Source organism: Peristeroidobacter soli (genome assembly GCF_004138485.1).
Taxonomy (GTDB): domain Bacteria; phylum Pseudomonadota; class Gammaproteobacteria; order Steroidobacterales; family Steroidobacteraceae; genus Steroidobacter; species Steroidobacter soli.
In genome coordinates this window covers 57,672-288,357 of record NZ_RYEV01000008.1, presented here as the reverse complement: position 1 = coordinate 288,357, position 230,686 = coordinate 57,672, and the positions used below count along the sequence as shown (strand labels likewise).

Sequence of the window (230,686 nt, the reverse complement as noted above, 5' to 3'; positions counted from 1 at the left end):
GAGCCCGGCAAGCCGGTACGTCAAGGCGACCTCGAACGCGCGGTGCTGCTCATCAACGATCTGCCCGGCATCGCCGCGCGCGGTTCGCTGGAGCGTGGCGATGAAGCCGGCACCAGCCGCCTCGCGCTCACCGTCGCCGAAGCACGCATGCTCACGGGCGGCACGTCGATCGACACATACGGCAATCGTTACAACGGCTCGGAACGAATCAATGCGCGCGTCGGCTTGAACGATCCGCTGCGCATCGGCGATCAAGTTGGGTTGAGCCTGACCAAGTCGGAAGGCCTCGGCAGCGCGAGCGCCGACTACAGTCTGCCGGTGGGCTCGAGCGGCTTGCGCATGGGCGTGGGCTACACCGCGCTCAAGTATGAAGTGCGCGAAGAGCTGCGTGTGCTCGACGCCGAAGGCGATGCGCAGACCGCCTCGATCAACGCCACCTATCCGATCATTCGCAGCCGCGCCACCAGCCTGTGGGGCACGGCGGTTTACAACTACAAGTCGCTGACCGACGAAATGGCCGGCTTCACCGTTCGCGACAAGCGCGTCAACAGTGGCAGCGTGTCGCTGGCCGGCTCGCATCAGGACCGCTTCGGCGGCGCTGGCATCACTCAGGCGTCGCTCGTGTACACCTCAGGCGATCTGGATCTGTCGCGCGTCGCCTATGACAAGGAAGCCGATGCGCTGACCGCGCGCACCGATGGCGGCTTCTCCAAGATAGGTTACGGCCTGGCTCGCTTGCAGCGCCTGACCGATCGCGTCTCGATGTTCGGCGCAATCAACGGCCAGCTCACCAGCGACAACCTCGACTCTTCGGAACGTTTCATTCTCGGCGGCCCCACCGGCGTGCGCGCCTATCCCGTCGGCGAATCCAGCGGCGACAGCGGCTGGGTCAGCACGCTGGAAGTGCGCTACGACGTGCCGTTCTCCAGCAACTGGGGCGAGTTGCAACTGGTCGGCTTCGCCGATCACGGCGAAACCAAGTTGTATGAAAAGCCGTGGACCGGCGCCGTCTACAACATGGACAGCCGCAACAGCTACGGCCTGTCGGGCGCCGGTGTCGGCTTCAATCTGACCGCACAGGGGCGCTACAGCGTGCGCTTCTCCTATGCCGCGGCGATTGGCGACAACCCTGGCCGCAGCGTCACCGGCAAGAATGTCGATGGCCGCGATCAGAACGGCCAGTTCTGGCTGCAGGGTTCGGTGCAACTGTAAGCACCTCCGCGCCAACTCAACACCAATCAACAAACGCGCGGCCCGCGCCGCGCGCCCAAGAAATCGAGAGTTCATATCATGAAGCGTCCTTCCCTGAATCATGTGTATCGCCTGGTCTGGAACGAGCGTCTGAACGCCTGGGTTGCCGTCGCCGAGAACGTCAAGGCTCGCGGCAAGCGCGCGAGCGGCGCGTTGTCGATGGCCGTGCTGATGGCGCTGGGCCTCGCGCCCGCCACACACGCCGCGGATAACGCAGCGTTACCTACCAACGGCCAGATCGTCGCCGGTCAAGGCTCGATCAACGGCCAGGGCAATACCCTCACGATCAACCAGAACAGCAATCGTCTGATCGCGCAGTGGGACACGTTCAACATCGGCAAGGACGCGAGCGTGGTCTTCAATCAGGCCAGCTCGAGCAGCGTCGCGTTGAATCGCATTCTCGATTCCAATCCCAGCGAAATCTTCGGCTCGCTGAGCGCCAACGGTCAGGTGTATCTGGTCAACCCGAGCGGTATCGTGTTCGGCCGCGGCGCGCAGGTGAACGTCGGCGGGCTGGTCGCGTCCAGCTTGAATATCAGCAACGCAGACTTCCTCGCCGGCAATCTGAAGTTCAGCGGCAGCGATGCCAGCGGCGCCGTGATCAACCAGGGCTCGATCACCGCCGCGCACGGTGGTGTCGTTGCCTTCCTCGCGCCGCAAGTAACGAATGAAGGCACCATCACCGCCAACGGCGGCAGCGCCGTGCTCGCGGCCGGCCGCGGCGTGAGCCTGGATTTCGTCGGCGACGGTTTGATCAGTTACAACATCGACGAAGGCACGACGCGCGCGCTCGTTCAGAACGGCGGTTTGGTTCAGGCGGACGGCGGCCTCGCGGTGCTGACGGCCAAGGCCGCGGATGCCGTCAATCAAGCCGTTGTGAACAACACCGGCACGGTACGCGCACAAACGCTCGCGTCGCATGAAGGTCGCATTCTGTTGTTGTCCGACATGGCCAACGGCACGACCGTCAACAGCGGTACTTTGGATGCGTCGGCCCCGACCAGCGGCAACGGCGGCTTCATCGAAACCTCCGCCGCGAACGTGAAGATCGGCGAGAACGCCGTCATCGATACACGCGCCGCGAACGGCGACACCGGCGAGTGGCTGCTCGACCCGAGCGATATCCGGATTCAGGCGAGCGGCGGCACCATGACCGGCGCGACGCTGGCATCCCAGCTCAATTCCACCAACGTCACGCTCGACACCAACGCCGGCACCGGCGGTTCCGGCGACATCATCATCGACGACGTGGTCAACGTGGCGGCCACTACGCCCAATGGCGCCCCGGGCAGCGGCCGCACGCTTACATTGATCGCCAATCGGGATGTCGTTTTCAACGACGCGCTCACCGCCACCTCGGGACGGCTGAATGTCGTGGCGCGGGCCACGCGCGATCTGCTCTTCACCAGCAGCGGCCGCGTCAACACCAACGGCGGCAACTTCACCTTCGGCGTGGCACCGACCACCATCGGCCAGTTCGCAACTGCCACCGGCCGGCACTTCCGGATGGCGGAAGGCAGCTACCTCAATGTCGGCGTCGGCTCGCTGGACATCGTCGTCAGCGGCGACATCGAGCTTGCAACCAACAGCTTACGAGTCACGAGCAGCGGCACGCGCTATCTCGACACCGGCTACACCAACTACGGTTGGAACAACTACCTGCGCCTCAACGCCGGTACTTCCATCACCAGCACCAACACCGACGCCACGCTCGCCGACATTACCGGCATGGCTGACGTGTATCTGCAGTCGGGCACGATCGGCAGCACGCTCAACCCGATCAAGGTCGGCCGCACTTCCTTGGGCAACACGCTCACCGTCACCAACAGCGCCGGCAATTCCTATGTGGACGTGTTGAACGCGAACCAGACGCACGGCTTCAACACCGTCGCGGTCAACATCGGTCATCAGACCAACAGCACCCAGCTGGTAACGCTGGCCGGCAATCTCGACGATCACGGCCACATCCTGATGAACACCGATGGCAGCGGTGTGCTCAACCTGCTGGACAACGACATCGACGCCGCGGGCACGCGCACCAACGTTTCCATCTCGGCCGACGACATCACCTTCGCCAACAACTCGGTGGACGTGGGTCGTCAGGCGTTCAGCGCCGCGGCCGGCACCATGCTCGGCGACGGCACCGACGGCACCGCCGAAGTAATCGGTGGCTCGGTGTCGTTCACCGGCCCCTCGCTGGGCACCCTCGCCCGGCGCCTGGAAGTCGCGGGCGGCGACATCAGCGGCGGCGCCAACACGCTGTACTACTACAACACCGGCGGCAGCACCTTCATCACGTCGGTGGACAACAGCTTCACGTCCGTCAACATGACCAACGTGAAGAACGTCGGCACGCACTCGGTGCTGTTCGCCGACGACCATATCGACTACACCACCGATGGCACGGGCATTTTGTTACCGACCATCACCGTCTCCGCCGGCGCGGATGTGCGTGCGCGCAATCGCGCCATCAGTTTCACGGCCGTGACCGGCGACATCCGCTTCGAAACAGATTCGGTGAATACCGGCGCCGGCTCGATCGCAGCCGTCATCAGCTCCGCCAACGCCGACGGCGGCAGCGGCGATGTGATCCACGCAGTGGGCGCCAAGGACGGTCAGGCTGAAATCACCACCGGCAACGCGTCTTTCTCTGTGTATCAGCCCGGCACCGGCGCGATCTCCAACATCGAGATCGCGCAGGGCCTCGACGCCAGCAACAACTCGCTGAGCGTGGCCACCTACGGCGGCGACGTCGATATCACCGAGCTCGACTCGCATCACTTCAAGTCGCTGTCGTTGACGCTGTATGGCGCGCACCAGAACGGCCAGAACGTGAGCTTCGACCTCGACGGTGACGACGACGTATCGCTCACCGATGGCTCGAGCCTGCTGGTGCTCAACGACACCCGCCTCGCGCTGACCGACTTCGATCGCAACTGGCAGCTGAGCGCCCTCGAGCGCGACGTGCGGATCGACAGCGTCGATCTGGGCAGCGGCAGCTACTACGTGGCCACCCGCGGCATGACCCTGAACGGGGATGTGATGACCGACGGCGGCAACATCACGCTCAGCGCTTCGAACAACAACATCCTGTTGGCGACCTCGGTGCGCATCGACAGCAATGCCGACGACGACGCCAATGCCACGAGCACCGGCGCAGCCGGCAACATTCAGTTGAGCGGCAATTTCTCGGGCACCGGCGCTGGTCGCACGTTGACCGTCGACGCCAGCTCGACGACCGATGCCGGCGGCAGGATCATGCACTTCGGCGACCTCGGCCATCAGGGCGGCGGCTACCTCGGCGGCGTCTACTACAGCACCAAGGGCAGCACCGACACCAACGACGGCAACCTGTATCTCTACGGCACCTCGTTCCTGGTGGACGGCGATTTCACCGCCATCGGCAACACCTCGCTCTCCGCCGGCTCCGACACGATCATCGATACCGAGCAAGGGAACGACGACGATGCCGGCCATATCACTTTCGGCGGTCGCAGCCTGAGCACCTCGCAGTTCGCCGGTTACACGCTCAATACCAGCACCGCCGCCCTGAACGGCAATGCCGGCAACGTCGATCTGGATACACTCGATCACAGCGTGCTCAGCGCCAGAACCTTCGACATCCAGGCGGGGGCCAGCGGCGGCGGCACCGGAGTGAACGGCAACCTCTATCTGCCTGGGATCAATACGGCCGGCACGCTCTACAGCGGCACCCAGACCAATCAGACCTACGGCGGTCAGAACATCTACCTGTACGGCGACCTGCTCACCAACGGCGGCAACATATCGCTGTCCGGGAATACCGTGCTGACACGAAGCGTGCGCCTGGATACCTGGAACGGCGCTGCACCGAACGCGGGCGAGGTGAACTCCAGCGGCATCTCCGCGAATGCGGCCGGCATCGACCTGACGATCGACACTTCCACCACCAGCTACGGCCAGTCCGGCAACACCGTCTATCTCAACTTGAACAATTCAGGTGGCTACACGATCGACGACCTGGTCGTCGACGCTCGCAACCTGGGCTCCGGTGCCTATGATGGAGCGATCGTTTTCCAGTCCGACATCGTCACCAGCGGCAACCAGACTTACTGGGGCGGGCAATTCAACAGCAACAATCGGGCGCTCTCCTCCCCTGGCACCATCTCCATCAGGAACGACGCGATCTATCTCGCGTTCTCGTCGTCCGGTGCCGTCACCGCCAATGAGCTGGTAACACTCGGCGGTAATTTCACCTTCAGTAGTGCCGCGAACCAGGTCAATACACTGGCCGCCGCAGGCGGCAACCTGACCTTCGTCAACAGCGGCGCGCTGACTATCGGCTCCGTCAATGGCACCAACGGAATAAACAATTCCGGCACGGTGCAGATCTCGACGGTGAACGGCGATCTGACGTTGGCTCACAACGTCAGCACCACGAATACGACCGCAACAGCGATCCGGCTGAATGCCGGACGCAGCGCCGCCGCCGGCACTGCCGCCGGTGGGAATATCCTGGTGAACAACGGCGTGTCCGTCACGACAGGCGCCGGTGGTCGCGCCACGCTGTACACCGGCAGTGTCGATGGCAGCACCGGCTTGACTGACCTGGTGGGCTTTGGCTCCGGCAACTTCCGTTACAACAGCGACGAGGTCGCCACGAACTACACCAAGGCGTTGGGCGCCGGCGTGTACGCCATCTATCGCGAACAGCCGACGATCTCTGTTTCCGTAGATGACCTCACTGCGGAGTACGGCAGCACTCCGACGCTCTCCACTACCTTCGTCGACGGCAAGAACGGCGATGCGGGCAGCAACTTCACTTACAGCGTCGGCGGCGCAACTTCGTCGTCGGGCAACTACATTGTCGGCACGCACTCCATCACCGCGACTTCTTCTTCGGGCGCCGCGGAGCTTGGTTACAACGTGAGCGGCACCACCAACGGCACGCTGACCATCACGCCGAAGGAACTGACGGTGTCCGGCATCACTGCCGCCGGTCGCACTTACGACGGCACGACCGACGCATCGCTCGATTACAGCGGCGCGTTGGCCGGCGGCCTGATTGGTGGCGACGTGGTTACGCAGGATTACAGTGGCGCCACCGGTGCGTTCGACGACAAGAACGTGGGCACCGGCAAGCACATCACCATCAACGGCATCACGCTCGGCGGCGCCGACGCTGCAAACTACGCCCTGGCGGGCGGTGTCGGCAGCGGCACCGGCGACATCAGCGCGCGTACGCTCAACGTCGACTTCACCGGCGTCAACCGCGTGTACGACGGCACAACCGATGCAAGCGTCGTTTCCAACGACAATCGCGTCGGCAACGACGTGCTGACGATCAGCCAGATCGCGAGCTTCGGCGACAAGAACGTCGGCACCGGCAAGAACATCTCTATCTCCAACGTCCATCTGACTGGCGACGACGCCGGCAACTACGTGCTGGGTTCGACCAGCGGCTCGGCGACCGGCGATATCACGGTGCGTACGTTGAATGTGGGCTTCACCGGCACCAATCGGGTTTATGACGGCACGACCGGCACGACGGTCACGTCGAGCGACGACCGCGTCGCCGGCGACGATCTCACGATCGACCAGACGGCGGCACTCGTCGACAAGAACACCGGCATCGGCAAGCTCGTGAATGTTTCCAACGTCACGATCGGCGGTACCGACGCGAGCAACTACGCGCTCGCGTCCACTTCCGGAACGACGACGGCGGATGTCACCGCACGCACACTGGTGCTCGGCTACACGGGCGACGGCAAGAAGTTCGACGGCACGCCGCGCGCCGGCGTCATCGTTACCGACAACCGCGTCGCGGGCGACTCGTTGACCTTCGACGTGAACGCGCATTACCCCGACTTCACCGTCGGCGACAATCGCGAAGTGTTGATCGACGGTGTCACGCTGAGCGGCGCGGACGCAGGCAACTACGTCATCGCCAATCCGACCGGCAGCACCACGGCCAACATCGAGCCGGGCCCGATCTCGAACCATATCCTGGCGAGCATCACCAGCCCGCAGTCGACGTTGAACGGCACGAGCAACACCAACATCTACGCCAATAACATCAGCATCGGCGCGGGTGCGGGCAGCGGCTCGCTGATCAAGACCTCGACCAACATCATCGCCGACGATCGTGTCCTCACCCTTCAGGGCGGCTTCACGCTGGATCTCGGCACGAGCCTGCAGAACGTGACGTTGTCGAAGCTCAATAGCCTCTCGACGCTGACCATCGGCGATCGTCCGGCCAAGATCCCCGAGAGCAGCGGCGCCCTGCCGCTGTTCGAGGCTTCCGGCTCGAACGTCCAGCCGAACGGCGCCCTGGAGTTCGTCGACAGCGGCAACACCTTGTCCGTGAGCAGCGTGGCGGGCGGCGACATCTCGAACATCGACCTCAAGGCCACGGGGCCGGTCGCCTCCGGCACCATCAAGCTGGCCGGCGGTCAGACGATCAAGCTGGACACGTCGGTCAGCAACGACAAGATCCTGTCGATCATCGTGCCGAAAGACGCGCCGTCGATGGACAACAACGATCTCGCGGCCGTCGGTGTCGCGATCGCCGTCCAGCAGCTGGACGTGAAGCCGAAGCAGCTGAAGGCGGTGGTGATCAAGAAGCGCTGATCCTGGTGGGAAGCGGTTCCGGCGCGCGCCATGCGCGTCGGAGCCGCGCCGAGATGTCTTCCATCACCTTCATTTCGAACGTTTTATCAACCGACGAAGCTCTTTCTTGGCGTCGCCATCACCGAGCTCGGCGGCACGCTTGAACCAATGTCCTGCCCAGCGCGCTACGCCACGCCGCTGATAATGTACTCCGAGGTTATACGCGGCCTCTGCGCTGCCGGATTTGACTGCTCGTTTGTACCAATGAATTGCCGCGGTGATGTCTCGCTTACATCCCTTGCCCTCGTCGTACAGGTTGGCCAAATTCACTTGCGCTTCAATGCTTCCAGCTTTGGCTGCTATCAGGTAACTGTCATGTGCCAATTTGAAACGCCGCTGCTGTTCAAAACCGCAGCCCCGCTCCAGCTCGAGTCTGACGTTTGATTTGTTCATGAGCTTGAGGCTCGACTTAGACTTTGGTTTTGTATCCCGACGTAATCGGATACGCCAGTCGCGGACGGGCCTGTTCGTCGGTGCGGATCGATAAAATCGCTACCGTGCCGGGATTCACGAACTCCCTCGAGTTTCCCTTCTGTGCGGCGCTGTCGGCTCACCGATCTCGCTCAAAAAGCCGAAGCGTAACCGTCACCAACGCACCGTCATCACTCCGTTCGAGCCGCAGGTCGAGCCCGAACAGCAGAAGAAGCACCGGTGGAAGTTCTAGTAACGAGTGCGGCGGCATTGATTCGGGGATGATCGGCGACGTCGCTGAGGAGACTTTGCGTAGGTAAGCTGGAGGATCCCAGCCATAGGCTTGGCGATGTAGAAGGTGGTACTGCGGTCGCCTCAGCGTCGGATCCACACAACTGGAGTATTCGTTCGCTACTCGTAAACAGTTGGCGCAAGAAGCTGTCGTTCATCTAATGCGGCATGCCGGCATGAAGAGGATCAGCCAGCTTTCGGTGCGGCGCGCCGATTTGTGGTCAGCAATTCAGGCCGCTCTCGATCCTCGTCAGGGACCAAGCCCCAATCGTGGATCAGGCGCCGCCCAACGCCCCGGCCAATCAAAAGCTCACTGTCGTCTGTCTCGATCAGCGGATCCTCCGCTACCGTCCAAGGTATTCTTGGCTCTGAACGAGTACCGGGGCGAGCGTTACATCACCGGGCGATCCTGATCTTGCGCCATTGCATCGGCAACCCACCGCGGGTAGTTACTGGGATTTTCTTTGAAGCGTGCCAATGCGGCAGCAGCCCCGGACACATCGGTTTGCAACGATGAAAAATGCACGGCGCCGTCTTGGATCGCAAGGAGTTCCTGATACTTGCTCGCCGCAGATACGAGGTATGCGTGTCCTTCAACCAGTAGCAGCGAGTAGATGAGGTGCGATATCAGCAGATCGCTTTTCTGGTTGGCGTCCGCGCGATCGGCATACTCGAACAAAAAACTGGAGCACTCGGGAGCATTGAGATTGCAGCGCCACTGCGTGCCAAAGAGAAGCTGACTCAAGAGGGATCGATCCACGACATTGAAGTAGTTCGAGTTGTCGATCTGCAGAAGCTTCCATCGACCTGATGGGAGCCAACCGGCCGCGTGAAATGCAAGGCAGAACAACTCAGACGACTCCCTGGGGGCGGTGAAGCTAGTCCGATGCACCAAGTCTGCTTGGGTACGATCAATCGGTGCAACCTGATTCCAGTCACCTATGCGCATTCCGATTGCTGCTAAGAGCTGATTGGAGTCTGAGATCGACAAGCTTTTCATGAGGCGTCTCTCAATACGCATCTTGTGAAAATAGGAGCGCCCACGCGGCAACAACTATAGGGTTGTAAATAACCGGGATCGAGCTCCGCGACGGCCGTGGATTAGGATGAGCTTGCTCCGGTGAAATCGGTATGCCAAGCCTATCAAAGCGAGACCATCCTTTCTGCCCCCCCGTTTGCGTTTTCCAGTATCCCTGGGACCCAGGCGGACCACCGTCCGCCTCAGCTGGAACCCACCGACACATGTCCCTCGGCCCCGCCTTCTTAGGCCCCCAGAAGTCGCCCGGTCGCTGTCCATCAGCAGGTTTCCAAGGCCCTCCCGGAACGACACCGTTCGGATCCGGGATACCCTCTAAGCCGAGCGGGTCGACATTGCTGATCGGGTCACCCCCCACGTAATTGTACAAATTGCTGCCCGCCGCGAATCCCAATGGATCTTCGCTGATGAACCGCTGCGTATTCGGGTTGTAATAGCGATTCCTGTAGTAATAAAGCTCGCCGTCGTTCTCACGACCGGTGTATTCATAGGCACTGCTGCTTGCAGCCCCGCTCGCAGCCGTGGCGCCGTATGGCTCGTAGCTATAAGCAGATTGGATTACACCCGTGCCGTCCGTAAGTGCAATCGTGCTACCGAGAGCGTCCACCAGAAAGTCCTCTGTGACTGCACCGGCGGTTCTGCGAAAGATCTCGTCTAAGCGAGGACCGGCGAGAATATTCGCAATGGGCGTGGTCCCGCTCAGCTCCTGTACAACCTGCCATCCGTCATTCAGGTAGTTCGTGCCAATCCCGTTCGACAGCCTGGCGGTTCGGCGGTTGAAGGCGTCGTATTGAAAACTCGCAATCATCACGCCGCCCTGCTGGATCTCCTTCAGGCGCTGCCGCTCATCCCAGAGATAGCTTACGGCTGCCTGATCCGTAATGCTGATGAGAGCGCCGTTGTCATCATAGTCGAGCGTTCGCGTGCCCCATGTCGTCTGACGGTTTGCACCGTCGTACGAGGCGGATGGAATTGCCCCCGGCAGAGTCACACTTGCAAAGGTTCCACCCATGCTGACACGCCGACCGACGGCGTCATATCCATAGGTGAGATTGCCCAGGAACGAGCCGCCGCCGTTGCGATAGACGAGACTCGTGAGCCGACTTGCCTCATCGTATCCGTATGACACGTCGATACCGTTGGGCAGCGTGAGCACCGAACGTCGGCTCATCGAATCGTATGCAATCCCGACCGTGGCTGACGCTTGGCTGATCTGCGTCAGCCGATTAGCGTCGTCGTACGTGTAGTTGACGATCGGCTGACCTTGAACGGTCATCGTGTGCCGCAGACCGTTGGCGTAGTAGGTGTAATCAATCTGACCCTGTGGATTATGCTCTTGAGTCAACCGATCAAGACCATCGAATGCCCGCTCGATCGTTCCTGAGAGGGAATCAATCGCGCCCGTGAGTCGATTTCCGCCATCCCAGGTATAGGTCACGGTACTTGCGTAGGAGGTGGGACTTGCGATTGTCGCACCGAAACCCGCGCTTGCGATGCGATTCAGAGCATCGTACGCATGGCCGGTCACCTGACCCTTTCGATCCGTCATGCGAGTGCGATTGCCAATCTCATCGTAAAGATAACTTTCCACCCCCAGCAATGGATCAGTCTTCGTGCTCAATCGATTCCGCGCGTCGTAACTGAATTGCGTCGTGTTGCCGAGCGCATCTTCAAACGTCAGCAGATTGCCGTTTCCATCGTAGGTCAGCGTCGTTTCGTGGCCGAGCTCATTTGTAGTTCGAGTCAACCGATCGAGCTTATCGTAGGCGAAATGGCTCGAGGCGTTCTCTGCGTTCTTGATGATGACCGTCCTGCCCACCCGATCCGCGTGGAACTGCGTCCGTCTCCCCAAGGGATCTTCGATCTCGGAGAGAATGCCGGCCAGATAAGAGTACTGCGTGGTGACGGGAGTGGATCCCAGATACTGGGTTGCGGATCGTAGTTGCCCCAGATCATCGTAGGTGAAGCTGGTCTGGTGTCCGAGGGCATCCGTTCTACTAGTCACGTTTCCCTTCGCGTCGTGGCCAAACGTCACGGTGTGATTGAGCGGATCCGTCTCGGACGCCAACTGACTGAAGTCCGGCTCGTACGTGTAGTTCCAGGTCGCAGCCTCGGATGTGCCCGCGAGTTCGATCACCTGCGTCGTGTTTCCCTTCGCATCGTATTGGTAAGTCGACACGCGACCCATCGCATCAGTTCGACTCTGAACGAGATTGGTCGTCGCATTGCGAACAAAGCTGATCACCTGCTGCTCCGGCTCGCCTACCGCCCGCGTGATCGTCATCGGATGGCCAGCGGTGTTGAACTGGACGCGCTTCACCACACCCCGCTCGTCGGTATAGTCCATCTGCGTCACTTTATTATTTGAATCCAACGTGTAGCTGAACGAGCTGCTCGTGTTATCAGCATAGGTCTGCTGTGACACGCGACCGTTGGCGTCGTAGACGTTTGTGACCATCGTATTGCCGCGCTTATCGGTCACGGTCAGCATTCTGTGCTGAGAGTCGTAGGTGTACGACTCAGTTTTGTTTTCTGCATCTGTCACGGATGCCAGGCGCCCGCTCGAATCATACTGATAGGTAACGGTCCGGCCGGCGTCATCCGTCGCCTGAGTCACGCGATTCGAGGTGTCGTAAGTCAAATTCAATCGTCGGCCACTGGGGGAAGTAATTCTCGTTAGATTGCAGGTTGAGTCGCGCGTGAAGACAAGAGCGTTGCCATTGCGGTCGCTCATTCCGATCGGAGCCGAACACTGCCCGGAGGTGACCTGATAGGCCTCTGGGAACGTGTAGACAGTGCCGTCCCTGAGAGTCAGCAACCAGCCTTGTCCCACAGCGGTGTTGTATCGGATGACCGATCCAAAAAATGGCCCTGGGGTACTCGTTGTTGTGTACACCGCGTTGGCGTAGCTAGTACCCGATGACGTTCGATAGTAGTGCACCCGCCCTCCGTCAGGGAGGATCAGATCTTGATAGCTCCAGGGGCTCGTATCGCCGATCAAGAACATGTCATAGGAAAGACTGGTTCCTATTCCAAACGCCCTAGCGATCGAGTCTCGGGGCCGATAGGTCCGCGATATTGAAATGGGAATAACGTCGTTGACGCGTAGATCTGTCCTCCTGTGGAGAAACAGACCAGTGAAACAGTCGACAGGGTCTCCGGCTTCCGATGGGCCACTGTCCGATGGCGACGGAGGGCCACCCGAACCACCTCCGCCTCCAGCGCCACCGGCTGCGCAGCTGCCAGGGCCCTCCGGTGGCGCCGTATTCGGGACCGCGATCATCGCCCCAGTGAACTCATAAATGACCACGCCCTGATCCGGCACGATCTGTTTGCCGTCGGCGCTGACAGCGCCCTGCCCGTATACGTACCAACCCTTCTCGTGCGAGTCGTAATTCCAGAAGTCCATGCGCGAACCGGGGGGCGCATTCGAGAAGTTTGGGTAGATCAAGCGCGCGCCTTTAGCCGACTGCACGGTGAGTCCCTGCAAGTGCGCTCCGCCCGGCTGTACCGTGAAGTACACGGGCACAAAGGAGTTGGGTAGCGGAAAGGGCGGTTGATCGACCGGAATGGCCGTCATACTGATCTGTGTCGCGATGTTGCCGCGTGCATCGCGAATGACCGTGCCAGCCGGAATGCGCAACTCGAGGCCGGGAATGCGCGGATTCGTCACGATCACCTCGCTTGAGGTGGGCGCTGGCAGAGTAACTTCGTGGCGCGTATCGAGACGCGTCATCCAGATCACGAACGGCAGCGGATTCGTCATCCCTGCTTCGATGACGGCACGATACTCATATCGACCATAGTGACGCTTGCCCTTGTCCGCCGAGCTACCGTCGATGACGAGTGTTTGCGCGCCCGCGGGCACGTTCGCCAATAGGAACTCGCCGTTCGCATCGGTGAGCGCCTGCTGCGAGCCAATCGACAATGTCACGCCCGCCAACGGGGCGCCATTGAGCTTCAACGCTTGACCGGCAACCGCCGTGACTCCTGACGGTGCACTTGGCAAACCATTGCTGACGTTCTTGCCATATAAGGTCTTCGCTAGCGCGGACCGCTTCGGCATGTTCCTCAAAGCTTGAGGGGCTCGTCCGCTACGCCATACACCACTCAAATTCCGGACGCCAGGCACCCACAACTCGCCGTCCGCATCGCTCAAAACCTCCTCGACCAGCGGCCGTGCAGATGTCAGGCGCGGCACCACAGGGGCAGCGGCAAGCACCGCCGTTTCAAATTTGATTGCAGTGAACGGCAGCGCGCGACGCTCATTGTCTCGCGCACCTTGAATGAACAGTGTGTAGGTACTGCCGGGCAGCAACTGCTGCATCGGAGTGACGAAGAGCAACTGCCCACTCTCTGCAGGGACCACATTTGTTGTCGTAGCACCACCCGGCCCTATCAGAGTCACCGTGTCAGCGTTCAAGCTTCCTGGCGCGAGAGGCTTTGAGAACCTCACAGCGATACGAGTAACGACGGGCACGTTCGTCGCGTTTGCCTGTGGCGTCGATGCGCTCACTTTCGGCTCCATGGCCGCATAGGCCCGAACGGGTAAGCGCCGATCGTCGGCGTCTTCGAGTGTGCTGAAGCCTCTTGAACTATTGCTATATATTTCTGCTGAAGTTATTGGTTGACGCTCCTGGTCACGCCCGCCCCAGACCAGCACATCATCGCCCGGCAACAGTGAGGCGCCGTGCTCAAAGCGAGCTTGGGCAAGCGTCCGCGATGCCTCCTCGAAACGCCAAGTTTGCGGATCGAGCAGTTGCGCCTCACCATGAACGAGCGAGGAGACATCGATGCCGCCGACTATCAACACTCGCCCATCCATCATCAAAGTTGCCGTGTGCCCCGCGCGAGCGGGCAGGCCAACATCGCCAACCGCCTCCACGCGGCCGGTATCAGGATGAAATTTCTCGATCTCCGCGATCGGCTGCCCCGCGCTGTTCGCCCCACCAACGATGAGAACGCCGCCGTCGGGAAGCACCGTGGCCGTGTGGCCTGAGCGCGCAACGATCAACCGACTCTGAAGCACCGACCGCGACGCCCCCTCGCTCACTACGATGAACTGGTCGCTCGCATGCGCTGACTCGAGGCGCCCACCGGCGAGCAACCATCGGCCATCGGGCAGCAACGTCGCCGACTGGCCCGGCGTCGTCGCCGGCCGCTGGGTTTGTATCTTTCGGACGATCTCTACGCTCGCAACTGCCACCCGCTCGTTCAATGTGCTCGCCCACGTGCTCAAGGCGATACACAACGCGGCTGCACCGATCGTCCGTTTCAATACGTTTGCTCTATCCATGCGTTCACCCAACTCGTTCGGCGTCTAATCCGCTTGTTTCGCTATTCCAGCGTCGCAACCGTCGGCATCGTCATTGATACAGCAACTGTGCCGCGACCGTGACGCCGTACCAAGGCACGACAACAGCGCGATACGTTCCCGCGGCAAGATTCGTCAGATTCATGGTTCGATTTCCAGCACCTGAGCTCGAGCCGAGCAGGGTCCCGCTTGCGTTGTAGAGGTTGAGACTGACCTGCTGACCTGTGGGGCCGGTCGTGATGGACGACAAACTTACCGCAACGTTCTGGCCCGCCGTCGCGGTGAACGTATACACGCCGATCTGCCCGTAGCTCGCAAGACTCACTGCCTGTGCGACGCCGGCGCTCAGCGCCCCCGTGGCCGCCGTGGAGATCGTTACATCGAACCCGACGACTGCGGCGTTTGGCGTGACGGCCAGTCGATAGTTGCCCGTCTGTGGGATGTTGAGTGCCCACGCGTTGCAATTGCCACCTGCGGAATTGGCGAGTTGGCAGGACTGGGTCGTGAGCTGCACGCCATCGGGACGATAAATGGTGAGTGCGAGCGATGCGCTCGCCGACGGCGTTGCGGTGAAATTGGAGGTACCTACACCGATGTTCTGTCCGGCCGTGGCGGCGAATGTGAAGTACGAGGTCTGTCCGAGCAACGTCGTGTCGAAATGTCTCGCGACGCCATCGGTGGGTACGCTCTGATTGATCGCCTCCACCAATGAGATCTGTGCGCTCGCAGGCACGCCATACCAGGGCACCACTACGATGCGATACGTGCCCGCGGCAAGCTTGTCGAGGTTCGTGATCTGAGTGCTTGCTCCAGACTTCTCCGAGACGGCAGTGCCGTTTGCCCGATAGACCGAGAAATTCATGCTTTGATTGAGCGGTGTCGTCACGGGCGCGGTCAGTGTGGTCGTGAAGCTCTGACCCTCGGTGGCAGTGAATGTATAGACCCCAAACTGTCCAGGCACGGCCGTCATAGTCTGTGGAGCGCCACTCGTGATGGCACCGCCCACCGATGTTGAGACGGTCAGATTGAAGGAGATCGTCGCCGTAGCGGGCCCCTTAACCTCGATCCGGTAGTCGCCGGTCTGCGGCACATTCAACGTCCATATTTGACAGCCGGCCGCGGGATTACTGCTCGTGCAGGTGCTCCCTGAAATCGAGCCGCCATCGGGCCGAACCATGACGAGCGTGGTTCCGTTCACAGCGCTCGGCGAGCTGATCAGATTCGACAGCCCAACGCCGATGTTCTGCCCGGCCGTTGCCGAGAACGTGAAGTAACCGATCTGTCCGGGCACGCTCGTGCTAAAAGCACGGGTCACCGCGTCCGACGCCACCGACGCGGTGAGCCCCGGCGCCAAGGTGACGCTTGCTGTAGTCGTCAGACCGTAAAAAGGCACAACGGCTACCCGATATGTGCCCGCCGCCAGATTGCGAAGGTTCTTCGTTTGATTCCCAGCGCCCGACGTGGCCAGGATCTGGCTGCCCGAGGGCGTAACAATCTCGTATTGGATGTTGTTGTTCGCCGGCGCCGTCAGCACTGAGCCCAGAAACACAGCGAGCGTATCGTTGACGCCCACGTCGAAATCATACAAGGCAAACTGACCCGGGCGCTCGAGGCTGATGCTCTGCGCGGCGCCAGGCGTCAAGGTGCCCGTGAGCGCCTTCGACGCTGTCAGGTTGAACGTGGCTGTCGAGGCGTTTGATGCGACTCTGATCACGTAGTCACCGGTCAGAGGCATATCGACATCCCACCAATTGCAACTGCCGCCGGGCAGCGACATGCTGCAGTTGGAAGTGGCGCCCAGGTTGCTACCCGTCGGTGTGACGACGCTAAAGCCGACACTGACATTGGTCGGCGCGGTCGCAAGCTGTGACACGCCGACGCCCATGTCGTCGCCCGCACTCGCGCGCAAAATGAAGCGCTTGCTTTGATAGGTTGAGGTGGTCGACGCCGCCACAGTAGGCTCAATGCCGGTCAGCACCGGGCTCGATTCGATTGCAGCCGACAACGTCACGGTGTTGGTGCCGCTCGAGAACACCACGAGATGCGTGCCCGTGAACGCGATCTTAGGCAGGTGGATGGACTTGTTCGTGGCGGACACCGATCCCGATCCCAGCAGCGCGTTGGTCGGGGAATAGATCTGATATCCGACATTGGCGCTGCTCGTCGGTGTCGTCGTAAGCGATGCGAGCTGGACGCTCAAGTACTGTCCCTGAGTCGCGCGTATCGCAAGAACGCCATGCTTGCCCGGCGTAATAGCCAACGATCCTGGCCCGCCGCCCACGGCGAGTTGTGCCGACGTCTCAACATTTGCGGCGGGCACCGCCGCAGGCAGCACGATCAGATCTACCGGCGTCGTTGCCCGACCCTGCGATGTGGAAACGTTGATTGGGCCGGATCCTGCTCCCGCGGGCACCGTAAAGGTGAGCGCCGTGTTGGAATAGGACACCGGCATGCCCAACCAAAGACCCAGGACGACCTGCGTCTCATCTTCCACGGGCTCGAGCGCGCTGCCCGCCACTGTGACATCACCACCCGTATTCACGACGGCCGGCGAGAATCCGCTGATGATTGGACCTTCGGTAACCACGAAGGCATCGCTCGATGTCACGCTGTTGCCGCCGACGGCGAGCGTGACAGGCCCGGTAATCGCTCCCGAAGGCACGGTGACGATAATCTCGTTGGGAGTCGCGGAAATGACGCTCGCCGCGACCCCGTTGAAGGTCACCGTGTTCGACGCGGGCGTCGTCGAGAAGCCGCTGCCCTGGAGCTTGACCTGCGCGCCGACGGAGCCGCTCGAGGGGCTGAACGTGGTGAGCGAAAGCTCGTTGCTTGCAAAACGGTCGATGCCGACGATATTTCCAGCAGCATCATAGCGGTATCGAGCAGAGGATCCGTCGGGTGCAACGACCTGCACCAGTCGCCCCGCCGCGTCGTACATGTAACGAACGTCACTACTTGCGATCGGCGCGAGCAGGAAGAGACTCGCCGCCACGAGCAGCAGTTGCAGCCAACTGCCCAGCCGCTCTAGTGCTCTGCGCACCGTGGCTGCCACATGCAAGTCACAATCATGAGTTCGATGCGATCCCAATCGCCATCCCTGGTCACCACGCATCGAGCGTCCTCGCATCCATTGAGTATGTATACGCCGATTGTTTCCAACCGGTCGCCGCATTCACCGTTCGTGTTGCAGCGGCGCGAGTATCGCACCGCGAGCTGATGCTCTGTCAAGTTGCCAACAATACTATCATCACTATGCATGGCGGCCGCACTTGCTCATCCGTTGAGAGATCAGCGCTGCGTTGATGATTCTTGTCGCGAGCACTAGTATCGCTGTTGTCACGTGCGCTTGGTCTGGCAGGGACCTGTATCGTCGCAGATGACAACGTCACACAAGGAAGGCTTCCGACGTCATGCGAACGCTCACAACCGCGCGAATTGCCGCTCTCGTTGCAGCACTTATCTCACTCATTTGCGCCGATGCATTCTGCCTCGAGCAGCGTAGCCGCCCCACCGAGGCCGCACGATCCTTGCAGTCGACGAGTGCAATAGCTGAACTCGGCTTGCGTCTTTTCACCGATACCCGATTAAGCGCAACTCGCAATGTGAGCTGCGCCACCTGTCATGTGCCTGAGCACGCCTTCAGCGACGGGCTCCCGGTTGCCATCGGCATCAATGAGCAACGAGGAACCCGCAACACGCCGAGTCTTTGGGACGTATCGACCTTGACGACTCAATTCTGGGATGGTCGGCGCGCCACACTCGAAGAGCAGGCGCTGGACCCGGTTTTCAATGCCAGGGAGCACGGCCTCGCCACTGAGGACGAGTTGCTCTCGATCGTTCGAAGCGATCCGGCCTACACCAAGGCATTTCAGACGACGATGCAGGTGGAGCCCGGGCAAATCGAGTCTCGGCATGTGGCCGCGGCACTCGCCTCTTTCGAACGCACCTTGCAATCGCAGCCAAGCCGATTCGATCGGTTCCGCTACGATGGCGAGCGGTCCGCATTGACCGCAGCAGAAATACGCGGCCTTCGTCTGTTCGAAGGACGCGCCGGCTGCACCAAATGTCATCTCATCGAGGCGCGACAGGCTACGCTTTCGGATCAGCAGTTCCACAGCATCGGCGTCGGCATGCAAGAGATCTTGCCGCATCTCGCCGCTATTACTCAGCAGGTCGCCGCAACCGATCGCCGGGCGTTAGAAAAATTGATCGCCGAGGATACGCGCATCGCCGCGTTAGGAAGATTCATCGTGACCAAAGATCCTCGTGACATCGGCAAGTTTCGAACACCTTCACTGCGCAATGTCGCGATCACCGCTCCCTACATGCACGACGGCAGCATAGTCACTCTCGAAGCCGCGATTGATTTCGAGGTCTACTATCGCAGCCTGCAAAACGATCATCCGCTGATCCTCACACCGTCCGAAAAATCGGATATCTCGGCGTTCTTGCATTCGCTCACGAGCCCCAATGCGCAGAGCTTCTCCGTCGACAGACCGGACCAGTGAGACTCGACTCAGACTTTGGTTTTATAACCCGACGTAATCGGATACCGCCAATCGCGACCGAATGCGCGGTCGCTGATTCGCACGCCGGGCGGCGCCTGGCGACGTTTGTATTCGTTGCGCTTCACCATCTCGAGCACGCGGCCCACCGTCGCGCGATCGAAGCCGCGGGCGGCGATTTCGTCGACGGACAGGTTGTCTTCGATGAACAATTCGAGAATGGCGTCGAGCACGTCGTACTCGGGCAGCGAATCGGAATCTTTCTGGTCGTGGCGCAGCTCCGCCGAGGGCGGGCGTTCGATCACACGTTCGGGGATCACGCGACCGATGGAGTTGCGATACTTCGCGAGTCGATACACCAGCATCTTGCTGCAATCCTTGATGGGCGCGAACCCGCCGGCCATATCGCCGTACAACGTCGCGTAGCCCACGGCCATTTCGCTCTTGTTGCCGGTGGTGAGCACCATGCGGCCGGTCTTGTTCGAAATCGCCATCAACAACAGGCCGCGGCTGCGCGCCTGAATGTTTTCTTCGGTGGTGTCGGGCTGGCGGCCGGCGAACACGTCCTTGAGCGCGTCGAGCGCGGTCGCGAACATGCCTTCGATCGAGATCACGTCGTAGCGAACATTCAGGATCTTCGCTTCTTCAGCAGCGTCATCCAGACTCCACTGCGAGGTGTAACGCGACGGCATCATCACTGCACGCACGTGCTCGGCACCGAGCGCGTCGACCGCAATCGCCAGCGTCAACGCTGAATCGATGCCGCCGGACAATCCGAGCACGATGCCCGGGAAGCGATGTTTGCCGACGTAGTCGCGCACTCCGAGCACGAGCGCGTTGTAAACGCTCGCTTCTTCGGACAGCGGCGGCTCGACATGCGCGGGCTGCGGCACGACCTTGCCGTCGACCAGATCGACCTCGACAGCAAACAAACCTTCGATGAACGGCGGGACGCGTTGCACGACTTCGCCTTGCGCATTCATCACGAACGAGCCGCCGTCGAACACCAGCTCATCCTGACCGCCGAGCAGATTCACATACGCCACGGGCAAGCCCGTGTCTTTCACTCGCGCCCGCACCACGTCTTCACGGCGCTCTTGATAGCGCAGCGAATAAGGCGAGCCGTTGATGACGACGATGAGCTGCGCGCCAGCGGCCTTCGCGGCGCGCGCGGGATTCGGTTCCCAGATGTCTTCGCAGATCAGCAGCGCGATGCGGATGCCTTTGAGCTCGAAGATGCAGGTGTCGCGGCCGTGTTTGAAATAGCGCTTCTCGTCGAACACGCTGTAATTCGGCAGCTCCTGCTTGCGATAGTTGGCGACAGTTTCGCCATCGCAAAGCACGGCCGCCGCGTTGTAGATGCCTTCGTCGGCATATTCGGGATAGCCCGCGACGACGGTGATGCCGCTGGTTTCACTGCGCACCCGGTCCATCGCCGTTTTCACCTGACGGCGCAGGCCGCTGTGAAACAGCAGATCCTCGGGCGGATAACCGCTCAGGCTCAGCTCGGGAAACAACACCAGATCGGCACGCATGTCGTCGCGGGCTTGCGCGGAGGTGTCGATCATTCGCTGGGCGTTGCCGGCGACATCGCCGACGAACAGGTTCAATTGGGCCAGCGCGATACGAAGGGAGGCGGACATGGCCTGATGATAGCGCTTGCGGGAAGGGACGATCTGCGGGCGAACTGCCGGCGAAATCCGCGGCGGCGATTCACACCGCCGCGGACCTGAGCTTGGTTACTTCTTGCGAGCCGGCTTGGCCGCCTTCTTGGCAGGAGCCTTGCTCTTCGCGGCCGGAGCGGCCTTCTTCGCCGGCGCCGACTTCTTGGCCGGCGCGCTCTTGGCAGCCGGCGCCTTCTTGGCGGCAGCAGCGGCCTTCACCGGCTTGGCGGCAACCTTGGACTTGGCAGCGGACTTCTTGGCAGCCGCGCCAGCCTTGGCAGCAGGCTTCTTCGCAGCCGGCGCAGCCTTCTTCACAGGCAACGACACGACCTTGGCCTTCTTTCCGCCTTTGGCCAGCTGCTCGATGATGGCCTTGCCCAGATCGGCCGGGCTCTTCACCGTGCGCACGCCAGCGCGCTCGAGCGCGGCGAACTTGTCGGCCGCCGTGCCTTTGCCGCCGGAAACGATGGCGCCAGCGTGGCCCATGCGCTTGCCTGCAGGCGCGGTGACGCCGGCGATGTAGGACACGACCGGCTTGGTGACATTCTCACGAATGAATTCAGCGGCCGCTTCTTCATCGGCACCGCCGATTTCGCCGACCATGATGATGCCTTCGGTCTTCGGGTCTTCCTGGAAGCGCGCCAGCACGTCGATGAAGTTCATGCCGCGCACCGGGTCGCCGCCGATACCGACGCAGGTGCTCTGACCGAGCTTGGCGTTGGTGGTCTGGAACACGGCTTCGTACGTCAGCGTGCCGGAGCGCGACACGATGCCGATCTTGCCCGGCTTGTGAATGAAGCCCGGCATGATGCCGATCTTGCACTCGCCCGGGGTGATGATGCCGGGGCAGTTCGGGCCGATCAGCAGGCTGCCGTAGGAGGCGAGCGAGGCCTTCACTTTCACCATGTCGTTCACCGGAATGCCTTCGGTGATGCACACGATGAGCTCGATGCCGGCGTCGGCCGCTTCGATGATGGCGTCGGCGGCGAACGGCGCCGGCACGTAGATCATGCTGACAGTCGCGCCGGTTTCCTTCACCGCTTCACGCGCGGTGTCGAACACCGGCAGGTTGAGGTGCTTTTCGCCACCGCGGCCCGGCGTCACGCCGCCGACCAGCTTGGTGCCGTAAGCAATGCATTGCTCGGAATGGAACGTGCCTTGTTTGCCAGTGAAACCCTGGCAAATAACGCGCGTGTTCTTGTTTACGAGGATGGACATGGTAGTGCTGGATATCTGTTAACGGTTGAACGTAAGCGCGCCTTACTTCGCCTTGGCGGCGGCGACCACTTTCTTGGCCGCGTCGGTAAGGTCGGCCGCCGGCGTGATCGCGAGGCCGGAATCGGCCAGGATCTTGCGACCCAGCTCGGCATTCGTGCCTTCGATGCGCACCACCACCGGCACGCTCACACCGACATCCTTCACCGCGTGAATGATGCCTTCGGCGATCATGTCGCAGCGGACGATGCCGCCGAAAATGTTCACCAGGATGGCTTCGACGTTCTTGTTCGAAAGAATCAGCTTGAATGCCTCGGTGACGCGTTCACGGGTCGCACCGCCGCCCACGTCGAGGAAGTTGGCCGGCGCGCCGCCATGCAGCTGCACCAGATCCATCGTGGCCATCGCGAGGCCGGCGCCGTTCACCATGCAAGCGATATTGCCGTCGAGCGACACGTAGTTCAGCTCGTGCTCGGCCGCGGCGCGCTCCATCGCGTCTTCCTGGCTGGCATCGCGCCACTTGGCGAGATCTTTCTGACGGAACAGCGCGTTGTCTTCGATGTTGATCTTGGCGTCGAGCGCCACCAGCTTGCCTTCGCCGGTCACGATCAGCGGATTGACTTCGAGCAGGGCGCAGTCCTTCTCCAGGTACAGCTTGTACAGTGCCTGCGCGAGCTTGCCGAACTCGGCGATCTGCTCGCCTTCCAGCTCCAGACCGTAGGCGATCGCGCGGGCGTGCGAGGGCATCAGGCCGGTGGCGGGATTGATGTTCACGCGGGTGATTTTTTCCGGCGTGTGCTCGGCGACTTCCTCGATGTCCATGCCGCCGGCGGCGGAGGCGATGAAAGCGATGTGGCCTTTATCGCGGTTGAGCACCAGGCTGAGGTACAGCTCGCGCGCGATTTTCGAGCCCTGCTCGACGTACACCTGACGGATCGGCAGGCCTTCCGGGCCGGTCTGATGCGTGACCAGACGCTGGCCGATCATGGCCTCGGCCGCCTTATCGGCCGCTTCCGGCGAATCCACCAGCTTGACGCCGCCGGCCTTGCCGCGACCGCCAGCGTGAACCTGTGCCTTGACGACCCATTTCGATCCGCCAAGCTTGCGCGCGGCTTCGGCAGCTTCGCTGCCGGTAGCGGCCACGATGCCTTTGGGGACCGGGATGCCGTAACTGGCAAACAACTCTTTCGACTGGTATTCGTGCAGGTTCATGGGGCTTTGGGGGTTAAAATCGCGTCGGTGAAAATAACGACAGTCAAAGGCCGCGTATTCTGGAGGAATTCGGCCTGGATGCAAAGGCACGATCACTAAGAAATGTCCTCGGAGCCCTCATTGAAAATCGGCGAACCGCCGCTGGCCCAGCCGCAGGCCGAGCCCTCGCCCGCCTTGCCCTGGGGCTCCTCGGAGGAGCTGGCCTGGCGCGTGCTGGCGCTGGTCAATCTGTTTCGGCTGCTGATTCCGCTGCTGTTGATGGTGCTGTACTGGACACTCAACCCTCGGCTGGTCGGACAGGCGAGTGCGCAGCTGTTTTTCTTCACCAGCATCGCGTACTTCCTGTTCGCCGCGCTGTCCATTCCGACCTTGCGGCGGCGCTGGCCCGACCGGCTGGTGCAGACCGCATTCAACGTCAGTATCGACGTGCTGGCGATTTCCTTGCTCACCTACTCCAGCGGCGGCATGAACAGCGGCCTCGGCGCGCTGCTGGTGCTGCCTATTGGTGCGGCGAGCTTTGTCGTCGGACAGCGACTGGCACTGCTGTTTGCGGCCGTCGCGGCGCTGGCGCTTTTGTTACAGCAGGCTTTCACGACGCTCGCGGCGCGCAGCGATCCGGCGGATTTCGCGTCGGCGGGCATCGTCGGCGCGCTGATGTTCATCGTCACGCTGGGCGTAGGACCGCTGGCGCGCAGCCTGCGTGAAAGCGAAGAGCGCGTTCGCCAGCGCGAAGTGGACGTCGCCAATCTCGCCGAGCTGAATCAATTCATCGTCCAGCATCTGCGTGAGAGTATTCTGGTCGTGGATGACCACGACATGATTCGTCTGATCAACGAATCGGCGGCCTCGATGTTGAATGGCAGCGAAGTGGCCGCGGGCACGCCGCTCGGTGAAGTCTCGCCGCGCTTGTTGTATTTACTCGATACCTGGCGTCGGCACTCGTACGACTGGCAGCTGAGCTCGCTGTCGTTGCTCACCTCCGACGGCAGCAGCCTGGTGCAGCCACACTTCGTGTCCTTGCGCAGCAGTGGCGGCGGCGGTCCGACGCTGATCTTTCTCGAAGACACCACGTTGATCGCCGAGCGCGTTCAGCAATCGAAACTGGCCGCGCTGGGTCGGCTCAGCGCCAGCATCGCGCACGAAATCCGCAATCCGGTAGGCGCGATGAGTCACGCCGCGCAATTGCTCGCCGAGGCGCCGCAGCTCACTGCCCAGGAGCGCCGCCTGACCGACATCATCACCAAGAACGGCGAGCGCATCAGCCTGATCATCAACAACGTCCTGCAACTGTCACGCAGGGATTCGACGCGCCAGGAGCGCATCGAGCTGAACGGCTGGCTGGAGGACTTCATCGGCGAATTCCGGCAGACCTCGCAGGTCGATGCCAGCAAGCTGTACATCACCACCTCGGCGCCGGAGCTGGAAGTGCGCATCGATCCGTCGCATCTGCATCAGCTGATGTGGAATCTGTGCGAGAACGCACTGAAATACGGCCGCAAATTCGATTCCAATGATGCGATCGAGATCCGTACCGGCCGCATGCCGACCTCGGAGCGGCCGATGCTGGAGGTGCTGGACCGCGGTCCGGGCATCACGGCGACCGACGCAGAACGAATTTTCGAGCCGTTTTTCACGGCCGGCAAAGGTGGCACGGGCCTCGGACTGTTCATCGCCAGGGAGTTGGCTCAGTGCAATCGCGCCGTGCTGATTTATGAGCCCCGCTCCGGGGGTGGTAGTATTTTCCGTCTCGTGTTCGCCGATCCTCAACGTTGGGAAACCCAGTGAAGAAGCCCCGCGCGCTCGTCGTGGACGATGAGCCGGACATCCGCGAGCTGCTGAGCATCACGCTCGAACGAATGAATCTCGACGTGACCGCGGCCGACACGATCGCCGCGGCCACCCGTGAGCTGCGCGCCAATTCTTTCGACCTGTGTCTGACCGACATGCGCCTGCCCGACGGCGACGGGCTGAGCCTGGTCGAGTGGATCCAGACGCATAAGCCGCAAATCCCGGTGGCCGTCATCACCGCGCACGGCAACGTCGAAACCGCCGTGCGCGCGCTCAAGCTGGGCGCGTTCGATTTCATTTCGAAGCCGGTCGACGTGGCCGCGCTACGCAAGCTGATCGTCGCCACGCTCAAGCTGGGCGAAAGCATCGAGAGCACCATCCAGCTGCCGCAGGTGAAGTTGCTCGGCAGCTCGCGCGTGATGGAACAATTACGCGAAATGATCGAGCGCGTCGCGCGCAGCCAGGCGCCCGTGCACGTATACGGCGAGTCGGGCACCGGCAAGGAACTGGTCGCGCATCTGATTCACGAAGCGGGTCCGCGTCGCGAAGGGCCGTTCGTGCCCGTGAACTGCGGCGCCATCCCCACCGAGCTGATGGAGAGCGAGCTGTTCGGCCATCGCAAGGGCAGCTTCACTGGCGCGGTCGCGGACAAGCAAGGTCTGATTCAGTCCGCCGAGGGCGGCACGCTGTTCCTGGACGAAATCGCGGACCTGCCACTGCACATGCAGGTGAAACTGCTGCGCGTGATCCAGGAGAAAACCGTCCGGCCGGTCGGTGAATCGCGCGAGCAGCCCATCGACGTGCGCATCCTGTCGGCGACTCACAAGAATCTCGCCGCACAGGTCGCGGAAGGAAAATTCCGCGAAGACCTGTTCTATCGGGTCAACGTCATCGAGATCCGCGTGCCGCCGCTGCGCGAGCGCCTGGAAGACATCGATGAGCTGGTCGATTCGATCATCACGCGCCTGGGCCGGCAGATCGGCAATCGGTCATTGCGCATTACCGAAGCCGCGTCGAAGGCGCTGCGCGAATATCACTTCCCCGGCAACGTGCGCGAGCTGGAAAACGTGCTCGAACGCGCCGCCACGCTGTGCGTGAACGGCGTGATCGACGCAGGCGATCTGCAGTTGCGCCCCAAAGTCGCCGCGACGGAAGTGGCCATTCCCAACAGCGTCGCGCCCGGCGAACGTCTCGGTGACGCACTGGAAGACATCGAGCGCGACGCCATCGTGCGCGCGCTCGAACAGACGCGTTATAACAAGACCAAGGCGGCGCAGTTGCTGGGCATGACGTTTCGGTCGCTGCGGTATCGGATCAAGAAGCTCGGCATCGAATAACGGCGCCCTGAAGTCATGACTTCCACTCCCGCCTCGTTCAATCCCGACGTAACGCAAAGGACGGCGGCGGCAAACATCGCCGCGCTGGCGCCGCGTATCGCGGTGCTGATCCCGTGTTACAACGAGGCGGAAGCGATCGAGGGCGTGGTCAAGGACTTTGCCACGGCGTTGCCGACGGCCCTCATCTACGTTTACGACAACAATTCGAAGGACGACACCAAGGCTCGTGCCGCGCGCGCCGGCGCCATCGTTCGCACCGAAACCTTCCAGGGCAAGGGCAACGTGGTGCGCCGCATGTTCGCTGACATCGAAGCCGAAGCGTATGTGCTCGTCGACGGCGACGGCACCTACGATGCGGCGAGCGCGGCCGTCATGGTCGACACGTTGCTCTCCAACTCGCTCGACATGGTCAACGGCGCACGCGTCCCCGTATCGACCCTGGCGTTTCGACCGGGCCACGTCTTCGGCAACAGGTTGCTGACCGGCACCGTCGCAGCCATCTTCGGCAATCGCATCAAGGACATGCTGTCGGGCTACCGCGTGTTCTCGCGTCGCTTCGTCAAATCTTTCCCGGCGCTCGCGAGCGGCTTCGAAACCGAAACGGAATTGACGGTACACGCGCTGGAGCTGCGCTTACCGCTCGCGGAAGTTCAGACGCCGTATCGCGATCGTCCGCCTGGCTCGCAGAGCAAGCTCAATACGTTTCGCGATGGCTTCCGGATTCTGCGTACCATCGTCTATCTGGTGAAGGAAGAACGGCCGATGCAGTTCTTCTCGCTGGTGGCGCTGGCGCTGTTCGTAGCCTCGCTGCTTCTCGGTTGGCCCGTGGTGGCAACTTACATCGAGACCGGCCTGGTGCCGCGACTGCCGACAGCCGTGTTGGCGGTGGGCACGATGATCCTGGCGGCGGTGGCTTTCATCTCCGGCTTGATCCTGGACACCGTGACGCTCAGCCGGCGCGAGATGAAACGTCTGCACTACCTGGGATTGCAGGGACCGACGTTTCGAGAGCGGCGGCGGCCATCATGAATGGCGGCAGCGGCGCAGTGTCGTCGCCTGCGCCGGCGCGCCGAACACTTCGCGAAATCCTGAGCTTTCTCGCGGTAGGTGGCGTCGGTTTCGTCATCGAGGCAGTCATCCTCACTATGCTTACGCTGTATGCCGCGTGGTCACCGTGGCAGGCGCGCATTCCATCGTTCCTCACCGCGGTGCTGACTACCTGGGCGCTGAACCGTAAGCACACCTTTGCCGATCGCGGTTTGCAGCGCCGATCAACGGAAGCTTTTCTTTACACGGCCATCCAGGGCGGCGGCGCACTGATCAACCTCGGCATCTTCGGCGTATGCCTGGCGGTGTTGCCGCAATTCGCCAGGGTGCCAGTGATACCGCTCGCCATCGGCGCCGTCGGCGGCTTCGTTTTCAACTACGTGTTGAGCAGCAAGTGGCTCTACTCGCGATTTCGCTTGAGCAAGAGCGGATGACGGACATGCAACAACAAGCGTACACCGGCGTCGACAACCTCGAAGTGATGCAGGAGGCGGTGAATTACAACCGCTATCTGCTCGACACCGTGCGCAAGCATGCCCCCGCGCGCGGCAAGGTTCTGGATTTCGGTGCCGGCGGCGGTCAATTCGCCGGTCCGCTGAGCAAGCAGGGCATGGACATCACCGCGCTCGAGCCGGATCAGCTCTTGCAGCAACGACTGCGCTCACAGGGCCTGCGCGTTGCCGGATCGACCGACGAGCTGCCCGACGCATCGTTCGACTACATCTATACGCTGAACGTACTGGAGCACATCGAAGACGATGCGGCGGCGTTACGAAGCCTGCATGAGAAACTCGTGCCCACCGGCAAACTGCTGATCTACGTGCCAGCATTTCAGGTGCTTTACACGAGCATGGATGCGAAGGTCGGTCACATACGCCGTTACACCCATCAATCGCTCACGCAGCGGGTGAGCGCTGCGGGCTTTCACATCGAACGAGTCGCGTATGCGGATTCGATCGGCTATTTCGCGACGCTGCTCTTCAAACTGATCGGCAACAAAAACGGCGATGTGAGCATGGCCGCGCTCAAGCTGTACGACCGCGCCGTGTTTCCACTGAGCCGCGCGCTGGATGCGCTGACCCAGCGGTGGTTCGGCAAGAACCTGCTGGTGGTCTGCCGGAAGTGAGATAGGTCAGGCGGGGACTGAAGTTTCCGGCGCGCGTCGTGCGCCTTCCAACGCCAGACTGAGCAGCGCTGCCATCAACAGCACCGGGGTGATCGGCAGGCCCGCTCTTCCCAGGTTCATGACCGCTGGCGCAATGGCCGCGGCCACACCCAAGAAAATAGCCGCCGGCCGGGTCAGCCTCTGCGAACCGACCAATATCGCCGTCACCGCGCTCAAGGCCCCCATGTCGTAATTGAATGCGTAGGGAGAGATGACGAAGGTCCCGCACACCAGGTAGAACATTCTCCGCAGTGGATCGGTTTCTTTCCACAACAGCCAGACGATGCCGATCGCCGCAATCACAGTAACCGGCCACTGGATCGCATAAGCCAAGGCAGGAGAAAAACCGAGAGCGCGCACGCTGCCGAACACAGTCGGCATCATCGCCAGAAAGATTCCGCTCCAGTGCGTCATCACCAAGCGCTGATAGGCAACGGTCTCGGTGAGATAAGCCGTCCAGCTCTCGAGTCCGAACAGGGCGATCGACAGCCCCACCAGCACCGCGCAAAAGAATGCCGTCCAACCGATCGCTCGCCAATTGCGATCGAATACCAACAGTACCGGCAGCAGAAAGCCCAACTGCGGCTTGATGGTGAGGAACGCGAACGCTATGCCGCTCAGCACCGGATGGCGTCGCATCGCGGCCAATCCGAACAGCAATAGCGCCGAGGTGAGAAAGCCGTTCTGCGCGGTATCCACCATCATCAGCACATATCCCGTCAAGGCGAGCAACAGGATGCGCCAATCCGATTGCGGAGCGTACTCGCGGCGGAACAGTACGACCGCGGCGGCAAACAACAGAAAGGTGGCGCTCAGAAACACGATCAGTCCCGACTTGAAGCCGAGCCATCCCAGGGGCCACAACAACAGCAGAAAGTGCGGCGGATAGCCCCAGTTGTGAATCGGGTACTGACTGCCGAACAGCGCTTGCATGTGCGCGAAGTAGACGGGCTGACTGAACAAGTCCTGCTGCTGGCCGGCCAGCACCATGCGACCGGCCAACCAGTAGTTGGCGAAATCGCGATTGGCGATGATGATCGACAGTCCGTCCCAGTGCATTCCCTTGATGAATATCAGCAGCGCCGGGACGTAAGCGAAAATGCCCAGCACCGCGAACACGGCGACGCACGACAATGCGGGACGGCTGGGAGCAAAGGCATCGCGTCCTGCAATGCCCGAGTTGGTAGCAATGGTTTTCACGGGAGCCGCGACGAAAACTGAGGTGTGAGTCGCTCTGTGCTTTCAGCCATGCGGTTAACATATCTCATTGCCGGCGTACGGCCGCGAGAACCGCCACACATTTTCGAACAGGACCCGACGCAGACCCTCCACATGGAAACGCAACGTCGAATTCCCTGGGCACTCATCGCGATCTGGCTGCTGGCGAGCGCGCTGGCGGTGCTCTCGTGCAGCCTCAATTATCCCTCTTCCCGATACAAGGACGAGTATCTGCCGGTCGGCAACGACGCGTTCTACCACGCGCGACGTATCGTGGACACCGTGCACGATCCAAAGTCTTTCTACGAGTTCGACAGCAAAATTCACGCCCCCGAAGGCAGCCTGCTGGTTTGGCCTTGGGGCTACGACTACGCCATGGCAACCATCGTGCGCGGCGCGATGGCGGTCGGCATCAGCGACGACCCGGTGGCGATCCTCATCTGGATTCCCGTGGCGGCAGTGCTGTTGAGCGTGGCGCTGTTGATCCTGATCGCTCGCCAAATGGCGCTATCGAACCCAGTGACCTTGCTGGCGGCACTCTGCCTCGCCCTGGCGCCTACCACTCAACTGCTACACGGCTTGGGACAGATCGACCATCACTACGCCGAGTTCATATTCATTCTGGCCGCGCTCGCGGGCGGGCTGGGCTGGCTACGCAGTCCCAAGACACCCATTTATGCGGCTGCCTGCGCTATCGCGCTCGGCCTCGCGCCCTCCGTGCAGAATGGCTCGTTCATTCTGCAGTTGCCGCTGCTCGCCACAGTGTTCGTGCTTTGGTTGCAGAAGACCAGCTTGCCGGCTCGCAGCGCCACCGTCTTCGCCATCTCGCTACTGACGACGACGCTGGCCATCCTGTTGCCGTCCGAGCCATTCCAGACAGGTCGATTCGAGTTCTACACGCTGTCCTGGTTTCATCTTTACATTGCCCTCTGCACGGCGATCACCATCGTGCTGATGAGCCGGCTGCAGCCCACGCGCAAGGGCATCGTCACGTTGCTCGGCGTGAGCGCCTTGTTGTTGATCCCGATCGTGAAGGAATTGTCGATCGCCCAGAGCTTCATCGCGGGAACGCCCGAGTACCTGCAGGGCATCGGCGAGATGCGGCCGCCGTTGAAGCTGGCAAAAATAATGGGCACGGTGGTCCTGTCCAACATGTACTCGTATTTGATCTGGATCACCCCCCTTACCGCCGCGTTGTGCGTGTTCATGGCATGGCGGGATCGCAACAGCCCACGACTGCTGTTCTGGGTCACCTCATTGATGGGGCTGGCACTGCTGTCGGCGCAGGCACGTATGCACTACTTCGGCAGTTTCGCGCTCTATCTGCCGTGGCTCATCCTGTTACAGGACTTTTGCAACCAGCGTCCGGAGCATTTCAAGAAGGCCGTGCTGCTCGCCGGACTGGCGATGCTCCTGCTCTATTTCCCGCCGCTGCGTCATCAGCTGGTGATGCCCATGCCGCTGGCCAACGATCTTTCCTTTCGTGACACGCGCCCGATTCTTGCCACGCTCAGCAGAGCCTGCAAGGACGATCCTGGCATCGTGCTGGCGGACGCTGACGCTGGGCACTACATCCGCTACTACACCGATTGCTCGGTAATCGCCAACAACTTCCTGCTGACTCCTCAACACTTTGAGAAAGTGAACGAAGTGCAGCACCTGCTCACGCTTACCGCGCGCCAGCTCGAGACAGAGGCGCCGCAGGTCAAGTATGTGCTGCTGCGACCTTTCAAAATCGAGCAGCAGAAGGACGGCTCCTTGAGATTCGGTTTCACGGTCAAGCAGCCGCGCCTGGCGAACGATCTGTTGCTCAGCCCCGCAGCCACGGTGCCAGCCGAATATCAGCTTCTGGATGAAGTGCGCTTCCCGGAGCTCAACAACGCTCCGTATGCAAAGCTGTACAGGGTCCGAGGGCGAGACGCCCACCAGACGCCGCCGGCTGGCGACGTCGTTGAATGACGTCGCCAGGTGACGCGGTTTGTCACTTACTGGCACTGATCGCTCATCCCAACCATGACAGGAGCGCCCCACGGACACTGATCCTGGTGCACAGCCGGCCTCCGATCAACAACTTAGGACATTTCAGCAATACTGGCACGGCGCTTGCTCTCTCTTCGCTCGCAGGCCCTGGTGCCGCAGAAGTTCGATTCATCCTCAGGAGATTTTTTCAATGTTGAAGCAGACTCAAAAGGGTTTCACCCTGATCGAATTGATGATCGTGGTCGCGATCATCGGCATTCTGGCTGCCATCGCCATCCCGGCTTATCAGGACTACACGGTCCGCAGCAAGGTGACGGAAGGCCTGAACCTCGCCGCCTCGGCGAAGATCGCCGTGTCCGAAGGCTTCCAGTCGGACGGCACCACCGGCGTGGCCACGGCTGCGGCTCAGTGGAACAACGCCTTCACTCCGACGAAGTACGTGTCGAACGTTGCGATCGACGGCGGCGGCAACGTCGGCGAAATCCGGGTCACCTACGGTAGCGCCACCCAGCAGATCAACGGCGCGTATCTGATCCTGACGCCCTTCATCAACCAGCAAGCTCTGGGCACCGCGACCGAAGGCAACATCGACTGGGCCTGCGGTTCGACGACCCACGCCACCGCCTCCGCCCGCGGCCTGACGCCCGGCGCCGGCACGATCAACCCCCGCTACGTCCCGACCGAGTGCAAGTAATCGCACCCGTTCAGGTCTAGCGACTTGATCGAACGAAGCCCCTCTTGCGAGGGGCTTCTTCTTTAGGGCCGCCCGCCGCAGTGATTGCAAGTGTGACGCAGTCCTCCGCGACCGGGGCTTTCCTGATCCAGAATCGGCAGGTATTTGACAATTGATCGCGACGGCTGCCGCCATCAGACTTAGCCAATTTCCGTAACCGAACCTCGCCACCCTCCATGGCCGAAAACGTCTCAAGCCTCAGTCCACGCATGGTCCTGCAGGGTCTGCCCCAGCGCTTGATCCAGGACGGGCTGGTCGATGAAGCGACCATGACCCAGGCCCTGACCGCCATCAAGGAGGGCGACGGCAACCTGGTATCGCACCTGGTGAGCCAGGGCATCGCCGAGGCGAAGGAAATCGCGATCGCCGCTGCTCAGGAGTTCGGCGCGCCGCTGCTCGATCTGGATGCCATTCAGCTCGACCTCGACGTGGTCAAGCTGGTCTCCGACAAACTGCTCGCCAAGCACCGCGTATTGCCGCTGCTCAAGCGCGGTAAGCGTCTGTTCGTGGCGGTCTCCGATCCCACCAATCTGCACGCCCTGGACGAGATCAAGTTCCAGACCGGCCTGTCCGTGGAAGCGGTGGTGGTCGAGGAAGACAAGCTGCAGAAGATCGCCAACAAGACCATGGAACAGGTCGACACGCAGATGCCGACGCTGGCGGATGACGACCTGGATCTGGAAAACCTCGAAGTCACCGGCGGCGACGAGGATGAAGGCGGAGCGGCGGTCGGCCGCGACGACATCGAAGACGCGCCCATCGTGCGCTTCGTCAACAAGGTGCTGCTCGATGCCATCAAGCGCGGCGCTTCCGACATTCATTTCGAGCCGTACGAAAAGTCCTATCGCATTCGTCTGCGCCTCGACGGCTTCCTGAAAGAGATCGCGAGCCCGCCGGTGCAGCTGGCGATCAAGCTCGCGGCGCGTATCAAGGTCATGTCGCGCCTGGACATCGCGGAACGTCGCGTCCCGCAAGACGGCCGCATTAAGATGCGCATCTCGAAGAATCGCGCCATCGACTTCCGCGTCAGCACCTGCCCGACGCTGTTCGGCGAGAAGATCGTCGCGCGTATTCTCGATCCTTCCAGCGCCATGCTCGGCATCGACGCGCTCGGCTACGAGCCCGAGCAACGCGAGCTTTACTTGAAAACGCTGGCGCAGCCGCACGGCATGATCCTGGTGACCGGCCCGACCGGTAGCGGCAAGACCGTGTCGCTGTACACGGGTTTGAACATCCTCAACAAAGAGGACACGAACATTTCCACCGCCGAGGATCCGGCGGAAATCAACCTGCCCGGTGTCAACCAGGTCAACGTCAATCCCAAGGTCGGCCTGACGTTCGCCTCGGCGCTGCGCGCGTTCCTGCGTCAGGATCCGGACGTGATCATGGTCGGCGAAATCCGAGACCTCGAGACCGCCGAAATAGCGATCAAGGCCGCCCAGACCGGCCACCTGGTTCTGTCCACCTTGCACACCAACGACGCGCCGAAGACGTTGACCCGTCTGATCGACATGGGCGTGAAGCCTTACGCGATCGCGACCTCGGTGTCGTTGATCATCGCGCAACGCCTGGCGCGCCGGTTGTGCAACAACTGTAAAGTACCGATAGAGATGCCTGCCGAAGCGCTGCTCAAAGAAGGCTTCACGCAGGAAGAGATCGACGAAGGCATCAAGATCTACAAGCCGGTGGGCTGCGGATCCTGCACCGACGGTTACAAGGGCCGTACCGGCCTGTATCAGGTCATGCCGGTATCGGAAGAAATCCAGCGCATCATCCTGCAGGATGGCAACGCGGTGGATATCGCCGAACAGTCGGCCAAGGAAGGCATCTGGGACCTGCGCAAATCGGGCCTCGCCAAAGTGAAGGCCGGCGTCACCAGTCTGGAAGAAATCAATCAGTGCACGGTCGAGTGACCGCGCTTACTTGCACAGTCATCGAGCAAGGACCTAGACCATGGCCCAAGTAGCATCCACTCAGCAGTTCCCCTATACGTGGGAAGGCACGGATAAGAAAGGCAAGCGCCTCAAGGGAAAGATGCTCGCGGTGTCCGAAGCCGCGGTGAAAGCCGATCTGCGCCGCCAGGGCGTGCTCGCCAAGAGCGTGCGCAAGGAATCGCAGCTGTTCAAGAGCGGCAAGAAGGTCGATGCCGCGGACATCGCGCTGTTCGCCCGCCAGCTGGCCACCATGCTGCAGGCGGGTATCCCGATGGTCCAATGTTTCGACATCATCGGTAACGGCCACGAAAAGCCCTCGATGCAGAAGCTGGTACTGGCGATCAAGTCCGATATCGAATCGGGTACCTCGCTGCACGAGGCGCTCGGCAAGCACCCGCTGTATTTCGACGATCTGTTCGTGAACCTGGTGGAAGCCGGCGAGCAGGCCGGTGCTCTCGAGACCCTGCTCGACAAGGTCGCCACGTACAAGGAAAAGACCGAGGCGCTGAAGAAAAAGATCAAGAAGGCGCTGTTCTATCCCGCGGCCGTCATGGCGGTGGCCGTGATCGTCACCGTCATCCTGCTGGTGTTCGTGATTCCGCAGTTCGAGTCGTTGTTCAAGGGCTTCGGCGCGGACCTGCCGGCGTTCACCCAGATGGTCATCAACCTGTCGAAGTTCGTGCAGGAGAGCGGCATCTACATAGCCATCGTGGCGGGCGCTGCCGGCTACGCGTTCATGTATTTCAAGAAGCGCTCGCGGCCGATGCGACGTTTCCTGGATCGCATGCTGCTCAAGGCGCCGGTGATTGGCCCGATCATGGTGAAGGCGGCAATCGCGCGCTATGCGCGTACCTTGTCGACGATGTTCGCGGCCGGTGTGCCGCTGGTCGAAGCGCTGACCTCGGTCGCCGGCGCGACCGGCAATATCGTCTACGAGGAAGCGACGCTGAGGATTCGCGACGAAGTGTCGACCGGCCAGCGCTTGCAGCGCTGTATGGAAAGCACCGGGCTGTTCCCGAACATGGTGATCCAGATGATCGCGGTGGGCGAAGAATCCGGCTCGCTGGACGCCATGGCCGCCAAGGTCGCGGACTTCTATGAAGCCGACGTGGACGCGGCCGTGGACGCGATGAGCAGCTTGCTCGAGCCGATGATCATGGCCATCCTCGGCGTGCTGGTCGGCGGTCTGGTGATCGCGATGTACCTGCCGATCTTCAAGCTGGGCGCGGTCGTGTAAGCTACCACTCCATCTTCCAGAAACATCGAACGCCGCGCCCGAGCGCGGCGTTTTTTTAGCATCATGCAAGATCTGCTGGGCGCATCGATGTACCTGCTGACCTCCTCGCCGACGGCATGGACGGTCGCGATGCTGGTGCTCGGTCTGCTGGTCGGCAGCTTCCTCAATGTGGTCATTCATCGCCTGCCCATCATGATGGAACGGGAATGGAAGACCCAGGCTCAGGAAATCCTCGGCTCGAGCCTTTATGAGCCACCACGCGCCGAGCCGATCGAGCAGCAGCCGTACAACCTGGTCGTGCCCCGTTCCGCCTGCCCTAAGTGCGGAGCGCGGATCACGGCGCTGCAGAACATTCCGGTCATCAGCTATCTGTTCCTGCGCGGCGCCTGCGCCAGGTGCAAGACCAGGATTTCCATCCGCTATCCGTTGATCGAACTGTTCACGGGCGCACTCTCGGCCGCGGTCGCATGGAAGTTCGGTTTCACCTGGTACTGTGGAGCAGCGCTGGTGCTCACGTGGGCCTTGGTGGCGTTGAGCGCCATCGACATCGATCATCAGCTGTTGCCCGACGACATCACGCTGCCATTGATGTGGATCGGTCTGCTGCTCAGTCTGGCGGCGACGCTGCCGGAATTCGGCCTGCCCGTCGATCCGGGCTCCAGCATTCCGGGCGCCGTCTTCGGCTACCTGAGCCTGTGGAGCGTTTATAAGCTGTTCAAGCTGCTCACCGGCAAGGAAGGCATGGGCTATGGCGACTTCAAGCTGTTGGCCGCGCTCGGCGCCTGGCTCGGCTGGCAGATGTTGCCGCTGATCATCCTGCTCTCGGCGTTCGTGGGCGCCGTAGTCGGTCTCTCGCTGATCGTGCTCCGTGGCCGCGACCGGAACATTCCCATCCCGTTCGGCCCCTACCTCGCAGCCGCTGGATGGGTCGCATTGATGTGGGGCGATCGGGCGGTGAGCGCCTACGCCACCGTCACGGGTCTGAAATAGCTCACAACTGCTGAACGGGCCAATTGCCCGCCCCGCGCCAGCCTCCTACACTGGCCGCGATGAACGCCACTGCCAACAAGAATTTCCGTCCCCTGCTGATCGGATTGACGGGCGGTATTGCCAGCGGCAAGAGCGCCGTCGCGGAGCTCTTCGCCAAACTCGGCACTCCCGTCCTGGATACGGATCAAATCGCGCGTGACGTGGTCGAGCCGGGCACACCGACCCTGGCCAGGCTGGTCGCGGAATTCGGCAGCGACATTCTGGATGCGAGCGGTCGCCTCGATCGCGCCCGCATGCGCGCTCGGGTATTTGCCGATCCGGAGCAACGCAAGCGGCTCGAAGCAATCACGCATCCGGCAATTCGCGAGGAGCTCACGGCGCGAGCACAGCGTGCGCAGGGGCCTTATCAAGTTCATGTCATCCCGCTGCTCGTCGAAAGCGGGCGCGCGGATCTCTATGACCGCGTGTTGCTGGTGGACACCAGCGAGGAAGATCAGCTGAAACGTCTGCTGGCACGCGACGGCTCGAGCGAAGAACAAGCCCGACAGATCCTCGCCGCGCAGGCCTCACGCGAAGACCGGCTGGACGCCGCCGACGACGTGATCGTCAACACCGGTACGCTGCAGGATCTGCACGAGTTCGTGCAGACCCTGCATCGTAACTACACGGTGCTATCCGAGCGCATCAACGCTCAGAACTTATAGTTCAACTGCGCTGTCACGATATCGATAGCCGAGCTCTGCTCACCTATCAAGAACCCCCGGGCCGCGGCGTTGCCGTCGTCCTGGCGTATTGGCACGTCGCCGGCGAACAGATGCGCGTAGCCGACATCGACGACCCACGCATCGCTTGGCTTCCACTGCGCCCCGATAGCTACCCACGTCCGATCCGGATCCGGCAGCCGAGCTGTGCGAGTGCTATCCGGAACGTTGGTTTCGTCATAAGCCACACCGCCGCGTAGCTTCCACTGATCGTTGAGCTGATACGTAGCGCCCAGCGCGTAACGCCAGGTGTCGTGCCAGCGCTCCGGCGTCACTGACAGCACCGCTCCGGTATCGCGCACGATACGCAGCTCTTGAATACTGCTCCAGCCGGTCCAGGCGATATCCGCCATGAGCTCCACCTGTCCCATGCGGTGATAGAACGAAGCGGTCGCAATGTCCGGCAGCTTCAAGTCCACGCTCACCGGACCGGTCGCAAGCGTTGCGCCCGGCGCCGACGCGGCGGCGATGATCCCCGCGCCGATGGCATTTGTCGAAGTCGGCGCCGTGAAACGTGCGCTGCCCTCGAGCGTGTAGTCGATGGTCGATCGATACGAAAGCCCCACGCGGGTGTCATCGGAGAATTCGAAGAGCACGCCCGCATTCCATCCCCAAGCGTCATCGTCGCCACGCACCGCTGTGTGACCCTCGAGAGCAGCGTTGGCTTGAATCAAGCCCGGCACAGCGATCGCGGGCACCTGCCCCGCAGCCACCAAGGCCTGCAATCCCTGCGCGACGACTGCGGTGTAGTTCACTGAGTTGGTGAGCTCGGCCTGTATGCGCTGATAGTCCGCGCCAATACCAAAACTCAACTGCTTGTTCACCCGCCAGGAGAGCGCGGGATTGAAGTTATAAGTCTTGATCTCGTTATTCAGCGCCTGGAAGCGCCCCATCCAGCCATTGTCGTATTCGAGCTGCAGACCGAATGGCGCATTGATGCCGAACCCGAACGCGAGCTGCTCATTGATCGGCAGTGCGAAATAAGCCGCCGGGACCGCATTCCAACCGCCCGCATCGCCGCCTCCGCCACCTAATGGCTGCCCGAGCGCGGCTAGCGAATTCTGGTTGTTGAACTCCGAACTGATGAGCACGCCGCTCGCCACCACCAGCAACTGCGTATCCGTGAGTTTCGACATGCCCGCCGGATTGTAGAAAATCGTCGTAGCATCGTCGGCCGCCGCGGCCGTGCCGGCGAAGGCGGTGCCGAGCCGGCTCGCACTCTGTTCCAGCAATGCGAAGCCGGATGCGAACGCGCTGGACGATGCACAACACAAAAGCACGCCCACCGGCAATACGTAGCAGCGACGAGCCAGCGTCATATTCACCGCGGACAGGATTCGTTTATTCATGATGGCTTGACTCGAATCAATACAGGGACAAATGCAACAGAATTCAACGCGTCCTTAAATACAGAGTTCCGCGTGTCCGCTAGGGCAATATCGCGAAAAACGCGAATCGGATCGGGCACCGGCAAGCCGTGCGGATCATTGGCAGGACATGGCCCGAATACGAATTGGGATTTCCGGATGGCGCTACACCCCGTGGCGCGGGGTGTTTTATCCGAAAGATCTGCCCCAACGACTGGAGTTGCACTACGCCTCGCGCGTGCTGCCCACTATCGAAATCAACGGCTCCTTCTATTCGCTGCAATATCCGGCGAGCTATCAGAGCTGGCACGACGAAACTCCGGACGATTTCGTGTTCGCGGTCAAAGGCCCGCGCTTCATCACGCATATGAAAAAACTGCGCGATGTAGAAACGCCACTGGCGAATTTCTTCGCCTCCGGCGTATTCAACCTGCGTCGCAAGCTCGGCCCCATCCTCTGGCAGTTTCCGCCCAACTTCAAATATGACCGGCAAAAGCTCACAAAGTTCTTCGAGCTTCTGCCGCGCGACACCGCAGCCGCGTTGAAACTCGCGCGCCGGCGGGACAGCCGCATGCTCGGGCGAGCCAAACTGGCTATCGATAAACGTCGCCCGCTACGACATGCGATGGAGATCCGGCACGAGAGCTTCTGCGATCCCTCATTCATAGAGCTGCTCCGCGAACACAACATCGCGCTGGTGATCGCCGAAACGGCGCAGCGCTTTCCAATGATCCACGATATCACCGCCGACTTCGTGTACATGCGCCTGCACGGAGACAAGACGCTCTATCAAAGCGGCTACAGCGATCGCGCATTGGAGAAATGGGCCAGGCGCATCGAAGCCTGGCATCGCGGTGGCGAGCTTCGCAGTACTCAGAAAATCACCCAGCGAAAGCCGCCCACGTCGAAACCGCGAGACGTCTATTGCTACTTCGATAACACTGACGTGAAGTTACGCGCGCCCGTGGATGCTCGGACGCTGCTCAGAAAGCTGGGCCTGCAGACTACTTCGCCGTGACCCAGCGACGCTCGACCCAACCGAACACCCACTGCACGAGCAGCGCCAGCACCGCGGCAGGCACTGCGCCTTCGAGAATCAACTTCGTGTCATCGAGCCGAATGCCCGTGAGGATGGGCTGACCATAACCGCCGGCACCGATCAACGCACCGAGCGTGGCCGTGCCCACATTGATGACCGCAGCTGTTCGCACACCAGCAAGCATCGAGCGTGCAGCGAGCGGCAGTTCGACATAGCGCAGCCTGGCTATGCGCGGCAGACCTAGCGCCTCGGCTGACTCGCGCAGGTCTCGCGGGATATCCGCCAGTCCCGTGTGGGTGTTTCTGAGAATCGGCAGCACGCTGTATAGAAATAACGCCACGATGGCGGGCGCGTAACCGATCCCGAGCCAGGGGATCAGAAATACCAGCAAGGCCAGCGCCGGCAACGTTTGCAGAATATCGGCGATCGCAAACACCACTCGACCCACGCCACGGCGATGGAAGGCGATGATCCCGAGGGGCACGGCGACCAGGACTGCCAGCCCAAGTGAGATGCCGACCATCGCCAGGTGCTCACGGGTCCGCTGCCAGATGCGGGCGGACCGGGACTGCACCTTCGCTTCAGCATTCACGTTCAGTTGATCGCGCAGGAAACTCGCGGCGATCTGCGCCTCGGGCTCGCGATCCAGCGCCGCGCGCGCATTCATCTTGGTCATGGTCATTTCATCGATGCGCCCGCCGAGTCGATTCAATGATTCCCGAATCGCGTCGGGCACGTCCTCGCGACAGACGATGATGGCATCGTAGACCGGAAAGAATCGGGCATCGTCCACGAGCGTCGTCAGGTCGTAATGAACGATCTCGGCATCGGTGGAATACAGATCGGTGAGATCCAGCGATCGAGACTCCAATCCACGATAGGCAAGATCGTGCGACAGGCCGCGAACGTCCTGTTGCGGCAGACGATAGTGAGCGCGAATACCCGGCCAGCCGTCGGCGCGTTCCATGAATTCGTTACTGAATCCAAACCGCAGCGTCGGATGATCGGCGAGCTGCGACATGCGGGTAATGCCCAATTCCGCCGCACGACCACGCGTCATGCCGAGCACGTAGGTGTTGTTGAAGCCCAGCGACTTTGACGTCCAGATGGACTGCTTCGCCAAGGCGCTGCGTAACTCGGTATCACTCTTGATGTTCTGACTGGAGAAGATCTCCGTGCTCAGCGTGCCCGTGTATTCGGGGTAGCACTGAATATCGCCACGGATCAGCGCACTCCAGAGCACGCGCGTGCCGCCCAGCTGGCGACGATGTTCGGCATCGTAGCCCGCTTCTTCAGTCAGTTGAGTTGCGATCTCGCCGAGAATCACCGACTCGGTAAACGCCTTGGAGCCGATGACCGTCTTGGCGGCGAACGCCGTCGAACCGAAACTCAACACGGCGATCGTCAGCAAGGTGCGGAACAGGCAGCGGTGCGACTCAGGCATCGAACGCCTCTGCGTGCAGGCCGCGCTGGGCTTTCACGAAGTCACTGACGAATTGCTCGGCGGGCGCGTCGATGAGATCCCGATAACTGCCCCGCTGAACGATCTTCCCTTCACGCATCAAGACGATGTTTTGGGAAAAGAAGGCGGCTTCCGCCATGTCGTGGGTCACCAGCAGTACCGACTTGCCCAGCCGTTGAAACAGACGACGCAGATCCTCCTGCAAGCCATGGCGCACCATGGGATCGAGCGCACCCAACGGCTCATCGAGCAGCAGAACGGCGGGATCGAGCATCAACGCACGCATCAGACTCACGCGCTGACGCTGACCGCCGGAGAGATTGTTGGGGAATCGATCCAGCGCCTCCCGGGGCAACTGCACCAGTTCGGCCAACTCCGCGACGCGAGTCGCAATCCACTGGCGATCGCGTTTCAGGAATCGCGCGGCCAATGTCACGTTATCCACGGCGCTCAAATGAGGAAACAGGCCACCGGACTGGATCACGTAGCCGATGCGATGACGAATTTCGATCAGATTGTCCGGGGCCAGCGCACGGTCGGTGACGAACACGGAACCCTGCTGGGGTCGGACCAGGCCAGTGGCGAGCTTGAGCAGCGTCGACTTGCCACAGCCACTCGGCCCGATCAGCGCCACGGTCTCGCCCGGCTCGACGCGCAGGGTGACGTCATCCACCGCGACCGCGTGCGGATAACGGTGAGTCACGTGTTCGAAGGCGATGGCGCTGCTCATGAGTCCACAAGCTTAAAGCAAACCACGCATCCCTCCCACCCAGCAGCACGACTCGACCGCACAAAGGTGCATGAACGGCCGATTGCATCGGCGCGGTCCGCGGTGGACACTCCCCGACCATGGCCGACATCCCCAGCATTGCCTCGTCCGTTCCCTCCTTGAAACAGCACCTGGAGGCGCATCGTTACATCTGCTCCGATCAGATCGCCACCGCGGTGTACCTCGCATATCACCTGCGCAAGCCGGTGCTGATCGAAGGCCCGCCGGGCGTCGGCAAAACCGAGCTCGCCAAGACCACCGCCGAGATGTTCGAGCTGCCCCTGATCCGGCTGCAATGCTACGAAGGGCTCGACGAAGCCAAGGCGCTGTACGAGTGGAAATACGGCAAGCAACTGCTCTACACGCAGGTCCTCAAGCAGGCCCTCGATGAAGTTCTGCAGGGCGCGAAAGGCTTCGCGGAATCGGTGAAGCGGCTGCATGAGTTCGGCGATATCTTTTTCTCCGAGGAGTTCCTGGAGGCGCGTCCACTCTTGAAAGCATTGCGAGAGGAGCACGGCTGCGTGCTGCTCATCGACGAAGTGGACAAGTCCGACCACGAGTTCGAATCGCTGCTGTTGGAGCTCCTGTCCGACTATCAGGTGTCGATTCCGGAAATCGGCACCGTGAAGGCGCGACACACACCGCCGCTCGTGTTCCTGACCAGCAACAACACGCGCGAGATCTCCGACGCCCTCAAGCGCCGTTGCCTGCATTTGTATATTCCGTTCCCGGACATCGCGCTCGAACAACGCATCGTCAAGGCTCGTGTTCCGGAAATCGCTCCCCAGCTGCGCGAGCAATTGGTCCGGTTCATTCACGACCTGCGCGAGCTGGATCTGAAAAAGGTGCCGTCGATCAGCGAGACCATCGACTGGGCGCGGACGTTGTTGCTCCTGCATGCCGACCGGCTCGACCCGGAGCTGGTCCGCAACACCATGAACGTGATTCTGAAATTCCAGGAAGATATCGAGAGCGTGCAGCCCGAGGTGCGCGGCCTGACCGACAAGGCAACTCGCTCCTGACGACGCCATGGATCAATTGCTGACCAACTTCATCCGGGCGCTGCGCAACGCCGATGTGCGCATCTCGCCGGCGGAGACGCTGGATGCGTTCAGTACGGTGCAGTTGGTGGGTTATCGGAATCGGCAGTTGCTGAAAGACAGCCTCGCTCTCGTTCTGCCCAAGACGTCGGATGAGAAGGCTGCGTTCGATACGTGCTTCGATCAGTTCTTCTCGTTTCGCGAGCGGTCGAGGCTGCCCTCCTCCGGCGCGCCGGGCACGGATGCCAGCACGACAGCGGATGACGACGGCGCACAGCCCGGCAATGCGGACGCCGGTGGCAGCGGCGACTCACAAGGCAGACGCACCGGGCGCGGTCAGGGACCTGGCGCTGCCGCGCAAGTCACTCGCGAGGATGCAGGCGGCGCTGAATCCCTCGGCATCGGTGAAATATCCGCCGCACGATCCGCGCTCGGCCAGCTGCTCACGCGCGCCAGCACGATCGAGATCAACCTCGCCATCAGCGCCGCTGGTCAGCAAGTCAACGTTCATCGGATCGAGCTGTTCACGCAGAAAGGTCTCTACACCCGTCGCATTCTGGACGCGATGGGTCACACCGAGCTGCAACAGGAAATCTTCACGCTGACGGCGAGCGACGCGATTCCCGACCGCCGCCTGGCCCAGGACCTCGGCCGCCGCCGCGACTGGTTACACGAACGCATCCGCGACTACGTCGAACACCAGTTCCTGCTGCACGCCGATGTCACCGGCCGACGCCTCCGCGAAAGCCTGCTCCGCAACCTGCGACTCTCGACGCTCGAGCAGCGCCATCATCGCTTGCTTCACGATATCGTCCATCGAATGGCCCGCAAACTCGTCACCGCCTACTCGCGTCGGCGCAAGGTGTTTCGTCGCGGCCAACTGCACGTGCCCCGCACGCTGCGGCGAAACTTGAAGTACGACGACGCAATCTTCGACCTGCACTGGAAATCGGTGAAGACCGACCAGCCCAAGGTCTTCGCCATCTGCGACGTGAGCGGCTCGGTCGCCAACTACGCACGCTTCATGCTGATGTTTCTTTACAGCCTGGAGGAAGTGCTGCCAAAAGTGCGCTCGTTCGCCTTCTCTTCCGACCTCGGCGAAGTCTCCGACCTGTTCGCACGCAACGACATCGACGACGCCATCGCGCTGGCCCTGCGCCAATACGGCAATGGCTCGACCGACTACGGCCAAGCCCTCGCCGATTTTCGCAAGCTATGTCTGGATGAAATCGACAAACGCAGCACCGTCATCATTCTCGGCGACGCCCGCAACAACTACGGCGACGCCCGAACGGATGTGCTCAAAGAGATTTACGACCGCGCCCGTCGCGTGATCTGGCTCAATCCCGAGTCGCGCCCGGCGTGGAACACCGGTGATTCGGAGATGCGGCACTATGCGCCGTACTGTCATCAGGTGGATGAGTGCGGGACGTTGACGCAGCTCGAGCGGGTTGTGAGCCGGCTGCTGCAATCTCAGCGCTAGTAGATCCACCCCCTCCCAACTCAACTCATCTCAACATCAAGGCAGCCGAGTGATCCGGCTCGGGAATGCCGACGGATCGTACGATGCGTTCGGCGCCTTGTAGTCTTCCAGGTAATCGACCAGCGCATCGATGTCCTGCGCGCCGCCGAGCAGATCCATGCCGCCAGTGAGGCCGATAAAGCCGACGCGCACGCCGTTCACGACCTTGATGCCGTAGGCCGGGAAGATGGTCTTGCCGGTCGCGGTCTCGACCACGTTGGCCGCGAGGAACTTGAACTTCGCGCCTTCGAACGGCACCGGCGTACCGACCACGCCGCCCTGGCAGGTGTTCGGATCGGCCGGATGACAGCCGCCGTTCTGCATGCGCAGCAGCTCGGCCTTGCCGTCGTCGAATTCGTGAGTGCCCACGGCGTTGAAGTCGAGGCCGAGGCGATTCATGGTTTCGATGGTGCCTTCGTCATGAAACAACGCGCACTCCGCGTGTGCGCACCGTTGCGATGTCAGACGAATGGAGTGCCGAAGCGAGGGACAGTCCATTTTTTGCAAATGGATCTGTCCCTTTGAAGAGATCAGCCCGCAGCTTTGTTCTGCTGCTTCACCACGCTGGTCGCCATCGCGATCATCGACGAGATATCGCTCAGCGTAGCGGGCACGATCAGGGTGCTCGACGCTTCATCCGCGAGCTTGCCGAACTGCTTCACATACTCTTCGGCGACGCGCAGTTGCATGGCTTCCATGCCGCCAGTGCCGGCCAGCGCCGTACCGACGCGTTTCAAGCCTTCGGCGGTTGCGGTGGCAACCGCGAGAATGGCTTCGGCCTGGCCGTGGGCTTCGTTGATCTGCTGCTGCTTCTTCGCCTCGGACTCCTTGATCACGCGCTGCTTCTCGCCTTCCGCCTGGTTGATCTTGGCGTCGCGATCGCCTTCGGAGGTGAGCACGACGGCGCGCTTCTCTCGCTCGGCGCGCATCTGCTTTTCCATCGCGTGCAGCACGTCCTTGGGCGGATTGATGTTCTTGATCTCGTAGCGCAGGACCTTCACGCCCCACGCGGCCGACGCATGATCGAGCTCGCTGACCACGTTCGCATTGATGGTGGCACGCGCTTCGAACGTGCGATCGAGATCGATCTTGCCGATCTCACTACGCAGCGTGGTCTGCGCCAGCTGGATGATGGCGAAGCGATAGTTGGTGATGCCGTACGAAGCACTGCGCGCATCCAACACCTGCATATACAGCACGCCATCGACGCCGACCTGCACGTTGTCCTTGGTGATGCAGACCTGCTCGGGAATATCCAGCGCGTCTTCCTTCAACGTATGTTTGTAAGCAATGCGCTCGACGAACGGCACCAGGATATGAAAGCCCGCCTGCAGCGTGCGGCTGTAGCGGCCTAGAGTTTCGACCACAAACGCGCTCTGCTGAGGTACGACGATGGCGGTCTTCATCAGGACGATGAACACCAGCACAAGGAAAGCCAGCACCACGAACATGGTTGTGCTCACGAGAACCTCCAGAGGTTGGCAAATTCGACAGGAAGACGCGTCAAACGATCGGGCGGACCATCAGCACCAAGCCGTCGACGCGTGCGATCACCGCCTCGCGGCCGGCTTCGATCGGCGTCTCATCGACGTTGCGAGCGGTCCAGGAAGAGCCGCGATAGTCGACGCGGCAGGTTTGCGAGGGTTCGAGCCGGACCGGCACAGTGACCCGATCACCCACGGTCAGGCGCTCTTCGACCTGGCCGGTGCGATTGCGCACGAGCTGATACGCGCGCTTGCGGAAGGTCACCATCGAGACGATGGCGAGAATGGAAAGCGACAGCCACTGCGCCCAGTCCGGCAGGTTCACGCCGGCGAGGCCAAGGAAGCCGACGATGGCGGCGGAAATGCCAAAGAACACAAGGTAGAACTGCGCGTCGAGCACGAACATCTCGAACGCGAGCGAGATCGCGGCAACGATCATCCAGGCCCACCAAGCCATGACACCCCCTCCTATGCAGGTCGCACAGATAGTACCAGCATGGCGCCTGCCCCCGCTGGAATGCTCACCGGCGGGCAGCCGCGATTTGCCGGCGACCGGGGAAAGAAGTCGGGCCAACCAAGGACTGTTACCCCGATCCGCCACCAAGAGGCTCGTTCCATGACCCATGACAAATCCTCACCGCCAGACGCAACGGATACCGGCCTGAACCGCCGGCAAGTGCTGCTGGCCATGTCCGCCCTGCCGCTCGCCGCCGCCGGTGGCCAAGCGCTGGCCGATGTCGCGACCGACGATCCGTTGGCCGGCATGACGGTCGTCAACACGCTCGGCTCGCTGTTCGGTTACGACGTGGCCGCGGACATCATGAAATCGACCAGCAATATCATCGTCCACACACTGCCGGGCATGGTCACCGACTCGGCCGTGCGCGACACGCTCGCGTCGGGGCTCGCGGCCGTGAACGTCACGGTCGGCTATGTTTCGGGCGATGCCGATCCGTTCGAACACACGGTCGCGGACATCGGCCGCTTCGATCGCATCCTCCGTCAGCGCCCCAATCAGCTGATCAAAGTGCTCACCACGCAGGACGTGCGCCGCGCTCGTGCCGAACGCAAAGTCGGCGTCATCTATGGTTTCCAGAATGGCGAGATGGTCGGCAACAAGGCCGAGCGCGCCGAGATCTTCACCGACCTGGGAGTGCGCGTGTTTCAGCTCACCTATAACAAAGCGAACCAGATCGGCGACGGCTCGATGGCGCCGGAGAATCGCCCGCTCAGCGCGTTCGGTCGTCAGGTGGTGGAGCATCTGAATACGCAGCCGGTGCTGATCGATCTGTCTCACAGCGGCCAGCAAACCTGTCTGGATGCGGCCCGCGTGTCGAAGCGCCCCATCTCCATCAGCCACACCGGCTGTCGCGCGCTGGTTGACGTGCCACGAAACAAGACCGATGAGGAACTGCGACTGGTTGCGGAGAAAGGCGGTTACGTGGGCATCTACTTCATGCCGTTCCTGGCGAAAGACGGCCATGCTCGCTCCGAACATCTGATCCAGCATCTCGAGCACGCGATCAACGTGTGCGGCGAGGATCACGTCGGCATCGGCACGGACGGCGCCACGTCTGAAATTCCGAACATGGCGGAATATCTGAAGGCACAGGCGGATTACGTCGCGGAACGCAAGCGGCAAGGCATCGCTGCGCCAGGCGAATCCGGCACCGCGCCGTTCTTCGTCACCGATCTCACCGGGCCCGAGCAGTTCCGCAAGCTGGCGCGACTGCTCAAGAAGAAGGGCTGGTCGACGACGCGTCTGGAAAAGGTCTTCGGCGAGAACTTCCTGCGCGTCGCGAAGGAAGTGTGGGGAGCTTGAGGCAGTCGGAGGCGGTCCGGATGTGACCGCCTCCTTCGTTCGAGCTCAGCGCGGGCGAACGCCAGCCGCCTGCCACATCTCATCCGAGCGGAACTGCACGCCGTTCTTCATCACCAGCGTCGCCTTGCGCGCGTCGCCGATGCGAACGGTGGGATCGCCGTCCACCAACACGAGGTCCGCGAGCTTGCCGACCTCGATGGAGCCGAGACGCTTGCCCTCGCCTGCCACGTTCGCGGCACCCAGTGTCGCGAGATACAACGCCTGCGACGGCGTCAGTCCGGATTCAACATAGATTTCCAGCTCCCGAGGCAACGCCACGCCAGCCATGCCGTCAGTGCCGGCCACCATCGGAACGCCGGCCTCGTACATCTTCTTGAAGAACTGGCGCAACTTCACGAACGACTCTTTTTGATTTTTGCGTGCCTCCGCGTCTTTAGCGGTGCCGCTTGCAATGGAAGCGCGGGCGATCAAAGGCGGGAGACGATTGAACATCGCGGCGATGCTTGACGGCGGCTGACCTGGCTCGCCGAGTACCGTATCCTCGATCACCGTCAACGTCGGATCGAGCGACGTGTGCCGCTGTTGTAACAGCGCGATGAAGTCAGCAACCGGCTTCGAATTCAGATCGAGCTCGCGGCCATGCTCGGCAACGGCGAGAAAGCGCGTCATGCCGTTGGTCTTGTTGTTGATGTCCGGCCCCATGAAATTCAGCATCCAGAAGTTCGCGTGCTGAACTTCGTCGTAGCCGGCGCGGACTGCCTGCTCCATCGTCATGCCCGCCGGAATGTGTCCGCTGACACGCATGCCTTTCGCGTGCGCCGCCTCGACGATCACTGGGACCAGCTCTGGCTTCAACGAGCTGTACAGTTTCACTTGCGGATAGCCATTGCTCGCGAGCTTCTCGACCACGGCACGCGCTTCTTCAGGCGTATCGACGAGCAACTTGGTCGGACCCGCGAGCGGGCCTTTGCCATCGACCATGCCTGCGAGAAAAATGCGCGGGCCAGGCAGCTTGCCAGTGTCGAATGCTTTCCGGCGCGCCAGGATCGAATCCACGTCGTTCGCAAGATCGCGAACGCTAGTGATGCCCGCGGCGAGATACATCAAGCCATCGCTGTTGGCGGAGACGTGCACGTGCATGTCGAACAGGCCGGGCAACAGAGTCTTGCCACGACCGTCGACGACTTGCGCACCCGAGGGGATCGCCACTGAGCCATTGGCACCGACCGCTTCGATGAGATCGCCACGCACGACCACGGTTTGCGATCGGCGAGCCTGCCGCGCGTTCGCGTCGTAGATGGAAACGTTCTGGAAAACGACCGCGCCGCTCGAACGTCGCGCCAGCTTCTGCGCCTGAGCGATCTCTCTTCTCTCGAGCGCTTCGTCCTGCGCGCGTAGCAGCTCGGGCACAGCCGCTTCGGCGCCTTTGCGAATGCCCGACAGCCACACATTGCCCTCGAACATCAGCTCACGCGAATCGTCCAGCCAGATGGGGCTGGGACTGAAGCCGACGCCTTCGATGAGATAGAGCGTGGCCTTGCGCTTGCCCGCGGCGGTGTCGATGTCGCGAGTAAGCACCTTCTCGATGCTGGCACGGCCGCTGGGCAGCAGCGGCAACGTTCGATCCTTACTCGACAACAACGCGCGCGCCAGCACGGTGGACACATCCGAAGTCATTTCGTGCTGCATGTAGAAGCCGGGCGTGGGTGTGCTGCCCCTGTCCGCCGAGCTGGTCCAGACAGCGAGTTCGCCTTTGCGATGGAAGTGCTCATCCACCGGGATCTTCAAATAGCTCACGCCCTTCACGCTCAGTTCGAGCGGCAGACCATTGCTGTCGGTGCGTACGACCGACGTGACGTCCGGCCCGCGCCCGCGGTCCACGAAGCTGAAATTGACGCGTCGGGTCTGGCCTTCGTTGACGACCGTCATCTGGCCGCGGGCCGTGCCGGCCACCAGAATGGCGTACTCACCATCGGCATGAGCGGGCGCGTGGCCCAACAGTAATCCGCCGCACAGGCCTGCCAGCCAGCGCGCACGCAATCGGATTCGAGCAAGCAAAGGACTCTCCCCTATCACTTGCAGCGGGAAGCTGCATCGACAGGCAGTCCTGTCGGCGGGCGAACTCTTTCCCCTAGGAAGGCTCGGCGGCGTCCAATCGGTTGCGAATTTGCTGAAGGCTGTCGAGATAGCGCCGATCCCGGCGCAACGCGAACGCGTGATAGACCAGCATCGGAATGAGCAGCGCGGAGACGATGCCAACCTTGCGCCAGTCCAGCCCGGCCTTTGCGTAGGCGACGACCGAACAGAACGCGACCGCCAGCGCCGCGAGAATATAGGCCGAGCTGGCCAGACGGATGCCGGCGCGGGTTTGTCGAATGGAGATATCCAGCGCCTGGTGGACGGTCTCGGTGCGGATCTGCCCGGTGTTCGCGCGCGTCCACAAGCTCAGCACGAAGCCCGCGCCGGCGTAAGCGATGGTTGCAATCCCGATGAGGCGGGCCGCCCACTCCGGCTGGATCAACAGCCACACACCGAACGACAGGGCCGTCGCCGCAGTCATCAGATCGAACGCGAAAATAAGCTTGCCGTTACGTGCCCGACGCGCAATGGTCGCTCGCACGACTTCGACGTCGGACTGTTGCGAATCGGCTCGCCACAGCTCCGCTAGATCCGCCCAGCCCGGATCAGTCTGGTTATGCATCCCGCGAAGACTACCGCAGTTCAGTCCTGCGAGGTAAATGCACTGCGCAGCATCGCCTTGGCGCGAGTCAGACGAATGGAGATGACGTTCGGCGAGAGATTGAGAACGTTCGCGATTTCGCGGGGCGTGAATCCTTCCAACGTCAGCACCACCAACTCACGCATACCAAGCGGCAATTGACGGACCTGCTCCATCAGCAACGCCTGACGATGCGTGATGTCGGCATGTTCGAGCGGCGACGGTTGCGGCGATGGCTCCAGCTCCGTCAGCTCTGTCGTGCGCGGCCTGGACGCTTCACGAGCAACATGACTGACGCCGCGATTGTGAGCAATGCGCGCCAGGAACGTTCGAAGCAGCGAATCGTTGCGGAACGAAGGCAGCGCGCGCCAGATCGCGAGCAGGATGTCCTGATGCAACTCGTTGCGTCGTTCGGGATCGGCTTCATAGCTCGTGGCGATTCGGCGCAATAGCGGGCCGTGATCGCGCACGATTTGTTCGAAGGGCACTTCGGCCGCGCGCCGCTCGGCGGCCAGCAAATTCGCAGGCCGAAGCGCTCCGAGCTCGCCCAACACCGACACGTCCGACCAGTCCCGCTCCGACATCGCAGTTACTCCGGCGACAACCGCCGGGCGCCCCGTCGCCGCAAATCCTTGAGCAGCACATCGATCGCCCACCCGACGGCCTCCGCGGCCGCCTCCCCATCGAGCCCCCACTCTTCACGCATCTGCAGCCACGTATAACCGCTGTGAAGCGCTTGAATCGCGGCCGCGGCCTTACGTCGCTCCGACTCGGGCAGAGAATTCGCAGCTTCGCGAGTGGCCGAGAGATAACCCTTAACGCGCTCCGGACGCATGAGCTTGCGCAGACGCCGCCCCTCATCGGTCAGCAACACCGCGATGGTTTGCGGAGCGAGCGAATCGAAGCCCGTGAAGTACGGCCGGATCAATCCCGTCAAGTCCGCCTCGCTCTGTGGCATGCGAGCGAAACCGCCTTGACCGCTCACGCGCGTCCACATCGCGCGCAACAGGTCGTCCCGCGACGGGAAATAGCGATACACCGTGCGCTCGCCGATCTCACTCAACTCCGCGATTTCAGCGTAGGTGCCGGTGCGACCTTGCTGAAGCGCCTCGCCGAACGCATCGAGAATGACCTCGCGCAGCTCAGCTTTGCGACGCTCGCGCAGGGGCGGTTTGGCGGGTCGGGAGGGTGACATGGCAGTGTTTTGCCATTCTGACAGTGTCACTGTCAATATTTGTTTGTGGACCCTCCCGTATCGATTATCTCGGGGTCGGCCCGACCCCGACGTAGGCGAACACTTCGTCGGGCTGAAACAGCACGCCATCTTTCATAACGACATCTGTCGCGCGCAGCACGCCGATGTCACGCTCCGGATCGCCACGGACCAACACCAGATCCGCCAGCTTGCCCGCCTCGATCGAACCCACCTGATGACTCGTACCAGCCACACGAGCCGCCCCGAGGGTCGCCATGTACAGAACATCGAGCGAGCTGACGCCCGCATCCACGCGTGTTTGCATCTCGTGCGGTAACGCGAGTCCGATGATGAAGTCGGTGCCCACCACCATCTCGATGCCCGCATCGTTGAAGCGCTTGAACAGCGCCTTCAGCGCTGCCATCGAAATCTTCGCTTGAGCCATGCGTTCGGCTTGCAGCGACGAGGGGAATCTCATCGTGCGCGCAAACACCAGCGGCAAGCGATCCGCCACGCCTTGCAGGCTCGGGGTCACTTTCGATGCATCGGAGAGCAGGAAGTCCTGATAGATCGCGAGCGTCGGGTCGAGCACGGTCCGATGTGACTTCATCAGCGCGATCAATCGTTCGAGGTCCGGCGAGCCCGGATCGAGCAACCCTGGCGGCACCGGCGGCAGGCCGATGCCGTTCTTCGGCGGCGCCATCGGACCGGCGAAGTTGCTCAGCCAATAGCTGGAGTGCTGAATCTCATCGAAGCCCAGTTCGATGGCGCCTTCCATCGTGAGACCTGTCGGCACATGGCCACTCACGCGTAAACCACGCGCGCGCGCGGCGGCGATCAGCGGTGGAATCAGCTCGGGCTTGAAGGAACTGTAGATTTTCACCTGCCGATAACCGGCGCCGGCAATTCGCTCGATAGCGGCGTTCGCCTCTTCGGGCGTGTCGACAAACAACTTGGTGGGACCGGCGAACTGTCCGCGGCTATCGACCATGCCGGCGGGCACGATGCGCGGACCGACCAGCTTGCCCTCGTCGTAGAGTTTCTTGCGCGCCATCAGCGTGTCGATGTCGTTCGCGAGGTCGCGGATACTGGTCACGCCGGACGCGATGGCAAGCGGGCCATCGGTCGCGAGCGCGGTGTGAGTGTGCATATCGAACAAGCCGGGCAACAGCGTTTTGCCGGCGCCGTCGATGACCTGCGCATCGCTCGGGGCTGTGATCTCTGCAGCGGGCCCGACGCGTTCGATGGTCGAGCCTCGCACCAGCACGCTCATCGAAGGCAGCATGCGCTTGGTGGTCGCGTCGTACATGCGCACGTCACGGAACAGCACCGGCCCTGTAGGAATCTTGCGCAGCTTCTGCGCAGCGGCCATGTGCCGAGCCAGCACGGCGTCTTCCTGGATCTTCAGCATCGCATCGATCGATGGCCGCAATGCCGGCTTGACCGCGCCGATCCACACCTGTCCCTGGAATGCGAGTCCGCCTTTGTCATCGAGCCAGATCGGCAGCGGACCGAAGTCGAGGCCGGTGATGAAGTACAACGTCAGCTCGCCTTTCACGCCTTCGATGCGATGGCGGCCAACGGTCTCGATGCGAGCATGCCCCGCGGGCAGCAATGCCAGAGAGCGATGCGGGGCAGCCAGCAACGCCTTCGCGAGTGCCGTAGTGACAATCGGATCCGCCTCTTGGGGATAGTAGAAGCCGGTGCACGCGGCCGTTCCCGAATCGACGGCGCTGGTCCAGCGCGCATTGCCGCCGTCGCAGTCGAATGTTTCCTTGACGGGAGTGCGCAGCAGACTGGTGCCGATCACGCTCAGCTTCTTGGGCCAGCCGCGCGAATCGTAAGTCACTGACGACGTCAACGTCGGCCCGCGACCACGATCCGAGAATTGGTAGTAACTTTCCTGCGCTCCTCCGCGAGCCTTGACGGTCAACTCGCCGCGCGTCGTTCCGGAAAGAACGACTTCATATTTGTCCGCCGCGCTGACGGTCGCCGTCCAACCGACGGCGACCGAGGCAAGCAACAACATTCGACCGAATTTCGACATATTTCTCTCTGCAATTGCGAGCAGCAACGGCGCGCTCCGGCGCCTCAAACGAACGCCCGGCAACACCGGGCGGCTGTGGGATCAGAACCGGACATCGACGCTGACGCCCAGCGTGCGCGGCTCGTTGATCGGCGTGACGTAGTACAGAACAGCGGTGCCGCGTCGCTGAGCCATCGGCGACAGGAACGCGCGCTCGTCGGTGAGGTTCTTCGCGAACAGCCGCACGGACCAGCGCTGATTGGTCAGCGCAACCGTGGCATCGACGATTCCATACGCGTCCGCTTCCTGCGCCGTGGCGTTGTGCTCGAGCGTGGAGAAGCGACCGCCGGTGTAGCGATAGCCGCCGTTGAGCTGCATCTCCCAATCGGAGAAGACGTCGAATCGGTAGTCCGCAGTCAGCGAGCCGCTCCACTTGGGGATGTACGAGATGCGATCGCCGTTGAGCCCGCCGAGCGCGGCGGCGCCGCTGAGAATCGTCGCGTCTGTGTATGCGCCACTGAGGCCGAAGGTGAGTCCCGACGCCGGACGCAGCGTTGTTTCCAATTCGACACCCTGGCTGCGCGCCTTGCCGCCGTTGGTGAGATACGCGATGTTCTGCGGGCTGATGACGTTCGACTGGATATCGTCCCAATCGATGTAGAAGACCGTGGCATTGAGCAGCGCCGTGCGATTGAACAGCTCGGACTTGAAGCCCAACTCGTAATTCGTCGTGGAGTCGGAATCGACCGTAGGCGGCACGCCAGGCAGCGCCACGTTCGGACCGCCCGGCCGATAGCCGGTGACGTAGCGTGCGTAGATCATCGCGTCTTCGGACAGATGCAGGCGCCCGTTCGCCATGTAAGTGACGACGCTTTCGCTGGAGTCGCTGCCGACGCTGTCGTCGTTGCCGAACGCCGGGCCGCGAGTGAACTGATCGAATCCCTGCTCGTTGCGCGCCCAGCGCAGACCGGCGCTCACATCGAAGCGCTCGTTGAAGTGATAAGTCGCGTTACCGAACACGGCCTTTTCTTCGTATTCCGACGACAATACGGCAATGCCGAGCGGCGCCAGGGCGGGAATGATCGCGTAGTTCGTGTCGCGTGCTTCGAGCCGCTGATCGTAGAGCGATTTCTCGCGCGCATAGAACGAGCCGAGCATCCACTCGAACCCACCGTCCGCGCTCGAGCTCAGACGCAGCTCGTGCGTTTGTTTCTTCACATTGTTTCGATACGGAAACGGCACGACGCCGGCCGTGGTCGGCGGACAGCCGCCAGTCACCGTGCAGAGCACCGGAATCAGCGGTCCGAAGCTGACGGTGAGATCACCTACATCCTGCGAACCGTTCTCGGAATAGCTCGCGGCGTAAGTCAGATCCGCCCGGGGCAACGACCAGTTGACGGTGGCGGCGTAGTGATCCAGCTCTTGATCGAACGGCGTCAGCACGTACCGCTGTTGAGGCAAACCGCCGCCCAGTGGCTGCAACGTTTGCGGATCGAGCGCGACGTGATTGGTGGAATCGACCTGGTTCTGTTGCTTCAACGCCGTGAGCTTCACGCTCAAGTCGGACGTCGCCTGCCACAACAAAGCGACTCGATAATTTTCCTGACGGCCGTCGTTCACATCGCTCAGCCCGAGGATGCGGTTGTCTACATAGCCGGGGCTTTCGCGAACGAGGAAGCTGCCGCGAACCGCGAGCTTGCCTTCAATCAACGGCGTGCTCAGCGCGCCGCGCACGCCCCAGCCTTCCTGAGATGCCTTGCTCGTGGTGAAGAACTCGCTGCCGACGCGCATTTCGGTGCGCTCGAGATCGGGCTGCGTCGTCACATATTTCAGCAAGCCGCCCAGCGCGTTGGCACCGTAGAGCGTGCCTTGCGGGCCGCGCAGTACTTCGATGCGCTCGACGTCGTAAGGAGTCAAGTCGACGACGACCGTGGATCCCGCCGCCATAGCGCTGCTCGACCCAACAGGTGTGTCGTCTATATATGTGCCGACCGCTGCAGCTTCGCCGAGCGGTGCGAGACCGCGCAGCGCGATGTATCCATGTCCTTGTCCGCCGCGACTCGCAAACACCAGGCCGGGCACATAGCCCGCGTAGTCGGCGAGTTGTGTGGCGCGTATCGATTCGAGCTGCTCGGTGCTCACCGCGCTCAATGACGCGGGCACATCCTGTAATCGTTGTGTCCGCTTTTCGGCGGTGACGATCACTTCCTCGAGCTGGGACACAGCCTCGCTCGTCTGTGCCCAGACCTGCACCGATGCGGTCGCCGTGAGCGCCACGCAGCCGGCGCGCCAGAAAGCGCTGATAGTCGACTTCATTTGCTCCCCTGTGGGCCTGTGATTCCAGGCCGCAGTTATCGTTCGGGGAGCTAGTCCATGGCGCGCGGAATTCCTTTCGCGCAAAAGAAAGCCCCGCTTGCGCGGGGCTTGGAAGGTTTCAGTTTGCCGCCTGGAACCGGACCTCGCCGTTGTTCAGGAAGCACGTCTTGGTAAAGAGCCCGAGGTCCAGTGGATTCGGCAACCGGACATCTTCGAGCGCCGGGCAGAGCTTGATCGACGGATCGTAGGAGCGATCGATCTGGGAGATGAAGACGAAGATCAATCCTCGTTCACGCGCGAATGACTGCAGCGTGCGAACTTGAGCCATCAATGCCGGATTCTCGCGCTTCTGATCGAGCAGTTGCAGATAGTCGACGACCACCAAGGTCCCGCGGGGCGCGGCGGCCAGCTTCCTGACGATGTAATCCGCACTGATGTCGTTGGAATTGTCGATCTCGAACAAACCGGCAAAGTCGGCGCGCTCCACATCGATGGCGCGGAAACGATTCAATATTCCCTGCGCCGTTTCTTCCAGGGTGAAGAACACGCTGCGATTGCCGGTCTTCATGGCTGCCACGGCCAGCTCGAGGCTCAGCAGGGTTTTGCCCTGGCCTGGACGTGCGCCGACCAACACCAGATCGCCGGGAGCCAACCGGGGAAAGAGCTTGGCCGCCGGTGCGGTTTCAGACGCTTTGGCAGCGAGCAGACTCCAGGAGCTGAAGCCTTCCTGTGTGGCGATCTGATTGAGCGCCGCGTGCAGCGGCATCTTGTTCTCGCGAGCCAGGAGTCTGGCTTTGCGCTTCAAGTGATAAACAGGGCTGGAGAGTTGCATATCGAGAACCTCACTATTGCGAGCAATGATCGCAACCCCTCCTTATGCGGCGCTCGAACAGTTGGTTCGATCATCGAACGCCCTGCATGCATCATACTTTCCCAGCGGAGGGGGGAGGCGCGGGCAACGCGAGGCGAATGATAGCCCGATGTCACCAAAAGGAAAGCCCCGCCGAAGCGGGGCTTTCCAGGGATCGAACCGATCCGGTCGTAAGACCGGAGTCGATTACATATCCATACCGCCCATGCCACCCATGCCGCCCGGGGCGCCGTGAGCGTGATCAGCCTCGTCCTTCGGGGCTTCGGCGATCATCACTTCGGTCGTCAGCAGCAGGCCGGCCACGGAGGCGGCGTTCTGCAGGGCCAGACGCGTCACCTTGGTCGGATCCAGGATGCCCAGCTCGAGCATGTCGCCGTACTCGCTGGAAGCCGCGTTGTAGCCGAACGTGCCCTTGCCTTCCTTCACCTTCGCCAGCACCACAGCGGCGTCTTCACCCGCGTTGGTGACGATCTGACGCAGCGGCTCTTCGATCGAGCGCGACAGGATGCGGATGCCGAAGGCCTGATCTTCGTTCTTGCCTTCCAGCTTCTCGACAGCCTTCTGCGCACGGATCAGCGCCACGCCACCGCCCGGAACCACGCCTTCTTCAACGGCGGCGCGGGTCGCGTGCAGCGCGTCTTCGACGCGAGCCTTCTTTTCCTTCATCTCGATCTCGGTGGCAGCGCCGACCTTGATCACGGCCACGCCGCCCGACAGCTTGGCAACGCGCTCCTGCAACTTCTCCTTGTCGTAGTCCGAAGTGGCTTCTTCGATCTGACGACGGATCTGCTCGACGCGAGCCTTGATCTCGGAGTTCTTGCCCTTGCCGTCGATGACGGTGCTGTTTTCCTTCTCGACCACGATCTTCTTGGCTTCGCCGAGGTCGTTCAGGGTCGCCTTCTCGAGCGACAGGCCGACTTCCTCGGAGATCACGGTGCCACCGGTCAGCACGGCGATGTCCTGAAGCATGGCTTTACGGCGATCGCCGAAGCCCGGGGCCTTCACGGCGGCAACCTTGACGATGCCGCGGATGGTGTTGACGACCAGGGTCGCCAGCGCTTCGCCTTCGACATCTTCGGCGACGATCAGCAGCGGACGGCCGGCCTTCGCGATGCCTTCCAGCAGCGGCAGCATTTCGCGGACGTTGGAGATCTTCTTTTCGTACAGCAGGATGTACGGGTTGTCGAGCTCGGCGGTCTGGTTCTGCTGGTTGTTGATGAAGTACGGCGACAGGTAGCCGCGGTCGAACTGCATGCCTTCGACGACATCCAGCTCGTTCTGCAGACCCGAGCCTTCCTCGACGGTGATCACGCCTTCCTTACCGACCTTCTCCATCGCGTCGGCAATGGTCTTGCCGATCGACTCGTCGGAGTTCGCGGAGATCGTGCCGACCTGCGCGATGGCCTTCTGATCCTTGCAGGGCTTGGAGAGCTTCTTCAGCTCTTCGACCGCAGCGGCGACGCCGGCGTCGATACCGCGCTTCAGATCCATCGGGTTGGCGCCGGCGGCCACGGCCTTGAGGCCTTCGCGCACGATCGCCTGGGCCAGCACGGTGGCGGTGGTGGTGCCGTCGCCGGCTTCGTCGGAGGTGTTGGAAGCGACTTCCTTCACCATCTGCGCGCCCATGTTCTCGAACTTGTCCTTCAGCTCGATTTCCTTCGCGACCGACACGCCGTCCTTGGTGACGGTGGGGGCGCCGAAGCTCTTCTCGAGCACCGCGTTGCGGCCCTTGGGACCGAGCGTGGCTTTGACCGCGTTCGCCAGGATGTTCACACCCTTGAGCATGCGCGCGCGGGCGTCATCGCTGAAACGTACTTCTTTAGCTGCCATGTGAGTTCAACCTCTAATTCAAAATTCTTGGGTGGGAGCGATCGATTACTTCTCGATCACGGCCATGACGTCTTCTTCACGCATGACCAGCAGCTCCTCGCCGTCGACCTTCACTTCGGTGCCGCTGTACTTGCCGAACAGAATGTTGTCGCCGACTTTGACGTCCAGCGCGCGCACTTCGCCGTTCTCCAGGATCTTGCCCTTGCCGACGGCAACGACCTTGCCCTTGATCGGCTTCTCGGTCGCCGAATCAGGAATGACGATACCGCCGGGGGAGGTGCGCTCCTCTTCCAGGCGCTTGATGATCACGCGATCGTGCAGGGGGCGAATCTTCAGTTTCTCGGCCATAGCTCAAACCTCGGCAAAGCTAGTTTGCGATTGGATTTGGGAGTCTTGGAGGGTGGGGCGGAGCCCGCGATTGATCGTTAGCACTCACCCCATGCGGGTGCTAATAATAGGCACCGAAAGGGATATTTCAAGTCGAATTTGGCGCTCTCGATGACCCCCATGTCATCGCCACGACACTGACTTCGGGCCCCGCTCCGGCTATGCTGCCGACCGCTGCCAGCGAGTGTAACCCCATGACTGAGCAAGTGATTGTTGGCCTCTCCAGCTGCCCGGACGAGGCCACCGGCAAGCGTATCGCCGAGGCTCTGGTGAGCGAACGATTGGCAACCTGCGTGAATCGGGTGGCCGGGGTGACCTCGACCTACTTCTGGGACGGGCGTCTCCAGGACGACGCCGAGATTCTGTTAATCATTAAGACCACGGCGGCGCGGCTGGCCGAGCTGGAAGCGCGGCTGAGGGTTTTGCACCCTTACGAGCTGCCGGAGCTGATCGTCCTGCCGGTCACCGGCGGGAACGAACGCTACCTGCAATGGGTCCGAAGCGGCGTGGGCGAGCAGACTGAAGGCGGATAACTTGAACATCGACAGGCATGGAACAGGACTGATGGGTCGGCTCGTGGCCGCAGCGCTGGCCTGGCTCGCGCTCGGCCACCCGGCGCTGGCCAAGGACGACTTCCTGGCGCCCGACCAGGCCTATCGCTACACCATCGACGCCGCAGGCGATCGGCTGGTGATCCATTGGAAGATCGAGAAGGGCTACTACCTCTATAAGAAAAAGATGGGCGTGGCCTCGACCCTGGCGACCGTGCAGCTCGCCGAGCCGCAGTGGCCCAAGGGTGAAGATCACACCGACGACTACTTCGGCACGCAGGAAATCTATCGTGGCAACGTCGATGTGCCCGTTGCGTTCACAGTGCAAGGCCCTGAGCGGCCGAAGAAGCTCGCGCTGGAATTGAAACTGCAGGGCTGCGCCGACGCCGGCCTGTGTTATCCGCCGCAGCGCTGGAAGACCGAGGTCGACCTGCCCGCCGCTGCTGCTCCAAAGACGGGCGGCGGCTTGAGCTCGCTGTTCAAATCGAAGTCCGGCCCGCCGGGTGGCAACAAACAACAGGACTTTCTGCCCCCCGATGAAGCGTTTCGTTTCGGCGCAGGCATGGAAAAGCCGGACTCAGTGGCGCTGACCTGGATCATCGCCGAGAACTACTACATCTATAAGGATCGCCTCCACGTCGAGACCGACACGCCGGGCGTGACGCTCGGCAAGTTACAGCTGCCCAAGGGCGATCCGAAACATGACGAATACTTCGGCGATACCGAGGTCTATCACGAAGTGCTCGAAGCCTCGCTGCCGATCGCACGGCCGGCGGGCCCGGGCGGCACGCTGAATCTGAAGGTGACGTATCAGGGCTGCGCCAACGAGGGGATTTGTTACAACCCCATCACCAAGAATGTTTCTTTGGAGTTGCCGGCGTCGGATAAAGCGACGAGCGTGCCCACTGATGCGCAGAGCACCGCGGGTTCCGCAGCTTCGTCGAAGGCCCCCGTCGCTGAGCAAGACAAGCTGGCTTCGCTGATCCGCGATGGCAATTTGCTCGCGGTACTCGCGACGTTCTTCGGCCTCGGCGTATTGCTGTCGTTCACGCCGTGCGTACTGCCGATGATTCCGATTCTGTCCGGCATCATCGTGGGCCAAGGCGGCACGGTGACTCCCGCTCGCGGTTTCTCGCTTGCGTTCACCTACGTGCAAGGCATGGCGCTGACTTATGCCGCGGCCGGCGCGGCGTTCGTGCTCGCATTCAAACAAGCGCCGCAAGCGTTCTTTCAACAGCCCTGGATCATCACGTTGATGACCTTGCTGTTCGTCGTGCTGGCTCTGGCAATGTTTGGGGTATTCACACTGCAGCTGCCGAGCGCGCTGCAGACCCGGCTGACCAGTGTCAGCAATGAGCAGAAGTCGGGCACGTACATCGGTACGTTCATCATGGGCGCGTTGTCGGCGCTGGTCGTCACCGCGTGTGTCGCACCGGCCATCATCGCTGCGCTTTCTGTCATCAGCCAGACCGGTCAAATCGCACGTGGTGCTGGCGCGCTGTATGCGACGGGTTTGGGCATGGGCGTGCCGCTGCTGATCGTCGGCGCATCCGCCGGCTCGTTGCTGCCGAAAGTGGGACCGTGGATGGACACGGTGAAATCGCTGTTCGGCGTGCTGTTCCTCGCCGTCGCGGTTTATCTCGTTTCGCCGCTGCTGCCCTCGGGCGGCGTGATGCTGTTGTGGTCGCTGCTCGCGGTGCTGTCGGGCTTCTGGGTGTTCTCGCTCAAGGCTCGCGATGGTGGCCCTGCGGCCGCGCCGCTGCGAGCGCTGGGTTTGATCGCGATCGTCTACGGCATTCTGCTGTTGATCGGCGCGGCGTCGGGCAGCAAGGACCCGCTGCAACCGCTGGATCGCCTGGCCGCGGGCGGCGGCGGGGCGGGCACGCAGGAACATGCGCTCGCCTTCCAGCGAATCAAGACGGTCAGCGATCTGGAAAACGCCGTGGCCGCCGCGACGGCCGCGGGCAGGCCGGTGATGCTGGATTTTTTCGCGGACTGGTGCGTGTCGTGCAAGGAAATGGAGAAATACACCTTCCCCGATCCGGGCGTGCAGTCCGCGCTTGCCAACGCGGTGTTACTGCAGGCCGATGTGACCGCCAACGATGACGCGGACAAAGCATTGATGAACCGTTTCGAAATCTTCGGCCCGCCGACCATCGCGTTCTACGGCGCCGACGGAGTCGAACGGAAAGACTTCCGGCTGGTAGGATTCGTGCCCGCCGAGCGCTTCCGCGAGCATGTGAAAGCCGCTTTCGGCAGCTGAATGCCGCGCTAACGCGCGGTCCGCGGCCTCGAGCCGCACCTGATCGAGACAGCTCATATGAAACCCATCGGTTACGTTGTGGTCGCCATCGTCGCGGCCGCGGCCGGCTTCGGCATCTATCAATTCGCGCTCGCGCCTCGCATGAACGTCGAACAGCCCGTGGCTGCGAGCGGGACGGCGCCGACCGAATCGCAAGCGGTCGAGGACAACGAGGGAGGCGATGGCGCCCTGCCCGAAACGCTGCCCGACTTCACGCTCGCCAATCTCGAGGGCCAGCCGCAGTCCATCCGTAGCTGGCAAGGCAAGTCGATGATCGTGAATTTCTGGGCGACCTGGTGCGCGCCCTGCCGTCGCGAGATTCCGCTGCTGAAAAAGATCCAGGCGGAACACGGCGCGGAGGGCTTTCAGATCGTCGGCGTCGCCGTGGATTTCCGCGACGACGTATTGAAGTACGCCAAGGAAATGAGCATCGACTATCCGTTGCTGATCGGTGAAGAGGATGGCTTGAACGCGGTGACCCAGTTCGGCCGGGGCTCGCTGGGATTTCCGTTCACGGTCTTCACCGACAATCAGCAGCGCCTGGTGCTGTTCCACCTCGGCGAGATTCATCCGGCCCAGGCGGATGTGATGCTGGCCGCGGTTCGCCGGGTAAACAGCGGCGAACTGACCCCGGCCGCCGCGCGCACCGTTGCAGCCGAGCAACTGCAGAAACTGCCGGCGGCTAAAGAGTAAAGCTGGCCGACACCGCTGAATCGGCTATGATGCCCGCCCGGTTTTCCCCGGCTGGCACGCACCTCGGGGTGTTTCCGACGATCTGAACCGGGCCGGCGCGCTGCGCCCGCTGTTGCGGATTTGCCCACGATCGCACCCGGATTGACGGCGATCGTGGCGCAATCTCAGCACAGATCATCGCCAAATTGCTTCCAATCTGGGTAAACTCGCCGCCATCTTCGGTAAAGTGAACTGGCGCGCCTCTTCCTGCATGGCTCATCTGCTGCTCCTCAATGGCCCCAATCTCAACCTGCTCGGCACGCGCGAGCCGGGGACCTATGGGTCCGTCACCCTGGAGCAGATCGTGAACCGGGCGAGCCAGCTGGCGGCGGAATCCGGCCATCACCTGTCGGCCTTCCAGAGCAATGCCGAGGCCGAGCTGATCACCCGCATTCACGAAGCACCGGCATCGCACGTCGCCTGCATCATCTTCAATCCCGCGGCGTTCACGCACACCAGCGTGGCTCTGCGCGACGCCTTGCTGGGCGTGAAGATTCCTTTCATCGAAGTTCATCTGAGTAACGTGTATGCGCGGGAGTCTTTCCGCCATCACTCCTACTTCTCCGATATCGCCATCGGCACGATTACGGGGCTGGGTGCCTTCGGGTATGAGCTGGCGCTGCGCGCGGCAGCCAATTACCTGACCCTGCCTCGTAAGTAGCCGCTGATTTCACTCTTTCCGCGCTCCCGCAGGAAAAGAACAAGAGGATCCGTATGGATATTCGCAAGGTCAAAAAACTCATCGAGCTGCTCGAGGAATCCGGCATCGCCGAGATCGAGATCAGTGAGGGCGAGGAGTCGGTGCGGATCAGCCGCTATCCGCAGGGTGGAGCGCCAGCGCCGATCGTGCATTACGCCGCGCCGCCGGTGGCCGCGCCCGTTGCCGCCGCGCCCGCCGTTGCTGCAGCCCCGGTAGCCGCGGCCGCGCCGAGCAAGGCCGATCACACTGTCACGGCACCGATGGTCGGTACCTACTATTCCGCCGCCTCGCCGGGCGCGAAGGCCTTCGTCGACATCGGCAGCGAAGTGAACGTCGGCGACACTCTCTGCATCATCGAAGCCATGAAGATGATGAATCAGATCGAGTCCGACAAAGCCGGCCGCGTCACCGCCGTGCTGGTGAAGAACGGCGACCCGGTCGAATTCGGCCAGCCTCTGTTCATCATCGAGTAACGAATAACTTTCGATCGCGTGCTGGCGCGGCTCGCGCCGACACCCGCGGTAAAAACCAAACATGCTGGAAAAAGTAGTCATCGCCAATCGCGGCGAGATCGCGCTAAGGATTCTGCGCGCCTGCCGTGAGCTGGGCATCAAAACCGTCGCCGTGCATTCCACGGCCGACTTCAACCAGAAGCACGTGCTGCTCGCGGATGAATCGGTGTGCATCGGACCGCCCTCCTCCAAGGAAAGCTATCTGAACATGCCGGCGATCATCAGCGCCGCGGAAGTGACCGACTCGGTCGCGATCCATCCCGGCTACGGCTTCCTGTCCGAGAACGCGGACTTCGCCGAGCGGGTCGAGAAGAGCGGTTTCATTTTCATCGGCCCCAAGCCAGAAACGATTCGCATGATGGGCGACAAGGTGTCGGCCATCCGCGTGATGAAGGCGGCCGGCGTGCCTTGCGTGCCCGGCTCGGGCGGTCCGCTCGGCACCGATGCGGATGAGAACTTCCGGATCGCGCGCGAGCTCGGCTATCCCGTCATCATCAAAGCCTCCGGCGGCGGCGGCGGCCGCGGCATGCGCGTCGTTCACAGCGATGCGACGTTGATCAACGCGATCAACGTGACGCAGGCCGAAGCGTTGGCCGCGTTCGGCAACGCCGAGGTCTACATGGAGAAGTTCCTCGAGAAGCCGCGTCACATCGAGATCCAGGTGCTGGCCGACAACTACGGCAACGTGGTTCATCTCGGCGAGCGCGACTGCTCGCTGCAACGTCGTCATCAGAAGGTCATCGAGGAAGCGCCCGCTCCCGGCATCACGCCGAAACAGCGTAAAGCGATCGGCGAGCGCTGCGTCGCTGCCTGTCGTGAATTCGGCTATCGCGGCGCCGGCACGCTGGAGTTCCTATATCAGGACGGCGAGTTCTATTTCATCGAAATGAACACGCGCGTGCAGGTGGAACATCCGGTGACCGAACAGATCACCGGCATCGACATCGTGAAAGCGCAGCTGCGCATCGCTTCAGGCGAGCGTTTGCCGTGGACGCAGAACGACATCGTCGTTCGCGGCCACGCCATCGAGTGCCGCATCAACGCCGAAGATCCGAAGGGCTTCATTCCCTCGCCGGGTCCGGTGAAGCTGTTCCATGCGCCGGGCGGCCCGGGCATCCGCGTCGACAGCCATTTGTACAGTGGCTATACGGTGCCGCCCTACTATGATTCGATGATCGGCAAAGTCATCGCGTACGGCGAAGATCGCGACACCGCGATCGCCCGCATGAAGAACGCGCTGTCGGAGATGGTGATCGAAGGCATCAAGACCAACATCCCGCTGCACCAGGAAATCTTCAATCACGCGGCGTTCAAGGCCGGTGGTCTGGACATTCATTACCTGGAACGTCGTCTCGGAATCAAATAACCGGCCATGCCATTTCTGCAGCTCATCCTTCCGATCGGCGCAGCCGACCCTGCGCCGTACGAGGATGCGCTGCTGGTGGCCGGCGCGTCCTCCATCACTCTCGAAGACGAGGGTGACGATCCCGTTCTCGAACCCCTGCCCGGCACGACGCCGCTGTGGCCGCGCGTCCGGGTGAAAGCGCTGTTCGACGGGGACGCGGATCGCGACCAGATCCTGCAGATCCTGGCGGGCGAACTGAGCGGCGCCGAGCCGCTGAGCCGCGTCGCTTTCGAAACAATCGCGGATCGCGCCTGGGAACGGGAGTGGCTGAAAGATTTCAAGCCCATGCGTTTCGGTCGGCGTTTGTGGATCTGCCCGGGCGGTCAGCAGCCCGATGCGGAACAACTCCGCGCCGTTGCAAGCCCGGTGCTCATTGAGCTGGATCCCGGCCTCGCCTTCGGCACCGGTACGCATCCGACGACCGCGCTATGCCTCGAATGGCTGGATGCCGCCGCGGTCGCCGGCGCACGCGTGATCGATTTCGGCTGCGGCTCGGGCATTCTCGCCATCGCCGCCGCCAAGTTAGGTGCGAGCGAGGTGCTGGCGATCGACATCGACCCGCAAGCGCTGCTGGCGACTCACGACAATGCTGAACGCAACGGCGTCGCGCGGTTCATCGAGGCGCGCCTGACCGATGCCGGGGCCAGCGAGACTCACCCAGTGCCCGCCGACATTCTGTTGGCCAATATCCTGGCCGGGCCGCTGGAGAGCCTGGCGCCGACGTTCGCCGCTCAGGTCCGCGCCGGCGGCCGGCTGGTGATGTCGGGAATTCTGCGGAATCAGGCCGAAGCGGTGGCAAGCCGGTATGCGCCGTGGTTTGATATCGGCCCCGTCGTCGTCCGGGACGATTGGGTGCGCCTCGACGGCGTGCGCCGCCCGACTCCTCCACTCCAGACTTCGCGATGATCCGAGCATGCTGACTCAGTGTCCCAGCTGCCAGACCACCTTTCGCGTCACGAGCGAGATCCTTCGGGTCGCGCACGGTCAAGTGCGTTGTGGCCGCTGTCAGACGCAGTTCGACGCGCTGGAGCGCCTGATCGAGGAAACCGACGACGGCGAGATCGAAAGCGGCCAGTTCATGCGCCCGCCGCGCGCGATTCCGCAACCGCCGGCGCCGCCCGGCCAGATCGAGGTCGAAGAACCGGTCGAGCACGAGGACATCACGCTCGAGGGTCGGCACATCGAGATCAGCGGCGTGTACGAGGCCATCGACGAGTCCGGCCAGGGGCAGCCGCAGATTCGCGAGGAAGTGGTCGAAGAATGGGTCGAGATCGATCAGGAAGACGCCACGGTCGATACCGAACCGGAAGTCATCGACATGCGCGAGGAATATTCCAGCGTGGTCGAGGAAGATGCGGACATGGAGGCCGCGGCGGCCGAGATGGAAGCCGAGCGCGCCGCCCTGGACTCAGGCCAATGGGCCGCGCGGGCGCAAGCTCAGCCACAGCCCCAGGCGAATTTCACTAACACTCGAGTGCGCCTGCCGGCCGGTACGCGAACCCGTCGCAATCCGCGTGCGGTCAGCGTCGACGACTCGCCGGCGATGGACTTCGACTTTCCGAGTCAGCAACGCACCGATACGGCGGCGGCGCCGTTCTGGAAGTTTCTGGCCCTGCCGCTGGTTCTGCTGTTGCTCGTGCAAGTCGTACATCACTACCGCGCCACTTTGGCGCGTCATCCGCAAATCGGCGTGCCCCTGCAGAGTATTTATGGCGCGCTCGGCCTGACGTTGCGACCTGACTGGAACCTGCACGCCTATGAAGTGCGTCAATGGGGCGTGGTCGCCGATCCGTCGGCGCCGGGCACCCTCAAGGTCCGCGCCAGCGTGAAAAATCTTGCCGACTTCGCTCAGCCCTATCCCTTGCTCAAGCTGGTGCTCGAAGACCGGTGGGGCGATCAGGTCCGTGCGCGTGAATTCGACCCTGCCGAATATCTGGATCCGAACACCGCACCCGACCGCATGCTCGCGCCCGCTCAACAAAGCAATGCCAGCATCGCCATTGTCGATCCGGGGCCGGACGCGGAAGGCTTCCGCTTCGACGTCTGCTTGCGTGGCGCGCGCGGCCCGGTCTGCGCCGCCGATGTTCCGGGCAAGCAGTGATGCGCATCGGTCGTTACGAATTGGTCAACAACCTCGCGCTCGCGCCCATGGCGGGCGTGACCGATCTGCCGTTCCGGTTGTTGTGTCGGCGCATGGGAGCGGGCATTGCCGCTGGAGAAATGCTGACTTGCGATGTGCGTTTATGGCACACCGAGAAGTCGCGTCGGCGCATGGACCACAGCGGCGAGCCTGAGCCGCGCGTCGTACAGATCGCCGGCGGCGATCCGGAGATGATGGCCGAGGCCGCGCAACGTAACGTCGACGCCGGCGCGCAAATCATCGATATCAATATGGGCTGCCCGGCCAAGAAAGTTTGCAATAAGGCGGCCGGCTCGGCACTGATGCGCGACGAACCGCTCGTGCAAGCGATTCTCGAAGCGGTTGTCAAGGCAGTGAATGTGCCTGTGACATTGAAAATGCGCACCGGCTGGGACCCCGAACACCGTAACAGCCTCACCATCGCGCGCATGGCTGAATCGATCGGCGTGCAGGCGCTGGCGATTCACGGGCGCACGCGCGCCTGCATGTATCAGGGCAACGCTGAGTACCAAACCATCCGCGCCATCAAGCAGAACGTGTCCATTCCGATTTTCGCCAATGGTGACATCGACTCAGGTGCGAAAGCGAAGCACGTACTTGAACAGACAGGCGTAGATGGCTTGATGATCGGGCGCAGCGCACAAGGTCGGCCGTGGATCTTCCGTGAAATTCTCGCCGCGCTGAACGGAGAATTTTTCATCCCGCCTTCCATCGCGGACGTCCGTGATATCATGCTCGCTCACTTGCGCGATCTGCATGCTTTCTACGGGGAGGAGGCGGGAGTCCGGGTCGCGCGTAAGCACATCGATTGGTATGCGAAGAGTCGCGCGTCTGCGCCGGCTTTACGACAAGCCGTGATGCAGGCGACGGACGCGACGACACAAATCGATCGCGTACAGGCGTATTTCAATGCGCTCGAAGAAGCGCCGGAAGAGAGTCTGTCAAGCGCGGCTTAGCAGTGTCGCGCGCCAAAAGGGCACGCGACGTGGACGAATTTTTGATTGCAGAGAATTTTGGCGGAGAGGCCATGGCCCCCAGAAAAAAAACCAGAGCTCGCCGAGAGCCGCTGGCACGACCCGTGACACGGGCGATGCCGTTGAGGACGATGACGGCGGAGGCGCTCGATTCCTATTTCGCGACGTTGAACGGCCACAAGCCCGGTCAGTTATATGACCTGGTGCTGCGTGAGGTGGAAGAGCCGCTGTTCAAAGCCGTGCTCGACTACGCGGAAGGAAATCAAAGCCGCGCGGCCGATATTCTCGGCATCAATCGCGGCACCCTGCGTAAGAAACTGAAGACCTACGGTCTGGCAAATTGAGAGAGATCGAGAGCCCATGTCTATAGCTGTGCGTCGCGCGCTGCTCAGTGTTTCCAATAAAGACGGCCTGGTTGAATTCGCACAGGCATTGCAACGTCGCGGCGTAGCGATTCTCTCGACGGGTGGCACCGCCAGCCTGCTGGAAAAGCACGGCGTCAAAGTGACGCAGGTTTCCGCGCACACCGGCTTCCCCGAAATCATGGATGGCCGCGTCAAGACGCTGCATCCGAAGATTCATGGCGGCCTGCTCGGCCGGCGCGACATCGACGACGCCGTCATGAAGACCCATGGCATCGAGCCCATCGATCTGGTGGTGGTGAATCTGTATCCGTTCGCGGCCACGATCGCGAAACCGGATTGCACTTACGAAGACGCCATCGAGAACATCGACATCGGCGGCCCTGCGATGGTGCGCGCCGCGGCGAAGAATCACGATCGCGTCACCGTCATCGTCGATCCGTTGGATTACTCCGCGGTTCTGGACGAGCTGAACAGCTCGGACGGCGCCGTTTCAGAACAAACACGTAAGCGTCTCGCCGCGAAGGCGTACGGTCATACCGCGAGCTACGACGCCGCGGTCGCCAGTTATTTGACGCGTGTCACTCAGCCCGAACAAGGCACGAAGACGGAATATCCCGAATCGCTGTCGCTGCAGTTCGGCAAGCGCATGGACCTGCGCTATGGCGAGAACCCGCATCAATCGGCGGCGTTCTACGCGGTTCCCGATGCGCCCGGCGCCAGCATCGGCACCGCCAAACAACTGCAGGGCAAGCAGCTCTCCTATAACAACATCGCCGACGGCGACACGGCGCTCGAATGCGTGCGTCAGTTCGATGAGCCGGCATGTGTGATCGTGAAGCACGCGAATCCGTGCGGCGTTGCTGTCGCCGCCGACACGCTCGCTGCTTACGATCGTGCGTTTCGCACCGACCCCACGTCGGCGTTCGGCGGCATCATTGCTTTCAATCGTCCGCTCAACGCGAACACGGCGCGCGCCATCGTCGAACGTCAGTTCGTCGAGCTGATCATCGCGCCTGAAGTCGACGCCGAAGCGCTCGAGATCTGCGCGCGTAAAGAGAATGTGCGCGTCCTCACGACCGGTGGTCTCGCGCCCACTGGAATTCGTCACGAATACCGCAGCGTCAATGGCGGTTTGCTCGTGCAGACCCGTGATGAGGGCCGCGTCGGCCGCAGCGATCTGCGCGTCGTCACCAAGCTGGTGCCGAGCGAAGAGCAATTCGCCGATCTGCTGTTTGCGTGGCAGGTGTGCAAGTACGTCAAATCCAACGCCATCATTTATGTGAAGGACCGCATGACCCTCGGCGTCGGCGCCGGCCAGATGAGCCGCGTCGTGTCGAGCCGCATCGCTGCCATGAAGGCGAAGGACGAAGGCCTGGAAGTCAAAGGCGCCGTGATGGCGTCGGACGCGTTCTTCCCGTTCCGCGACGGCCTGGATGTCGCCGCCGAGCTCGGCATCAAAGCTGTGATTCAGCCGGGCGGCTCCATGCGCGACAATGAAGTCATCGCCGCCGCGAACGAACATGGCATGGCCATGGTGTTGACCGGCATGCGGCACTTCCGTCACTGAGACGTTCTCTTCGCCGCTCTTCATCCGGCGGCGCGAGCACAGACATTGGCCCGATGCCGCCGCGTGCCGCGGCGAGCACGGGTCGCGAACACCCTCGCGGCTGAGTAAGTTATGCGCGTTTTAATTCTGGGTTCGGGCGGTCGCGAACACGCGTTCGCGTGGAAAGTTGTGAACACGCCGCGCGTGCAAGCGGTATTCGTCGCGCCGGGCAACGCGGGCACCGCGCTCGAGCCGGGCGTGACCAATGTCGACATCGCCGCCGACGATGTTCCCAAGCTCATCGAATTCGCCAGACGCGAAAAGATCGATCTCACCATCGTCGGCCCGGAAGCGCCGCTCGTCATTGGTGTGACGGATGCATTCGAAGCTGCCGGCCTGCGCTGCTTCGGCCCTCGCAAACTCGCCGCGCGGCTCGAAGGATCGAAGGCCTTCACCAAGGAATTCCTGCGTCGTCACAAGATCCCCACGGCCGCCTACGCGACTTTCACTAAGGCGAACTTTGACACCGCGTGGGTGCGCGCTCAGCGCGCGCCGCTCGTTGTGAAAGCGGACGGTCTCGCCGCGGGCAAGGGCGTGATCATTTGCGCCACGCAGGAAGAAGCGATCGCGAGCACTCAGGCCATGTTCGATGGACAGTTCGGCGCCGCCGGCAACACCGTGGTCATCGAAGAGTTTCTCGAAGGCGAAGAAGCCAGCTTCATCGCCATCGTCAGCGGCAAACACATTCTGCCGCTCGCTACGTCGCAGGATCACAAGCGTCGCGATGATGGCGACAAGGGCCCGAACACGGGCGGCATGGGCGCGTACTCCCCTGCTCCGGTCGTCACCGATGAGATGCACGCTCGCATCATGCGTGAGGTGATGCAGCCGACGGCGGATGGTTTGATCAGCGATGGCACGCCATACATCGGTTTTCTGTACGCCGGCATCATGATCGCGCCGGACGGCACACCGAACGTACTCGAATTCAACTGCCGCTTCGGTGACCCGGAAACGCAGCCGATCATGTCGCGACTCACCTCCGATCTCACCGCGCTTTGTGAGGCGGCGCTGGATGGCACGCTCGATCAAGCCAAGGCGGATTGGGATCCGCGCGCGGCGCTCGGCGTTGTGCTCGCTGCCGGCGGTTATCCGGATTCAGTGCGTAAGGGCGATGAGATTCACGGCTTGAAGGAAGCCGCCGCGCTGCCGGGCAAAGTGTTTCATGCCGGCACGTCGCTGAGCGACGGCAAGGTTGTGACGAATGGCGGTCGAGTGTTGTGCGCCGTCGGCCTCGGCAACACGGTCCTGGACGCACAGAAAGCGGCCTATGCGCTGTGCGAGAAGATCAGCTGGACCGGCGTGCAATACCGCCGCGACATCGGCTATCGGGCCGTGCAAAGAGAGACTGCTAAAAAGTAACGCTCAGCGCCTCAGCGGGCAGCAGTTTTTTTGGAGCATGCTCGCTGGCTCGGAACAGAAATGTTCAGCTTCGAGCGACCTATTACCGTTCTTATCTGCATCGCAGCTTGCGTGGAGCTTGGACACGCCATTCTTGGCCAGGCGCAGCCTGGCCAAGAATCACTGCTGCTACGTGAGGCTACTCGGGTGACTCCTGCGACGGCGTAATCTCGATGACGCTGCTTTCATCCGGCTGTGTATCCGGCACAGCCTCCAATATCACTTGCATCTGCTGACCCGACGACACCGGAAACTCCCGCATCAGTCGCTCAGCAAACATTTCCGTCTGCCCCAGCTGCTCCAGCTCCGCGCGTGGAACGGTCAGCCAGATGCCGGTGGGATCGCTCTCCAAAGTCCAGCCGCCGCGGTCCGCGCTCATGGCGGATGGCCGCACGCTGACTCGAAACGAGCGATGGCGGGGTAGCGAAACTATCAGATCGACGGAACGCCCCGACGACAGCGTCTCCAGCTCAGCACGGCTGATCTGACAAAACAGCGCCTGTCCGGAGAAGCGCACATCCATGCGATCAATCGTCGTCGACAATGATGACGGCGGCGCTGCTGCGCTCACCCAGCGAGACGCCTTCCTCGTTGACCTGCAGTTCGACCAGGAACAACTCGGTTGTCTCCTTGATCGAGTCCTGCACCAGCGGGACCGTGATGCTCGCCTCGCGTGCGCCGGCGGGAATGACCTCGACACCCGGGCCAATGCCCGCGAAGTCGGCGCCCATCTCCGCGGAGTTGCTGCGCAGAGTCCAGTGCACCGTGACCGGGCGTCGCGTCGAGCCGGTGCGACGAATGATCAGCCGCACCGAGCCGTCACCTTCCGAAGTGACATAGCTGTCTTTGTCGAATTCAACGATCACCGGACGCGTCGCGCCGGCTGACGACGCAGAACTCGCAACCGGCGCGCTCGATCCAGCCGCGCCCGGCGCAGCTTGCGTGCGCGATGTTTGCTGCTTCGGCTGATCTTTCTCGACCGGCTCGTCCTGAACCTGAGGAGACTGCTTCGTCGAAGGCAGCGGCACCGGAACCGACGGCGCGGTCTGCCGCTGCTCCGAAGGCGGAGGCTCGGCCTTGGGAGGTGTCACAGCCGCAACCGGCTTCGATCCAACGGAATCGCCGGCTCCGACCTGGTCGGTGGACCGGCCGGCCTGCTCACTTTGCAGCTCGCGATCCGCGATAGGCGGCATCACCGGTATCACATTCGCCAGATTCTTCGGCAGCAATCCGTACTGCCACACCGCGTACATACCGCCAGCGAAGATAAACGCCAGCGTGAGCGCAAGCGCCGCTCGACGCCAGCGGGCGAGCGATGAATCCGGCACGGCTAGTTCGGACGGCGAACCGAGTCGGCTCGGCGCCTCGCCGCAACCCAAGCCCGCGAGCAGCTCGACGATATCGATGCGTCGCTCGCCGCGAGTCCACAGCAATGCACGTTGCAATGTCTGCTGCTGCTTACCGGTCAGGCCTGGAATGCGCTGAGGTGCACGACCATGCGCGCGCGCCAGCGGCGCGGACCGGCCGCCGAAAGGATGTCGCCCGGACAGCAGTTCATAGGAGATACAAGCAAGGCTGTAGACATCATCGCTCGGATGCGGATCGCTGCCGTTCACTCGCTCGACGCTCGCATAGGCGGGCGCGGCGTTCGGGCCGTCGTTCAGTCCCGATGCCGTGTGCAACTCGAGCGGACGATCGCGCGCGAAGCCAAAGTCGAGCACGCGCACTTCGCCAGTCGTGGTGATCATGATGTTTCGCGGCTTGAGGTCCGCATGCACGATCCCGCGACGATGCGCATGAGCAAGTGCCGCGCCGACGCTGCTGATGATGCCCAGCGCGTAATGACGCGCCATGGGCTGACCATCCAGTCGCTTCAGAATATCCGCGAGCAGCTCGCCTTCGAGCAGCTCCATGACGATGAAATAAACATTGCCGTCGCGATCCAGGTCGAACACGCTGACGACATTCGGATGCGACAGCGACTGCGCCTCGTGAAACTCGCGCTCCAGCTGGGCCAGTTCATCGGGCCGGTCCTGGTAGTTGAGCTTGAGCACTTTCACCGCCACGCATCGCGCAGTCGGATCCAGATGCGCGCGATGACGGTCGACGGCCTTGTACACGGTGCCCGTGCTGCCGCGGCCGAGGATCGAGGTCAGCTCGTACCGATCGCGCAGCACGTCGCTGGTGAGCCCGGGCGGCGGCACCGACGACGATCGCATCGGGCGTTCCCGCTCACGCTCGCGTTCAATGGCTGGGCCATGCGTGTGCACGCCATGCGTGGGCTCTTCCCTGCGCGGCCTCGCCAGAACCGTGTCGTCGTCGGTGTGTTTCAACGGCGGCGGTGGCCGGGTCAGCGGCTCCTCGAGTTCGCGCCGAAAAGTCGTGACCTCTTCATCGCCCCGCCGCAGCAGGGACGGATCGACGAACGCCGGCTCGGAATTGATCGAGGCGGGGTCGCGCTCGGCCATCAATTTGCGCCAGCGCGAGCCGGTGGTATCGATGGTGACGTCGGTGGTGTCCTGATTGTCCCGGCCGGCGTCGTCCTTGGTCTCGGTCTGGTTGGCGACGCCGAACACCAGCTGCGCGATGTCGGTCTTGAGCGACCGGGCCAGCGCTACATCGATGCGGCCCCGGCGCTGGTACTGATCCAGCAGTGCGAGCGCATCCCAGGGCGCGTCGGGATTGCTGCGGCAAACCGACAAGAACTGGGCTTGCATGTCCGCACGGTCGCAGCGGCCGGAGATGTAATCATCCAGCCAGCTGGCGAGCACCGCACGGGCATTCTCGCCCTGCTCTCCAAGGTCCTTGTCGATGGACAGACTCATCACCGTTTACAGTATTGCCCCAATTTCGCAGTCGCTTGTGTCTTAGGCGATCCGTTGGCCCTTTGGTTCGCGCCCAAGCCTCATCGGGCCCCGCGCCCACGGGGCTGTCTAAAGCACTCAGAGTGCCTTTTCCATCCGGTAATCGTCCATCACGAAGCCGCCGCCAATATCCATCACCAGATCCGCGGCGATCCGGAACCCCAGCCGTTGGTAGGCCTGCACTGCCGGATTGCCCTTGTTGACGGTCAGCCACAACAGGGAGAGCTCGCGCCGCCGGGCGAGCCCCTCAATGAACTCCATGCATCTGCGCCCGGTTCCCGAGCCGCGGGCCGCATGGTGCAGGTAAAACTTGCTGAGAAACATCACCCTTCCGGGTTGCTCCTGAACCGCGCAGTAGCCGATGTCGGATACTTTGTCAGTCGTATCCTGCCGCTGCACCAGGAAATATTCGTAGCCCTGCGCGATCTGGGTTTGCATCGCCGGGACGTTCTGAAACTTCTCGACCATGTAATCGACCTGGGCCCGGCCGATCAAGGGTACGTAGTATTCGTACCAGATCTCATGGGCCAGCGCCGCCACCACCGCCAGCTGCTCCGGGGTCGTGACCGGGACGAAATTCAGCGGCGGAGGGGCGTGGGGGCTGGGAGCGGCGCTCATCAGCCCATACTAGCCCAACTCTTCGCGCAACCGGTTCTCATCGAGCGCCCGACACCATTTGGCGACAACGATGGTGGCGACGCCATTGCCGACCAGGTTGGTCAGCGCCCGGGCCTCGGACATGAACCGGTCGATGCCCAGAATCAGGGCCAGCGCCGTGACCGGCAGCGTGCCCAGCGCCGACAGGGTCGCCGCCAGCACGATGAAACCGCTGCCGGTGACGCCGGCCGCGCCCTTGGAGGTCAGCAGCAGCACGCCCAGCAGGGTCAGCTGGTCGAGCAAGGTCATGGGCACATTGGTCGCCTGCGCGATGAACACGGCCGCCATGGTCAGGTAGATGGAGGTGCCGTCCAGGTTGAATGAATAGCCGGTGGGGATCACCAGCCCGACCACCTGTTTCTCGACCCCGACCTGCTGCATCTTGCCCATCATTCTGGGCAGCACCGATTCGCTGGACGAGGTGCCCAGCACGATGAACAGCTCCTCGCGGATGTAACGAATGAACCGCACGATGCTGAAGCCGTGCACCCTCGCGATCGTGCCCAGCACGATGAAGATGAACAGCAGACAGGTCGCGTAGAAACACGCCATCAGCTTGCCGAGCGACGCCAGCGACTCCAGGCCGTACTGCCCGATGGTGAACGCCATCGCGCCGAACGCACCGAGCGGCGCGAGGCGCATGATCATGCCGACGATACGAAACATCACCGCCGCGAACCGGTCGATGAAATCGAAGATGACGCGCGCCCGCTCGCCGACCGCATGCAGCGCGAAGCCGAACAGCACCGAGAACAACAGCACCTGCAGGATGTCGCCCTTCGCGAACGCATCGACGATGGTGGTGGGAATCACGTTCAGCAGGAAGTCGGTGATGTGCTGCTGCTCGGCCGCTTTGGCGTAGGTCTCCACCGATTTGGCATCGAGATGCGACACGTCGACGTTCATGCCCGCGCCCGGCTTGACCACGTTCACGATCACCAGCCCGACGATCAGCGCGATGGTGCTGACCACCTCGAAATACAGCAGCGCCAGCGCCCCGGTCTTGCCGACCGCCTTCATGTTCTCCATGCCGGCGATGCCGGTGACCACGGTGCAGAAGATGATGGGCGCGATCATCATCTTGATCAGCTTGATGAAGCCGTCGCCGAGCGGCTTGAACTGGGTGGCGGTCTCCGGCCAGTAATGACCCAGCGTGACACCGATCGCGATGGCGATCAGGACCTGAACATAGAGCGAGCTGTACCAGCGAGAGGCAGCCGCTGGTGAGGCATGAGCTTCCGAGGCCATTCCGATCCGCGAGTGTTGTTCTGGGGAGTGCGGACCAGTCTACATGAGCGCGCGGGCGGCGCGATCCCGAGGAATCACCGGTCGGCGCTGACCCCGATGCGGCCGCCAAAAGGATCCAGGCGCACCACCAGGCCGGGCGAGCGGTTGAACTCCTTGCATTCCACCGGCAGGCGCGCGTCGGCGAAATACGCTTTGGCCAGATCGATCACCGTCGCCGCCGGCCCCTGCATGCCCGGCACTTCCTCGGGCGTGTGCCCGAAGATGCTCACGCGCCAGCTTTGCTTGCGTGCACCAGCGGAGCGCAGCTCCTTGCAAAAGCGATCCATCAACAACAGGTCGGAGCTCAGCGTGTTGTCGGTGAGATCGATGGGCCGGTTGTTGGCGACCGCCACGTACCGCAAGTGCAAGAGCCCGCCGGCCGGCTGGGTATCGTCATACACGCACACGGCCAGCGCCCCACGCAGCTCGCAGGCAAGCAGCACGGATTCCTTGGACACGCGGAACGCGTCGGGCTGAACCACGATTTCTGGCGGCTGCTGGATCATGTGGGCGCGATGATGCCGGGGGCACGGCGCGCAAAGTTGAGCGGTGGATCACGGAATCAAGTCAAGCGACGAGCCCTGACACCTTTGCGCCCAATTTTGTCCCTGGCTGTCATTCTTTGGCGACGGGCGCTTTGGCGACCGTGCCGCTCTTGTTCACTTCCAGATGGGTCGGCCGCGCCCCGCCGAAGGTCAGCGAGTTGGTGGCCAGAATGACCTCGCGCAGGAAATAGATCAGTCCCATCGCCAGACACGCCAGCGCGACCACGAACGTGATCGCGATCGGCGCATCCAGGTTGATGCCAAGCGAGGAGCTGATGAACAACGCCGCGACCACCAGCGACACCAGAAAGCCGCAGGTCACGGACAGACCGATCGCGCGATTGATCAAGGTCGCGCGCTTCGACAGCACGCGCAGGAGCTTGTGGTACTCCTCCGCCTGTTCCGGACTGGCGGTCCCCAGCCGGTCCTCCATCGTGCGCGCCCGATCGATGATGCGACCGACGCGGGTCGCGAGCGCATTCAACGTCGTGCCCACACCCGCCAGAAGAAACACGGGCGCGACAGCCAGTTGAATGACCTGCGCCAGGTTGGCGATATGCGGAGCGGTGTCGAGCATGCGGACCTCGGTGACTTGTCCGAGAAGATACCAGCCGTTCGCCCGGGGCCGCTAGGCAGTTGCAGCCCTCATTGCAACCTTCCGCACGCCGCCCGCGTCCTAATCCACAACGCGCAACGGAGGACGGATCGATGCAAAACAAATGGGCGGTCTCTTGGACGGCCGGGGTGGCGATGACAGTGCTGTTGGCGAGCCCGTTGCTGTGGGCTGGCGACCAGGACATTTCCAAGGTCAACGGCGCGATCCGCGTCGACAGCGGCCGGCAGGTGGGCTCGGTCGAAACCGTCAATGGCTCGATCCATCTGGGCGACTCGGTGCACGCCGAAGACATCGAGACGGTCAGCGGCTCGATCGACATCGGTCACGACTCCACGGTCGGCGACATCGACACGGTCAACGGCTCCGTGACCCTGGATCGCAACACCAAAGCGGATTCCGTGGAGACGGTAAACGGCCGCGTGCGCCTGGACGAACAGGTCGAGGTGCGCGGCGATGTCACGAACGTGAATGGCGGCATCACGCTCGCCAAAGGCGCCCGCGTCGGCGGACAGATCGAGAACGTCAACGGCAAGATCGAGCTGGACGGCGCCACCGTCAGCAATGGCATCAAGACCACCAACAGCGACATCGAGATCGGCGCGGACTCACGCGTCGACGGCGGCATTCATGTCGAAAAGCCCAATGGCGTGAATTTCTTCTCGACCAAGCGCAAGCCGCGGATCACGATCGGCCCGAACGCAGTGGTCAACGGCACCTTGAAGTTCGATCGCGAAGTCGAGCTGCACATCAGCGACAGCGCCAGGGTCGGCAAGATCGTCGGCGCGACACCTATAAGAGAATAGTGGCGATCACAGAGTGATGTAATAAATCCGTCCGTCGCGCGTTTCGCGACGGACCCGACCGGCATGCACCAGATATTCCAGATGCGCCAGCGCCTCGCCCACCGCCAGAAACAAATGCATTTCCTTGAGCTCGCGGCGAAACATGAATGGCAGCACGTCCATCGCCACCCTGGGCTCCACACACAGCGCCGTCAGCTTGTCGAGCTGCTGCACGTGATGGCCGGTGAGATCGTCGATCCGCTGGCGCAGGCCGCGAAACGGCACGCCATGCGCTGGCAACACCAGCGTGTCCTCTGACAGCGCCCGCAACCGCTGCAACGACGACAGATACGAGCCCAGCGGATTCGGATCGTTGCTGTGGAACATGAGGCTGATGTTCGAGGAAATCGTCGGCAGCACCTGATCGCCGCTGATCAACAGACGCGCCGCTGGATTCGACAGACACAAGTGACCCTCGGCATGTCCATTGGTCTCCAGCGCGGTCCATTCACCCGCGCCCCAGTGCAGCACCTCTTCATCCGCGATGAATCGCTCGACCCTCGGCATGCCGCTGGTCATGCGAGCGAACCGGTCGGGACGAAACATCGCCCGGATCTGCAACGCGTCGGTCACGCCATGCGACTGGAAGAACTGCTCGGCCTTGCTGAAATGCACCTGGCCTTCGCCACCCCACATCGCGCGCGACAGCTCATGCGTCCGTTGCGACATGATCACGGGCACGCCGGATCGTTCCTGCAACCAGTTGGCCAGGCCGATGTGATCGGGATGAATGTGAGTGATGAACACGGCGCGCAGCGGGTGCTGTGAGAAATACTCGCGCTCGATGACTTCCCACGCGTCCTTGCCGATCGACGCCGCCATGCCGGTGTCGACCACGACGCAACCGTCGTCGGTTTCCAGCAGCCAGACATTGATGTGATTCAAATCCAGCGGCAACGGGATGCGCCCCCAGCGCACGCCGGGCCCGATGCTCACGCTTTGGCCGGACGCCGGCACGGGCGTGTCCACGTACTGAAGACGGCGCGGCGCTGAAGGAAACGCCTCGCCTTCCGCGGTCACGGCCGGCGCGACGGAAGTATTGGCAGGGTCGGAGACGGTCATCTTGCGTATCATGCGGCCTCTTGGCCGAAAGAGGAAATTCCACCATGCGACTTCGTCCGCGCGCTGCCCTGCTCGTCGTTCTGGCCTCGCTGCCCTTGTTGGGAGCGCACGCCGCGCCTCGGGACGCGAAGGAGAAGGCGCTGGTCGGTCATGTGAAGGCCGGCGAGCCGGCGTCGATCGAGTTCCTCGAGCAGGTCGTCAACGTCAACAGCGGCACCATGAATTTCGCGGGCGTGCGTAAAGTCGGCGACCTGCTTCGACCCCGCTTCGAAGCGCTGGGCTTCAAAGTCACTTGGGTCGACGGCTCGCCGTTCGGCCGCGCCGGTCACCTGATCGCGACCCGCCCGGGTCGCGGCAAGCACGTGCTGCTGATCGGTCATATGGATACGGTGTTCGAACCCAATCATCCGTTGCAGCGCTGGCAACGCGTCGATCAGAACATCGCCCGCGGCCCGGGCGCGGCGGACATGAAGGGCGGCATCATCGTCGCCCTGGCGGCGATGGATGCGCTGAAGGCGCAGAAACTGCTGGATTCGTTGCAGATCACCGTGGTCCTGCACGGCGATGAAGAAAGCTCGGGCGCGCCGCTCAATCTCGCTCGTCACGATCTCATCGAAGCTGCGAAGGCGGCGGACATCGCCATCGGCCTGGAGAATGCCTCCGACAATCCGAAGACGGCGGTGACTGCGCGTCGCAGCTCGACAGGCTGGGTCGTGAAAGTAAAGGCGAAGAGCTCGCACTCCTCGCAGATCTTCTCCGACACCGTCGGTGCCGGCGCTGCTTATGAGCTGGGTCGCATCCTCAACGGTTTCTATCAGGACGTGCGCGGCGAGGAGTTCGTTACTTTCAATCCTGGCCTGATCGCCAGCAGCACTCAGGTCGATTTCAACGCACAACCGCTGAGCGCCACGCTTTCCGGCAAGAACAACATTGTTGCGCCGGTGGCGATTGCGTCCGGCGATCTGCGGACGCTGACGGTTCAGCAGTTGGAAGATACGCGCGCGAAGATGCGGAAAGTCGTGGCCGACAATTTGCCCAACACCTCGGCGGAGATCGAGTTCACCGACAACTATCCGCCCATGGCGCCGACGGAAGGCAATCGCAAGCTGCTGTCTCTTTATGACGGCGTCAGCAAAGACCTCGGCTTCGGCCCCGTGACGGAAGTAAATCCCCGCAACGCCGGCGCCGCCGACATCTCCTTCGCCGCCGACCACGTCGACATGGCCCTCGACGGCCTGGGCCTCCTCGGCGGCGGCGCTCACACGCCGGATGAGTTTGCGGACCTGCGGACTTATCAGATTCAAACGCAGCGGCTGGCGGTGCTGTTGTATCGGTTGGGGAGGAAGTAAATCCTCCCAGCTTAGTCCATCAGGCGATGAACGAATGTGCGCTCTCGTGAGGCATACGCACTAAATTCAGGGGATTGCGTCCACCGGTTTCGGCGATCCTTGGACGCATGACACAGCTTTCAGAGGGCTACTCGACGCTCCTCACCGAGCTCAAGCAGCGTATTCGGAGTGCGCGCCTCCGTACGGTGTTGGCGGTAAACAGCGAGCTCATCTTGCTGTACTGGAGCATCGGCCGCGACATCCGCGCGCGACAATCCACGGAAGGATGGGGAGCCAAAGTCATCATGCGCCTTGCCGCGGATCTGCGCCGCGCATTCCCTGACATGACTGGCATCTCGGCGCGCAATCTAAAGTACATGAGGGTCTTTGCCGATGCCTGGCCGGACCGTTCAATTGTGCAACAGGTTGCTGCCCAATTGCCGTGGGGCCACAACATTGTCTTGCTGCAGGACGTCAAATCACCCGCGGAACGAGAATGGTATGCGCGCCAGGCTTCACAGGAGGGCTGGAGCCGCAGCGTGCTCACCCATCAGATCGAGAGCAATCTGTTCGCTCGACAGGGTCGCGCACTCACCAACTTCACGCGTACGTTACCGGCTGCCCAGTCGGACCTGGCGCAACAGCTGATCAAAGATCCCTACAGTTTCGAATTCCTTTCCTTGGGTGCCGACCTGCTGGAGCGCGATCTGCAGCGCGGTTTGCTCAACCATCTGCGATCCACGATCCTGGAATTGGGTAAAGGGTTCGCATTTGTCGGCAGCCATTATCCCCTCGAGGTCGGTGATCAGGACTATTTCATCGATCTGCTCTTCTACCACCTGCGACTCCGCTGTTTCGTCGTCATCGAACTCAAGGTCGAGGGTTTCAAACCCGAGTTCGCAGGCAAGATGAATTTCTATCTATCCGCCGTGGACGATCTCTTGCGCCACCCGGACGATCAACCCTCGATCGGCATCATCCTTTGCAAAGGCCGGAATGAAATCGTCGTCGAGTATGCGTTGCGCGACTCGAGCAAACCGATGGGCGTGGCTCAGTATCGACTCTCGTCGGCGTTGCCGGAGCAGCTGAAAAGCGACCTCCCTACCGTGGAAGATCTGGAGCGGGAATTTCGGTCGATGGCGCGTGAGTCGACAAAACATTTCGGAGCTAACCCCTCCGTCCCAGCATGATCACGCCTGAGTGGTGCGAAGGAGCCCCGCAAGCACCTGGGCGCTTCGACTGCCGGGAAAAACGCGTGTCTCCAGATCGTTCTCACTCACGCCGAGATGCGAGCCGAGGACGCCCTTGAACACCGATCGCAAATCCAGCGTCGGCTTCAGATCGCGCTGTTGATATAGGTCGCCGGTCGCCAGCCCCGGCCAGTCAGTGATGACGCGGCCGCCGGCGATGGCGCCGCCGGTGAGGAAGGCGCAGGTGGCGGTGCCGTGGTCGGTGCCGCGGGTGCCGTTGACGGCGACGGTGCGGCCGAATTCGGTGACGACGAGCATTGCGGTGTCCTTCCAGGCCGGGCCGAGGGAGGTGCGCAATGTTTCTATGCCTTGATCGAGCGCGCGCAGGCGGTTGGCAAGCTGGCCTTGCTCGGCGCCTTGGTTGGCATGCGTATCCCAGCCGCTCACTTCGATCACCGCGACGCGCGGGCCATCGGCCGCGGCCAGAAATTTGCCGGCGGCGGAGGTCACGGTGTTGAAGCCGTTGAGGGGATCGCGTTTGCCGCCGCCCATCCCCGTGCCCATCATGCCTTCGCCGGCAATGCCGTCCGCGGCCAGGGCGGATTGGAGTCGCGTGGCGAAGTATTCATCCGTGGAATAGAGATCGGCGATCCGTTGCAAGGTATCAGCGTCGGTATCGGGCAGTCGCGAGGGCGCCCAGGAATTCACGGCGGCATCACCCCGCAACACCAAGGGAACATTCTGAGCCAGGGCCACGGCGACTTGATCGGTGTTCCGCCCCTTGGCGGCCGGCATGCCTGACAACGCTCGATTGAGCCAACCGTCACGAGCGCCCTTCAACTCGGCGGTGCCGCTTTCGAGCAGATCCTGGCCATCGAAGTGAGAGCGCTCGCGATAAGGAGAAGCGACGGCGTGAAAGACGATCAGTTCTTTGTCGCGATAACGCTGATACAGGTTCGTCATCGATGGATGCAGAGCGAACATTCCGTCCAGCTTCTGGGTCGGCGAGGTAATCGCGAGCGCGCCGCGCTTGCTCGCGTAGCTGCCATCGCCATAAGCGGGAACGGCGGCGAGCCCGTCCAGCGCGCCGCGCAGAATCACGAGAATGAATCGGGCGTCGGTCTTCGTGGCAGCGAATGGAATCCGCGGTAACAACGTCGCCACGCTGCCGAGCACGGAAGAGATAACGAAGGTGCGACGGTTCAGCATGGATACGACCTCAGCTTTGTACGGCTCGAAGTGCTGGCAGCCCTCATGCAACCTCGTCCAAGTAGACCTATGCGTCGATCGACACCAACCCCGCATGCGCGCGAGCATCGCGCACACCGGCGAGCCATTGCCGAGTAAGCCGTTACGATCACGAAAACCGGGGCGACATCATTCATCGGCGCTGAAACTCCGGGCTCGCCAACAACAATGCGATTCCCTGCGCCCCACTCTCCGCTCTCGAAATCGCCACGCGAGTGCGCTCGGCCAACGCATCCCCCAGCGACGATGCGCCAGCATCGAGCGGCTGCACCTTCGAGCCCATGCGCTTACCGACCGCGCTGGCCCACTCGATTCGCTTCAGCAACGCATCCGGCCCATCCCACTGACTCGCCGTATCCGGCCAGCCTGCCGGCGAGCCCGGCGTGTAGGGCCGCTGACCGAGCAACTGAAAAGGTGAAAGCATCTGCTCGGGAAGTTGCGGTGTGAAGTCGAGCATGCGAAAGGTCGAGACCACGAAGTCGTGCGGCGTCTTGAATTTCGACGTCGTCCGCGCCCACGCCTCGGGACTTTCCACCAACGCCCGATGCAGCGACGGCAGATCCCCGTCCCGATCCAGAAAAACTTTCGTCAACCGGGAGACCGCACTCTCCGGTGGATCATCCGCGATGAAATGACGCGCCAACTTGGTCGCCACGTGTTTCGCAGTCGCCGGATGCGCAGCCAGATCTTTCAGGATCGCGCGTGGCTGAGCCAACCCATCTTCGGCATAGCGCTTGCCGAGAATCGTCTTCGCCCCGGGCTCGTGCGCCATCGGGCGAAATTGAAATTGCCCCGCCTGCGCAGACTCCTTGCCGCGCGCCGCCGCGACAGACCAGCCTGTCAGCGAACGGGCGAAGGTCGTGACATCGGCCTGGGTGTAACCACCATTCACCCCCAACGTATGCAGTTCGAGGATCTCGCGCGCGAGGTTCTCGTTGATATCGAGCTTGCGGTCGCTGGCAACCCGCCGGGCGGCCTTCTGCGCCAGCGGTGAGTTCGGTCCGATGGATGCCTGGTTGTCCAGATACAGAATCATCGCGGGATGCATTTCGACCGCGAGCAACAGGTCGACGAAGCGCCCGCCGACATTCGGGCGGATCGCTTCGTTCTCCAACGTGGCGGCAAGTCCGACGACCTGAGCTTTGTCGGCGGACACCGCGAAATGATTGGTCCAGAAATGCACCAGCCGCTCACGAAACGGCTCCTCGGTGCGAATGGCGAATCGATAGCGCGCGGCGACTTGATCCCGATACATCGCGCCGATCTGGCGGCGTTTGTTTTCGGCCTCATCACCCTCCTTGTCATGGCGCCGCTCGCGTAACGCCTTGGCAAAGGTTTGAAACGCCACCGCCGAGGATGGCAGCCCGGCGACTTCCTGCGGCACGGGCCGCGTGCCTTTGAGCTGATGCGTCAGCCAGTCGCGGGCATCGGCACCGATGTCGGTCAATTCACCCGGCCGGGCACCGAGCCCGAAGCGATTGGCGGCAATGATGGCGGAGAGGGTCAATGCGCGAGCCCTGGCATCCAGCAGATGCAAAGGATAACGCGCGCCGCGCCGTCGGGTTGACGCGGCTTCGAAGTGAATGCTGCTCGCTGGTAAAGGCTACGCGGACGATGGGGAAAAGGGGACAGATTTAATTTCGCCATGACCGCGCCGAAGACTGGCGGCGTCAGAAAATTAAGTCTGTCCCTTTTTTCTTCAGGCGCTGTTCATCAGCTGATCCATCGGCAGCATCTCCTGCGCCGAGCGCCGGGCGCTGGCGAGCAGGTCGACGATGCGATCGTCGCTTCGGAGCACAAAGCTGTTGCCGGCTTGTTGTTTAGCGTATTTCTTCACGTGCGCCAGCAACTGCGCGACGGCATCCGCGCTGGTCGCGCCGAGAGTTTCCGAATCCAGTGCGGCGACAGACAGCGTCAACAACGGATAGGTCCGCTGACGGCCGTCGCGATCGGCGGCCGTGATGGACTGGGCCGATGCATGTTCGGGCGAGTAGAAAGTGCTCACGGTCTCGGAGAATCGGTTCAGCACATTCACCACACGCTCCCGCCAGTCCGCCGAGCGCATGACGACCAGGAAATCGTCGCCGCCCACGTGACCGATGAAATCCAGCCGCGCCGAGAAATGACTGGAGAGCAGCCCGGCCAGATGCAGGATCACCTGATCGCCGTGCGCGTAGCCGTACACGTCGTTGTAGGGCTTGAACGAATCCAGATCGAAGTACGCGACGATGAAACGTTTGCGCGCCTCGATCAGCTTGTCGATGCTGCTGCGAACCGCGGCGTTCCCCGGCAGCAGCGTCAGCGGATTGGAATGTTTCGCCGACTGCAATTGTTGCTCGGTGATGAGCCGGAGCACATCGATGGTCTGGCCGAGGCCGTGGTAGCGCCCCTCCTTGGTGATCACGAATTCCTCAGTCAGGCGCGGCCGGCTCTTCTGAGTCACCAGACGGCTCACCTGCTCCAGGCGCAACTGACTGTCGATGAGCAGCGTCGGCGTCTCCATCACCGCCGTGACCGGCTTCTTGTTGAAGATCTCCGGATGCAGCGGCTTGGCGAGCAGATCGAACAGGCGCTCACGGCGCACCACGCCGAGCGGCCTGCCTTCCTCGACCACCGGAAAGGTCAGCTGCTCGGGATTGTCACGAAACAATTCGGCGACTTCGGTGACGCGCATTCCCGGCGGCACCGGCTGTACGTAATTCGCAATGTGCTCGGCGAGCAGCGCCGTGTAAGTAACGATGGAGCGATCGAGCGATTCGAGCTGCTGGAGCGCCGCCACCGGGTTCGCGCTGGGCCGGCCGAACAAATGTCCTTGCAGGCGATCCAGGCCGAGATCCACCAGCTCGCGGCACTCGCGCTCGGTCTCGACGCCCTCGGCGATGACGCGGCAACCCATGGCGCGGCCCATATCGAGCATGGAGCGCACGAATTCGAGTTTGGTGGCATCGGCATCGATGCCGGTGACGAAGTAACGGTCGATCTTCACGTAGTCGGGCTTGAGCTCCGACCAGGCTCGCAACCCCGATGAGCCGGCGCCGAGGTCGTCGATGGCGATGGCGCACCCCTCCTCGCGCAGCCGTTGCATGGCCGAGCGCAGGCGGTCGTAATCCTCGAGCAGGCTTTCCTCGGTCAGCTCGATGACACAACGGTCCATCCGCATGCCGCTGTTGTTCGCCAGGTCGACGAAGCGCTGGGCGAAATTCGGATGTTCGTAAATGGTGTCGGGAGAAACATTGATGAACAGCTGCCCGGACACCCGGGCCGCGACGAACCGCCTGAAGGCATTTTGCATGCACAGGAAGTCGAGCTCGACCTTGAGGCCGGCGCGGCGCGCCGCTTCGAACAGGTTCTGGGGAGCGTGCAGCCAGCTGTCGGACGGGCCGCGGGTCAGCGCCTCATAGCCGCAGATGCCCCGCGAGCGGGGATCGACGATGGGCTGAAACAGGGTCGTGATGCGTCCCTCGCGCATGAGCTCCGCGAGCTCGAGCGCCGATGCATCCAAGCGGCGCAAGCGTAACGTCGGCGAGTCGGGACGTGGATCGGACATGCGCTAACGGTGCCGGGATTACCCGACATTCCCCTCGATTCCCTAGGGCTTTGGAGTTATCGCAAGTTAAATCCGGAAGCACGAATGAGAACAGAGAACCGTTTCGCATCGACGGCACCACGCCATCGCGGACTACACATACAAATGTGAAATTTGTGATGGAGTGCACACCGATCCCCCTCCCGGGCGGGAGGGGGACCGATTGCGAGATCAACGCTTCATCGCGTCGAAGAAGTCACCGTTGGTCTTGGTGTCCTTCATCTTGTCGATCAGGAACTCGATGGCCGCCAGCTCGTCCATGGGGTGCAACAGCTTGCGCAGGATCCAGATCTTCTGCAGCTCCTCGGCGGAAGTGATCAATTCCTCGCGGCGGGTGCCGGAGCGATTGATATTCACGGCCGGGAACACGCGTTTTTCGGACACGCGCCGATCCAGGTGGATTTCCGAGTTGCCGGTGCCCTTGAACTCTTCGTAAATCACGTCGTCCATGCGCGAGCCGGTGTCGATCAGCGCCGTGGCGAGAATGGTCAACGAACCGCCTTCCTCGATGTTACGGGCCGCACCGAAGAAGCGCTTCGGGCGCTGCAGGGCGTTGGCATCGACACCGCCGGTGAGCACCTTGCCGGAGCTCGGCACCACCGTGTTGTAGGCACGCGCGAGGCGGGTGATGGAGTCGAGCAAAATCACCACATCGCGCTTGTGCTCGACCAGACGCTTGGCCTTTTCGATCACCATTTCCGCGACCTGCACGTGACGCGTGGCCGGTTCGTCGAAGGTCGACGACACCACTTCGCCGCGCACGGTGCGCGCCATTTCGGTCACTTCTTCCGGACGCTCGTCGATCAGCAGCACGATCAGATAAACGTCGGGATGATTCGAAGTGATGGAGCTGGCGATGTTTTGCAGCAGCATCGTCTTACCCGCTTTGGGCGGGGAGATGATCAGGCCGCGTTGACCTTTGCCGATCGGCGCCACCAGATCGATGATGCGCGCGGTCAGGTCCTCGCTCGAGCCGTTGCCCCGTTCCAGCTTGAAACGCTTGGTCGGATGCAGCGGCGTCAGGTTCTCGAACAGCACCTTGTGCTTGGCGCCTTCGGGAGAATCGAAATTGATCTCGCCGACCTTGAGCAGCGCGAAGTAGCGCTCGCCATCCTTGGGCGGCCGGATCAGGCCGGAGATGGAATCGCCGGTGCGCAGGTTGAAGCGGCGGATCTGGCTGGGGCTGACGTAGATGTCGTCGGGCCCGGCGAGATAGGAGCTGTCGGCGGAGCGCAGGAAGCCGAAGCCGTCCTGCAGGATTTCCAGCACGCCGTCGCCGTAGATGTCCTCGCCGCTGCGGGCATGCGCCTTGAGGATGGAGAAGATGATGTCCTGCTTGCGCGAACGGGCCAGGTTCTCCAGCCCCATCTTCTGCGCGATCTCGACCAGCTCGGGCACCGGCTTCAGCTTCAGCTGAGTCAGGTTCATCGACTGGCGGGACGCCGCCAGTTCGGCTGGGGAGATTACGCCAACGTCATCACCGTCGAACGCGTCGTCCTGCGGCAGGTCGTCGTGTTGAGGGCCTTCCCCGCGATGATCGCCGTTGTTGCCGCCGCGGTTGCCGCGGTTGCCACGGTTGCCGTCGTTGTTGCCGCGGTTGGAGCGACCGCCGCCCCCACCACCTTTATTGCCGCCCGGGCGATTGCGGGCCTGATTGCCGAGATAGCCTCTCACAGTTTGCTGTCCAGAAATGCGGCCAGGTCGGATTTACGGAGTGCCCCAACCTTCTGGCCTTCGACCTGACCGTTCTTGAAAAGGATGAGAGTGGGGATACCGCGCACTGCGAAGCGCTGCGGGGTCTTGGGGTTCTCGTCGATATTGAGCTTGGCGATCGTGACCTTGTCCTTATATTCGGTCGCGATCTCGTTCAGCATGGGCGCGATCATCTTGCAGGGCCCGCACCATTCCGCCCAGAAGTCCAGCAGGACCGGGCCTTTGGCCTTGACGACGTCATCTTCGAAGCTGGCGTCGGTGACATGCACAATCGTCTCGCTGCTCACCAGAAACTCTCCTGGAATGGCTGTGGTGATAAAGAAATAGGCGGGTATTTGGGGGCTGGAAGCGGACTCAAACCTTCGGTTCGGTCATGCGTGTGAATGCCGGCAGTGGGCGCCGTACGGGGCGGCGGAAATTGACCGGGTGACTTGAGCATGCCCGGTCGGGCACAATGCCCTGAATGCTTCGGAAAAATCTGTGTGAGCGGTGCTCGTGCTCGATGTAAGCCAGTCTGGGTCTGATCCGTCTGTCTCGGACAGTTACTCGCGCCGTCCGGTCGAGTGTCTTGAGTATCCCCCTGAGCGCCCTTTCGAGTATCAAATGAGATACTCCAGCAAGGGTCGCGGCTTCGAGGGGCTCGGAGCCTGTGCTCCGGTCGGGGCAGGTGCGGATGAGTCCGCTTCGTTGAGGCTTATTAAAACCGGGTGCCTGCCAATTTGCAAGCGCCCCTCGCGTCAATTCCAACAGGTAATCCATATCGAATGGCTGATTCGCACTTAACCGAGCTGTCCTTCTCGAGCCTGCATCTGCCGGAAGGTCTGCAGAAAGGTCTGGCCGACGCTTCGTTCGAGCGTTGCACGCCCATCCAGGCACAAACCCTGCCGCAGGCTCTCGCCGGGCTCGACGTGGCTGGACAAGCGCAAACGGGAACGGGAAAAACCGCGGCATTTCTAGTGGCGATGTACGCGCGCCTGATGCGCGAACCACCGCCGCCTTCGCGCAACTTGAATGCACCGCGGGCTTTGATCATCGCCCCAACGCGCGAGCTTGCCGTCCAGATCCATAGCGATGCCGAGGTTCTCGGCTCGCACACAGGCCTGCAACTCGGTCTCGCCTTCGGTGGCGTCGACTACGAGAAACAGAAGCATCATCTGGAGCGGGGCGTCGACATCCTGATGGGCACGCCCGGCCGCATCATCGACTTCGTCAAACAGAAGGTGATCGACCTGCGCTCGGTGCAAGTACTGGTGCTGGATGAAGCCGATCGCATGTTCGATCTGGGCTTCATCGCCGACATCCGCTACATATTGAGGCGCCTGCCGGATCCTCAAGCCCGTCTCAACATGTTGTTCTCGGCCACGCTCTCTCATCGCGTGCTCGAGCTCGCCTACGAGCACATGAACGAGCCCACGCTGGTGCGGATCGAGCCGGACAAAATGACGGTGGATCGCGTTCGTCAGGTGATCTATTACCCCTCGAACGATGAGAAGCCGCGCCTGCTGGTGGGCTTGCTCAAACACATGGATCCGCGACGCAGTATGGTGTTCGTGAACACGCGGCGCGCGGCCGAGGAAATCGAAGGGCTGTTGCGAAGCAATGGCATCAACGCCGAAGCGATTTCAGGCGACGTTCCTCAGCGCAAACGCCTGCGAATGCTTCGTGATTTTCATGAAGGCACGCTGGCGGTGCTGATCGGCACCGACGTCGCTTCGCGCGGCTTGCACATTCCCGATGTGAGTCACGTGTTCAACTACGATCTGCCGCAGGATCCGGAAGATTACGTTCATCGCATCGGACGAACCGCGCGCGCCGGCACCGAAGGTGATGCGATCAGTTTCGGCTGCGAGGAGTACGTGATTTCCATGCCGGATATCGAGGCGTACATCGGCCGCAAGCTGCCTGTCGCAGCGGTGGCCAGCGACATGCTTCCCGAGATCGTCTCTCCTGCTCCGCTGCCGAGACGTCACTTCGGTGGCGGTGGCCGCGGGAAACCTGGTCGTGGCGGTGGTCGTCCCGGCGGTGGCGGTAGTCGCGGAGGCGGTGGCGGTCGCAACGATCGGCGTCGTGGCGGTGGGGGCGGTGGCCATTCATCTCCTCGCCCGGCCCCGACTGACGCGCCGGCACCGGTTGTTTCGGCCGATGTCTCCGCTGAAGCCGGCACGAATGGAACGAACGGCGAGAATGCGCACGAGGCACCGCCGAGAAAGCGCCGTCGCCGTCGTCGTAGCAAGAGCTCGAACGGGGCGAATCCCGGCACGCCGCCGGCACCGGAAACAACCTGAGCGGTCGAGAGTGACTGTCGGCGAGCGTCGCCTGATTATCTGGCGAACTCGCCGAGCAGGTGACTCACTGCTTCAACGGACCTGAACTCCGTCACCTCTCGCCTATCCAGGGCCGTGTCCGGCTTGGAGATGGCGAAGATATGGGCGATGCCGTGCTTGTGCGCGGCTCGCAGCACCGAGTGACTGTCATCGACAAATAACGTCCGCCGCGGATCGAATCCCAGCGCGACCTCGAGCTGCTGCCAGAACGACGGATGTTCCTTCGGCACGCCGAAACTGTGCGAGCTGAACACTACGTCGAAGTAGTTCAGCAAGCCGGTCTGCGTGGCCTTCACCTTGAGCGAATCGCGATGCGCGTTGGTTACCAAAGCGACGCGCACGCCCTTCCCTCGTAACGCACGCAGAAACTCTTCGGCGCCCGGCAGGAAACGCACGTGTTCGCGCACCTCGTGCTTCATCCCCGCGATGTCCAGCGACAGCGCGCGCGACCAGAAATCGGTGCAGTACCAATCCAGCGTGCCCTGCCGATCCGCGAACATCGGCCGTAACGCCTCGCGCGCCTCCTCCAATGTGAGCCCATGCTTGACCGCGTAGCGCTCCGGAACCAGGTCCAGCCAGAAATAATTGTCAAATCGCAGGTCCAGCAGCGTGCCGTCCATGTCCAGTAACACAGTATCGATAGCCTGCCAGGGCGGCAGGGTAGCCACGGACCGGGCTGCGGAAATCATGGACGAGCTCAAGCGAAATTCTCGGTTCGTGGCGACGGCGGGTGGCCGTATGATAGGGCAACCTTGGAAGCAGCTTGAGTCGGCAATGTCGGAGGATGCGGGTTGATGGAATTGGGTTGGGGCACCTTGGCGTTGATCATCCTGGCGGCCGCTGGATTCTGGTTCCTGCGGGACAGCCTGGCTGCGCGTGAGCGCGCCAATGTCGCGGCCATGGAGGCCTGCCAGCGCCTGAGCCTGCAATTTCTGGACGGCACTGTCGCATTCGCGCGACTGTCGTTCGCGCGCGAGCTGGGCCGGCTCAACATCCGTAGAACGTACGTGTTCGATTACACCGCCAACAGTATCGAGCGGCGTCAAGGATTCGTCATTCTGTTCGGCCGGCGCGTCGAGTCAGTAGGTTACGCACCGGGCGAGGAGCGGCGCCGTCAGCCCGAGCCGGCGATGCCCACGCTGTCCCTGTCGACGACGTTCACTCCGCCGCCGCCCGCTGAACCTCCCCCGCCCCCGCCGGTCGAATCCGCCCAGGTATTTGATCTCGCGGACTGGCGTGCGCGCCGTCGCGGGACCGAACAACAGCAATCACCCTCACAGCGGCGCACGGGTGTCACCGACCATGGCAATGGTCAGGATCACCATCATTAGCGCGGCTTGCGCTAAAGTACGCGCCGATGAGCGAAGCGGAAAACAACGTTGAGACTGAAACTTTCCGTCGCCTGGAGCGGCTGCGGGAGTTACGCATCGAGCATCGCGACCTGGACGACGTGATCCACCGGTTGCAGATGGACCTGTATGTCAACGAAGTGCAACTGCGCCGCCTCAAGAAACGAAAACTCATGTTGAAGGACCAGATCGCCCGCCTGGAAAGCGAGCTGATCCCCGACCTCAACGCTTGATCCCCTGACTCATGCAGGAATTGCTGCATAACGCAGGCCTGGCCCTGGAAGGTCTGCTCACTCCGACGTCGCTGCTGCAACTGGCAGCGATCGCCATCGCCATTCTGGTGGCCTGGTGGTTCGGCCGTCAGGTGCGCAATACCGAGCGCGGCAAGCTCGCGCTCGTGCAAACGGGTTTCCAGGCGCGCCTGACCGAAGCGCTCCTGATCACCAGCCCGCATCTGGCGGCCCTGGTCCTGATCGCCGCGTTTGGCGGGGCGCTGCATGCGCTGAAGGCCGACAGCAAGCTGGTCGATCTGGCGATCACGCTGTCCGGCTTGCTGTTGCTGATCCGCTTCGCGGTGTATGTCGTGCGCGTCTCCCTCGGCAACCGCACCAAGGGCTGGGGCAACATCATCACGTTCGCAATCTGGAGCGTGCTGGCGCTGCACGTGCTGGGCTGGTTCGATCCGCTGGTGCAGGCGTTCGACAGCGTCGGCATAAACGCCGGCAACAAGCGCATCACGCTGTGGTCGGTGATCAAGATCCTGTTCACCGTCGGCGCGTTCATCCTGGTCGCGGTGTGGATCGCGCGCTGGTTCGAGCGGCGGCTGATGTCCATGCAGGGCCTCGCGCTCAGCATGCGCATCGGCATCGCCAAGTTCACGCAGGCGTTTCTGATCGGCCTGTCGATTCTGCTGGGCCTGAACGCCGCCGGCCTCGATCTCACCACGCTGAACATTTTCACCGGCGCGATCGGCATCGGCCTGGGCTTCGGTCTGCAGGCCATTACCGCGAATTTCGTCAGCGGCTTCGTGCTGTTGATGGACCGCTCCATCAAACCCGGCGACGTCATCAGCTTCACCGGCACCACGGGCACCAGCACCGAGGGCTTCGGCTGGGTGCAGGAGCTGCGCGGCCGTTACGTCGTCGTGCGCGATCGCGACGGTGTCGAGACCCTGGTCCCGAACCAGAATCTGATCACCAGTCCCGTCATCAATTGGAGTTACACGGATCCGCGCGTGCGACTCAAATTGCCGGTGCGGGTCAGTTACAAATGCGACCCGGAAAAGGCGCTGGAGCTGTTGCTCAAGGCGGCCGAAGATCAGCCTCGCATCCTGCGCGACCCCAAGCCGGTGTCGCGCATGATGGGCTTCAACGATTACGGCTTCGATCTGGAGCTGCGCTTCTGGATCGCCGATCCCCAGGAAGGCGTGAACAACATCCGCTCCGAGGTGAATCGCTCGATCTGGCGCCTGTTCAAGGCGAACGACATCATCATTCCGGTCGCCCAGCGCGAAGTCGTCATCGAAATGCGCGAGCGCGGCCCGGTCGCGCGCGACGTCTGACCATGGCGCTCGAGAACGAGCTGGGCATTCCGGAGGAAGCCATCGAGCTGCGCTTCATCCGCTCCGGCGGTCCCGGCGGACAGAACGTCAACAAGGTCGCCACCGCGGCTCAACTGCGTTGTGATCTGAAACTCTGGCCCGCGTTGCCCGAGCGAGTCCGCGTTCGTCTGCGCACCCTCGCCGGCCGCCGGCTCACCAGCGACGACGTGATCGTCCTCAGTGCGCAGCGCTTCCGGACCCAGGAACACAACAAGCGCGACGCGCTGGAACGTCTGGGCGAGATGATCGCCCAGGCCCGCATCGAGCCTCGCATCCGCAAGGCGACCAAGCCGACCCGCGCGTCCAAGGAACGGCGGCTGGAAGGCAAACAGAAACGCAGCGACGTGAAGAAAGGCCGGAAAGTCAGCCACGACTGGTGACCCGTTCTAGAAGCGCTCGAACCTGCCGCTGCGATAAACAAACAAACGATCGGTGAGTGAATACGGCCCGTCGGCATGCGCTTTCCGGGCGAGCTCGCGCAGCTTCTTCACGCCGTCTTTGTTGTCGGAACCCGTGAACAGCAGCACGTCGCGAGTCGGAATGGCGATGACGATTTCACCCTCGACGTCGAGCTTGTCGCCGTTCCAGATTTCATCCAGCAACAACAGGCTCGACACGTAGTCCTGGCCCGCGGTCATCATGGAAATCTGCGGCCCCTTCACGGCCTCCGGCGGGGGCAGGAGGCGTCGGAGGTTGGCGATCGCCAGCTCACGCAGCGCCGGCCGCTGCACGCCGGCCTTGTCCAGATCCTCCGCCGAGAAATAGCGAATGTTCTGCGGACCGTCCTCCGCGTAGATCACGACGAGATCGGCATTCAGGTCCTCGATCACCTGCTTGCTCTTCGCCTTGGAACCGCCGACATTTTTCAGCCAGGCGCGATCCTTGACCACCGGCACGATCCGCTCCGGATTCAGCGGCCGCGGTCCCTGAGCCGTCTCCACGAATGACGCCAGGTACTTGGCGATCACCTGTGCCTTGGCTGCGGGCGCGCCCGAATATTCGTTGTAGGCGTTGTCGAGAAACGCCGTGGCCTCCTCGCCATCCGGCCTCTTGACGTTGATCTGCAGCGGTTCCACCACCTTGACGGCCTGGCCCGGCAGCGCCCCCGCCAATGCCGCTCGGAACTCCTCCGTGAACTGCTCGGGCGACAACATATCCGCCGCCGCGTGCGCGCCCAGCGCCAGCAGACAAACAATGAGCGCAAAGATCCGTTTCATCGACCGCTCCTACAGCGCCACCGCGATCCCCAATCGCAACTGTGAATCCAGCTTGCGATTGTAGTCCAGCAGGCTTTCGCCGTAGCCATTGAAGTACTGCAAGGTCAGCCAGCCGGTGAGGTCGCCGCCGCTCAGCTTGGACAGCGGATAGGAAACATTCAGCTCCATGCTGCCGTAGTTACTGCGCTTGCCCTTGCGCAGCGTGGTCCAGAAATCCAGACCGCCCTTGGCACCGAAGCCCAGCACCCAATCGACATAACCGCGATAGTCCGCGATGTCGGGATTCTCGTCGGCCGCGATGTAGTTGTGGATCAGCGGCGCGGCGTACAGACGCAGGCCGGCGGGGTCGCCGAAGGTGAGGATGGGCCGCACGTAGAACATGTTGAAGCTGCGCGAGTCCTCGCCTTCCTTGCCGTTGGACTCGTGACCGAAGCCGCTCTCCACGCCGAGACGCAATTGCCCGTCGAACAGGCGCGTCAGATCGTTATTGGAATAGAACAGCCGAGGCCGGTAGCTCGAGTCCTTGAAGGGCTTGGACAGGTCGCCCAGATCCCACAGCGAGGTCTGCGAATAGGAAAGATACAGGTCATCGATCCAGGGCAGGCGCTTGGCCAGCGGACCGTTACCGTCGAACAATCGATAGCGCAGGCTGATCTGAAACTTCGCGTTCAGACCGCCATCGCCGCCGACGATGAAATAAACCGGTTCGTACACCGACACGGACAGCGGCGGCGGCTTGTCGACCAGCGCCGTCGTGTACGTCTGCTGTTCAGGCTTGACGGTCTGGGTGCTCTCATTGGCCGCGACCGCACCGCTATTGGGCGTCGGCGGCAGAATTTGCAACGCCACCGAGTTCGACGCCAGCCCGGTCGGCACCAGCGTCGCCACGCCCTCGACGTCCGGCGGCAATGCACCCTGCAACTTCATTCGTGTAAAGCCGCCGGACGCGACTTCGATGCGACCGCTGCGCTCCGGCGTCATCTCGATGACCGACAGCCCGGTGGGCGTTTCGAAGCGCACATGCAGCTGTGCGGGCAAATCCACGAGCAGCGGCTGCGAATCGCTGTTGGTGATCGTCAGCTCCAGCTGCAATGGCACGCCAGCAACGACCTGCGCATGCGGCGTGGAGAGAATGATGTCGGCGCGCGCGCCCCAACCGATGAACACAGCGAGCGCGAGCAACAGCCTGGAAATATTCATGACACGGGAACCGCCAGCGACAGACCCGTCGAAGCCTACCGGGCCCGGACAGATCCGGCCAGAGGCCGGATCAGCGATGCGTCACCTGCAGGACGCTGTTTCGGATCTGCTCGTGCAGCACCAGTTGCGCATCATCGGCGACCGCCGGCAGCATATCCGTGTAGGTCAGACGCCCTTCGGCATTCACGCCGAGCACGTTGCGACCCCGTAACAGATCGATGAAGTTCTTGAACAGCGTCTTGTCGTGGAACTCCGGCGAGTTGAGCTCGTACAGCAGCGACATCCGCTGCGCCATGAGCTGGCATTGCGATTCGAGCGCGTCCTGGCTGATGCGGCCGCTGCCATGTTTCAACAGCACGGCGATCACCAGGTAGTAGCGCTCGATGATCTGCACCGTCACCTGCGCGAGATTCGACAGCTGCACGGCCTCGGCCGAGCCCGTCGGCGGACGCCGCCACTGCGCACCCGCTTCCACCGATTCGAGCAAGCCGTGATTCGCCAGGTCGTCGAGCGTATCCAGCGTCACGGCGGTCATCTCCGCCTCGGTCCAGCGCAGGAACAGCTCGTCTCTCACGTACGGATAAATGCGCCACATCAGACGCTGAATGTCTTCCGTGCGCATGGTGCGATTGTTCAGGAAACAGCACGCGATCAGCGACGGCATCGCCATCAGATGCAGCACGTTGTTCCGGAAGTACGTCATCAGCACCGAGTTCTCTTCCGTCATCTGCATGACGTCGCCGAGCTGATGCTTCAGACGCTGAATCACCCCCATGCGCTCGCCATGGCGCACGATCGATGCGCCATCGCTTTCCGTGACCCACACCAGCGGCGAATACGGCGCCTGCCTCAGCAGCGATGCATACAACTCGAACTGACGCGCCAGGTCGCTTTCCAACATCGACTGCTTCGGGGTCGCGAGCAACGCCGTCGCGATCAGGTTCATCGGCGCCACGCAGGCGGCGCTGTTGATGTTGGTCATGATGCGCGTCGCCAGCTCGTCGACCGCCTGGGACAGCCACGCCGGCCGTTCCTGTTTCTCGGTGATGTGACGATTCTCCGGATCGTGACGCTTCAGGATCTCGTTGAGATGGATCGCCTCGCCGAAGCTCACATGCACCTTGCCGAAGCGTTTACGCAGCGCCGGCAATGTCCGCAGCATGGTGAAGATGGATTCCTTCTCCTTCGGCTTGCCGAGCATTTCGTTGATGTAGGTCTTGCCTTCGATCAAGCGCTCGTAGCCGAAGTACACCGGCAGGAACACGATGGGCCGCCGCGGATCGCGCAAGTAGCTGCGCAACGTCATCGACAGCATGCCGGTCTTGGGCTGTAGCAAGCGGCCGGTACGGCTGCGTCCGCCCTCGATGAAATATTCGATGGAGTGGCCGCGCGCCATCATCAGGCCCAGGTATTTCATGAATACCATGGTGTACAGCGCGTTGCCCTTGAAACTGCGACGCATGAAGAACGCGCCGCCCTTGCGCAGGAAGCGCCCGACGCCGGCCATGTTCAAGTTGATGCCGGCCGCGATGTGCGGGATCGCGTAACCCTTGTAATAGATGACGTAGGACAGCAGCAGATAGTCGATGTGACTGCGGTGACACGGCACGTAAATCACTTCGTTGCCGTCGATCACCTTCTGCAACTGCTCGACATGATGCAGCTCGACGCCGTCGTAGAGCCGCGTCCAGAACCAGCTCAGCCCCTTGGCCATGAAGGCCACGAAGATGTGCGAATAGTTGGCGGCGATCTCCCACACATAATCCTGCGCCAGCTTCAACGCTTCGCGCCGGGAGATTTTCTTGGAGCGCATTTCATCGGCCATCGCGCGACGCACGGCGCCGGCGCGCAACACTTGCGTCGCCATGGTCCGTCGATGCGACAGATCCGGCCCGAGGGTCGCCGCACGTTGCCGTGCCAGCATCAGACGCAAGGTGCGAGTGAGTCGCCGGACGGTGCGTTCCCTGTCGGTGCCTTCGTTCACGGCCGCGCGCAACGACACCGGCTCGCCGAACTGAACGAACAGATTGCGACCGTTGACCATCAGCGACAGCATGCGACGGAAGCGCCCGACCCGTTCCCAGTTCTCGGACAGCAGAATGCGCAGCCACGAGTCCTTGCGATTCGGCGCGCGGCCCCACAGGACCGTGACCGGAATCAAATCGACATCGAGCGAGGGATCGTCGAACGCCGCCGCCACCAGTGAGCGCATCGAATCGGAAATGCGATAGTCGGTGCGATCGCCCCAGAAGCCGGCGCGCCGCTCCAGGAACAGCACCGACTCGGACGGCAGCGGCTTCTTCAACGCTTGCGACGGCGCCGGCAAGCCATGCGCGGCACAGACCTTTTCGAGCACGACGAGGTCGGCGCCCGCGGACTCATTCAGCACATAACAAATCGGTCGCTCACGCTGCGCGTAGCGGGCACGCAAGTCTTCCGGCAACACATGCGGCCGCGCCCACACCGAAACGGGTGCGCGCAGCAGGCCAAGCCAGAGTCCCTTGAGTCCGGAAAAATCAGCCATCGTTAGGGCGCCGCGTTACTGAGCGGTCGAGTTCTCGTTCTGATCGAGTGCGCGGTCGATGGCGGCCTTGCTGTCCTGAACCTGGCCTTCGACGGCCCGCGCCTTGTCGACGGTGCCGGCCATGTCGCCGAACGCCGTGTCCTTCACCGGCGACGGCTCGGTGGGTTTCTGCTCCGACCCGCAGGCGGCGAGCAATGACGCCACGAGCGCCAGCGACAGCACGCTGCAATTCCTGCTCTTGTTGGTCATGGGGAAACTCCCGTTGTTCGACTCCGCCACGATGCGGAGCGAATAGTAGCAGGAGGCGCAGGCTCAGGCGTTGACCAGCACCCGCCGCAGGAAGTTGTCCAGCAATGCGCAGACGTCGGCCACGTTGGCCGACAGCCGGTGATCCGAATCGAGAATATGCAGCGCGCTCTTGTACTGGCGCGCGTAGCGGATACTGTTCTCCACCGGGACGATGTCGTCGTTCCAGCCGTGCACGATGTCCACCGGACAGGCCGGCGGCGCGGGCGTGTATTTTTCGTAGCCCGGCATGAAGAACGCCGGCGCCAGCAGGAACAGGCCCCGCGTCAGAACCTGAGTCGATACGGTCGTGCATACATGCGCGCCCAGGCTCGAACCGACGAGCAGCAACTCACCGGGCAGCTTCTTGCAGACTTCGAGCAGCCTGGCGACGCGCACCGCCGGATCGGCCATGCCGCGATAGTCCACCGACTCCACCGTCAGGCCATGTTTCTTCGCCACCTCGGCCATGGCGACGATCTTCGTGCCCCAGGGCTCGCCGTCCTGACCGTGCGAGAACACGATGTATTGCTGGCTCACTCAAACAACTCCCTGGGATCGTTCGTGGCCCCGTCTTTCGGGGTCGGTCGCTGGTTGAAGTCGTGACGCACCGGGTCGGCGAGGTGCGAGGGCACCACGTTGCGCAGACTGGAGAAGATGGTTTCGGTGCGGCCGGGATATTGACGTTCCCACTCGCGCAGCATCTTCTTGATCTCGACCCGCTGCATGTTCTCCTGCGAGCCGCACAGCGAGCACGGAATCAACGGAAACTCCCGGACGCGCGCATAACGTTCGATGTCGGCCTCGGGAATGTAGGCCAGCGGACGAATCACGATGTGACGTCCATCTTCCGAGTGCAGCTTGGGCGGCATGGCCTTGAGCTTGCCGCCGAAGAACATGTTCAGGAACAGCGTTTCGACGATGTCGTCGCGATGATGGCCGAGCGCGATTTTGGTGACGCCGTTCTCCGCCGCGAATCGATACAAGGCGCCACGCCGCAGCCGCGAGCACAGCCCGCACATGGTCTTGCCTTCGGGAATGACGCGTTTGACGACGCTGTACGTGTCCTGCTCGATGATATGAAACGGCACACCGAGCGCCTTCAGATACTCGGGCAGCACGTGTTCGGGAAAGCCCGGCTGTTTCTGATCCAGGTTGACCGCGAGCAGGCTGAACTCGACCGGCGCGCTGCGCTGGAGCGACATCAGGATGTCCAGCAAGGTATAGGAATCCTTGCCGCCCGACAGGCACACCATCACCTTGTCGCCCGCCTCGATCATGCGGAAATCTTCGATGGCCTTGCCGGCCTGGCTGCGCAGCCGGGCCTGCAGGCGCTTGAAGTTGTTCGAAGTGTCAGGGGCGGCCCACATGCTCAGAGTTCCAGGTACTTGCCTTCGATATAGCGCAGCCAGGAGGCGGCGGACAGCGGCTTGCCGGTGGCGTTGCGAATCAGCTCGGGAGTGCTGACGCTCGCGGCCAGCGCATGCACATTCTGCCGCAACCAGTCGAACAATCCCCCGAATTGGCCCGCGGCGATTTCCTCATCGAGCTGCGGCCGATCGGAGCGCAGGCTCTCATACAGCTGGCCGGCGATCACGGCGCCGATGGCGTACGAGGGGAAATATCCAAACGAACCCACCGCCCAATGCACGTCCTGCAGACAGCCTTCGGCGTCGTTCGCGGGCTGCACGCCGAGCCGGTCGCCCATGCGGGTGTTCCAGGCTTCGGGCAGATCGCGAATCTTCAACTCGCCCTTCAGGATCTCCTGCTCCAACTCATAGCGCAGCAGGATGTGCACCAGATAGGTGACCTCGTCGGCATCGACGCGAATCAGGCTGCGACGAACGCGCGTCAACAGCCGATACAGATTCTCGACTTCCCACTCGGGACCTGCGACCCCGAAGGCCTTTTCCATCAGCGGCTTCATATAACGCAGGAACGGCCGGTTCCTGCAGATGAGCATCTCCAGCAGCAGCGACTGACTCTCCTGCATGGCCATGCCGCGATCGCGCCCCACCGGCTGGCCGCGCCACTGTTCCGGCAGACCGACGTCGTACATGGCGTGACCGGTCTCGTGCAGCACGCCCATCAACCCGGTCAGCGGATCGGCGGGATTGAAACGGGTCGTGATACGGATGTCGCCGGGAATGCCGCCGGTGAACGGATGCTCGCTTTCATCGAGCCGGCCGCGATCGAACGGGAAGCCCATGGTCTTCATCAGCTCGGTCGCCAGGTGCCGCTGCTTGCTGGCCGAGAACCGCCCGGTGATTTCCAGCGGCGCATGTTTGGCCTGGGTGTCGATGGCTTCCTGGATCAGGCCCGGCAGACGTCGGCCCAGCGTCGTAAAGATGCCGTCGATCTCGGCCGCGGTCATGCCCGGGCTGAATTCATCCAGCAAGGCGTCGTAGGGATCGAGCTTGAGCGCCTTGCCGAGCAGGTCGGCCTTGTTCCGCACCAGGGCCGCCACTTCTTCCAGATGCGGCGCGAACAAGGAGAAGTCGCTCTTCTGCCGGGCCTCGATCCATTTGATCTCGGCCCGCGCCGTCGCTTTAGCAAGCCGCGACACCAGGTTCTGCGGAGTGGCGATGGCGTGGTCGCGCTCCCTGCGCATTTCCTTGAGGTTGGCTTGTTGCCAATCCTCCAGCCCCTGCAGGTTGGCCTCCGCGCGATCGAGCAGCCGGGAGACCCGCGGCGAGCTCACCAGCGAGTGACTCTCGGTCTCCAGCACGGCGAGCTGTTCGCCCCGCAGCTCGGAGCTGCCCCGAGGCATCATTACGGCGGAATCCCAGCGCAACAGGCTGGCAGCGCTGCGAAAGGCGTGCAGGCGCCGGAATTCCTGTTCGAGTTGTTGATAGGGCGTCAAAGCCATGGCGCGATCCGAGTTTCAGGCGGCCCCGACGGGGCCAACCGGCCAAAGCCGGCATTCTAGCAATGCCCGCCCTGCGGCCGGCGCCGATGGGCCCCAACCGATCGGTTAATTTTCCTAATTAATGCGACAAGACAGGGTCGGAACGGTGCGACTTCCATTCCAAAAATGTATTTCCGAATTACAAAATATTTAGGGAACGCGGGGTATCTGCCGTGGTCTCATATACCGTCCTCCTGCGAGAGTGGTTGTGAGCCGCTCTGGGACACCGAGCCGGTATGTGTTGCAGCCTACCGGCTCTTCTTTTCGGGCTAGGCATCGGGCAGTCCCTGCCACGAGCCGTCGCGCGAGACTGGCAAAAAGGCGTGACTTTTTGCCGCTCGCCGCCGCCAGACGGCGGCGGGCACATCCCTGTGCCTGAGGCGGGTTACCGCCGCGTTCACTTCATTCCTTGGCGGGTTGTACTAAGTTACGTTTGATTCCGTTGGCGGAGGCGTAGCGGGCTTTGACCCCGTCGTGGCGCGCAACTTCTCGATCATGTGGCTGATGTACTCCGGGGACTTCGTGTTTCGGGCGACGAACGCGTAGACGACCGGCACCACGTACAGCGTCAACAACAACGAGAACGTCACGCCGTAGACGATCACTGAACCGATGGTGCTGCGGCTTTCCGCGCCGGCACCGGATGCGATCAACAGCGGCACCGCGCCGAACACGGTACACAGGCTGGTCATCAGCACCGGGCGCAACCGGATCGCCGACGATTCGATGATGGAGTCGAGGAAGTCCACACCGCGGTCGCGCAGCTGGTTGGCGAACTCCACGATCAAGATGCCGTTCTTGGCCGCGAGTCCGATGAGCATGATGCAGCCGATCTGGCTGTACACGTTGATGGATCGATCCGTAAACCATAGGCCCAGCAACGCGCCCGCCACAGCGAGCGGCACGGTCATCATGATGATCAGCGGGTGGCGGAAGCTTTCGAACTGCGCGGCCAGCACCAGGAACACGATCAGCAGCGCCAGCATGAACGTCACATACAACGCATCGCCCGAGCGTTTGAACTCGCGCGACTCGCCGTCGTAATTGATCACCGCGTGCGCCGGCAGCTCGGTGCGAATCAGGCTCTCCATGTAGTCGAGCGCCTCGCCCAACGAGTAGCCCGGCGTGAGGTTGGCGGAGATCGTGATCGAGCGCAGTCGATCGAAGCGCTTCAACTCGGTCGGGCCGGCCGTCTCTTCGATGGTCACGAGATTCGACAGCGGCACCAGCTGGCGTGTCGTTGCCGAGCGCACGTAGATGTTGTTGAGATCGCTGGTCGTCGCGCGGTCCGTATCCTTGGCCTGCAGGATCACGTTGTACTGTTCGCCACGATCCAGATACGTCGTGACGATGCGCGAGCCCATCATCGTTTCCAACGTTCGGCCCACCGCGTTCAGCGACACGCCGAGGTCGCCGGCGCGATTGCGATCGACCATCACGCGAATCTGCGGCTTGCGCGCGTAGAAATCCGAATCGAGGTTGGTGAGGCCGGGATTCTCGGAAGCCTTGGCGAGAATGGTGTCGCGCCACTTGGCCAGCTCCTCGTAATCGCTGCCGCCGAGCACCACTTGCACAGGAATGCCTGAGCCGCGAATGCCCAATCCACCGGGCATGCCGACGTTGACGCGCACACCGATCAGGTTGGACAACCGCTTGCGCATGCGAGCGGCGATCTGCTGCGCCGACTCCTCGCGCTCGCCCCATTCACTGAGGTTCAAGGACACGAAGCCCGAGTTCATGTCGGTGCCGCCACCGAAGCTCGGGGCGCGAGAGTTGAAGCGACGCACGTTGCCGCGCTCCACTTCCTCCAGCACCACCTCTTCCACCTGACGCAGGTAACGATCGAGATACTGCAGACTCGCGCCTTCAGGCGCCGTGAGCCGGATGAACACGCGCTGACGATCTTCGCTAGGCGTGTATTCGGATGGCAGATCCTTGAACAAGACAAACGCGAGACCGAAGGCGAGCGCGCCCGCCACGACCACCACCAGCGGTGCCGCCAGCGCTCGACGCAACGTGATCTCGTACACCCTCGACAGCCACTGGAAGAACCGGTCGACGGCATGCGCCACCCGGCCACGCACGATGCCCTTGGCGAAAATCTTCGAGCTCAGCATCGGCACCAGGGTCAGCGACACCAGCGCCGAGATGCCGATGGCCGCCGCGATGGTGATGCCGAACTCGCCGAACAACCGGCCGACGTTGCCGGGAATGAACGAGATCGGCAGGAACACCGCCATCAGCACCAGCGTGGTGGCAATGACCGCGAAGCCGATCTCACGACTGCCGTCCACAGCCGCGAGCAACGGCGCCTCGCCCAGCTCCATCCGGCGCACGATGTTCTCGAGCACGACGATGGCGTCGTCGACCACCAGACCGATAGCGAGCACCGCGCCGAGCAGCGTCAGCACGTTGACCGAGAAGCCGGCGATCGCCATGACGATACACGCGGCGATGATGGACACCGGAATCGTCACCACCGGAATGATGGTGGCGCGCAACGTGCCGAGGAATAGATAGATCACGACCAGCACCAGCAACAGCGCCGTAACCAGCGCGTGCTCCACTTCGTAGATCGATTTGCTGACGAAGATCGAGTCGTCGATGCTGATATCGAGCTTCAGATCGCTCGGCAGCGTCTTCTGCACCTCGGCCATTTCCGCGTACACGCCCTTGGAAACATCGAGCACGTTGGCGGTGGATTGAGGAACGATGCCGAGGCTCACGCCCGGCTTGCCATCGGTGCGCGCGATCGAACGCAGGTCTTCCGCTGCAACTTCGACGTTCGCGACCTCACCGAGCCGCACCAGATAGCCGTCGCCGCCGCGACCGACCACGAGCTGACGAAAATCCTCCGGCGTGCGGAAGCCGGTGTCGGTACGCAACGTGAATTCGCGTTCCAGCGATTCGATACGACCCGCCGGCAGCTCGACGTTCTCCTGTCGCAACGAATCTTCGATGTCCTGTACGGTCATCTGACGCGCGGCCAGCGCTTTGCGATCCAGCCACACCCGCATCGCGTAGCGACGCTCGCCGCCGATACGAATGGACGCAACACCCGGCACCACGGACATCCGATCCACCAGATAACGATCGGCGTAATCGGTCAATTCCAGTTGCGTGCGCGAGAGGCTGGTCAATGCCAGCCACATCACCGGCTCCGAGGACGTATCGACCTTCGAGACCTGTGGCTGATCGGCCTCCTGGGGCAACTGCTGTACGACGCGTGAGACGCGATCGCGCACGTCGTTCGCCGCCGATTCGATGTCGCGATCCAGCGCGAACTCGATGGTGATGCGCGAGCGCTCGTCGAAGCTCGAGGAACGCAGCGTCTCGACCCCTTCCAGGCCGGCGATCTGGTTCTCGATCATCTGGGTGATCTTCGATTCGATGACCGCGGCCGAAGCGCCTCGATACACCGTGTCGATACTGACGACCGGCGGCTGCACGTTCGGCGTCTCACGCACCGTGAGCCGGCTCAGCGCCATCAGGCCGATGATGGTCAGCAACAGGCTCACCACCATCGCGAATACGGGGCGGCGAACCGAGATTTCCGAAAGGATCATGACGCGGCCTGAGGCTGAGCTTCGGAGCGCGACACCACCGGCGTGCCATTGTGCACGTTCAAGGTGCCGTCGATGACCACCATGTCCTGGTCGGTCACACCCTTGAGGATCTCGACTTCGCCCGGACGGCGCCGGCCAATCGTGACTTCACGTTGTTGAGCGCGGCCGTCCGCGACGATGAAGACGAAGTGCTTGCTGTCCTCGGGCACGATGGCCGTTTCGGGCAGCATCAGCGCCTTGCCTTCGGAACGCACCAGACGAAGCGTCATGAACATGCCGGGCCGCAGCCGGCCGTCGCGGTTGTCGATCAGCGCGCGCACGACGACAGCGCGCGTGGTGGGATCGACGCGCGTATCGACGCTGTCGACGCGTCCTTTGAAGGTCGTGTTCGGATAGGCGTTGCTCTGCGCCTCGACGGTCAGGCCGGGCTTCAGGCTGGAAAGAAACAACTCGGGCACGGCGAAATCGAGCTTCACGATGCTCAGATCGTCGAGCGTGGTGATGACGCCGCCGGGGCTCACCAATCCACCCAGACTCACATTGCGCAGACCGACGCGACCGTTGAACGGCGCGGTGATGAGGCGATCCTTGACGCGCGAGCGGGCCGCGGCCACTTTGGCTTGATTCGACAGCATGGTGGCTTCGAGCTGATCGAGCTGCGCCTCGGACAGAGCCTTGGTCTGGAACAGCTCCTGACTGCGCTTGAACTGGCTGCGGCTGTCGCGCTCGGCGGCTTCGGCGGCGGCGAGATCGGCGAGCGCTTCGGCATTGTCGAGCTCGACCAGCACGTCGCCCTTGCTGACTTGCTTGCCTTCCTCGAAGCGGATCGCGGTGACGCGGTCGGCGATCTTGGCGGTGATGTCGACCGATTCCTTGGCACGCACGGTACCGAGCGCTTCGACTTCGAGCGCGAAGTCCTTGAGCTTGGGTTGAGCCGTCATAACCGGCACTTCACGCGCACCGGCCGGCCGGCCGCCGGGAGCCTGGCCCGAGCCGGAGTCGGAGCGTCCGAAGTAATACCAAGCGCCAGCGCCGAGCACTACGGCCAGCGCCACCGCCACGATGCTATTGCGATTCACGAAATCCGCCACGGAGTTGTCAGCCAGCAGAGCGAGCCATTCTCCCAGCTGCGGTGCGGCTTGTCTCCGCGACGATCATGCGAAAATTCGAGCGACTCATTGCAAACGTTGCAAAGATTCGCAAAACGAAGGGCGCGCGCCCGCGATTCAGAAATTTGAACCGCGGGGCGGGCTCCAGCTGACGTCAAATTAATGTTTCAGACCCCGCCACCACCGGTGGCGGAGGCCTGATTCGGACGCACAAATCAGAGTGTGGGCTCGGCGTCCGACGCGTCGGGGATTCCCTCGAACAGCGCGGTCGACAGATAGCGCTCGGCGGTGTCCGGCAGCATCGCCAGGATGACCGACCCCTGCGGCGCCTTCTGCGCCACCTTCAATGCCGCCGCGATCGTGCCGCCGGCGGAAATGCCGCAGAAAATGCCTTCCTTCGCCGCGAGCTGACGCGAGGTCTGAATGGCCTCGTCATCGGTGACCGTCAGGATCTCGTCGGCGACCTGGCGATTCAGCACGCCCGGCACGAAGTCCGGCGTCCAGCCCTGAATCTTGTGAGGCTTGAACTCGGCACCGGCGAGCAGCGACGCCGACGCCGGCTCGGCCGCAATGACGCGCACGTCGGGACGCGCCTTCTTGATCATTTCGCCTGCGCCCGTGAGCGTGCCGCCCGTGCCCCAGCCCGTGACCCAGAAATCCAACCGGCGGCCGGCGAAGTCGCTGAGGATCTCGGGGCCGGTGGTGTTGCGGTGATAGTCGGGATTGGCCGGGTTCTCGAACTGGCGGGCCAGGAACCAGCCGTGCTTCTCGGCCAGCTCCTTCGCCTTGCGCACCATGCCCGAGCCGCGCTCGGCGGCCGGCGTGAGAATGACCTTGGCGCCGAGCAGCCGCATGATCTTGCGACGCTCCACCGAGAACGTCTCGGCCATGACCGCGACGAACGGATACCCCTTGGCGGCGCACACCATCGCCAGCGCGATGCCGGTGTTGCCCGAGGTGGCTTCGACCACGGTCTGGCCCGCCTGCAACGTACCCCGACGCTCCGCGTCCTCGATGATGGCAATGGCCAGACGATCCTTGACCGACGACATCGGATTGAAGAACTCGCACTTGGCGTACAGCGTGACGTTCGCCGGCGCGAGGCGGTTGATTTTGACGATGGGGGTACGGCCGATGGTGCCGAGAATGTTGTCGTAGATCATGACGGAGCTACTTGGTATTGGGGAGGAGCGGCAGATTGCGCGCCAGCCGAAACGGCGTCAACAACCCTTTGGCATGTGACGATTCTCTTACTTTGGAGATGACGCGGGTCCGTCTAAGAGCGGTCCCGCTCGCGCAGCCAGCCGGCAATCCTGTCCGGTATCTGTCGCTGCGCGGTGCCGCTCACATAAATGCCGATGTGACCGCCTTGGAACTCGTGCGTGCTGTAGTCGGAACTGCCGGTCAGCTCGCCCAGCGGCTTGCTGGCGGACGGCGGCACCAGGTGATCCTGCATGGCGTAGATGTTCAGCAGCGGCATGGTGATCTGTTTCAGATCCACCTTGCGGCCGCCCACTTCCAGCGTGCCGTCCTTGAGCCGGTTCTGTTTGACGAACAGGGTCAGAAACTGCCGGAACATTTCGCCGGCCTGATCCGGACTGTCGAAGATCCATTTCTCCATGCGCAGGAAATTCTCCAGCGCAGCGCCACTGGTGTCGGGATCGTTGAGCTGATGCAACAGGTCGACATACTTCTGACTGTTGAGCCGGAACGGCATCAGGCTCACGAACAACGCATTGAGCGCGTCGCCCGAAACATTGCCGGTGGCCGCGACCAGCGCGTCGACGTCCACGTGTTTCGCCCACTTGGTCAGCAGATTCTCCGGCGTGTGAAAATCCACCGGCGTCACCATCGTGATCAGATTGCGCAGCCGCTGCGGATGCAACGCCGCGTAACACAATGTCATGGTGCCGCCCTGACAGACCCCGAGCAGATTGATTCGATCCTGCTGGCTGGCCTGGCGCACGAAATCCACACAGTGCGGCAGATAGCGCAACACATAGTCTTCCAGCGCCAGATAGCGATCGGCGCCGTCGGGGTAACCCCAGTCGATGAGATAGACATCGACACCTCGCTGCAACAGACCGCGGATCAGCGAGCGATCGGTCTGCAGATCCATCATGTACGGCCGGTTGACCAGTGCGTAGCTGATCAGCAGCGGTGTGCGCACCCGATTCTCGGGCGCCACCACTTCCGAGGGCCGATAGCGATACAACGTGACTTTGTCTTCAGTGAAGACCGCGTCTTTGGCGGAGCTGCCAATGGTCACATCACCGGCGTTCGCGAGCGCTGCGAGGCCTTGCGACATGCGCCGCATGAAATCGTTGGTGACAGCCGCAAGCTCCGCCGAGCCTGGCGTGGACTCGCTCATGATCGTTCCTCCCCACGCGCCGCGGCCAATTGCGCTTCCAGCGTGGCGACCCGCTCGCGCAACTCGCGCATCTGCTTGTGGACCGTGTTCAACTCGGAGCGCGTCGGCAAATCGAAATGTTTCAACGCGCGTTCCAGCACGGCCTGCTGACGCAACTTCAAACGAATGGCCGCATTGCCGAGCTGCGCCTGCAGTTTGCAGTACGACTCGCTGTGCGCCACCTGCGCGAACACTTTCTCGCCGCACTCCACCCACAAGTTGTACAGCTCGCGATAGTCCTCGATGCCAGGCATGGCGTCTTGCTTCGCGCGACGCTCGCGGATCGCCGCCTCCACCATGACCAATGCTTCGGTCTGCACCTTGGCCCACACCGTGCGCAGCTCTTGCTCCAGGTGTTGATACTCGGCTTGCGCAGCCAGCAGCTCACGCCATGCTTCGGTCTGCTCGCGCGCCAGACCCAGCGCGGGCAAGCGTGAGATCAGGTCGGCAAATTGACGAGTGGCACCTTCGCCCGCCGAGGCGGCGCCGGCCCACGTGCCTTGCCACGCGTTGAGCATCTCCTCACCGAACTTCAGCGGCGTCTCGCCAGCAGCGGAACCACCGGCGCTTCGTTGCGCGAACTGCTGCCATCCCTGCAAATAGGCTTGACCCGCTTCCAGCCAGCGCATGCCGAGATCGCGGTATTGATCCGGACCGCCCGCGGATTTTTCGCCGCTTGCTGCATCCGCGCCGGGCATGCCGGCACGGCGCAATTGCTCGCGCTGTTGCTGGATCCAGGCCTGGATCCAGTCGGATCCGTCGTTTTTCGACTCGGTCATTGCCGCTTCCCGCCATTCGTCGACAGGGCATTATCAATGGTCTCGGCGTGGATTGCCCGCCTTGGTGCATAGTCTGTTGCACCGCCAAATGCACGTCGCTACAGTAGCCGGCCTCCATCCCATGCCGGAGCGCGCGATGAGCCTGTCGAGCTGAGCATGAGCGAAGAACGACTGATCAAAAAATATGCGAACCGGCGCCTGTACGACGCCGCGCAGAGTCGTCATATCACGATCGACGACATCCGCGACATGGTGATCGCCGGTACGCGCGTCAAGGTGATCGAGGACAAAAGCAATGAGGACATCACGCGCCTCGTGCTGCTGCAGGTGATCGCGGACCAGGAACAATTCGGCCGCCCCATCCTTTCGACGTCATTGCTCGAATCCATGATCCGGTTTTATGGCAACTCGATGCAGAGCTACTTCAGCAGCTATCTGGAGAAGAGCGTCGAGACATTCATCCGTCAACAGGAAGTCATGCAGCAGCAGTTGAACCGGACCATGGGCCCGGCAAGCGGCGCGCCGAATCCGCTCGCCGAGCTCGCTCGACAGAACCTGGAACTGTGGGCCAAGATGCAGGAGACGTTGCTGTCGACATTCGCACCGCCTCGCGAACCGAGCCGCGACACTCCGCCCACCACCAACACCTCGAAGGGCAAGACCGGTGGCAAAGCGCCCGATAGCGACGCCGACAAGTCCTGACGCATGCCGCTGAAGATCTGTTTCGTCGCCTCCGAAATCGCGCCGCTGGCCAAGACCGGCGGGCTCGCCGACGTCGCCGGCGTCCTGCCGCGTCATCTGCATGCGTTGGGTCACGACGTGCGTGTGTTCATGCCGCTGTACTCGGGCATGAGCCACGGCGCGTTACAAGACGCGCCTCCGATGGCGGCCGCGCGCGACGTGTCGCTGTCGCTGGGTGCGCATCGCTATACATTCACGATTCTCGAATCCCGGCTGCCGAACTCCACCGTGCCTCTGTATCTGGTGCACTGTCCGGAAGTTTACGATCGGCCCTCGATCTATACGCTGAGCCCGGATGAGCATCTGCGTTTCCTGGTGTTGCAACGAGCGACGCTCGACGCCTGCCAGCGCATGCAGTTCGCGCCGGACATCCTGCACTGTAACGACTGGCACACCGCGCTCATGCCGATGATGCTCAAGAGCGTGTATGCGTGGGACAGCCTGTTCTCGGCAACCCGCTCGGTGCTGTCGATTCATAACATCGGCTATCAAGGCATTTTCCCGGCCGGCACGACCTACGACGTCGGCGGCGATGTGAATTATCTGGTCGCGCCCGAAACATTGGCCGGCGGGCCTTTCAACTGGCTGCGCGAAGGCGTGCGTCACGCGCATCGGGTCACGACAGTGAGCCCGACGTATGCAAAGGAGATTTGCACGCCGATCGGCGGTCACGGTCTCGACGGTGTACTGCGTTCACGCGCCGACGGCGTCGTCGGCATCTTGAATGGCGTCGACTACAGCGAGTGGAATCCCGGCACCGACCGCTATTTGAAACATCACTTCTCGCCCGAGGATCTGTCGGGCAAGCGCGCCACCAAGCGCTCGTTGCTCGACTGGATGAATCTTTCCGTCAGCGACAGCACGCCGATGATGGGCGTGGTCTCTCGCATGACGGTGCAGAAGGGTTTCGATCTGCTGTTCGACTCGTTGCCCTACATTCTCGAGACGCGCGACCTGAGCCTGGTCGCGCTCGGCAGCGGTGAGGCGCATTACGAGAACTTCTTCGTTCAGCTGCAACAGCGCTTCCCCGATCGCGTGGTGTTCCATCGCGGCTACAGCGAAGAACTGTCACACCTGATCGAAGCGGCGAGCGACATGTTCCTGATGCCGTCGCAGTACGAGCCCTGCGGGCTCAACCAAATGTATAGCCTGAAGTACGGCACCGCGCCGATCGTCCGGCGCACCGGCGGCCTGGCGGACTCGGTGCAGATGTGGGACCCGGCGACGCGCCAGGGCACGGGCATCGTGTTCAACGATTTCGATGTGCCGGCGGTAGAGTGGGCCATTCACACCGCGCTCGACTTCTTCAAGGATCAGGACGGCTGGACCCAGCTCATGCGCAACGGCATGGCGCAGGACTTCTCCTGGGACCGTCAGACCGGCGAGTACGTGAAGCTGTATCGCGAGCTCACCGGCAAGTGGGACTAGGGCCTGTTAACACTCATTGGATGGGCTGCGTTGCGCCTCCAATCGCCTGCAGCAAGGCACAAAGCGCAGCCCATATGTCGATATGGGCAAGCTTTGTAACGCAGCTGTGGGCGATTCGAGGCGCAACCCATTTAATGAATAAATATCCTTAGATGGGACGAGCTATTGCGGTTCAGGCCGTCGTTACTCCTCCCTTATGTACGGAGAGTACACGGCGGTCGTCGCGCCTAGCCCTGAACCGCAATAGCTCGTCGCAGCCCATCCAATGAGTGTTAACAGGCCCTAGTTCGGGCGCATGGTCGCCAGATTGACGCTGCCGGTCTCCTCGAACGGAATCTTCTTCAGGAACCGGATGTCGGTCAGCAGATCGCCCTCGATCGAGTAATTCACCTGAGTGCGACCGTTCAGCCGGGACAGCAGGCGGCCGACGCCGCTGACGAAGTTGGTCTTCACCGTCATGTCGAAGTCGATCTCGCCGTTGGCCGGTATCACGAACGGCTTGTTCAACTTGCCCTCGGCAAAACCGTCGCCTTCCAGGAACACCTTGTAGTCCAGGCCCTTGATCGGCAGGTCGCGATCGTTCGGGTTCTCGACGTTCATACGGATCAGGAACTGCTGATTGAAAACGTCGCCCGAGGTCATCGCCACGGCGATCAGCGCGAGCCGCGGTGCCTTCAGGTCGGGGCGCAGGGCGCTACAGCCGTTGATGCCGACGGCCAGCGCGAGAATCAGCAAGCAACGGGCGACCAGCTTGTTCATTTGAGCCCCCAGAAAGAAGGGCCGAAGAATAGCAGACGCCGGCGCCCGGATTATGTGACGCAGACCCTCACCCCAACCGCGCCAGCATATCCCGCGTCACCAGCGCGACGCCTTGCTCGCTCATATAGAACCGGCGGGCATCCTCCTCGCGATTGACGCCGATCTGGGTACCGGGAGGCACCACGCCGCCGGTGTCGACGATGGCCCGCTTGATGACACAGCCGGCGCCGATCTTCACGTCGGGGAAGATCACCGCACGCTCGATGTAGCTGCGTTCGTCGATGCGTACGTTCGAGAACAACAACGATTGATTCACCGTGGCGCCGGAGATGATGCAGCCGCCGGACACCATGGAGTTCACCGCCATGCCCTGGCGCCCCGGCTCGTCGAGTACGAACTTCGCGGGTGGATACTGGCGCTGATAGGTCCAGATCGGCCACTGCTCGTCGTAGATATTCAGCTCGGGGTTGACGTGGATCAGCTCCATGTTGGCGTCATAGAAAGCATCCACGGTGCCGACATCGCGCCAGTAATGCTGAACGCGCGTCTCGTTGTCCGTGAATGGATACGCGATCACTTTGTGAGTATGGAGCGCGGTGGGAATGATGTTCTTGCCGAAGTCGTGGGACGTGCCCGGACGTTGGGCCTGCTCCTCGAGCAATCGATACAACAGGCTGGCCTTGAACACATAGATGCCCATGGAGCCGAGCGCCATGTGCTCGCGCCCCGGAATGCCCTCCGGCTCCCTGGGCTTTTCGGAGAACTTGGTGATCCGGTATTCCGGATCGACGCTCATCACGCCGAACGCGGTCGCCTGCTCGCGCGGCACTTCGACCACGCCGACCGTGATATCGGCGCGCTTCGCCACATGCGATGCCAGCATGACGCCGTAGTCCATCTTGTAGATGTGATCGCCGGCCAGCACCAGGATGTGCTTGGGGTTGTGCAGCTTGATGATCTGCAGGTTCTGGTACAACGAGTCGGCGGTGCCGCGGTACCACGAATCGCCCATCTGCTGCTGCGCCGGGATGATTTCGACGAACTCGCCGAACTCGCCGCGCAGGTAGCCCCAGCCGCGCTGGATGTGCTGAATCAGCGAATGCGATTTGTACTGGGTCATCACCTGGATACGGCGGATGCCGGAATTCACGCAGTTCGACAGCACGAAGTCGATGATGCGGAACTTGCCGCCGAACGGCGTGGCCGGCTTGCAGCGGAAGTCGGTGAGATGCTTCAGGCGCTCGCCACGCCCGCCGGCCATGATCACGGCCAGCGTATTGCGCGTGATGCGGCTGACGTAACGCCGCGTCCGTGCCTGCGATTCAGCGCGGCGACGTGCCACACTTTCCGTCGATCGAGCGGGCTCTGCTCTATCGTCCATATCACGAAATCTCGCTTCGCGTCGGGCAGTCCCGTCGGCACGGGAACCATCCGTTGAGTTGACCGACTTCAGTGTCGGCGACGACCGTGGCCGCTTGCCTCGCAGGCGCGGCTTCGGCATTGTTGGTTGCTCGCCATCCTCATCCTCGTCGGATCCGGGACGGCGAGGCTCCGGCGCCACAGTCTGCCGGAACCCCGCATCCAGAGTAAGCATACCGGCATGCTGCAACGGTTTAATAACGACGTCGTCCTCGCGCTCGGACATGGCTGCGGCTCCTCGCACCTTGCGGGCTGGCGTCGCTGCCTGCCTGCAATAACGATCATCTGTGGGTTAACGTTGGGACTGTCCTGCAAGGTCCATGCTCAGCCGCCCGCGGAAGCCGCTGACAACGCTGGCAAGCCGCCGGCCCCGGTGGCCTGCCTGCCGGACGGACGCGGCTCTCTCAAGGCCCGCCTGTCGGGCGCAGTGCAAGCAGAGCTCGTTTGGGGCAACGACGGCACCGAATGCACCGGCGCCGTGCGGCCGGACGGCGGCATCCGCATGCGTTTCAGTCACAAAGGCGGCGCGGATGGCGAGCGGCTGGTGCTGGTGTTCGGCGCCGCCGGGTTACGCGAGGGTCAGACCGCGCGGGCACTGCCGGTCAACGTGACTGTCATACGAGAAGGCCTGGGCGAGTTTTACAGTACCCAGGGCGATAACAAATGCACGCTCGACGAGGTGCGCCAGGAGCCGCTGGCCGGGATACCGCGCCGCTCTCGTTCGTATCGAGTCATCGCACGCGGTTTTTGTACACATCCCGCGCGCGCCGTGCGCGGCGACGGTGTCATCCTGTTGTCACGATTCGACTATGTAGGTCGGATCGACTTCGACAGCGAAGACAAAGATGAAACGCTCGAAGGCGGACCGATGACGGCGCAACGCCAAATGGAACGGAAACGATGATCACGATGTATTCAATCGGCCGGTTGCTGCCGGCCTTGCTGGTGGGCGCGTTGCTGAGCGGCGTTGCCCAGGGCGGCGCCGATTCGCCCCCCAAACCGGCGGCCACCCCCGAGGTCACCACCAAGGATCTGGACCAGGTCTTCCGCCGCTCGACCATTCAGATCGCCACGACGGATGCCCGTTTGCATCGTTTCAACAGCTGGATCGCCGATGACGACCAGCGGCGCGCGCGCGGCTTGATGTTCATCAGGCAGCTGCGCCCCGATGACTCCATGCTGTTCATTTATCCCCAGCCCCAGCCGGTGGCGATGTGGATGAAGAACACCTACGTGCCGCTGGACATGCTGTTCGTGGCCCCCGATGGCAAGGTGATCAAGGTCGTGCAGAACACCGAACCGCTGTCGCTGAAGACCATCGAATCCGGGGGTATAGTGCTGGGCGTGGTCGAATTGCCCGCAGGCACGGCGGCGCGTCTGAAGATCGCGGCCGGGGCCCAGGTGATTCAGGCCGAGCTCGCAGCATCTCAACATTAACAAGGCGTCAAGGAAGTCTCATGCGCTCACTCATTTGTTTATCGGTTTGCCTGGTCGCATTGCTCGGCTGCGCCTCGCCGAAGCCGGTCGCGCCCACCGCCGCGCCCGCGGTGGCGGCCAAGGAAACGGACGATCAGAAGGCCCAGCGGCTGATCAACTATTCCGTCGAAAGCGGCGAGCCCATCAATACCGCGGACGGCAAGAAGATCATCTGCAAGCAGGAGTCCGTGACCAACACGCGACTGAAGAACAAAAAGATCTGCCTGACTCAGGACGAATGGACCGCGCGCACCAACAATGCGAAGGACGGCTTCAAGGAAGCCCTCAACTCCAGCGAAGCCCTGCCGCCCAGGGGCAATTGAACGGCAATGCTGGACCTCCCCGGCCATCCCGTCATCGACAAGACCACGCTGGTGGGCGGCTGCCTGCGCCTGCCGGTGGGAATCGATGCGCGGCGACTGGCGGATGAGGTCGCGGCATTGCCGACGGCTCTATGGGGATCCACCGGCGGCCGTGTCGGCGTTCATCGCAACGCCGAGGCCTTGTTTCTTCGGGGTTACGCGCCGGCGCAGGGAGCGTTGCCGATCGAGGATCGTGAGCCGCTGGCGCTGATGCCGTATGCCCGCGAGATCATTGAAAAGCTGATACCGGCGCCACCGCAGCGATGTTTGCTCGCACGTCTGCCCGGCGGTGTCTCCATCGATCCGCACATCGATCGCGCACCGTATTTCGCCAAGACGTTGCGGCTGCATTTTCCGATCGAGTCACACGAGCACGTGCATATGATCGCCGGTGAGCTCACTTATCTGATGCGGCCCGGCGAGATCTGGGTACTGAACAACAGCTCGCCGCACGCGGTGTGGAACGCCGACCCGGAACGATCGCGCACTCACATGATCTGTGACTTCCTGCCCACGCCCGACCTGCTGCAACTCCTGGCGGCCGGCGACCGGAACCTCGGCCGGTACGACGAAACCGTCGATCGGCATTTCGCCACGCATGCCGCGGGATGATCGTCACTCCTCGCTTCGTCTTCCTGCACTTACATAAGTCCGGCGGCACTTTCGTCAACGCCGGTCTGATCCATCACATCGCGGGCGCCAGGCAGATCGGCTATCACCTGCCCCGCTCGATGCTGCCCGCGCAGTACTCCTCGCTGCCGTTGCTGGGCCTGGTGCGAAATCCCTGGAGCTACTATGTTTCGTGGTACAGCTTTCAGCGCTCGCGGCCGCAACCCAACGCCTTGTTTCAAACGCTGAGCCAGGGCGGCACGCTGGACTTCGCGGCAACGATTCGAAACATGCTGAACCTGGATCGCGACCCGGCGTTGCTGGAGCGGGCGCTCGCGGCGTTGCCGGCGACCTATCTCAATCAAGGGCTGAACCTGCCGAACTCCGCGCTGGCGCCGATTCGGGGCAGTGGCCTCGGCTTCTATTCGTTTCTTTATCGATATTTGTATGGGCCGGACATCGCGGCCGTAAAGCTCGCCCGCATGGAGCAGTTGCGGACTGAAGTGCCACCGCTACTGGAATCGGCGGGCGAGCCTGTGACATCGGAGCTGCGCGATTACATGAGCACCGCGCCGGCGCTGAACACTTCGGAACATGCGCCTCATCGTCAGTTCTACGATGCCGGGCTGGCGCAGCTGGTCGCCGAGCGCGACCAACTGGTCATCGAACGTCACGGCTACTCGTTCCAGTAGCCATGGCATCTCTACTGCGGACTCATGCGCGGACGACGCTCCAGCGACTTGAGCTGGAGTTTGTTCTCTTCCTGCAACTGTTCCCATTCCCGCGCAGTCATACAGGATGTCTTGTGACGCAGTCGCGAGCCGGTCTGATTGTCCCGACGGCATAGCAGAGTCTGGCCGTTCTCGTTCTTGATCGTGTAGCCGGCCTTTTGCATGGCCATGATCTTATCGGCGTCAATCTGTCCTTCCGTCAGCGGGTTTGCTTTTTCATCGGCCGGCGCCGCAGCGGCAGCAGGTTCCTTGATCACTTTGGCGTCGGCCGGCGGTGGCGCAGGCGTTGCCGCCTGAGGTGCCGCGGCGGGCGCAGCGGGCTCGGCCGGAGCGACCTGCTGTGCGAAGACCTGGCTCGTCGCGCCAGCGACAGCCGCAATCAACAACAACTTACGAAACATCGCCAACTCCTTGAGCCCCACTCAACGCTCGCAATCTATCCCACGTGGCCTGAACGGACGGTAACACCGGAGCAATCTGCGCCTCATTCGCGCGCCATTTGTCCGCTGCTGGCGGGGTCAGTGTGTAACGGGACGGCGGCTGCGGCGCGGACAAACGCTGCGCCAGTGCTGAATCTACCGGCATCCGCAGGAAGTCGCATAGCTTACCGATAGCACCGACGGGATTCCGCAGCAGTTCATCATATTCCAGCGCTGCCCAGCGTTCACTGCTCAACGCTTGCAGGTCATCGAGGATTCGGGCGTTGGTTCGTTCCCATTGCCAGGCGGCGATTTCAGCCAGCGGTCGGCCGTTCATGGCGCGCCAGCCTGGCGGCAACAGCATCGACCACGGTCCATCGAACCCCTCCAGTTTGGGATAAGTACGCCAGTTGCCAGATCGCCAGGCCTCCATGATGCTGCTGATGTTCTCGCGCGGATCGCGCCACAGGAACACGAAGCGCGCATCGGGAAATATATGATTGAAAAACGGAATTCGTAGCGAGTTCTTCGGCGTCTTTTCCAGGAAACGTCGTTCGCCGGGCTCGCGCAGCGGCCGACCTGCGTGGTCCTGCAGCCGCGACAGAATCTGCTCGCGGATGTCGGCCGCGATGACGTCGCTGACATGCTCAGCCGTCAAACGATTGGAGTCAATGCCCGGCGCGCCGGGACGTAGCGCCTCGATTCCTTCCACCAACCAATGCGCTTCACCTCCAACCGTGCACAGCTGCGAGCTCGCCGCCAATGTTTCGAACAGCAGCGTGCTTCCGGAGCGCGGTGCCGAGACGATGAAAATCGGCGCGTCGATCTTCTGCATGCGCCGGCGCGCCGGCTGCGGCAGCGACAACATCGCGCGCAATACACGACCTTCCAGCACCTGATGAGCCGGCACTCGATTCGTGCGCATCATCAAGCCCTCCGACAGCTCTCGAGACGCATTGCGTATGCTGTCGCGCAGACGCACGAACTCCGGCCAACCGTCGGGCTCCTCGCCATACAATGAGTACAGCTGCCGCCAGTCTTTGCAGAACCCTTCCAGCAATCCGTGATAACGAATCAGACGCGCGCGCGAGTCTGATAGGTTCTCTCGAGCCTCCAGCTCCGAGCGCAGGTCGAGAATCAAGAAATCCATTTCGCCCGGCGTCATGACGGCCGCAAGCTTGGAGCGCTCCATGAGCGGCGACAGCTGGCGATCCGCGATGTAGGGAACCTCGCGCACTTGCGCATTCGGGTTGTCACTTTGCGCGACCAGCTGCCAGAAATTGGCGCTACCCGACGTATCCGCGACCAGGTGAATGCGTTCGTCCGGTGTGAAGTTTTCGACTCGATGCGAACGCCAGTTGTCGAACACCCAAGCTTCACCCGCCGCCATGTGCACGGACTGGTCCGCGCAATAGAAACGAACTTCCGGCCGCGTCACGATGGGAATGTGTAAACGGACGCGCGTGAACCAGTGATAGTTGATATCGGCATGCTCGGGAACGATCGCGCCCGGCGCGAGACGCAACAGACGCGAGCGGCTCCACACCACACCGAAGCTCGCCAGAATCTGCCGGATGTAAGGCGACTGCTGGAGATGCGGCGTCGCCTGCATGCGGCCGTTGACTTCGTCGTTCTCGCCGCCATCGACGCTGATCAACCGGGCCGCGCTGTTGCCCTTGATATCATTGGGATGACGAGCCCAGGCGCCGGCAGGCAATGCCGCCGCTTCAGCGCGCAACCGCTCCACATCGAAGCGCAGCGGTAAGCGATAAAATGGCCGGGGTAAGCGCATGATTACGCCGTCTCCGCCGCTTTCCGGAAATCACCCATGGCCGGCACGAGCAACTCGACGGCGGCACGCTCGGCTTCGGTGAGATGCGGATTCCAGATATCGAAGATCAGAACCACACGCGTGCGGTCACTGCGATTCCACGCTTCATGCTCGTACGTATCATCGAAGATGACTGCGCGCCCTTCGCGCCACTCGTGCACTTCGCCGCCGACATTCAATGCGCAGTCCGGCGGCACGAGTAACGGCAGATGCCCGACCAGCCGTGAGTTGGTCACGCCGCGATGAGGCAATAAATGCGTGCCCGCCGTGAACACCGAGAACAGAACTTCCGGACCGTGCTCGCGCACATGAGACAAGGGCAGGAATTCGAGCGTACTCGCCGTCACGGGACATGCCAGACAGTTGTCGGCGCGGCGTTCGCCATGCCGATAAAAGTAATAACCGTTCCAGCTCGGCGGCGTCTGCAAGCCTCGCAGGTTTTGTTTCTCGATAGCCTCGGTGTTGAACACCCGCTCGCGACCGGCGTCACTGCGCAGCAGCTGTAACAGCTCCTGACGGATGGCATCGGTCTGTGCTTCGAGCCGTTCGATCCAGGGAAACAGGGATCGATCCAGATACGGCGCGGGCGGCACGTCGGGCACGTAGAAGAACGTCGGCTTCTGGCGCGGGTCTGGATGAACCGGCGCTTCTTCCTGAAGGTAGATGCGCAGGCCGCGCTCGATGCGATCGAGCGAGCTGGCACCGAACTTCTGACGCAGCGGTTCGAGCAGCTTCGCAAAGGTTTCCTTGCGAGTCGCTCTGACCATGCGCACGGCGTGCTCCACCATCGGCCGCAACGCTGGCGCCGTGGTCTCCGCGCTCAGCCAGCGCCCTTGCGCCTGCGCGTCGTTGCTCGCACGAAAATATTGAATCGCCGCCTGCTCGTTCTGGCCGGCACGCTCCAGCGCGATTGCGTAGTGCAAGCGGATGATGAACATGCCGGGCGCGAGCCTGAGCGCGGCACCGTGAGCAGCGACCGCCCCCTCCGTGTTGCCCGACGCGTCGTGCACGCGGCCGAGATAATGCCGGCTCGACGCATTGCCCGGGTTGGACTCGATGGCCGATTCCAGCAGTTGCTGCGCGCGTTCGAACTGCCCGCGACGCAGGGCGATCAAACCCAGCGTATTGAGCGATTCCACGTCACCCGGCCGGTGCTGCAACGACTGGCGCGCCAGCCGCTCCGCCTCATCGAGCCGGCCCTGCTGCATCAGGGTCTGGATGTCTGGTGAATTCATTTCCGCGCTACTATAGCTGCCTATGAGCCACGCAGACCTGCGCCGCTACATTCGCACCTACGATCAGGACCTGGACCCGCAGCTGTGCCAGCAGATGATCGGTTCGTTCGCCGGGCTGGAACGCTTCCAGCTGCGCAACGGCCGTGGCGTGCGTAGAGGATTGGAGGACTCGGCCTGGACCGAGCTGAACGTCAGCCGCCTGGCGGACGAGGCCTTCCAGGGCATGTTCCGCCGGCAGATCGACCGGGCGCTGGAGCGCTACAACCGCGACATCGAGCTGGCCCTGCCCATTCCCAACTCGCCGCTGTTCGCCAACCTGACCCTGAAGCGCTACCGCGCCGGGCAACAGGAACAGTTTCAGCTGCATTTCGATGCCATCAACCATGTGGCGAATCGCTACCTGGTGCTGCTGTGGTATCTGAACGATGTCGAGCAAGGCGGCGAGACGCGCTTCCCGCAGCTGGACGTGACCATTCCGGCGCGCGCCGGTCGCTTGCTGATGTTTCCTCCGTACTGGATGTACCAGCACGAAGGCTGCCCGCCGATCTCGGGCGACAAGTACATCATTTCCACGTACCTGCTGTTCATCGATCCGAGTAATCCCACCGGCGTAAATAAGTCTGCAGCTGAGGGATGATGGGCGCGAGGTGCCGCTCGTAGGCGCGCCAGCGTCCCACCGCCTTTTGATTCACCGGTTGCACGACCTGCGAATAGCTCGGCGTGCTGATGTATCCCTTGGCGCGCGCGTGTTCGGCTGGCGCCAGCATGCCGTCGTGCCAGGGCAGACGCAGGAAGTCGGCGATCTCCCGCACGCCGCGTTCAAAATCGGCGACGAAGCTTTCGTAACGGACTTCCAGCACGTTCGGCGACAGCAGGGCCGACTGCTCGTACCAGAAATCGAACGAACGGCGGTAGCCATCGGCCAGCGTTTGCAGATCGGAGCACAACATCACGAAATGCGGCGCGCGGAAGTGCTGCATGAAGCAACTCAGCACCACGTCGCACGGATGACGGACCGCGAGAATGATGGGCGCGTTTGGAAACAAACGCTTTATCACCGGCAGCCGGAGCATGTTGAGCGGATTCTTGTCGACGATGCGCTGGCCGGGCGTCCGCTTCACCTTCGCCGCCGCGCGTTCGAAATAACGCGCGCGGATGGCCGCCACTTGCTGCGCAGTGAGTTTCCCCATCTCCTCCGGATAGTGCACGCCCTCGGCAATGACGTCATCGAGCGCCGCCTGGACGATGGGCTGTTCATCCATGGATTTCAACTGCGGATGCGCGTCGAGCGTTTGCTCCAGCAATGTCGTGCCCGACCGTGGGAAGGCCACTACGAACACCGGGCTCTCCTCCAGCGCCGGCACGTCGCCATAGTCCCATTGTGCGATATCGGCGGGATCGCAGCCCCACCGGGTGATATCCCATGTCGGCGTGCCGCGAGCGACCGCCATCGGCGCGGTGAGCTTCAAATGCGCGACTTGCGATGTGTGCGCCTCGGCCATGGCAGCGAACGCCTCGTCGTAACGCTTCAAGGCGTCCAGCGACTTCGCCAGCGGAAACAAAACGAAATGTCTGTCGTGCTCGTGCACGACTTGCGAGAGCGCCTCCTGAAACCATTCGCGGGCGCGCTCGTGATCGCCGGCCCGTTGCGCCAGCTGCGCTCGCGTGACGAGCAGATCCATGCCGAGCGACGCGGCGCGCGCCCCGCTGGAGAGCTGCTCTACCAGCCGCTGCGCTTCCGGCAATCGATTGGTCCGCTCCATGATCTGCGCGAGTGTCAACATCGCGCGTGCATCCAGCTCGTGGCTGCCAAGCCGCGACAGGACATGCTCGGCGCGCTCGGTCTCACCCAGGTTCATCATTCGTTGACCGACATCGGCCAGTTGCTCGGGGGTCAGCCCCGAGAATTCCGTCCAGCCCTGCAGCGCTTCGAGAGCTTCGTCCGTCTGCAAGGTCTCGTAACAGGCGTGAACGTATTCAGACCGGATCAAGGCATCCGCGGGCGCGAGCTCCAGCGCCTTTTTCAATACCGCGCGAGCGGATTCGTAGTCGCGTCGATCCAGATGGGTGAGACCGACGTTGAAATAGAAATCGGCGGTGGCGCAGCCAAGCTCGGATGCGCGCATGTAGGCACGCAGGGCGTCCTCGAATTTGCCCGCCCCGCGCCGGGCGGTCGCGAGATTCATCCAGTGCATGGCGGTGTTGGGATCGGCATCCACCAACTCACCGAACACGCGCTCGGCCTCGGTGTAGCGCTCTTGGGCGTGTAGAACCGCGCCGTAAACGCCCAACGCTCGCAGATTTCCGGGCGCCCGGGCCAGCACCCGCTCACAGCTTCGTGCCGCAGACTCGAACCGACCGGCATTGAACGCAGTCACGGCCTCGCGCAGCGACGCCTGCAACTCCGGGGGCAACGATGAACGGAAACTGGCAGTCATGTCCGGAAACTAAACAGAAAAGGGCCGCGAGGCAAAACCTCACGGCCCTTGAAGCTGCATCGGACCGGCGCAGGAAAGCCCGCGCAGGCCCGCTCGATCAGAATTTCTGCGTCACGCTGACGTACCAGCGACGACCCAGCAGGTCGTAGGTGGACACATCGGTGTTCGCGTTCGTGACGTTGTTCTGATACAGCAGCGGCGGCTGCTTGTCGGTCAGGTTGATGCCGCCGACCTGGACCTTGGTGTCGGTCGGGAACGTGTAACCCAAGGTCGCATCGATATAGGTCGTCGAGCCGATCTCCAGCGGCGGCTCATCCGACAGGCCGCCGTCCGGGCCGATGATCTTCAGGCTGTGGATATAACGAAACGACAGCAGACCGTCGAAGCCACCCATCGCCCAGCCCACGCCCATCAGACCGCGCCACTTGGCATAGTTGCCGAACTGACGATCGAACGTACCCGCGATCTCCACCGGAGCGGCACCCGGCGACGGGGTGTTCTCGTAGCTGTTGATGCGGGTCAGGTCCAACGTGATGTTGAACGAGCCGGCCGACGTATCGCGCAGCGAGTACTTCACGCCCAGATCGAAACCGTCGGTTTCCAGCACGCCGAGGTTGACGATGGGTTCCTGGAAGACCTGGAACTCACCCGCGTTCGGGCTGCTCGACGGATAGCGATACAGCAGATCGCAGTAGGTGCCGGTGTCGACGCACTGCTCGACCGCGAAGTTCGGATCGAGCGGCGTGATCAGATCCTCGATCTTGTACTTCCAGTAATCCAGCGACACCGACAGCCCTTCGACGAAGTTCGGGTCGTACACCACGCCGAACGTGGTCACGTCGCCGGTTTCCGGCTTCAGGTTCGGATTGCCGAGGATCAGACCGGTGATCTGGCTGTTCGGCTGCTTGAAATTGCCATTGGTCGGCACGCCCACGCAGGCACGCGCCAGGCCCGGATTGGCCGCGAGCGCCGCCGGCGTGAGCTGCGTGCAAGGATCGTTGAACGTCGGCGAATCCTGCGACGGCGCCTTCGACAAATCGAGGATGGTCGGCGCACGGAACACCTGGGCATACGAACCGCGGACCAACAGGTCGGAGATCGGACGGTATTCGACCTTGAACTGCGCGTTGGTGTCGTCGCCGATCGTGTCGATCGAGTAATCCGAGTAGCGCACGCCGACGGTGACGTTCAACGCCTGCACGCCCGGCAGATCCTTCAGCAGCGGCACGAAGAACTCGGTGTAGATTTCGCGCACGTTGTATTCGGCCGAGGAGTTGCCGGTACAGGTTTCCTGCGCGAGCAAGCAGGACAGATACAGCGGCGCTTCGCCGCGCGTCAGCACGTCCGTCTCGAACACACCTCTTTGCGTGCGATATTCCGCACCCACCGCCATCAGCACCGTGCCGCCGCTGATATCGAACAACTCGCCATTGGTGTTGAGCGCGAAGCCCGAGCTGTCGTAGTTGTAGTCGCTACGATAGTTGGTGGAAATGTCGCGCAATGCCTGGATCTGTGCCGGATCGGACAGGTTGAACAAGTTGATCGGCGTACACCCGGCGATCAGATTCGCCGCATCGCTGCCGCATCGGAGCGTGCCGTCGGTGTCCACGAACGTCGGGCCCACCGCGTTCTGCAGCTGCGGCTTGAGCAGATAACCGGTGATGTTCTGGTCCTGGTTCATACGTCCGAGCTGCGCGCCCAGATCCCATTCCCAGCTGCTCTGGCCGAACTTGCCGCGCACGCCGACGTTACCGATGATGGAATCGGTATCGACGTCGCTGCGACGATTGCCGAGTGCCTGCAGGCGGGTCAGGAAGTTCGGATTCAAGCCATCGACGCCGCCAAAGGCATAGCCGAACGGGTTGTAGGCGTTGTTGGCGGAGATCACGATGTCGTCGGCGTTGGCGTCGAACGGCAGTGCCGCGAGCTGGAAGCCGGAGCGGGTGCGGTTGTACACCACTTCGCCGTAGGCCTCGGTGTTTTCGGTGATCTTGTAGTTCAGCATCGTGAAGAAGCTGGTGCGCTCGGTCGGCGTGATCAGCAAGTTGTACGGCTGATAGTTGAATGCGTCGGCGCCCGCGAAACAGTGATAGTTGGCGGGGTTGACCGCGTTGCCGGCCGCACCGTCGTTGCGCGTCAGGGACTGAGTGCCCGAGCAACCCGGGAACAGCTCGGCCAGAGTGCCCGGCACCGGAATCTGAGGAGCGTCCGGATCATCCGGATGGGCCGGATCGTCCATCCAGTCCAGCAGACCGATGCGACCATTCGGCGTGCGACTCGAACCGCCGACGCTCACACCGCCGCCATAGAGGTACAGCGCGTTGGCAGAGAACTGACGATCGGCCGCGGACACCGCCTTCTGCTTGTTGTAATTCACGCCGAACATGACGCTCATCTTGTCGGTCGTGCTGCCGAGCGTGAGGCTGGCGGACTCGTGCTCGCCGTCATTCTCACCCGTGCGGCCGTATTCGACGTTCACTTCGGCGCCGTCGAAATTCTTCTTGGTGATGAAGTTCACCACGCCCGCGATGGCGTCGGAGCCGTACACGGCGCCAGCACCTTCCTTCAGCACTTCGACCCGCTCGATCATGTTGATCGGGATCATGTTGATGTCGACCGCCGACGTGGTGCCGTTCGCGCCCAGTACGTTGATGCGCCGACCGTTCAACAGCACCAGCGTGCGCTGCGCACCGAGACCGCGCAGTTCGACGTTGGATTCACCGGTACCGCCGCCGTTGTTGACTTGCGGATTGGTGGCCGCGCCGGAAATTGCCGGCACGCGCATCATCAGATCGCCCATCGTCTGCACGCCGGTGTTGGCGATGGTGTTCTGATCCATGACGAACACGGGGCTGGCGGTTTCTTCGTCGACGCGACGAATGCGCGAACCGGTGATCACCACTTCTTCGATGGGCCGGGCCGCCGAGTCGGTTTCCTGTGCCAACGCCGGCAAGGCAGGCAGCGCGGTGGCTGCGCTCGCCAACAGCACGCAGTGAACTGCGTACCGAAGGGAGTTACTGGTCGATTTCATTTCCACTCCTCCTGCAAGAGGTTAAATTTGTGAGGGGCATTCAGCTGTGTGAATGAGGCATCTCGTGATCGATGCGCAACAGTCGGTGGTTTGCTCGCCGACAACGCTGGACCGAAGTGTGCTGAGCATACAACTGTTGGTTTCGCGGCAACAAGCGGATTTCTCAGCGGTTCCCGCGAGCTGTCGGTTGTAAATCACTTACTTAAGTAAGGGATGTCGAGCACAAAGTGGTGTCCAATCGGCGCGCGTTGTAAAGAGACAACGGTCATTTAGCAAGTACAGAAGCGTCATTCGATACCGCCGCCTGTAATACTTACCGGTACAACGACAAGACATGCACGAGCAGATCCAATTGCAGATCCAATTGAACCCGCGGCTGGATCGACGGGTGATCGCCGATATCTTCAGAACACAAGGCCGCGTGCACATACCAGACGTACTCACGGCCTCCAGTGCGGACACTCTCTTCACGCAACTCGACACGCGCACGCCCTGGCAGCTGTCGCTCAACGTAGGACAGCGCCACGTCGACATCGCGCATCAACAGCTGATGCTGATGCCGCCGGAGCAGCGAGAGACGATGACGAAAAAAATGCTGGAGCAGTCCCGGCGCGGTTTCCAATACGTGTTCGAGAATTTTCCTCTGTACGATCTGTATCGGTCGGGCGAGCGCGCGCACCCGCTCATGGCCATGCATGAGTTCCTGAATTCGGAGGAATTTCTGCAATTCGCGCGCGCGATCACCGGACTGCCCGCCATCGCCTTCGCCGACAGCCAGGCGACCCGATATCTGCCGGGGCACTTTCTCACCGAACATGACGACAACGTCGCCGGCAAGCAGCGTCTGGCCGCCTATGTGTTTGGTTTTACTCCGGAGTGGCGCGCCGACTGGGGTGGCGTTCTGCAATTCATCGACCGCGACGGCCACGTCGCGGAAGGCTATGTGCCCAAGTTCAACGTGTTGAATCTGTTCCGCGTGCCGCAGAACCACTGCGTGAGCTACGTGGCTCCGGCAGCGACGCACGCTCGTTACAGCATCACTGGCTGGTTACGGGCCGGCGATCACTAACTAAAGTTAGTGATCAACGAAAAAAAATTTCATCAACGCGAATAGCCGCCGTTGAGCTTGTCTCCGAGCAACACGCCGGAGGAATTGGTCAGCTCTTCATCGGTGATGGTGACGATGTGAGAGCCGGTCAGCGGCTGACCTTGCGCGTCCAGCGTGCGCGGAATGCGCGAGCCCGCGACGTAGTATTTGTTCCAGGATGGCGTCGAGTGAACCCGCGCGTCCCGCATTCCTTCCGGAGCGTTCGCGCAAGCGGCGAGCGCAATTGCCAACGGGACGATGAGCGCACAGGTCGTAATGGATCGCGGCATAACCCACCTCGGCATCGTGAGCCGAGTATTAGGCCTGGATATCGCGAGCACCATGGGCCCTTGGGCCCGTTGATCGCACCCCGCGCACGTTTGGCCGCAAGAAAATCCGCGCCAAGAAAAAGGCGGCTCGTCGCCGAGCCGCCCTTCCGGATCGAGGTCGATCCAATCCTGCTTAGAAGCCGATCGAGATCTGACCGAAGATGCGCCGGCCGATCACGTCGTAAGTCGACGGGTCGGTACCGGACTGCACGTTCGGCGCATATGCCGGCGGCTGCTTGTCCATGACGTTGTTCATGCCGATACGGAACATCGACTTGTCCATGAACTTCCAGCTGGCCGACAGATCCAGGTAGGAGATCGAGGGCACGCCCTTGAACGTCTCACCGGGGAACTGCACGGCCGCGCGATTCTCCATGTCGCCGATCCAGCGCAAACGGGCCTGGACGGCGAACGGACCGATCGCGTACTGACCCGTGAGATTCGCACGCTGCTCGGGGAAGCTCGTGCCCAGACCCGCGCCGAAGTACGACACCGTGCCCGCGTAGTCGAGCGCCGGCAGACCCGGACGATCCGACTGCTTGAACGACAGCAGATAGTTGTACGCCAGGTTGAAGCCCAGCTCGCCCTTTGGCAGGCCGACGCTGTAGTTCAACTGCAGGTCCAGACCATCGGTCTTGATCGAACCACCGTTGATGCCGGGGAACACGCCGTCGTCGGTGTCCACGGAATCCACACCCAGAACGTCGCCACCGCCGCGCACGATGCCACCGCAGAACGGATTGGTCGCACTGTAGGTCGGGTTGTCGCCGTAGTAGTTGTAGCAAGCCGCCACGTAGATGTTCGGCGACGGATCGATGATGGGATCGGAGATATCGATACTGTAGTAGTCCAACGAACCCTGCAGGCCGGCCAGTGCACCTTCCCAAGGAGAAGTGAACACCAAGCCGATCGTGACGGTGTCCGCGGTCTCCGGCTCCAGATCGATGTTGCCAGCGGTCGTGATCGAGATCTGATTACCCGGGGTCTGCACGTAACCATCGATGACGGAAGCGCCTACGCCCGTCTGTTGGCAGAGCCTGCGCATATCGGCCGCATCGGCGCCGGTGCGCTTCGCCGTGCCAACCGAGCACGGATCGAAGTACTGCGGCGCCGAGCCGCCGCCGTCGAACAACTCGTCGAAGTTCGGCGCGCGCACCGCGCGCTGATACGACGTGCGCACGCGCAGGCTGTCGACCGGCACCCAGCTCAACTCGACCTTGTAGGCGTTCGAGTTCTGGCTGTCGCTCTTCAGGTCGGCGATCTCGTCCTCGAATTCGCTCTTCGAGAAGCGATAACCGAGGCTCAGTTCCAGCGACTTGGCCGCCGGCGCACCGTTCACCAGCGGAATCAGGGTCTCGAGGAACAGATCCTGGAAGTTGTTGTTGCCCTTGGCCGGATTCTGGGCATTCAAGCCCGACACCGGACCGGAGCTGTTGCCCGGATCGAAGTCATAATCGAACCAGCGGCCCTCGGCACCGACCACCAGCGACATCGGGCCGGCGGGCAGCTGAGCGATTTCACCGGTCACGAAGCCCTGCACGATGCGTTGTTTGAACTCGGTCGACAGCACTGTCGGAGGCACCGTGATGTAGGCCGCGCACTCCGCCGATAGGGGATTGCGACCGAAGAAATTCAATCCGCCGTCGCACACGCTCGCGCCGCTGTCGTTCATCGCGACCAGATCGATCACACGTTGCGTATCGATGTTGCCGGTTTGGGTTTCGGTGATCTCGGTCTTGCCTTGCGACGCGTAGGCTTCCCACTTCCAGGTGTCGCCGAACAGCGGACCGCGCGCACCGACCGTGTACTGCAGGACTTCGTTGTTGAACGCCGACTGACGCAGGCCCGTGGTGAGCGTGCGCGTGCGGATCATGATCGGCTGAGCGGCCGGGGTCAGATAATCGATGAGATTGGGATCGCCCTCGATCAGACCCGTCGTCGTATTCAAGGTACCCGTGCGCTGAGCCAGCAGCGTGCGCAGATCATCCGGGATGGTCTGATTGTTCAGTGGGATGACCAGGTTGTTGCTGACGGTCCGGCCGGGCCGTACCAATGACGAGGTCGCCTGAATCGCGGATGCCTCGCCGGGCGCCTTGGTGCCCACCGTCGGGAACGGCGTCGGAGCAAGCGCGGTGGTCGAGTCATATTCCGTGTAGCCGGCCGACGCGAACACTTCGACCCCACCCTCGAACTCGAACTTGAACTTGCCCATGCCCGACTTGCGCTCCAGCGGCAAGGTCAGGATGTTGACCGAGTCGAAGTTGTACGAATACAGGTCGGGGAACAGGTTGGCGTTGATGTTCAGATCGTTCGGATAGCGAAAATTCACCACGTCACGCGGGCTGTTGAACACGCCGCGCGAGAACAACGTGCGATCGGTGTTGAAACCAATCAGGTTTCCGAGCACCGATCCCGGCGCATTGCTGCCGTAATCGGCCCGGCCGAACAGCGCATCGATCGCCGTCTGGTCCGGCCCGTTGGCGCCCGGAATGTACAGGCCCTCGGGCAGATACGAAGTGGTCGAAGTCGCCTGCGCCGCGAACGCGCGCTGGCTCTTGATCATGCCTTCGCGCTTGGAGTAATCCGCGCCGATCACGAAGTTGCCGCGACCGTCCGCGAAGTTCATGCCGCCGAGACCGGAAACCTGATATTCCTCGGCGTCCCAGTATTCGGTGCTGTTGGAGAAGTTATAACGAAAGTCCAGGCCTTCGTAGTTCTCCCGCAGCTTGATGTTCACCGCGCCCGCCACCGCGTCCGCGCCGTACACCGCGCCGGCGCCGCCGGTCACGATTTCGATGCTTTCGATCAGGGCCTGCGGAATGGTGTTCAGGTCGACCGTCATGTCGCTCGCCGATGGCATGGCGCGACGGCCGTCAAACAGCACGATGTTACGGTTGGCGCCCAGGCCGCGCAGGTCGATGTTCGACTGACCGCCGTTACCCGGGTTGTTGGAGGTGGTGCCGCCGGCCGGATTCACCTGCGGCAGCGTGTTCAGATAAGTATCGAGAGTAACGTCCGCGTTCTCGACAATCTGCTCAGCCGTGCTGGTGATCACAGGGCTGTTGGCAACGTAGTCCTGACGTTGGATGCGTGAACCGGTAACCACAACCTCGGCGACCATGTCCTGGTTTTCCGCGGCCATGATCGGTGACGAGTGCGCGGCCGCTGCCGCAACGCTCGTCCACAGCGCGTAGCTCACCGCGCGCCGAATCGAAATATTCGTCGACATTAGAATGCTCCTCCTGCGAGAGGGTTTTAATTGACTCCTGACCGACACCCGTCAGTTGCAGTTTCGGGGTGTCGGCTACGCTCCCTTCCTGGGCCGCAGCGATGGATAATTCACAACTATCGACCCAAGCGTGGCTCCGAGCATACAGCTGCAAAATCGGCAAAGGAAGTACAACCGTGCGTGATCGTTCCGACGCGGGCACACGCAGAAATCTCCCGGAAACGCCAGCATTTACGCAGGCGACCGCATTGTGACCACGGCGGGCGCACCGCTTCGGGGAATGTATACACGTTGCTGGTTCACAACAGCGCGTAAGGCTGGCGCCGGCCGCTTTTGTTTGCTGTGTTCAGGCCGTGCCAGGCAGCACGTCGGCACCGATGGTGACTCGAGGCTCGTCCGTGGTGATAGGCATGGTTCCGTGCCACATATAGGAAGGAAACAATACCAGCATTCCCGCCCTGGGCTGAAGCATCCGTTCCGCATCGACTCCGGGCGTAGGGTAGCGCGGTTCTCCGAATTTGATCCAGCCACTGCGCGCGACGGTGTCTCGAGCATCCGCCGGCGCATGAATGTAACAAGCCGAGCTGAGCCAGCCCGACGGATGCACGTGATTCAGGTGATAGCCTCCACGATGCAGACGGATCGACCAACATCCCGACAGCCGCGCTTCGCCGTTATTTCTAGACAACAGCGGGTGATCCTCGGATTGCGGTAATCGCGAGCGATATTCAGCGATCGGCGCCGACAGCAGCTCCAGGAACTCACGAATCAACGGATGCGGATCCGCCAGCAGACTGCGCGGCGTCTGTGCTCCGAAACGCAAACTCTGATCCAGCGGATGCATGGCGAGTTGCTGCCGTTCGGCCAACACACCCATCAGCTCGTCGCAGAACGCTTCGATGGAAGCAAAGCCATCCGGCCGATCGAGCATCCTGGGTACCACGAAACGATCGTAGTCGTAGAGTTCCTGATATCTGGGCAGCCCGAGCATGCGAGCCGCGGTCGCCTCGCAGGCAATGTGTTCTTGATGAAATGGCGCGAGCGCCCGGGCCCGCTGAATCAGCGGCATCGCTTCGTCCGCGCGCCCCAGCGACAGCAGGACCGACTGCAAACAAGTGGATCCGTGCAGGTAATCGGGCCGAGCACAAACGGCGGCCTGCGCCGGCGCCAGCGCCTGCCCGGGTATACCGGCGTCCATCGCGGTGAGCGCCAGCCCCATCAACAACTCCGGTTGTTCGCCGCAGTGAGCGATTGCGTCCTGAAACGCCGCGGTGGCTTCCGACAGCCGGCCGGCATCGCGCAACAAGCTCGCCTGGCACAGATGTAATTGAGAATTGCGCAAATTCCCCGCGACCACCGCGCGCAGACCGCGAGTGAAGTCGGCGTCACCGCGCATGAAGCGAAGCTTCGCCAGCCGCGCTTGAGTATCGACGTGCGCCGGCGCCAGTTGCGCGGCGTGTTCGAACTCCTGCTCGGCTGCTTCGAAGCGCCCCAGCTGTTGTAAAGCAATGGCGCGATTCAAATGCACGGCGTGACCTTTCAGGCCAGCCTCGACCGCTCGATCGATTTCACGCAGCGCCTCGTCGGCGCGCTCCAGCTGCGACAGCAGTGAGCCCAGGTTGTGACGCGCGATCGCGAACGAAGGACGGCGCGCGAGCGCCGCTCGATAGGCGGCTTCCGCATCGGAGAATCTGCCCTGACCTTTGAGCGCGGCGGCCAGTTCGGCCCAACCTTCGGCGTCGGCCGGATCGTCGTGAACCAGAGCGGCCGCTTCGATCTGCGCTTGCGGATGAACGCCGGCCGCGTTCAGCGTACGAATCAATCCCAGGCGTGCCGGTTTGAAACGAGCATCCGCCTGCAACGCCAGCCGATAGCTCGCCTCGGCATCGGCGACACGACCGCTCGCACGTAACAAGTTGGCCAGGTTGGCGTGAAAATCGGCTCGCTGCGGCTGCAGTTGTACACAAGCGCGTAACAAACGTTCCGCTTCGCTGACATCCCCGACAGCTTTGCGAGCCAATGCCAGCAGCTGCAAAGCTTCGGTCAGCGTCGGCCACTGCGCCAGCAACCGGCTGCAAACATCGGCCGCTTGCGCATGCAGGCCCTGTTGCAGCAGGGTCTGAGCCTGCCGCAAGCCATGCGTAATCGCCGCGTTGGACGTACCGCTGACTGACAAAGGGGTTCACGATCTGACCGGCTCCCCGCCGATTGTGATCGAGTATGCCCTTTAGCAAGCAGCGCGACTAGCAAGCCGTGCGTCGACGCTCCACTGCGGGCTTGGCGCCAGTCGCCTGCGCGCGATCACGCAGAAACTCCTTCAGGATGCGCGCGGTGTGAGATTCGCGAGCCGAGCGCAATATGTCATCCGGCGAAGCCTGCACGACGACTTTGCCACCTTCGGCGCCGCCCTCGGGACCGAGATCGATGATCCAGTCCGCCTCGGCAATCACGTCGAGATCATGCTCGATGACGACCACGGTGTTACCGGCGTCGACCAGTCGATGCAACACTCGAATCAGCTTCTCGACGTCGGCCATATGCAGACCGACCGTGGGTTCGTCGAGCACATACAGCGTGCCCGGCAGCTTCTCCACCACCTCGCCCGGCTCCGGCGTGCGGAGCCTCCGGGATTCCCTGACTTTAGATAGTTCCGTCACCAGCTTGATGCGCTGGGCCTCGCCGCCGGAGAGCGTCGGGCTCTGCTGTCCCAATGTGAGATAGCCGAGGCCCACGTCCTGGAGCAAGCGCAGACAATGATGAATGCGCGGATGCGCGGTGAAGAAGTCGACCGCTTCGTCGATGCTCATCATCAACACATCGCCGATGCTCTTGCCTTTGTATTGCACGCTGAGCGTGTCCTGATTGAAGCGGCGACCGCCGCAGCTGTCGCAAGACACGCGCACGTCCGGCAGGAAGCTCATCTCGATCTTGCGCATGCCCTGCCCTTCGCAGGCCTCGCAACGACCGCCGGCCGTGTTGAATGAGAACCGCGACGGCGTGTAACCGCGCATGCGCGCCTCCGGCGTCTCGGCGAACACTTTACGAATGGCGTCCCAGAAACCGATATAAGTCGCCGGGCACGAGCGTGGCGTCTTGCCGATCGGTGTCTGATCCACTTCGAGAATGCGCTCGATCTGTTCCCAACCGGCGATCTCTTTACAGCCACGCCACTCGAGTTTCGCACCCCTGCGACGACCCAGCGCCGCTCGCAAGTTGTCATGAAGCACATCGCGCGCCATGGTCGACTTGCCCGAACCTGACACGCCCGTGACAACGACCAGCCGATCCAACGGCACCTTGCAGGTTTGTTTACGCAAGTTGTGCAGCGATGCGTCTTTCACGACCAGCGCCGGCGACTTCGGTGTCACCGCACGACGGTTGCCGATCGGATGCTGTAGCGGCTGGGCGAGCAATCGACCCGTGATCGATTCAGGTGAGCGCTCCAGTTCTTCCGCTGTGCCCGCCGCAACCACACGACCGCCGCGCGTACCCGCGCCGGGACCGAGATCGAGCACGTAGTCGGCGCGACGAATCGTCTCTTCGTCATGCTCGACCACGAGCAGCGAATTGCCCTTCGCGGCCAGCTTGTCGAGCGTGTCCAGCAGAATGCGGTTGTCGCGCGGATGCAGGCCGATGGTCGGCTCGTCGAGGATGTAACACACGCCCTGCAGATTCGAGCCGAGCTGCGCGGCCAAGCGAATGCGCTGCGCTTCGCCGCCCGACAAGGTCGGCGCCGAGCGATCCAATGCGAGATAACCCAGCCCCACGTCTTCGAGAAATGCCAGACGCGAGTGAATTTCGGTCAGCACGTCGCGCGCAATCTCACCCTCGCGGCCTTTCAGCTTCAACGTGTTGAACTGCTTGCGCATGTCGCCGACCGACTGCGCCGTCACCGCCGCGATCGACTGATCGCGGAAGCGCACGTTGCGGGCGATCGGATTGAGGCGCTCGCCCTCGCAAGTGTCACAAACTTCGGCTTCCTGCTCGAACCATTCGTTCCACCAGATCTCCTCGCCGCTCTGCTCCTCGTCGAAGCCGCGAATCTGCAAGCCGGTGCCGTAACAGTCTTCGCACCAGCCATGCTTGGAGTTGAACGAGAACAGACGCGGATCGAGCTCGGCGAAGCTCTTGGCGCAGGACGGACAAGCGCGGCGAGTCGAGAAGATCGACAGGCCGGCGTTCGCAGCGATGGCCGTGCTGCCTTTCGCAGCCTTCTTGGCCACCGGAGCCTTCTTCACTTTCACGCTTTCATCGAGCAGATGAACGACGCCCTTGCCGAAGTCGAGCGCCGTCGTCAGTGCTTCACGCAGCTCGCGCTCGTTACGCGCGGAAACCTGAACGGTCGCAACCGGCAACTCGATCGTATGTTCCTGGAAACGAGACAGACGCGGCCAGCTCTGCGTCGGCAGCAGCTCGCCATCGACGCGCAGTTGCTCATAACCTTTCTTCAAGGCCCACGCCGCGAGGTCGGTGTAGAAACCTTTGCGTGCCACGACCAGCGGCGCCAGCAAGCTCACGCTCTTGCCGCGATAGTCGCGACTGATACGGGCGAAGATGGATTCGAAGCTCTGCGGCTCGATGGGCACGTCACAATCCGGGCAGTACTGAGTGCCCAGCTTCACGTACAGCAAGCGCAGGAAGTGATAAATCTCCGTCAGCGTCGCCACGGTGCTCTTGCGACCGCCGCGGCTGGTGCGCTGTTCGATGGCAACCGTCGGCGGAATGCCGAAGATCGCATCGACATCGGGGCGCGATGCCGGCTGCACGAACTGCCGTGCGTACGCGTTGAGCGATTCGAGATAGCGGCGCTGTCCTTCGCCGAACACGATATCGAACGCCAGCGTCGACTTGCCCGAGCCCGACACGCCGGTGACCACAATGAACTTGTCGCGCGGCAGCTCGACATCGACGTTCTTGAGATTGTGCTCGCGAGCGCCGTGGATGCTGATGACATTCGATTTCGGCCGATGCGCCGAAGCCGCCAATGGCACGACCGTGCGCTGATCGGCGATCTTCCAGCCGCTCTGGACTTCACGCAGCGCCTTGCCCGTGTGCGAGCCCGGCACCTTCATCAGGTCCGCCGGCGTACCGACCGCGATGATTTCTCCGCCCGCCTCGCCCCCTTCCGGACCGAGATCGATGAGCCAATCGGACGCAGCGATGACGTCGAGATTGTGCTCGATGACCAGCAACGAATGCCCGGCCGCGATCAAACGACGGAACGCGCGCAGCAGCTTGGCGATGTCGTCGAAGTGCAAGCCCGTGGTGGGCTCGTCGAATAGAAACAACTTGCCCGGCGTGGCGTCGTCATCCGAGCGCGCCGTTGCGCTTTCCGCCAGGTGACCCGCGAGCTTCAACCGCTGTGCTTCGCCACCCGACAGCGTCGGTACCGGCTGACCGAGTCGCAGATAGTCGAGACCCACTTCGGCGAGCGGACGCAATGTCGACAGCACTTCGCGCTCGCCGGCGAAGAACTCGACCGCTTCCGACACCGTCATGTCGAGCACGTCGGCGATGCTACGGCCCGGGCCGGGGCCGCGATTCAATTTGATCTCGAGAATTTCGCCGCGATAGCGGCGGCCGTTACAGTCTGCGCAACGCAGATACACGTCGGACAGGAATTGCATCTCGACGTGTTCGAAACCATTGCCGCCGCAGGTCGGGCAGCGACCGTTGCCGGAATTGAAACTGAACGTGCCGATCGTGTAGTCGCGCTCTTTCGCCAGCGGCTCGTTGGCGAACAACTTGCGGATCGCGTCGAACGCGCCGACATAGCTCGCCGGATTGGAACGGGTGGTGCGACCGATCGATGTCTGATCGACCATCACGACCGCGCTGATGTTTTCAGCGCCCTTGATCGAGTCGTGCTCACCCGGCGCTTCGGTCGGCTTGCCGAAGTGCTTGAGCAGTGCCGGATACAGCACGTCTTGAATCAACGTCGACTTGCCCGAGCCCGACACGCCCGTGACACACACCAGGCGCTGCAACGGAATGGAGACGTCGATGCCCTTGAGATTGTGCTGGCGCGCGCCCTTCACTGTCAGCGCCGCGGTCGGCGCCGACTGAGCGGCATCCGGCAATACTTCGCTGACCTGCTTGCGACCCAGCAGATAATCCGCCGTGAGCGAACGCTCCGCCTTCGCCAGCTCGGCGGGCTCACCAAAGAACACGATTTCGCCGCCCTTCTCGCCGGGACCCGGACCGACGTCGATCAACTTGTCGGCGGCCTGCATCACTTGGGGATCATGCTCGACCACGACCAGTGAATTGCCCGCGGCCTTCAGTCGATGCATCACATTGATCACGCGCCCCATGTCGCGCGGATGCAAGCCGATCGACGGCTCATCCAGCACGAACAAGGTATTGACCAGCGACGTACCGAGCGCCGTCGTGAGATTGATTCGCTGTACCTCGCCGCCGGACAGCGTGCGCGACTGGCGATCGAGCGTGAGATAGCCCAGGCCCACGTCGAGCAGATAACCGAAACGGCCGCGGATCTCGCGCAGAACCAGATCGCTCGCTTCATCCAGCGGCGCCGGCAGCGCCAGGCGATCGAAAAACTGTTTGCACCGATCGATGGGCAACAGCATCAGCTCGTGAATGCCGATGCCCGGCAATTCCGCCAGCTGCGCGTCGTTCCATTGCACGCCGTTCGGCTTGAAGCGCAGGGCGTCGGGCAGCACCGCTTTCGCGTCCGCCTTGGTGCCGAGACGCCACAGCAACGCGTCGGTCTTGAGTCGCGCGCCATCGCACACCGTGCATGGCGTGTACGCGCGATACTTCGACAACAGGACGCGAACATGCATCTTGTAGGATTTCGTTTCGAGCCAGGCGAAGAAGCGGCGCACGCCGTACCACAGCTTGTCTTCCCAGCTGCCTTCGCCTTCGAGCACCCACTGACGCTGCTCCTCGGTCAGCTCGCGCCACGGCACGTCGATGGGAATGTTTCTCTTGCGCGCGTACTTGATCAGATCGTCCTGGCACTCGCGATACGACTCGGTCTGCCACGGACGGACCGCGCCGCCCTTCAACGTCTTGCTTTGATCGGGAATGATGCGACCGAAGTCGATACCGATGATGCGCCCGAAACCCCGGCACGCGTCGCATGCCCCGAGCGGCGAGTTGAACGAGAACAGGCTGGGCGTGGGCTCGCGATAATGGATGTCACAGTCGGCGCAGTGCAGATCCGATGAGAAGCGCCAGGTTGCCGATGTCGCCGGAGGAGTGACGTCATTCTCGGCGCTGCGACCACCGCCATTCGCTTCGAGCACGTGAATCGCCACCCGATCCCGGCCGACGCGCAGCGCGGACTCGAGCGCTTCGATCACGCGTTCGCGATCGGTGTTGTCGAAACGGAAACGGTCCTGAATCATTTCGAGGACGACGCTGGTCTGAGATGCTTCCTCGGCGTTCTTGCGCCCCTTCTTCGCAGCCTTCTTCTTGCCCTTGGCGGGCTCGGTCGCGGCCACCGTGGACGTGATTCGCTGGAACAGCCGCGTGTAGCCCTGCTTTTCCAGCAGGCTCAGCACTTCAGCCTCGCCGAAATTCGCCGGCACCGGCACGGGGAACGTGACGATGACGCGCGCGTCGCTGCGACCCAACGCCTGCAAACGTTCGCTCAACTCTGCATAAATGCTCTGCGCGGAATCGCGCTTCACCGGCGCCGAGCACTGACGGCAGTACACCTGCGCGGCCCGCGAGAACAGCAGCTTCAAGTGATCGTTGAGCTCGGTCATCGTGCCCACGGTGGAGCGCGAGGTCCGCACCGGATTGGTCTGATCGATGGCGATGGCGGGCGGAATGCCGTCGATGCGCTCGACCTGCGGCCGGTCCATGCGATCCAGGAACTGGCGCGCGTACGGCGAGAAGGTCTCGACGTAGCGGCGCTGCCCTTCGGCGTACAGCGTGTCGAACACCAGCGAGGACTTGCCCGATCCGGACACGCCGGTAACGACGATCAGCTCGCCGGTGGGCAACTCGAGGTGCAGGTTCTTGAGATTGTTCTGGCGCGCGCCACGAATGACGATGGACTGGGACATGCTCACCGATGGCCTGAGGCCCCGAACGCTGTAGGAAAAACGCCAGGCCCGAGGACCGGGCCCGACGAATCATGGAGATGTGGATTGTAAGCGCAGCTTCAAGCGCGCGCTCACCAGGGGGCGCATTCAAACGCCGAAAGCTGTCAGGGACTGTCTACTTAAAGTCGGGATCGGGCATCCCTGCCACAACCCTCCTGCGAGTCGCCAAAAGGCGTGACTTTTACCTCTCGCCGCCGCAAGCGGCGGGGTACATCCATGTACCCATGGGGCGGCTTCGACTAGCCGTCTGTTCCAGACGTTACCAGGGGTGGCAACGGGCAGTGGACGGTCGCGCAGACGGCGCGCAGCAGCTCGGCCTCGCCGAGGGTGAGTTTTTGATCGTGGGTCACGGTCTTGACCAGAGCCTCGACCAGTTGCTCCTTCATGATGGGAGCCAGCTGATCGAGCCGGCTCAGCGCCACGTCCAGCGGCTGAGCCCAATGCGCCAGATTGACGAACGACGGCCGCTCCCGGGGCAGCAGGTGGTGCACGCCAGCCTCGTAGGCTCGTCGAGCGTCCGCCAGGTCGGCGTGCCCATGCTGAGCCAACACCGAGAACAGCACCTGAATGTCCTTCTGCACGACGTTTAACGGCAGCTGCCGGGTCCGGGCGACCGGATTCAGGTCATCGTTCAGATGAACCTGCGCCAGCTTGCGAAGCACGTAGCTCTGCAACGAGACCCGGCCTTCGCGCTGGAGCATGCCATTCAGCGTGGACATCAACTTCATACGCTCGTCGCGCGTCAGCTGCCGGAGCGCAGGAATCGCGCGCAACAAGGCCGGCATGCGCTGTTCGGGCTCGAGCCCATCGACGACGTCCAACAATTGTCCGACGTGCTCCGCCGTCCGCGGATCAATCTGGGCAGCGATGAACTGCTGCTGCCGCTCGCGCACTTCGGGATTGGTATCGAGCGCCAACGTCAGCAATAGCACCCGCGCCGAATCAGGATGAGCGCCGGCGAGGACGATGGCTTCCGGCAACGACTTGCGAATGTCCCGCGCGAGCTGCATATGAACGGTGCCGGGATTGGCCACGAGCCCCGCGACCGCTGCCGCGCCCGGCACGTCGATCAGCGATTCCAACCGCTCGGCCGACGTTTGTTTCGGCGTCGCATCCGCCTTGGCCTGCTCGGCCGCGTGAATCAGCTCGGCGCGGGCACGGTCGAAGTCTTTGGAAGTAAAGCTCGGGTCGATCGCCTTCAGACGGGATTCCAACGACGGATGCGTGGCGAAGAACCGGCTCATGCCCGGCGCGAACAGCATGTGCGCGACTTCTTCGACTTCGGGATTGCCGATCTTGGAACCGCCCGACAGCGCACCGATTTTCAGCAACGCGCCGCGCAGGCCGACGGGATCGCGAGTGAACTGCACCGCCGACGCGTCGGCCAGCGACTCACGGCTGCGAGACACCGCCGCCTGAATCAACCGACCGAAGAACAAGCCGATGTAGCCGATGATCAGCACCGCCAGCGCGACCAGCAGCACCGGAAACGCCTTCTTGGAATCGCGCCCCCCGGAACTGAACCGGAGCACGATGCGCCCGATCATGGCAATCGCCAGCAAACCGAACAGCAGCCCCATCAGCCGAATGTTCAGGCGCATGTCGCCATTCAAGATATGACTGAACTCGTGCGCGATCACGCCTTGCAGCTCGGTGCGATTCAAGGTCGTCAACGTGCCGCGCGTGACACCGATCGCCGCGTTCGCGGGATTGTGACCGGCGGCGAACGCATTGATGCCCATCTCATGCTCGAGCAGATACACCTCGGGCATGGGCACGCCCGAAGCAATCGCCATTTCTTCGACGACGTTGAGCAGCCGGCGTTGCTGTGGATCGGTGGTGTCCGGCGACACGCGCACGCCGCCGAGCGATTTAGCGACCACACCGCCGCCGCCGCCCAGCACCACCGTCTTATAAAGACTCGCCAGCCCGATGATGCCCACGACCACCAGGGTCGTGATCAATAGCGTGCCCGGATTGGCGCTCATCCATTCGCCCAGAGTCGGCGCGTAGCCGGTCATGTTCTCCTGGCCTCGTGAGATCAGGAAGGACACGACGAGGTTCACCGCCACGACCACGGACAGCACCGCGGCGGCAAACAGCACGATGAGCCAGCGCGACATCCGTCGCGACGCTTCCTGTCGCTCGAAGAAGTTCATGGCGGCGCCCGCTGGATGCCGTGGTTAGAACTTCACCACCGGCACCGCGCGCTTCTCGGCCGACTCGATCTCCAGCAACTGCGCCGGCAGGAACGAGAACATGTTGGCGACGATGCTGTTGGGGAACATCTCGCGAGCATTGTTATAAGTCATGACGGCATCGTTGAACGCCTGGCGCGCGAACGCGACTTTGTTTTCGGTCGAGGTCAGCTCTTCCGACACCTGCATCATGTTCTGATTGGCCTTGAGATCCGGATAGGCCTCGGCCAGCGCGAACAGTCGGCCGAGCGCGCCATTCAGCGCATTCTCAGCACCCGACAATTGCTGGACGGCGCTGGGGTCGCCCGGATTCGCCGAGGCATTCTTCAAACCGGTGACCGCGGCGTTGCGCGCAGTGATGACCGCTTCGAGCGTCTCGCGCTCGTGCTTCATGTAGCCCTTCGCGGTTTCCACCAGGTTCGGAATCAGATCGTGACGCCGCGTGAGCTGCACGTCGATCTGGGCGAACGCGTTCTTATAGGCGTTCCGGCCACCGACCAGCTTGTTGTAGATGGAAATGAAAAAAATCGCGATCAGGACGATGACGATGAAAACGATCCAGCCCATCTGACGACCTCCACGGCGAATGCCGCATCAAAGCATACCGAATACGCCCGGCTCGCAGCAGCATCGCCGGCCAATGGCCGCCGGCGACCGGCAAACGGCGTTGGCCGGCACCGGCCGCCTGCCTGCCGGGCAGCTCCAGCACATCCTGCCCGCTGCATTTGGGCGTCCTGCCCAGCACCGGCCAGCTATCTAATTCACGGTCTTCCGCTGCGCCTGCGCGACCAGCGCGCTTTCCAGCCATGCATTCACTGCGCCCGCCGCAATTTGATCCTGCAACCATGCATCGACCTGGCCGCGAAGCGCCTCGTCTCGCGGCAGTAAAATCGCCTTGTCACCGTGAGTGAACGTCGATGCAGTCGCGCGACACAATCGCTTGTCACGACGCGCCTGCAAGTCGACCTCGACGTCATCGGTCACCATCACGTCGGCGCGGCCGTCCGCGATCTCCGCGAAGATCGTGCGATTGTCCGGATGCACGGTGACATGCGAGTGACTCAGCCGCTCGCGCACGAACTGCTGATTGGTCCCACCCGGATTCACGACGACGCGTACTTCGGGGCGATCGATTTCCTCGACCGTGTCGAAGCGCGCCTCGGTGCCACACCGAACGATGGGTGTCTTGCCGCCCCGATGATAAGGAATGGAAAACGCCGCCACCCTGGCACGCTCCGGCGTGATGCTGACCCCGCCGAGCGCCACGTCGAAGCGCCCGGCCTGATAGTCCCGCATCAGCGTGCTCCAGCTCGTGCTCACGAATTGCGGTTGTACTCCCAGCGACTTCGCCAACGCATCGCCCATCTGGACATCCGCGCCTGAAAGCTCACCGCCCCGCTCCAGCGTGAAGGGCGCGTAGTCGCCAGTCATGCCGATGCGGAGCACCTTGCTGGCCTTGATTCGTTCGAGTGCCGGCATCGCCGCCGGGCGCAACTGGCTCGCCGCTTTCAGCAGCGCGGCTCCATCGTCCTGTTGCAGCCCGGGCATCGCGAGCTTCGCGGCTTGCGCTTGATAGCGAGTGGCAAAATCATCGGTCATCAATTCAGGCAGGGCGAGATAGATGGCCTGCAGCAGCTCGTTACCGAGACGATCCAGCTCCGGTCGCAGCTCCTTGCTCAGATCACGCACCGGTGCTGGGCAGGATGCCCGAATGTCGGGGGCGCAGGGATGCGCAGGATCGGCCTCGTTGGCTGGCTTCTGCTGCTTCCAGGTCGCGATGAAATGTTCCTGTACGTCGCGAGCCATGCGGATCTGGAGCGAGAACAGCTCGCGCGCCGACGCGGGATCGATGCCGAGCCGCTGCGCCTGGGCGACGGTCGCGTCCAGGACTTGCTGCTCGCGAGCGGCGTCGGTGACCGGCGCGTTATTGGCGTACTTCCAGGCAGCGACGGAGCGCATCAGCTCGAGGCGGCGCTGCATGAGATCGAACACCCGAGCCACGTCGTTCGGGCCGGTAAAACTCGCCGCCATGCCACCGCTCACCGAGAACAGCATCGCAAGCGCCACCAAAATTCGACTATGCAATGACATCACACCCCCTGCAGACGCGGGAATGTAACACTTCATGCCATCTGCATGCCGCCGCCGCGGGCGGCGAGCGCAGGCGTCATCTCACGCACTCGCCTTGTTCGTACCCGGCAAGTGCGGCAGCTCCAGTTAAAAGAAGAGCCCGCCAGTTGTGCCGGCGGGCTCTCTCGAAGCAAGGCGTGTGGTGCGCTGTTAGCGGCGCGGTCCGAACAGATCGAACAGGCGGCTCAGCAGCGTCGGCTCGAACACGTCGACTTCCATGGAAGTCCGCATGACCGGCACGTCGGCCAGGTTCACGCGAATCTCATCCTCGCCACTCGGCTTGGAGAAGTCGAACACCTGCGTGGTCGCGCGCGCTTGCGGCTGGGCTTGCGGAGCGGCCTGCTGAGGAGCACGGGAAGGCGCGGCCGTGGCGGTGCGACGGACCTGAGTCGGGGCGGGGCTGGCGGCGCTCATCAATTCCTCCATAAAACGACGGACGGGAAAGTCCGCCGCAGACTAGAGGAACTGATCGCGCCGTCGTGTGAAGCAAATCACGTTCGCGCGTCGCGCGGGAAGGCCGTACGCAAGATGCAGTTTTATGTCGTGCGGCTGTCGCCGCCGGCAGACGGCCAGGGGCCTTGCGCACGCGCCGAAAATGCACAACTTTGCGCTGCCGATCGGACCTCATGCCCCTGGATCAACCGTGCTCTCGACAAAACAAATGCCGCTGCGGTTTGGCGCATGCCGGCTCGCGATGACAATCGCGGCCTCGCTGCTCGCCGCCTGCTCGAAAGAACCCGCGCCCGCCGCGACGCCGAACACACCACTCGTTGAACAACGCGCGGCCGATCCAGCGCACCAGCCAGGTCAGGAATTTCGCGGCTCATTCGCGCCCGGCGGCATCGCCGCCACCTATCGAGCCAGATTCAACGATGGAAAGATTCAGAGCCTGGCAGAAACGCGCAAGGCCACGTCGCAGACTGGCACCTATGAATTTCTCGGCGCGCGTTTGATGAAGTACCACGGCGCCGCGCTCAACTCGAACGACACCATCGAGCTGGAATTCGACGAGCAGGGCAAAGTGTTGAAAGCACGCGCCGGCGATAAAGACGTTAGCGCCGAGGAGATCACGGCGATTCGCGATCGCGCGCAATCGTTACGGAGCCACGCCGTATCCCAATACGCCGTCAAAGGACACGATCAGGTTTAATCCCACCGCAGCGGCGGCCGCGAGATCAGGTCCTATCACCGCAGCGACGTGCGCGATCAGTTCTAATCTCACCGCAGCAGCTGACGCGGGATCAAATTCCAGTCCCGCCGCATCGGCGCGCATGATCATGCCGCATCTCGCCGCAGCGGCCAGCGAATCTCGACGCGTAAACCGCCAGTCGCCGCGTTCAGCGCCCGCACCTGGCCCTGATACAAACCAACGACGCGCGCCGTAATGGCGAGCCCGATCCCCGTGCCACCGGAATCGCGATCACGCGACTCGGCGACTCGATAGAACGGCTCGAAGATGTGCGCCAACTCCGCCTCCGGCACACCCGGACCGTGATCTTCGATCACAATCAAAGCATCCTGCTGCTCGCGGCTCAATGACACCGCGACCGCCGAACCCGGCTTGGTAAAGCGAACGGCGTTACGCAGCACATTCTCGATGGCACTGCGCATGAGATCGTGATTGCCGTTCAGCCACAGGCTCTCACCCGCCGTCCAGTCCACGTTCTTGTCGGCCCCGCTCGCTTCCAGGCGCGCGTCCTCGACCACCTCGTTCAACAAAGTCGTCACATCGATCGGCTCGAGCGGCAGCGTCGGCTTGTAGGAGCGCAGCTGCGACAGCTGCAACATCTGACCGATCAATGTGTCGAGGCGTTCGGCCTCCAGCTCGATGCGATCCAATTGTTTGACGATGTCGGCCTGCGGCCGGCGCGCCAGACCCGATGCGACGCGCAGTCGCGCCAAAGGTGAGCGCAGCTCATGAGACATGGCTCGCAACAGGGCTTCTCTCGACGCGATCAACGTACGGACGTGATCGGCCATCGCGTCGAAGTCCTGCGCCAGCACGCCAAGCTCGTCGCGGCGACTCGAAAATTCCTCGCCGACCCGCTCATCGAGATTGCCCGCCGCCAGCGAGCGCGCACTCGACTGCAACCGTTCCAGCGGCTTGCTGATGTAACGAGCCAGCCACCAGCACACCAGGCCGCTGATGGCGAGCGCGAACGCGAACACGACCAGACGCACGTCGGACGCCTGCAACGGACTGATCAGCGAGCGCTGCCCGACCATCACGGTGTAGACCGTGCCGTCGCGATCGGTGAACAGCGGCGTCAGCAACAGCGGATCGTCGCGACCATTCGGCGGCGGCTCGCGACCGAAGAAGCCCGCCTCCTTCAGGCGATTCGCGTAGCTGCGATAAGTCGGTGGCAGCCGCCGCCGCAGAACGTCCTGACCATCCGGACGCACGACATAAATGTACCGGCCGGGATAACGATCTTCCGCGTTCTCGATCCAGGCATACAGATCCTTCATACCGCCGGCCAGCAGACGCTGCCGCGCTTCGGAGGCGAGCTGCCGGCTATCGGGCGAGGGTGACTGATCGCGCTGAAAGCGATACCACGCCACCGCGGCGGTAGTAGCCAGCACCAGCAGCGTCGCTACCCAGAACGACAGAAAGATGCGAAGGAACAGCGAGCGCACAGGGTTCTCAAACGCTCAAGCACGCGACTCCGCACGCGTGTCGTTGATGGCGATCAGCACGTAACCGGCGCCACGAATGCTACGGATCTCCGGCAGGCCGTTCTCGCCCAGGCCGAGCTTACGGCGCAAGTTGCTCACATGCGTATCGATGCTTCGATCATAAGGAGTGAGCCGGCGTCCCAGCACGCGTTCAGTCAACGACTCGCGCGATTGCACCTGACCGACTGCGCGCATCAATACTTCGAGCAGTCGCAGCTCCGTGCCCGTGAGCCGCACCGACTGTCCCGACAATGTAGCTTCGAACATCGCCGGATCGAGGCGCAGCGGGCCGACGCTCACCGGATGCGCCGGCGTATCGGCATCACGTGGCGAGAAACGTCTCAGCACCGCGCGCACGCGGGCAACCAGCTCACGCGGATTGAACGGTTTCGAGAGATAGTCGTCGGCGCCCAACTCCAACCCGACGATGCGATCCACGTCGGCACCATGCGCCGTCAACATGATGACCGGCACGGACAGGCTGTGACGCAGACGACGCAACACTTCGAAGCCGCTCAACGACGGCAACATCACATCCAGGATCACCAGATCGAACGGCGGCGACTCGCCGGTCAGGCGGGCCAGCGCCTCGGCGCCATCGCGCACGACGGACACCTGAAAGCCCTCGCCGCTCAGATACTCGGTCAGCATCTGGCCGAGCTCGCGGTCGTCGTCGACGATCAGTATTGAAGCAGGCAAGGTCATGATTCGGTCCATAGGCGCCCGGCGCGCTCGACCATGGCATATCGAAGCCGCGCCGGTTGCGAAGTTTCGTCAAGTTCTGACTACAGCCGGTGGGCAAATCGCCCGACGATACTGCGTTTTACGCAACCCCGGAACCCCGTTTTACGGCTCCGCGTTCAGTCCCCGCGCGGGAAGAGAGCAGTGACGAGACACGCTCCATTGGATCTACCAGTCAAGCAACGAGGAGAGGATCATGACCAAGTTGATTGCATTCCTGGCAGCGGCCCTGCTGTCCATGACCGCCTTCGCCGGTGACAAGGACAAGAAGGACCACTCGATGAAACATTCCGCGGCGACCTTCGATTCCCTCGATAAGAACGGCGATGCGCAGCTCAGCAAGACCGAAGCCGCAGCCGACAAGTCGCTGGCCGACAGCTTTGCCGCCGCCGACACCAATGGCGATGGCTACCTGAGCAAGACCGAGTTCGAAGCTCGCACCAAGAGCTGAAGCCGCGCCGTGATCGATTCGGCGATGAGCCCCGCCGCGCCTGTGAGTGAAGGGTGCGGTGGGGCTTCGTCGTCTCTGTTACCCTAAATGCATGGCCGTACCCTGGTTACAGATCGTGCAGCTCGTGCCGTCCATCCTCGATGTGTCGCGCGAGCTTTTGAAACGCACCAAGCAACTGCCGCCGCCTGAAGTGGCGTCGGCCCCGCCAGACCTCGCTGTCGATGAGCTGGTCGAGCGCATATTGCGCCTGGAAGAAAACGAGCGGCGTCAGGCGGAGCTGGTCAATGAGATGGCTCAGCAGCTGGCGAACCTGACCCGGGCCATCACGTCGCTGCACCGCCAGTCGCTGTGGCTCGGCGGCACCGCGGTGGTGGCCATCGTCGTCGCCGTGATTGCGATCGGGATGGCCGCCAGCCAGTAGCGGCGGGTTATTTCGCGGCTGCCTGATACAGCGGCAGCACCACCGGCACGTTCTTCTCCAGATCGCGAATGCGCGACTCGCCGGACGGGTGGGTGCTCAGGAATTCCGGCGTGCCGCCCCCGCCCGCCTTGGACATCTTCTGCCAGAGCGTGACGGCGGCGTTCGGGTCATAGCCCGCGCGAGCCATCAACTCCAGGCCCATGCGATCGGCCTCGGCTTCCTGCTCGCGACTGTGCGGCAACGTGAAGGTCACAGCGGACACCTGACTGGCGATTTGCATCGTCGTCGCTTCAGCCCCCGTCGCCACGGCCACGCCGGCCAGCACGATCTGCTCCGCGTACGCACGCGACAAACGTTCGCGCGAATGTTCACGCAACGCGTGTGAGATTTCGTGGCCGATGACCGCGGCCAGCTCGGCGTCGGTCGGTTTGATCGCATCGATCAAACCCGTATAGACCATGATCTTGCCGCCAGGCATGCAGTACGCGTTCACGTCTTCGGAGGTTTGCACGTTGACTTCCCAGGCCCAGCCCGGCGCGTCCGGACGGAACACCTTGGTCTGCGGGATCAAGCGCTGCGAAATCTTCTGCACCCGATCGTAGACCTGCTTGTCCTTGTTCAAGGCGCCGGACTGGCGCGCCTTGTTCACTTCCTGGTCGTAAGCAACCTTTGCGCCCTCGTCCACCTGCTGGGCCGAGACCGCCATCATCTGCTTGCGGGTGACACCGATGGCACCGGGCTGCGTGGTCTGCACGGATTGGCAGGCAGCGACCAGGACCGCGACGGCGGCGATGAGCAGGGAACGTATGCGCATGGAACTCCTCCGGGAGGGACAGATTTTAAATCTGTCCCCTTTAAAGTCACTATGGCTTGGAGGGTTCCTGCCTGGGCGCAGGGGCCGCCGGGTTGCCATTGGTCACGTAGCGCGCCAGGCGCTGCAATTGCCCGCCGAGCACTTCGTCGACGATGGGCGCCCAGTCGGCCAGCGGCCGATCCGCGAAACCACCGACATTGTATGTGAACGTGATGCGCGAGCCGCCGGCCGCCGCCTCGATCTGCCAGGTCATCACGCCGTTCACACCGAATTCCTGCAGCGGCCCGAGCGCGCCATTGACCCGCAATGTTTTGGCGGGCTGCGCGTACACGACCGTGCCATGCTCGATGCCTGCGTAAAGACTGAGCTTCTCGCAGAAGCAGCCCCGGACACTCGGTTCGAGCGACAGATTGCGGGCATCGCCCGAATAGGTGTGTTCGGGATCCCACCATTTGGCGATATCGGCGAGCGCGGCCCAGATCACGGGCGGTGCGACGTTCGGCGTCTCAGCGACATGTCGCAAATTGAAGCCATTCGGCCCGGCGCTGACGATCTCGGCGCGCGCCGCGCCGGCCACCGACATCGCGCCCAGGACGGCCGTCGCGATCAGGCATGCACGCATTCATTGTTTCCTTTACGCAATGGCACCGCTGCAGGCGCGCATGGTAATCCTTGCGAGTGAAGGATGGTAACCTAGCGCCCATGACTCAGAAAAAAAGCACGAAAAAGACTGCCAATGCCGCCCTCCCCGAGGCGCATGTGCAAGCCCCCACGGTGAGCGAGCAGGACGCGCGTCAGGCCGTCGAAACACTGTTGCGCTGGGCGGGAGAAGATCCGTTGCGGGAAGGCCTGCGTGACACGCCCAAGCGCGTCGTCAACGCCTATCGCGACTGGTTCTCCGGCTATCTCACCGACCCGGCCGACTATCTGCGCCGCACCTTCGAGGAAGTGGAAGGTTACGACGAGATGATCGTGCTGAGGGACATCGAGTTCGAGTCTCACTGCGAGCATCACATGGCGCCGATCATCGGTCGCGCGCACGTGGGCTATCTGCCCACCAACAAAGTCGTGGGCATCAGCAAGCTGGCCCGTGTGGTCGACGGTTATGCACGGCGCTTTCAAGTCCAGGAAAAGCTCACCGCGCAGATCGCCCGCTGTATCAACGATGTGCTCAAGCCGCGCGGCGTGGGCGTCGTGATCGACGCGATCCATCAATGCATGACCACGCGGGGCGTGCACAAGCGCGGCGTGTCGATGATCACCAGCAAGATGCTCGGCGACTTCCGCGAGGATGCGCGCACCCGCAACGAATTCCTGCGCTTCATCGACATCTCGAGCAAGTGATCATTTAACACTCGGCTTCGGGGAGTCCCGCAATTCCTCACGGGCACGCCGCGAGTGTGACGGTGTTCTCGTTAGCAACTTCGTCACAGTCCTAGCATCCGATCTGCTTCGTAGAACAACGACGGTCGGATTCCGAGGTCAGATGTGAACGCGGTGGCCCAGACGATGACACAGGAGCCTCAGGCACGCCCTGTCCGCGCACGTGCCGAGCACATCTCCCTCGATACGGGTCACGACGACGCACTCGTCACGCCCAAGAAACGTCCGCACCGCCCGACGCGCATGAGCTACACGCTCACCAGCAAGCTGCGTGGTTGCGTCACGCAACTGGGCCTGCTCGACGAACATTTCCTGTCCGTGCAACTGACGCGGCCCGACAGCGAGCCGCGCAAATACGATTTCGATCTGCGCTTCGCCAATGCGAAGCCGATGATCGTGCGTCAAGTCGCCTGGTTCTGGGCGGCGCTCGCCGTCAGCCTGGCCGCGCTCGCCACTTGTGCGCTCTGGCTGCTATGGCCACACAACGCTGCCGCATGGGTCAATCCCGCGCCAGTGACGGCGGTGGCCGCGCTGCTCGCATCGCTGGGCTCCGTGCTGATGTTTCTACGGCGTACGACCGAATCGCTCGAGTTCACCAGCGTTCACGGCGGTGTGACATTGGTGAGTGTGACGGGCGCGATCGGCAGTGCCCGCGAAGGGAAGAAATTCTTCATCGAGCTCATCAAGAGCATCAACGCGGCGAAGCTGGCGCGACCGCAGCCGCCTCAAACTTTCCTGCGCGACGAAATGCGCGAGCACCACCGGCTGCGCGAGTTGGGCGTGCTGACAGAAGAACAGTACGAAACCAGCAAGTCGCGAATCCTGGCCTCGCATTAAGCCGGCGCGCGCATGGCGAAGCGCTCGACGTCGATCTCCGCTCGCAACGGCAGATGATCCGACGCGCGCCTGGCAAGCGGCGTCGCGTGCACTTTGATCGCCACAATCGCCTGCACCGGTCGCACCCAGATTCTGGTCAACGCCAGCAACGGCCAGAAGGACGGGAATTCCGGCGGCGCCAGCGCTTCACCCAAAATTTTGTGCGCGTCTCGTAACGTGCCGGCGCCGGGAAACCATTCGTTCATGTCGCCGAGCACGATGGTCGGATGCTCGGGGGGCGACTTTGCAATCGCGGCCAGCAAGTGGCGCCATTGGAAACGGCGCTCCGATCGGCTCAGCCCAAGATGAGTGGCGATCACGCGAAGCGCGCGCCCGCCGACATCCAGCTCGACATCGAGCGCACCTCGCGGCTCGAGCCATTTGCCATAGCTCAAGTCGTGTCGATGCACGCTGATGACTGGAAATCTCGTCAGCAGCGCGTTGCCATACTCGCCGCTATGTCGCACGATGCTCATGCCGGGGATGGCCGCCATGCTCATCGCTTCCGACAGATATTCCAGCTGCTTCGAGTCGTCTTCTGCGCCGGGCTCGTTGTCGACCTCCTGCAACGCATAGATGTCGCAGCTGAGCTCCTTGAGCACGTCGGCGATGCGTGCGGGCGAGCGCTTTCGATCCAGCCCGACACAGCTGTGAACATTGTACGAACCGATGGAGATCCGGCGGACGCCAGGCGCTGGCGCCTCGACCGGCTCGGTCGGGACTTCGGCCTCAGATGGTGCGCGCGTCGCTGACGCCATGTCGCGGGGACGAGGTCGCGGCCGCCGAGATCAACCAGCGCCGCACCAGCCACATGGCGCCACCGAGCAGCACCAGCACCAGCGCGATCGCCCAATAGTTGATACGACGAGGATCATCCAGCCAGGCCGACAGCTGATCGCTGAACACCGTCGACGTCAGTGTGCCCGGCAGGATACCGATAGCAGTCCCTAGCAAGAATTCCCACAGCCGCATGCGCATGGCGCCGGCGACGACGCCTTCGACAGCGAATGGCGCCAACGGAACCAGTCTCAGCGCAGTCATCGCGAGCAAGCCGCGACGACGCAACACCTGCAGAATCTTATCCAGCTTCGCGCCAGCCATGCGCCGGACCGTTGCCGGATCGAGCCGTTTGCCCGCAACGTAACTGGTCCACGCGGCGAGTTGAATACCGGTCATGGCGATGATGAAGCCCCAGACCGGACCGTACGCGATGACAGCAAACAATGTGATGAGCGGCCTCGGGAACATCACATAGGACGCTGGTGTGAACGCGAGCACGGTCAGAATCGGCACCCACCACGTCTGGCCCACCTCGCGGGCCCAGCTCATGATGTGATTGCCTTCGAGATACGAAGACAGCGGCGTGAATTTCCACAACGCGGTCAGCGCGAAGACGCCCAGCGCGATGCCGGCCAGCTTGCCCCACGACGGACCTGTCGGTGTGCCCAGCGCTTCGGACCGCTCATTCACCACAGGGCTCGCATCCGCGATGCCGACATCGGTGGACCTCGGACTGAAGATCTGCGCCAGATCCGCCAGCCCCACCGGCTTCTCCGGATCGGCGACGCTGATGACGTTCAGCAGCGTGTCCGAAACCTGGGGCGATTCATTCAACGGCTTCAGCGTGCGGTCTTCACGCTGCAGCCGATCGATCGCCTCGCGCAAGTTACCGGCCTCGGCAATCGCCTCGCTCACCTGCTCCACCTCGAAGCCCAGGTGCTCCGCCAGCAACAGCGAACGCAGACCGCGGATCTGATCCTGGATGTCCTTGCGACCGCGCGCCTCGATGGTCAGATCGCATTCGGTGTCGAGCCCCATGGAACGATTCGCCAGATTCGCCGAACCGATCCGCACCAGATCGTCGTCGATCAGGATCATCTTGGAATGCACATCGATGCAGGTGCCTTCCTTCAAACCGTTGATGAACGGATAGTAGACACGAAAATGCTGATGCTTGTCGGCGTCGCGCAGCTTCTGAAGCAGACGCGTGCGCAGCGTCTGCATGGTCAGCTCTTCCAGCCAGCCATGACTCAGCTGGCGCAGCACGACGATGACCTCGGGCCCATCGGGCTCATCGAGCCGCGCGAGCAAGGCATCGCCGACTTTGTCGGCGGTGAAATATTGATTCTCGATGTAGATGCAGTGCTTGGCCGCCGCGATCATGTCTACATACAGCGCTTCGACCTCGCGGACACCATCATCGCCATTGACTGCCGGAGCGGTGCGCGAGATGCCAACTTCGACGTCCTTGAGATGCACCGGCAGCGACTGCGGCCAGCGGGACGTTTTCATTTCCTCCGCGGCGGCCCGGCGACGAAACACCCGACGCTGTTCCGCCGGCGGTCGCAATGTTTCGCCAGTCGCCTTGCGCCAGCGTTCGCGCACCAGGTCGCCCAGCGACCGCGCGGCAGCGCCTTCGACGGCCATCATCAAATCGTGAAACGGCGGATAGGCCGTGCCTTTCACCTGACGATGCTCGTTGCTGGGGGAATGATCGTTGGTGTCCCAGCGCCGGCAGGTCAGATCGATGCCGCCGTTGAAGGCAATGGTGTCGTCGATCACCACGATCTTCTGGTGATGCGAGCCACCGGTGGGATGCGTGTTGTCGTAACGGAAATGCACGCGCCGGTGCGGCTGCCAGCCCAGGCCGTAGAACGGCGCCCACTCCCGATCCAGCCCGAAAATCACCGGGTAGTCCCAGATCAGGATATGGATGTGCAAATGCCGGTTCCGCCGCGCCAGCTCGTTCAGGAAATCGCCGAGCTCCAGCTCGCAATCCTGCGCGCCATCCTTGCACAGCAGACGCGTGCGACTATGGAAATCCCAGCCGGAAATCAGAATGGATCGCTTGGCCTTGCGCGCCGACTCGACGAATGCACGGAAATAATTGTCGCCGTCGACCAGGAACGACGCGCGCTCCGCGTTCTCCACGCGCCAGCAATTGCGGCCGGGTTGAAGCAAGGTCGATGGAACAACGGGCGCGAGCATCGGAGTAAGGATTGCAGGACCGCCAAACGGGGCAATGTCGGCGAAACGCTTGCACCGCGCGCCCGGTTCCCTGAAGGGCAGGATGCCCAGATGCAGCGGGCACAGGCCCTAGTAGCCGCGGGCTACATCGACCACCGACAGCATCTTGTCGCCGGCCACATATCGCCTGATGTTCTCGCGCACGACCTGCAGCGGCGCCTGACCGCTCAGATCGGAGTCCGCGGAAACGTGCGGCGTGATGATCAGGTTCGGCGCTTTCCACAACGGATGCCCGGGCGGCAGCGGCTCGGGATCGGTGACATCGAGCCCGGCGCCGGCGATGGTTTGGTTGTTGAGCGCATCGATCAGATCGGACGTGACCACACTGCCACCGCGCGCGATGTTGATGAAGAACGCCGTCGGCTTCATCTTTCCAAACAATGCGGCGTTGAAGATGCCTTGAGTCTGCGGCGTCAGCGGCGCCGTGTTCACGACGAAGTCGGCCTCGGATACGAGCTTCGGCAACTCATCCGCGAGGCCCACATAGCTCACAAAGTCCGGGCCAGTGCGACCGCTATTTCGGGTCGCGGTGACTTTCATGCCGAGCCCATGCGCCCGCTTCGCGACTTCAGTCCCGATGCCGCCGAGACCGACAACCAGCATCGTCTTGCCGTCAACGGTGGTCGCGCGTCCGGGCGGAAGACGCGGAATCCATTTCCCCTGCGCTTGCGCGGGAATATACACATCGAGTCCGCGCGCAAGACCCAAGGCCATCGCCATCACGTGTTCCGCGATCACGGGACCGGCAATACGCTGCATGTTGGTGACCAGAATGTTTCGTTCCTTGATGGCCGGAATGGACACGCAGTTCTCGACACCCGCGGTCACCAGCTGAATCCATTGAATGGACTTGCCCGCGCTGAGCGTTTCCGGATCGCACACACCGATGGTCGCGTCGATACTCGCAAGCTTCGACCTGGCTTCAGGCGTGCCGACGACGATGAACTCGACATCCGGCGCGACGGCCCGCAGCTCCGAACCCAGCCGCGCCGCGAAGCCGCCGACCAGAATGCGCTTCGGCTTACGCCAGCCCTTGCGCTCCTTCACCGGAGCATCGGCCTCCTGCAGTCCATAATGCTCGATCACGCCGGCGGCGGAATTTTCCGCGGCGTCGATCGACGCCGCGACCAATACAGATGCGCAAGCAGCAGCCACGAGCCAGCGACACTTCATCCTGAATCCTCCGCTGAGATTGTCGTTCGTTCCTCAACCCACGCCGTTCTTCTTGAACCAGGCCAGCGCCTTCTGCCAGGCATCCTTCGCATCCGCTTCGACATATGACGGCCGATAGTCGGCGAAGAATGCATGCGGCGAGTCGGGATACACGACGATCTCCGACGCGACCTTCGCCTTCTTGAGCGCCTCTCGCATCTGCTCGACCGTTTCGAGCGGAATGCCCTGATCCTTGCCGCCATACAAGCCGAGCACGGGCGCATTCAGATCGGCGGCGATGTTGACCGGATGTTTGGGCTGATTCTCGGTGGGATCGCCGACCAGGCGGCCGTACCAGGCCACGCCTGCTTTGAGCTGCTTGCTGTGCGCGGCATATAGCCACACGATGCGCCCGCCCCAGCAGAACCCGGTGATGCCGAGCTTCGCCACATCGCCCTTGCCGGACTTCTGCGCGAATTCCACCGCCGCATCCAGATCGCCCATGACCTGATCATCCGGCACCTTGGCGACGATGGGACGAATCTCGTCGATGGTCTTGAGCTTGGAGACATCGCCCTGCCGGTAGTACATCTCGGGCGCGATCGCGAAATAGCCCTGCTTGGCGAAACGACGGCACACATCCTTGATGTGCTCATGGACGCCGAAGATTTCCTGCACGACCAGGATGACGGGGAACGGACCGCCCTTGGCCGGCATGGCGCGATAGCCGGGGAGGGTCTCATCGCCGACCGGAATTTTTACATCGCCCGCATCGAGACCATTGGTATCGGTACTCACGGTCGCGGCGCCGATCGGCTGCACGGCGAGCGCAAAGCCGGCGGCGGCGAGACTGCTGGCCACCATGTGGCGGCGATTCAGCTCCATGCGCGAGAACACGTTGGCGATATCGGTCTGCACATCCCGGCTCATGGCGTTCCCCTGTTCGATGAAAGCAACCGCGCGAGTGTAACGACGTGCTCGCGGCCTGCAAAGAATCGGCGCATTCATCGCGGCGCGCGCAGAAATCATCAAACCCTCGCCGACGAGGTCGCCGGCGACGCAGTCCGCGCCACCGCGCTTTTGACTGCTCAATGACTCGGCGGGGCGCCAAATAAGTGCACTGATTTTCTTGAAAACGAGCGCCGCGCGCCTGACTCGCCGTTGTCTCGCATTGGCTCGAACCGCCAAAGTCTCCATGTTGACAGCGCTAGCCAATTGCCCCATGTTCGCGCCCGCTCGAACAAGGAATGTCACCGCGTCGCTCACCGGAGCGACGCTTCACCAGGGGGTCGTATCATGGAAGGACGACAAAGGTCCGAAGGATCTGCCGCGCGCTGGTTTTTTGCCCTGCTGCTGGTTCTCGGCCCAGCACTGATACAGCCAGTCTTCGCGCAAAGTGCCGGCTGCCAGATCACATACACCAAGAGTTGGGAAGGCGGTAATGGCTTCGGCGCCAACATCGCCATCCTGAATACCGGTCCGGCCATCGGCAACGGTTGGACGTTGCAATTCAGTTTCGCCAACGGCGAGCGCATTCAGAACGGTTGGCCGGTAACGTTTACTCAAGCTGCGGGCAGCGCTCAAGTCACGGTGTCGAGCAACGCGGCGTGGAATCAGAGCATCGGCAGCGGTGCGACGTTCACCGCCGGTTTCAACGGCACGTTCACTACGACCAATTCCACACCCACCGGCTTCACACTGAACGGCACCGCCTGCACCGGCGGCGGCACCAGCAACACCGCGCCCATCGTCAGTCTGACGAGCCCGACCAGCGGTCAAACATTCGCTGCCGGCTCGACTGTGACGCTCGCTGCCAACGCCAGCGATCCGGGCGGCGCGGTCAGTCGCGTGGAATTTCGCGTCGATGGCAATTTGGTGAACACGGATACCACTTCGCCGTACAGCTTCAACGTGACGGGCCTCGCGTCTGGCAGCCACACGGCGCAAGCCACTGCGTTCGACAACGGCTCGCCCGCTCTCAGCACCGCAACGGCTGCCGTGCCGTTCACGATTCAGGGCACGGTGCAGCCGACGATCGTCGCCAGCCCATCGTCGCTGACACTTGCCAGCGACGCGAGCGGCACCGCAACTCTGCGATTGAACGCCGCACCGTCGAGCAGCGTGACCGTCACACTCACGCGTTCAGGCAGCACGGCAATCACTGCCAGCTCGTCCTCGATCACCTTCAACAGCGGTAACTGGCAGAGCGGTGTGAATGTGACATTCACCGCCGCGACTGGTACGGCCGCCGCGACCTCAACGTTCACCGCTGCATCTAGCGGTTACACCTCCGCGACAGTCTCGGTCACGCGCAGTGGCGTCGTGACCGGTCGCGTCGACAATCCTTATCTCGGCTCCGGCGTTTATAACAATCCGCTGTGGCGTGCGAATGCCGCCGCCTCCGGCGGCAGCGCGATCTCCATGCAGCCTACCGGCGTGTGGCTGGATCGAATCAGCGCGATCGCCGGCAACGGCAGCTCGACCACGGGCAACCTGGGGCTGGTCGATCACTTGAACGAAGCGCTGACACAGGATCAAGCGAACGGCGCCACGCCGATGACCATTCAGATCGTGATCTACAACCTGCCCGGCCGCGATTGCGCGGCGCTCGCCTCCAACGGTGAGCTCGGCCCCAACGATCTGCCTCGCTACAAGGCCGAGTACATCGATGTGATCGCCGGCGTCCTGCGACGCGCCGAGTACGCGAACCTGCGTATCGTGCTGATCATCGAGATCGACTCGCTGCCGAATCTGGTGACGAACGTGACGACTCGCCCCACCGGCACCGCGGCCTGCGACACGATGGCCCAGAATCGCGGCTACGTCGACGGCGTCGGCTACGCGCTCGCGACCTTCGGCGCGATTCCGAATGTTTACAACTACGTCGATGCGGGTCACCACGGCTGGCTCGGCTGGGACACCAACTTCGGCCCGTCCGTCGACATGATGCGGACCGCGGCAACCGCTTCGGGCAGCACGCTGGCGAACGTGCACGGCTTCATCACCAACACTGCGAATACATCAGCGTTGCAGGAGCCGTACATCGTCGTCGACAGTACCACGCGCCCGTCGCGCTGGATCGACTGGAATCAATTCAACGATGAGCTGACGTACGCCCAGGCGTTCCGCCAACGCGCCATCCAGGCCGGCTTCGATGCAAACATCGGCATGCTGATCGACACCTCGCGCAACGGCTGGGGCGGCCCGAACCGACCGACGGGGCCGAGCACGGCGGCCGATCTCAACACTCGCATCGACGCATCACGCATCGACCGGCGCATTCACAAAGGCAACTGGTGCAATGCCAGCGGTGCGGGGCTCGGCGAGCGGCCGCGTGCCGCGCCGGCAACAGGCATCGATGCCTATGTCTGGATCAAGCCGCCCGGCGAGTCCGACGGCGCGAGCCAGGAGATTCCGAACGACGAAGGCAAAGGCTTCGACCGCATGTGCGACCCGACGTACGGCGGCAACCCGCGCAATAACAACAACATGACCGGCGCATTGCCGAATGCGCCACTGTCCGGGCACTGGTTCCCGGCGCAATTCCAGCAGTTGTTACAGAACGCCTATCCACCGCTGTGAGAAACCGGGACCCGGCGTCGCCTCGTGCGCCGGGTCCCTTCCGACAAGCGGGGGACGGGACTTCAGATATTCAACGGAGGATGTATGAAGCTCGATGCATTACGGACGATGCTGCTCGGCGCGTTGCTGCTCATGATGGGCAGCGCCTTCGGGCACGGACTGATTCAAGACCCACCGTCGCGCAACTGGTTCTGCGGCGCTCTCACCAAACCCGATCAAGTCGCCAACGGCACCGCGCAGTATCCAGTTTGCGGCCAGGCATTCACCGCGACCGGTGTCGACCCCAACGCCGGCTACAGCTTCATGAGCGTACTCACGCACACGACCGGCCGCTCGGGCGTCGGCGTGCGCCAGAACGTTTGCAGCTTCAACTCGGAAACCTGGAACGGCGCCGCCACCCCGTGGGATCAGCCGATCAACTGGCCCACGACGCCCATGACCTCCGGATCGAAGGTGTTCACCTGGAACATCTCCTGGGGGCCGCACTTCTCGGACACGGACGAGTTCCGCTACTGGATCACCAAGCCGGGCTTCGTGTTCACGGTGGGCCAACCGCTGTCGTTCAACGATTTCGAGGATGCACCGTTCTGCGTGCTCAAGTACAACGACGCGACACCGAACGCCAACCCGGATGTGATTCCAAATCCCGCCGCCGCGACGTTTCAAACCCGCTGTAACGTCCCTGCGCGCACCGGCCGTCATGTGATCTACGCCGAATGGGGCCGCAATCAATGGACGTACGAACGTTTCCACGGCTGCATCGACGCGATGTTCCAAGGCGGCACCACACCGACCGTCGATGCGCAGATGGTGCTGACGCCCGACGTGGCCGAGTTCCAGGGCGCCGGCTCGATCACGCTGGATGGCCGCACGTCCATCGGCTCGAATCTGAGCTACCAGTGGACCGTCAGCTCCCAGAATCCGTCGCTCTATACGCTCACCAACGCCACGCAGTCGGTCGCGACTCTGACATTAGGCAATCCGCAGGCGTCCGCGAACGTCACTGTTTCATTGGTCGTGGCGAGCGGCGGCGCTTCCGACAGCGCCACGCGCACGTTTGTTCATGCACCTGCGCTCGCGTCGCAGTGGTTCGATCTCGGTCCGCTGACTTCTACGTCACGCACGCTGACGGTCGGCGATCGAGTTTCCGTTCGCACGGTGAACGGCAGCGGTCAAGACGCGTACTGGCCGACGAGTCCGCTGGTGATCACTTCCTCTGACGCGGCTGCCGCCGCGTGGCCTTTGGCGCTCGCGCAAGCGGTCAATGCGGCGAACGGTGCAGTTCGCATCGGTGTACTGAATGCGCAGAGCCAGGTCGTTCCACAGGCGAACGCAACGGCCAATCGCGTGTACTCACTGACGTCAGCGGATATCACGAGTGCGTTCCTGCAAGTGACTCCGGCTACGACGGGCAATGGTGGCGTCACTGTGACACCGGCCGTCGCCGCGAACAGCCCGTACTACAACGAACTGCAGCTGCGCCTATCCAATACGGCAGCTGTCACTGCGCTGTCGGCGACGGTCGTCGTGCAGAGAACGACGGGGGTCAGCTACAGCGGTCAGTACAACACGCTCGGCAGCCAGATCCAGCAGAGCAACTCGAGCACGAGCACCGCAGTCACGTATCAATTCACGCTCGCTTCTGGAACGACCCTCAGTCCCGGAACGAATCGCACGTTCGCCGCGCAATTCGGCGGCACAGGCACTGCCCACCCCACCACTGGCGACACTTACACGGTGACCTACACCAGCGGCGGCACGCAGTACACGCAAACCGGCACGTTCTGAGGAAATCAGAGGCTCGGCACACACAGACCGCATCTTCTGAGGCATCAACAAGGAGACGTCACATGCTTCAATTACACGCGCACGAGGCGGCAGCAAGCGCGCTGCCGCCGGGCCGGCGGCGCATCGATTGGCGAGCGCCGTGCAAAGATCCGCGGCCATATTCAGCCACGGCGCTATCGCGCTGTATCTTGTCGTTCATCACGCTGGCTCTGTGCTATTTAGCGGCGGCGCCCGGCGCATTCGCGCAGAGCGCCGGCTGCCAGATCACTTACACCAAGAGTTGGGAAGGCGGTAACGGCTACGGCGCCAACATCGCCCTCCTGAACACCGGCCCAGCCATCACCAACGGCTGGACGCTGATCTTCACCTTCGCCAACGGTGAGCGCATCCAGAACGGCTGGCCCGTAACGTTCTCGCAGCCCGCCGGCAGCTCACAGGTCACGGTGACGAGCAACGCGGCGTGGAATCAAAGCATCGGCAGCGGCGCGACGTTCAATATCGGCTTCAACGGAACGTTCACGACGACGAACTCGACGCCAACCGGCTTCTCCCTCAACGGCACGGCCTGTACGGGCGGTGGCACCGGCAACACGGCGCCTATCATCAGCCTCACCAGCCCGACCAGTGGCCAAACGTTTGCCGCGGGCTCGGCGGTGACGCTCGCCGCGACGGCGAGTGATCCGGGTGGTGCGGTGACTCGTGTGGAGTTTCGTGTTGATGGCAACCTGGTGAACTCGGACACGACCTCGCCATACAGCTTCAGCGTGACCGGCCTCGCCTCAGGTAGCCACACCGCACAGGCGACGGCGTTCGATAACGGGTCGCCGTCGCTGAGCACGGCGACGGCGGCTGTGCCGTTCACGATTCAGGGCACACAAACGTCGTCCATCACGGCGACGCCGAGTACGTTGTCGCTGATGGGCGGATCGAGTGGCACTTCATCGATTCGTCTGAGCGCGGCGCCTTCCAGCGCGGTGACGGTGACGATCACGCGTTCGGGCAGCACTGCGATCACGCACTCGCCGACGAGCGTCACGCTCAACAGCTCGAACTGGAGCACCGGCGTGAATGTGACTTTCACCGCCGCTGCGGGAACAGGCACGGCAACGTCGACGTTCACGGCGGCTGCGTCGGGTTACACGTCAGCGACGATCACTGCCACGCGGACGACCAGCTCCGGCGCCGTGTTCCGAGTGGATCCCACCGGCCGTATCACGAAAAACGGCACAGTGTTCCCCGTCCGTTGCGGGTCGTGGTTCGGTCTGGAAGGACGGCACGAACCTTCCAACGATCCGACCAATCCGAGCGGCGCGCCGATGGAGCAATACATCGGCAACACTTTCTGGGCGAACGGCGGCGCCGGCACCGGCCGCACGATTCAACAGACCATGACTGAAATCACCGGCATGGGCATCAACGTCATCCGCTTGCCGGTCGTGCCGCAGACTCTGAACGCCAACGACCCGCAGGGTCGCGATCCGTACCTGAAGAATCACTCGTCGGTACGAGTGGCGAACTCCCGGCTGGCGCTGGAGCAGATCATTCAGCTCGCCGACCAGAACAACATCGAGGTCATGCTCGACGTGCACTCCTGCTCCAACTACGTCGGCTGGCGCAAGGGCCGGCTGGATGCGCGTCCGCCTTGGGTCGATGCGACTCGCGACAACTATGATTTCAAGCGAGAGAACTATTCGTGCGCGGCGAGCGGCAATCCGAGCACCGTGACGACCACGCAGCCTTATAACCAGACGCTGTGGCTGGATAACTTGCGGACACTGGCCGGGCTGGGCACGCAGCTCGGTGTGGACAACATCATCGGCATCGACGTGTTCAATGAACCGCACGATTACACGTGGGCGGAGTGGAAGTCGCTGGTTGAGTCTGCGTATACGGCGATCAACGCGGTGAATCCGAACACACTGTTGTTCGTGCAGGGAGTGGGCACGGTGGCTGGGACGCAGGATGGAACTCCGGCTACGACCACAGCGGTGCCCCATGGAAATACGGCGTCGAATCCGAATTGGGGTGAGAATTTGTATGAGGCCGGGAGCAACCCGATCAATATTCCCAAGGAGCGGCTGGTGTTCTCACCGCACACCTACGGACCGTCCGTGTTCGTGCAGCGAATGTTCATGGATCCTTCGCAGCCGCAATGTGCGGGGCTGGAGGGCGATGCGGCGGGCGATGCGAAGTGCAATATCGTAATCAACCCGACGCAGCTCGCGGCTGGATGGGAGGAGCACTTCGGTTATCTCAAGCAACTGGGTTACGGAATGGTCGTGGGTGAGTTTGGTGGCAACCTGGATTGGCCGCAGGGTCAGGCGAGCATCCGGGACCGGAATCGCTGGAGTCACATCACGCCCGGCGTGGATGCGCAGTGGCAGAACGCGTTCGTCGATTACCTGGTCAGTAAGAATATCGAGGGGTGTTATTGGTCGATCAATCCAGAGTCGGGAGATACGGCCGGCTGGTATGGCCATGCGTATGACCCGGTGTCCAACACGACGGGGTGGGGTGAGTGGCGGACGTTTGATCAGCGGAAGACGAATCTGCTGAATCGGCTGTGGGGTCGGTAAGAGGCGTCGGTGCGGCACGGTGCCGAGGTGGCGTTCCTCCTCCCGACACCGTGTTCCCCTACTGCCTTCGCTATCGCTCGGCCCGGGAGACTGGCTTGGGCCAGTCTCCATGGGTTGAGCTCAAAGGCGCGGGCGAGAGCTGACACCTCTTCTCAGAAACTCAGGGACGGGCGACAGCCCACTCCGTCCCGCCCTCAAATCACACGAGAACGCGCTCGATACCGCCCGCGTTTGCTTTCTGCACGTAGTCCGGCAGCCAGTTGTTACCGAGTATGTGCTTCGCGATTTCAACGACGATGTAATCCGCATCGATGTCCGCGTCGTCGTTGTAGCGCTTGAGACCCTGCATGCAGGACGGACAGGAAGTGAGGATCTTCACATCCCCCTTGAACCCATCCGCGCGCAACTTCTCCGCGCCCTTCTTCATCTCGATTTCCTTGCGGAACCGCACCTGAGTCGCCACATCCGGGCGGCTCACGGCAAAGGTGCCGGACTCGCCGCAGCACCGGTCGTTCTTCTCGACCTTGCCGTTCAGTTCATCGTTGATGAGCGTATTCACGACCTTCAAAGGATCGTAGCTCTTGATCGGCGTGTGGCACGGGTCGTGATACATGTATCTCACGCCCGTCACGCCTTCGAGCTTCACGTTCCGCTCCATCAGGAACTCGTGAATGTCGACGATGCGGCAGCCGGGGAAGATCTCGTCGAATTTATAACCCTGCAGCTGATCGAAACACGTGCCGCAGCTGACCACCACGGTCTTGATGTCGAGATAGTTCAGCGTATTCGCGACACGGTGGAACAGCACACGGTTGTCCGTGATCATCTTTTCCGCCTTGTCGAACTGACCCGCGCCTCGCTGCGGGTAGCCGCAGCACACATAACCGGGCGGCAGCACCGTCTGCACACCGACCGACCACAGCATCGCCTGCGTCGCCAGGCCCACCTGCGAGAACAAACGTTCCGAGCCGCAGCCAGGGAAGTAAAACACCGCCTCGGACTCGCTGGTAGTGCGGGCCGGGTCGCGGATGATGGGCACGTAGTGCCGATCTTCGATATCCAACAGCGCGCGCGCCGTCTTCTTCGGCAACCCACCAGGCATCTTCTTGTTGACGAAGTGAACGACCTGCTCGCGCACCGGCGCCTTGCCGGTCGTTGCAGGCGGATGCGCGGTCTGGGCCTTCGCCACGACCTTGAGCGCACGATTCGCCATGCGCTGAGCCTTGAAGCCCCACTCGAGCATCGCGGTACGCGCAATCTTGATGGTTTGCGGATTGGTAGCGTTCAGGAAGAACATCGACGCCGCCGTGCCCGGATTGAAGCGCTTCTTGCCCATCCGGCGCAGCAGATCGCGCATCGCCATCGACACGTCGCCGAAGTCGATATTCACGGGGCACGGCTTCTCGCACTTGTGACAGACCGTGCAATGGTCGGCCACGTCGGAGAACTCATCCCAGTGACGCAGCGACACACCACGACGCGTCTGCTCTTCGTACAGGAACGCTTCGATCAGCAGCGAGGTCGCCAGAATCTTGTTACGCGGCGAGTACAACAAGTTCGCGCGCGGCACATGCGTCGCGCACACCGGTTTGCACTTGCCACAACGCAAGCAATCTTTGATCGCGTCCGAAATCGAGTTGATGTCGGACTGCTGCATGATCAGGGACTCGTGTCCCATCAAGTTGAAGCTGGGCGTGTACGCGTTGCGCAGATCGCCGCCCGGCATCAGCTTGCCTTTATTGAAGCGCCCGTCTGGATCGACTCGATCCTTGTAACGACGGAACTCCTCGGTCTCCGCATCGGTCAGGAACTCAAGCTTGGTGATGCCGATGCCGTGCTCGCCGGAGATCACGCCGTTGAGGTCGCGCGCAATCGCCATGATCCGCTCGACGGCGCGGTTCGCCGTCTGGAGCATCTCGTAATCGTCCGAATTCACCGGGATGTTGGTGTGCACGTTGCCATCGCCGGCATGCATGTGCAGCGCGACCCACACCCGACCACGCAGGACGCGCTTGTGAATTTCCTCGACCCCTTCGAGGATGGGCAGGCACGCGCCGCCCACGAACAAGCGACGCAGATGCGCGCGCACTTCCGTCTTCCACGACGTGCGCAGCGAGCGATCCTGCACCAGATCGAAGATGCGAACGTTCGGTTCGCGATCGACGCGTCGCTCGAAGTCGCCACGCAGCGGAGCAAAACCTAACGTTGTCAGCTGAGGCAGCGCCTCACTCAGCGGCGTATCCAAGTGCTCGGCGAGATAAGTCCAGCGCGCGAGCGTATCCGCAATCACCTGCTGCGCCTGGATCTGCCGGTCACCGAGCAACTCGGTGCGAGAGACGCTGATCAGATCCGGATCGTCGACCTTGCCCAGCGGCAGCTCGGTCTCGAAGAAGTCCCGCAGCTCGCGCAGCATCTTGATCTTGTTGGCGAACGACAGCTCGATGTTGATGCGCTCGATGGCATCGGTGTAGTCGCCCATGCGCTCGAGCGGAATCACCACGTCTTCGTTGATCTTGAAGGCGTTGGTGTGTTTGGCGATCGCGGCCGTGCGGGAGCGGTCCAGCCAGAATTTCTTGCGCGCATCGGGATTGACAGCGACGAAGCCCTCGCCCGCGCGGCTGTTGGAGATGCGGATGACTTCGGAAGTGGCGCGCGCCACCGCGTCATCGTTGTCACCAACGATGTCACCCAGCAACACCATCTTCGGCAAGGCACCGCGCTTGGACTTGGTCGCATAGCCGACGGCGCGCAGATAGCGCTCGTCGAGATGTTCCAGGCCGGCGAGCTGTACGCCAGAGATCCCCGTTTCCTTATCGAGGAACGTCTTGATCTCGACGATGGACGGAATCGCGTGACGCGCGTGGCCGAAGAATTCCAGGCACACGGTGCGCGTGTACTTCGGCATGCGATGGAGGATCCAGCGCGCCGACGTGATCACGCCGTCGCAACCTTCCTTCTGCACGCCCGGCAAGCCGCCGAGGAATTTATCGGTGACGTCCTTGCCCAGACCTTCCTTGCGGAACTTGCGGCCTTCGATATCGACTCGCGCCGTACGCAACACACGCGCACGCTGCGGATGGTCGCGGCCGTCTTTCCATACCAATTCGAACTTGGCGACCTCGACATCATGAATCTTGCCGCGGTTGTGCTCGAGGCGAGTCACTTCGAGCCAGTTGCCGTCGGGATCGACCATCCGCCACCAGATGAGATTGTCGACGGCCGTGCCCCACAGCACTGCTTTCTTACCGCCGGCATTCATCGCGACGTTGCCACCGATGCACGAAGCATCCGCGGACGTCGGATCGACAGCAAACACCAGGCCCTCACGCTCGGCCGCGTCGGACACGCGACGAGTGACGACGCCCGCGCCGCTGAAAATCGTCGGCACCTTCGCGTCCGGCGTCGTTGCGCCCGGAATATCGATAATGTCGATGGGGTCGAGCTGCTCCAGCTTCTCGGTGTTGATGACAGCCGAAAGTGGTGTGAGCGGGATCGCGCCACCGGTGTAACCCGTGCCGCCGCCGCGTGGAATGATGGTGAGGCCCAGCTCGATGCAATCGCGCACCAGCGCGGGAATCTCCGCTTCGGTGTCGGGCGACAGTACGAGGAACGGATATTCGATACGCCAGTCGGTCGCGTCGGTCACGTGTGAGACACGCGCGAACGCGTCGAAACGAATATTGTCGTCGCGCGTGTGACGTTCGAGCAGCCGACGGGCGCGCTTGCGGAGCTGCACCAGTTTTTCGAAATCATTGGCGAACGATTCCACCGCGCGACGCGCCGCCTGCAACAGCTCGCCGACTTTGCGATCGCGATCCGGATCGGCGTCGTCGCGACGGCGCTCGATGTCGTGCAGCCGGTGATGCAAGGCTTCGATCAGCAGACGGCGGCGCTTCGGATTGTCGACCAGGTCGTCCTGCAGATACGGATTACGCTGCACCACCCAGATGTCGCCGAGCACTTCGTAAAGCATGCGCGCCGAACGGCCGGTTCGACGTTCGCCGCGCAGCTCGTCCAGAATGGTCCACAACGACTCGCCCAGCAGCCGGATCACGATTTCGCGATCCGAAAACGAGGTGTAGTTGTAAGGGATTTCGCGCAGACGAGCGGCCGGGCCCGCGACAGCGGCGTCCGGCTCCGTGGTGGCAAGCGGTAGGGACAGGTTGCGCAAGGTAGTAAGGCTTCGGCGCCCGAGCGAGGTATGGACGGTAATTGTACGCGGTTACAGTCCGGTCCAAGAAGCCGGCGATGTCGATAAGCCCTTGATCCTGGCAATCCTTTATATTCCCCAAACCAAACTGCATAAGCTTCGAGGCCCATGAACACGCACCTGTCCACCCTGGAAGCCCGGTTGATCGGCTGCCTGATCGAGAAGGCCCTGACCACGCCCGATCAATATCCGCTGTCGTTGAATGCTTTGCTCAACGCCTGCAATCAGAAAAGCAATCGCGAGCCGGTGCTGAGCCTGGACGAGCGCACCGTGCAGGAGAGCGTCGAGGGGCTGGTGAAAAAGCATCTGGTGCTGGAAAAATCGGGCTTCGGCAGCCGGGTGCAGAAGTATCAGCATCGCTTCTGTAACACCGGCTTCGGCTCGTTCGAGTTCACGCCGGTGCAGACCGCGATCATCTGCGAGCTGCTGCTGCGAGGGCCGCAGACGCCGGGCGAGCTGCGCACTCGCGTGCCACGCATGGCCGAGCTGCACAACCCGGCCGAGGTTGAATCGGCACTCGAGGATCTGGCGACGCGCCCGGATGGGCCTTTCGTCAAACAGCTGCCGCGCGAGTCGGGCCGTCGTGATTCCCGCTATGCGCATTTGTTCAGCGGTGAAGATGCGATTCCCTTGACCCCGGCCGAGGCGAGCGGCGGTGGAGCTGAACCGCAGCCAAACGCGCCGATGGCCGAATCGCGCAGCTCCCTGACGACGCGCGTCGACACGCTCGAAGCGCAGGTCGCTGCCCTACGACAGGAGTTGGAAGAACTACGCAGTAGCATTAAGTCCTCGTAATAGAGGCTCCGCCACGCAAACTTTGCTTGCGAAGGGGCGTCTTACTGGCATTGCATAGGAAACCCAATTGGGAGGAGCCATCCATGCTTGTCAGACAGAATCGAGCCCCCTTCAATCGAGCTCGCGCGACCGTGGTCTCGGCAGCCACGTTGCTGGGTATCGCGCTGGCCGGCTGCAATGGCAGCTTCGCCGATAACAACCCGACCCAGGCGGCCGCCTCGAGCCCGCCGCCCGCCATCGCAACGGCGTCGCCGCGCAATGTCGCCGCCGCCCTGCCCGATTTCGCGTCGTTGGTCGATCACTATGGCCCGGCCGTCGTGAACGTCGCCGTGGTCGGCAAACAGCAGCCCGTCAGCAACGAAGGGCCCGGCGGCATGTCGCCCAACGATCCGTTCCAGGATTTCTTCCGTCGCTTCGGTCAGCCCATGCCGCGCAATCAGCAGCCGGCCCGCGGTGAAGGCTCGGGCTTCATCGTCAGCGCCGACGGCTACATTCTGACCAACGCGCACGTGGTCGCCGATGCCGACGAAGTCACGGTGAAGACCACCGATCGTCGCGAGTACACCGCCAAGGTGGTGGGCTTCGATGAAGCCACCGATGTCGCGGTGTTGAAGATCGATGCCAAGAATCTGCCGACCGTGAAGATCGGCGATCCCGCCAAGCTGCGTCCCGGTGAGTGGGTGATCGCCATCGGCTCGCCGTTCGGCTTCGAGAACAGCGTCACCGCCGGCATCGTCAGCGCGACCTCGCGCTCCATGCCCGGCAGCAACTACGCGCCGTTCATTCAGACCGACGTGGCGGTGAACCCCGGCAACTCCGGTGGCCCGCTGTTCAACATGCAAGGCGAAGTGGTCGGTATCAACTCGCAGATCTACAGCCGCAGCGGCGGTTACATGGGTCTGTCGTTCGCGATCCCGATCGATGTCGCCAGCAACGTGCAACAGCAGCTGGTGTCGAACGGCAAGGTCACCCGCAGCCGCATCGGCGTCTCGATCCAGGACGTGAATGCGCAGCTCGCCGAATCGTTCGGCCTGGACCGTCCCAAGGGCGCGCTGGTCGGCATGGTCGAAGAGAACGGCCCGGGCGCCAAGGCCGGCATCAAGGCCGGCGACGTGATCCTCAAGGTCGACGGCACCGACATCGAGCAGTCCTCGCAGTTGCCTGGCTTGATCGCCTCGAAGAAGCCCGGCAGCACGGTCAATCTCGATGTCTGGCGTGAAGGCGGCATCAAGCACATCAGCGCCAAGCCGGTCGAGATCGTCGACAAGGGCACCAAGGTCGCGAACCGCGACGCCGTGGAATCCGATGAAACCGCCAAGCTCGGCCTGGTGGTCCGCCCGCTGCAGAAGCAGGAGAAGGCGCAGGTCGACACCCAGGGTGAGCTGGTGGTCGAAGACTCGGACGGCCCGGCGGCGGCCGCCGGCGTGCAGCGTGGCGACATCATCCTCGGCGTCAACGGCAGGCCCGTGAAGTCGGTGGATGAGCTCAAGGTCGCCGCCCGCAAGACCAAGGGCAAGATCGTGGCGTTGCTGATCGAACGAGACAGCGCGCAGATCTTCGTCCCGGTGCGCATCGGCTAAGGATGTAGCTATGGTGAGCGACCGACGAATGGCGGAAACTTCCCCTCGTCCCTCCCCGCTGCCGTCGTCGGTCGGCTCACCGGTTACGCGAATGAAATTACTGCTCATCGAAGACGATCTGCAGGCTGCCGAATATCTGCTCAAAAGCCTGCGGGAAATTGGCTACAGCGTCGATCACAGCCCCGATGGGCGGGACGGCCTGGAAAAAGCGACCCAACGTCATTACGACGTGGTGATCGCGGACCGTCAGCTGCCGCACCTCGACGGCCTGACCATCATCACCACCCTGCGCGAGCGCAACGATCGCACCCCGGTGCTGATCCTGTCCGCGCTCGGCACGGTCGACGACCGCGTCCATGGCTTGAAAGCCGGCGGCGACGACTACCTCACCAAACCTTTCGCGTTCGCCGAGCTGCTCGCGCGCATCGAAGCGCTGAGCCGCCGAGGCACTGCCCAGGCTGAAGCCAGCCGGCTCAAGGTCTCCGACCTGGAGCTCGACCTGCTGGCCCGCAAAGTGACGCGGGCCGGCCAGAACATCGACCTCACCACCAAGGAATTCCAGCTGCTGGAGTTCCTGATGCGCCGGCCCGGCCAGGTGGTCACGCGCACCATGCTGCTCGAAGGCGTATGGAACCTGCACTTCGATCCGCAGACCAATATCACTGACGTGCACATGAGCCGCCTGCGCAATGCCGTCGACAAAGGGTTTTCCCGGCCGCTGATCCATACCGTGCGCGGCGCCGGTTACGTCCTGAAGGAATAACCGGGTTCGGCCGGATGGCCGGCGGCGACGGGAGACGTCGTACAATGGCCGCCACTACAACGGTTCTTCAGAGCAGTGAACGCATGACCGACTCCGGCCGTCCGGATGCCGTCGGGCCGACCACGCGCCCGCGAACGCGCATGCGACTGTCCACGTCGCGGCTCGCCACGCTGTTCATCGTGATCTTCGCCGTCGGCGTCACCCTGGTGCTGACCGCCGTTTATTTCCTGACCGCGCGCGTACTCGACAACGAAGTCGATGCCGTCATCAACTCCGAGGTCAACAATCTGGTCGACGACTATTCGCGCGGCGGCCTGCTCCAGCTCGTGGCCACCCTGCATCGTCGCGCGGATGGCTGGGGTCGATCCGGCGCCGTGTATCTATTGGTCGAAAGCAACGGCTTTCCCATCGCCGGCAATCTGGCCCGCTGGCCGCAGGTCGTGAGTCGCTACAACGATTGGGTCGAATTCGAAATCGACGCCAGCGACGCCGGTGGCGCCATCGCGCATCCGGTGCGCGCACAAATCATTCGGTTGCCTGGCAATCGGTGGCTGCTGGTCGGCACCGACATTCTGGATCGCAGCCGACTCGCTTCGCGGTTGCGAACGGCGATGTTCTGGGGTGTGGGCGCGAGTGTGTTGCTCGCCACGTTGTTTGGTTTGAGTTATAGCCGGCGCATCCGCCGTCGCGTGCGCGCCGTGGCTGCGACCTGTGAATCCATCATGGCGGGCAATTTGTCACAGCGCCTGCCCGTCGAGCCCGCGCACGATGAGTTCGATGCGCTCGCCACCGCCGTGAATCGGATGCTCGAAACGATCGAGCAGCAGACCGAGACGTTACGCACGACGTTCGATAGCGCCGCCCATGATTTGCGCGCTCCCCTGTATCGTGCCCGCGTGCGCATCGAAGAGTCTCTGCAACACGAAGGGCTCGCCGATAACGTTCGCGAGACCATGGACGCCACGCTCGCTGAACTGGATCGCGTACAACGGACATTGGGCACCTTGTTACAAATCGCCCAGACCGACGGCCGCGGTCGCGACGTTCCCACCGAGGATGTGGATGTCGCCGCGCTCGCGAAGGAACTGGTCGAGCTGTATCAACCGGAGGCCGGCAATAGAAACATCAGCCTCGAATATCAGGGCGACGCGACCGCCTCCATTCACGGCAATCGTCAGCTGCTCGCGCAGGCAGTGGTGAATCTACTGGAGAATGCGATCAAATATGTGCCCGAAGGCGGCAAGGTCGAAGCCAGCGTCCGCACCCTCGACGACTCCCTGACTCTATCCGTCGCCGACAACGGCCCCGGCATCCCCGACGCCGACCGCGCCCGCATCCTGCAACCCTTCGTTCGGCTCGAGCGAGATCGGGATCAAGTCGGCAGCGGCCTGGGCCTGAGCCTGGTCGCCGCGGTCATGCGATTACATCGAGCCTCGATCGAGCTGCTCGACAATCACCCGGGCCTGTTGGTGCGATGTGTGCTGCCGGTGCAAAAACAACTCAGGCCACCAGCGCCTCCTCATCCAGCATCAGACGCTTGAGATCGTGCGCCGGGACGGTCAGTGAATTCTTGATCTTGTTGAAAACGGCGTGATAGCCGACGAAAAGCGAGACCGGCACCACCAACCAGAGCAGCATTGGCCCGCTATTCACCGCCAGCGCCTTCGTGGCAATGCGAATCTGTTCGCTTCTTAGCGCCCGCCCCCTCGGCACAACACAGTCATCCAGGATCCGCGCGCGCGCCTCGACTCGTCGCTTGAGCCCGGCATCGCGATCTATCTCTTTGGAGAGGGTGTAGATCGTGACCAGGTCGAACTTGAACAGGATGCAGGCCAGCGAATGGATCGAGTCCTGCAGCTCACACAGCTGACGCTCGACCCGGTCGAACTGCTCACCCGCGCCCGCTGAAGTTTGAATTCTCAGCAGCCGGACCTCGTCTTCCAATCGAATGAGTGCCAGGCGCAGTTCGAGCCGCAACGACGGCGCGACGATCGACTCATATACAAAGTGAAGAATGGCACCCGCGGCCAGGACCATGATGCAGTAGTACATCGCTACCCCCTACTCGACTTCATTCTTTGCGCGCCGAAACTCCGACTCAACTCCAGTGAGATCACGCGGCGCAGACTCCTGACATGGACAAACCAGCCGCCAGTTACCACCAGCGCGAGCAAATAGCCCAGCAGCGCCCAGCGTTCCAACCCATCGACGATTCGGAACACGAGCCTGGAAACATCTTCGGGCGGTATTCGCCAGATCAGCGACATCGCGATCAGCCAAAAAATGGCCAGGGGAAATTGCCCCTTGTTGATCGACGCAATCAGGATGTCTCGAAAGGCGTTGGCCCACGGGCTCGAAGACGAGTGATCTGAGGATTGCGGGAGCCGATTGACCATGAAGCCGACTGTACGTCTTCACAGGCCAAAGCCCACCCTGAATTTTAAATTTAGCGGCGCTGCAGCGCGTCGTAGTCAGGGTCGGCTTTGCCAGCGACGCGGATGCCGGCTCCCGTGCATGACAGCTACGACGACAATATCGTCAGGCTCGACCCGAAAGTAGACTGCGAACGGGAAGCGCGCCATCAGAGCGCGACGGGTGTTTCTGCGCACCAGGGGATACAGCAACGGCCGATCAGCGATTGCATTGAAAACTGCCATGGCCTGATCAAGAAACTCTTGCCCCAGGCCTCGACGCTGCCGCTCATACCAAGAGGTCGCAACAGCCAGATCCTCCTCGGCGGCTTGCCTGAGTCGGACCGTCAAACTCACAGGGTTTTGCGAATATCCGCAATAACGTCCGCAACCGGGCGGCCGCGAATACCATCAGATTCGTATGCATCGAGCCGACGATCGAGTTCGGCTTGCTGTTGTGAGGTAAGCGGCAGCGCGTCCTGATCTGCCGCAATGCTGTCCCACAGGTCCCCGACCAGGCGGATGCGTTCTTCCAGCGGCAGTTTTCGCAAATCTCGGCTCATGGGATCAGCATACCCCGGCGCTCGGAGTCTGCAAGACCGCATCTGCCGGGTACCCGAGCTGCCCATCTCCATACGCCTGACCTCGAATGACGTCGCCTCGCATCGGACTGTACGCCGCCACAGGTCAGGTGCCACCCTGAATTTTAAATTTAGCGCCGATGCTCAGCGCTTTTCGATCGACTCCACATAGAACAACTCGCACGCGCCATTGCCGGTGTCGGCGCGCGTGAGCGAGCTCTTCCAGGTGAAATTGTTCGGGCCGGCCACGCTGACGAGCTGGCCGCGCAGATGCACGATGTTGCCGGGCTTCACGCCCTTCAGGCGATCTTCGATGGAGTCGTCCGCGGGAATCAGATGCATGTTGGACGAGCTCCGCAGGGCCGTCGGGATGTCGAGGGCCTGCTCGTCGGGATAGATGGTGAAGAAGCGCGCGCCCTGGGTGATCCGGAAGTGGGCGAGCACGGCGCTGTCCGACATAGGGCCCCAGCCGAGCGCGAAGTCGATGGGCGACAGGCGAGCCCCGCCATCCATGCTGTATGTCTCGACCGACAGCACACGCGCGTCGACTTCGAAATCCGCCAGCGGCGTCACCTGATAATCGCCGTGTGCGAACGGCGGCCGCTCCACCAGTTGCTGCCAGGGCTCGTCGGGTGCGAGCACGCCCGGCGGACGATCGACAGCCCGGCCTTCCACCAGCGCGGCAACGCCCGCGCCGACGGCAGCCAATGCCACCACGACTCGCCAATGAGCAAACATGACGCGCAGGTTACTGGGCCGCCACCAACCCTCGCAGTGCGCGCTTCACATCGGGGTCACTGCGCGTCGACTTTCACCCATACGGACAGCTCGCTGCCGCCGGTGTTGTAGCTGTGACTCAGGATGCCGCTGCTGGTGCTGCTGGAAGTCTCGCTGACGCCGCCGAGCTGCATCCAAGAGCCCAACCGGCCGACGACTTGCGTATTCAGCGACTGCGATTGAATGCCGTTGCCGCCGACGCGCTCATCCTGCTGTGAGATCTCCAATATCACCTGATCGCCATTGATACGCGGCGTGACCATGAAGCCGCGCTGCAGATTGCGCTGCTCGACCGTGCCCGCGACGAACGGCCGTTTGCCGCCGCCGACTGCGAAGGCCGTCACAATCGGCACGGTGGTGCCGGTGGCGATGAAGGCGGAATTCCCTTCGAGCACCTGCACGCTCGACACGCTCGCGTCGTTCGTTTGCAGATTGCGCTCGCCGGCGCGCACCCTGGCCGACACGCCATCGCGCGTGCTCAGCGTGCCCGACGCCGAGGCCTGTTCCTGTTGAATATCCAACGCTGTGCTCCGGCGCACGGAAACCAGCATCTGCCGCTGTTGTTTATCCAACTGCGCGACCGCCGAACGCAGCTGCGCGAGATTGCCGCTGCTGGTGCGAACGAACAGCTTGTAGTCCTGCCCGGTGAGCGCGCCGCCCTGTTCCAGCAGGGGCTGCAATACCGGAATGAGATCTTCAGCACGCCGGTGCTGCAAATCGATGACAGTCAGCGACTGTGCCCAGCTCACAGTGGCCATCAGACAGGCGCCGATGCCCACCCAGAAGCCCCGCCGCCAGCACCGGAATAATTCGTTCATGAAGCCTCGTGGACGCGCTAAGTCCCTGTATTGCGATGACTAAACAACTGGCTCAGGCGAACTCTTAGGTACCCGCCGCGGCGCCGCCGGGTCGAATTCCGCTCAAGCCTGGAACGATTATGCCGAATCAGTGGCTGTGCGGACCTTGAACCGCTGCTGATCGTTTCCGGAAAAATTCAATGAACCTGATCCTCGGCATCGTGGTGGTGTTCGGCTGTGTGCTGGGTGGCTTTGCGATCCATGGCGGCCAGCTGGGCGCACTCTGGCAGCCCTCCGAGCTGCTGATCATCGGCGGCGCCGCGATTGGCGCGCTGATCATTGCCAATCCGTTCAGCGTCACCAAGAAGGTGGCCGGCGGCATCGGCGGCCTGATGAAAGGCTCGCCGTACAAGAAGGATCATTACCTGGCGCTGTTCTCGGTCATGTACGAGTTGCTGTCGATCGCGCGCAAGGAAGGCATGATGGGCCTGGAGCGCGTCATCGAGGATCCGGCCAAGAGCGACCTGTTCAAGAAGCGTCCGCTGGTCCTGGCCGATCATCACGCCATCGAATTCATTCAGGATTACCTGCGCCTCATCATCAGCGGCGACATGGATCAGCATCAGCTCGAAGCGCTGATGGACCTGGAGATCGAGACCCATCATCACGGCGGCGAAGAGCCGGCGCAGGCGCTCAACAAAGTTTCCGACTCGCTGCCGGGCTTCGGCATCGTGGCCGCGGTGCTCGGTATCGTGAACACCATGGGTTCGCTCGGCGGCCCGCCGGAAGAGATCGGCATCAAGGTCGCGGCGGCGCTGGTCGGTACCTTCCTCGGCATTCTGCTCGCGTACGGTCTGCTCGGTCCGATGAGCACCGCGATGGAACGGCGCGCGCGCGACGAAACGAATTTCTATACCACCATCAAGACCTGCATCATGGGATTCCTGCAGGGTCACCCGCCGCAGGTTGCGATCGAATTCGGTCGCAAGTCGACGCCGGCGGAACTGCGCCCGAGCTTCAAGGATCTCGAAGCCCAGCTGCGCGGCAAAAAAGCCTGATCGCTTAGCGGATCCAAGTCATGGCTAAGAGTAGGGACGGCGAGGCACTCGCGCCGATCATCATCAAGAAGGTCAAGAAGGGCGGCCATGGTCATCATGGCGGCTCCTGGAAAGTGGCCTTCGCCGACTTCGCCACCGCGATGATGGCGTTCTTCCTGCTGATGTGGCTGATGGGCTCGACCACCGAGGCGCAGAAGGGCGCGATCTCGGAATATTTCAACAATCCGTCGGCGGTGGCGGGCACGAGCACCGTGCCTTCGCCCACGTCCATTCAAGGCCCCGGTGGCGCGAGCACCAGCATGATTCAACTGGGCGGCGGCATGGAGCTGAACGCCACCAGCGGCAATCCGGATGCACCGGAAGCGCGGATCGACGACGACGCGGCCGAGAAGCGCGCCGAGGAGCTCGACAAGGAGCGCCTGGACTCGCTCATGAAGGACTTGAAGGAAGCGATCGACGCGCGCGAGGCGCTGGCGAAGTTCAAGGATCAGATCCTGCTGGACATCACCCCGGAAGGCGTGCGCATCCAGATCGTCGATCACGACCGCCGCTCGATGTTCCCGCTCGGCAGCTCGAAGCTCGAGGATTACAGCACCAAGATCCTGTACGAGCTGTCCAACATCATCAACAACGTGCCGAACCGCATCAGCATCAGCGGTCACACGGACATCAAGCCCTACGTTGCGGTGAATTACTCGAACTGGGAACTGTCCGCGGACCGCGCTAACGCGGCACGTCGCGCGTTGATCGCCGGTGGGTTGCCGCCGGAGAAAATCGGGCGTGTCGTGGGTCTGGCGTCGAGCGTGTTGCTGGATAGCGCGGTTCCGGACAGCCCGGTGAATCGACGCATCAGCATCATCGTGATGAACCGTCGCACCGAAGAAGCGATCATGCATGAGAACGGCACGCTGCTGAGCGTGCAGCCTCCCGGCGCGACGGAGCCGGGCCAGACGCCGGTCGCGGAGACTGCTCCTGGCGGAGAGGCTGCCGTTCCTGCGGGTGACGCGGGTGGCGGCGCTGTGCCTGTCACGGCGGCTGCGGCTCCGATCGCGGGCTGAGTGACCTCAGCTCCGCCGCATCCACTCCGGATCCGGGATCTCGTGAAATGCGTGCCGCAGGCTTTCGCTCCAGCGCGTGCGGATCATCCTGAAGTACGCATGGTTCTCGTCGATGTTGACGTGACTGTGAACCTTCAACTCGTCGCGCTTGATCGACAGCAGATCCAGCGGCACGCCCACCGATAGGTTCGACCGGATGGTCGAGTCCATCGAGATCAGCGCGCACTTCGCGCCCTGAGCCAGGCTGGTGCTGCGGGAGATGACCCGGTCCAGAATCGGCTTGCCGTATTTCGATTCGCCGATCTGAAAGTACGGCGTGTCCGGCGTGGCTTCGATGAAATTGCCCGCCGCGTAGATACAAAACAGCCGCGGCACTTCGGTGCCGATCTGGCCGCCGAAGATCAGCGAGGCGTTGAACTCGATCTGATGATCCTTGAGCGCCTCGGCGTCGCGCTTGTGAACTTCACGAAGCGCCTCGCCGACCGCCAGCGCCGCCTCGAACAGGTTCTTGGACGTCCAGATGCCCTTGATGCCCGGCTCATGTTCGTGCTCGTGCAAAACGTTCACGACCGCCTGCGAGATCGCCAGATTGCCGGCGGTGAGCAGCACCATGACACGTTCGCCGGGCCGCTCGAAAATGGTCACTTTGCGGAACGTGCTGATCTGGTCCACGCCCGCGTTGGTGCGCGAGTCGGACAGGAACACCAGCCCGGCATCGAGCAGCATGCCTACGCAATACGTCATAGCTACAACCGCGGTTAGTGGGCGCCACTGCCCAACAGACGAACTATAAACCGATCATTGCTGCGCGGCTGTCGCGATCCTGACCGCAACCTGCATCTCTTCCGTCCCGCCGCCGCGGCGGACACCGCGAACCGGGCACGCATCGAGGTAATCGCGACCCACCGCCAGCCGGCAATGGCGGCCGTCGGTGGGCGTGCGATGAGTTACATCGATGGACTTCCAGCCCTGGTCACGGCCGGCCCACACATCGACCCACGCGTGGCTGGCAATCTCACCCTCCTTGCCTGCATAAAAGTAACCGCTGACGTAGCGCGCGGGAATGCCGGCGCTGCGACAGCAGGCTATGTAGATGTGCGAATGATCCTGGCAGACACCCGCACCCCGCGCGAACGCCCGCGAGGCGGACTCGTGCACGTCGGTGGCGCCTTTTTCATAGCGCACTTCTTCACACACGGCTTCCGCCAGCGTCAGTAGCCGGTCCGGCGAATTGTCGCCCGCTTGCAGATGGGGACGCGCGAAGTTGGCGATGGCCTCATCCGCGCGAGTCAGCGGCGTCTCGGCAAGAAAGGCCAGCGGCGAAATCTTGCCCTCATCGGGCAGCGACATGCTGGAGTCATCGTCGATCTCGACGATGCCGTTGACGACGATGCGAATCTCCCGATGCGGCTCATCCAGCGTGAGCAGATGCACGATGTTCCCGTACGCATCGACTTGCGAGCGATAGCGCCCGGGCGCGGCCATGTTCCAGCTCAGCGCGCGCTGCATGGGATCGCGACGAGGCGTCAGACGCAGGTTCTGCACGCTGCGCTTCACCGGCTCGCCGTAGCGATAGAACGTTTCGTGTCGGATATGCAGTTGCATGCTTTGTCTCCTAGTCGGTCGCCGACACCAGGAAGTCGCGCGACACGCGGTCGCCGAGATCGCGTGTCTGACCGAGGAATCGCACCAGATATTCGTGCAACCCGACCTCGAACACGCTCTCGATGCGCCCGAAATGCAGCGACGCCTGCAACTCACCGGCGCGCCGCTCCGTTTCCGACGACTGCGCATTCCGCACCGACTGCAGATGCATGTGGACCTGAGACATGCATCTTCGCAGTGAGCGTGGCATGTCGTCGCGCAGGACCAGCAGCTCGGCGACGCGTCTCGGCGTGATGAGGTCGCGATACACACGGCGATAGATTTCGAACGCGGAGACGGAGTGCAGGAGCGCGCTCCATTGATAGTAGTCGGCCGCGCCGCCCGCCTGCTCGCCGCGAGGAAGCAGCAGGTGGTACTTCACGTCGAGAATGCGAGCGGTGCTGTCGGCGCGTTCCAGATACGTGCCGAGCCAGGTGAAATGCCAGGCTTCATCGCGCAACATCGTGCCCTGAACCACGCCGCGCGCGACGTGCGAGCGATATTTCACCCACTCGAAGAAGTTGCCGACTTCCGCTTCGGTGGAAGAACGCAGGCTGGCGACGCGCATTTCCAGCCAGGTCGCGTTCAATGTTTCCCAGATTTCCGACGTGAGCGTGCCGCGGACTGCACGCGCGTTCTCACGCGCGGCGCGCAGGCAGCTGTAGATGCTTATCGGGTTGTCGCGATCGAAGGCCATGAAGGCGATGACGTTCGACGAAGTCACGGCGTCATAGCGCTGACGGAAGGCGTCCATCAGGCCGATGATGGTGAGCGTCGCAATCCAGCCTTGCTCGACGATTTCGGCGCCTTGAGGAAGCAGCGACATGCGCGAGTTGACGTCGAGCATGCGGGCGAGGTTTTCAGCGCGCTCGGTGTAGCGCGCCATCCAGTAGAGGTGGTCGGCGGTGCGGCTCAGCATGCTCGTACGCCCTGCGAGCTTCCTCGCCAAGAGAGAGTTTTTTTATTTGCCCCTTCGGGGCAAATGCCCGGCATGAGCAGATGGGACATTTTATTGCTCCGGCCAAGGGCGACACGCGACCCACCCGGCAGCCCACTTGGCCCGCAAGATACCGCGCCCCTCCAGGCGGGGCCGTTTGGCCCGCAGCCCACCACTTCTATCCGGACAGGCCCATTTTTCCCGAAGGGAAAAATAAAAATCCGTGGCGGCGTGATGCGCAGGTCGTTCATCGCTCCAGCACCCACGTATCCTTCGTCCCGCCGCCCTGCGACGAATTCACCACCAGCGAGCCTTCTCTCAGCGCCACTCGGGTCAGCCCGCCGGGCACCAGCGTCACTTCCCGGCCCGACAGAACGAACGGTCTCAAATCGATGTGTCTCGGCGCGATGCCCGCGTCGACGAACGTCGGGCAGGCCGACAGCGCCAGCGTCGGTTGGGCGATGTACTTCTCCGGCGAGCGCAGGATCCGCTGGCGAAATGCCGCCAGTTCATCCTTGCTCGCCGCCGGTCCGATCAACATGCCATACCCGCCGGCGCCATGAACCTCCTTGACGACCAGCTCCGGCAGATGCGCCAGCGTGTACTCCAGATCCTCTTTGCGACGTAGAACATACGTCGGCACGTTCGACAGCAACGGCTCTTCGCCGAGATAGAAGCGGATCATCTCCGGCACGTAGGGGTAGATGGACTTGTCGTCCGCCACGCCCGTGCCAATGGCATTCGCAATCGTCACTCGCCCCGCGCGATACGCCGCCAGCAATCCCGGAATGCCCAGCATCGAATCCGGCCGGAACACCAATGGATCCAGAAAGTCATCGTCGATGCGGCGATAGATCACGTCGACCCGTTGCGGGCCGCGAGTGGTGCGCATGTAGAGGAACTCGTCGTCGACGAACAGATCCTGTCCCTCGACCAGCTCGATGCCCATCTGCTGCGCCAGGAACGCATGCTCGAAGTACGCGCTGTTATAGGCACCCGGCGTCAACAGCACGACCGTCGGATCGTTCACCCCCGACGGCGCGACGCTGCGCAGGTTCTCGAGCAACAGATCGGGATAGTGCTCGACCGGGGCCACCGAATGCAGCGCGAACAGCTCGGGAAACAACCGCATCATCATGCGCCGGTCTTCGAGCATGTATGACACGCCCGATGGCACGCGCAGGTTGTCTTCGAGAACGTAGAACTCGCCCGCCCCGGCGCGCACGACATCGATGCCCGCGATGTGCGCGTAGATCGAGCCCGGCACGTCGATGCCTTGCATCTCCGGCCGGTACTGGCCGTTACACAGCACCTGTTCGGCGGGAATGCGACCGGCCTGCAGGATGTCCTGCGAGTGGTAGATATCGTTGGTGAACGCGTTCAGCGCACGCACCCGCTGTTTCAAGCCGGCGGCGAGATGCTTCCATTCGTTGGCCGGGATGATGCGAGGGACGATGTCGAAGGGAATCAGCCGCTCGGTGCCCGAATCCTCGCCATACACGGTGAACGTGATGCCGACCCGATGAAACAACGTATCGGCCTCGGCGCGTTTGTGAGCAACGCGCTCGCTGGGCGTGCGGGCGAGCCAGGACGCGAAGGTCTTGTAGTGCTCGCGCACGTCGCCGTCGCTGGCATGCATCTCATCGTACGGAGTCACCGACATCCAGACCTCTGTTGTAGCCGGCGGCAGCAGTGCCACGGGCTCGAGCTGTGTGTCAGGCGAAAGAGCGAAAAGCGTGCCAGCGGCGGAAAGTGCTGGTTATGCGTGAATCGTGAGTGATTCGAGACGGGACGCACCAATGCGAGGCCCGGCGGACGGGCCTCACGCACGATGATGGGGCGCCGGCCCCATCATCGCACCGGCCATCAAGGCATCTGGATCTTGCCGCCACCGCGGCCGCCGGTGATGCCGGGCATCGGACCCTGCGGAACCACCAGCTGGGAGGCCTGTTGACGGCGCATCTCCTGGATCTGCTGGACGGTGCGTTCGATGGCGGCCTGGGCGGCCGGCGCGAAGCCGACCACGGCGTCCGCCAGCGTCTGGCCCTCGATCTCGAAGCTGATGGGCACCGGGCCCATGTTGGTCATGATCTCGGCCTGGCCGAGGTACAGCACCGGCCGGCCCGGATCGGCCGAGCCATCGGCGCGCACCGGGGACAGGCGCCGGATCGCACCGACCCGCCGATCGGTGAAATTTTCCTCCTGGTAGAGCCCTTCGGCGTCCATCTGCGGGTCTTGATTGCGTTCTTCGGCCATGTGAAACCTCTAATGAATTCGCCCGCTTGCGACGGGCGGGTGGGTGCCTGGGTGCTTTATGACAGTAGACCAGCCGTCTTCGCGTTGTTCAAGGCGGTGACAGTCTTCGTCAGGGGGCACAACGCCGTTACAATGGGGCCATCTTCAATGAGAGCAACGGGCGGTTCCCGCCCGAGTGACGCCCCCCATGCAGGAAACCGACAACCCCTTCAGCGAAGCCTTCGGCAAGGCCGTCGATCTGGGCAACCGGATCGCCGATACGGATGACAAGGCCGACATCTGGGACATTGCCGACGGTCTGCTGGCGGGCGCCGTCCAGTACTGGTTGTACTCGCGACAACCCTGTTCGGATCCCGAGTGCGAAGAATGTCAGCCGATCAGCACCGCCGAGGGCCGCATCGAGGAGCTGCGCAAGCTGATGCGCCAGTTCGCCGAAGAAAGCGAATATTTCCATTCACCCACGGATCGCAACGTTGGCCGCGCGTAAGTAGCGCGGCCGCGCGCCCGCTCCTGTTTCCCTCGTGGCGATTTTTTCGCCACCCGCCCAGCATCACGGCTGTGGCTCATTGTCAACGGCGCGCGCATGAAATTTTCGCAGCAGAAAATACTTTGGGCGTACGTGCTTGATCCGTAATGCGGCGTAAATACAACGCAGGAATGCGACCCGGTTTTGCGATCCAGCGCACACCGTCGGATTCGTGTCGCCCTTCACACTTTCGCCCGCGTGGCTTCGTGCGGGAGACCGATGCGGTGGGAATGTTGAAGAACTTGAAGCTCAGACATCGCGCGTACGTGTGCGCATACAACTCGTTTCGCTTCGCCGCGCGGCTGCGTGGCGACTTGAGTGAGTTTGCGCCATCGATCGCGGAAACCCTGGAAAGCGTGGGCGACGAGCTCGCCGCGCTGGCACGTGACAGTTGCCCGACGGAAAGCGAACGTCGGCAGTTGATCGAAGGATTGGAAGGCGCATTGCGCGCGCTCGGTCTGTCCGACGCGGCACAGGTCCATATCGTTTCTCAGCTCGCGCCTCGCATCATGGCGGGCGAGCCGGCGAGTGCCAGCAAGGAAGCCTGGACGCGCATGGCGGTCTGATTTGGACCTTGAAAAAACGCCAAATGAGACATAACCCCAAGGCGCTGCCAGCAAGTCACTTGTCGCCAATCCCCCTCGTCTGCTGAAAGCGACCGTACAGCTTGACTTATGCCCTGCGCGTGCCGATGATCGAATCGTTCCAAGACGATTGCTAGATTTACTGGGCAAACTCGCCGAAAGGCGAGGACGCAAAGCTTCCGGTCTAACGGATTCATTTCCTAAGACAGCGGGGTTGCCACGGGGCCGCGACATAATGCGGCAACGGTTTCGCCACAAAAGATAACAGCGAAACTGCCGTGAACGAGCGCGATGCGCATGTGCGCGCTCACTCCCCCGCCGAAATGATGTTCCGTTCAGCTGAAAGCGCGTCCACCGCGGGCAGCGGTGATCAGCGGCGCAACGGGTTGGGGAAGAAACGTGGACGACAATACCAGCAAGGTCTATGTAGAGCCGGAAAGCTCACAGCCGCCGCTCGTCTCCCAGAGCTCAGGGAGCGGCACGCAGCTGTTCGTCATCAACCTGTGCGCGTCGATCGCGCCAGTGTCGACGACGGGACGAAACATTCCCGGTCTCGAGAACTACAAGCTTTATCAGGTCGCGCGCGTCGAGGATGGACGCACGCGGCATCGCTTGCGACTCGGCTTCTTCACCAACGAAGCGCATGCCGAACGAGTGCTCACTGTCGTTCGTCAGCAGTATCCAACCGCATTCACCACCAGCCTGAGCGATGAAGATCGTCGCTTCGCTCGCGGCTATTTGCCCGCTGCGGCTTCGACACCTGCGCTCGCGCCGCGTCCAACTGTTGCTGTGGTCAACACGCCGCCGGCTCCCGTTGCCGCAGCTCCGGCTCCGAAAGCTCCTGTCGCTGCGGCTCCTGCTCCGAAGGTCGCGCCCGCTCCTGTCGCTGCAGCCCCTACCCAGAAAGCTGCGCCCGCTCCTGTCGCTTCAGCCCCTGCTCAGAAAGCTGCGCCCGCTCTTGTCGCTGCAGCCCCCGCTCAGAAAGCTGCGCCCGCTCCTGTCGTCGCGCCGCCTGTAGCGGCGCAGGCCGCTGCAAAACCCGCTGCGGCGGCGAAACCCGCTCAGCCCGCCAAGCCCGCCGTCAAAGCGCCGAGCGACGAAGTCGTCGAAATGACTTGGGAGCCGGACGAAGAGACCAAGGCCGCGGTCACGTCCGCTTCGTTGCCGAAGATCAAAGCGCTCACCGAAGCCATTGGCCTCGATGAGATGAGCTGGAACGATGATCCCGCGCCTGCTGCCCCGACACCGGCACCATCGAAAGAGCCGCTCGCTGTCGGTTTGTTGAGCGGCAAATTCGCCGCGCTCGACACCAGTAAGCTGAAGATCAAGACCACGCCGACACCTCCGTCGGCCGCGCCTGCCCCCGTCGCGCGCAAGCCTGCAACTCCGCCCGCGCCTGCCAGCGTCCCGCCGAAGCTGGACACAGCATCGAGCGTGCGCGTGCCTGCGCTGACCTTCTCCGATCCTGAACCGACGCCGGCCACCGCTCAGAAGTCGAGCGCATCGAACGAGCCGTATCACGTCGGCAAGGGCCTCAACATCGAAGAAGTCGACGCGTTCGAGCTCGACCTCTACGACGAGCCGCCGGCCAAGGCCGCCGCTCCCGCTCCGGCGCCCGCTGTGACGAACAAAGCAGCGGCCGCTAAACCCGCCGCGCCTGCGCCGAAGCCGGCTCCCGCTGCCGCGAAGCCTGCATCGCCACCGCCCGTTGCGAAGAAGAGCGAACCGCCCGCGAAGCCCGCCGCTCCTCCAGTGGTCAACAAGGCGACGCCCGCTCCGAAGCAAGTGCCGCCCGCGCCGGTTCGCGACGCGTCGAACGTGCATCCGAATCTGGACAGCACGCAGACCATTCGCGCGCTGACCAACGAAGAGATGAGCGATGCCGCTCAGGAGAAGTGGTTTGCGATTCAGCTGGCCGCATCCGAGCAGCCGGTGAATCTGGACATCCTGCCGCATCTCGACATCTTCGAAGCGTATCGGCTGTATTCCGTCGCCACGGCCGGCAGCGGCAAGATCGTGCACTCGCTGCGCCTCGGTTTCTTCAAGGAAGCCGTGTCGGCTGAAGCCGTCTCCGGCTATCTCAAGACCTTCTTCCCCGCGCCGTCGGTGCTGCGTATCAGCGTCGCCGAGCAGTTGCGCTTCAAAGATGCTCCACAGCCGCGTCGCGCCGAACCGGAAGAGCCGAAGAACAATGTGGTCGAGCTCAACAACGCCCGCGCCAATCGCTCGCCGGTCGTGCCGACCGTCACCATGGAAGTCGATCCGTCGGCGACCGGTGCGTTCCGTCCCAATGCCACCGGCGCGTTCCGCCCGAACGCCACGGGCTCGCTGAACTCCGCCACGGGCACATTCAAGCCCGGCGCAACCGGCGCGTTCAAGCCCAACGCCACCGGCGCCTTCAAGCCCAATGCCACGGGCTCGTTCAAACTGAACTCCACCGGCGTTCACAAAGCACTGGACAGCCGGGTTGCCGCCAAGTCCGCCGTCCCCGCCACCAAGCGCTCGGAGCCCACGCGCGCCGGTAACACCGGCAAGCACAAGCAGCTCAAGAGGAGCCTGACCGAGGAGTTGATGGACGAGGCGCGCGAAGTCGAGCTGTCGGAGAGCGGCGTTCGCAAGCTGCCGACGAACGGCTCGCTGCTGTCGCGCCTGCTGGGCAAGAAGAAATAACGGCCGGTCTCACGCACCGGCGGGCGCGGCGTTTCCGCGCGCCCTCTCGCGTCTGTCACAGGATCTGCGGCAAACTGCTCCGTCTCTTTCCTTGACGAGGCCGGGCCGTGGATATCAGAACTGCCGATCTTTGCGATCAATTCAGCGACGAGTTGGACATCTGCGAGCCGCTGTTCGGCGACTTCGGCGGCCAGGTGCAGTTCGGCGGCCAGATCGCCACCATCAAATGCTTCGAAGACAATTCATTGGTCCGCGAGCTGACCGCTGAAGCCGGCAACGGCCGCGTGCTGGTCATCGACGCGGGCGGTTCGATGCGTCGCGCCGTCGTCGGCGACATGCTCGCCCAGAAGGCGGTCGACAACGGCTGGGCCGGCATCGTCGTCTACGGCTGCGTCCGCGACTCCGCGGCGCTCGCCGACATGCCCATCGGCGTCAAAGCCCTGGGCACGCATCCCATGAAGACCGACAAGCGCGGCGAAGGTCAACGCGATATCGTCGTCCGCTTCGGCGGCGTCGCCTTCCGGCCCGGCGATTGGCTGTACGCCGACGAAGACGGCGTCATCGTCGCCCGCCGCGCTCTGCTCGAGTAACGATCGGCTCAGCGCTTCAATCCAACCACGAAATCCGCGGTCGCCAGATATTCCTCCACCGGAGGATTGTCGAGCACCAGCACCTGACCTTTGTTGCTCGCCACACAGCGAGCCGTGGCCACTTCCTTGCCGCTGCGCGTGTAGGCGCTCAGCGCGATCGTGAATTGCTTCGGGAAGTAGTCGAGCGGGCTGGCCGCGCCATCGACCACGCGGACGCGAACTTTCCTGGCCTGAGACAGATACGTGTCGACGAACGCCGAGACGCAGGCATTGGTCGCTTTGTGGAGCGGGCTGGCCTGAGCGAGGAACGGGGCCGAGGCGAGGATCGCCACGCCGACCAGGGCAAGGGGTTTGTGAAAACTCATTGGGGCTCCGTATGCACTTTGATGACGGAGATGAGTATTGATGAGCGGCGCGGCTCACCTTTTGATCCAGATCAAGCGCGACCGACTACAGCCGCATCCTCTTTGCATAACCGGTCATTTCCAGATAGCCGCGACCGATGGGCCGGTCGCCCTCGAACGCGCGAACGGCGCCTTCCCAATAGATCGTGCCGGTGCTGCCGCTGGCGTCGTTCTCCTGATCGTCGATCAGTGGCTGCAAGGTAATGACTCTGTCGCCGACCTTGACCTGCCACTCGACCGGATACCGGACACCCGTGCGGGGCGAGCGCCAGTCGCGCACTGACTTCCACGTCACGGCTTCGGGTTGATAGGAAACACCTTCGCTGGCGCCGGCAGCACGCCACTTGGCCGCAGCCCACAGCGCACCGCCCTGAGCGTCTCGCATCTGGAACATCATCAACGCGCCCCCGTCGTCGAGATTGAGACCGACCCAATCCCACCCCTGCGCGCGCTCATCGACGATGGCGCCGGACCACTCGTGATCGAACCAGGCGACGCCGCGCACGGCTTGATCTTTACCAGCGACGGCCATGCGTCCGGTGACGGCGAGTTGCGGCAGGCTGTAGTAATAGCTGGCCGAGCTCGGGCTCGGACCTTTCTGGCTGAAGCCGCGATCGCCTTGAAGCAAGGGCGGCGCTTGCGGTTGCAGCTTCAGGTCGATCTGCAAGTCATCGGCTTTGGCGACCGCGATGTAGGTGTCGCCGTCCCGGCGCAGTTGCCAGTCGTCGATATAAACATCGAGCGATCCTTCCGCGGCATCGGCGAGACCGAAGCCAGGGCGCGCGGACTTCTCGTGATGTAACAGAGTGCCGCGCTTTGGATCGCTGATGGCAAGGTGACCGAACAAGACCTGACGCAGAGCGAAGCGCGAGGGATTGTCGTCGTCGATGCCGGTGCGAGAGCGGAAGAACGTCAGTTGGAATCCAACGGGCGCGCCACCCGCGGCCTCGAGCCAGCCAGTGACATACCACCACTCGGTCTTGAACTGGGGATGACTGCCTTCGTCGAGAGGGAACGAGAGCTGATAGCCTGGCGTGACGGTTGGATAGACCACGTCGGCGCGAACGCCGGCGGTCACGAGGAGCGCAACCACCAGCGTCGTGAAGACGTGCGCGGCGATTCGCATCACCAATCCTCCCTGACCGCGCGCACGACCTCGCCGCCCATGGCCTGGCGGCCGCTCACCACCGCGATCAACGCAGCGGCTGCGATCAACGCCACGCTCAAGCCGGTGAGCAACGCCACCGGCGCGCTCAAATCCATGCTCCAGTGAAACGACTGCCGGTTCACGACATAGATCAGAATCAAACTGATGACCGTGCCCGCGATCAACCCGACGATCACGCCCAGCGCCCCGAGCACGGACCCTTCGATCGCCAGCATCGTCGCCACCTGCCCGCGCGTGAAACCGAGGTGTCTGAGCGCGCCAAACTCGCTGCGCCGGGCCAGCACTTGAGCGCTGATGCCGGCGGCGATGCCGAACAAACCGATCGTCACCGCCACCAGTTCCAGCAGATACGTAATGGCAAACGTTCGATCGAACGCTGCAAGCGACAGCTTGCGCACCTCGCCCGGCGTCCGCATGTCGTGATCGGTACCCGGCGGCAGCAAATCTCGAATCGCAGTGCCGACCTTGCTGATGTCCGCGCCGTGACCGAGCCAGAACCAAACCGTATTGACCGCGCGGTCGCCGGTGAAGGCCACGTAATCATCGCGCGCCATGACGATAGCGCCGTTCTGATGTTCATAGTCGCGCCACACGCCGCGCACCGACGCCTCAACCGTCTTACCCGCAAGATCGAACTTGATCTCATCACCGGACTTGATCGCGTACAGGTCCGACGCCGCCTCACTCACCCACACCGGCACGGCACCGCTCGGAATGTCATTGCTCGCCGTGCTCATCATCCACAACGTCTTATCCGGATGATCGCGATTCATGGAACGCGCAATCAACGTCAGCGCCGGCCGATCGGCGGACAGCTGCACCCGGGCAAGGCGGTTGTACTCCACGTGCTCGACGCCGGGCACATGCGCCATCGCCTGGGCCAGCGGCTCATCCAGATACGACGACTGCCCCACATAACCGACGCGTACATATAAATCCGCCGGCAACACTTTCTGCGTCCACTGATCGAGCGACTCGCGGAACGACGTGACCATGATGGCCATCGACGCCATCAAGCTGAAACTGACGATGATGGAGGAAACACTCAGCGTCGCGTATCGCGCCGTGCCCGCGATCTGCGCGATGGCGATCTCGTACGGCAGACGACGCCAGCGTGGCGCATGACGAAGCACGAGGCGCACGACCGAAGGCATCGCCACCACACAGCTGATGAGAAACAGCGCGATAGCGACGAACCCTGGCAATGGCAGCCCACCGATAGGTGGCAGACTCACTGTGATGGCCGCCAGCACAATCAGCGTCAGCACTGTCCAGCGATGCGACCGGATTTCACCGCTGGTGATGTCGCCGGCCTTCAATGCGCTGGCGGTTGGAACGCGAGCCGCGTCGAGCGCCGGCCGCAACGCGCCGGCAACCGCCACGCCGATGCCAAGCAACGAGAACACCGCGACTTCCAGAATGTGAACATTCAATCCCGGCGCAAGCCCGCGAAAATATCCAGCGCCCAGATCCGCACCGAGCGCGCTCAACCCGATCCGCGCGATCATCACGCCGAGCACGATGCCAAGCGCCGCACCGAGCACGCCAACGATCACGCTGCCCGAAAGCATCAACAGCAATTGCTCGCGACGAGTGACGCCGATCGCATGCATGACCGCGAACTCGCGACGACGGCGCAACGCGGCCAGCGATTGCGTCGAGTAAACAAAGAAACCGCCCGTGAATAACGCCACCAACGCAAGCGCCGTGAGATTGGAGCGATACGCTCGCGACAACCGCAGGGCGTCGTCGGTTGCCTGCCCCGGCGTCGTGACACGAACGGTAGGAGGCAGCAGTTCCGTGAGCACCGACTTCACTTGCTCCGGACTCGAGCCCGTCGCCAGCCGAAGATTGATCCGCGACAACTTGCCCAGCCGTTCAAACACCCACTGAGCCGTCGCGATATCCACAACGCCGCCGAAGTCCTGCAACGCTGCGGGCGGCAACACGCCGGACACACGCAAACGCTCGCGCTTCACGCCGACCTGGAACTCGATGGAATCGCCGCGCCCCAGTTGCAACTCGCGGGCCGCGCTGGCGCTCAACAGGATCGAACGATCATCGGACTGATCCAGATCCTCGTCATCGCCGCCACCAGACCGGTCATCCTCGGAATCGGCCACCGTGGCAACGAACGCCGGCTGTAACAATCGCGAGCGAAAGCCATCCACACCCAACAAAGTCAGCGGCTGACGAACGCCCACGATCCTGGCCTCGACCTCCACGACCGGGCTCGCCACCGCGACGCCTGGAACCCGAGCCACGCGCGGATACAAATTCTCATCGAACCCCGCCGCTGCGCCCTCGACAGCAAGATCCGCGAGCCCATACAAGCTGCGCGCCGCCAATGAAATCTCATCGGCGGCAGAGCGATTGATCAGATAGATGGCGAGCCCAAGCGCAACGCCGAGCGCGATGGCAAGCACGGCCAGCAAGGTGCGCCCAGGTGAGCGCCGCATGGGCCCGGTGATCGCCGCCTCGATGAGCAGCGGCGCAATCACAACTGCAGTGAAGAAGCTGCGGCGCGCGGCGCCAATCCTTGCCGGGAAAGTTGCAAGACGCGGTCGGTGGTCGCCGCCGCCAGCTCGGAATGTGTGACCAGAATGCCGGCCGCGTTGTCACGTTTGAGTTGCGCGGCCAGCAGCTCGAGCACTTCAGCGGCAGACTCCGCATCGAGGTTGCCCGTGGGCTCATCCGCCAGCACCAGCGCCGGCCGATGCGCCAGCGCGCGAGCGACAGCGACCCGCTGCATCTCACCGCCAGAAAGCTGCGACGGCGAGGCGTTCGCACGTTCCAACATACCGACAGCGTCCAACAACTCGCGCACGCGATCGGTAGCTCCACGTCCCTGCTGGCCATTGAGCGCCAACGGCAACGCGACGTTGCGCTCCACACTCAAGTGCGGCAACAAATGAAATGCCTGAAACACGAAGCCCATGCGAGCCCGACGCAAGCGCGTGCGTGCATCGTCATCGAGCGCGCCGATGTCCTGGCCGTCTAGCGCAATGCGCCCGGCGTCGGGCGTATCCAGCCCGGCGATCAGATTGAGCAGTGTGGATTTGCCCGTGCCCGACTCACCCATGACGGCGACGTACTCGCCCGGCATCAGCTGTAACGAAACGCCGCCGAGCACTCGTCGCGGCGGCGTTCCTCCGAAGGACTTGCTGATGTTCTCGACCTGAAGCATCGCGAGCGCGGCTCGGCCTCGCGATCAGAAGCCGTAGGTAACGCCGAGCGCCGCCTGGTACTGAATGAACGTGTCGGACTTGGCGCGAATCGCGCAAGTGCCGGCGCCGTTATCGGAGGCGCAGAAAATGCTGCCGCTGGTATCGAGCAACGTGAGGAACGCGCGAGCATCGAAGCGCACGGCGAAATGCTTGCTCACGGGGACCTTGAATCCGCCGCCCGCCGAGAACGCGAACCGGGTTTCATCACTCATGCCGGCACCGCTCGGGCTCAAGCGCGCCGCGCCCACCGTCATGCCGAAGTAAGGGACGACATGCACGGCATCCTGGTAGCTGACCGTGCCGCCGATCTGCAGATATTCCACGTCGAGATCCATCGGCACGGTGCCTTCGATGGTGGTGCCCTGCTTGGCGTAGATCAGCTCGTAGTGCCGCCATTCATCCGCGGCGGCATTGATGATCAGACCGAAGCTGTTGTCCTCATCGAGATCGCGATCGAGGCCGGTGGTCGAATCCTCGAACGACCCGCCGCCCATGTAGCCGTAGAACGGGGTGAACTCCCAGCTCGAGTAGTCATTGGTCGCCTGTTGCGCGGAGGCCGTGGCCGAGGCCGCCAGCAAGCTCAGACCGAGCGCGGCGCCCAGCCAGCGACGCATGGAAAACTGTCGTGAAAAGAACCACTTATCAATGTGCCATTGCATAGCCTGAAGACTCCTTCGGATGCGAGCGGGCCGACTTCGGCCCGAGCGTCGCGCCGGCTAAGTTAACATGTCGCAGGTTCATTGCCTGAACGTTGCCCTCAACCACGCTATTCGCCCCCACGCCCGCAATCGAGTCACAATGAAGTGGTCGGCTTTTCTGGTTGCGGCCGTGTTCGCGGCCCTCACCTTTGGCCTGTGGGCCTATGTGAACCGGCCGACCGCCGAGCCGCCCTGGCCGGCGCGCGTGCAGGGCATGGCGTTCTCGCCGTTCCAGGCCGGCCAGGATCCGGTCGTGCGCGTGCTGCCGAGCCGGCAACAGATCGACAGCGACCTGCGATTGTTGGCGGGCAAGGTTACCGCTGTTCGTTCGTATTCCACGCTGAAGAGTCTGGGCGAGATTCCCGAGCTCGCGGCCCGTTACGATTTGAAGGTGACGCTCGGCGCCTGGCTGGACCGCAATCTCGCCACCAACGATGAAGAGGTGGCTGCGGCCATCGAGCTGGCCAACCGGCATCCGAATGTGATCCGCGTGATCATCGGCAACGAAGCCATCCTGCGTGGCGATCTCACCGTCGCGCAATTGGCCGAGCAACTCGATCGCGTGCGCCAAGCGGTCAAGCAACCGGTCAGCACCGCGGAACCGTGGCACGTCTGGATAAAACATCCCGAGCTGGTCGAGCACGTCGACTACCTGGCCGTGCATCTGCTGCCTTATTGGGAAGGCATTCCGGTCGATAGGGCCATCGACTATCTGGTTTCGAACATGGAGCAGTTGAGCCGCGCGTATCCGGGCAAACCGCTGGTGATCGCTGAAGTCGGCTGGCCTTCGGACGGCCGCACGCGCGAAGGCGCGGTGGCCTCGACCAGCAATGAGGCAATGTTTCTACGCCGCTTTCTCGAACGCGCCCGGCACGAAGGCTACATCTATTACTTGATGGAAGCGTTCGATCAGCCCTGGAAGACGCGTTACGAAGGTGGCGTCGGCGCGTACTGGGGCATCTACGACGTGCGTCGTCAGCCGAAGTTTGCCTTCGTCGAGCCCATCGTCCGCGTTCCACAGTGGCAAACGCTCGCCATGGTCTCGGTTGCGATTTCTACGCTCATCCTCGGCATGCTCTACGTGCACAGCCTCGCGCTCGGCACGCGGGGCCGCAGCTTGTTGGCCGTCGTCGTGTACGGCGTGGCGACGACGATGGTCTGGATCATTTATGACTACTCGCGCCGCTATCTCACCGTCGCCAGCGTCCTGATCGGGACCTTGCTGATTCTGGGCATGCTCGGGGTGATCGCAGTCTTGCTCACCGAAGCCTTGGAATGGGCCGAGGCGCGCTGGGGCAAATCACGCAAACGGCCGTTCGATCCAGCCGCGCTCGGCACGCATGTGTTGCCGAAGGTGTCGATCCATGTGCCGGCTTATAACGAGCCGCCGGAAATGCTGATCGAAACGCTCGATGCGCTGGCACGGCTCGACTACCCCGACTTCGAAGTCATCGTCGTCGACAACAACACGCCCGACGCCGCCGTGTGGCAGCCGGTGGAACGGCATTGCCGGCAGCTCGGCGAGCGCTTCAAGTTCTATCACGTAGCGCCACTCAAGGGCTTCAAGGCAGGCGCGCTGAACTTCGCGCTCGAACGAACCGCGGCCGCTGCCCGCGTCATCGCCGTGATCGATAGCGACTACAAAGTCGAACCGCATTGGCTGCGCGCGCTCGTGCCGGCATTCGCGGACGAGAAGCTCGCCATCGTGCAATCACCGCAGGACTATCGGGACGCTGCAGAAAGCGCGTTCAAGGCGATGTGCTACGCCGAGTATCGCGGCTTCTTTCATATCGGCATGGTGGTGCGTAACGAGCGCAACGCCATCATTCAACACGGCACGATGACCTTGGTCCGGCATTCGGCGCTGAAGAGCGTCAACGGCTGGGCCGAGTGGTGCATCACCGAAGATGCCGAGCTGGGATTGCGTCTGTTCGAGCACGGTCATGAAGCGCAGTACCTGCCCGTAACGTATGGGCGGGGGCTCATGCCCGAGAACTTCACCGACTATAAGAAACAACGCTTCCGCTGGGCTTACGGCGCGGTCCAGATTCTGCGCGCGCATGCGGATGTGCTGCTGAGCTCCGACCGGCGACTCACCAAAGGTCAGCGCTATCACTTCATCGCGGGCTGGCTGCCGTGGTTGATGGACGGACTGAATCTGATCTTCAACGTGTTCGCCGTGGCCTGGTCGACGGCGATGATCTTCGCTCCGCACCGCTTCGATCCGCCGCTGATGATGTTTTCAGTGCTGCCGCTGGCGCTGTTCGCATTCAAGCTGGCCAAGCTCGCGCACCTCTATTCATCGCGAGTCGGTGCAAACATTCGTCAGACGCTGGCCGCGGCGCTGGCCGGGCTGGCTTTGTCGCATGTCGTCAGTGTCGCTGTCGTCAAAGGCTTGCTGACCCGTCGGGAACCTTTCTACCGCACACCCAAAGACAAACAACCTCACGCACTCATGGAAGGCTTTGCCGCCGCGCGCGCCGAAACGGCCTGGCTGCTGGTCCTGGTACTCGCGGCCGTGGGCCTGAGCGGTCAATACACGATTGCTCCCGGCCTGGTCGTGGGTATTCCGGAAGAGTTGAAGGCACCGGACGTGTCGCTGTGGGTCGCGGTATTGCTGATTCAGGCAATCCCCCACGCCGCCGCCCTGCTTATGTCACTGGTCAGCGCCCTGTCGTTACCGGCGCGCTGGCTGGGGCAGCCACCAATGAGCACGGGCGTACCAGCAACTGCGCCATTTCGTGCCCAGGATTCCGCTGACTAGTTCCTGAAAGCGCGAAATTCCGGCCTTGTGGGTCGGCAGTCCCCTCCTATAATGCCTGCCTAGGCAGTCATTGCCGAGGCAATCAATGGCCAAGGCCCACTACAAACCCGAATCGTTTCACCTGCGCGACAGCATCGGCTATCTCGTCAAGCGCTCGCAGCGCCTGATGCAGGAACGGATCGAGGGTCTGTTCGAGCGGCAGAACTTCACCCTGCAACAGTGGGTGGTGCTCATGTATCTGCGCGACGGCCTGGCGGTCACGACCGCCGACATGTGCCGCGACCTCCATCACGACAGTGGTGCAATGACCCGCCTGGTCGATCAGCTGGAGTCGCGCAAGCTCATCGAGCGGCGGCGTAGCGCCGGCGACCGGCGGGTCGTCGAGCTCTCGCTCACCCCGGCCGGTGCCGAAGTCCTGGACACTCTGATCCCCATCGCATGCGATGCGCTGAATACCTCGCTCGAAGGCTTCACGCGCGAAGAAGTGAAGCTGTTGCAATCGATGTTGAGACGGCTGCTCGGCCGGCTGGAAGAGCTGGTGCCCTACTCCGCGGCGACGTCGGACAAGGAGAAAGTGACATGAACATCAGCGTAGCTTCCCGCGCCAGCGCGCTCGTGCTTGGCATTGCCACGGCGCTGAGCGGATGCGTGACTCCGCCGAAAACGGAGCCGCAGGTCCAATCGATTGCCGATGCGAATGTCGGCCTCGGCACGAGCGCCGCGCCGGTGGTCGCCGAACGTTGGTGGGAACAGTACGGCGATCCGCAGTTCGATCAGCTGGTCACCACGGCGCTCGAGCGCAACCCCAACCTTCAGCAAACATTGGCTCGCCTGCGCGCGGCTCAGTCTCAGGTCGAACTGGCCAAAGCTCAGCGTACGCCCGGTGTGTCGTTGGACGGCGCTGAAACACGCAGTCGCTGGCCCGAGCAATACATCTACCCGCCGCCCTACGGTGGTGGCACCTATTGGTCCGGTCAGTTGCTGGCGAACCTGTCCTGGGATCTGGATTTCTGGGGCAAGCAGGCCGCGCTGATCGATTCGGCCAAGGCGACCGTGGAAGCGGCCCGGCTCGACTCGGCAGCCGCGCAACTCGCGACGACCGTGGCATTGTCACAGACCTATCTCGATTTGAATCGCGCCATCGCGCTCGCCGACATCGCGCAACAGTCGCTGGTCCAGAGACAGCGCATTCTCGATATCACGCGTAAGCGCATCGACGCCGGGCTCGATACAAACGTCGAGCTGCGCGAAGCTGAGTCGGCCGTACCGCAGGCCGAGCTTGCACGCTTGCAGGCCGAAGCGGCGCGCGAAGTCGCTGTGCATCGTCTGGCTGCGCTGATTGGCGAAGGCGCGGATGCTTACGAGCGCATCGGCAAGCCCACGCTGAATCTCGAAGCCGCGCTCTCGATTCCGACGGATTTGCCGGCGGATCTGCTCGGCCGCCGCCCTGACATTCTCGCGGCCCGCGCGCGTGTCGAATCAGCCACGGCGGAGCGGACTGCGGCTCGCGCGGCGTTTTATCCGAATGTGAATCTGAGCGCGTTCGCCGGCTTCCAGGCGATCGGGCTCGACAATCTGTTCAAGGCGGAGAACCGCACGTATGGCGTCGGCCCCGCGATCAGCCTGCCACTGTTCGAGTCGCATCGCCTGAAGTCGCAGTTCAACGCGGCGACCGCCATGCAGGACGAAGCGGTCAGCTCGTACAACGGCACGGTGATCTCCGCCGTCCAGCAAGTCGCGGATCAATTGAGTCAGGTCAACTACAGCGCGCGGCAGTTACAGCAAGCTCGCGCCACGCTCGCCTCCGCCGAGGAGGCTTATCGACTGGCGCAAAAGCGCTACGAAGCGGGGCTCGCGAATTATCTGTCCGTGCTGACGACCGAAACCCAGGTGCTGAATGCACGCACCACGTTTGTCGACATCCTTCATCAACAAGCGCTCGCTCGCGTGTCGCTGCTGCTGGCCGTCGGCGGCAACTTCACCGCTGCCAGCTGATCGTTACTTTCAAACGGAATTCTTATGAGCGAACCCACTGCTCCTGCTGCCAACGGCAACGGCTCCCGCCGGCGGGGTCTGCTGATCCTCGCTGCCGTCGTAGCGATCGCCGCCATCGGCTATACCGCGTACTGGTTTACGGTCGCGCGCTACTACGAAAGCACTGACGACGCCTACGTCGCCAGCGACATCGTGCAAATCACCAGCGAAGTGCCGGGCGCCGTGCTCGGCGTGCACGTCGACGACACGCAATCCGTCGAACGCGGCCAGGTGCTGGTCGAGATCGATCCGGCCGATGCAAACATCGCCGTATCCGCCGCCGAGGCCGAACTGGCACGCACCGTTCGACAGGTTCGCGCGCTGTACGCGCAGGCCGACCAACTGCGCGCTCAGATTGCCGAGCGCCAGACCGACCTGAAGAAATCTCAGAGCGATTACGCCCGTCGCCAGGCGCTGGTGGCCGATGGCGCCGTGTCGGGTGAAGAGCTCGCGCACGCTCAAGACACGATCGCAGCGACGCGCTCGGCGCTGCATGCCGCGCAACGACAGCTCGATGCCACGCTCGCACAGATCGAAGGCACGACGCTCGAAGACCATCCGAACGTGCTGGCCGCGGCGGCCAAGCTGCGTGATGCGTCGCTGGCGCTGCGTCGGACGACGATTCGCTCGCCCGTGTCCGGCACGATTGCCAAGCGCGGTGTCCAGCTCGGTCAACATGTGAGTGCCGGTGCGCCACTGCTCGCGGTCGTGCCGCTGGATGATGTTTGGATCGACGCCAACTTCAAGGAGAGCCAGCTCAAGAACGTGCGCGTCGGTCAGCCGGTCAGCATCCATGCTGACATCTACGGCAAGGACGTGGAGTACAAAGGCACGGTCGCCGGCCTCGCCGCCGGTAGTGGTAGCGCGTTCGCCCTGCTGCCTGCGCAGAACGCGTCAGGCAACTGGATCAAGATCGTTCAGCGCGTGCCGGTGCGTATCACGCTCGACGCCGAGCAGCTGAAGCAGAGCCCGCTACGCGTCGGTCTGTCGATGCACGCGAAGATCGAAGTGCGCGACACGTCGGGCCCGCTGGTGGCCGCGCAGGTCCGTAACACGCCGCAGCCGCTGCAGAAGAGCGTCGGTGAAGACACGGGCATCGAGCAGCGCATCGCCGAGATCATTCATCAGAATGCGACGGCGAACGGCGCGGTCGCGAGCAGCACGCGCCGGAATACTCGTGGCGCAACGGTTGCGTCGATCGAGTCCGCCGATTCGCGTCAGGCCAAGCGGTAACCAGCGCGCTCCGCGAGGAACCTCCCAGTGAGCACGAACACTGCGACTGCGGCCGGGCCAGCGCCCATGCAAGGCGGCCAACTCGCCGTGACCGCGCTGGCGCTGGCGCTCGGCACCTTCATGCAGGTGCTGGACACGACCATCGCCAACGTTTCCATTCCGACCATCGCCGGCAACCTCGGCGCGTCGGCGGACCAGGGCACGTGGGTCATCACTTCGTTCGCCGTCGCCAACGGCATCAGCGTGCCGCTCACCGGCTGGCTCATGCAGCGCTTCGGCATCGTGCGGACGTTTGTGTTCGCGGTGCTGGCCTTCACGGTCGCCTCGTTCCTGTGCGGCGTGGCCTGGAATCTGGAATCGCTGGTGTTCTTCCGCGTCCTGCAGGGCGCCGTATCCGGACCGATGGTGCCGGGCTCGCAAGCGCTGATGTTGATGTTGTTTCCTCCCGCGAAGAAGGGACTGGCGCTCGCGCTGTGGTCGATGACCACGCTGGTCGCGCCCATCATGGGCCCGATGCTCGGCGGCTGGATCTCGGACAACGCGACCTGGCCCTGGATTTTCTATATCAACATCCCGGTCGGCATCTTCACGTTCGCCGTCTGCTGGTTCCAGTTGCGCAACCGTGAGACGCCGACTCGCAAGCTGCCCGTCGACACCATCGGCCTGTCGCTGCTGGTGGTGTGGGTCGGCGCGCTGCAGATCATGCTGGACAAGGGCAAGGACGAGGACTGGTTCTCCTCGCCGTTCATCGTCACGCTCACCATCGTGTCGGTGATCGCATTCGCCGCCTGGCTGATCTGGGAGCTCACCGAGAAACATCCCATCGTCGATCTGTCGCTGTTCAAGAGCCGCAACTTCACGTTCGCGCTGATCCCGATGTGTCTGGGCTACGCCGTGTTCTTCGGCAACATCGTGTTGCTGCCGCTGTGGATGCAGACGCAGCTCGGTTACACGGCGACATGGGCCGGCTTGCTCGCCGCGCCCGGCGGCTTGATCGCAGTGATCGTGTCGCCGCTGGCGGCGCGCTTCCTCGCGAGGTACGACGCTCGCTGGCTGACCTCGTTGGCATTCGTCGCCTTCGCTGTTTCTTATTACATGCGAGCGCAGCTGACCACCGAAGCGGCGCCCATGGACTTCATCATCCCGCAGCTGATCCAGGGGCTGGCGATGGGCACGTTCTTCGTCGCCATTCTCACGATCATGCTCGACCGCATCGAGCCGCAGCGCGTGCCGGCGGCGTCGGGCCTGGCGATCTTCCTGCGTACCATCGCCGCGAGCTTCGCCACGTCGATCACGACCACGTTCTGGGATCGCCGCGAGGCGTTCCATCAGGCGCATCTGGCCAACAGCTCGAGTGCGTTCGATGCGCCCATGCAGGAGGCACTGAAGCATCTGCATTCACTGGGCATGTCGGATGGCGCCGCGCTGGCGGCACTCAACAAACAAATGGTCGGGCAGGCGTATCTGCTGTCGTCGATCGATTATTTCTGGATCTCGTCCTGGCTGACCCTGGCCATGATCGGCCTGGTCTGGTTCGCCCGCCGACCGAGCACCGGCGGCACGGCGCACGTGGCCGCGGATTGACCGTCCGCAGAACCCTTCTGGAAAGAAAACCTTTTTTTAAAAGTTGATTCCCCCTCCCGTCCGGGAGGGGGCCAGGGGGTGGGTCTTCAAATCTTCACTGCCCGTCCGGTCCGAATCGATTCATAAATCGCCGCCAGGATCTTCACGTCCTGCATGCCCTCTTCACCGGGCACGCTGGTGGGACGCTTCTCGTTGACACATCGTGCGAAATCATCGAGCTCGGCCGCGAACATATCGACCTGAGGAAACGACAGCGGCTTGCCGTCGCTGCGCACGCCCTTGATGCCGCCGTAGTAGTACGCAGGGTCCAGCTCGAACCAGCCGCGATCGGCCGTGGCGCGAAAGTTCTTGATGCCGTGAACTTTGAAACTGGCCGTGCAGTACGCGATCGCCCCGCCCGGGAACTGCGCCGTCCAGGTCACGGTTTCATCGACCTGCGCAAACTTCACCGGATCGGTCTTGGTTTCCGTCGCCGACACCAGCACCGGCTCCTCGCCGGTGAGATAACGCGTTGCCTGCAAGGCGTAGATACCAACATCCATCAACGCACCGCCGCCCGACAGCGCACGCTTCACCCGCCACTGATCGGCCGCCCCGACATCGATACCAAAGCCCGCTTCGATGATGCGCACCGGCCCCAACTCCTGCTCGCGCGCGATCCGGATGCATTCGATGTGGTGCGGCTCGAATCTGCAGCGATACGCGGTACCGAGCATGCGATCCGCCGCCTTGCAGGCATCGATCATCTGTTGGCAACGATCCACCGATATTTCCAACGGCTTCTCGCAGAACACGTGCTTGCCGGCCTTGGCGGCGGCGACCGTGTGCTCCAGATGAAGTGCGTTGGGAGTGACGACGTACACGATGTCGATGTCGTCGTTGTCGGCCATGCGATGCATGGTGTCGTATGTATAAACGCTGCGGGCCGGCAGGCTGTATTTCTTACGCCACTCATCCACCTTGCCGGTGCTGCCGGTGACGATGCCCGCGAGCCGGCAGTGCTGAGTTTTCTGCAGGGCCGGCGCGATCTGGTCGGTGCTCAGCTTGCCCAGCCCGCACAGGGCGACGCCGAGCTTCTTGCCGGGACTGGGTTTGTCGCGGCTGGCGGCGCTGCCCATGAACGGTACCGCGAGCGTGGCGGCGGCCGCGCCCGTTACGAAATGACGGCGGGAAAGATCCTGCATGGCTCCGTGCCCCCTTGACCGTTTGGCCCTGCCCCGCGACGTTGACTAACCGAGGCGCGGGATTAGGATGGCGATGATCATTCCGGCCGTGGCTGAAACGGCCGGACGTGACGACCGACGCCGCCCCCGCCGAACAGACCCTTGGAAAACGGCGCTGCCTGGTCTTGCTGCTGAAACATGACCCGCTCCCTGAATAGCCTGAAGATTTAATTCGAGGGAATGGTTGCACAGGCGGTGCGAGACCGACAACTGATCCTTGGTACCCGTGACGGAAATCCGCAAACGCTCGCTCGATGAGATTCTGGCGCACGCCCAGACGCTGCCGCCGGACCAGCAACTGCAATTCATCCGGGCCGCCTGCGACGATGAGCACCTGACTTCGTCACATTTGCAGGAGGCGCTGCTGTCGCGCCAGGAATGGTTCGACTCCGGCGGCGAGCCTCATCCCGGTCCGCTCGAACCCGAGTCGCCCGATCCCGCCGGCCGGCTGATCGGGCCGTATCGCCTGGTGCGCAGTCTCGGCCAGGGCGGCATGGGTGAAGTATTTCTCGCCGAGCGCGCCGACGCGCAATTCCGCCAGAACGTCGCGATCAAGCTGGTGCGTCGAGGCCTGCTGTCGCGACACGTGCAGGGTCGATTGCGCCAGGAACGGCAGATCCTCGCGACCCTGGATCATCCCAACATCGCGCGCCTGTACGACGGTGGCACCACCGAGGACGGCACGCCCTACATCGTCATGGAATATATCGACGGCCAGCCGCTCGATATCTATTGCGATCGCCGGCAGCTGACCATCGAGCAACGGCTGCGCCTGTTCATCACGGTCTGCGCGGCGGTGCATCGCGCGCATCAGGGCCTGGTCGTGCATCGTGACCTGAAGCCCTCGAACATTCTGGTGACGCCCGACGGCGCGCCCAAGCTGCTCGACTTCGGCATCGCCAAGATGCTCGACGATCGCGATCTGATGCACACCATGGCCGTGACGCACGAAGACATCCGCGTCATGACCCCCGATCACGCCAGCCCCGAACAAATCAGCGGCGGACTGATCTCCACCGCCAGCGACATCTATGTCCTCGGGGTGCTGCTGTATGAACTGCTGTGCGGCTACAAACCTTTCGTCCTGCGCGGCAAGCGGCTTGCGGAGCTGGAACGAACCATCTGCGAAGACATGCCGCCGCTGCCCAGCGATGTGATCGCGGCGGCTGAACGCCAGGAACACGAGGGTATCGAGCAAGTCGCCGCGCAACGTTCGGTCAGCGTGAGCAAACTGCGTCGACAGCTGCGAGGCGACCTCGACAACATCGTCACCATGGCGATGCGTAAGGAGCCCGAGCGCCGCTATTCCTCCGCCGAACAAATGGCCGGCGACGTCGATCGTTATCTACAAGGTCTGCCGATTCTGGCGCGCCCCGACTCATGGAGTTATCGTGCCGAAAAGTTCGTACGCCGGCACTCGATCGGCGTCGGGCTCTCGGCCACGCTGGTGGCGGTGCTGATCGGCTTCACCACGACGGTTTATCTGCAATCCCTGCGCATCAAGGAAGAGCGCGACGTCGCCGAAGCCGAACGCAACATCGCCAACAACCAGCGCGAGCGCGCCGAAGCGGTGTCGGGCTTCCTCATCGACTCGTTCAAGGTCGCCGATCCCTTGCAGGGGGGCAACTCGGTCACCGCGCGACAGATCCTCGACAATGGCGCGAAACGCATCGGCAGCGAGCTCAGCAATCAGCCCGCCATCAAGGCCGATGTGCTCGACACGATCGGCAGCGCCTATCTGGGCCTGGGCTTGCCCGAGGATGCCCAGCCGCTGATCGAACAGGGCCTGGAGCTGCGGCGCTCGCTGTTCGGCAACGACAGCGCCGCGGTCGCCAGCAGCCTGTACAGCCTGAACCGTGTTTACAGCGACAGCGGCGATCTCGCGCGAGCCGAAACACTGGCGCGACAGAGTCTCGACATCAATGAGCGCAAGACCGGCCCGGCCAGCGTCGCGACCGCGGCCAGCCTGTGCCGCCTCGGCGTCATTCAAAAGCAGAAGGACGAGCTCGCGGCGGCGGAGAAACTGTTTCAGTCCTGTCTGGACATCAGGCGCGCGCGCCTGGGCCAGCATCATGAATCGCTGACCACGCCATTGGACAACCTGGCGCAGATCGCCTCGCATCGAAACGACAACGTGCTGGCGGAGAAATACCTGAGCCAGGCGCTGGAGATCGACCGGCTGACCCGCAGTGAAGAACATCCGCAATACATTCGTCATCTGGTGCGACTGGCCATCGTCACACACGACCTCGGCGCCACCGACCAGGCCGAGCCGATGTTCCGGCGCGCGGTCGAGCTGAGCGAACGCGTGCTCGGCCCCGAGCATCCGGACACCATCGATACGATGAGCGCGCTCGGCAGCTTCCAGATGGAGACCGGCCGGCTGGCCGCCGCCGAACAAACATTGTCGCGGGTGCTGGAAATCAATCGCCGCGTCCGCCCGGACCACTTCTACGTTGGCAACGATCTGGAGAACCTCGGGCGGCTGGCCTTCCGCAAGCACGACTTCGCCCGCGCCGAGCAATATCTGAACGAAGCGCTGGTCGTGTATCGCCGGAAGCTGCCACCCACCAGCGGTTTCATCGCGTCGACGTTGACCATGTTGGGCCGCACGCAAGTCGAGCAGAATCGTCCCGCCGTCGCCATCAAATCACTCACCGAAGCGGCGGCGGCCTGGGATGCGGAGTACGGCAAGACCAGCGCCGGCTACGCAATCGCCACTGCGGCGCGCGCGCGAGCTCAAACATTGCTCGGTAAATACGCGGAGGCCGAGCCGGCGTTGCTGTCAGCCTATCCCTTGCTGAATAACTCCGCGCGCCCGGGCGATCGCGAGCTGGCGAAAGACATTCGTCCCTGGATCGAAGATTTATATCGCGCCATGGGACGGCCCACCGCCGCCAGGGAATATTTCACTTCGCTGTCGACCCCGGCCGAGCGCTCACCACGCTAGAGCATTGGTTCAGTTGCGAATGCAGGCGCGGGCCTGCAGTATCGCGCACGACATAACAAGCGAGGCTGCCATGCGAATCCTGATCGCGGACGATGAAGTCGCTCAGTCCAAGACGCTGCGTCCGCTGTTCGCCGCTGGCGGCAAAGGAAAGTCCAAGGCTCGCGCCACCGCCGGCGCGCCGGACATCGGCAGACTCATCATCGCGCGAGCACCGAAAAAGGGTGCGGGAAAAACAGCTAAGGGTCGCGCGGGCGGCGCGCAGCCCGGCAATGACAGCCTCGATATCGGCGATCAGCCTGAGCAGGCTTCTGCAGTTCTCGACGCGCTGGGCATTGCGCTACTGAACCGGGGCATGCTCGAAGAAGGCGCCAGGCTCATCGAGCTGGCCTTGCAGATCCGGCGCAAGTTTTTCGGCAACGACCATCCCGCCACGGCGCTGAGCCTGAACAGCTATTCCCGCGTGGAACGCGAGCGCGGCGATTACGAAGCGGCGACGATCGCCGTTCAAGACGCGCTACGGATCAATCGCAAGGTATATGGCGAGCGTGGTCTGCCGGTGGCGGCGAGCCTGGTCGAACTGGGCGTCGTGCAACTGTTGCAGGGCCTGTTCAGCGATGCCGTCGGTGCCGCCAACGAAGGCGTCGAGATCCTGAAACAAACCGGTCTGTACCAAACCGACCCGAACACGACGCGGCTGCTGGACGTGCTGGGCCGTGCGCACGGCGCACTGCGTGAATCGGACGCGGCGGAACAAACATACAAGACGCTGCTGGCGCTCGATCAGAAACAACTGGGGACCCGCAAACATCCCAAGTACGCCACCCACCTGGCGAACTTCGGTCTGGTGCTCGAACAGCAGGGCAAGCGCGCCGGCGCCGCCCGCGCCTATCAGAACGCCATCGATCTGTATGTGAACACCCTGAATCGCGACCGGCACCCGAATCTCATCGACGCTTACGCCAACCTCGGCTCGCTGTTGCGAACCTCGCCCAAGCAGGCCAAGGACGCTGGCAAGTACCTGCAGAAGGCGTTGGATCTGGGCATCGCGATCCGTGGCGAATCGCACCTGCTGGTGGGCAACGACTACGCCAATCTGGCGCGCTGGCAGTACGACACCGGCGCCCGGGACGGAGCTACGAAGGGCTTCGCGCAGGCGCTGGCCATCTATGGCCGCAATGTTCGCGGTCGCTCGTTGCCGGCCAACCACTATTTCATCGCCGAAGCCCTGACCTGGCAGGCACGGATTGCGGTCGAGCGCGATACCGCGGCCGGCGGCAAGGAAGGCGAGGCCCTGCTCCGCAAGGCCCTGGAGATCTGGCCGGTCCAGCTCGGCCCGAACAACCCGGGCGAACTGCTGGCCAAGGCCTATCTGGGCCGGGCACTGGGCCTGCAAGGGGGCGACACCAGCGAAGCCTGCCGGCTGCTGTGCGAGGGCTACTGGGGGTTGAAGCAGGACCCGACCGCCACCCCGGAAGTACTCCGCCGGTTGCGTCAGTGGCTGAAGGACCAGGGCTGCAGCTGTGAGGAAACTCCGGCGTCGGCGGCTTGACGCGAGCTGGCACGAAAGGGTCATTGCCCACCCCCTAGCGCAGAAGTACGATGCACCCGATTCAGATCGGGTATACAACCGATCCGGCACGGCGACGGAACGCCCTGCACTCCTTATCGGGTAGGGCGCAACTGTTTTGGGGCAGTGTCATGAAAATCCTCATCGTCGATGATCATCCGTTGTTTCGTGCCGGTTTCCATGCGGTGCTCGAGCAGAGCGACCTGGATGCCGGAGTGCTGAGCGTGTCCTCGGTGCCCGAGGCGCTGCAGGCCCTGCAGACGGACAGTGACATCGGCCTGGTGCTGCTGGACATCCACCTGAAGGGCGACGACGGGTTCAATGCGCTCAAGATCATCGGCGAACGCTTCCCGACCACCGCCTGCATCATGATTTCCGGCGACGATCAGCAAGCCGTCGCGGCCCGCGCGGTGGCCGCCGGCGCGTCCGGCTTCATTCCCAAATCGTTCACCGCCGACGAGATGATCGGCGCCATCCGCAAGGTGCTCGCCGGTGAAGTGTTCGTCCCCGAAACCACCAACCTGGCCGCCGCCACCGAGCAGCCGAACGGCCTGACGCTGCGTCAGCTCGAAGTCATCAGCATGCTGGGCCGTGGCTTCTCCAACAAGGAAATCGCGCGGGCTCTGGACGTTGCCGAGCGCACGGTGAAGGCGCATGTGAGCGCGGTGTTCGAAGCGCTCAATGTTCGCAATCGAACGCAAGCGGTGCTGGTCGCGCAGAAGCGAGGCTTCCTGCCGTCCGCGCCTGCATACGCGAACGCGCGCTAACGCTCCTTTCTAACAAGCCCGCCGCCCCATGGACGCCGCACTGTTGCGACGCGTTGAGCAACAGCGCGTGGAAATGTTGTATGGGAATGCGTTAGCCGTCTCCGGCTCCGCATTGCTCATGGTCGCGATGATCGCGGTCATCACCTGGCCGCACACCGACCACACTCGAATCATCGGCTGGTCGATTGCGACCCTGCTGGTGCAGGTCGGCAGCCTGGCGCTCACCTCGCGCTATCGACATTCGGACAACCGCGCGACCGCGTCGAGCTCATGGGGCTGGCGGTTCGCGGCGGCGTCGGGCATCGCCGGCCTGGTGTGGGGATCGTCGGCCTTCGTGCTGGTCGATTCGAATCAGTCGCTGACACTGGCTTTGATCGCCGCATGTCTTGCGGCTCGCGCCACGATCAGCGTCATCACTCACGCTCACTTTCCTCCCGCGCTACACGCGTTCACCGCGCCGGTGTTCGGCTTGCTCGCGCTTCGTTACATCATGCTCGGCGGTTATGGCAATGCCGCGCTCGGTGTGATGTGGTTCGCGGTGCTGGGTTATCTGTTGTTGTTCGGCGATCGTCAGGCGCGCGTGATCGTCGCGCAGATTCGACTGCGCTATGAGAACGAACAGCTGGTCGGTCAGTTACAGCAGCAATATGCGCTGGCCGATCAAGCTCGCGCCCGCGCCGAGTCCGCGAGCCGTTCCAAATCGTTGTTCTTCGCCGCTGCGAATCACGATCTACGCCAGCCGCTGCATTCGCTCGGTCTGTTTGCGACGGCGCTGCGTAATGGCAAGGTCGACGAACAGGGCCGTCGCATGATCGATCAGATCCTGCAGGCGACCGAATCGCTGGAACAGCTGTTCGACAACCTGCTGGATATTTCCAAGCTCGACGCCGGCCAGGTCGAGGTCAAGAAGGAAATCGTGCCGGCCAACCTGGTGCTGGATCGTCTGCGCAGCACCTTCACCAAACAAGCCGAGGAAAAAGGACTCAAGCTGGTCGTACGCCGCTCGCGGGGCGTGCTGTACACCGATCCGACGCTGTTGTTTCGTGTGTTGTCCAACCTGGTCTCGAACGCACTTCGTTACACCGAGCGTGGCGGCGTAATCGTTGCGTGCCGCAAGCGCCGTAACGGCGTGAGCATCGAAGTGTGGGACTCGGGCATCGGCATTCCGCCCGAGCAGCACGAGCGCATCTTCGAAGAGTTCTATCAGCTCAACAACCCGGCGCGCGATCGCTCGCGCGGCCTGGGATTGGGCCTCGCGACGGTGCGCCGTATCGTGAATCTGCTCGAGCATCCGTTGAATGTGCGCTCGACGATGGGCCGCGGCTCGCGCTTCAGTATCGAAGTACCGCTCGCCGATCCGAACAAGATCCACTCCGGTGCCGCGACCATCGAGCAGAAGGTGCCGAACCTGATCGGCGGCAAGCTCATCATGGTGATCGACGACGAAGAATCGGTGCGCCTCGGCATGCAGAGCCTGCTGGAAAGCTGGGGCTGCAAATGCATCACCGCCATGGACTCGGATCAGGCGCTGGCCAGCATCAACGGTCGCGTGCCGGACTTCATCATCGCGGATTTGCGCCTGCGCGGCGATCGCAATGGCATCGACGCCATCCGTGAGTTGCGCGCGAAGTTGGGCGACGGCATTCCCGCCGTGCTGATCTCCGGCGACACGGCGACGGAGCAATTACGCAAGGTCAGCGCCGCTGGCCTGACGATGATGCACAAGCCGTTGAAAGCAGTTCGCCTGCGCGCCCTGCTCAATCACGAATTCGCGAAGAAACAGCGCGCCTGATCACCAGCGCGCGGCGGGGCCTGCCAGCGCCTTGCGCAACTGCTCGACATCGTCGAGGCTGGTGAACATCGAGGGCGTCGCTCGCACGCAGGCGCCCGACTCGACGCCCGATCGATACACGGTGAGGATCTTGGTTTCTTCCAGCAGGCGCTTGGCCAGCTCGACGTTCTCCTTGATCCCGGCCCGCCCTTTGCGCCTGAAAGACGTGAGTCCCGCGTACAGACGCTGGTCGGTCGGCGTGAGAATTTCCCAAGCACCGTGATCGCGAACGGCCTCAGCCCACTGATCTCGCAGGTATCTCAAGCGCGCTTCCTTCACGGGTGTGCCGATGGCATCGTGGAAGTCGAGCGCGTCGGGCACCGTCATGAACGCCGCGAAGTTGGCGGTTCCGGAATGAACTCGACTGCGAATGTCATCCGCCGGAAAGCTGCTGTCGCCCAGGTACGGCTCGATATCGGCCAGCCGTGAGCGGCGGATATACATGAAGCCCACGCCCAGCGGCGCGCCCAGCCATTTCTGCACATTGAAGCCGGCGAAATCCACATCCAGCGAATCCAGGCGAAAATCGATCTGACCCCAGGCGTGCGCCGAATCCAGAATCACGTCCACTTCGCGATGGCGGGCCAGCGCAATGATTTCTTGCACCGGCGCGATCAAGCCGGTGCGATGGCCGAGATGCGTGAGCAGCGTCATTCGAATGTTCGGATGCGCTTCGAAGGCCGCGGCATACGCGTCGATGATGCCTTGATATGTCGCAGGCTCAGGCAGTGCGATTCGCACCACTTCGACACCCCGACGCGCAGTCAGCCAACGCATCGCGTCCTGCATGGCGTCGTAGTCGAGGTCCGCAAATAACACTGCGTCCCCCGGACGCAGCCGGCCATAACCGGTAATGAGAGCTTGCAGCGCCTCGGTCGCGTTCCGCGTCAATGCGATTTCTTCGGCACTGACGCCGAGCGAAGCAGCGATGCGAGCGCGAACCTTGTTCTGATCGTCCGCGGATCGAAGCCGCGCGTAATACGAGTTCTCGCGATTCACTCGCTCGACGTTCTGCTCGTAGGCAGTCAGCACGGGCCGCGCCATGACACCGAAAAAACCATTCTCCAGAAGAACGACGTCGCCAGTGACGTCGTACTGCGCAGCTACTTCTCGCCAGTAGCGTTCATTACGCGCCAGCTGTTCCGGCGTTTCGTTGGGGCGGGCTGGCGCTTTGGCGGCGGCGGAGATCGGAGGGGCCATCGCCGCAATCATACCTGTGACCAGCAGATCGCGGCGGGAAACCATGGAACGTTTATGCCCTGCTAACGGCGGGAGCACTACTGTAAGTGAATGGATTCCGGCACGCCACGATCATGCCGCTGTAAACGATCGTCTCGTGCTTTGGATCCGGGATGCGGAAGAAGTTGCTGCCGATCAGATATTCGGTCAGCACGAAACGTTCCAGCCCCTCCAGGCCATCGCGTGCCTTGGAGATGTGGGCCGGCAGCCAGGGCACGAAGCGATCGGCGAATACCGTCACCTTCACTTCCTTACGATTCATGCGTTCGTTGGCCAGGATGTCCTTGATGAACGTTTGCAACGAGCCGGGATCGAGATCGATGCCCGGCAGGTTCTCGCGAACCACACGCTCGACCCAGGAGGCCCGATAGTTCGTCAGGTGTCCCCACGAAGCGGCGCCGAAGACGCCGAGTGCAGCGACGCCGCCGCTCGCGATGAGCAGCTTGCGTCGGCCGGGGGAAAATTTGCTGGTCTCGTTCATCGATGTTTCGTCACGCAATCAAGGCGGCGCTACGCATGGACAGCGCGGCCACACTCAAGCTGGGATTCGCATTCGGGCCCGACGGGAACACCGATGAGCCGACGACCACCAGATTGCGCACATCGTGATGAATCTGCCTGGCGTCAACCACGGACGAAGCCCGGTCGTTGCCCATGCGCAGCGAACCCTGGATGTGAGATTCGGTGTCGCGCATGCCCTTGAAGTCGATGCGCTCCACCGGCAGCGGCTCCAGTACTTTCTCGATGTTGGTCAACGACTCTTGCACGCCGCGTTTGGCGTAGTCGGAAACATCCGCGTGCAGCACCTTCGGCACGCCGTCTTTGTCGAGCACGACGCGGTTCGAATCCTGCGGCAGATCCTCGACCACGACGACCAGCGGTGTGAGCTGGCGCCAGCGTCCATATTCCTTGCGCAAGCCGTGCGGCCAGCGGTTGTCGAAATAGATGAGCGCACCGGCGTAATCCTTGCGGAACGCGCCGTCGTAGAGCGAATAGTTCAGCGCGGTCGTGATCGTGCCGCCGTCGAGGCTGTCCACGCCGTCGAGCAGCACTTCCAACGAGTACCCGAGTTGCTCGTGAATGCCCACGCCGGTCAATGGATGCTCGATCCCCGAGCGCAACAGGATGGCCGGGCTATGAATCGCGTTCGCGCCCAGCACGAACAAATCGCCGGTGACTCGATGCTCCGCGCCGTCCTTCTTGTATACAGCAGCGCTGACGGTGCCGCCGGAATGATCGAGATGCGTCACCTCGCATTCGGTGCGGATCTCCACGTTGGGATGCTCGCGCAAATTGGTGAAGCCATTCTCGAAAGTGAACTTCGCATTCACCGGACACAGATTGCATCGTGCCGAGGCACAGCACGGCGGACGACCCGCGTCCGCGACACTGGCACGCGCCGTAGCGATCGGAACATGAAACTCCGGCTGAGCCTTACGCATGATCGCGTCGACGGCGGTCTGTTTATGCGGCGGCTGAGGAAACGGTGCCGAGCGCGGCAGGATCACGCCCATCTCGGATGAGCCCGCGACCGACATCTTGGTTTCGGCGGCGAAGTAATACGGCTCCAGCTCGTCGTAGTCGAGCGGCCAGTCCTGCGCCACGCCGTACTGGCTGCGCATCCGGAAGTCGCTGGGATGGAAGCGCGGGGTCTGCGCGTACCAGCAATTCGTGCCGCCACCGACACCGATGGTGAAATTCCAGACCTTGTTCGCCGCATCGGTCCGGAAGGTGGAGGCCGGCAGAATGGGCGAATTCTTGCCTTGTTCGAGCTGCCACGCGTGCGAGTTGAACGTACCGCGTTCAAGCATCAGGATCTTCGCCGCCGGTCGTTTGCTCAGGTACCCTTCGACAAAAAACAATGAACCGAACCCGGAGCCGACCACGACCAGGTCGTAATGCTCTTGAACCATCCGTCCTCCCGAAACGCATCGGAATTAAACCGACGCATCGCCGGGAAGTTCCGTAAATAGGTAGCTTTTGCGCGCATAGCTGACAGCCCGGCGCGGGAATCCGTGTAAGCTTCGCGCCCTGATTCGACCACATAACGCTCCGCCATGTCCAAGTCGCGACTTTCCGACACCGCTCCCAAGGGGGTGAGGCTGCAAAAAGCCATGGCCGACGCCGGCCTCGGCGCGCGGCGCGACTGCGAAGACATGATCACCGCGGGCCGCGTGGCCGTGAACGGGCGCATCGTCGACACCCTGCCCTGCTTCGTTGATCCGGCAAACGACGAGGTCCAGCTCGACGGCGAAGTCATCGAGCTGCCCGTGCCCGAAGAGAGCGCGGACTCGACCGGCTCGTCGAAGGCCGCGGCCAAGGCGCGCTCCTTCATTTATGTCCTGATCAACAAGCCCAAGGGCGTGATCACGACCACCAGCGATCCCGAGGGTCGCCGCAACGTGCTGGACCTGGTGCCTCAGTCCTTACGCAGCAACGAGCGATTGTTTCCTGTCGGTCGCCTGGACGGCGATTCCACCGGCCTGCTGTTGATCACCAACGACGGCGATCTGGCCTATCAGCTCACCCATCCGAAGTTCGGCATCGCCAAGGAATATCGGGTGCTGACTTCCGGTCTCGCCACCGATGAACAGCTGCAAAAGCTGCGCGCCGGCATGTATCTGGTCAATCCGGCCTCCGATGGCACCAAGACCTCCAAGAAGGCCTCGATGGAATCGGTCCGCATCATCAAACGTTTCGTGGATCGCGCCCGCGGCGATCGCACGATGCTGAGCGTAACGTTGCGCGAAGGCCAGAATCGCGAGATTCGCCGCATGCTCGCGCGCGTCGGCTTGAAAGTTCGCGAGCTGGAGCGGGTCGCAATCGGCCCGCTGCGCGCGGGCGATCTCAAGCCAGGTCAGGCCAAGCTGCTCGGCAAGAAAGACGTGGAAAAGCTGCGCTCGGCGACGCTGGGGTGAGCGCGGATGCCTTTTCGAAGCGACTTAACGTCGCGTCGAACCGCGCGAACGCCGGTACCCGGATGTATCCGGCTAGCCGAGGCTCCAGGGATGGCTGCTTGAGATGAGGCTAGCGCGCCTGTTTATCCAGCAGGCGAATCAATCCCTCCTGCGCGACCGACGCCACCAGCTTCCGGTCGCGACCAAACATCTCCGCTCGCGTCAGCCCACGCGCGCTGCCAGCGAACGGACTCACGGCTTCGACCAGAATCCACTCATCCGCTCGCGGCGGATTATGGAACCACATGGCGTGGTCGAGGCTGGCCATCATCACGTCTTTGTTCTGCATCTCGGTGGGATGTTTCAGCAGCGCCGTCGAGACCAGGAAGTAATCCGACAGATACGCCAGGCCGGCCAGCTGCGTGAGCGGATCGTCCGGCAGCGGCGACGCGGAGCGAATCCAGTACTGCGCCCGCTGCAGCGACTGCTTGCGGAGCATGAACATTTCCGGATTCACCGGCTTCAATTCGATGATGCTTTGCTGAGACAGCAGCGCGACCGCGCCCTTCGGCAGCCGGTCGCCGAACTTGTCCACCAGCTGGCGCACGTCCATCAGGTCTTCCGGATCGGGCACGTCACCGCTGACCGTCACCTCGTGCTGGAGGCCTTCCTCAGGCCGGTGGAACGACAGCTCCATATGGAAAATCGGTCGCGATCGCTGCCGGGCCACGACGCGGCGGGTCGAGAAGCTGCCGCCATCGCGCGTCAATTCGACGTCGTAGATGACAGGAATGTCGCTGGCGCCGGCCAGCAGGAAATAGCCATGCAGCGAGTGACAGACCCGGTCCGGCGCCACCGTGTGCTGGGCCGCCTTCAGGCCCTGCCCCAGGATCTGGCCACCGAACAGGGTGCGATTGACGTTGATCTGGTTGACCTGGCTGCGGAACAGGTTGGTGTCGAGCTGCTCGAGCTCCAGCACTTCGCGCAGGTACTTCGGAGCCGGGGGCGGCGCAATCGGGGTGACCATGGCAGCGAGTGTAGCACCGGCGCGCAATCCACCGGTGGCGGCGGGGCGCTCACCGGCGGCAGGCGGCCGCCCACCCCGCATGGCTACTAGGAACCGGCGAATTTCGTTAGGCTTTGCGCACTTTTTACGGCTCGGACCAAGGGCCTGAATCCTCGGAGGGTGCATGTTCAGCCGGCTTGGAAACCTCATCAAAGGCTTCTTCTCCCTCTTCATTTCGGGAATCGAGAAGCGCAATCCCGAAGCGCTGCTGGAACTGGAGCAGGAAAACCTCCGCAAGCAGATCGCGAACTTCAACCAGGGCCTGGCGACGCATGCCGGCCTGTGCGAACGGATCATGGGTCAGGTGCGCAAGCTCGAAGCCGAGCAGAAGGACCTGCGCGCCAAGACGGCCGCTCACCTGCGCGCCGGTAACAAGTCGGCCGCCGGCCAGTACGCCCTGCGCCTGCAGACCATCGAGTCGCAGCTGGAAGAGAACCGCAAGCAGCTCGAACAGGCCGAGGGCACGTACAAGAATCTGATCAAGGCCCGCGACGTGGCCGTGCAGACCGCGCGCGCCAAGATCGAAAGCCTGAAGGGCGCCATCAACGACATGAAGATGAATCAGGCCATGGCCGAGATCCACGAAATGGCCTCGGGCATGATCACCAGCATCGGCGGCTCGGGCGACACGCTCAATCGTCTGCACGAAATGGTCGAGGAAGAACGCACCAAGGCCGCCGGCCGCGCGCGAGTCGCGAAAGATTCCATCGACATGACCGGCGTCAACGTGCAGGAAGCCGAAATGAATGCGCTCGCCGATCAGGCGCTGGCCGACTTCGCCGCGCGCGAGGGCATTTCCATCGAAGGCGAGAAGCCCGCCGCGCCGGCAACCCGCACGATGGGCGCGCAGTCAGAGTCGTAACCGGGTGTGTCGACTTCCCCGAGCCTGAGCACCGCGATGAACGTAAGATCAACTGGATCGAGCCGCAGGGCCGTGGGCCCACGCTGCGCTCGAGAAGGTTAAGGGGGCGCGATGCCAGCACCGCACGGAGCTCCGGCTTGGGCGAACGAGCTCGCGCTCGCCTACGAAAGCGGCGCGAGCGGTCAATTCATCCTGTACGGCAACGTGCATGACCGGATTGCCGTCGGCGCGCAGCTGGTCGGGCTCGCCGGTTATCTCGAGAATCATCTTCTATCGAGCTTTCAGGTCGTGCTCTCGTACGACCTCGGCAACGGGCTGACCATCGAACGCGGTGGCGAGCTGGTGGAGAAATGGGCCGGTGCGGCCTTGCAGTCTCTGCCGCGCGAGCCGCAGCCGGCACTGCAGTGGCTCAGTCGCTACCTGCGATATCTTGGTAACTTGCGCGCGATCGGTCGCGAAGTGAAAGAAAACGTTGCGGTCATTCTGCGTGGCGTGGATCACATCGTGCCGGCCGATGGCGCGGGCTTCGAGCACGGCAGTCTCACCAGCGTGCTGCGCGAATGGTCGTCGGAAGCGCCGTTCGCCGACCTGCCGTTCACGAGCATTCTGATCGCCGACAATCTCAACGACGTCGAGCCGCTGATCGCGTTCAGCACGCACGCCTCGCGCATTCGCGTGCCGTTGCCGGATTCGGCGGAGATCGAACGCGCGCTGACCCTTCTGCGCACTCACGAGCCGAAAGCTTTTCCCGCCGACGCGAATCTCGCGCAGATCGGTGCGGCGCTGGTCGGTGTGACGATCTCTGCGCTGGAAAGCCTGGTGAAGGTCCGCGACCACTCCGGTCAGGCACTGACCACTGCCGATCTCACTCGCATCAAGAAAGAGCTGGTGGAGCGGGACTCCGCCGGTCTGGTGGAATTCATCGAGTCCGCTCGCACCCTCGATGCCTATCACGGCCAGGAAGCGCTGAAGCGCTGGCTGCGTCAGGACATCAAGCTATGGCAGACCGGCGATCTCAAAGCGCTGCCCATGGGTTATCTGCTGTGCGGCCCGGTCGGCACCGGCAAAACGTTTCTGGTCGAATGCCTGGCCGGCGAGGCCGGCGTGCCGGTCGTCAAGCTCAAGAACTTCCGCGACCGCTGGGTGGGGTCGAGCGAAGGCAACCTGGAAAAGATCTTCCGGCTGATTCGGGCGCTCGGCCGCTGCATGGTGTTCATCGACGAGGCCGATCAGACGCTCGGCCGGCGAGACTCGGGCAGCGGCGACAGCGGCTTGTCGGGCCGGTTGTATTCGATGATCGCTCAGGAAATGTCGGACTCGTCGAATCGCGGCCGCGTGTTGTGGATTCTCGCGTCGTCGCGGCCGGACTTGATCGAAGTCGACTTGAAACGTCCGGGCCGTGTCGATGTGAAGGTGCCGCTGCTGCCGACCAGCACTCATGCTGAAAGCTCCGCGCTGATCGGAGCGTTGGCCAAGCGGTACGGGCTGCAATTGAACGACGCAGACCTCACCGCGCTCGAATCGCGCATGCCCTTGCTGCTGACGCCGGGCGCCGCTGAGGCTCTGGTCGTGAAAGCTTATCGACGTGTTCGCACTGAGAGCTTGGAGCCGCGCGCCGCGCTGGATGCGTGTCTGGTCGGTTATCAAAACCCGGTGCCGTCCGACGTGCTGGAATTCCAGATGCGCATCTCGATCCGCGAAGCCACCGACCTTGCCTTCGTTCCGCCGGCGTTCCACAAATACGCCGAGCCCAACGCCATCCCATGAGCGGCCAACGCTCTTACCTCGCCGCGGCTTTCAACGCCCGCCCTTTCGGCATGCCCCTGCCGCCGAACTGGTTCGGCCTCGCGGCGTTCGCCTTGCTGGGCGCGTTTGTGAATCCTGGGCTGTGGTTGATCGGCGCCGGACTGGAAGGCTTGTATCTATGGACGCTGTCTCGTAACGAACGCTTCCGGGCCGTGGTCGATTCGGAAGGCAAAGGTGACGATTGGGTGGCGCGTTACAACGCGCTCAGCGATCACCTCGACGAAGAGGCTCGCCGTCGCCAGGAGTCGATCGAATCGCAGGCGCGGGAGATCGTCGATCTGCTGTCGCGCACGGGTGCGACGGAGATGCAGAAGAGCGATGTGCGGCAGATGGCGTGGCTGCATCTGAAGCTGTTGGCCGCGCGTGCCTCGATCCTGCAAGTCATCAGCTCGGCCGAGCGCGACAAGCGCGCGCTCGAAGAACAGGAGCGCCGGGTCATCGACCGGCTGTCCGAGGACTCCATCGGCGAGGAGCTCAAGCGCAGCCTGGAGCAACAACTCGAAGTCCTCCGCTCCCGGCGCGCCGGCCACACGGATGCTCAGCGTCGGCGTGAGTTGGTCGAGGCGGAGCTGGAACGATTGCGCCAACAGGTTTCGCTGGTGCGCGAGCAGGCGCTGCTCGCGACCGATGAACACAGCGTCGCGTCGTCGCTCGATGCGCTGTCGGCTTCGTTGAACGAAGCGAATCGCTGGCTGCGCGATCAACGCGAGTTGTTCGCCGGCCTGGAAGGCCTCACCGACGAGCCGCCGCCGGCCGATCTGCTTCAGCCGCGCGCGAGCGCGACGAAACGTCGGCGCGAACGAGTGGCGCAGTAATGAATCGAACAGAGTTCTCAGCAAGGACCTCTTCAATGAGCAACCTGAAATCACGGCTGATCCAACGCGGCTCGGCCGCGGGCAACATCATCACGGTGGTGTTGTTGGTCGGCATCATCGGCCTGGGCGTTTATTTGTGGCTCGGCAAGAAAGGCGGCGACGGCGCCGAGTCCGCGAGCACTTCGGGCACGCCAACCTCTCAAGCTGCCGGCAAAGCCAAGAGCAACGACGGTGGCGCACCCACGCCCATTGAGCCCGTAACCGGCACACCGCCACTGGACGCCGCAGCCACTTACGTCCCCAAGGACAATGTGCTGCAAATCGATATCAGCGAGTACGCCGGCTACGGCGGCCTGATCGTCGCCAACGGCGGCCTGGAGCCGAATCCCGACTCCATCTTCGCCAAGGAATACGGCTTCAAGGTGAAGATCACCAAGAGCGAAGGCGAAACCTGGTCGGCGTTGAACAACGGCCGCCTCGCGGCCACCGCCACGACCACCGACGCACTCGCCGTGCTCGGGCGGCAATTCGACGCCGTCGTTCCTGTGCAGATCGGCTACTCACGTGGCGCCGATATGGTGGTCGTCGATCGCGGTGTCGCCTCCGTCAATCAGCTCGCGGGCAAAGTGCTCGCCGCCTCGCAGTTCAACGAAAGCGAGTTCTTCATTCGCTACCTCGCTCAAGAAGCCGGCGTGCCTGTCACCGTGCTGCGAGACCTGGACTCGAAGCCCTCCTCCAGCGAGCTCGGCCTGGTGTTCTACGACGACGCCTCCATCGCCTGCAAAGCGTACGAGCATGAGCTCGCCGGCTCGCAGCGTTTGAACGGCTGCGTGGGCTGGACGCCGTTCACGGATGAAGTCGTCGAGGGTTCGAACGGTGCCGCGAAAGTGCTCGTGTCCAACCGCAACCTGCTGGTGATCGCCGACGTGCTCGCCGTCAACGGCGGCTTCGCCCGCGCGAATCCCGACATGGTGCGCGGCCTCGTGCACGGCATCCTCGAAGGCAATCGCCGCTTGCGCGACCAGCAAGCCGCGAACATCGGCATCGTCGCCAAAGCGTTCGGCTGGAGCGACGCAGACGCTCGCGACGAACTCTCCCGCGTGCATCTCGCGAACCTTCCCGAGAACCGCGCCTTCTTCTCCGGCACCATCGACTCTGCCGGCTCGTTCGGCGGCATCTTCCAGTCGTCGGTGCTGGCGTACGGCAGTGTGATCAAGAACCCCACCGATGCGTCTCGCTTCGCCGATGTCACCGCGCTCGATGCGCTGGCCAAGAAAGGTCTGTTCGCCGATCAGACCATCGCGATCGCGCCGATCAAGACCAGCACGCAAGCCTCGCTCGAAGGCGATCCGCTGCTGAGCAAGGACATTCGTTTCTTCTTCGAAGCGAACTCCGCCAAGCTCGACAAGACCGAGATCAAGAATCAGGAATATCTGGACACCATCAAGCGCTTCCTGCAGGTGAGCCCCGGTTCGACCGTGCTCCTGCGCGGTCACGTCGACAACGCGCGCGTCAACGAATTCCGGGATCAAGGTGGCGAGCAGTTGGTGAAGAGCATGGCGCTCAAGGCCATGGAACTGTCGCGTCAGCGCGCCCTCGCCGTCAGCGAAGCGCTGCGCGCCCGTCACAAGGACATCGATCCTTCACGCATCGAAGCCGTCGGTCGCGGCTGGGAAGAGCCCGCCGGTCCGAACAGCGAGTTGAACCGACGCGTCGAAGTGCAGTGGTTTACGCTGGAATGAACATCACGCCCTGAATCTGTTCCCTCCCGTGCACGGGAGGGGGCCAGGGGGTGGGTCTTCAGGCCGCTACTGTAAAGCCAATAGTAGTAGCCCCACTCTCGCTCTCCGCAAACACAGTACCCCCATGCATGGTGGCAACCGCGCGCACGATGGCGAGGCCGAGGCCGTGATTCTCACGGCTGCCGCTGCGGGAGCTGTCGACGCGATAGAAACGGTCGAACAGCCTCGAAAGGTGCTCCCGCGCGATACCGGGGCCGGTGTTCTGCACCGAGACGCGAATCGCGCCTGGCTGCTGTAAAACGAACACGACAATCTCGGCACCGCGCGGGGCGTGCTGGACGGCGTTCTGTAACAGATTGGTCACAGCGCGCCGAAACAGGGAAGTCTCGATACTGGCCTGGGCATCGCCCTCGATGCGCACCTTGACGCCAGCTTCTTCAAAGATGAATTCCAGATACTCGACGGCGTGCGCCACTTCCTGCGCTATCGACACCTCGACCCGGTTCGGCGCGCGTTCTCCGCGATCCGCACGAGCCAGGAACAGCATGTCGTTGACGATGGCTCGCAGCCGTTCGAGATCCTCAAGGTTAGAGTGCAGCGCTTCTTTTAGTTCCGTGAGACTTCGCTCGCGCGACAATGTGACCTGCGTTTGACCGATCAAGTTGCCGAGCGGCGTGCGCAACTCATGCGCCACATCCGCGTTGAAGGCCTCGAGCTGTTGATACGCCGTCTCGAGTCGCGACAACGCGCCGTTGAAAGAATCGGCCAGCTCGGAGAGCTCCGGCGCCAGCGTATCGGTCTGCAGACGACGCGACAGATAACCCGGCGACAACGCCTGCGCCTCTCGCGACAGCCGCTCCACCGGCCGCAGGCCAACGCCCGCGATGTAATAGCCGAGCCCCGCCGCGCCCAGCGCGCCCACGACGGTCAACGCAATCAATCCGACCGTGAAGGCTTGCAGCGTCTCGACGAACGGCGTCGAGTCGATGCCCACCGTCAACAGCACCGCTGGGCGCTCGCCGTGCGCTTCCACTTCAGCCGAATACGTTTTCAGCGGCGCTTCGTGCCCGGGCAACCTGACTTGCCCGAAGCCGTTGGCGCCCATGCTGTGACGTTGTTCGTCGGTCAGCGGCGAGCCGTAGACAAAGTGCGGGTCGCCACCCTGCACCCAAAGGCTGACGCGGTTGTTCTCCGAGATGGAGTTGTCGAACTTCTGGCGCACATACTGCCAATGCTCCACGTCGTCATTGCGCACGACGATGGGTTTGTACATCGTCCAGCGCGCGTGCAGCTCGTTGCTCTGATGACGCTCCAGCTCACGCTTCAGCAAGCCATGCATGGCGATGCTCAACACCGCCAGCATCACGAAGCTGGCGACGGCGAACATCGCGGCGAGGCGCTTGCTGATCGACAGCTTCATGTGTCTTCGCCCTGCTCGTCGCGGACTTCGAGCACGTAACCCATGCCACGCACCGTGTGCAGCAACGTTGGCTTGAACGGATCGTCGAGCTTGCTGCGCAAGCGTTTCACCGCCACTTCGACGACATTGGTGTCGCTGTCGAAATTCACGTCCCACACCAGCTCGGCAATGGTCGTCTTGGACAGAATCTCGCCCTTGCGACGCGCGAGCGCGGCCAGCAACGCGAATTCTTTCGCGGTGAGATCCAGACGCTGACCGTTGCGCCAGGCCTTGCGAGCCAGCAGATCGATCTGCAGATCGGCGATGCGCAACTGCATGGCTTCCTGACCGCGACTGCGACGGGTCAACGCTTGCAAGCGCGCCACCAGCTCCAGGAACGAGAACGGTTTGACCAGATAATCATCCGCGCCTTCGCGCAGGCCGCGCACGCGATCATCCACGCGATCGCGCGCCGTCAGCATGATTACTGGCGTCTGGCGCTGTTCGCGTAACGCGTGCAGGACCGAGAAGCCGTCCGTGCCCGGCAACATCACATCGAGCACGATCACGTCGTACTCGTACTCCAGCGCCATGTGTTTACCATCGAGCCCGTCGCGAGCGACATCCACGACGTAGCCCTGCTCACGCAGACCTCGCTCGAGATAGTCGGCCGTTTTCGGCTCGTCTTCCACGATCAGAACTTTCATGGCATCGTCGCTACGGCGTGAAATACAGGGCCTGTGAACACTCATTGGATGGACTGCGACGAGCTATTGCGGTTCAGGGCTAGGCGCGACGACCGCCGTGTACTCTCCGTACATAAGGGAGGAGTAACGACGTCCTGAACCGCAATAGCTCGTCCCATATAACAATATTCATTCATAAGAGGGTTGCGCCTCCCGATTCTCATGAAAACATGGGCCTGCCGCTGCGTTACAAAGCTTGCCCTCGCTACGCGAGGGCAAGCTTTGCGCCTTGCTGCAGGCGATTGGAGGCGCAACGCAGCCCATCCAATGAGTGTTCACAGGCCCTCATCCTCCGGTCGGCGGCACCAGGCCCATCGATTCATAAACATTCACCAGCCGGATGGAAACATCCGCGGTGGCCTGTGCCGCATTCAATTCGACTGCATAGACACTGCGCTCGGCATCGAGTACTTCGAGCAGTGACAAAGCACCTGCGGTGTACTGGCGACGCGCGAGCTGAGCAGCGCGCCTCGCCGAGTCCGCGGCTTGCGACAATTCCTGTTGCCGAAGCTTGCCCTGCGTGTACAGAACCAGCGCCGTCTGCGTTTCCTGGAGTGCCGTGCGCGCGGTCTGCTCGTACGTCAAATAAGCCTGCTCCTGAACCGCATCGGCCGCGTCGATCGCCGCGCGGATGCGGCCGAAATCGATCAACGGCGCCAGCAGGCCGGCGCTGACCGACCAGGTCCGCGAGCCGTTATCTAGCAGATCGCTGACGCGATTGTCTTCTACACCAATCAAGCCCGCCAGCGTGATTCGTGGGTAACGCAAAGCCGCCGCGACGTTCCTTTGTTCCGCCGCTGCGAGCAAGCGCCGCTCGGCGGCTTGCACATCGGGGCGGCGCGCAATGACGTCGGCGGGCGTCAGCAGCACGCGCTCGGCATCGCTGTCGGGCAGCGCGCCCGGATCGGTCGTCGACGTGGGCAATAGCGGATTCAGAGCATCCGGCGTCGATGCGGTCAGCAGGATCAGGCGATAGCGCGCCGACTCGGCAAGCTCGCGAGACTGCGGGATCTGCGCTTGAGTGGTCCGCAACGCCGACACCGTGCGTTCCAGATCCAACCGACTGGCCATACCCTGGTTGAAGCGGGCCTGGGTGATGCGGACCGTTTCCTGCTGAGCCTGCGCATTTCGCAGCGACAGCTCGGTCTGCACTTGATAGAGCCGGAACTCGAGATAGTTGCGAATGACCTCGGCGATCAACGTCAGCCGGACGCCATCGCGATCCGCCTGCACTGCTTGCAGCTCGGCTTTGGCAGCGCGAGCTTCGGCGCGCAGCCGGCCGAACAGATCGATCTCCCAGCTGGCGCCCGCAGTTGCCGAGGCGTTGTCCTGAATCGCGGTCGTATCCGATCCCTGGCGACGCGCGCGCGAGCGATCGGCATCGACGGAAGCATCGATCTCCGGCGCCAGACTCGCCAGCGCGGCACGACGCTGAGCACGCACCTCCCGCACGCGAGCCTCCGCGACCCGCAGATCGAGATTGCGCTGTTGAGCGAGATCGACCAGTTGATCGATGGTCGAGTCGTCGAACGCTTTCCACCACGTCAACGCCGCCGCGTCCGCCGCAATCGTCGCCCGCTGCTCGTCGATCCACGAAGATTGGATATCGGCAGGCAGCTGCTTCACCGGCGCGCTGCAGGCGGCCAGCACGGCGCCTAGCGCAACCGCCGACATTGCTCGAGCCACGCCGCCTCGCGCGACCGCCGATACTGATCGAACCAGCGAGCGCCCGCTGCAAGCGGCGCGCAAGCGAAAGTCGCCGCTACGTGCTGTCGGATATGAGCTCAGCTCGCGCGAGAGTCGAGACTGGGGTTTGACATGGTCACTCATCGCGCCGGCTCCGGCTGCGGCAACACTTCCGGCGGCTCGGCCTCGCGCTGTTTCCTATGAAACAGCCGATCCAGCGCCAGATAGATCACCGGCGTCGAGAACAGCGTCAGGATCTGGCTGATGACCAGACCACCGAAGATGGCGACGCCCAGCGGCTGACGCAACTCCGAGCCCGTGCCGAAACCGAGCATCAACGGAATCGCGCCCAGCATCGCGGCCAGCGTCGTCATGATGATGGGACGGAAGCGCACCAGGCACGCCTCGTGAATCGCATCGAGTGGCGACAAGCCGTCCTTGCGTTGCCGCTCCAGCGCGAAGTCCACCATCAGGATGCCGTTCTTCTTCACGATACCGATCAGCAACACCACGCCGATCAGCGCCATGATGGAAAAGTCCGTCCTGGTCAGCCACAACGCCAGCACCGCGCCGACGCCGGCCGACGGCAGCGTCGAAAGAATCGTCAGCGGATGCACGAAGCTTTCATACAGCACGCCGAGAATGATGTAGACCGCGATCAACGCGCCCAGAATCAGCAGCGGCTGCGTCGCCAGCGACTTCTGGAACTCCTGCGCCGTGCCGCGGAAGTTACCGGTGATGGCGGTCGGCATGCCGATCTCAGCCTGGGTACGTTCGATCAGGGTCACCGCCTCACCCAGCGCCACGCCAGGTGCCAGATTGAAAGAGATCGTGACCGAAGGAAACATGCCGTCATGCGTGATCGCCAGCGGACCCGAGGCCGGCGGCTCCATTCGAGCGACCGACGAGAGCGGCACCATCTGACCAGTCAGCGGCGAACGCAGATAAAAGTTCTGCAAACTGTCGGCCCGGCCGCGCTGACTGGGATCGATCTCCAGGATGATCTTGTATTGATTGGTCTCGGTCTGATACTCGCTGATCTGCCGTTGCCCGAAGGCGTCGTACAGCACCTGATCGATATCGGCGGCCCGCAGGCCGAACCTTGCAGCGGCGGCACGATCGATGTTCAAGCGAGTGATCGCGGCACCGAGTTGCAAATCATCCGAAACGTCGCGCAACTGCGCTGAGCCTTGCAGCTCCTCAGCCAGCTTACGCGACCATTCGGACAGCTCGCGACTCTCCGGCCCCTTCAGCACATATAAATACTGGGCGCGACCGCCGCCCGCACCGAGGTTGATGTCCTGCGCGGTGCGCATGAACACCTGGATGCCCGGCACGCCCGACACTTTCGGACGCATGCGATCGATGAAGCCTTCCGAGGACACGTCACGATCGCCACGATCCTTCATCACGACGAAGATGCGACCGCTCGCCATGCTCGAATTGCCCATGCCCGACGCACCGACCACATGCGCGACCGCCTGCACCGCTGGATCCTGCGCGATGATGTTGGCAATCTGCTGTTGTTTGGCCTTCATGTCCTCGTAGGAGACGTCGTCGGCACCTTTGGTGGTGGTGAAGATGAAAGCTGTATCCTGCAGAGGGAAGAAGCCTTTCGGCACGAAGACATAACCCACGACCGCGAGCGCGACGGTGGCACCGAAACCGGCCAGCACGGTGCGCTGATGCGCGAGCGCCCACTTCAAGCCGCGGTCGTACCGCGCGATCAAGCGCTGCGAGAAACTGCCACCCTCGTGATGTTTCATGGGCTTCATGAAGCGCGATGCCAGCATGGGCGCGAGCGTCAGCGACGCCACCACCGAGATCAGGATCGCGACCGTCATGGTCACCGCGAACTCACGGAACAACCGGCCCACGACGCCGCCCATGAACAACAGCGGCACGAACGCGGCGATGAGCGAGAAGCTGATGGACACGACGGTGAAGCCGATTTCCGCCGCGCCCTGGCGGGCGGCGTCCAGCATGGATTCGCCGGCCTCCAGATGCCGGTGGATGTTCTCCACGACCACGATGGCGTCGTCGACCACGAAGCCGACCGCGACCACCAGCGCCACCAGGGTGAGATTGTTCAAACTGAAGCCAAGTAGATACATGGCTCCTATGGTCGTTATGAGCGCGACGCCGAGCACCGACGCCACGATGGCGGTCGCCGACAGCTGTCGCAGGAACACGCCCATTACGACGACCACCAGCAGCACCGTCACGATCAGCGTGATTTCGACTTCATGCAGCGACGCGCGAATGGTTCGCGTGCGGTCGTTGATGACTTCGAGCTCGACGCTGGCCGGCAACAGCTCGCGCAGATGAGGCAGTGCCTCGCGGATGCGGTCGGCGGTCGCGACGATGTTGGCACCGGGCTGACGACGAATGATGAACATGATGCCGGGCTTGCCGTTCTGCCAGGCCTGTACGTACTCGTTCTCGGCACCGAAAGTGACTTTGGCCACGTCGCGCAGGAACACCGGTGCATTGTCGCGATACGCGACGATGAGGTTGTCGTAATCCGCCGGCGTGAAAATCTGATCGTTGGTCTGCAGCGTCGATACGCGATCGGCGCCGAACAACGCGCCCTTGGCTTGATTCACGCTGGCGGCTTGAATCGATTGACGCAGATCGGCCAGCGTCAGGCCCAGCGAGGCAAGTTTTTCCGGCGCCGCTTGAATGCGCATGGCCGGCTTGCGCTGGCCGTTGATCGGAATCTCCGCGACGCCATCGATCTGACTCAGCTGGCGCGCGATGGTGGTCTCGGCGATATCGCTCAACTCGGTGAGCGTCATCAGCTCCGATTGCATGCGCACGACCAGGATGGGACTGTCGTTCGGATTGACCTTGCGCCAGGTCGGCAGGTTGGGCAGATCCGACGGCAACCGGCCGGACGCGGCATTGATCGCCGCCTGCACTTCCTGCGCGGCCACGTCGATATCTTTGTTGAGCACGAACTGCAGCGTGATCTGGGTGCTGCCGAGCGAGCTGGTCGAAGTCATCTCGCTGATGCCGGGCACCGAGCTGAGTTGCACTTCCAAAGGCGTCGCGACCGCCGATGCCATGGTCTCCGGGCTGCCGCCGGGCAGGCTCGCGCTGATCTGCATGGTCGGCAGCTCGGCTTCCGGCATCGGCGCGACCGGCAGCAACGGAAACGCGACGATGCCCAACAGCACGATGCCGATGGTCAGCAGCGTGGTGCCGATCGGATGTTTGATGAACCAATCGGACAGGCCCGGTCGCGTGAGATGTGTCTGCGCGCGACTGCTTGTCACGGGCGGAGTGTCGGTCATCGACCAGCGCTCCCTTGCACGCGCGGCTTCGTCTGCGCATCGGAAACCATGGCCGAGGGACTGTCGACCAATGTCACATGTGCGTTCGGTGTGAGTCGCGAGTGGCCATCCGTCACGATGCTGTCGCCCTTCTCGACCCCTGCGGTGATGACCGCGATCTCATCGTTGCTGTAGCCGACCTGTACTGGCACGACTTCAGCTTTCTGCTCGCGAATCCGGAATACGTACGGACCTTCCAATCCCTGACGCACGGTACGCGCCGGCACGACGAGCGCGTTGCCGCTTACGCCCGTCTGCAAACGAATCGTCACAAACTGACCCGGCCACAGCATGCCTTGTGAGTTCTCGAACTCGGCGCGCATCCGAATCGTGCCGGTGCTCGCATCGACTTGATTGTCGATGGTGGTGAGCTTGCCTTCGGCGAGCAGCACGCCACCATCGCGATTGAAGGCACCCACCTGAGCGAAAGGTTTGCCATTGGTCAGGCCTTGCACCCGACCCAGCAATTCCTGAGGCAGCGTGAAAATGACCGAGATGGGATCGACCTGCGTGACCGTCACCAGGCCTTGAGTATCGCCGACCTGAACCAGATTGCCCGGATCGACGTGACGCAGACCGACGCGCCCGTTCACCGGCGATGTGATCTTCGTATAGGAGAGCTGAACCTGTTGAGCCGCGATGGTCGCTTCATTGGCGCGGATCGCTGCTTCGAGCTGCTCGACCAGCGCGACCTGTTGCTCGACGGTCTGTCGTGAAATCGCTTCTTCGGCGAGCAGATTGTCGTAACGTGACTTATCGAGATTGGCCGCTTTCAGCTGCGCCTCGTTACGCGCCTTCTCCGCTTCGGCCTGACGCAGATTGGCGAGGATGGTGCGATCGTCGATGCGCGCGAGCAACTGGCCGCGCTTCACTTGCTGCCCTTCCTCGAACAGCACTTCGGTGACGATGCCACTGACCTGCGGCCGCAGGACCACGTTGTGCAGCGACTGAACCGTACCGATACCCGCGGCCAGCTGCGGCACATCCTTCTGCTCGACAGACACGACCGACACCGGCACGGGCGGTGGCCCATGCGGCGGATCGGCGGCCAGCGAACTGGACAACATCCTCCAGGCGAGCAGCACGACCACGGCCACGGAGGCGACAGCACCGAGGACGGCGCCGCGAGAATTGGGGAGTCGGATAGACATAGCGATGGACTGGACAGCCTCTGAGGAGGCCCGCAGCAACATAGCCCAACGGCCGGCACCGGAACATGACGAGCACCTTACGAAGTTGTCAGGAAGGTCCCGGCGGCCGGCGGAAGTCGCTAAGTGAACAATAAGTTACATTTCCGGGCGAAGATCAGCCCGGAAGCCGCCCGCCCTTGGATAAACGTCGCGAGGCTATTCTGCGACGATGGCTTGATAAGTCAGCGATCGAGACAACAGGCGCAAATCGGGCAGGTCGTCGCCGCGCTGCTGGATCATGCCGATGACGATCAGCTGGTACACCGGATCGATCCAGAACCAGGTGCCCGCGTAACCGCCCCAGAAATAAGTGCCTTCGCCGGCATAGCCGCCGGCCACCGCCGGGTCTTCGATCACCGCGAAGTCCAGGCCGAAGCCCGTGCCCGGACCCATCGTGCGCGCCGACTCGGGCAGCATGTTGGTGCGCATGAGCTTGACGGTGAGCGGCGACAGAATGCGCTGACCGTCCAGCGCGCCGCCATTGAGCAGCATCTGACAGAAGCGCATGTAGTCGCTGGCCGTCGACACCAGACCGCCACCGCCCGACGGGAACACCGGCGGCTTGGAATAATCGGCGACGTTCGGATGCTTGACGCTCTTGCCATCCTTGCCGCGGAAATAGAACTCGACCAGGCGATTCATCTTCGCGGCCGGCACGTAGAACCCCGTGTCCACCATCTGCAACGGTCCGAATACATGTTCCTGCAGGAATTCCGGGAACGACTGACCGGACAGTTTCTCCACCAGATAGCCCTGCACATCCACCGACACGCTGTAGTGCCAGCGCTCGCCGGGCTGGAACAGCAGCGGCGCCTTGCCCAGGCGTTCGATGAAGGTCTGCATGGGCTGAGTCTGATCGAACACGTTGTTTTCGACGTAGTGCTTGTCGACCGAGGTGCCGCCGAAGAAACCGTAAGTGAGACCGCCCGAATGTGACATCAGCTCGCGCATGGTCATCGGATGATTGCTGGGCACGGTCGTGACCGCGCCACTGGCCGGGTCGACCTTCGCGACCTTCAGGTCGGCGAACTCGGGAATATATTTGGACACCGGGTCGTTCAGCTGCCACTTGCCCTGCTCGAACAGGATCATCATGGCGACGCCGGTGATGGGCTTGGTCATGGAATAGATGCGAAAGATCGAGTCCTTCTGCATGGGCGTGCCGCCTTCCAGCTCGCGCTTGCCGGCCGCTTCCAGCTGTACGACCTTGCCTTTCCTCGCGACCATGGTCACGACGCCCGACACGTCGCCGCGCTCGGCAAGGGCTTTCATTTCCGTGGTCAGCCGATTGAGTCGTTGCGACGACATGCCGACGGCTTCGGGCCGGGCCGTGCCGAGATCGGCGGCGCCGACGCTGCCGACGACCAACGCGAGCAGCAACGAACAGAAGAACCGACGAGCGAGCATCATGCTTCCCCCAAAACCGATTGAGATGATGTTCCGGCGCGCCGCGTCCAGGGTCTGCGACGACCGCCGTATGCGAGTTCGAATTGGCGCCGGGAGTGTAGTCATACACAGCGGCTGAAAGGAACCACACCCGGCCAGGCGCGCAGCGGTTTCGCTGTACGGACCGGCCTCTCGTGATTGACAGGGAGGATGGTCGATAATGGCGGCGTGAACCGATCAGCCACTCTACCCATCGAAGCGGCGTTGCCCGACCTGCGGCGTGCCCTGACCGACCATCGTAATGTCGTGTTGCAAGCCCCTCCTGGCGCGGGCAAGTCCACCGGCGTGCCGCTGGCGTTACTGGGCGAGCCCTGGCGTGGTGACGCTCGCATCGTGATGCTCGAACCACGTCGTCTCGCCGCTCGCGCGGTTGCCACTCGCATGGCGCAGACGCTGGGTGAACCGGTCGGGCGCACGGTGGGCTTTCGTACGCGGCTCGAAACCAAGGTGTCCAAGGACACGCGCATCGAAGTCGTGACCGAAGGCATTCTGACTCGCTGGCTACAACGCGACCCGACGCTCGAAGGCGTCGCGCTGGTGATCTTCGATGAGTTCCACGAGCGCAGCCTGAACGCCGATCTCGGCCTGGCGCTGTGCCTGGATGCTCAGGAAACAGTGCGCGAAGATCTGCACCTGCTGGTGATGTCGGCCACGCTCGACGGCACGGCGGTCGCGAAGTTGCTGGGCGATGCGCCGATCATTACCTCCGAGGGTCGCGCGTTTCCAGTGACGACGCACTATCGCGAACGTCTCGATACGCGCAGCACGCGCCCGCAGTACGAAGACATGGCGCAGATCGTCGCTCGAACCATCGCGCGTGCCATCGAAGACGAACCCGGCGATGTGCTCGCGTTTCTCCCCGGTCAGGGAGAGATTCGTCGCACGCAGCGTTTCCTGGAAGAAACATCGTTGCCAGCAGGCGTGAGAGTGTTGCCGCTGTTCGGCGAATTGTCGCCGCAAGAACAGGACGCGGCGATCCAGCCAAGCCGCAGCGGTGAACGCAAGATCGTGCTCGCGACCAATATCGCGGAGACCAGCCTCACCATCGAAGGCGTGCGCATCGTCGCCGACAGCGGCCAGGAGCGACGCTCACGTTTCGATCCGGTCACCGGCATGGGCCGCCTCGAGCTCGGCGGCATTTCTCGCGCATCCGCCGATCAGCGACGCGGGCGCGCGGGCCGAATTCAAGCAGGCGTGTGCTATCGACTGTGGAGTGAAGTCGAACACTCAGCGCTGCCGGCGCAAACCGCGCCGGAGATTGTCGGCGCCGATCTGGCACCGTTGGCGTTGGAGCTGGCAAATTGGGGAATCGCCGATCCGTCCGCGCTGCGCTGGCTCGATCCGCCGCCGGCGGCGACATTCGCGCAGGCTCGCGATCTGCTCCGTTCGCTCGACGCCATCGCCGCCGATGGCCGCGTGACCGAACATGGTCGTGCGCTGGCACGAATGGCAACGCATCCTCGACTCGCGCATATGGTGGTGCGAGGCGCCGAGTTGGGATTGCAAACCACAGCATTGCAGATTGCCGCCGTGCTCGGCGAGCGCGACTTCCTACGCACTCAAGGTCAAGATAGAAACGTCGACCTGCGCTTTCGCGTCGAAGCACTGCGCGGCGAACGCGGCCTGCCGGCGAATGTGTTCGTCGATCAAGGCGCGAAGCAGCGAGCCCTTCGCAGCATCGAACTGCTCGAGCGGCAGCTCGAGCCATCGCGCAACGAGCGATCGACCGGTGGGCGCGGCGAGAGCGCGAAACTCGGCGACTTCGACGTCGGTCGCTTGCTCGCGCTCGCCTATCCCGACCGCATCGCTCAATCACGCGGCACCGGCGGCCGATATTTGCTATCGAGCGGCCGCGGCGCGCAATTGCCGCCGGCGCAAAGCTTGTCGCAGGCGGAATTTCTGGTGGTCGCCGATCTCGACGCGGGCGATCGCGAGGCGATGATCCGGCTCGCCGCGCCGCTCACGCGCGAGCTGCTCGAAACCGATTTCGCCACTCACATCGAGCATCGCGAACGCTTCGAGTGGAGCTCGCGCGAACAGAGCGTGGCGGCACAGGATGAGCGCTGGCTCGGCGCGTTGAAATTATACGAACGTCGAATCGACAAGCCCGATCCAACCCGGATGCTGGAGGCCATGCTGGCGGGCGTTCGCGAGCTGGGCCTCGGCGCCCTGCCCTGGACCAAGACCGCCCGCGCGCTGCAAACCCGATTGATTTTTGCAAAACGATTCGACGAACGAGCGCCGGCGCCGTGGCCGGACGTGAGCGATGC

At 62.7% G+C, this 230,686-nt stretch carries 176 protein-coding genes, 4 pseudogenes and 1 riboswitch (2 of these 181 only partly in view); of the genes and pseudogenes, 81 read left to right on the top strand and 99 right to left on the bottom strand.

What is annotated here, in order from left to right; all coding sequences use genetic code 11:
- Positions 1-1,212 carry the 3' portion of a ShlB/FhaC/HecB family hemolysin secretion/activation protein gene (locus EKO19_RS32415; protein WP_129781563.1) on the top strand. It extends 534 nt beyond the left edge of the window, so 1,212 of the gene's 1,746 nt are visible here — the last part of the coding sequence; the start codon falls outside the window, past its left edge; its stop codon occupies positions 1,210-1,212.
- Between the two features lie 78 nt (positions 1,213-1,290).
- Entirely contained in the window at positions 1,291-7,860 is a 6,570-nt protein-coding gene (locus tag EKO19_RS32410) for a YDG domain-containing protein (RefSeq protein ID WP_129781562.1), read from the top strand.
- Positions 7,861-7,929: 69 nt separating this feature from the next.
- Here the strand turns inward: EKO19_RS32410 and EKO19_RS32405 are convergent, their stop codons facing one another.
- The 4 genes from EKO19_RS32405 to EKO19_RS32390 all read right to left on the bottom strand — a co-directional run bounded on the left by EKO19_RS32405 (position 7,930) and on the right by EKO19_RS32390 (position 17,991).
- Positions 7,930-8,292: a tetratricopeptide repeat protein gene (locus tag EKO19_RS32405; protein WP_129781561.1), complete on the bottom strand. Its 363-nt coding sequence runs from the start codon at positions 8,290-8,292 to the stop codon at positions 7,930-7,932.
- 700 nt (positions 8,293-8,992) lie between these two features.
- Entirely contained in the window at positions 8,993-9,601 is a 609-nt protein-coding gene (locus EKO19_RS32400; RefSeq protein ID WP_129781560.1) for a hypothetical protein, read from the bottom strand.
- A gap of 10 nt (positions 9,602-9,611) precedes the next feature.
- The gene (locus EKO19_RS32395) at positions 9,612-14,933 is read right to left on the bottom strand and encodes an RHS repeat-associated core domain-containing protein (protein WP_129781559.1); all 5,322 of its coding nucleotides are present in this window, start codon (positions 14,931-14,933) and stop codon (positions 9,612-9,614) included.
- A gap of 70 nt (positions 14,934-15,003) precedes the next feature.
- Positions 15,004-17,991 (bottom strand): pre-peptidase C-terminal domain-containing protein, encoded by a 2,988-nt coding sequence (locus tag EKO19_RS32390; protein WP_175597267.1) that lies wholly within the window; start codon positions 17,989-17,991, stop codon positions 15,004-15,006.
- Between the two features lie 370 nt (positions 17,992-18,361).
- Between EKO19_RS32390 and EKO19_RS32385 the strand changes: the two genes are divergently transcribed.
- The gene (locus EKO19_RS32385; protein WP_129781557.1) at positions 18,362-19,459 is read left to right on the top strand and encodes a cytochrome-c peroxidase; all 1,098 of its coding nucleotides are present in this window, start codon (positions 18,362-18,364) and stop codon (positions 19,457-19,459) included.
- Between the two features lie 8 nt (positions 19,460-19,467).
- Here EKO19_RS32385 and EKO19_RS32380 read toward each other — a convergent pair whose 3' ends face one another.
- The 3 genes and pseudogenes from EKO19_RS32380 to sucC form a co-directional block, all read right to left on the bottom strand.
- Positions 19,468-21,099, bottom strand: a complete 1,632-nt coding sequence (locus tag EKO19_RS32380) for an NAD+ synthase (protein WP_129781556.1) — start codon at positions 21,097-21,099, stop codon at positions 19,468-19,470.
- A gap of 375 nt (positions 21,100-21,474) precedes the next feature.
- Positions 21,475-22,338: pseudogene (sucD, locus tag EKO19_RS32370) on the bottom strand (succinate--CoA ligase subunit alpha); the annotation flags it as partial.
- Positions 22,339-22,380: 42 nt separating this feature from the next.
- On the bottom strand, positions 22,381-23,547 hold the full coding sequence (sucC, locus tag EKO19_RS32365; protein WP_129781555.1) for an ADP-forming succinate--CoA ligase subunit beta: 1,167 nt from the start codon (positions 23,545-23,547) through the stop codon (positions 22,381-22,383).
- A 120-nt stretch (positions 23,548-23,667) separates the two neighbouring features.
- Between sucC and EKO19_RS32360 the strand changes: the two genes are divergently transcribed.
- From EKO19_RS32360 to EKO19_RS32340, 5 genes are read left to right on the top strand one after another with little or no spacing between them, the layout of a single operon-like run.
- The gene (locus EKO19_RS32360; RefSeq protein WP_217705748.1) at positions 23,668-25,332 is read left to right on the top strand and encodes a sensor histidine kinase; all 1,665 of its coding nucleotides are present in this window, start codon (positions 23,668-23,670) and stop codon (positions 25,330-25,332) included.
- Positions 25,329-26,672 (top strand): sigma-54-dependent transcriptional regulator, encoded by a 1,344-nt coding sequence (locus EKO19_RS32355; protein WP_129781553.1) that lies wholly within the window; start codon positions 25,329-25,331, stop codon positions 26,670-26,672. The genes EKO19_RS32360 and EKO19_RS32355 overlap by 4 nt, the downstream gene beginning before the upstream one ends.
- Positions 26,673-26,687: 15 nt before the next feature.
- A complete protein-coding gene (locus tag EKO19_RS32350; protein WP_129781552.1) occupies positions 26,688-27,701 on the top strand; it encodes a glycosyltransferase in 1,014 nt (337 codons plus the stop codon).
- Positions 27,698-28,153 carry a GtrA family protein gene (locus tag EKO19_RS32345; protein WP_129781551.1) on the top strand — a complete coding sequence of 152 codons (456 nt, stop codon included), beginning with the start codon at positions 27,698-27,700 and terminating at the stop codon, positions 28,151-28,153. The genes EKO19_RS32350 and EKO19_RS32345 overlap by 4 nt, the downstream gene beginning before the upstream one ends.
- Before the next feature lie 5 nt (positions 28,154-28,158).
- Complete coding sequence (locus EKO19_RS32340) at positions 28,159-28,845, top strand: class I SAM-dependent methyltransferase (protein ID WP_157995540.1); 687 nt, start codon at positions 28,159-28,161, stop codon at positions 28,843-28,845.
- A 6-nt stretch (positions 28,846-28,851) separates the two neighbouring features.
- Here the strand turns inward: EKO19_RS32340 and EKO19_RS32335 are convergent, their stop codons facing one another.
- Positions 28,852-30,084, bottom strand: coding sequence for a glycosyltransferase family 87 protein (locus EKO19_RS32335; protein ID WP_129781549.1), 1,233 nt, complete (start codon positions 30,082-30,084; stop codon positions 28,852-28,854).
- Positions 30,085-30,216: 132 nt separating this feature from the next.
- Here EKO19_RS32335 and EKO19_RS32330 point away from each other — a divergent pair, with 132 nt between their 5' ends.
- The 6 genes from EKO19_RS32330 (at position 30,217) to coaE (ending at position 37,680) form a co-directional block, all read left to right on the top strand.
- The gene (locus EKO19_RS32330) at positions 30,217-32,061 is read left to right on the top strand and encodes a hypothetical protein (protein WP_129781548.1); all 1,845 of its coding nucleotides are present in this window, start codon (positions 30,217-30,219) and stop codon (positions 32,059-32,061) included.
- Between the two features lie 211 nt (positions 32,062-32,272).
- Complete coding sequence (locus EKO19_RS32325; RefSeq protein WP_175597265.1) at positions 32,273-32,776, top strand: pilin; 504 nt, start codon at positions 32,273-32,275, stop codon at positions 32,774-32,776.
- Positions 32,777-33,024: 248 nt separating this feature from the next.
- Positions 33,025-34,728 (top strand): type IV-A pilus assembly ATPase PilB, encoded by a 1,704-nt coding sequence (pilB, locus tag EKO19_RS32320; RefSeq protein ID WP_246039009.1) that lies wholly within the window; start codon positions 33,025-33,027, stop codon positions 34,726-34,728.
- 40 nt (positions 34,729-34,768) lie between these two features.
- Positions 34,769-35,986, top strand: a complete 1,218-nt coding sequence (locus tag EKO19_RS32315) for a type II secretion system F family protein (RefSeq protein WP_129781547.1) — start codon at positions 34,769-34,771, stop codon at positions 35,984-35,986.
- Between the two features lie 63 nt (positions 35,987-36,049).
- Entirely contained in the window at positions 36,050-36,976 is a 927-nt protein-coding gene (locus EKO19_RS32310; protein ID WP_281281143.1) for a prepilin peptidase, read from the top strand.
- Between the two features lie 59 nt (positions 36,977-37,035).
- Positions 37,036-37,680, top strand: coding sequence for a dephospho-CoA kinase (coaE, locus tag EKO19_RS32305; RefSeq protein ID WP_129781546.1), 645 nt, complete (start codon positions 37,036-37,038; stop codon positions 37,678-37,680).
- Here coaE and EKO19_RS32300 read toward each other — a convergent pair.
- Positions 37,668-39,086: an OmpP1/FadL family transporter gene (locus EKO19_RS32300; RefSeq protein WP_129781545.1), complete on the bottom strand. Its 1,419-nt coding sequence runs from the start codon at positions 39,084-39,086 to the stop codon at positions 37,668-37,670. The genes coaE and EKO19_RS32300 overlap by 13 nt on opposite strands.
- A gap of 148 nt (positions 39,087-39,234) precedes the next feature.
- Between EKO19_RS32300 and EKO19_RS32295 the strand changes: the two genes are divergently transcribed.
- Positions 39,235-40,122: a DUF72 domain-containing protein gene (locus tag EKO19_RS32295; RefSeq protein WP_129781544.1), complete on the top strand. Its 888-nt coding sequence runs from the start codon at positions 39,235-39,237 to the stop codon at positions 40,120-40,122.
- On the opposite strand, the gene EKO19_RS32290 is transcribed toward EKO19_RS32295, so the two are convergent.
- Together EKO19_RS32290 and EKO19_RS32285 are read right to left on the bottom strand one after the other, a co-directional pair.
- On the bottom strand, positions 40,109-41,587 hold the full coding sequence (locus EKO19_RS32290; protein ID WP_129781543.1) for an ABC transporter permease/substrate-binding protein: 1,479 nt from the start codon (positions 41,585-41,587) through the stop codon (positions 40,109-40,111). The two genes, EKO19_RS32295 and EKO19_RS32290, sit on opposite strands and share 14 nt — an antisense overlap.
- Entirely contained in the window at positions 41,580-42,335 is a 756-nt protein-coding gene (locus EKO19_RS32285; RefSeq protein WP_129781542.1) for an ATP-binding cassette domain-containing protein, read from the bottom strand. The genes EKO19_RS32290 and EKO19_RS32285 overlap by 8 nt, the downstream gene beginning before the upstream one ends.
- A gap of 119 nt (positions 42,336-42,454) precedes the next feature.
- On the opposite strand from EKO19_RS32285, the gene EKO19_RS32280 reads away from it, so the two are divergent.
- Both EKO19_RS32280 and EKO19_RS32275 read left to right on the top strand, forming a co-directional pair.
- A complete protein-coding gene (locus EKO19_RS32280) occupies positions 42,455-43,396 on the top strand; it encodes an AAA family ATPase (protein WP_129781541.1) in 942 nt (313 codons plus the stop codon).
- Between the two features lie 7 nt (positions 43,397-43,403).
- Positions 43,404-44,897, top strand: a complete 1,494-nt coding sequence (locus tag EKO19_RS32275; protein WP_129781540.1) for a VWA domain-containing protein — start codon at positions 43,404-43,406, stop codon at positions 44,895-44,897.
- A 36-nt stretch (positions 44,898-44,933) separates the two neighbouring features.
- Here EKO19_RS32275 and EKO19_RS32270 read toward each other — a convergent pair whose 3' ends face one another.
- From EKO19_RS32270 to EKO19_RS32260, 3 genes are all read right to left on the bottom strand, one after another.
- Complete coding sequence (locus EKO19_RS32270; protein WP_175597263.1) at positions 44,934-45,365, bottom strand: metallophosphoesterase family protein; 432 nt, start codon at positions 45,363-45,365, stop codon at positions 44,934-44,936.
- 101 nt (positions 45,366-45,466) lie between these two features.
- The gene (locus EKO19_RS32265) at positions 45,467-46,387 is read right to left on the bottom strand and encodes an SPFH domain-containing protein (RefSeq protein WP_129781676.1); all 921 of its coding nucleotides are present in this window, start codon (positions 46,385-46,387) and stop codon (positions 45,467-45,469) included.
- A 52-nt stretch (positions 46,388-46,439) separates the two neighbouring features.
- The gene (locus tag EKO19_RS32260; RefSeq protein ID WP_157995539.1) at positions 46,440-46,877 is read right to left on the bottom strand and encodes an NfeD family protein; all 438 of its coding nucleotides are present in this window, start codon (positions 46,875-46,877) and stop codon (positions 46,440-46,442) included.
- 159 nt (positions 46,878-47,036) lie between these two features.
- On the opposite strand from EKO19_RS32260, the gene EKO19_RS32255 reads away from it, so the two are divergent.
- The gene (locus EKO19_RS32255; RefSeq protein ID WP_129781538.1) at positions 47,037-48,242 is read left to right on the top strand and encodes a dipeptidase; all 1,206 of its coding nucleotides are present in this window, start codon (positions 47,037-47,039) and stop codon (positions 48,240-48,242) included.
- A 45-nt stretch (positions 48,243-48,287) separates the two neighbouring features.
- On the opposite strand, the gene EKO19_RS32250 is transcribed toward EKO19_RS32255, so the two are convergent.
- From EKO19_RS32250 to groES, 9 genes are all read right to left on the bottom strand, one after another.
- A complete protein-coding gene (locus EKO19_RS32250; protein ID WP_129781537.1) occupies positions 48,288-50,300 on the bottom strand; it encodes an amidohydrolase family protein in 2,013 nt (670 codons plus the stop codon).
- Positions 50,301-50,373: 73 nt separating this feature from the next.
- Entirely contained in the window at positions 50,374-50,943 is a 570-nt protein-coding gene (locus tag EKO19_RS32245; RefSeq protein ID WP_129781536.1) for a hypothetical protein, read from the bottom strand.
- A 20-nt stretch (positions 50,944-50,963) separates the two neighbouring features.
- Positions 50,964-51,545, bottom strand: coding sequence for an RNA polymerase sigma factor (locus EKO19_RS32240; protein ID WP_129781535.1), 582 nt, complete (start codon positions 51,543-51,545; stop codon positions 50,964-50,966).
- Between the two features lie 5 nt (positions 51,546-51,550).
- Complete coding sequence (locus EKO19_RS32235) at positions 51,551-52,156, bottom strand: TetR/AcrR family transcriptional regulator (protein WP_157995538.1); 606 nt, start codon at positions 52,154-52,156, stop codon at positions 51,551-51,553.
- A 64-nt stretch (positions 52,157-52,220) separates the two neighbouring features.
- A complete protein-coding gene (locus EKO19_RS32230) occupies positions 52,221-54,203 on the bottom strand; it encodes an amidohydrolase family protein (RefSeq protein ID WP_129781533.1) in 1,983 nt (660 codons plus the stop codon).
- A gap of 81 nt (positions 54,204-54,284) precedes the next feature.
- Positions 54,285-56,498, bottom strand: a complete 2,214-nt coding sequence (locus EKO19_RS32225) for a TonB-dependent receptor (RefSeq protein ID WP_129781532.1) — start codon at positions 56,496-56,498, stop codon at positions 54,285-54,287.
- Positions 56,499-56,616: 118 nt separating this feature from the next.
- Positions 56,617-57,330 carry a DNA helicase gene (locus EKO19_RS32220; RefSeq protein WP_129781531.1) on the bottom strand — a complete coding sequence of 238 codons (714 nt, stop codon included), beginning with the start codon at positions 57,328-57,330 and terminating at the stop codon, positions 56,617-56,619.
- A gap of 225 nt (positions 57,331-57,555) precedes the next feature.
- Positions 57,556-59,199 carry a chaperonin GroEL gene (gene groL, locus EKO19_RS32215; RefSeq protein ID WP_129781530.1) on the bottom strand — a complete coding sequence of 548 codons (1,644 nt, stop codon included), beginning with the start codon at positions 59,197-59,199 and terminating at the stop codon, positions 57,556-57,558.
- Between the two features lie 45 nt (positions 59,200-59,244).
- Positions 59,245-59,535, bottom strand: a complete 291-nt coding sequence (groES, locus tag EKO19_RS32210) for a co-chaperone GroES (protein ID WP_116808371.1) — start codon at positions 59,533-59,535, stop codon at positions 59,245-59,247.
- 245 nt (positions 59,536-59,780) lie between these two features.
- Between groES and cutA the strand changes: the two genes are divergently transcribed.
- The 12 genes from cutA to purD all read left to right on the top strand — a co-directional run bounded on the left by cutA (position 59,781) and on the right by purD (position 72,235).
- Positions 59,781-60,119: a divalent-cation tolerance protein CutA gene (gene cutA, locus EKO19_RS32205; RefSeq protein WP_129781529.1), complete on the top strand. Its 339-nt coding sequence runs from the start codon at positions 59,781-59,783 to the stop codon at positions 60,117-60,119.
- A 31-nt stretch (positions 60,120-60,150) separates the two neighbouring features.
- Positions 60,151-62,400 (top strand): protein-disulfide reductase DsbD, encoded by a 2,250-nt coding sequence (gene dsbD, locus EKO19_RS32200; protein ID WP_129781528.1) that lies wholly within the window; start codon positions 60,151-60,153, stop codon positions 62,398-62,400.
- Between the two features lie 57 nt (positions 62,401-62,457).
- Positions 62,458-63,132 carry a TlpA family protein disulfide reductase gene (locus EKO19_RS32195; protein WP_129781527.1) on the top strand — a complete coding sequence of 225 codons (675 nt, stop codon included), beginning with the start codon at positions 62,458-62,460 and terminating at the stop codon, positions 63,130-63,132.
- A 250-nt stretch (positions 63,133-63,382) separates the two neighbouring features.
- A complete protein-coding gene (gene aroQ / locus EKO19_RS32190) occupies positions 63,383-63,832 on the top strand; it encodes a type II 3-dehydroquinate dehydratase (RefSeq protein WP_129781526.1) in 450 nt (149 codons plus the stop codon).
- 53 nt (positions 63,833-63,885) lie between these two features.
- The gene (gene accB, locus EKO19_RS32185; protein ID WP_129781525.1) at positions 63,886-64,344 is read left to right on the top strand and encodes an acetyl-CoA carboxylase biotin carboxyl carrier protein; all 459 of its coding nucleotides are present in this window, start codon (positions 63,886-63,888) and stop codon (positions 64,342-64,344) included.
- Between the two features lie 61 nt (positions 64,345-64,405).
- Positions 64,406-65,749 carry an acetyl-CoA carboxylase biotin carboxylase subunit gene (gene accC, locus EKO19_RS32180; protein ID WP_129781524.1) on the top strand — a complete coding sequence of 448 codons (1,344 nt, stop codon included), beginning with the start codon at positions 64,406-64,408 and terminating at the stop codon, positions 65,747-65,749.
- Positions 65,750-65,755: 6 nt separating this feature from the next.
- Positions 65,756-66,694 carry a 50S ribosomal protein L11 methyltransferase gene (gene prmA, locus EKO19_RS32175; RefSeq protein ID WP_129781523.1) on the top strand — a complete coding sequence of 313 codons (939 nt, stop codon included), beginning with the start codon at positions 65,756-65,758 and terminating at the stop codon, positions 66,692-66,694.
- 7 nt (positions 66,695-66,701) lie between these two features.
- Positions 66,702-67,889, top strand: a complete 1,188-nt coding sequence (locus EKO19_RS32170; RefSeq protein ID WP_175597274.1) for a DUF3426 domain-containing protein — start codon at positions 66,702-66,704, stop codon at positions 67,887-67,889.
- Positions 67,889-68,884, top strand: a complete 996-nt coding sequence (gene dusB, locus EKO19_RS32165; protein WP_129781521.1) for a tRNA dihydrouridine synthase DusB — start codon at positions 67,889-67,891, stop codon at positions 68,882-68,884. Before EKO19_RS32170 ends, dusB begins: the two co-directional genes overlap by 1 nt.
- 134 nt (positions 68,885-69,018) lie before the next feature.
- Positions 69,019-69,246, top strand: coding sequence for a DNA-binding transcriptional regulator Fis (fis, locus tag EKO19_RS32160; RefSeq protein WP_116808282.1), 228 nt, complete (start codon positions 69,019-69,021; stop codon positions 69,244-69,246).
- A 16-nt stretch (positions 69,247-69,262) separates the two neighbouring features.
- Positions 69,263-70,834: a bifunctional phosphoribosylaminoimidazolecarboxamide formyltransferase/IMP cyclohydrolase gene (gene purH / locus EKO19_RS32155; protein WP_129781520.1), complete on the top strand. Its 1,572-nt coding sequence runs from the start codon at positions 69,263-69,265 to the stop codon at positions 70,832-70,834.
- Between the two features lie 111 nt (positions 70,835-70,945).
- Positions 70,946-72,235: a phosphoribosylamine--glycine ligase gene (gene purD / locus EKO19_RS32150; RefSeq protein WP_129781519.1), complete on the top strand. Its 1,290-nt coding sequence runs from the start codon at positions 70,946-70,948 to the stop codon at positions 72,233-72,235.
- Positions 72,236-72,413: 178 nt separating this feature from the next.
- Here purD and EKO19_RS32145 read toward each other — a convergent pair whose 3' ends face one another.
- The 6 genes from EKO19_RS32145 to EKO19_RS32120 form a co-directional block, all read right to left on the bottom strand.
- A complete protein-coding gene (locus EKO19_RS32145) occupies positions 72,414-72,797 on the bottom strand; it encodes a hypothetical protein (protein WP_129781518.1) in 384 nt (127 codons plus the stop codon).
- A gap of 4 nt (positions 72,798-72,801) precedes the next feature.
- Positions 72,802-75,099: a protein kinase domain-containing protein gene (locus EKO19_RS32140; protein WP_129781517.1), complete on the bottom strand. Its 2,298-nt coding sequence runs from the start codon at positions 75,097-75,099 to the stop codon at positions 72,802-72,804.
- A gap of 117 nt (positions 75,100-75,216) precedes the next feature.
- Entirely contained in the window at positions 75,217-75,756 is a 540-nt protein-coding gene (locus tag EKO19_RS32135; RefSeq protein ID WP_129781516.1) for a GNAT family N-acetyltransferase, read from the bottom strand.
- A 9-nt stretch (positions 75,757-75,765) separates the two neighbouring features.
- Complete coding sequence (locus tag EKO19_RS32130) at positions 75,766-77,043, bottom strand: dicarboxylate/amino acid:cation symporter (RefSeq protein WP_129781515.1); 1,278 nt, start codon at positions 77,041-77,043, stop codon at positions 75,766-75,768.
- Between the two features lie 74 nt (positions 77,044-77,117).
- Positions 77,118-77,588, bottom strand: a complete 471-nt coding sequence (locus tag EKO19_RS32125) for a hypothetical protein (RefSeq protein WP_129781514.1) — start codon at positions 77,586-77,588, stop codon at positions 77,118-77,120.
- A gap of 109 nt (positions 77,589-77,697) precedes the next feature.
- Positions 77,698-78,204: a DUF2721 domain-containing protein gene (locus EKO19_RS32120; protein ID WP_129781513.1), complete on the bottom strand. Its 507-nt coding sequence runs from the start codon at positions 78,202-78,204 to the stop codon at positions 77,698-77,700.
- A 131-nt stretch (positions 78,205-78,335) separates the two neighbouring features.
- Here EKO19_RS32120 and EKO19_RS32115 point away from each other — a divergent pair, with 131 nt between their 5' ends.
- Positions 78,336-79,046 (top strand): DUF4097 family beta strand repeat-containing protein, encoded by a 711-nt coding sequence (locus EKO19_RS32115; RefSeq protein WP_129781512.1) that lies wholly within the window; start codon positions 78,336-78,338, stop codon positions 79,044-79,046.
- Positions 79,047-79,052: 6 nt separating this feature from the next.
- Here the strand turns inward: EKO19_RS32115 and EKO19_RS32110 are convergent, their stop codons facing one another.
- Positions 79,053-80,147 carry an MBL fold metallo-hydrolase gene (locus EKO19_RS32110; RefSeq protein WP_217705746.1) on the bottom strand — a complete coding sequence of 365 codons (1,095 nt, stop codon included), beginning with the start codon at positions 80,145-80,147 and terminating at the stop codon, positions 79,053-79,055.
- A 44-nt stretch (positions 80,148-80,191) separates the two neighbouring features.
- On the opposite strand from EKO19_RS32110, the gene EKO19_RS32105 reads away from it, so the two are divergent.
- Positions 80,192-81,496 (top strand): M20/M25/M40 family metallo-hydrolase, encoded by a 1,305-nt coding sequence (locus tag EKO19_RS32105; protein ID WP_129781510.1) that lies wholly within the window; start codon positions 80,192-80,194, stop codon positions 81,494-81,496.
- Between the two features lie 107 nt (positions 81,497-81,603).
- A pseudogene (locus EKO19_RS32100) lies at positions 81,604-82,617 on the top strand (PDDEXK nuclease domain-containing protein); the annotation flags it as partial.
- A 48-nt stretch (positions 82,618-82,665) separates the two neighbouring features.
- Here the strand turns inward: EKO19_RS32100 and EKO19_RS32095 are convergent.
- The 5 genes from EKO19_RS32095 to trxA form a co-directional block, all read right to left on the bottom strand.
- Positions 82,666-83,874, bottom strand: coding sequence for a DUF1501 domain-containing protein (locus EKO19_RS32095; RefSeq protein ID WP_129781508.1), 1,209 nt, complete (start codon positions 83,872-83,874; stop codon positions 82,666-82,668).
- Between the two features lie 172 nt (positions 83,875-84,046).
- The gene (locus EKO19_RS32090; protein ID WP_129781507.1) at positions 84,047-85,420 is read right to left on the bottom strand and encodes a DUF1800 domain-containing protein; all 1,374 of its coding nucleotides are present in this window, start codon (positions 85,418-85,420) and stop codon (positions 84,047-84,049) included.
- 192 nt (positions 85,421-85,612) lie between these two features.
- On the bottom strand, positions 85,613-87,460 hold the full coding sequence (locus EKO19_RS32085; protein WP_129781506.1) for a bifunctional diguanylate cyclase/phosphodiesterase: 1,848 nt from the start codon (positions 87,458-87,460) through the stop codon (positions 85,613-85,615).
- 210 nt (positions 87,461-87,670) lie between these two features.
- Positions 87,671-88,927, bottom strand: a complete 1,257-nt coding sequence (gene rho, locus EKO19_RS32080) for a transcription termination factor Rho (protein ID WP_129781675.1) — start codon at positions 88,925-88,927, stop codon at positions 87,671-87,673.
- 242 nt (positions 88,928-89,169) lie between these two features.
- Positions 89,170-89,499 (bottom strand): thioredoxin TrxA, encoded by a 330-nt coding sequence (trxA, locus tag EKO19_RS32075; protein WP_129781505.1) that lies wholly within the window; start codon positions 89,497-89,499, stop codon positions 89,170-89,172.
- Between the two features lie 477 nt (positions 89,500-89,976).
- Between trxA and EKO19_RS32070 the strand changes: the two genes are divergently transcribed.
- On the top strand, positions 89,977-91,497 hold the full coding sequence (locus EKO19_RS32070; RefSeq protein WP_129781504.1) for a DEAD/DEAH box helicase: 1,521 nt from the start codon (positions 89,977-89,979) through the stop codon (positions 91,495-91,497).
- A gap of 35 nt (positions 91,498-91,532) precedes the next feature.
- On the opposite strand, the gene yrfG is transcribed toward EKO19_RS32070, so the two are convergent.
- The gene (gene yrfG, locus EKO19_RS32065) at positions 91,533-92,225 is read right to left on the bottom strand and encodes a GMP/IMP nucleotidase (protein WP_129781503.1); all 693 of its coding nucleotides are present in this window, start codon (positions 92,223-92,225) and stop codon (positions 91,533-91,535) included.
- Between the two features lie 105 nt (positions 92,226-92,330).
- Between yrfG and EKO19_RS32060 the strand changes: the two genes are divergently transcribed.
- The 4 genes from EKO19_RS32060 to arfB are packed head-to-tail and all read left to right on the top strand — an operon-like array spanning position 92,331 to position 94,865.
- Positions 92,331-92,867, top strand: a complete 537-nt coding sequence (locus EKO19_RS32060; protein ID WP_129781502.1) for a DUF3301 domain-containing protein — start codon at positions 92,331-92,333, stop codon at positions 92,865-92,867.
- Between the two features lie 26 nt (positions 92,868-92,893).
- The gene (locus EKO19_RS32055; RefSeq protein ID WP_116808299.1) at positions 92,894-93,118 is read left to right on the top strand and encodes a YdcH family protein; all 225 of its coding nucleotides are present in this window, start codon (positions 92,894-92,896) and stop codon (positions 93,116-93,118) included.
- Between the two features lie 11 nt (positions 93,119-93,129).
- Positions 93,130-94,446, top strand: a complete 1,317-nt coding sequence (locus EKO19_RS32050; RefSeq protein WP_129781501.1) for a mechanosensitive ion channel family protein — start codon at positions 93,130-93,132, stop codon at positions 94,444-94,446.
- 2 nt (positions 94,447-94,448) lie between these two features.
- Entirely contained in the window at positions 94,449-94,865 is a 417-nt protein-coding gene (arfB, locus tag EKO19_RS32045) for an alternative ribosome rescue aminoacyl-tRNA hydrolase ArfB (RefSeq protein ID WP_129781500.1), read from the top strand.
- 6 nt (positions 94,866-94,871) lie between these two features.
- Here the strand turns inward: arfB and EKO19_RS32040 are convergent, their stop codons facing one another.
- From EKO19_RS32040 to EKO19_RS31985, 12 genes and pseudogenes are all read right to left on the bottom strand, one after another.
- Positions 94,872-95,702 (bottom strand): DUF1444 family protein, encoded by an 831-nt coding sequence (locus EKO19_RS32040; RefSeq protein WP_129781499.1) that lies wholly within the window; start codon positions 95,700-95,702, stop codon positions 94,872-94,874.
- A gap of 9 nt (positions 95,703-95,711) precedes the next feature.
- Positions 95,712-96,902 carry a phospholipase A gene (locus EKO19_RS32035; protein WP_129781498.1) on the bottom strand — a complete coding sequence of 397 codons (1,191 nt, stop codon included), beginning with the start codon at positions 96,900-96,902 and terminating at the stop codon, positions 95,712-95,714.
- 70 nt (positions 96,903-96,972) lie between these two features.
- Entirely contained in the window at positions 96,973-99,426 is a 2,454-nt protein-coding gene (plsB, locus tag EKO19_RS32030; protein ID WP_129781497.1) for a glycerol-3-phosphate 1-O-acyltransferase PlsB, read from the bottom strand.
- Between the two features lie 15 nt (positions 99,427-99,441).
- Positions 99,442-99,675, bottom strand: a complete 234-nt coding sequence (locus EKO19_RS32025) for a hypothetical protein (RefSeq protein WP_129781496.1) — start codon at positions 99,673-99,675, stop codon at positions 99,442-99,444.
- A 63-nt stretch (positions 99,676-99,738) separates the two neighbouring features.
- Positions 99,739-100,251 (bottom strand): alpha/beta hydrolase, encoded by a 513-nt coding sequence (locus tag EKO19_RS32020; protein WP_129781495.1) that lies wholly within the window; start codon positions 100,249-100,251, stop codon positions 99,739-99,741.
- Complete coding sequence (gene ttcA / locus EKO19_RS32015) at positions 100,248-101,081, bottom strand: tRNA 2-thiocytidine(32) synthetase TtcA (protein WP_129781494.1); 834 nt, start codon at positions 101,079-101,081, stop codon at positions 100,248-100,250. Before ttcA ends, EKO19_RS32020 begins: the two co-directional genes overlap by 4 nt.
- Before the next feature lie 2 nt (positions 101,082-101,083).
- Positions 101,084-102,580 carry a carboxypeptidase M32 gene (locus EKO19_RS32010; protein WP_217705745.1) on the bottom strand — a complete coding sequence of 499 codons (1,497 nt, stop codon included), beginning with the start codon at positions 102,578-102,580 and terminating at the stop codon, positions 101,084-101,086.
- A gap of 461 nt (positions 102,581-103,041) precedes the next feature.
- Entirely contained in the window at positions 103,042-106,185 is a 3,144-nt protein-coding gene (locus EKO19_RS32005) for an efflux RND transporter permease subunit (protein ID WP_129781493.1), read from the bottom strand.
- Complete coding sequence (locus EKO19_RS32000) at positions 106,182-107,264, bottom strand: efflux RND transporter periplasmic adaptor subunit (RefSeq protein WP_129781492.1); 1,083 nt, start codon at positions 107,262-107,264, stop codon at positions 106,182-106,184. The genes EKO19_RS32005 and EKO19_RS32000 overlap by 4 nt, the downstream gene beginning before the upstream one ends.
- A gap of 245 nt (positions 107,265-107,509) precedes the next feature.
- A complete protein-coding gene (cysK, locus tag EKO19_RS31995; RefSeq protein WP_129781491.1) occupies positions 107,510-108,457 on the bottom strand; it encodes a cysteine synthase A in 948 nt (315 codons plus the stop codon).
- Between the two features lie 113 nt (positions 108,458-108,570).
- On the bottom strand, positions 108,571-109,665 hold the full coding sequence (gene phaC, locus EKO19_RS31990; protein ID WP_129781490.1) for a class III poly(R)-hydroxyalkanoic acid synthase subunit PhaC: 1,095 nt from the start codon (positions 109,663-109,665) through the stop codon (positions 108,571-108,573).
- Positions 109,662-110,489 (bottom strand): annotated as a pseudogene (locus EKO19_RS31985) (poly(R)-hydroxyalkanoic acid synthase subunit PhaE); the annotation flags it as partial. The gene phaC and the pseudogene EKO19_RS31985, both read right to left, overlap by 4 nt.
- 150 nt (positions 110,490-110,639) lie before the next feature.
- On the opposite strand from EKO19_RS31985, the gene phaR reads away from it, so the two are divergent.
- Together phaR and EKO19_RS31975 are read left to right on the top strand one after the other, a co-directional pair.
- Entirely contained in the window at positions 110,640-111,185 is a 546-nt protein-coding gene (phaR, locus tag EKO19_RS31980) for a polyhydroxyalkanoate synthesis repressor PhaR (RefSeq protein ID WP_129781488.1), read from the top strand.
- Between the two features lie 3 nt (positions 111,186-111,188).
- Positions 111,189-112,652 (top strand): glycogen synthase, encoded by a 1,464-nt coding sequence (locus tag EKO19_RS31975; protein WP_129781487.1) that lies wholly within the window; start codon positions 111,189-111,191, stop codon positions 112,650-112,652.
- A 282-nt stretch (positions 112,653-112,934) separates the two neighbouring features.
- Here the strand turns inward: EKO19_RS31975 and EKO19_RS31970 are convergent, their stop codons facing one another.
- Together EKO19_RS31970 and glgC are read right to left on the bottom strand one after the other, a co-directional pair.
- On the bottom strand, positions 112,935-113,411 hold the full coding sequence (locus tag EKO19_RS31970; protein ID WP_129781486.1) for an LEA/WHy family protein: 477 nt from the start codon (positions 113,409-113,411) through the stop codon (positions 112,935-112,937).
- A 67-nt stretch (positions 113,412-113,478) separates the two neighbouring features.
- Complete coding sequence (glgC, locus tag EKO19_RS31965; RefSeq protein WP_246039007.1) at positions 113,479-114,753, bottom strand: glucose-1-phosphate adenylyltransferase; 1,275 nt, start codon at positions 114,751-114,753, stop codon at positions 113,479-113,481.
- 165 nt (positions 114,754-114,918) lie between these two features.
- Between glgC and EKO19_RS31960 the strand changes: the two genes are divergently transcribed.
- The 5 genes from EKO19_RS31960 to EKO19_RS31940 are packed head-to-tail and all read left to right on the top strand — an operon-like array spanning position 114,919 to position 117,969.
- Positions 114,919-115,734 carry a hypothetical protein gene (locus tag EKO19_RS31960; protein WP_129781484.1) on the top strand — a complete coding sequence of 272 codons (816 nt, stop codon included), beginning with the start codon at positions 114,919-114,921 and terminating at the stop codon, positions 115,732-115,734.
- 5 nt (positions 115,735-115,739) lie between these two features.
- Positions 115,740-116,267, top strand: a complete 528-nt coding sequence (locus EKO19_RS31955; protein WP_157995537.1) for a DUF192 domain-containing protein — start codon at positions 115,740-115,742, stop codon at positions 116,265-116,267.
- Positions 116,268-116,287: 20 nt separating this feature from the next.
- Positions 116,288-116,629, top strand: a complete 342-nt coding sequence (locus tag EKO19_RS31950) for a hypothetical protein (protein WP_129781482.1) — start codon at positions 116,288-116,290, stop codon at positions 116,627-116,629.
- Between the two features lie 6 nt (positions 116,630-116,635).
- Positions 116,636-117,280, top strand: coding sequence for an aspartyl/asparaginyl beta-hydroxylase domain-containing protein (locus EKO19_RS31945; RefSeq protein ID WP_129781481.1), 645 nt, complete (start codon positions 116,636-116,638; stop codon positions 117,278-117,280).
- Entirely contained in the window at positions 117,277-117,969 is a 693-nt protein-coding gene (locus EKO19_RS31940; RefSeq protein ID WP_129781480.1) for a hypothetical protein, read from the top strand. Before EKO19_RS31945 ends, EKO19_RS31940 begins: the two co-directional genes overlap by 4 nt.
- Before the next feature lie 11 nt (positions 117,970-117,980).
- On the opposite strand, the gene EKO19_RS31935 is transcribed toward EKO19_RS31940, so the two are convergent.
- From EKO19_RS31935 to EKO19_RS31925, 3 genes are read right to left on the bottom strand one after another with little or no spacing between them, the layout of a single operon-like run.
- Entirely contained in the window at positions 117,981-118,409 is a 429-nt protein-coding gene (locus EKO19_RS31935; protein ID WP_129781479.1) for a hypothetical protein, read from the bottom strand.
- Complete coding sequence (locus tag EKO19_RS38505) at positions 118,399-120,219, bottom strand: sulfotransferase (RefSeq protein ID WP_157995536.1); 1,821 nt, start codon at positions 120,217-120,219, stop codon at positions 118,399-118,401. The genes EKO19_RS31935 and EKO19_RS38505 overlap by 11 nt, the downstream gene beginning before the upstream one ends.
- Before the next feature lie 2 nt (positions 120,220-120,221).
- A complete protein-coding gene (locus EKO19_RS31925; RefSeq protein ID WP_217705744.1) occupies positions 120,222-121,493 on the bottom strand; it encodes an aspartyl/asparaginyl beta-hydroxylase domain-containing protein in 1,272 nt (423 codons plus the stop codon).
- A gap of 22 nt (positions 121,494-121,515) precedes the next feature.
- On the opposite strand from EKO19_RS31925, the gene EKO19_RS31920 reads away from it, so the two are divergent.
- Positions 121,516-122,130: a 2OG-Fe(II) oxygenase gene (locus EKO19_RS31920; protein WP_129781478.1), complete on the top strand. Its 615-nt coding sequence runs from the start codon at positions 121,516-121,518 to the stop codon at positions 122,128-122,130.
- On the opposite strand, the gene EKO19_RS31915 is transcribed toward EKO19_RS31920, so the two are convergent.
- The gene (locus EKO19_RS31915; protein ID WP_129781477.1) at positions 122,078-123,931 is read right to left on the bottom strand and encodes a tetratricopeptide repeat-containing sulfotransferase family protein; all 1,854 of its coding nucleotides are present in this window, start codon (positions 123,929-123,931) and stop codon (positions 122,078-122,080) included. The genes EKO19_RS31920 and EKO19_RS31915 overlap by 53 nt on opposite strands.
- A 97-nt stretch (positions 123,932-124,028) precedes the next feature.
- A complete protein-coding gene (locus EKO19_RS31910; protein ID WP_129781476.1) occupies positions 124,029-126,962 on the bottom strand; it encodes a TonB-dependent receptor plug domain-containing protein in 2,934 nt (977 codons plus the stop codon).
- Between the two features lie 334 nt (positions 126,963-127,296).
- Between EKO19_RS31910 and EKO19_RS31905 the strand changes: the two genes are divergently transcribed.
- Positions 127,297-128,031 (top strand): 2OG-Fe(II) oxygenase, encoded by a 735-nt coding sequence (locus EKO19_RS31905; RefSeq protein WP_129781475.1) that lies wholly within the window; start codon positions 127,297-127,299, stop codon positions 128,029-128,031.
- A 32-nt stretch (positions 128,032-128,063) separates the two neighbouring features.
- On the opposite strand, the gene EKO19_RS31900 is transcribed toward EKO19_RS31905, so the two are convergent.
- The 8 genes from EKO19_RS31900 to EKO19_RS31865 form a co-directional block, all read right to left on the bottom strand.
- Positions 128,064-128,339 (bottom strand): hypothetical protein, encoded by a 276-nt coding sequence (locus EKO19_RS31900; protein WP_129781474.1) that lies wholly within the window; start codon positions 128,337-128,339, stop codon positions 128,064-128,066.
- Positions 128,340-128,511: 172 nt separating this feature from the next.
- Positions 128,512-131,607, bottom strand: coding sequence for a TonB-dependent receptor domain-containing protein (locus EKO19_RS31895; RefSeq protein ID WP_129781473.1), 3,096 nt, complete (start codon positions 131,605-131,607; stop codon positions 128,512-128,514).
- Positions 131,608-131,953: 346 nt separating this feature from the next.
- Positions 131,954-133,783, bottom strand: coding sequence for a 2OG-Fe(II) oxygenase family protein (locus EKO19_RS31890; RefSeq protein WP_129781472.1), 1,830 nt, complete (start codon positions 133,781-133,783; stop codon positions 131,954-131,956).
- 67 nt (positions 133,784-133,850) lie between these two features.
- Positions 133,851-139,646: an excinuclease ABC subunit UvrA gene (gene uvrA / locus EKO19_RS31885; protein WP_129781471.1), complete on the bottom strand. Its 5,796-nt coding sequence runs from the start codon at positions 139,644-139,646 to the stop codon at positions 133,851-133,853.
- A 278-nt stretch (positions 139,647-139,924) separates the two neighbouring features.
- Positions 139,925-141,844 carry a M48 family metallopeptidase gene (locus EKO19_RS31880; protein WP_129781470.1) on the bottom strand — a complete coding sequence of 640 codons (1,920 nt, stop codon included), beginning with the start codon at positions 141,842-141,844 and terminating at the stop codon, positions 139,925-139,927.
- A gap of 24 nt (positions 141,845-141,868) precedes the next feature.
- Positions 141,869-142,450 carry a LemA family protein gene (locus EKO19_RS31875; RefSeq protein WP_129781469.1) on the bottom strand — a complete coding sequence of 194 codons (582 nt, stop codon included), beginning with the start codon at positions 142,448-142,450 and terminating at the stop codon, positions 141,869-141,871.
- Positions 142,451-142,639: 189 nt separating this feature from the next.
- Complete coding sequence (locus EKO19_RS31870; RefSeq protein ID WP_175597262.1) at positions 142,640-143,974, bottom strand: transporter substrate-binding domain-containing protein; 1,335 nt, start codon at positions 143,972-143,974, stop codon at positions 142,640-142,642.
- A 189-nt stretch (positions 143,975-144,163) separates the two neighbouring features.
- On the bottom strand, positions 144,164-144,427 hold the full coding sequence (locus EKO19_RS31865) for a hypothetical protein (RefSeq protein ID WP_129781467.1): 264 nt from the start codon (positions 144,425-144,427) through the stop codon (positions 144,164-144,166).
- Positions 144,428-144,656: 229 nt separating this feature from the next.
- Between EKO19_RS31865 and EKO19_RS31860 the strand changes: the two genes are divergently transcribed.
- Positions 144,657-145,163, top strand: coding sequence for a hypothetical protein (locus EKO19_RS31860; protein ID WP_129781466.1), 507 nt, complete (start codon positions 144,657-144,659; stop codon positions 145,161-145,163).
- 125 nt (positions 145,164-145,288) lie between these two features.
- On the opposite strand, the gene EKO19_RS31855 is transcribed toward EKO19_RS31860, so the two are convergent.
- Together EKO19_RS31855 and EKO19_RS31850 are read right to left on the bottom strand one after the other, a co-directional pair.
- The gene (locus EKO19_RS31855) at positions 145,289-146,650 is read right to left on the bottom strand and encodes an ATP-binding protein (RefSeq protein ID WP_129781465.1); all 1,362 of its coding nucleotides are present in this window, start codon (positions 146,648-146,650) and stop codon (positions 145,289-145,291) included.
- A 15-nt stretch (positions 146,651-146,665) separates the two neighbouring features.
- Positions 146,666-147,394 carry a response regulator transcription factor gene (locus EKO19_RS31850; RefSeq protein ID WP_129781464.1) on the bottom strand — a complete coding sequence of 243 codons (729 nt, stop codon included), beginning with the start codon at positions 147,392-147,394 and terminating at the stop codon, positions 146,666-146,668.
- A 232-nt stretch (positions 147,395-147,626) separates the two neighbouring features.
- Between EKO19_RS31850 and EKO19_RS31845 the strand changes: the two genes are divergently transcribed.
- Both EKO19_RS31845 and EKO19_RS31840 read left to right on the top strand, forming a co-directional pair.
- Positions 147,627-147,881 carry an EF-hand domain-containing protein gene (locus EKO19_RS31845; RefSeq protein WP_129781463.1) on the top strand — a complete coding sequence of 85 codons (255 nt, stop codon included), beginning with the start codon at positions 147,627-147,629 and terminating at the stop codon, positions 147,879-147,881.
- 91 nt (positions 147,882-147,972) lie between these two features.
- On the top strand, positions 147,973-148,302 hold the full coding sequence (locus EKO19_RS31840) for a hypothetical protein (protein ID WP_129781462.1): 330 nt from the start codon (positions 147,973-147,975) through the stop codon (positions 148,300-148,302).
- Positions 148,303-148,309: 7 nt separating this feature from the next.
- On the opposite strand, the gene EKO19_RS31835 is transcribed toward EKO19_RS31840, so the two are convergent.
- Both EKO19_RS31835 and EKO19_RS31830 read right to left on the bottom strand, forming a co-directional pair.
- Entirely contained in the window at positions 148,310-149,116 is an 807-nt protein-coding gene (locus tag EKO19_RS31835; RefSeq protein ID WP_129781461.1) for a M48 family metallopeptidase, read from the bottom strand.
- A 49-nt stretch (positions 149,117-149,165) separates the two neighbouring features.
- Positions 149,166-149,738 (bottom strand): SRPBCC family protein, encoded by a 573-nt coding sequence (locus tag EKO19_RS31830; RefSeq protein ID WP_129781460.1) that lies wholly within the window; start codon positions 149,736-149,738, stop codon positions 149,166-149,168.
- An 80-nt stretch (positions 149,739-149,818) separates the two neighbouring features.
- On the opposite strand from EKO19_RS31830, the gene folE reads away from it, so the two are divergent.
- On the top strand, positions 149,819-150,460 hold the full coding sequence (gene folE / locus EKO19_RS31825; RefSeq protein WP_129781459.1) for a GTP cyclohydrolase I FolE: 642 nt from the start codon (positions 149,819-149,821) through the stop codon (positions 150,458-150,460).
- Between the two features lie 165 nt (positions 150,461-150,625).
- Entirely contained in the window at positions 150,626-151,336 is a 711-nt protein-coding gene (locus tag EKO19_RS31820; protein ID WP_129781458.1) for a hypothetical protein, read from the top strand.
- On the opposite strand, the gene EKO19_RS31815 is transcribed toward EKO19_RS31820, so the two are convergent.
- From EKO19_RS31815 to EKO19_RS31800, 4 genes are all read right to left on the bottom strand, one after another.
- Positions 151,333-152,133 carry an endonuclease/exonuclease/phosphatase family protein gene (locus EKO19_RS31815; RefSeq protein ID WP_129781457.1) on the bottom strand — a complete coding sequence of 267 codons (801 nt, stop codon included), beginning with the start codon at positions 152,131-152,133 and terminating at the stop codon, positions 151,333-151,335. The two genes, EKO19_RS31820 and EKO19_RS31815, sit on opposite strands and share 4 nt — an antisense overlap.
- A complete protein-coding gene (locus EKO19_RS31810) occupies positions 152,105-154,363 on the bottom strand; it encodes a VTT domain-containing protein (protein WP_129781456.1) in 2,259 nt (752 codons plus the stop codon). The genes EKO19_RS31815 and EKO19_RS31810 overlap by 29 nt, the downstream gene beginning before the upstream one ends.
- 108 nt (positions 154,364-154,471) lie before the next feature.
- The gene (locus EKO19_RS31805) at positions 154,472-155,575 is read right to left on the bottom strand and encodes a D-2-hydroxyacid dehydrogenase (protein ID WP_129781455.1); all 1,104 of its coding nucleotides are present in this window, start codon (positions 155,573-155,575) and stop codon (positions 154,472-154,474) included.
- Positions 155,576-155,608: 33 nt separating this feature from the next.
- On the bottom strand, positions 155,609-156,484 hold the full coding sequence (locus EKO19_RS31800; RefSeq protein WP_407676674.1) for a dienelactone hydrolase family protein: 876 nt from the start codon (positions 156,482-156,484) through the stop codon (positions 155,609-155,611).
- A 366-nt stretch (positions 156,485-156,850) separates the two neighbouring features.
- On the opposite strand from EKO19_RS31800, the pseudogene EKO19_RS40075 reads away from it, so the two are divergent.
- The 4 genes and pseudogenes from EKO19_RS40075 to EKO19_RS31785 form a co-directional block, all read left to right on the top strand.
- Positions 156,851-157,258 (top strand): annotated as a pseudogene (locus EKO19_RS40075) (cellulose binding domain-containing protein); the annotation flags it as partial.
- The gene (locus EKO19_RS31795) at positions 157,253-159,136 is read left to right on the top strand and encodes a glycoside hydrolase family 6 protein (RefSeq protein ID WP_407676673.1); all 1,884 of its coding nucleotides are present in this window, start codon (positions 157,253-157,255) and stop codon (positions 159,134-159,136) included. The pseudogene EKO19_RS40075 and the gene EKO19_RS31795, both read left to right, overlap by 6 nt.
- Positions 159,137-159,220: 84 nt before the next feature.
- On the top strand, positions 159,221-160,924 hold the full coding sequence (locus tag EKO19_RS31790) for a lytic polysaccharide monooxygenase (RefSeq protein ID WP_157995535.1): 1,704 nt from the start codon (positions 159,221-159,223) through the stop codon (positions 160,922-160,924).
- A 62-nt stretch (positions 160,925-160,986) separates the two neighbouring features.
- A complete protein-coding gene (locus tag EKO19_RS31785) occupies positions 160,987-163,500 on the top strand; it encodes a cellulase family glycosylhydrolase (RefSeq protein WP_129781453.1) in 2,514 nt (837 codons plus the stop codon).
- 199 nt (positions 163,501-163,699) lie between these two features.
- Here EKO19_RS31785 and EKO19_RS31780 read toward each other — a convergent pair whose 3' ends face one another.
- Positions 163,700-167,662 carry a DUF3683 domain-containing protein gene (locus EKO19_RS31780; RefSeq protein WP_129781670.1) on the bottom strand — a complete coding sequence of 1,321 codons (3,963 nt, stop codon included), beginning with the start codon at positions 167,660-167,662 and terminating at the stop codon, positions 163,700-163,702.
- A 156-nt stretch (positions 167,663-167,818) separates the two neighbouring features.
- Here EKO19_RS31780 and EKO19_RS31775 point away from each other — a divergent pair, with 156 nt between their 5' ends.
- The 4 genes from EKO19_RS31775 (at position 167,819) to EKO19_RS31760 (ending at position 172,389) form a co-directional block, all read left to right on the top strand.
- Positions 167,819-168,505 carry a YceH family protein gene (locus EKO19_RS31775; protein ID WP_129781452.1) on the top strand — a complete coding sequence of 229 codons (687 nt, stop codon included), beginning with the start codon at positions 167,819-167,821 and terminating at the stop codon, positions 168,503-168,505.
- Between the two features lie 83 nt (positions 168,506-168,588).
- On the top strand, positions 168,589-170,085 hold the full coding sequence (locus tag EKO19_RS31770) for a DegQ family serine endoprotease (protein WP_129781451.1): 1,497 nt from the start codon (positions 168,589-168,591) through the stop codon (positions 170,083-170,085).
- Positions 170,086-170,176: 91 nt separating this feature from the next.
- Complete coding sequence (locus EKO19_RS31765; protein WP_129781450.1) at positions 170,177-170,848, top strand: winged helix-turn-helix domain-containing protein; 672 nt, start codon at positions 170,177-170,179, stop codon at positions 170,846-170,848.
- Positions 170,849-170,931: 83 nt separating this feature from the next.
- Positions 170,932-172,389, top strand: a complete 1,458-nt coding sequence (locus tag EKO19_RS31760; protein WP_175597260.1) for a sensor histidine kinase — start codon at positions 170,932-170,934, stop codon at positions 172,387-172,389.
- On the opposite strand, the gene EKO19_RS31755 is transcribed toward EKO19_RS31760, so the two are convergent.
- From EKO19_RS31755 to EKO19_RS31730, 6 genes are all read right to left on the bottom strand, one after another.
- The gene (locus EKO19_RS31755) at positions 172,349-172,885 is read right to left on the bottom strand and encodes a hypothetical protein (RefSeq protein ID WP_217705741.1); all 537 of its coding nucleotides are present in this window, start codon (positions 172,883-172,885) and stop codon (positions 172,349-172,351) included. The genes EKO19_RS31760 and EKO19_RS31755 overlap by 41 nt on opposite strands.
- A 17-nt stretch (positions 172,886-172,902) precedes the next feature.
- Positions 172,903-173,244: a hypothetical protein gene (locus tag EKO19_RS31750; RefSeq protein WP_129781447.1), complete on the bottom strand. Its 342-nt coding sequence runs from the start codon at positions 173,242-173,244 to the stop codon at positions 172,903-172,905.
- Positions 173,245-173,319: 75 nt separating this feature from the next.
- Complete coding sequence (locus EKO19_RS40070; RefSeq protein ID WP_129781446.1) at positions 173,320-173,616, bottom strand: type II toxin-antitoxin system RelE/ParE family toxin; 297 nt, start codon at positions 173,614-173,616, stop codon at positions 173,320-173,322.
- Positions 173,613-173,822, bottom strand: a complete 210-nt coding sequence (locus tag EKO19_RS31740; RefSeq protein WP_129781445.1) for an addiction module protein — start codon at positions 173,820-173,822, stop codon at positions 173,613-173,615. Before EKO19_RS31740 ends, EKO19_RS40070 begins: the two co-directional genes overlap by 4 nt.
- 162 nt (positions 173,823-173,984) lie before the next feature.
- A complete protein-coding gene (locus EKO19_RS31735; protein ID WP_129781444.1) occupies positions 173,985-174,578 on the bottom strand; it encodes a hypothetical protein in 594 nt (197 codons plus the stop codon).
- Between the two features lie 56 nt (positions 174,579-174,634).
- A complete protein-coding gene (locus EKO19_RS31730; RefSeq protein WP_129781443.1) occupies positions 174,635-175,435 on the bottom strand; it encodes a secretin N-terminal domain-containing protein in 801 nt (266 codons plus the stop codon).
- A gap of 179 nt (positions 175,436-175,614) precedes the next feature.
- On the opposite strand from EKO19_RS31730, the gene motA reads away from it, so the two are divergent.
- Positions 175,615-176,472, top strand: a complete 858-nt coding sequence (motA, locus tag EKO19_RS31725) for a flagellar motor stator protein MotA (protein ID WP_129781442.1) — start codon at positions 175,615-175,617, stop codon at positions 176,470-176,472.
- 20 nt (positions 176,473-176,492) lie between these two features.
- Positions 176,493-177,530 (top strand): flagellar motor protein MotB, encoded by a 1,038-nt coding sequence (gene motB / locus EKO19_RS31720; protein WP_129781441.1) that lies wholly within the window; start codon positions 176,493-176,495, stop codon positions 177,528-177,530.
- A 6-nt stretch (positions 177,531-177,536) separates the two neighbouring features.
- Here motB and EKO19_RS31715 read toward each other — a convergent pair whose 3' ends face one another.
- The 5 genes from EKO19_RS31715 to EKO19_RS31695 all read right to left on the bottom strand — a co-directional run bounded on the left by EKO19_RS31715 (position 177,537) and on the right by EKO19_RS31695 (position 182,367).
- Complete coding sequence (locus EKO19_RS31715) at positions 177,537-178,274, bottom strand: proteasome-type protease (protein WP_129781440.1); 738 nt, start codon at positions 178,272-178,274, stop codon at positions 177,537-177,539.
- A 54-nt stretch (positions 178,275-178,328) separates the two neighbouring features.
- The gene (locus EKO19_RS31710) at positions 178,329-179,135 is read right to left on the bottom strand and encodes a transglutaminase family protein (protein ID WP_129781439.1); all 807 of its coding nucleotides are present in this window, start codon (positions 179,133-179,135) and stop codon (positions 178,329-178,331) included.
- Between the two features lie 10 nt (positions 179,136-179,145).
- Positions 179,146-180,093: an alpha-E domain-containing protein gene (locus EKO19_RS31705; protein WP_129781438.1), complete on the bottom strand. Its 948-nt coding sequence runs from the start codon at positions 180,091-180,093 to the stop codon at positions 179,146-179,148.
- Between the two features lie 265 nt (positions 180,094-180,358).
- Positions 180,359-181,774, bottom strand: coding sequence for a circularly permuted type 2 ATP-grasp protein (locus tag EKO19_RS31700; protein ID WP_129781437.1), 1,416 nt, complete (start codon positions 181,772-181,774; stop codon positions 180,359-180,361).
- A 203-nt stretch (positions 181,775-181,977) separates the two neighbouring features.
- On the bottom strand, positions 181,978-182,367 hold the full coding sequence (locus EKO19_RS31695) for a hypothetical protein (RefSeq protein WP_129781436.1): 390 nt from the start codon (positions 182,365-182,367) through the stop codon (positions 181,978-181,980).
- Positions 182,368-182,554: 187 nt separating this feature from the next.
- On the opposite strand from EKO19_RS31695, the gene EKO19_RS31690 reads away from it, so the two are divergent.
- The 4 genes from EKO19_RS31690 (at position 182,555) to rraA (ending at position 186,737) form a co-directional block, all read left to right on the top strand.
- Positions 182,555-182,854 carry a hypothetical protein gene (locus tag EKO19_RS31690; protein WP_129781435.1) on the top strand — a complete coding sequence of 100 codons (300 nt, stop codon included), beginning with the start codon at positions 182,555-182,557 and terminating at the stop codon, positions 182,852-182,854.
- Between the two features lie 245 nt (positions 182,855-183,099).
- Entirely contained in the window at positions 183,100-183,459 is a 360-nt protein-coding gene (locus EKO19_RS31685; RefSeq protein WP_129781434.1) for a hypothetical protein, read from the top strand.
- Between the two features lie 153 nt (positions 183,460-183,612).
- Positions 183,613-183,699, top strand: a riboswitch (cyclic di-GMP riboswitch).
- A gap of 177 nt (positions 183,700-183,876) precedes the next feature.
- Complete coding sequence (locus EKO19_RS31680; RefSeq protein ID WP_129781433.1) at positions 183,877-186,147, top strand: hypothetical protein; 2,271 nt, start codon at positions 183,877-183,879, stop codon at positions 186,145-186,147.
- A gap of 107 nt (positions 186,148-186,254) precedes the next feature.
- Complete coding sequence (gene rraA, locus EKO19_RS31675) at positions 186,255-186,737, top strand: ribonuclease E activity regulator RraA (protein WP_129781432.1); 483 nt, start codon at positions 186,255-186,257, stop codon at positions 186,735-186,737.
- Positions 186,738-186,745: 8 nt separating this feature from the next.
- On the opposite strand, the gene EKO19_RS31670 is transcribed toward rraA, so the two are convergent.
- From EKO19_RS31670 to EKO19_RS31650, 5 genes are all read right to left on the bottom strand, one after another.
- On the bottom strand, positions 186,746-187,102 hold the full coding sequence (locus tag EKO19_RS31670) for a hypothetical protein (protein WP_129781431.1): 357 nt from the start codon (positions 187,100-187,102) through the stop codon (positions 186,746-186,748).
- Positions 187,103-187,187: 85 nt separating this feature from the next.
- Positions 187,188-188,267: a lipocalin-like domain-containing protein gene (locus EKO19_RS31665; protein ID WP_129781430.1), complete on the bottom strand. Its 1,080-nt coding sequence runs from the start codon at positions 188,265-188,267 to the stop codon at positions 187,188-187,190.
- Positions 188,267-190,768: an FtsX-like permease family protein gene (locus tag EKO19_RS31660; protein WP_129781429.1), complete on the bottom strand. Its 2,502-nt coding sequence runs from the start codon at positions 190,766-190,768 to the stop codon at positions 188,267-188,269. Before EKO19_RS31660 ends, EKO19_RS31665 begins: the two co-directional genes overlap by 1 nt.
- A 38-nt stretch (positions 190,769-190,806) precedes the next feature.
- Positions 190,807-191,496, bottom strand: a complete 690-nt coding sequence (locus EKO19_RS31655; RefSeq protein WP_129781428.1) for an ABC transporter ATP-binding protein — start codon at positions 191,494-191,496, stop codon at positions 190,807-190,809.
- Between the two features lie 24 nt (positions 191,497-191,520).
- A complete protein-coding gene (locus EKO19_RS31650; protein ID WP_129781427.1) occupies positions 191,521-192,195 on the bottom strand; it encodes an outer membrane beta-barrel protein in 675 nt (224 codons plus the stop codon).
- A gap of 139 nt (positions 192,196-192,334) precedes the next feature.
- On the opposite strand from EKO19_RS31650, the gene EKO19_RS31645 reads away from it, so the two are divergent.
- The 5 genes from EKO19_RS31645 to EKO19_RS31625 all read left to right on the top strand — a co-directional run bounded on the left by EKO19_RS31645 (position 192,335) and on the right by EKO19_RS31625 (position 199,849).
- The gene (locus tag EKO19_RS31645; RefSeq protein ID WP_129781426.1) at positions 192,335-194,998 is read left to right on the top strand and encodes a glycosyltransferase; all 2,664 of its coding nucleotides are present in this window, start codon (positions 192,335-192,337) and stop codon (positions 194,996-194,998) included.
- Between the two features lie 85 nt (positions 194,999-195,083).
- Positions 195,084-195,581, top strand: coding sequence for a MarR family winged helix-turn-helix transcriptional regulator (locus EKO19_RS31640; RefSeq protein ID WP_129781425.1), 498 nt, complete (start codon positions 195,084-195,086; stop codon positions 195,579-195,581).
- The gene (locus EKO19_RS31635; RefSeq protein WP_157995534.1) at positions 195,578-196,993 is read left to right on the top strand and encodes an efflux transporter outer membrane subunit; all 1,416 of its coding nucleotides are present in this window, start codon (positions 195,578-195,580) and stop codon (positions 196,991-196,993) included. The genes EKO19_RS31640 and EKO19_RS31635 overlap by 4 nt, the downstream gene beginning before the upstream one ends.
- 24 nt (positions 196,994-197,017) lie before the next feature.
- A complete protein-coding gene (locus tag EKO19_RS31630; RefSeq protein WP_129781423.1) occupies positions 197,018-198,265 on the top strand; it encodes an HlyD family efflux transporter periplasmic adaptor subunit in 1,248 nt (415 codons plus the stop codon).
- A gap of 66 nt (positions 198,266-198,331) precedes the next feature.
- Positions 198,332-199,849, top strand: coding sequence for a DHA2 family efflux MFS transporter permease subunit (locus tag EKO19_RS31625; RefSeq protein ID WP_129781669.1), 1,518 nt, complete (start codon positions 198,332-198,334; stop codon positions 199,847-199,849).
- Between the two features lie 86 nt (positions 199,850-199,935).
- On the opposite strand, the gene EKO19_RS31620 is transcribed toward EKO19_RS31625, so the two are convergent.
- Complete coding sequence (locus EKO19_RS31620; RefSeq protein ID WP_129781422.1) at positions 199,936-201,033, bottom strand: Gfo/Idh/MocA family protein; 1,098 nt, start codon at positions 201,031-201,033, stop codon at positions 199,936-199,938.
- A 265-nt stretch (positions 201,034-201,298) separates the two neighbouring features.
- Between EKO19_RS31620 and EKO19_RS31615 the strand changes: the two genes are divergently transcribed.
- The 4 genes from EKO19_RS31615 (at position 201,299) to EKO19_RS31600 (ending at position 208,148) form a co-directional block, all read left to right on the top strand.
- Positions 201,299-204,022 (top strand): tetratricopeptide repeat protein, encoded by a 2,724-nt coding sequence (locus EKO19_RS31615; protein WP_129781421.1) that lies wholly within the window; start codon positions 201,299-201,301, stop codon positions 204,020-204,022.
- 70 nt (positions 204,023-204,092) lie between these two features.
- On the top strand, positions 204,093-205,571 hold the full coding sequence (locus tag EKO19_RS31610; protein WP_175597259.1) for a tetratricopeptide repeat protein: 1,479 nt from the start codon (positions 204,093-204,095) through the stop codon (positions 205,569-205,571).
- Positions 205,572-205,720: 149 nt separating this feature from the next.
- The gene (locus EKO19_RS31605) at positions 205,721-206,356 is read left to right on the top strand and encodes a response regulator transcription factor (protein WP_175597258.1); all 636 of its coding nucleotides are present in this window, start codon (positions 205,721-205,723) and stop codon (positions 206,354-206,356) included.
- 28 nt (positions 206,357-206,384) lie between these two features.
- Positions 206,385-208,148 (top strand): ATP-binding response regulator, encoded by a 1,764-nt coding sequence (locus EKO19_RS31600; RefSeq protein ID WP_129781418.1) that lies wholly within the window; start codon positions 206,385-206,387, stop codon positions 208,146-208,148.
- Here EKO19_RS31600 and EKO19_RS31595 read toward each other — a convergent pair whose 3' ends face one another.
- Genes EKO19_RS31595 through EKO19_RS31585 form a run of 3 tightly spaced genes read right to left on the bottom strand, consistent with a single transcriptional unit; the run spans position 208,149 to position 211,339 of the window.
- Positions 208,149-209,387, bottom strand: a complete 1,239-nt coding sequence (locus EKO19_RS31595; protein ID WP_217705740.1) for an aminotransferase class V-fold PLP-dependent enzyme — start codon at positions 209,385-209,387, stop codon at positions 208,149-208,151.
- Between the two features lie 52 nt (positions 209,388-209,439).
- On the bottom strand, positions 209,440-209,907 hold the full coding sequence (locus EKO19_RS31590) for a hypothetical protein (protein WP_129781416.1): 468 nt from the start codon (positions 209,905-209,907) through the stop codon (positions 209,440-209,442).
- A gap of 10 nt (positions 209,908-209,917) precedes the next feature.
- Positions 209,918-211,339: a GMC oxidoreductase gene (locus EKO19_RS31585; RefSeq protein ID WP_129781415.1), complete on the bottom strand. Its 1,422-nt coding sequence runs from the start codon at positions 211,337-211,339 to the stop codon at positions 209,918-209,920.
- A 144-nt stretch (positions 211,340-211,483) separates the two neighbouring features.
- Between EKO19_RS31585 and EKO19_RS31580 the strand changes: the two genes are divergently transcribed.
- Positions 211,484-212,344: a pseudouridine synthase gene (locus EKO19_RS31580; protein ID WP_129781414.1), complete on the top strand. Its 861-nt coding sequence runs from the start codon at positions 211,484-211,486 to the stop codon at positions 212,342-212,344.
- Between the two features lie 109 nt (positions 212,345-212,453).
- On the opposite strand, the gene EKO19_RS31575 is transcribed toward EKO19_RS31580, so the two are convergent.
- Entirely contained in the window at positions 212,454-213,350 is an 897-nt protein-coding gene (locus EKO19_RS31575; RefSeq protein WP_129781413.1) for an acyl-CoA thioesterase, read from the bottom strand.
- A 163-nt stretch (positions 213,351-213,513) separates the two neighbouring features.
- On the opposite strand from EKO19_RS31575, the gene EKO19_RS31570 reads away from it, so the two are divergent.
- The 4 genes from EKO19_RS31570 (at position 213,514) to EKO19_RS31555 (ending at position 218,614) form a co-directional block, all read left to right on the top strand.
- Positions 213,514-214,251: a PspA/IM30 family protein gene (locus EKO19_RS31570; protein WP_129781412.1), complete on the top strand. Its 738-nt coding sequence runs from the start codon at positions 213,514-213,516 to the stop codon at positions 214,249-214,251.
- 111 nt (positions 214,252-214,362) lie between these two features.
- On the top strand, positions 214,363-216,018 hold the full coding sequence (locus EKO19_RS31565) for an AAA family ATPase (RefSeq protein ID WP_129781411.1): 1,656 nt from the start codon (positions 214,363-214,365) through the stop codon (positions 216,016-216,018).
- Positions 216,015-216,872, top strand: a complete 858-nt coding sequence (locus tag EKO19_RS31560; RefSeq protein WP_129781410.1) for a hypothetical protein — start codon at positions 216,015-216,017, stop codon at positions 216,870-216,872. The genes EKO19_RS31565 and EKO19_RS31560 overlap by 4 nt, the downstream gene beginning before the upstream one ends.
- Positions 216,873-216,907: 35 nt before the next feature.
- Positions 216,908-218,614, top strand: a complete 1,707-nt coding sequence (locus EKO19_RS31555; protein WP_157995533.1) for a phosphate ABC transporter substrate-binding/OmpA family protein — start codon at positions 216,908-216,910, stop codon at positions 218,612-218,614.
- 58 nt (positions 218,615-218,672) lie between these two features.
- On the opposite strand, the gene EKO19_RS31550 is transcribed toward EKO19_RS31555, so the two are convergent.
- The 6 genes from EKO19_RS31550 to EKO19_RS31525 all read right to left on the bottom strand — a co-directional run bounded on the left by EKO19_RS31550 (position 218,673) and on the right by EKO19_RS31525 (position 228,380).
- The gene (locus tag EKO19_RS31550; protein ID WP_129781408.1) at positions 218,673-220,034 is read right to left on the bottom strand and encodes a heavy metal sensor histidine kinase; all 1,362 of its coding nucleotides are present in this window, start codon (positions 220,032-220,034) and stop codon (positions 218,673-218,675) included.
- Positions 220,031-220,720 carry a heavy metal response regulator transcription factor gene (locus EKO19_RS31545; protein WP_129781407.1) on the bottom strand — a complete coding sequence of 230 codons (690 nt, stop codon included), beginning with the start codon at positions 220,718-220,720 and terminating at the stop codon, positions 220,031-220,033. Before EKO19_RS31545 ends, EKO19_RS31550 begins: the two co-directional genes overlap by 4 nt.
- A 324-nt stretch (positions 220,721-221,044) precedes the next feature.
- Positions 221,045-222,445 (bottom strand): efflux transporter outer membrane subunit, encoded by a 1,401-nt coding sequence (locus tag EKO19_RS31540; protein ID WP_157995532.1) that lies wholly within the window; start codon positions 222,443-222,445, stop codon positions 221,045-221,047.
- 140 nt (positions 222,446-222,585) lie between these two features.
- Positions 222,586-225,741 carry a multidrug efflux RND transporter permease subunit gene (locus EKO19_RS31535; RefSeq protein ID WP_129781405.1) on the bottom strand — a complete coding sequence of 1,052 codons (3,156 nt, stop codon included), beginning with the start codon at positions 225,739-225,741 and terminating at the stop codon, positions 222,586-222,588.
- Entirely contained in the window at positions 225,738-226,931 is a 1,194-nt protein-coding gene (locus EKO19_RS31530) for an efflux RND transporter periplasmic adaptor subunit (protein WP_129781404.1), read from the bottom strand. The genes EKO19_RS31535 and EKO19_RS31530 overlap by 4 nt, the downstream gene beginning before the upstream one ends.
- 195 nt (positions 226,932-227,126) lie before the next feature.
- Positions 227,127-228,380 carry a serine hydrolase domain-containing protein gene (locus tag EKO19_RS31525; RefSeq protein WP_157995531.1) on the bottom strand — a complete coding sequence of 418 codons (1,254 nt, stop codon included), beginning with the start codon at positions 228,378-228,380 and terminating at the stop codon, positions 227,127-227,129.
- Between the two features lie 204 nt (positions 228,381-228,584).
- On the opposite strand from EKO19_RS31525, the gene hrpB reads away from it, so the two are divergent.
- Positions 228,585-230,686, top strand: the 5' portion of a protein-coding gene (gene hrpB, locus EKO19_RS31520; protein WP_246039005.1) for an ATP-dependent helicase HrpB. It continues 466 nt past the right edge of the window; 2,102 of the gene's 2,568 nt are visible here — the first part of the coding sequence; it begins with the start codon at positions 228,585-228,587; the stop codon falls past the right edge of the window.

Bases quoted from the DNA above. Each gene is read 5' to 3' on its own strand.
- EKO19_RS31545 (WP_129781407.1), bottom strand. From the start codon at position 220,720: ATGAAAGTTCTGATCGTGGAAGACGAGCCGAAAACGGCCGACTATCTC.
- EKO19_RS31710 (WP_129781439.1), bottom strand. From the start codon at position 179,135: ATGCAACTGCATATCCGACACGAAACGTTCTATCGCTACGGCGAGCCG.
- EKO19_RS32380 (WP_129781556.1), bottom strand. From the start codon at position 21,099: ATGTCCGCCTCCCTTCGTATCGCGCTGGCCCAATTGAACCTGTTCGTC.
- EKO19_RS31800 (WP_407676674.1), bottom strand. From the start codon at position 156,484: ATGAGCCGGGATGTGCAGACCGATATCGCCAACGTGTTCTCGCGCATG.
- EKO19_RS32060 (WP_129781502.1), top strand. From the start codon at position 92,331: ATGGAATTGGGTTGGGGCACCTTGGCGTTGATCATCCTGGCGGCCGCT.
- EKO19_RS32280 (WP_129781541.1), top strand. From the start codon at position 42,455: ATGGCCGACATCCCCAGCATTGCCTCGTCCGTTCCCTCCTTGAAACAG.
- EKO19_RS31600 (WP_129781418.1), top strand. From the start codon at position 206,385: ATGGACGCCGCACTGTTGCGACGCGTTGAGCAACAGCGCGTGGAAATG.
- EKO19_RS31785 (WP_129781453.1), top strand. From the start codon at position 160,987: ATGCTTCAATTACACGCGCACGAGGCGGCAGCAAGCGCGCTGCCGCCG.
- EKO19_RS32110 (WP_217705746.1), bottom strand. From the start codon at position 80,147: ATGACCGTCTCCGACCCTGCCAATACTTCCGTCGCGCCGGCCGTGACC.
- EKO19_RS32225 (WP_129781532.1), bottom strand. From the start codon at position 56,498: ATGAAGTCGACTATCAGCGCTTTCTGGCGCGCCGGCTGCGTGGCGCTC.
- dsbD (WP_129781528.1), top strand. From the start codon at position 60,151: ATGGGTCGGCTCGTGGCCGCAGCGCTGGCCTGGCTCGCGCTCGGCCAC.
- EKO19_RS32290 (WP_129781543.1), bottom strand. From the start codon at position 41,587: ATGCCTGAGTCGCACCGCTGCCTGTTCCGCACCTTGCTGACGATCGCC.
- EKO19_RS32040 (WP_129781499.1), bottom strand. From the start codon at position 95,702: ATGAAACGGATCTTTGCGCTCATTGTTTGTCTGCTGGCGCTGGGCGCG.
- EKO19_RS31900 (WP_129781474.1), bottom strand. From the start codon at position 128,339: ATGCCGCGATCCATTACGACCTGTGCGCTCATCGTCCCGTTGGCAATT.
- EKO19_RS32140 (WP_129781517.1), bottom strand. From the start codon at position 75,099: ATGAGTCTGTCCATCGACAAGGACCTTGGAGAGCAGGGCGAGAATGCC.
- arfB (WP_129781500.1), top strand. From the start codon at position 94,449: ATGGCGCTCGAGAACGAGCTGGGCATTCCGGAGGAAGCCATCGAGCTG.
- EKO19_RS32235 (WP_157995538.1), bottom strand. From the start codon at position 52,156: ATGTCACCCTCCCGACCCGCCAAACCGCCCCTGCGCGAGCGTCGCAAA.
- EKO19_RS31640 (WP_129781425.1), top strand. From the start codon at position 195,084: ATGGCCAAGGCCCACTACAAACCCGAATCGTTTCACCTGCGCGACAGC.
- EKO19_RS32135 (WP_129781516.1), bottom strand. From the start codon at position 75,756: ATGAGCGCCGCTCCCAGCCCCCACGCCCCTCCGCCGCTGAATTTCGTC.
- EKO19_RS31805 (WP_129781455.1), bottom strand. From the start codon at position 155,575: ATGAAGTGTCGCTGGCTCGTGGCTGCTGCTTGCGCATCTGTATTGGTC.
- ttcA (WP_129781494.1), bottom strand. From the start codon at position 101,081: ATGTGGGCCGCCCCTGACACTTCGAACAACTTCAAGCGCCTGCAGGCC.
- EKO19_RS32400 (WP_129781560.1), bottom strand. From the start codon at position 9,601: ATGAAAAGCTTGTCGATCTCAGACTCCAATCAGCTCTTAGCAGCAATC.
- aroQ (WP_129781526.1), top strand. From the start codon at position 63,383: ATGGCTCATCTGCTGCTCCTCAATGGCCCCAATCTCAACCTGCTCGGC.
- EKO19_RS31690 (WP_129781435.1), top strand. From the start codon at position 182,555: ATGCAGGAAACCGACAACCCCTTCAGCGAAGCCTTCGGCAAGGCCGTC.
- EKO19_RS31940 (WP_129781480.1), top strand. From the start codon at position 117,277: ATGATCGTCACTCCTCGCTTCGTCTTCCTGCACTTACATAAGTCCGGC.
- EKO19_RS32255 (WP_129781538.1), top strand. From the start codon at position 47,037: ATGACCCATGACAAATCCTCACCGCCAGACGCAACGGATACCGGCCTG.
- EKO19_RS32130 (WP_129781515.1), bottom strand. From the start codon at position 77,043: ATGGCCTCGGAAGCTCATGCCTCACCAGCGGCTGCCTCTCGCTGGTAC.
- EKO19_RS32095 (WP_129781508.1), bottom strand. From the start codon at position 83,874: ATGCTGAACCGTCGCACCTTCGTTATCTCTTCCGTGCTCGGCAGCGTG.
- EKO19_RS32070 (WP_129781504.1), top strand. From the start codon at position 89,977: ATGGCTGATTCGCACTTAACCGAGCTGTCCTTCTCGAGCCTGCATCTG.
- EKO19_RS31645 (WP_129781426.1), top strand. From the start codon at position 192,335: ATGAAGTGGTCGGCTTTTCTGGTTGCGGCCGTGTTCGCGGCCCTCACC.
- EKO19_RS31650 (WP_129781427.1), bottom strand. From the start codon at position 192,195: ATGCAATGGCACATTGATAAGTGGTTCTTTTCACGACAGTTTTCCATG.
- EKO19_RS31815 (WP_129781457.1), bottom strand. From the start codon at position 152,133: ATGGCGTCAGCGACGCGCGCACCATCTGAGGCCGAAGTCCCGACCGAG.
- EKO19_RS32330 (WP_129781548.1), top strand. From the start codon at position 30,217: ATGGAAACGCAACGTCGAATTCCCTGGGCACTCATCGCGATCTGGCTG.
- EKO19_RS32310 (WP_281281143.1), top strand. From the start codon at position 36,050: ATGCAAGATCTGCTGGGCGCATCGATGTACCTGCTGACCTCCTCGCCG.
- EKO19_RS32005 (WP_129781493.1), bottom strand. From the start codon at position 106,185: ATGATCCTTTCGGAAATCTCGGTTCGCCGCCCCGTATTCGCGATGGTG.
- EKO19_RS38505 (WP_157995536.1), bottom strand. From the start codon at position 120,219: ATGCGCTTACCCCGGCCATTTTATCGCTTACCGCTGCGCTTCGATGTG.
- EKO19_RS32240 (WP_129781535.1), bottom strand. From the start codon at position 51,545: ATGTCGGAGCGGGACTGGTCGGACGTGTCGGTGTTGGGCGAGCTCGGA.
- phaC (WP_129781490.1), bottom strand. From the start codon at position 109,665: ATGAGCGAGTCCACGCCAGGCTCGGCGGAGCTTGCGGCTGTCACCAAC.
- EKO19_RS31835 (WP_129781461.1), bottom strand. From the start codon at position 149,116: ATGCGCATACGTTCCCTGCTCATCGCCGCCGTCGCGGTCCTGGTCGCT.
- motA (WP_129781442.1), top strand. From the start codon at position 175,615: ATGAACCTGATCCTCGGCATCGTGGTGGTGTTCGGCTGTGTGCTGGGT.
- EKO19_RS32265 (WP_129781676.1), bottom strand. From the start codon at position 46,387: ATGTTCGTGGTGCTGGCTTTCCTTGTGCTGGTGTTCATCGTCCTGATG.
- EKO19_RS31910 (WP_129781476.1), bottom strand. From the start codon at position 126,962: ATGAAATCGACCAGTAACTCCCTTCGGTACGCAGTTCACTGCGTGCTG.
- EKO19_RS31585 (WP_129781415.1), bottom strand. From the start codon at position 211,339: ATGGTTCAAGAGCATTACGACCTGGTCGTGGTCGGCTCCGGGTTCGGT.
- EKO19_RS31630 (WP_129781423.1), top strand. From the start codon at position 197,018: ATGAGCGAACCCACTGCTCCTGCTGCCAACGGCAACGGCTCCCGCCGG.
- EKO19_RS31865 (WP_129781467.1), bottom strand. From the start codon at position 144,427: ATGAGCGCCGCCAGCCCCGCCCCGACTCAGGTCCGTCGCACCGCCACG.
- EKO19_RS32025 (WP_129781496.1), bottom strand. From the start codon at position 99,675: ATGACCAACAAGAGCAGGAATTGCAGCGTGCTGTCGCTGGCGCTCGTG.
- EKO19_RS31750 (WP_129781447.1), bottom strand. From the start codon at position 173,244: ATGGTCAATCGGCTCCCGCAATCCTCAGATCACTCGTCTTCGAGCCCG.
- EKO19_RS31525 (WP_157995531.1), bottom strand. From the start codon at position 228,380: ATGATGCTCGCTCGTCGGTTCTTCTGTTCGTTGCTGCTCGCGTTGGTC.
- EKO19_RS32145 (WP_129781518.1), bottom strand. From the start codon at position 72,797: ATGGATGTGCGCTTCTCCGGACAGGCGCTGTTTTGTCAGATCAGCCGT.
- EKO19_RS31765 (WP_129781450.1), top strand. From the start codon at position 170,177: ATGAAATTACTGCTCATCGAAGACGATCTGCAGGCTGCCGAATATCTG.
- accB (WP_129781525.1), top strand. From the start codon at position 63,886: ATGGATATTCGCAAGGTCAAAAAACTCATCGAGCTGCTCGAGGAATCC.
- dusB (WP_129781521.1), top strand. From the start codon at position 67,889: ATGCGCATCGGTCGTTACGAATTGGTCAACAACCTCGCGCTCGCGCCC.
- EKO19_RS32195 (WP_129781527.1), top strand. From the start codon at position 62,458: ATGAAACCCATCGGTTACGTTGTGGTCGCCATCGTCGCGGCCGCGGCC.
- EKO19_RS31970 (WP_129781486.1), bottom strand. From the start codon at position 113,411: ATGAACAAGCTGGTCGCCCGTTGCTTGCTGATTCTCGCGCTGGCCGTC.
- EKO19_RS32085 (WP_129781506.1), bottom strand. From the start codon at position 87,460: ATGTCCGATCCACGTCCCGACTCGCCGACGTTACGCTTGCGCCGCTTG.
- EKO19_RS31595 (WP_217705740.1), bottom strand. From the start codon at position 209,387: ATGGCCCCTCCGATCTCCGCCGCCGCCAAAGCGCCAGCCCGCCCCAAC.
- EKO19_RS32010 (WP_217705745.1), bottom strand. From the start codon at position 102,580: ATGGCTTTGACGCCCTATCAACAACTCGAACAGGAATTCCGGCGCCTG.
- phaR (WP_129781488.1), top strand. From the start codon at position 110,640: ATGAGCGAAGAACGACTGATCAAAAAATATGCGAACCGGCGCCTGTAC.
- EKO19_RS32105 (WP_129781510.1), top strand. From the start codon at position 80,192: ATGCGACTTCGTCCGCGCGCTGCCCTGCTCGTCGTTCTGGCCTCGCTG.
- EKO19_RS31575 (WP_129781413.1), bottom strand. From the start codon at position 213,350: ATGGTCACCCCGATTGCGCCGCCCCCGGCTCCGAAGTACCTGCGCGAA.
- EKO19_RS31760 (WP_175597260.1), top strand. From the start codon at position 170,932: ATGACCGACTCCGGCCGTCCGGATGCCGTCGGGCCGACCACGCGCCCG.
- EKO19_RS31905 (WP_129781475.1), top strand. From the start codon at position 127,297: ATGCACGAGCAGATCCAATTGCAGATCCAATTGAACCCGCGGCTGGAT.
- EKO19_RS31560 (WP_129781410.1), top strand. From the start codon at position 216,015: ATGAGCGGCCAACGCTCTTACCTCGCCGCGGCTTTCAACGCCCGCCCT.
- EKO19_RS31665 (WP_129781430.1), bottom strand. From the start codon at position 188,267: ATGCGAATCGCCGCGCACGTCTTCACGACGCTGGTGGTTGCGCTCCTC.
- folE (WP_129781459.1), top strand. From the start codon at position 149,819: ATGACTCAGAAAAAAAGCACGAAAAAGACTGCCAATGCCGCCCTCCCC.
- EKO19_RS31925 (WP_217705744.1), bottom strand. From the start codon at position 121,493: ATGAATTCACCAGACATCCAGACCCTGATGCAGCAGGGCCGGCTCGAT.
- EKO19_RS31590 (WP_129781416.1), bottom strand. From the start codon at position 209,907: ATGAACGAGACCAGCAAATTTTCCCCCGGCCGACGCAAGCTGCTCATC.
- uvrA (WP_129781471.1), bottom strand. From the start codon at position 139,646: ATGTCCCAGTCCATCGTCATTCGTGGCGCGCGCCAGAACAATCTCAAG.
- EKO19_RS31845 (WP_129781463.1), top strand. From the start codon at position 147,627: ATGACCAAGTTGATTGCATTCCTGGCAGCGGCCCTGCTGTCCATGACC.
- coaE (WP_129781546.1), top strand. From the start codon at position 37,036: ATGAACGCCACTGCCAACAAGAATTTCCGTCCCCTGCTGATCGGATTG.
- fis (WP_116808282.1), top strand. From the start codon at position 69,019: ATGCCGTTGAGGACGATGACGGCGGAGGCGCTCGATTCCTATTTCGCG.
- EKO19_RS31580 (WP_129781414.1), top strand. From the start codon at position 211,484: ATGTCCAAGTCGCGACTTTCCGACACCGCTCCCAAGGGGGTGAGGCTG.
- EKO19_RS31655 (WP_129781428.1), bottom strand. From the start codon at position 191,496: ATGCTTCAGGTCGAGAACATCAGCAAGTCCTTCGGAGGAACGCCGCCG.
- EKO19_RS31950 (WP_129781482.1), top strand. From the start codon at position 116,288: ATGCGCTCACTCATTTGTTTATCGGTTTGCCTGGTCGCATTGCTCGGC.
- EKO19_RS31660 (WP_129781429.1), bottom strand. From the start codon at position 190,768: ATGCGGCGCTCACCTGGGCGCACCTTGCTGGCCGTGCTTGCCATCGCG.
- EKO19_RS31790 (WP_157995535.1), top strand. From the start codon at position 159,221: ATGAAGCTCGATGCATTACGGACGATGCTGCTCGGCGCGTTGCTGCTC.
- EKO19_RS31895 (WP_129781473.1), bottom strand. From the start codon at position 131,607: ATGTCGACGAATATTTCGATTCGGCGCGCGGTGAGCTACGCGCTGTGG.
- prmA (WP_129781523.1), top strand. From the start codon at position 65,756: ATGCCATTTCTGCAGCTCATCCTTCCGATCGGCGCAGCCGACCCTGCG.
- EKO19_RS32340 (WP_157995540.1), top strand. From the start codon at position 28,159: ATGCAACAACAAGCGTACACCGGCGTCGACAACCTCGAAGTGATGCAG.
- EKO19_RS32410 (WP_129781562.1), top strand. From the start codon at position 1,291: ATGAAGCGTCCTTCCCTGAATCATGTGTATCGCCTGGTCTGGAACGAG.
- EKO19_RS31880 (WP_129781470.1), bottom strand. From the start codon at position 141,844: ATGAACTTCTTCGAGCGACAGGAAGCGTCGCGACGGATGTCGCGCTGG.
- rho (WP_129781675.1), bottom strand. From the start codon at position 88,927: ATGAACCTGACTCAGCTGAAGCTGAAGCCGGTGCCCGAGCTGGTCGAG.
- sucC (WP_129781555.1), bottom strand. From the start codon at position 23,547: ATGAACCTGCACGAATACCAGTCGAAAGAGTTGTTTGCCAGTTACGGC.
- EKO19_RS32395 (WP_129781559.1), bottom strand. From the start codon at position 14,933: ATGGATAGAGCAAACGTATTGAAACGGACGATCGGTGCAGCCGCGTTG.
- EKO19_RS31570 (WP_129781412.1), top strand. From the start codon at position 213,514: ATGTTCAGCCGGCTTGGAAACCTCATCAAAGGCTTCTTCTCCCTCTTC.
- EKO19_RS32115 (WP_129781512.1), top strand. From the start codon at position 78,336: ATGCAAAACAAATGGGCGGTCTCTTGGACGGCCGGGGTGGCGATGACA.
- EKO19_RS31870 (WP_175597262.1), bottom strand. From the start codon at position 143,974: ATGTCATTGCATAGTCGAATTTTGGTGGCGCTTGCGATGCTGTTCTCG.
- EKO19_RS32245 (WP_129781536.1), bottom strand. From the start codon at position 50,943: ATGCATAACCAGACTGATCCGGGCTGGGCGGATCTAGCGGAGCTGTGG.
- EKO19_RS31535 (WP_129781405.1), bottom strand. From the start codon at position 225,741: ATGACCGACACTCCGCCCGTGACAAGCAGTCGCGCGCAGACACATCTC.
- groL (WP_129781530.1), bottom strand. From the start codon at position 59,199: ATGGCAGCTAAAGAAGTACGTTTCAGCGATGACGCCCGCGCGCGCATG.
- EKO19_RS32295 (WP_129781544.1), top strand. From the start codon at position 39,235: ATGGCCCGAATACGAATTGGGATTTCCGGATGGCGCTACACCCCGTGG.
- EKO19_RS31770 (WP_129781451.1), top strand. From the start codon at position 168,589: ATGCTTGTCAGACAGAATCGAGCCCCCTTCAATCGAGCTCGCGCGACC.
- EKO19_RS32120 (WP_129781513.1), bottom strand. From the start codon at position 78,204: ATGCTCGACACCGCTCCGCATATCGCCAACCTGGCGCAGGTCATTCAA.
- EKO19_RS32345 (WP_129781551.1), top strand. From the start codon at position 27,698: ATGAATGGCGGCAGCGGCGCAGTGTCGTCGCCTGCGCCGGCGCGCCGA.
- EKO19_RS31715 (WP_129781440.1), bottom strand. From the start codon at position 178,274: ATGACGTATTGCGTAGGCATGCTGCTCGATGCCGGGCTGGTGTTCCTG.
- EKO19_RS31915 (WP_129781477.1), bottom strand. From the start codon at position 123,931: ATGACTGCCAGTTTCCGTTCATCGTTGCCCCCGGAGTTGCAGGCGTCG.
- EKO19_RS31810 (WP_129781456.1), bottom strand. From the start codon at position 154,363: ATGCTCGCGCCCGTTGTTCCATCGACCTTGCTTCAACCCGGCCGCAAT.
- EKO19_RS32285 (WP_129781542.1), bottom strand. From the start codon at position 42,335: ATGAGCAGCGCCATCGCCTTCGAACACGTGACTCACCGTTATCCGCAC.
- EKO19_RS31730 (WP_129781443.1), bottom strand. From the start codon at position 175,435: ATGAACGAATTATTCCGGTGCTGGCGGCGGGGCTTCTGGGTGGGCATC.
- EKO19_RS32300 (WP_129781545.1), bottom strand. From the start codon at position 39,086: ATGAATAAACGAATCCTGTCCGCGGTGAATATGACGCTGGCTCGTCGC.
- EKO19_RS31820 (WP_129781458.1), top strand. From the start codon at position 150,626: ATGACACAGGAGCCTCAGGCACGCCCTGTCCGCGCACGTGCCGAGCAC.
- EKO19_RS31840 (WP_129781462.1), top strand. From the start codon at position 147,973: ATGGCCGTACCCTGGTTACAGATCGTGCAGCTCGTGCCGTCCATCCTC.
- EKO19_RS32260 (WP_157995539.1), bottom strand. From the start codon at position 46,877: ATGGCTTGGTGGGCCTGGATGATCGTTGCCGCGATCTCGCTCGCGTTC.
- EKO19_RS31775 (WP_129781452.1), top strand. From the start codon at position 167,819: ATGAACACGCACCTGTCCACCCTGGAAGCCCGGTTGATCGGCTGCCTG.
- EKO19_RS32035 (WP_129781498.1), bottom strand. From the start codon at position 96,902: ATGAATATTTCCAGGCTGTTGCTCGCGCTCGCTGTGTTCATCGGTTGG.
- cysK (WP_129781491.1), bottom strand. From the start codon at position 108,457: ATGATCTACGACAACATTCTCGGCACCATCGGCCGTACCCCCATCGTC.
- EKO19_RS31735 (WP_129781444.1), bottom strand. From the start codon at position 174,578: ATGTTTGCTCATTGGCGAGTCGTGGTGGCATTGGCTGCCGTCGGCGCG.
- EKO19_RS31695 (WP_129781436.1), bottom strand. From the start codon at position 182,367: ATGGCCGAAGAACGCAATCAAGACCCGCAGATGGACGCCGAAGGGCTC.
- yrfG (WP_129781503.1), bottom strand. From the start codon at position 92,225: ATGATTTCCGCAGCCCGGTCCGTGGCTACCCTGCCGCCCTGGCAGGCT.
- EKO19_RS31875 (WP_129781469.1), bottom strand. From the start codon at position 142,450: ATGGGCTGGATCGTTTTCATCGTCATCGTCCTGATCGCGATTTTTTTC.
- EKO19_RS31610 (WP_175597259.1), top strand. From the start codon at position 204,093: ATGCGAATCCTGATCGCGGACGATGAAGTCGCTCAGTCCAAGACGCTG.
- EKO19_RS31945 (WP_129781481.1), top strand. From the start codon at position 116,636: ATGCTGGACCTCCCCGGCCATCCCGTCATCGACAAGACCACGCTGGTG.
- EKO19_RS32315 (WP_129781547.1), top strand. From the start codon at position 34,769: ATGGCCCAAGTAGCATCCACTCAGCAGTTCCCCTATACGTGGGAAGGC.
- motB (WP_129781441.1), top strand. From the start codon at position 176,493: ATGGCTAAGAGTAGGGACGGCGAGGCACTCGCGCCGATCATCATCAAG.
- EKO19_RS31565 (WP_129781411.1), top strand. From the start codon at position 214,363: ATGCCAGCACCGCACGGAGCTCCGGCTTGGGCGAACGAGCTCGCGCTC.
- cutA (WP_129781529.1), top strand. From the start codon at position 59,781: ATGACTGAGCAAGTGATTGTTGGCCTCTCCAGCTGCCCGGACGAGGCC.
- pilB (WP_246039009.1), top strand. From the start codon at position 33,025: ATGGTCCTGCAGGGTCTGCCCCAGCGCTTGATCCAGGACGGGCTGGTC.
- accC (WP_129781524.1), top strand. From the start codon at position 64,406: ATGCTGGAAAAAGTAGTCATCGCCAATCGCGGCGAGATCGCGCTAAGG.
- EKO19_RS32385 (WP_129781557.1), top strand. From the start codon at position 18,362: ATGCGAACGCTCACAACCGCGCGAATTGCCGCTCTCGTTGCAGCACTT.
- EKO19_RS32405 (WP_129781561.1), bottom strand. From the start codon at position 8,292: ATGAACAAATCAAACGTCAGACTCGAGCTGGAGCGGGGCTGCGGTTTT.
- EKO19_RS31850 (WP_129781464.1), bottom strand. From the start codon at position 147,394: ATGACCTTGCCTGCTTCAATACTGATCGTCGACGACGACCGCGAGCTC.
- EKO19_RS31935 (WP_129781479.1), bottom strand. From the start codon at position 118,409: ATGTTTCGTAAGTTGTTGTTGATTGCGGCTGTCGCTGGCGCGACGAGC.
- EKO19_RS31620 (WP_129781422.1), bottom strand. From the start codon at position 201,033: ATGCAGGATCTTTCCCGCCGTCATTTCGTAACGGGCGCGGCCGCCGCC.
- EKO19_RS31830 (WP_129781460.1), bottom strand. From the start codon at position 149,738: ATGCGTGCATGCCTGATCGCGACGGCCGTCCTGGGCGCGATGTCGGTG.
- EKO19_RS31740 (WP_129781445.1), bottom strand. From the start codon at position 173,822: ATGAGCCGAGATTTGCGAAAACTGCCGCTGGAAGAACGCATCCGCCTG.
- EKO19_RS31955 (WP_157995537.1), top strand. From the start codon at position 115,740: ATGTATTCAATCGGCCGGTTGCTGCCGGCCTTGCTGGTGGGCGCGTTG.
- EKO19_RS31550 (WP_129781408.1), bottom strand. From the start codon at position 220,034: ATGAAGCTGTCGATCAGCAAGCGCCTCGCCGCGATGTTCGCCGTCGCC.
- EKO19_RS31635 (WP_157995534.1), top strand. From the start codon at position 195,578: ATGAACATCAGCGTAGCTTCCCGCGCCAGCGCGCTCGTGCTTGGCATT.
- EKO19_RS32325 (WP_175597265.1), top strand. From the start codon at position 32,273: ATGTTGAAGCAGACTCAAAAGGGTTTCACCCTGATCGAATTGATGATC.
- EKO19_RS31555 (WP_157995533.1), top strand. From the start codon at position 216,908: ATGAGCAACCTGAAATCACGGCTGATCCAACGCGGCTCGGCCGCGGGC.
- EKO19_RS32125 (WP_129781514.1), bottom strand. From the start codon at position 77,588: ATGATCCAGCAGCCGCCAGAAATCGTGGTTCAGCCCGACGCGTTCCGC.
- EKO19_RS32055 (WP_116808299.1), top strand. From the start codon at position 92,894: ATGAGCGAAGCGGAAAACAACGTTGAGACTGAAACTTTCCGTCGCCTG.
- EKO19_RS31530 (WP_129781404.1), bottom strand. From the start codon at position 226,931: ATGTCTATCCGACTCCCCAATTCTCGCGGCGCCGTCCTCGGTGCTGTC.
- EKO19_RS31705 (WP_129781438.1), bottom strand. From the start codon at position 180,093: ATGCTGAGCCGCACCGCCGACCACCTCTACTGGATGGCGCGCTACACC.
- EKO19_RS31920 (WP_129781478.1), top strand. From the start codon at position 121,516: ATGAGCCACGCAGACCTGCGCCGCTACATTCGCACCTACGATCAGGAC.
- EKO19_RS32230 (WP_129781533.1), bottom strand. From the start codon at position 54,203: ATGTCGAAATTCGGTCGAATGTTGTTGCTTGCCTCGGTCGCCGTCGGT.
- EKO19_RS31755 (WP_217705741.1), bottom strand. From the start codon at position 172,885: ATGGTCCTGGCCGCGGGTGCCATTCTTCACTTTGTATATGAGTCGATC.
- purH (WP_129781520.1), top strand. From the start codon at position 69,263: ATGTCTATAGCTGTGCGTCGCGCGCTGCTCAGTGTTTCCAATAAAGAC.
- purD (WP_129781519.1), top strand. From the start codon at position 70,946: ATGCGCGTTTTAATTCTGGGTTCGGGCGGTCGCGAACACGCGTTCGCG.
- plsB (WP_129781497.1), bottom strand. From the start codon at position 99,426: ATGGCTGATTTTTCCGGACTCAAGGGACTCTGGCTTGGCCTGCTGCGC.
- EKO19_RS32220 (WP_129781531.1), bottom strand. From the start codon at position 57,330: ATGCAACTCTCCAGCCCTGTTTATCACTTGAAGCGCAAAGCCAGACTC.
- EKO19_RS31625 (WP_129781669.1), top strand. From the start codon at position 198,332: ATGCAAGGCGGCCAACTCGCCGTGACCGCGCTGGCGCTGGCGCTCGGC.
- EKO19_RS31605 (WP_175597258.1), top strand. From the start codon at position 205,721: ATGAAAATCCTCATCGTCGATGATCATCCGTTGTTTCGTGCCGGTTTC.
- EKO19_RS32350 (WP_129781552.1), top strand. From the start codon at position 26,688: ATGACTTCCACTCCCGCCTCGTTCAATCCCGACGTAACGCAAAGGACG.
- EKO19_RS32050 (WP_129781501.1), top strand. From the start codon at position 93,130: ATGCAGGAATTGCTGCATAACGCAGGCCTGGCCCTGGAAGGTCTGCTC.
- EKO19_RS31670 (WP_129781431.1), bottom strand. From the start codon at position 187,102: ATGAGTTTTCACAAACCCCTTGCCCTGGTCGGCGTGGCGATCCTCGCC.
- EKO19_RS31975 (WP_129781487.1), top strand. From the start codon at position 111,189: ATGCCGCTGAAGATCTGTTTCGTCGCCTCCGAAATCGCGCCGCTGGCC.
- EKO19_RS32170 (WP_175597274.1), top strand. From the start codon at position 66,702: ATGCTGACTCAGTGTCCCAGCTGCCAGACCACCTTTCGCGTCACGAGC.
- EKO19_RS32275 (WP_129781540.1), top strand. From the start codon at position 43,404: ATGGATCAATTGCTGACCAACTTCATCCGGGCGCTGCGCAACGCCGAT.
- EKO19_RS31700 (WP_129781437.1), bottom strand. From the start codon at position 181,774: ATGTCGGTGACTCCGTACGATGAGATGCATGCCAGCGACGGCGACGTG.